Here is a 227385-nt window from a genome sequence, read left to right as displayed (position 1 = left end):
ACAAAACATCACAACACGTACATTACAAACTTAAACGCTGCTTTAGAAGGTCATGCAGAATTAGCTGACAAAAGCGTAGAAGAATTAGTTGCAAACTTAAACGAAGTACCAGAAGCAATCCGTACAGCAGTACGTAACAATGGTGGCGGACATGCTAACCATACATTCTTCTGGACAATCCTATCTCCAAACGGCGGAGGACAACCTGTAGGTGAACTTGCAACTGCAATTGAAGCAAAATTCGGTAGCTTCGATGCATTCAAAGAAGAATTCGCAAAAGCTGGCGCAACTCGCTTTGGTTCTGGTTGGGCTTGGTTAGTAGTAAACAATGGTGAGCTAGAAGTAACAAGCACTCCAAACCAAGATTCTCCTTTAACTGAAGGTAAAACGCCAGTTATCGGTTTAGATGTTTGGGAGCATGCTTACTACTTAAACTACCAAAACCGTCGTCCAGACTACATCGGTGCATTCTGGAACGTTGTAGATTGGAACGCTGCTGAAAAACGTTACCAAGAAGCAAAATAATTGTAATAAATATAGAAAAAAGCTAGGGGAGAACCCCTAGCTTTTTTTCTATGCTTTCCTTTTACATAATTGGGCTTGTCTTTGGAAGACTAGAACATGAAGTAAAGGAGAGTTGTGTATGAAGTGGAAACATATAATTGGTGACGTTGAAGTGAATCGGGATTTAGTGTTATTGCTCCTTATAGGAGGTTTATACACGCTCGCAATTTCTTTATCGAATACGTTTGTAAATATTTATTTATGGAAACAAACACAAAATTATGTGAATCTTGGCTTGTATAATTTGGCCAGCGTTATATTACAGCCTCTCACATTTCTTGTAGGGGGAAAATTAGCGAAACGTATCGATCGCTCGATTTTATTACGAATAGGAGTAGGAACGCTCGCAATTTTTTTTATTGTTGTCTTAGTAGCGGGGAAAAGTGCTTCTCAGTATATTTTATTAATGGGGGCTCTTTTAGGAGTAGGATACGGTTTTTACTGGTTGGCTTTTAACTTATTGACATTTGAAATTACAGAACCAGAAACAAGAGATTTCTTTAATGGGTTTCTTGGACTTCTTACATCCTTCTCTGGGATGATCGGACCAATAGCAGCAGGATACACAATTTCACGTATGGAGAAATGGAGTGGTTATACTGTTATATTCTTTCTTTCATTAGTTTTATTTGCAATTGCTGTCGTCTTAAGCTTCTTTTTATCTAAAAGAGAATGTGAAGGGCGTTATGAAATCGTGCAAGTATTGAAAGAACGACGGATTGATAAAAACTGGGGAAAGATTACACGAGCTCATTTTTTCCAAGGATTGAGAGAAGGAACGTTTATTTTTGTCATTTCAGTATATGTTTATTTAGCAACTAATAGTGAGTTGGCATTAGGGAAATATAGTTTAGTGAACTCTGCTGTATCCTTTGTATGTTATTACTTAGTTGCTCGTATGTTAAAGAAGGAGTGGCGAAAAAAAGCAATTTTACTTGGGGGCATTATTTTATATGCTGTCGTCTTTTTAGTTATTTTCAATGTTACATACACGAAATTACTTATTTATGCGGCATGTATTGCGATTGCATATCCTATTTTACTTGTTCCCTACGGATCAATGACATATGACGTAATTGGTAGAGCGAAAAATGCGAGAGAATGGCGTGTGGAATATGTCGTTGTTCGGGAGCTGTGGTTAAACGCCGGAAGAATCTGTTCCATTTTAAGTTTTTTATGTGCTGTACTATTCTTTCCACCTGAAAAAAGTTTACCTTACTTATTATGTATTTTAGGTGCTGGACATTTTCTTATTTATTTTGCAGTTAAAAATGTCAAATATGATGAGGGAAATGCGAGTAAAGCAAGTGTTGTAACGCAAGGGAACGCGCAAAACCAAACTGAACCAGAAGGTTAACTTCTCGTTTGTTTTATGCTAGAATAGAAAAAGATGTAAGACAGCAGTGAGGACACCTGTATGAAGGTGTCCCTTTCACATTACATAGCTGTTGGTAGAGGGGGTTTGTATGAGCAAGAAACAGAAGCAAAATAAGAAAAAGACCCACGTTCCTTTTCGGTTAAACGTGCTGTTTTTCTGCGTGTTTTTAATGTTCTCCGCGGTTATTGTAAGGCTCGGATATGTACAAATTGTTCGTGGTGAAGAATATAAGAATGAAGTGGAGAAGAAAGAAAACTCAACGATAAGTAATCCTGTACCGCGCGGGAAAATATTTGACCGTTATGGGCGACCTGTAGTAGATAATGCAGCCATTCGTACTATTACATTTACAAAAATGAAAGGATCAACTGCAGAGGATCGCTTAGAAACAGCGAAAAAGCTAGCAGATTTGATTGAAGTACCGACAGATAAATTAACAGATCGCGATAAAAAAGATTATTGGCTTGCTATGCATAAAGAGGAAGCTAAAGAAAAAATTACGAATAAAGATCGTCAAGAGTTTAAAGATAAAAAAATTGATGATAAAGAATTAGACGAGCGTCAGCGCAGTCGTGTAACAGAAGAAGAAATTAATCAATTATCCGCAAAAGATCTAGAAATACTAGCGATTAAGAGTAAGATGGATGGCGGATATGCAATGACACCTCAAGTTATTAAAAAGGATGCTACAGAAAAGGAATATTCGATTATTAGTGAAAACCTAGCAGCATTACCAGGTGTAGATACAAATGTTGATTGGGATCGAAAATATACGTACGATGATTTATTCCGAAGTGTACTTGGTGGGGTGTCGACATCTGATGAAGGCTTACCGAGAGAAAGACTAGATTACTATCTTGTTCGTGATTATAATCGAAATGACCGAGTAGGAAAAAGTTATCTTGAACAACAGTATGAAGATAGCCTGCACGGTACGAAAGCAGAAGTTAGAAATGTTACAGATAAAAGCGGTAATATTTTAGAAACGATTAATGTATCAAAAGGGCAAAGTGGTAATGACCTGAACTTAACAATTGATATGGAATTACAAAAGCGTGTGGAAGATATTCTTGCGAAGAATTTAATGAGATTTAAAGGAAGCGAACCTCTTTTAGATCGCGCATTCGTTGTAATGATGAATCCAAAAAATGGTGAAGTTTTATCTATGGCTGGGAAACAATTAGTTAATGAAGATGGTCAAACGAAAGTAAATGACTTTGCATTAGGTACCATGACAAGTTCTTATCCGATGGGGTCAACTGTAAAAGGTGCAACAGTACTTACTGGATATCAAACTGGTGCGATTCAACCTGGGGCAGTACAATTGGATGAACCAATTAAATTAAAAGGTACACCTACGAAGTCGTCTTGGAAAACGATGGGATATATTAATGACCTTACAGCTTTAAAAATGTCTTCTAACGTTTATATGTTTAAAACAGCGATGAATATCGCTGGTGTTCAATATGTGAGAGGTGGTACGTTAGATATACCTCAAAAAGCATTTGATACGATGCGTTATTATTTCGGACAGTTTGGACTTGGTGTAAAAACAGGAATTGATTTACCGAATGAATCTGCTGGTCAGATGGGTAGAAGTAGTCAACCAGGTTTCTTACTAGATTTATCAATTGGACAGTATGATACGTATACACCGCTTCAATTAGCGCAATATATTTCGACGATTGCCAATGGCGGATATCGTATGCAACCACAAGTTGTAAAAGAAATTCGTCAACCGGCAGTGAAACCAGATGAAGTTGGGAAAGTTGTTCAATCTATGGAACCGAAAGTATTAAATCGTGTTGATATGCCAGAATCGCAAATTAAACGTGTTCAAGAAGGATTTAGACAAGTGTATAATGATTCAGGTGGTACAGCTACAAAATACTTTACAGGTGCAAAATATAAAGCGGCAGGGAAGACAGGTACCGCGCAAACTGTGTATGGCGGAGATAAAGAGATTGGTAGAAAGGCAAATGGTGAACGTGTGGAAACATATAACTTAACATTAGTAGGTTATGCGCCACTTGAAGATCCAGAAGTAGCATTCTCTGTTGTCGTTCCGTGGGTACATGATGATAAGACTGGTATTAATGGATATATTGGTCGTGAAATTATGGACGCCTACTTTGATTTGAAAAACAAAGAAGTAAATGGTGAAGCTCCAAAAGATGATAAAAACAATAAAAATAAAGATCAAGATGATGAATAAAAAAATTTTAAAAAAGCACACTATCTGAAAAGATAGTGTGCTTTTTTTTATGGTTTATGCATATCGTGTAATAAATGTGGACAAGTATACAACATTGAAAAAAACGCGGCCGTATAAATGATACTTGTATATGATGGGATAGGGGATAACTGTTTTATAGGGAAATCATCAGAGGAAATGAATAACTACTACCGATTAAAATTGTATCCCGCTATTAACGGGTAAGACCCCCATCTCAAAATTCAGCGAAAGCAAAGAAGTTAGGTGGGGGTGGGGCTGTCCGTAAAAGCCCGATTGGTGAGGGCTGATTAAAGTTTCACTTTATCGTATGTTGATTTTTGTGGAACTTTACAAAACTTTTACAAACAATTAAAACCGAATTAATAGTTTAGCAGTATTCTTATATCTGTAATCCTGTTATTTCCGGTTACTTCTAGGAGGAAGAACACGTGAAATGGATGCGTACACCGATTATAATTTTCGTACTATCGATATGGTTCCTCTGTTTTGAAATGTCTACTGCATTTGCTTTAAATGATATGGAAGAAGTGAGAGTTGATGGATCCTCAACGGTTTTTCCTATTATAGAAGCAGTAGCGGAGGAATATACAAAGGTGCATCCAGACGTGAAAATTTCCATCAGTGTTTCTGGAACTGGAGGAGGATTTAATCGTTTCAGTAAAGGAGAAGTAGATATAAATAATGCTTCGAGAGTAATGAAACAAGTCGAGAAAAATGAGATGAAGAAAAACTCTATTCAGTTCACACCTTTTGAGGTCGCTAACGATGGTCTTACAATTGTTGTGAATCGGCACAATACATGGGTAGACGATATGTCAATAGACGAGTTACGTTTACTGTGGAGTGAAGATGGAAGAGAGAAGCGATGGTCACAAATTCATTCAACATGGCCACGTGAACAAGTGAAGTTTTATGCACCAGGCGTAGACTCTGGTACTTATGATTATTTTCAAAATGTCATCTTACAAAATCATCGCATTGTAAAAAAAGTCTCTTTGTCTGAAGATGATCAAGTTATTATGCAAGGGGTAATGAATGATAAACATGCCATTGCTTTTGTAGGATATGCTTATTATATGGCTAATCGAGATAAAGTGAAAGCAATAAAAGTGAATGGTGTATTTCCGACGAAAGAGACCATTCAGTCAGGTAAGTATAAGCCGTTATCTAGGCCGCTACTTACTTATGTGAATAATGCATCTATCCGAAATAAAATGAATGTAGCAAACTATGTTGAGTTTATGATTCAGCATGTTGGTAACCTCGCTGAAGAGGTCGGGTATGTAAAATTAGGAAAAGAAAAATACAATGAACAGCTGCGTATGTTAACAGAAATAAAAAGGTAATGTCAGGGTGGAAAGGGGTTTTCATCTTTGGCTCATAATGACAAAAGTCAAATTACATTTTCTGTACAACATTTGATTGAAAGAAATACAAAACAAAGAAAAAAAACGCAGCGAATCAATCGAATAATGCCTTTGTTACTAAAAATAATTGCTAGCGTTTCTATTGTTACGACACTTGGAATTGTTTTTACGCTCTCTAATGAAACAATCATGTTTTTTCAAAAAATATCATTGTACTCCTTTTTGACGGAGAAAGAATGGTTACCGTTTTTTGAAAATCCTAAATTCGGTATATTACCACTTATATGTGGAACGTTCCTTGTAACAGCAATCGCTATGTTTGTAGCAATTCCTATTGGTTTAGCGTGTGCCGTATTTTTAAGCGAATATGCTTCAAATAGTGCACGAAAAATATTAAAGCCGATGTTAGAGCTATTAGCAGGTATCCCGACAATTGTATATGGTTTTTTTGCATTAACAATTGTTACGCCGCTTTTACAAAGGATTATACCAGATTTACAGTTTTTTAATGCGATTAGCCCAGGAATCGTTATCGGATTTATGATGATGCCTACAGTTGCATCTCTATCTGAAGACGCGATGAGAGCTGTGGCGAAAGGGACGAAAGAAGCTTCATTAGCACTCGGAGCGACGCGGTTTGAAATGGTAAAACAAGTGGTGTTTCCGTCCGCTTTTACAGGGATTATGGCAGCAATTATATTAGCGGCTTCGCGTGCAATTGGTGAAACGATGATTGTTGTAATTGCGGCAGGATCCACACCAAATGTATCGCTTGATCCGACACATTCTATTCAAACGTTAACAGCCTATATTGTGCAAGTAAGTTTAGGTGATGCTCCGCATGGAACGATTACGTATTACAGCATGTATGCTGTAGGTGCAACATTATTTTTGTTTACTTTTATTATGAACATCATTTCGCAGTCAATTATGCGTCGTTTTAGGAGGATGACATAATATGCGGACGTTGAATCATAAAAAAATACAAAAAAACATGGCATCACGCTTTTTAAAAGATCGAATTTACAAATTGTTATTTTATATAGCAATTTTATTTTCAATCGTAATTTTGTTTGTGTTACTGTTTCAAATTGTTGAAAAAGGTATAAGCTATCTTTCAATAGATTTCTTTACAAATTTCGCTTCACGTAATCCGAAAGAAGCTGGTATTGCTGCAGCTTTGTCAGGGACAATATTATTTATGAGTATTGTTATACCTGTTTCTTTTATATTTGGAGTTGGAACAGCCCTTTATTTAGAGCAATATGCGAAGGAATCTCTATTTAAAAAAATAGTAGAGATTAATAATCAAACGTTAGCAGGAGTACCATCCGTTGTATTTGGATTGCTTGGTTTAACTATTTTTGTATATGCTCTTCATTTAGGAGAGAGTATAGTTGCAGCAGCACTGACGATGAGTTTACTCGTCTTACCAACAGTTGTTGTGGCGAGTCAAGAAGCAATCCGATCAGTACCAAGTGTATTATTAGAGGGTTCTTACGGATTAGGTGCTACGAAGTGGCAAACGATGTATCAAATTGTATTGCCATATGCTTTCCCGGGGATTATAACGGGCTGTACGTTAGCGATATCGAGAGCAATTGGAGAAGCAGCACCACTATTAGTTATTGGGGCACTTGCGTTTGCAAATTATATTCCATTTAGTATGTTTGATAGATTTACAGTTTTACCAATTCAAATTTTTAATTGGATGAGTAGGCCACAAGAAGAATTTCAGTATGTAGCAGCAGCTGGGATGATTGTTTTGTTAGGTTTGTTGCTATTTATCAATATATTTGTTTTATGGTTACGAAATCGAAAATAAGTTGGAAGTGGATGAAAGGGGAATTCAAATGGTAGCAACAGTAGTAAATGTACAGGTGAAAAACGAAGAGAAAATCGAGACTGCGCCAAAGAAAGTAGTATTTGATACGAAAAACTTAAATTTATGGTATGGGGAAGACCATGCTTTAAAAGATATTAATTTAAGTATTCATGAGAATGAAGTTACAGCAATTATCGGTCCAAGTGGCTGTGGTAAATCAACGTACTTAAAAACGTTAAATCGCATGGTAGAGTTAGTACCGATCGTTCGAACTACAGGTGTAATTGAATATAGAGAACGCAATATATTTGATAAATCATATCCAGTTGAAGAATTAAGAACGCACGTAGGAATGGTGTTCCAAAAGCCAAATCCATTTCCAAAATCTATTTATGAGAATGTAGCATACGGTCCAAAAATCCATGGTATTCGTGACAAAAAGACATTAGATGAAATTGTTGAGAAAAGTTTACGCGGAGCAGCGATTTGGGATGAGTTAAAAGATCGTTTGCACGATAATGCATACGGTTTATCTGGTGGACAGCAACAGCGTCTATGCATCGCACGTTGCTTAGCTATTGAGCCAGACGTTATTTTAATGGATGAGCCAACATCGGCACTAGATCCAATTTCAACATTAAAAGTAGAAGAATTAATTCAAGAGTTAAAGAAAGACTTTAGTATTGTTATCGTAACGCATAATATGCAACAAGCAGCGCGTATTTCAGACAAAACCGCTTTCTTCTTAAGTGGGGAAGTTGTGGAGTATACAGATACAAACAAATTATTTACGACGCCTTCAGATAAGCGTACAGAAGATTATATTACAGGTCGCTTTGGTTGATATCGTTGCAAAGCTAAGAGAAAATGCCCTCTTAACAGAGGGCATTTCTTATTTTTATCTCACTTTAATAGGGAAGTAATACCTTCTCTTTATCTTAAGGTTTATTACAAGCGTAAGAGGCTATGTAGGAGATTTATCCCGCTATTTGCGGGCAGTAAGACCCCACCTCAAAATTCAGCAAGAGCAAAGAAGTTAGGTGGGCGGCCTGTAAAAGCCCGATTGATGAGAGGTGATTAAAGTTTCACTTTGTATATAATGGCACATAATACTGAGGGGGAAGAAAAAATGGTAAGAGAACAGTTTCAAGGTGATTTAAAAGTGTTACAGCAAAAGGTGATTGAGCTTGGCGAATTAGCAAATGCGGCTTTATTGATTGCTATGGAAGGTCTGCATACAAGGGATGTAGAGAAAGCGTTAGAGGTCATTGATGGTGATTACCGCATGGATAATTTAGAAGAGGAAATAAACGATCTTGCGCTTATGCTCATTACGAAGCAGCAACCTGTAGCAAGTGACTTAAGAAGGATCTTTATTTCAATTAAAACAGCGACAGATTTAGAGCGTATTGCAGATCATGCTGTTAATATTGCAAAGGCTACAATTCGTCTTGGGGAAAAAGAAGTGGCTGTTAGTTTGCACAATCTGGATGAAATGTTTGCGATTGCAAATAAGATGTTGCATTTAGCGTTAGAAGCATATGAACAAGAAAATTTAACTTTCGCGAAACAAATTGCTGAAATGGATGATTCCGTTGATGAAATATATGGAAAAGCAATTCGTGAGTTTATATCTTCAGTTCCGGAACAACCAGAAGCAATTACGCAAATTACACAATTATCATTTGTGGCGAGATATATTGAGCGTGTAGCAGACCATATTACAAATATTGCCGAAAATGTATTTTATTTAGTAAAAGGAAAGCATTATTTATTGAATGAGTAGGAATGAAAGTAGGTGATGAGAAATCACCTGCTTTTTTTAGTCAAAACATGACAAAAAAAGCTCGTTGTTTCCTTTAGTTTATGATGATAAGATGTATCATAATGTAATGGGAAAATTAGTATATATATTTTTCGTTAATAAGTATTATTTATCAATCAATAGTAAGCGCTTTCTTGTCGTTTGAAACGTACGTTTTTATAGGTGGGAAATTTAATTATAGGGTCTTTTAAATGAGGATTCGTTTAACTAATCAAGTTTATGCTGCTAGTTCATGTGGGATAGAGAATATACATATGGTATATGGAGCTACTGAACATTATATAAGTGGAGGCTGAAGTATATGAAGGGGGTTATTTTAGCTGGAGGAAAAGGAAGACGCCTTAGACCATTAACATGTAATACTCCAAAGCCGATGTTACCATTATTAGAAAAACCAGTTTTAGAATACAATATTGAGTTATTACGCCAGCATGGTATTCGTGAAATTGCAATTACTGTTCAATATATGAGTACGACGATTAAGCGATATTTTGGTGATGGTAGTAAATGGGGAGTTAACTTGTATTATTTTGAAGACTCTCCTCCGCTTGGTACAGCAGGGAGTATTAAACAAGCAGAACAATTTTTAGATGAAACATTTGTTGTAATAAGCGGGGATGCATTAACTGACTTTCAATTATCAGAAGGAATTAGGTTTCATGAACAAAAGAAAAGAATGGTAACAATGTTTGTGAAAGAAGTAGAAAATCCACTCTCATTTGGATTGGTTGTAATGAATAAAGACCAGGAGGTTACACGATATATAGAAAAGCCGGGCTGGAATGAGGTAGTATCTAATGTTGTGAATACAGGCATATATATTATGGAGCCAGAAATCTTTTCTTACATACCGCCTAGACAATTTTTTGATTTCAGTCATGATGTGTTTCCGTTATTGGCAAACAAAAATGTGTTATTCGCATATTTGTCAGAAGGTTATTGGTTAGATATCGGCACATTTAATCAATATCGACAAGCACAATTTGATTTGTTAACGAAAAAGTTACAAGTACCTATTCCTTATACGGAAGTATTACCGATGGTATGGATGGGAGAAGGGGTGACGATTGGGAAAGGGACAAAAATTCATGGCCCCTCTTTCATTGGAGAAGGAGCAAAGATTGGTACAGGAGCTGTAATTGAGCCATATTCTATTATTGGAAAAAATAGTATCGTTTCAAATTATTCTCATCTTCAAAAAAGTATTGTTTTTGCAAATGCCCATATTGGAAAGTATTGTGAACTATTAGAAACGACAATAGGAGAGCGTACAATAGTTGAAGATGACGTTACACTGTTTCAAAAAAGCATTGTAGCGGATCACTGTCATATCGGGAGAAGTACGATAATTAAGCAAAAAGGAAAACTATGGCCTTATAAGGCGATTGATAGTCATTCGATAGTAGGAGCGGCTGGTATTCAAGAGAGTGAAATGAGTGCAGGGTGGTTACAAAAAAGCCGCATTGTAGGAAGAGGGAATGTTGAAATTACTCCCCAGTTTATCGTGAAGATTGCGATGGCGTATGGCTCTCTTTTTACAAAAGGAGAAAGTATATTAATTGGAAGTCAAGAAAATATAGAAACAACCTCTTATAAAAATTTATTTTTACATGCTATTCATGGTATAGGGATTCATACGATGGAATGCAAAGAAATGAACGAGTCACTTTTTCAATATAGTGTTCATCATTTGCAATGTGCAGGTGGGGTTTTCATTCAAGTGGAGAATGAGAATAAGATTGTTATAAAGTTGTATAGTCAAGCTGGCATGCCGTTAACGTATAAGCAGCAAAAAGAGATAGAACAAGTATATATGTCCGAATTGTTTTATTACGTGCATGAGAAAGAGATGGGGCGAAATAAGCTGGTTCATGTTTCTATGAATGAGTATATAGAAGTTATATTGGGGCATATTGATATCGAGAAAATACAGATGCAGAAGTTTCATCTTCTTATTAATAAGAGAAATGATACGTTGCAACATTTACTTATGCTCTTTCTACAAAGACTTGGTTGTACAGTTACATGGATTTATGCAAGCGAACAAAAAGATCATGTGAAAGCTTTGATGAAATCAAGTAAAGCGAATATGGCTCTTATGTTTTCTGAGCAAGGAAATCATTTCGAGTTATACGATAAACATAGTAATATTTACCAGGGTACAGATTTAGAAGAGGTAGATATTCCAGATTTCTTACTCGAATCTACAGGAAATATTTACCCAATGTCTTTGAAATTAGGAGAATGTTATCTTCTGTTTTATACGCAGGATGAAAGGAAGTCGTTTCAAGTAAGGTGGAAGCGAGATATTTTATATCGAATTGGAAAATTATTTGAGCTAATAGCATTGCAAGGAAAAACGTTTCTCAGCATAGTAGAGCAATCACCTCCGCTCTATTTACTTTATGATGAAGTGGTATGTTCATGGAATGAAAAAGGGAAAATTATGAGGAAATTATTGGATGATATTGAAAGGAAGGGAGAAGGTATATTTGAAGGAGTACAGTTCAAATATACTGAAAAAGAGTGGTCTTATATCGTTTCTGACACAAAACAACCAAAATTTTTAGTGTATTCACATGCTAGAAACCCAGTAATAGCAAGGGAAAACATGAAAAATCTTATAGAAAAAATTAGACAATATCAAAAGGTGTAGAATTTTTATTTTAAAAGTGGTATTATAGTATAGTCTGATTTAAGTTATTAGTACTGGAGGGAAATAAGAATGCGTGTGAATATTACTCTAGCATGTACAGAATGCGGAGATCGTAACTATATCTCAAAGAAAAATAAACGTAACAACGCTGAGCGTATAGAGCTTAAAAAGTATTGCAAGCGTGACAAGAAGTCTACGTTACACCGTGAAACAAAGTAAGCAGTAGGAATATTTTCCTACTGTTTCTTTTTTTATTCGATTCCTATGTTAAAAGTGATACACTATCATCATAGAGTAAAGTGTCACTGTAAGGAGGAGAATGTGTGAAAGAAGAGAAAGTGCGTTTGCGTAAACAAATAATAGAACACATGAATTCTTTATCAGAAGAACAATATACAACTTTATCAGAACAGATTGCATTTTCGTTGTATGCGCAAAAAGAGTGGGTTGAAGCTAAAACAATTGGAATTACTCTCTCAATGGAAAATGAAGTGAATACATATCCTATTATCGAAAAAGCTTGGGAAGAAGGAAAGAAAGTTGTAGTTCCTAAGTGTAATAAAGGAACAAGAACGATGTCCTTCCGGAAAATTAGTGATTTTGATCAATTAGAAACGGTGTATATGAACTTACGTGAACCGATTCCGGGACTTACGGAAGAAGTGAGTGCGGATGACATTGATCTTCAAATTGTGCCAGGCATAGCTTATACAGAGCGAGGAGAACGGATTGGATACGGCGGGGGCTATTATGATCGTTATCTCGTGCATTATAAAGGGAAAACGCTATCATTAGCATATGATTTTCAAATGGTAAAACACATTCCGGTAGAGCCATTTGATAAAAATATAGAAAAAATTATTACAGAAAAAGGAACAATGCTTATAAATGAGCTTGTATAGACAAATAAAAATTGACGAGACTTTTTCTTCTTGATTATAATAAAATATGTGAACGTTTTCTTATTATAATTTTTATAGTAAGTGAGCATAGAGGGTGATGAAATGGTATCTATTTATGATATTCAGCAATTGCTAAAGAAATTTGGTACGATTATTTATACGGGAGATCGAATTGCAGATTTACAATTAATGCAAGATGAATTGCGTGAATTAAATCAATCACAGCTAATCGATCCACAAGACTATCAAACAGCTTTATTTTTATTGAAGCAAGAAATTCAAAAAGAGCTAAATAAGAATTAGATAAAGGTAGGTAAGCAACATGGAAGAGAAATGGTTAGTTGGTGTTGACCTTGGTGGTACAACGATTAAATTAGCATTTATTAATGTATACGGCGAAATTTTACATAAGTGGGAAATCCCTACAAATACAGGTGAGCAAGGAAAACATATTACACTTGATGTTGCGAAAGCAATTGATAAAAAGCTAGAAGAATTAGGCGAATTGAAGAGCAAGTTAATTGGTATTGGTATGGGAGCTCCTGGCCCTGTACATGTGGCATCTGGAATGATTTATGAAGCGGTTAATTTAGGGTGGAAAAACTATCCGCTAAAAGATTTATTAGAAGTAGAAACAGGATTACCTGTTGTTATTGATAATGATGCAAACTTAGCAGCGCTTGGTGAAATGTGGAAAGGTGCTGGTGAAGGTGCAAAAGATTTAATCTGCATGACACTTGGTACGGGCGTTGGTGGTGGTGTAATCGCCAATGGTGAGATTGTACACGGCGTGAGTGGTGCTGCTGGTGAGATTGGACATATTACAGTAGTTACAGAAAATGCTTTCCCATGTAATTGCGGGAAGTCTGGTTGCTTAGAAACAGTAGCATCTGCGACAGGTATTGTACGTGTTGCTATGCAAAAAATACAAGAGACTAATAAAGAAAGCATGTTGCGTTCTATGTTAGCTGAAGAAGGACGTATTACATCAAAAGATGTCTTTGAAGCACTTGGACAAGGTGATGAATTAGCAGGCGAAGTAGTAGAAAAAGTAGCTTCTTATTTAGGGTTAGCTGTAGCGAACCTATCTAGTACGTTGAACCCAGAGAAAATTGTTATTGGTGGAGGCGTGTCTAAAGCTGGAGATGCGCTATTAGAACCAATTCAACGCTATTTCGAGCAATACGCTTTCTCACGTGCTGTAAAGAGCACGAAGTTAGCTATTGCAACACTTGGTAATGATGCAGGTGTTATCGGAGGAGCTTGGCTTGTAAAAAAGCACAAATACGAAGCGAAGATGATATAAGTTGTGAAATATGAAAAGAGGAAGGGGGGACCCTTCCTCTTTTTGTGTGAAATCTCGATGAAGAATAAAGTGTAAACGAATTAAGCTGCTGGTGGATACCCGTTATATAGAACAGTCATGATCGTAAACCATCCGAAAACGAGTACAGTTGCAATTGCAAAGCCGCTCGCGAAAAAGTTTTTTTCACGAAGTGTTCTAAGCGTAGCAAATACAGCTAACAGAGTGACAAGTGTAAAAATAATAACAAGGCCCATACAATATCCTCCTCTGTCTACCCATTTCTTATTATGAGTTTTTGGAATATTTACTCTTTTATATTGTACATGTTTTAAAAATGATTGTCGAGATAGCATCCTTTCTTTTCCTCAGAGAAAGAAATGTTGTATCATTAAAAGTAAGTTTAATAACTGGAGGAGATTTTCATATGAAATGGATACAAATGCCGTTAGGCCCATTACAAACAAATGCTTATATTTTAATGAACGATCAAAAAGAGTGCATTATCTTTGACCCTGGTCACGAAGGTGAAAAGCTCGTTACATATTTACAAGAAGAACAATTAAAACCATTGGCTGTTTTATTAACGCATGCTCACTTTGATCATATCGGTGCTGTTGATGCGGTAAGAGACGCTTTTCATATTCCTGTATACGTACATAAAGAAGAAGCAGATTGGTTAGGAGATGCAACTGTAAACGGCTCTCAAATTTTTATGATGAACCGCAGTATTACAGCAAAACCAGCGGATCATATTATTGATGCAGAAGGTACATTAACAATTGGATCATTTAATTTTGAAATTTTTGAGACGCCAGGACATTCTCCAGGAAGTATTTCTTATTATAGTAAAGAGGCAAATGCTGTATTCTCAGGAGATGTATTGTTCCAAATGAGCATTGGAAGAACAGATTTGCCTGGTGGAAGTTTTGCTGAATTAATTGGAAGTATTGAAGAGAAATTATTTGTATTACCAGATGAGACAGCGGTGTTATGTGGACATGGTCCAGAAACAAGCATTGGTTTTGAAAAAGAAAATAATCCGTTTTTACAATAAGGAGTCATTATGGGAATGGAGCTCATTTTAAGAGAATGGATGGGGAAAGAAAAGGATTATTCAATTTCATATAGTACGTATATGAACCTTGTATTGTATACAGAAGGCCATGGATATTATATGAAAGAACGTGAAAAGATTGGAAGACAAGGGGATTTTTTTACAAGTAGCAATGTATCCTCTGTTTTTGCAAAAACTTTTGCTAAACTTTTTATTCGTCTTGTTGAAAATGGTGAAGTTGCTTCGAATATTTGTGAGGTTGGTGGGGGAACTGGAAAGTTTGCCTATGATGTTTTACAAGAATGGAAGCAATTATCTCCAAAAACCTTTATTGATTTAAACTATTCAATGATTGAAGTGAGCCCTTTTCATAGGAAATTACAGCAGGAGCACCTTGGCTCATTTTCTAATGTATCGTACTATACCTCTTATAGTGAAATGGGAGATTCTTTCGAGGGAATTCTCTTTTCGAATGAGTTGTTTGATTCATTTCCTGTTGAAATAATTGAGAAAAGAAATGGTATGTTGTATGAAGTGCGTATTACATATACAGAGGAAGGAAGCCTTTCAGAAATATGTAGGCCGTTAGATAAAAGAATTGGTCGATATTTATTGAAATATAATATTCATATTGCTGAAGGGCAACGTTTTGAAGTACCACTTGTGATGGAGGAGTATATAAAAGAAATTGCGAAATGGTTTCAAAAAGGTATATGTATTACAGTTGATTACGGATACACAAAAGAAGAATGGATGCATCCAGCACACCGTGAAGGAAGTTTGCGAGGTTATTATCAGCATAAACTAATACGTAACCCACTAGCGCATCCAGGTGAAATGGATCTTACTACTCATATTCATTGGGACGAGCTAAAGGAGATGTTTAGTCTGCAAGGAATGAGTGCAGTATGGCATAAGAAACAATCTGAGTTCTTGTTAGCTGCAGGGATATTAGAACAGCTTACAAGCCATCAAGATATGAATCCTTTTTCTGAAACGCAAAAACAAAATCGAGCAGTTCGTTCTATGATTTTGAATGGAGGAGTAGGGAGTGCGTTTGATGTTGTTATACATACAAAAGATATGCAACATTTACATTTGGAGCGGTATGTAACAATATAAAAAACAAGACACAGTATATACTGTGTCTTGTTTTTTAATACGACTTATGTAGTATTATATATTTCCTCTCATGATATATATTTATATTAAAGATATGAGATGAAAAATATAGAATACGTTCTTTTTCTTCGATTATTAGTCCCTAACCTAATAATACGCGAACGAGTTGAATTATTGTTTCGTTCTCTACTTTGTAATAAATTTCTAATCCTTTTCTTTCACTAGAAACGATTTTAGCGCTTTTTAATTTTGCTAAATGCTGTGAAATTGTAGATTGTGGCATGTTTAAGCCAGTGTACATTGTAGAAACGTTGCTTGGACCGCGCTCAATTAATCCTTTTACGATACATAAACGAACAGGATGAGCCAGCACTTTTAATAATTCTGCATTACTTTCATATAGTTCTAATTCTTTTTGAAAGGTTTCTAACATGTTCTTTTCCACCTCCGTGTGAGCTATTATACCATACTATACATACCAAAAATTTAAAGAAAAGAAAATAGTTGTTGCAGAAAAAAAGTCCTAAAGTAAAGAAATTGTAAGAAAAGAGACCATGATGTAAATAAAATAGGTAAATTAGCACGTTTTTGTAAAATGACATTTTTGGGTGAAAATTTCGATACGTTTTAAAAATTGAAAGATATAGATATATTTGTAACACAATTTTATCATGATTTTCTTATTCTTTCAAATGAATATACGAAATTTTTAAAATAATATGACAAAGGAATTATAATGATATATATAGAATATAAAACAGGTTAAAAGAAAAGAAGCTGAATGTAGTTCGCTTCTTTATGGTGATAATGAAATATTTGATTACGGCTGATAAATCTTAGGATAATCAAGTCATTAGTCATTTATTCTAAAATTCATCTTTTAGCAACGTTAAAAATCTGTGATTCCATATGTTCTCGTAAAAATCAATTGTCTCTTTTGCGGACATAAAAGGATTATTCAACGTAGAGGTTGTTTTCTGTACCATAAAGTTTTCGTATCCCAGTCCGTGGGCAAACTTAATCGTAGCATCCATACAGTACTCTGTTTGGGCACCACAAAATTCAATGCGATTTACAGATAATTGATCTAAAATTTCTTTTAAGTTTGTTTTATAAAATGAATTTGCATGTGTTTTTCTTACAAAAAAATCTTGTTCTTGAACATCTAGATCGGTATGAATAGCCCAAAGTTCTTTCTCGGGTACTAAATCATCATCACAATGTTGAACAAAAAGGATTGGTTTATTTAATTTTCTGTATGAAGAAATTCTTTTATTTACTTTTATTAGTAAGTTCTGTAAATCAAATAAATGCTCTTCGCTATAACATACGCCATTTTGTAAATCGATAACGATTAAAATATCTGCACAAGTATCCATTATCTTCACCCCTTTGTATTTCTTAATATATCAATTAATCCATTATTTAGAAATAGATGATATACTTTTATTTTTTGGACTATAAGAAAAGAAAAAATTCAAATGAATATAACTAAATCGCATAAAAAGAAGATATGAAAACCTATTCTCATATCTTCTTTTTTCTCTATGCATTTACAGGTTCTTCTACATAAGAAAGGGCATTTTCAAAATCGGATATTAAATCGTTAACATTTTCAAGACCGACTGATAACCGAAGTAATGAATTAGAGATTCCTCTTTCATCACGAGCTTCTTGCGACAGTGCTGCATGTGACATTTTTGCTGGATAAGAAAGAATTGACTCTACAGCTCCTAAACTAACTGCAAAAACAGGTAATTTTACTTTTGATAAAAATTGGCGGAGTGCATCTTCTGATTGCAAAGTAAATGATAAGACAGCTCCAGCTGATGTTGCTTGAGATTGTTGAATATCAAATCCGAGATGTGTTTGTAATCCCGGATAATAGACATTTTGTACTTTAGCGTGCACTTGTAAATAATGTGCAATTTTATTGGCATTTTTAGCTGAATGCTCGAGGCGTACATGTAATGTTTTTAGACCGCGAAGTACGAGAGAACAATCTTGAGGTCCTAAAATAGCACCGAATGCATTTTGTAAAAATCCAAGCTTTTGAGCGAGTTCTGCATCTTTTACTACTGCTAATCCGGCAGTAACATCACTATGCCCAGCAATAAATTTTGTGGCACTATGAAGAACAACATCAGCTCCAAGTTCAAGTGGTTTTTGGAATAGTGGTGTCAAAAATGTATTATCAACAAAAGTAAGAGCCCCAATAGATTTTGCAAGTTTAGAAACCTCGCGAATATCTGTCACCTTTAAAAGTGGATTAGAAGGTGTTTCTACATAAAAGAGCTTTGTATTTGGTTTAATGCTTTGTTTTATTTCTTCTAAATTGGTCATATCAACAAATGTATGTGAAACACCGTAACGGGAGAGTACCTCAGTTATCACTCGGTAAGTGCCTCCGTATACATCTTCTGAAATGAGTACGTGATCACCTTGTGAAAGAAGGAGGAATGCAGTGGAAATCGCTGCAATGCCTGATGCAAAGGCGAATCCCTTTGTTCCACCTTCTAATAAAGCAATGATATCTTCAAGAGCTTCACGAGTTGGATTTCCTGACCTGCTATAGTCATATTTTCCGAACGTATCTACATCAAACTGGTGAAAAGTTGATGTGTTATAGATAGGAACGTTCACAGCTCCTGTTTGCGAGTCATGTTTATATTGGTTGTGTAGTAAGAGTGTATCTATAGAATAACTCATATTCTTACACCTTCTTTTACAAGTTTAATGGCTTGCTTTAAGTCTTGAATTAAATCGTTACTATTTTCAATGCCAACGGAGAATCGAAGAAGACGATTACATACACCGTTTGCTGTTCTAATTTCTTCAGGAATATCAGCATGTGTTTGCGTTGCTGGATAAGTCATTAAACTTTCTACACCACCAAGACTTTCGGCAAATGTAATTAAGGATAAAGATTGTAAGAATGGATTAATCCAAGCTTCATCTTTAAGGCGAAATGAAATCATGCCGCCTCTTCCTGGATAAAATACATCTGCCACCCCGTCTTCATCATTTAAATATGCAACAACTGCTTTCGCATTTTCTTCATGCTGTCTCATGCGAAGCGCTAACGTTTTCATACCGCGAATTAATAACCATGAGTCAAATGGGCTTAAAACTGCACCTGATGCATTATGATAATGAGCGATTTCCTCGCAAAGTTCCTTTCCTTTTGCAACGACAAGTCCGCTTAGTACGTCGTTATGTCCTCCTAAATATTTCGTTGCGCTGTGAAGTACAATGTCAGCACCTTCTGTTAATGGTTGCTGTATATAAGGTGTGTAGAATGTGTTGTCTACAATAAGAAGTAGTCCGTGCCTTTTCGCTACAGTTGCGACAGCAGCAATATCAGTAACTTGCATTAATGGATTAGTTGGAGTTTCTATGAAAATAGCCTTCGTTTCAGTTGTGATGGCTTGCTCAATTTGTTTAATAGACTGTGTATTTACGTATCTACATCGAACATTCCACTTTTTTTCATGTTCAGAAAATAATCGATACGTTCCACCGTATAAATCTTCAGATACAATAAGTTCGTCTCCAGAGCGGAATAGAGAAAGGACGAGGAGAACAGCCGCCATCCCTGAACTACAGGCATAACCTTGTTCGCCATATTCTAAGTCTGCGATTGCCTGTTCTAAAAGACCTCGAGTTGGATTGCCAGTTCGTGAATAGTCAAAGCCAGTAGATTTACCAATTCCTTCATGACGATAAGCGGTTGAGAAATAAACTGGTGGATTAACCGTTCCAGTTGTAGTTTCACTGCGGTTTCCGATTTGTGCTAGTTTTGTTTCGATTGTTGACATGTGAAAATTCCTCCTTTTTAAATTGAAACATTAAGTGAATATAAAATAAAAAAAGCCTTCTAAGAAGAAGGCTTTCGGTTTGAATAGAGTCTTCTTCTCATCTGTCAAATCTTTCACAATTTGCTGGAATTAGCACCTTATTAACAAAATGTTAATGGTTGCTGAGGCGTCACAGGGCCAGTCCCTCTACCTCTCTAGATAAGAATGTTCGTATGAAATTTTTATTATGTTTTTAACTTTACAACAAAAGATAATTGAATTGCAACTTTATTTTAAATAATTTTTATTTTTCCGCAAGTGTCATTGACTTTTACTTTTGTGCATGCTAAATTTATTAAAAAATTAACAAACATTGTTAAAAAGGGAACGCATTTCCTTTTAGCTACATAAATAAAATAATAAAGACAACTCTTATTGAGAGCGGTGGAGGGAAAGGCCCTGTGAAACCCGGCAACCTTCAAACGAAATGTTTGAAACGGTGCTAATACCTGCAAAACGAATGTTTTGCATAATAAGAGGAGGAACGATTATGTCCCCCTCTTCAAAGTGAAGAGGGGGTTTTTATATTGATAGAAATGAGGGAGATTCGTGAAATTACTAGATTTATTATCAAAAGGAATTGTAATAGGTGATGGTGCGGTTGGGACGTTATTGCATTCACATGGCTTGCAAAGTAGCTTTGAAGAATTGAATGTATCTGATCCAGACTTAATTATATCGATTCATAAACAATATGTAGCTGCTGGAGCAGATGTAATTCAAACGAATACGTATGGAGCAAATGAGGCGAAATTACGTATGTACGGCTTAGAAAATCAAGTTACAGAAATTAATAGAGCGGCAGTAAAACTGGCGAAAGCATCTGTTACAGATAAAAATGCAATTTTAGGAACAATTGGTGGTATGAAACATATCGGAGCCGTTACAACGACTGATATGGAAAGGGAGTTTATGCTACTTGAACAGGCAGGGGCTTTACTAGAAGAACAGGTTGATGGATTACTATTAGAAACTTTTTACGATGAATTTGAATTACTTCATGCTGTTAAAGTATTGCGTAAGCAAACGAACATTCCAATTGTTGCTCAATTAGCGTTACATGAAGCAGGTACGACTCAAAATGGAAATGATGTCAATGAAATATTAAAGCAACTTATAGATTACGGTGCAAATGTTGTTGGATTAAATTGTCAACTAGGGCCGCTTCATATGACGGAGGCTTTCAAAATGATATCGATTCCGCAAAATGGCTATTTATCAGCATACCCAAATGCAGGTCTCCCGAATTATGTGGAGGGACGTTACGTATATGAGGGAAGCCCAGCTTATTTTGAGGCGATGACGCCGAGATTTATTGAGCAAGGTATTCGGTTGTTAGGTGGTTGTTGTGGTACGACTCCAGAACATATTCAAAGTATGAAGCACGCTGTTGCGAATGTTACACCTGTAATAGAAAAAGACACCATTCAAAGGCCGAAAGTTGTTCATACGCATGAGAAACGTTCGAAGGCTCAAGTCACTCTAGCAGAGAAAGCGAAAAAACAAACGACAGTTGTAGTGGAATTAGATCCACCGAAAACGTTAGATACACAGCGGTTTTTTGAAGGAGCAAGAGCTTTAAAAAGAGCGGGAGCAGATGCTATTACTCTAGCAGATAATTCATTAGCATCGCCTCGTATTTCTAATATGGCAATGGGTGCGTTATTAACGAAGCATGATATCCCGGTATTGACACATTTAACGTGTAGAGATCATAACGTCATTGGACTACAATCTCATTTGTTAGGTTTATCGGCGTTAGGGATGGAAGAAGTGTTAGCTTTAACTGGTGATCCAGCGCGCGTTGGTGATTTTCCCGGTGCAACTTCTGTATACGATTTGTCCTCTATTGAGCTCATTAAAATGATTAAAGAAATGAACGATGGACGTTCAATTTTAGGGAAATCAATTGGACCGGCGACAAGGTTTTCTGTAGGCGGCGCATTTAATCCTCACGTGAGGCACTTAAAAGCAGCGGTTAAGCGAATGGAACGAAAAATAGATGCTGGAGCGGAATATTTTTTAACTCAGCCAATTTACGATATTGCGTTAATTGAAGAAGTGTATGAAGCGACAAAGCATTTGGAACAACCTATTTTTATTGGAATTATGCCGTTAGTAAGTAAGCGGAATGCAGATTTTCTTCATTTTGAGGTACCGGGTATTACTCTTCCAGAAGAAATAAGAGAGAGAATGGATGGACACGAAACGAAAGAGGCGGCAATTGAGGAAGGGATTCGCATTTCGCAAGAATTGATCGACGCAGCGATGAAATATTTTAATGGTATTTATCTTATTACACCATTTTTAAAATATGAAATTACAGAACATCTTGTTAAATATGTAAGAGAAAAGCAAGAAGTGAAAGAAGGTATTAATTGATGAAGTGTATAGAAGAAAAATTACAAAATAGCATTTTAATATTAGATGGTGCAATGGGAACAATGATTCAGCAAGAGGATTTAACTGCTGAAGATTTCGGAGGAGAAGAGTACGAGGGCTGTAATGAATATTTAGTAGAAACAAGACCAGACGTTATTTTAAAGATTCATAAAGCTTATATTGAAGCTGGAGCGGATATTATTGAAACAAATACATTTGGGGCAACGAATATTGTACTAAGTGATTATGAGCTGTCTCATTTAGATGAAGAACTAAATGAAAAGGCAGCACTTTTGGCGAAGCAAGCTGTTAAAGAAAGCGGTAAGGAAGTATATGTTGCGGGAGCGATGGGACCAACAACGAAAGCAATTAGTGTTACTGGTGGTGTGACTTTTGAAGAATTGATTGAGGCTTATACAAGGCAGGCACGAGGATTATTAAAAGGAGAAGTTGATGTATTACTCGTTGAGACGAGTCAAGATATGCGTAACGTGAAAGCAGCTTATATTGGAATTCAAGCTGCTTTTGAAGAACTGAAAAAAACGGTTCCTATTATGATTTCAGGAACGATTGAGCCAATGGGAACGACTCTGGCTGGGCAAACAATTGAAGCTTTTTATTTATCAGTAGAACATATGAAACCATTATCTGTTGGGTTAAATTGTGCGACTGGTCCGGAGTTTATGAGGGACCATATTCGTTCACTATCTGATTTATCGGAGTGTTACATTTCTTGTTATCCAAATGCAGGTCTTCCTGATGAAGATGGACATTACCATGAGTCTCCATCTTCTCTCGCTGAAAAGGTGAAGCGATTTGCTGAAGAAGGATGGGTTAATATTATCGGTGGTTGTTGTGGCACGACACCAGAACATATAAAAGCAATGAAATCCGCGCTAGCATCTCTTAAGCCTCGTGACCATCATGAGAGAGAAGGACATGGAATTAGTGGATTAGAAGCACTGCAATATGATGAGTCTATGAGACCGTTATTTGTAGGTGAAAGAACGAATGTTATTGGATCACGTAAATTTAAACGATTAGTAGCAGAAGGGAAATTTGAAGAGGCTGCTGAAGTGGCAAGAGCGCAAGTGAAGAAAAATGCTCATATTATTGATATTTGTATGGCAGATCCTGATCGTGATGAAATAGAAGATATGGAGAAATTTTTGACAGAAGTTACGAAAGTGTTAAAAGTACCGATTATGATTGATTCAACGGATGAAAATGTTATGGCAAGAGCACTTACTTATATTCAAGGAAAAGCTGTTATCAACTCTATTAATTTAGAAGATGGAGAAGAGCGTTTTGAAAAGGTAACACCGCTTCTTCGTAAGTATGGTGCTGCAATTGTAGTTGGTACAATCGATGAAGATGGTATGGCAGTAAGTGCTGAAAGAAAATTAGAAATTGCAAAAAGAAGTTACGAATTATTAACGACGAAATATGGGATACGCCCGTCAGATATTATTTTTGATGCACTTGTGTTTCCAGTAGGGACAGGTGATGAAGAATATATTGGTTCAGCGGCAGCGACTATAGAGGGCATTCGCCTTATTAAAGAAGCGTTACCAGAGTGTTTAACGATTTTAGGTGTAAGTAACATATCATTTGGTTTACCACCGGCTGGACGTGAAGTATTGAATTCCGTCTTTTTATATCATGCTACGAAGGCTGGATTAGATTACGCGATTGTTAATACGGAAAAATTAGAACGCTATGCGTCGATTCCAGAGGAAGAAAAACACCTTGCAGATGCATTACTGTTTGAAACGACGAAAGAGACGTTAGAAGAATTTACAAACTTTTACCGAGTCGCTAAAAAGAAAGATGTCGTTGTGCAAGAAACGTTAACGCTAGATGAACGACTAGCAAATTATATTGTAGAAGGTACGAAACAAGGATTACACGAGGATTTAAGTCTTGCACTTGAAGAAGGAAGAAAACCTCTTGATATTATTAACGGTCCGCTTATGACAGGGATGGATGAGGTAGGACGACTATTTAATAATAATGAACTTATTGTTGCTGAAGTATTGCAAAGTGCCGAAAGTATGAAAGCTGCTGTAAGTTATTTAGAGCCACATATGGAATCTAGCGATAGTGCAAAAAAAGGGAAAGTATTATTAGCAACTGTAAAAGGTGATGTGCATGATATTGGGAAAAATCTCGTTGAAATTATTTTAGCGAATAACGGATATGAGATTATTAATTTAGGAATTAATGTACGTTCGGATCGAATTGTTCAAGAAGTACAAGAAAAGAAGCCGGACATTATAGGCCTTTCAGGTTTATTAGTAAAATCAGCGCAACAAATGGTAACGACTGCTGAAGATTTAAAAGCAGCAAATATTGATGTGCCCATTGTTGTAGGTGGTGCAGCGTTAACGAGAAAGTTTACAGATAATCGAATTTCACCATCATATAAAGGGCTCGTTTGTTATGCGAGTGATGCGATGACGGGGCTCGATATTATTAATAAGCTTCAAAAAGAAGAAGAGCGTGAGAAGATGAAACAGGATAAAAAAGAACGTCATCTTCATATCGTAAAAAAAGAGGAGAAGAAAATAGAAATTCCAACAGTAATTGAGCCATTACCGAAGGCTGAGGTTATGGTGCCTGATTCAACAAAACGAATTGTATTACGTGATATTCCGGCTCTTCATCTCGCTCCATTTTTAAATAGACAAATGCTACTTGGGCATCACCTTGGATTAAAAGGAAATGTGAAGAAGCTTTTGAAAGAGGGAGATAAGAGAGCACATGAATTAAATGATTTAATAGATGAATTATTGCAGGAAGGACAATCTTGGTTAAAGCCGAAAGCAGTGTATCAATTTTTCCCAGCGCAAAGCGACGGACAAAACATTGTAATATATGATCCAGAAAATCATACGCGTGTTATAGAGCGTTTCACATTCCCTAGACAAGGAAAGGCTCCCTATCGTACTTTAGGCGATTATTTGCGCCCAATTGGAGATGAGATGGACTATGTTGCTTTCTTATCTGTTACGGTTGGGGAAGGAGTTCGGGACATTGCTGAAGAGTGGAAGGCGAAAGGTGATTACTTACGTAGTCATGCCATTCAATCGTTAGCGCTTGAATTAGCAGAAGGACTTGCTGAAAAAACACATATGCTCATTCGTGACCGCTGGGGCATTCCAGACTCACCTGAACTGACGATGGAAGAACGTTTCCGTACGAAATATAGAGGAATACGCGTGTCATTTGGTTATCCGGCGTGTCCAGAACTTGCAGATCAAGAAAAGCTATTTCGCTTAATTCATCCAGAGGAAATAGGTATTTCATTAACAGAAGGATTCATGATGGAGCCAGAAGCGTCCGTAACGGCTATGGTATTTTCTCACCCTGAGGCAAGATATTTTAGTGTATTATAGTCTAGAAGGGGGAGACGTATGAAGAAAATAGTCTTTACAGGTGGCGGTTCGGCAGGACATGTAACACCTAATTTAGCCATTATCCCATATTTACAAGAAGACAACTGGGATATCTCTTACATTGGTTCTCATCAAGGTATTGAGAAAACGATTATAGAAAAGGAAGGCATTCCCTACTATAGTATTTCGAGTGGAAAGCTACGTCGTTATTTTGATTTGAAAAATATAAAAGATCCTTTTCTTGTAATGAAGGGTGTTATGGATGCGTATGTAAGGATTCGAAAACTAAAACCAGATGTGATTTTTTCAAAAGGCGGTTTCGTATCTGTACCAGTCGTAATTGGAGGATGGCTAAATAGAGTACCAGTTTTATTACATGAATCTGATATGACGCCAGGACTAGCAAATAAAATTGCGCTTCGTTTTGCTTCGAAAATATTTGTTACATTTGAAGAAGCAGCGAAACATTTACCGAAAGAAAAAGTAATATATACGGGATCTCCTGTACGTGAAGAAGTGCTGAAGGGAAATCGAGAAACAGGTTTAGCATTTTTAGGTTTTTCACGTAAAAAGCCAGTTATTACGATTATGGGAGGTAGCTTGGGCGCGAAAAAAATTAATGATACGGCTCGAGAAGCATTACCAGAACTTCTTAAAAAGTATCAAATTGTTCACCTTTGCGGAAAAGGTAACCTTGATGAAAGTTTACAAAATAAAGAAGGATATAGACAATTTGAATATGTACATGGAGAACTGCCAGATATATTAGCGGTAACAGATTTTGTTATTTCACGCGCGGGTTCCAACGCAATTTTTGAATTTTTAACATTACAAAAGCCGATGGTTTTAATTCCATTATCGAAATTTGCAAGCCGTGGAGATCAAATATTAAATGCAGAGTCCTTTGAAAGGCAAGGGTATGCCTCCGTATTATATGAAGAAGATGTAACTGTAAAATCTCTTATAAAGTATGTCGAAGAATTGAATCAAAATAATGAGAAGTATAAAACAGCACTAAAAAAATATAATGGAAAAGAAGCAATTAAAACAATCATTCAAAATATTTCAGAGGCATGATGAAACAATCATGCCTCTTTTAGTAGGGTGAAAGATTCCAAGAATTGATATTTTTATGTTACAATAAAGTGAAACTTTAATCAGTTGGGGGCATCCTCCATCTAACTTCTTTGCTTTCACTGGAATTTGAGGAGGGGGTTTTACTGCCCTCAAATAGCGGGATAACAAATGGGTTAATAGGGAAATTCCAATTAATGAAGCGTGAAAATACGAATGGATTAGGAGTGACTGTGTTGGAGCTAAGTCTCTATGAAAATACTGCACTTATTATATGCTTTGTGTTGTACGTTGGTAGTGTTATTGTTTATATTTCAAGGAAATTTTCGCAAGAAAGAGAGCTTGAAAAATCAGAGATAACAGCTGAACTAGAAATGTTAGCTGATGAAAGTTATAAAAAACAAAAAATAAAAGAAGACCATGAAGCATCCCATCATTTAAACGCAAATAAGTTTTAAAGATGGGGATTTTTTTTGAAGTTGTTATTTATTATAGCTATAACAAATAACGCTAAAAAGGAGTTTCCCGATACATAATGAAGGAGTGTATATAAATGAATTTTTATATCGCCTCAGGTTTCCAAAATAAACATCTAGTATGTTCCGTAGCAAATGAACTGAAACATGCAGGATGGCACCATACATATGATTGGACCAAAAACGAAAGAGCAGTGAATCAAGAACAATTAAGAGAAATTGGTCAGGCAGAAAAAAATGCTGTAAAAGAAGCGGATGTGTTTTTACTTATATTAGATGGCGGAAACGGGAGCCATACAGAGTTTGGAATGGCGATTGCACTAGAGAAAACGATATATGTATATCATGCAGGAAACCCGCTCCAAACAACGTTCTATCACTTGCCAGAAATAAATATTTTTGAAGGAGATGTAGCTGAGTTTGCATCTTATGTTATGAATCATGTGAAATAATAGTAACTACCTAAAAGGTTATAAAAGTGATCTTTTGGGTACAGTGATGATAAGAAACGTATATAAAGGAGTACATAATATGAAATTAGAAAATGGATGGGAAACGAGCTTTTTAGAAGTCGTACAAAATAGTGAATTTAAGAAAGAGGCACTTCTTAGTCAATTGCTTTGTCAGGATAGTGAAGAAGTAGAAGAGCTTGTGGATGATTACGGCTACGAAGAACTTGTTGAACGTGAACATGATGATGAGTTAGCTGAAATCTTAGGAGAAGAACTTTTTAGTGAGATGGAACGCCAAGTATTCTTATCTTCAAACCCAGAAGAAAAACTTATTGCATTCGTCAATGGATTAGGTTTTCATGTGTTAGATTGGATCGTTCTTCTTGAAACAGAATTTGGCATTGATAGTGCAAACTTTACATCAGATGCTGTAAAGGTGTTAGAAAAGCGTTTCAGACAGTTTCCGTACATAGAGGACAATACAATTTTTGATATGACATTTGGAGAATCGATGGATGTATTAGAATCTGTTACAGGATTACAACTAAAGGAAAAGATGAACATATAATGAAAAAAGAACGTGATTCAATCACGTTCTTTTTTTACATAATAATAATTTTATCATCTAGTTTTGTCTGCCCGGTAAGAAGTGCGTTTAAATATTCCACTTTTCTTATACAAGCTTGTATATGTCTTTCAACCTCTTGTAACTCTGCTTGGTGATGTGTTTCAATTGGATGAATTTGTACGTTGAATTTTTCAAATTGACTACTATATGTTATTTCTGCATAGCCGCTCATAATATCGGTTTCGTTATGAAATAAAAATTGCCTCGTTTTGTCACAGAATGATACATCCTGAAAGCCATATACTTTTAATGCTTCAATTACTTTTTTAATCATTTTTGTATTCATTTTTTTAACCCTCTTTACGAAGTTCTACTTTTATATTATAACATAAAAAATTACACAGAAAGCGCTTCCAAGTGTATTTTATTATAAACTTTACGTTTCAATCACAAAAATGAAACAAAGAAAAAATAATTGTAAAGAAGGAAGGACTCTTTTATTGTTTCGTCATATATATAGAGAAATAGTGCAATGAAAGGAAATTTTCCGAGGTGGAGATCGTATTTCCAATTTGAGCGCAGTAAAAGAGGTGAGAATCTTGAACTTTGATATTGTAGGACAAAAAGCATATATAAAAGATGGACCGCATCGGAACCGAATTGGAATTGTAAAGAAAAACGAGACAAAATTAGCATCGCAGTTTGCTATTGTAATTGGAGAACAAATTATTGATGTAGAGCTAAAGGATATCGTGTTAGTTGGAGTAGACGTAGGACAATTTCATAAATGGTGCGAACAAAATGGTTATTTGTGAAAAGGACGGGCTGTGAGATAATGAAATATATTTGAGGAAAGAGAATATATTATTGTATTCTCTTTTTCTATGTTTAAGGAGGCGAAAATGAAATATAAAGAACAGGAGTTTACGTTGGAGTTAAAAGAGAACATTTAATGTATGGAGAAGGAAATAGAGCGAATGTCACTTAAATTGTATAAAGAGTATTCGCATTTATACATAGAAAAAAACATGGAATTAGATATGGGATTTGCAAGAGAAAAAGAGAATCCCTTTGAGGTGGGTTATTATTCAACAGTTGCTATAGCTATATTAGATGAAGAAAAAGAGATGATTAAATTTCACAATATTCCAATTTGGAAATGTGAAAGAATCTTTTTAGGAATGCCAATTCAATCAAACATTTTGGGTAGTAAGAAAGTAGGAGAACTCGCTGATGAATCTTGTTATGAGATTGAGGAAGAGTTAAAAGAGCAATTAAAAGAATACTTGGAGTGATAATTCTCAAGATAAGATCTATAAAGAGGGAACGGAATAAAAAAGACGCTAACAATTGTATGTTAGCGTCTTTCTTTCATTATGAAGCAATTTCACCAGTTTTTGTATCGTCTTGATTGTACGTATCTTGATCTAATTCACCAAGCCATTTACTTGAAATAAGACCTGCTGTCATAGAACCACTTACGTTAAGAGCTGTACGACCCATATCGATTAATGGCTCAACTGAGATAACTAGAGCAACAATACCGATTGGTAAGTTCATTGTAGATAGTACGATTAAAGCTGCGAATGTTGCACCGCCACCAACTCCGGCAACACCGAATGAGCTAATAGCAACAACAGCGATTAAAGTTAAAATAAATTGTGGTTGTAATGGATCAATTCCTACAGTTGGAGCGACCATCATTGCAAGCATTGCTGGATAAATACCTGCGCAACCGTTTTGTCCGATAGATACCCCAAATGAAGCTGCGAAGTTTGCAATTCCTTCGGAGATACCAAGCTTTTCTTTTTGAGCTTCAATATTTAATGGCATCGCACCAGCACTAGAGCGAGATGTGAATGCAAAAGTTAGTACAGGGAACACTTTTTTCAAATATTGAATTGGATTTAAACCAGACAATGCAATTAATAATAAGTGAATGATAAACATTACGATAAGTGCTACATAAGAGGCTAACACGAAGTTACCAAGCTTTAAAATAGCATTTATATCGCTACCAGCAACTGTTTTTGCCATAAGAGCTAATACGCCGTATGGAGTAAGGCGTAAAATTAATGTTACCATACGCATTACGATTGCATATACAGCATCAAGCATTTTCTTAAATAGCTCTGCTTGTTCTGGATATTTTCTTTTTACACCTATAAAGGCAATGCCGATAAAGGCTGCAAATATTACGACAGAAATTGTTGATGTTGGACGAGCGCCTGTTAAATCAAGAAACGGATTTGTAGGTAATAGCTCTAATAATTTATCTGGAATTGTTGTCTTTTCAATAGAAGTAAATCTTTCTTCAACTAGTTTCAGACGAGCAGATTCTGCATCACCTTGTTGCAAGCCTGTTGCAGATACATCAAATCCTGCACTTGCAGCGATACCGACAGCTGCAGCGATTCCTGTAGTAAGAATTAAAATTCCGATAATAAGACCACTAATTTTACCAAGGTTTTTCGTTAACTGTAATTTTGTAAATGCTGAAATAATAGATACTAAAATAAGTGGCATAACGATCATTTGGAGTAATTTCACATAACCGTTACCGATTAAGCCAAACCAAGTATTTGATTCCATAATTACTTTAGAAGTTGGCTCATAAATGAATTGTAATATAAGACCGAATAAAATTCCGACTCCTAAAGCGGTAAATACACGTTTATTAAAAGATACATGCTTACGTTGCATATAATATAATACGCCAACTAAGATGAGCATGACTGCAACGTTAATTCCGACAAGCAGTGTATTCATGTTGATTCCCCCTAATTCCAATCTGTTATATAGAATATAAGGTAATAAAACCTATAAGTCAACTAGGAAATTCCGGGATTAAAAAAAAGATGGCAAAATGCCATCTTTTAATGTCCAGCCCCAGGGACAAGTAAAAATGTCGTGTAGTATGTAAATCCTATGAAGAAAACAGTTAAATATGCCCCGAATACGTATATATACATACGCTCTGTCAATTTTAAATAGCTTAAGAGTACGAAGAAACCTGTTTGTCCTAAAAATAGTAGTGCAGCCTGTTGCATATCTCCTACGTAAAACATAACCGAGAAAATTCCAGTCCAAAAGCCGAGAACGCGAAACATGCGATCCATGCCATTTCCCTCCTTTTCTAGAAAAAGTAAAACCTCTTTTCATTATAGTTTATTTTTCTTACTATTGTAAATATTCGTTCATATAAAAAGAAGCCAATTATTATTGGCTTCTTTTTATATGAGAAATTAAATTGTTAGTTTATAATTACAAGATTTACATCCATCTAATAGACTATCATGTCGAGTTAATTCCATGTTAGGGAATAGGATTTCAAAAATTCCTTTCATCATATCTCCGTGCATGTTACAAATTTCAGTTGGATGATGAACAGCAACTTCTTTAAATGGACAATTGTGTACATCATAGAAAATTTTTGTTCCATCTGCACTTAATTCAAATGCAGGTGATAAGCCGGCTGTTGAGAAAGCTTCTTTTGCAATTTGAACTTTTTGCTCTACTGTTAAAGCATCTTCACTCACATTTAAACGTTGCATATGTTGTTGCATTAATTCGGCCCCGAATTGTTTTCCTGTTTCGTATAGCGCTTTTTCACCAGCAGCGCCAAGGCTAAGTAAAGAATTAAATGCTATTCTTGCTAACAATTGATAATCACGGAATGGAAATTGCAATTGAATAACATCTTCAGATAAGACATATAATCTGCTTGGTCTTCCGCCTTTTCCAGTTTTTTTTGTTTCCGATTTAAGCATATGAACATCTTCTAATTTAGATAAATGTAAACGTGCTACGTTTGGATGAATATCAAATTCATCTGCAATTTCTTGTACAGTTACGTAACTATGTTTTTGCGAAATATATTTATAAATGTAATAACGAGTTGGGTCAGCTAAAACACCTGTAATTTTTAAAGCTTGTTCCATGAGGATCTCCACCTTTATCACTTTATCCAAGATAATAACATTATAATACAGATAAACATGAGTATAGGTAATTTCAGACAATAATTCGGAAATTGTTCATAATTTCACAAACATATTTTTCCTTTTTACTCTAGTAAAAATACAAAATTCCAAATTTTTATTGTGCATGTTTTCATGCTATATACATAGTGAGGAGGGAAAAGTGATGAATGGGATTGAAATTTTTGCGAATACAATTTTAAAAGAAGCGTGTAGGGTACAAGCGTCAGATTTACATATTGTGCCCCGGCAGAAGGATGTAGCGGTGCAACTACGTGTAGGAAAAGATTTAATGACGAGACATTGTATTGAAAAGGAGTTTGGAGAAAAACTTGTCTCACATTTTAAATTTTTAGCATCTATGGACATAGGAGAGAAACGGAAGCCACAGAATGGCTCGTTGTATTTGCAAATTGATGGACAAGAAGTGTATTTACGCCTTTCAACACTTCCAACAGTATATCAAGAAAGTCTCGTTATTCGCCTTCATTTACAAGCATCTGTGCAGCCCTTATCACATCTTTCGTTATTTCCAAGTACGGCAGCAAAACTACTCTCGTTTTTACGCTATTCACAGGGGCTACTCGTGTTTACTGGACCGACTGGTTCTGGGAAGACAACGACAATGTATGCATTATTAGAGGTAATTAGAAAAAAGAAAACACGTCGCATCATTACACTTGAAGATCCGGTTGAAAAAAGAAGTGACGATGTATTACAAATTCAAATAAATGAAAAAGCGGGTCTCACATATGAAACAGGATTAAAGGCTATTTTACGTCATGATCCAGATATTATTTTAGTCGGTGAAATCCGTGATGAAGAAACAGCAAAAATAGCTATAAGAGCAAGTTTGACAGGACATTTAGTCATGACAACGCTGCATACGAATGATGCGAAAGGAGCAATCATTCGTTTCATGGATTATGGTATAACGAGGCAAGAGATTGAACAGTCTTTATTGGCTGTAGCTGCACAGCGACTTGTCGAATTGAAGTGTCCGTTTTGCAGAGGAAAGTGCTCAACTTTATGTAAATCAATGAGGCAAGTAAGGCAAGCAAGCATTTATGAGCTACTATATGGATATGAGTTAAAACAAGCGCTTAAAGAAGCAGATGGAGAATGTGTTACTTACACACATGAGACTTTAGAATCGTCAATACGAAAAGGATATGCTTTAGGTTTTTTAGAAGATGATGTTTATGTTTAAGAAAACTTGGAGTTTAAGTGATCAAGTAGTATTGTTGAAACGTTTAGGAGAATTATTAGAAAAAGGCTACTCTCTTTTACAAGCATTAGAATTTTTACAGTTTCAATTACCTGTAGAAAAGAAAGTACAATTGCAGCGCATGATTGAGGGGTTAAAAGATGGGAAAAGTCTACACGATTCTTTTCATCAGTTAAAGTTTCATCAGGACATGTTAAGTTATTTATTTTATGCCGAGCAACATGGTGATATTTCTTTTGCTTTGCAACAAGGAAGTGCACTTCTTTATAAGAAAGATAAGTATAGGAGAGACATGATGAAAATCATGCAGTATCCTATGTTTTTGATGTTTTTTCTACTAATCATGCTTTTTATTTTCAACCTCATTTTATTACCTCAGGTTGAAATGGTTTATAGTTCGTTCGGTTCTAATATACCACTACTTACAGAACAAATTTTAAGTGCAATAAAACTGCTACCTTACATTATTTTAACCGCTATTTTAACTGTTATTATTGGATGTAGTTTGTATATGTTGTATTTTAGGAAACTTCCACATATTAGACAGGTAAAAATCATGCTTCGTATGCCCCTCATCAAAACATTTCTTATTTTAAAGCATTCACATTATTTTGCTACTCAGTTGAGTGGTTTATTAAATGGTGGACTATCAGTATGCGAAGCTTTAACAATAATGATGGAGCAAAGATATCATCCGTTCTTTCAATATGAAGCGAGCCGGATTGAAAGACAATTAATTGGAGGAGAACAGTTACAATCTATCGTTGCTAAAAGTGGGTATTACGAGAAAGAACTTTCTTATGTTATTACGCATGGACAAGCAAACGGCAATTTAGCGATTGAATTAGGTGACTATAGCGATCTTATTATGGAAAAGATGGAACGGAAAATTAAACATATGTTAGTTATCATTCAGCCTATTTTATTTACATGTATTGGAGGAATCGTTGTCCTTATGTATTTAGCGATGATTATGCCGATGTTTCAAATGATGAATTCTATTTAGGGGGCATTTGTATGCAGAATGAGGAAGGATTTACTCTGTTAGAGATGCTATTAGTAATGGTTGTCATAACTATATTATTACTATTAATTATTCCGAATGTAGTTACACAGCGCTCATCGGTCCAAGGAAAAGGGTGTGCAGCTTACGTGAAATCTATAGAAGCGCAAATACAAGTATATCAATTACAACATAATAAAATTCCATCGTTAAAAGAACTGACAGATGAAAAGTATATTACAACTGATAAGTGCCCGAATGGCGAATCTATTCATATTTCAGATGATGGCGCAGTATCAATTAGGGCATTGTGAAACAACAGGGGTTTACTTTTTTAGAAATGTTACTCGTTTTATTTGCTATTTCTGTATTAAGTATAGTTACGTATTTTAGTGTTCATTCCTTATACGAGCGACAAAAAGTTGAACAATTTTTGAGACAGTTTTCAAATGATATTTTGTATATGCAGCAATTAGCGATAAATCGTCAAAAGCACTATACATTACGTTGGCATAAAGATAGAAATATGTATGCTATAAAAGAGTCAGGTACAAAGTATTATATCGTCAAGCGAGAGTATGAAGAAGATATACAAATTGATTTGCATACGTTTCCAAATCCGATGACATATAATCCAAGTGGAAATATTAATAGAGGTGGTACGATTATAATTTCATATCGAAATTATAAATATGAAATTGTATTTCAGCTTGGAAGAGGGAGATTTACGTATCGTGAAATGTCAAAAAGGATCCATAATGGCTGAAATGATTGTATCGTTAAGTGTTTTAATGATGGCTGTATCGTTACTACTACCGCAAACAGTATTAGTTATGCAAGAAAGAAAAAATATACAAATTCGTTATAAGGCATCTGGATTATTAAAAAAGGAAGCAATTATATATATGTATGGAAATGAAGAAAAGCGAATAATAGAAAAGAATATAAATGGAATTGTGTATTACACATATTGGGGAGGCAATGAAGTTTGTACCATGTGGAGAGATGTGAAAGACAGAGTGATGGAACAATGCTTTTATGTAGGAGAAAAAATAAATTAGAATTTGGTTTTTCATTAATAGAAATGATTGTATGTCTGTTTCTATTATCAATATTTTTTTTTGCTCTTTCCCCGCCTACATTTCATTGAAATGGAAAATAAACAGTCAAAAGGATTAAATGATTGGGAGTGGGATGTGTATTTAGGGCAAATGCAATTGGAGTTTCGTGAAGTATCATCTGGAGAACAGCTAGCATTTGAAAATGGAGAAAGTGTTTTACGATTCCAATCGCGTAATGGGAGTGAAGTATCGTATGAAAAAGAGAATAGTCGTCTTATAAGAAAGGTAAATAGGCGCGGGAGGGAAGTTGTTTTACAAAATATTGGAACGGTTTCTTACAAACTAACACCTCATGTACTCATTATAAATTTGAAAGATACTAGCGGAAAAATATATGAAGGTGTAGTTATGCGATATAGTAAAATGGAAATGAATGTATGAGAGGGCAAAATGGGTTTACAATGCCTGGAACGATTATCTTTCTTATTTTATTAACTTCTTTTTTTATATACGAAACAAATATGTTGTTTACAGATAAAAATTTTTATATAGAAATAGAACAAAAGTTTTTACTGGATGAACTACTTAACCGATCTATTACAGATATAAAAAAAGACTTACAGCAAAAAGAAAAAGAAGGTGCATTTTTCTTTCAGTATGAAAAGGGAGAAGTGAGTGGAAATTATATCTTTGAAAATGATTTAATTCTCGTTGCGTTGCAGTGTACACTCAAACAGGAAGCTTTCTATACGGTGAGCTTTCGGTATAGAAAAAAGGATGGAAAAATAGTCGATTGGATAGAAGGATAATATGTAAAAAATACGAAGAAAAACCAGGGATTTCTATTGTAAATTGAATTGATTTTTTAGAAGAAATGGATAAATATAATGATTAAAAGTTTAAATTTTCTCAAAAAAGAGAAAGGTAGAAAGAATGTGATATATTCATGCTATCCAATCATTATTTTTAGGGAGAATAGGGAAATGACAAACAACAATCAAATAGGTGAAAATAAGGAACAAACTATTTTTGATCATAAAGGAAATACGATTATGACAGAAGATAGAGTAATACACATTATTTCAAAATTCGAAGAACCTCTTATTGTCGTATTAGCAAATGTACTGAGTGATGAAGAGTGCGATGAATTGATTGAAATGTCTAAAAATAAAATGGAGCGTTCTAAAATTGGTTCATCACGTGATGTAAATGATATTCGAACAAGTAGCGGTGCATTTTTGGAAGACAGTGAACTTACTTTAAAGATTGAAAAACGAATTTCATCTATCATGAATGTTCCTGCGTCGCATGGTGAAGGATTGCACATTTTAAATTATGAAGTGGATCAACAATATAAAGCACACTATGATTATTTTGCGGAACATAGTAGATCAGCTGCTAACAATCGTATTAGTACGCTTGTAATGTACTTAAATGATGTAGAAGAAGGCGGGGAAACGTACTTCCCGAAATTAAATCTTTCTGTACACCCTAGAAAGGGAATGGCAGTATACTTTGAGTATTTTTATCAAGATCAATCACTAAATGAGCTTACGTTACACGGAGGGGCACCTGTAACGAAAGGCGAGAAATGGATTGCAACGCAGTGGGTGAGAAGAGGTACTTATAAGTAAAAGCGAGTGTTACGTTTTGTTCTTTATAGTATAAGAACAAAACGTTTTTTTATTAAACAAAGTAGCATCTTTCGTTATAATAACAATTAATAAATGACGATTGAGAGGACAGAAAATGAAATCTATATACATAACCGGCTACATGGGAGCGGGGAAAACAACAATTGGAAAAGCGTTAAGTAAAGAACTTCAAATGGATGTTGTAGATACTGATCAAAAAATCGAAGAGAAGCAAGAGAAGGCAATTCGAAATATTTTTGCCGAAGAAGGCGAAATGGCTTTTCGGGAATATGAAAGCGAAATGTTACGTGCGCTACCAGTCCATAATGTCATTATTACAACTGGTGGGGGAATTATTGAACGAGCGGAAAATCGCAAGTGGATGAAAGAGAACGGAACTGTCGTGTATTTATATTGTGATCCGCATGTAATTGCAGAAAGGCTTAGTGAAGATACGACACGTCCACTATTTCAAAAGAAAGATATAGATGCATTTGTAACGAAATTTGAATCACGCCGAGCTTATTATGAAGAGGCTCACATTCATATCGATACGACAAATAAGTCTGTAAAGCAAATTATGAATGAATTAAAGGAAAAGATTAATGTATAAAAAAGTGGACATACTAATCAAGTAGAGGTGATGATAATATGTCTACTAATGATTATGTTCGCTTTGTGACGCAGCAGTTTGTGTCGTATATGGATGCTCCAAAAGAAGATCGAAAACAAAAGAAAGAACAACGCCGTGCTGAAAAAGAGCCATTTATGAATAAGTGGTTTGGTGTTATGCCGCTGAGTGCTGCTTTGTTTTACCGAAATGTAAAAAGTAAAAGAAAAAAATCAAGTTGAATTTTAGTCATATGTCTAGCAAACCAAAAATCCCCTAGTGTCGTATTACACTAGGGGATTTTTATTTACTGCACGGATTCTTGTTCTTCCGTAACGGCATGTATTTTATTGTTCACCCATACAAATCCTATTCCGATACAAATAGAAATGCCCCAGCCTACAGCGGTCATAATCGCTCTCATTTCACCATAGCCATCTACACCAAAAACAGAGATGAAATAAATTTTTAAAAAGCTTTTTAATATAAATTGCAGCCCGAAAAATAACGTTAAATATTGCAGTGCTGGATATATACGACTATCACGATAAAGCTCACGACTTTTATCGCGGTCATGGCCTTGCAGCGCTGCAATATCCGCAGCGAAATATAACATGAGTGGTTTTTTTATGAAAATTGTACAGATGACGATAATACCGAGTACGATGTGATAATATGCATCATTCCACAACATTCGTTCAGCTGACCCAGATAATAAATCTACCGTTGTATTAGAAATGAGTGTAATTAAAATAAAGAACCCTGTCACGTTAAACTGTTTTTCTTTTTTAAAGGTATACAGTGTATAAATAATCCCCGGAACAGAGGAAAGTAACATCGCGTAATAAGGATCGATATAAGGTTTTGCAAATTTCCAAATGAGGAATGGGATTACGAGATAAAAGACAAGATCTAATATAGCTTTTTTATTTTGATTCATACAAAGCCTCCTTAAGTCATACATATATTTTATAATATAATTTCTGAAAATTGTATAAGGTTTAATGGGAAAAGAAAAAATATATCAATTTTCGAGGGGGTAGTAGATTGAAAAAATTGCCCCTAGCGTAGTAAGTTTTTTTAGTATATAATAAAGGAAACGCTTTCATTTTTAATTTGTTCACAAAATGGACGGAAAATCACATATTTACTATCGATATGTTGCTTTATAATGAAACTAATTAAATATACATGCATACAATATTGTGAAATAAATAACATAAATAATCTATATAAATGTAAACGTTATCAAAAGAGAGAGGTGGAGACAATGAGTAAATTTTTCTTCAATCATAATCCAGCAACAGTAGAGGATGGAAGGCTTGTTAAATATGCTGAAATTATTTATGGAGAAGGTGGCCGTTCTGTATTAGAAAATTTAATGGTGAAGGCATCTATCAGATTGCGTGATCGTTATCCGAATAAATCTGACGAGCAGATCTCGAACCTAGTAAATAAAGGCATCCATGATATGTTTCAAAAATATGTGAGCGAGTAAGAGTGGCCAATGGCTGCTCTTATTTTTTTGTATAAGGATTGTAACTCTAGCTGAAAATAAACATGTATTTTGAAAAACGCAAAAAGGAGTGGGAAAGATGAGCAATGGAATTGGACGTTCGAAAGAAAATCTTCCAACTGATGCAAATCATGTGAGCGCAAAGGATCGTGCACAGCAGAAACGTATGGCACAGAAAAAACAGCAAGAGCGTAGTGGTGATAGCGAGTAGGGTAGAAAATAGCTCAAAAGAGGCTCCTTCTAAAGCAGAAGGAGCTTTATTTTGATAGAAAATGATTCGCGGTAACATAAAAGAGTCCACCGTTAATAATTTGCACTGTAATACGTGGTTCATACTGTTCTTGCAGAGCTTGTTTTTCAATTTCATAGCTCTCAGGAAGTTCGTCACTTTCTTCATAAAAACGGTTTAAAAGGTCTAAATCATGATTCCAACGCACTCTTGCTTCTTTTGCCCACGTATGGTCATCTTCTGCAATTATATTTTTTAAAGCGTCTTCTATGCGTTGTAAACCACTTTGAGGTTTAATGATGGGCGAGAGCGTAAAACAAAAATCAGGTATTTTTGGTGTAAGTTTAATGTTTGTTAATGTTTCATGAAAGTTTGCCATCATTGTTCCAGAAATGAGATGAATACCAATCGAGTGAAGGATGTCTTTTTTTCGATCACATTGATAGGAAACTTTTATATTAATACCGAGCCAAGGGTGGAGCGGTGTATGTGTTGCCCCATTATGTCTTACATCCTCATATAAACGTATGTATGAGCCTAATTCTTTTGTCGTTTGGAAAATTTGATGTAGACGTGGTGAACCGTAGTGAATAAGCTCACCATCATTTTCTTCATTTTCTGGATTTGTAATAAGAGTAAGGCGCATCGGATTCGGTACGCCTCCTGTTTTCTCAAGATAGTGCCAATAAAAAGGGCGATTCATTAATAATTTATCCATCTCAATTGTTAACTGTACATCTAATAAATGAGGAGAACGTTCTAAAATTTCACAGTTATTCGCCTCAAAGAAATTGTATAAGTAATTATGAATTTCATGTTGCTGCATAGCCTTGCACCTCAGCTTCATTTCGTTTCGCAAAGTCGATAATAGATGTTAAGTTTTCCATCTTAATTCTAATTTCACCTTCGCTTTTTGATTGCGCGAAAATTTCTTGAATGTGTGTGTCGATGTTTTTCATATTAATTCTCGTTAAAATTTCATCGAGTTCACCGATAACACGCTCGAATAAGTTGATTTTTTCATATAACAGTTTCAGAATATGTTCTTCAACAGTATGCTTTGTAGCTAAGTTATAAATATGGACATCATTCTTTTGACCGAGACGGTGAATACGTCCGATTCTTTGCTCAAGACGCATTGGATTCCATGGCAAATCATAATTGATCATATGGCTACAAAACTGTAAGTTAATGCCTTCTCCGCCAGCTTCCGTTGCAATTAACACTTGGGCACGATTTTGGAAAAGTTCCTTCATCCAATCTTTCTTCCCGCGTTTAAATCCGCCGCGGAATGGGACAGAAGAAATACCGTGTTGTTGTAAAAACCATTGTAAGTACATCTGTGATGCTCGGTATTCCGTGAAAATGACGACTTTATCGTCAATTTCTTTTATAAGCTCTAGAGCTTTAGTTGCTTTCGAGTTGAAAGGAATATGATTAATTTTGTCCATTAGCACATCGATATGTGGATCTTTTATATAATGTTCATTTTCTTTCTGTCTTTTTTCTACATGCTTTTTCAATGAATAGTAAACAGCCTCACGGCTACTGCACGCTTCCCTTTTTAAAGTTAACGATGAGAAAGCAGATGTGAAGGCGTCTTGCCCTCGCCAATTTTCGATATCATTATATAGAGCTTGTTCTTGTTCATTAAACTCAACAAAAATTGTACGTACATGTCTCTTCGGCCAATCGATACCGGTATTATGTCGTCTATTTCGCACCATTACTTTGTTAATGAGAGCTTTTAAGTCTTCATCTGATTCGGCTGAACGATTTTTGGAAGCGTAATATTCTTCAAAGTTGGATTGATTGCCTAAATGTCCTGGCTTTAATAAAGAAACAAGGTTAAAAATTTCATCAATTTTATTTTGAACAGGAGTAGCGGTTAGTAATAAACAAAACTTCTTTTTTAATCGTTGTGCAAATTCATAGTTTTTTGTTTTATTATTTTTCAGTTTATGTGCTTCATCGATAATAATAAGGTCATATTCTAAGTTCAACACGATATCGCGATGTGGTGAACGTTTTGCAGTATCAATTGATGATACGATTACGTCAGCTTGTTCCCACGAGTAGCTTTTCTTTTGTGCTACAGCGGGAATGAAAAACTTTGTATTCAGCTCGTATGCCCATTGTGATACGAGAGAGGCTGGGACAAGTATAAGTACCTTTTTCACAAGCCCGCGGACCATATATTCTTTCAAAATAAGTCCAGCTTCGATTGTTTTTCCAAGACCTACTTCATCTGCTAGAATCGCTTTACCGTTCATTTGTTCAATCACATTTTGAGCGACTTCTAATTGATGCGGAAGCGGCGTGAAATGGGATAAATGCTTCGGTGCTTGTAGTCCATCAAAAGTAGGAACAAGTAACGATTTTTCTGTTTCATAAGCTAAGTGATATAAATCCCAGTTTGTCCAAGGACCATCTTCATCAATTCTATTTAAAAAATTGTTTTGCCACGTCCGATCTACGGAAATATCGACATTCATTACGACTCTCCCACCTTTTGTAAACTAAAGTAATTATTTTTTAATGTATGATGATTTGCCTTAAAAGAAGGCATAATTATCGTTATTAAAGGCTATATGATAGACAATAATAAAGTATTAAATCTCAAAAGCTGTATTTATTGTGTTTTAACATAAAAAATTCTAAATTATTTTTTATGCTAGAATATTGATGAAATATAGCGAATGATGTTAGGATAATGGTGTGAAATGTGTGGAATCTTTCGTATTTTATCCAAGAAAGTGATTTTTTATTTACGCTTTCATAAAAAAATATAATGAGATTCCGTATATCCTATCTTTTCAGAATGAAAATGTTTAGAAAAGGGAAGCAACTTTTATTGATTTGTCAAAGCATAAGGGGGAGAGAGCATGATTACATTACAACGTACACCGTTATTTGATGTATACGCGAAGTATGGTGGGAAAACAATCGACTTCGGTGGTTGGGAATTACCAGTTCAATTTTCAAGCATTAAAGAAGAACACGAAGCTGTACGTACAGCTGCAGGTTTGTTCGACGTGTCTCATATGGGAGAAGTTGAAGTAAAAGGTGTAGATAGTTTAGCATTTTTACAACGTGTTGTTACAAATGACGTATCTACCTTAAAGGTAGGGGGCGCACAATATACAGCTATGTGCTACGAAAATGGTGGTACAGTAGATGATTTATTAATCTACAAACGTGGTGAAGAAGACTATTTATTAGTAATCAATGCATCAAATATCGAGAAAGATTACGAATGGTTAGCAAGTCATGTAATTGGCGATGCGACAGTAGTCAATGTTTCTAGTGAAGTTGCACAGCTTGCAATTCAAGGACCAAAAGCAGAAGGCATTTTACAAAAAGTTGTGTCAGAAGATTTGAAAGAAATTAAGTTCTTTAAATTTAAAAACGATATTCTTGTAGATGGAATTCCAGCACTTGTATCTCGTACAGGTTACACAGGTGAAGATGGATTCGAAATTTACTGTAAGAGTGAAGATGCTGCAAAACTTTGGGAGAAACTTCTTGAAGTTGGAGCAGAAGAGGGCTTAAAAGCATGTGGTTTAGGTGCTCGTGATACACTTCGATTCGAAGCAACATTACCACTTTATGGACAAGAATTATCAAAAGATATTACACCGATTGAGGCTGGAATTGGCTTTGCGGTAAAAACAAATAAAGAAGCAGACTTCTTTGGAAAAGCAACGTTAAAAGAGCAAAAAGAAAACGGTGCGCCTCGTAAATTAGTCGGCATCGAAGTAATCGAACGTGGAATTCCTCGTACGCATTACCCTGTATTTATTGGTGAAGAAAAAATTGGGGAAGTAACGAGTGGTACACAATCTCCAACGTTAAAGAAAAGCATTGGTTTAGCACTAATTGATGTAAAATACGCAGCAGTTGATACAGAAGTAGAAATTGAAATTCGTAATAAACGCGTCAAAGCAGTAGTTGTTCCAACACCATTTTACAAACGTTCAAAGTAACGGGGAGAGGGGTAGATTTCATGTTGCATCGTTATCTTCCAATGACAGAAGAAGACAAAAAAGAAATGTTACAAACGATCGGCGTTCAAACGATCGATGAATTATTCTCTGATATTCCAGAGAGTGTTCGTTTTAAAGGGGATTTAAAAATTAAAGAAGCAAAATCAGAGCCAGAGCTTTTAAAAGAGCTATCTCAAATGGCTAGTAAAAATGCTAACTTAAAAGAATACGCTTCTTTCTTAGGAGCAGGCGTATACGATCATTATGCTCCAGTAATTGTAGATCATGTTATTTCTCGCTCAGAATTTTATACAGCTTACACACCATACCAACCGGAAATTTCACAAGGGGAATTACAAGCAATCTTTGAATTCCAAACAATGATTTGTGAATTAACAGGAATGGATGTAGCAAACTCTTCTATGTATGACGGGGGTACAGCTTTAGCTGAAGCGGCAATGTTAGCAGCTGGCCATACTCGCAAAAAGAAAATTCTTGTATCTAGCGCGGTTCATCCAGAATCAAGAGCAGTACTTGAAACGTATGCAAAAGGTCAAAATCTTGAAGTTGTTGAAATTAATCATAAAGATGGTGTAACAGATTTAGACGTATTACAAAGTGAAGTAGATGATACAGTTGCTTGTGTAATCGTTCAATATCCAAACTTCTTCGGACAAGTTGAAAAATTAGCTGATATTGAAAAAATCGTTCATCAACAAAAATCATTATTTATCGTTTCTTCAAATCCATTATCATTAGGCGCATTAACACCACCAGGGAAATTTGGTGCTGATATTGTAATCGGTGATGCACAACCATTCGGTATTCCAACGCAGTTTGGTGGACCGCACTGTGGTTACTTTGCAACAACGAAAGCATTTATGCGTAAAATTCCAGGACGTCTTGTTGGACAAACTGTAGATTCAGATGGTAAACGTGGATTTGTATTAACGTTACAAGCACGTGAACAGCATATTCGCCGTGATAAAGCGACGTCTAATATTTGTTCAAACCAAGCGTTAAATGCATTAGCAGCTTCTGTTGCAATGACGGCACTTGGCAAACAAGGTGTGAAAGAAATGGCACGTCAAAACATTTCTAAAGCACAGTATGCAAAACGTCAATTTGAGGCGAAAGGCTTCACAGTAACATTTGCTGGACCATTCTTCAATGAGTTTGTTGTAGATTGCAAACGTCCAGTGAAAGAAGTAAACGATGCATTATTACAAAAGAATATTATCGGTGGTTACGATCTAGGCCGTGATTATAAAGAGCATGAAAACCATATGCTTGTAGCAGTAACTGAGCTTCGTACAAAAGAGGAAATTGACACACTTGTAAACGAAATGGGGGCTATCCAATGAAGAACCAAGACCAAGCACTTATCTTTGAAGTGAGTAAAGAAGGACGCATAGGATATAGCTTACCCAAATTAGATGTAGAAGAAGTGAAACTAGAAGATGTGTTTGAGAGCGATTATATTCGAGTAGAAGATGCAGAGCTACCAGAAGTATCTGAACTTGATATTATGCGCCACTATACAGCACTTTCAAACCGTAACCACGGTGTTGATTCTGGATTCTATCCACTTGGATCTTGTACGATGAAATATAATCCGAAAATTAATGAGAGTGTAGCTCGTTTCGCAGGATTTGCAAATATTCATCCACTGCAAGATGAAAAGACAGTACAAGGTGCAATGGAATTAATGTATGACTTACAAGAGCATTTAATTGAAATTACAGGTATGGATACTGTTACTTTACAACCAGCAGCTGGTGCACACGGAGAATGGACAGGTTTAATGTTAATTCGTGCATACCATGAAGCGAATGGTGACTTTAACCGTACGAAAGTAATTGTACCTGACTCTGCTCACGGAACGAACCCGGCATCTGCAACTGTAGCTGGTTTTGAAACAATTACAGTAAAATCAAATGAAAATGGCCTTGTTGACTTAGAAGACTTAAAACGTGTTGTAAACGAAGAAACAGCAGCACTTATGTTAACAAATCCTAATACATTAGGTCTATTCGAAGAAAATATTTTAGAAATGGCAGAAATCGTCCATAATGCAGGCGGTAAGTTATACTATGATGGTGCAAACTTAAATGCGGTATTAAGCCAAGCACGCCCAGGAGATATGGGATTTGACGTTGTGCATTTAAACCTTCATAAAACATTTACAGGTCCTCACGGCGGTGGTGGCCCAGGTTCTGGTCCAGTAGGTGTGAAAGCTGATTTAATTCCGTACTTACCAAAACCGATTTTAGAAAAAACGGAAAATGGTTATCACTTCAACTACGACCGTCCAGAAGCAATTGGTCGTGTGAAGCCATTCTATGGTAACTTCGGAATTAACGTTCGTGCATACACGTATATTCGCTCTATGGGTCCAGATGGCTTGCGTGCAGTAACTGAGTATGCTGTATTAAATGCGAACTATATGATGAGAAGATTAGCGCCATTCTACGATCTTCCATTCGATAGACATTGTAAGCATGAATTTGTATTATCAGGTCGTCGTCAAAAGAAACTTGGTGTACGTACATTAGATATTGCAAAACGTCTGCTTGATTTCGGTTACCATCCACCAACAATTTACTTCCCATTAAATGTGGAAGAATGTATTATGATTGAGCCGACAGAAACAGAATCAAAAGAAACATTAGATGGTTTCATTGATAAGATGATTCAAATCGCTAAAGAAGTAGAAGAAAATCCAGAAGTTGTACAAGAAGCACCGCATACGACAGTCATTAAACGTTTAGACGAAACGATGGCTGCACGTAAACCAGTTTTACGTTATGCAAAGCCAGCTCCTGTACAAGTTTGATTAGAATAACAAAAGAAGAACTCGCTGCGGCGGGTTCTTTTTTTGTATGGAGAATTTGTGCAGAAATAGTGAAGAAAATGTTAAAAAATTATATTTTTTGTTTCCTAATGGTGTAAAGGTGTAGTTTTATAGGTAGTTTTGTTGAAAAAGTCGGTTTGATAAAAGTATTTATTTTTGTTAGAATTTTATTGAAATTAAGAAGATGTGATGAGGCAAAAATTACTCATTTTTATGTATATGTGAAAAAACGAGCAAGACGGGGGTGAAAGTGTGGGATATCGATGTTATAGAATGGTATACCATTTAGAAAATGGAGAAACAATTAAAGATGTAAAAGAATTTTGCTATCGAGACCAAGGGAAAGTGTTAGAAAGAGTAGCAAATCGTGTAATGGATAATAGAGAAGTGACGGCGATTGATAAACAAGGAACAATCATTTCAATAGCATGTGAGGACATTGTAAAGGTGGAACTTGATTACATAACAGAAAGTTAACCTTGAGTCATATCGAATTATTCGATAAAATAAACTGTTGAATGGTGAAGTGAGAAGAGAGGAGTTTATCATGGGTAGTACAAGACACTTTTATATGTTTATCTTAGCGTTTGTTCTTGTTGTGGCATTAACGATTTACTTAATCGTTGACAGCAGCTGGTACAACACGGTTCATCCGGCATTCCTTCTGTTTATGTATATAGGAATTGCAGTAGTAAGTTTCGGAATGAGAGACGAGATGTTAGATCGCTTTGAAAAGTGATACATATACGAAAGACCAACAGGAAAATGTTGGTCTTTTTTTCTTGCCAAAAATAGGATGATGTGTATATACTGTGTATATAAGGTATATACAGTATATACACACACTGGAGGAAAACATGAATATTATTATTTCGAATTCTTCCCAAGACCCTATTTATGTGCAAATAAGAAAACAATTAAGCCAGCTTATTTTAAATGGTGGTTTAAAGGGTGGAGACCAATTACCGTCTATTCGTAGCTTAGCGAAGGAATTGCAAATTAGTGTCATTACAACGAAGCGTGCGTACGAGGAGCTTGAAAAAGAAGGATATATAGAAACTGTTGCTGGGAAGGGGACTTATGTTTCACGTAAAAATAATGAACTATTAAAAGAACAGCGGCTACGTCTATTGGAAAGTAAGGCTGAAGAAATCGTAAAAGAAAGTAAAGTATTGCAGCTTTCACTTGAAGAATTGCAGCAGATGATTGCGTTTTTATATAAGGGGGAATGAGAGAGATGTTAGAGTTAAAAAACGTTTGTAAAAGTTATGAAGGTTTCGCAGTGAAAAATATAAGTTTTGCATTACCACGAGGATATATTATGGGGTTTGTCGGACCAAATGGTGCTGGGAAAAGTACAACGATCAAAATGATTATGAATTTAATTAGAAAAGATAGCGGCGATATAAAAATTTTTGGCAAAGACAATAAGAAAGCCGAAAAGGACATAAAACAAAATATTGGTTTTGTATATGATGAAAATCATTATTACGAAGATTTAACGTGTGAACAAATGAAACGTATTATTGCACCGTTATATAAAAAGTGGGACGAAAATCAATACCAATCGTATATGCAAAGATTGCAAGTTCCAAAGTATAAAAAAATTAAAGAGCTATCTAAAGGGATGAAAATGAAGTTTGCGATTGCCATCGCACTTTCACATCATGCAGAGTTTATCATTATGGATGAGCCGACAGCAGGATTAGATCCAGTTGTCCGAAGTGAATTACTTGATATGTTGCAAGAAATTGTAATGGAAGATGAAGTATCTGTATTATTCTCAACCCACATTACAACGGATTTAGAACGTATTGCAGATTATATTACGTTTATCAACGATGGAGAAATTATATTTACTGGTGAAAAAGATGAATTAATGGAGAACTACGTAATCGTAAAGGGAAGCAATGATTTATTAGATCGAGAAGGAAAAGAACTATTTGTTGGATTACGAAAAAATAAATTCGGTTTCGAAGGTTTAGCGAAGGATAAACAAGCAATTATCGATTGGTTTGGGAATGAGGTTGTAATAGAAAAGCCTACATTAGACGATATCATCGTTTACACTGCGAAAGGGAGAGGTGCCTATGCGTCAGCTAATCTATAAAGATTTGTTCTTTTTTCGGGTTATGTGGTTAGTGTATTTTATTATGCCCCTTGTTTTCTTTGTATTAGATCCAGATGGTGAATTGTTATTTCCGATGAGTTGCTTACTCATAACGATATCATCTTCTATGATACTAATAGCGATGGATGAAAAAAATAAAAGTGATGTTATTATAAATAGTTTACCTGTTGGACGAAAGGATATCATTATTGCTAAATATATTTCGGGTGTAATATTCATTGTAGGTGGCATGATTTCTACTATGCTAGTTGTTTTTCTTATAAGAGGTATCGCCGTCATTGGTGATATTGGAGTGTATCATCCAAATTTGTATATTGAAATTCCTTGGTATGTAGTAGTCAGAGGTGCTGTATATTCTTTAGTTTATATTACAGCATTATTCCCGAGTTATTATGGGACAAAATCAAAAGTAGTACGTGGAATATTTACAGGTGGAGCCGCTGGGATAGGTGTTATTATTGGAATGTTTATTGGTGACGGAGAAAGCGCTACGACATCATTCATTGATTGGATTGTGAATCCATTACATCTTGGTGTATTTATAGTTGGATCCATTACATTAGTTAGTATTTATATCGCTTCTATGTTTCTTACAATTAAAATTTACGGAGCACGTGATTTATAGAGAGGAGAATTTATATGCAGCAATTGATTTTGAAGGAGTTTTTCTTGCAAAAGAAGATGTTTCTTTTATATTTTTTAATACCTATTTTCTCTGTTTTTAGGAATCCAGTCCAACCCATGGGGATTGCAATAGGATTATTTATAACATGCAGTACGATCATATATATTTCTTTTTATTATGAAGAGAAAAGTAAAACAGAAAAAATATTAGTGAGTTTGCCTATAACGAGAACAGAGATAGTTATAGCTAAATATATTGCAAGTTCATTATTTATTATGGCTGGTTTGAGTATAACTTTTATAGTCATAATATTAGGAAATATTCTATTGAACAGAGATATAGGTATGCCTGGATATGCAGTATTTTCAGCAATAGTAGCAACTTTAATCTATTGTGTTGTAACGATACCCGCTAATTACATTGGAGGATATAAGGCTACTTCTGTTTTGAATGTTATTATGGTTTTGCCTTTAACAGGTATGATTGGCCTTATGTGCAATATTTTTGGTGATAAAACAATTATGCTAAAAGTACTTCACTCTCAAGAGGCTATACTAGCAATGGGTGTTCTTGGTACTGGAGTGTTAGTAAGTATAGTCATATCAATGTTTCTCTCAATGAAAATGTTTCAGGAGGCAGAGTTATAGAAGGAGCATTTTCATATTAGGAGGGGTAATACATGATCAAGCAACTAATTTTAAAAGATTTCATTATTCAATGGAAATTTTTAATTTGGTATATATTGTATCCAGTTTTCTTTTATATGGCCTTAACAGATACGGAAAATCTGTTCATAATTATGTCAGTAATTATTACAATTGGGGCAACAGTAAAAACATTTGAAGCAGATAGTAAAAATGAGAGTGAAGTCATAGTAAATAGTTTCCCAATATTGAGAAAACAAATTGTGTATGCGAAATATATAGTAGCAATTATTATTCTTTTTATAAGTGTAACGGTCGGTTGTTTCACGATGGGAATGAAGAGCGGGGTTAACTTATTTGAATTTATTGAAACGACAATAGTTGCTAGTATTAGCTTTATTTTAGTGTATTTAAGCTTTGTATTACCAATATCCTTTTGGCTAGGGTATAAGAAAACTATTTTTATTACGATAGTAATATTCATGGCACCGATAGTTGTTTTAGAAGTTTTGTTTCAAATCAACTTGGAACAAATTCAATTATATAATACCTTGTTATTCATTGGTTCAATATGCATGTTCATAGCATCTATCTTCGTTTCAGTAAAAATATATGAAAAAAGAGAATTTTAAAAGGTGCCTTAAAAAAGGCACCTTCTTCAATAACGACAATACGAGAGCAGTAGTTTATAAAAAGAAACGCTATTTGGTACATCTTTCGGAGTATGTAATATAAAGCTGAAAACGATGATGAGAATAAGAAATAGGAAAAATAAAAATAGGATTTGCTTATGTATAGAATTTTGCATATTATTCACTCCTTTTTTAGGTAGTATGTCCAAAAGAAAGGAGTGTATGAAAAATTTTAGGAGAGGAGAATGATGAACAAAAGAAAATGGTTATATAGAATAGGGGTACTTTTCGTTTCAATCGGTCTCATATTAGCAAATTTTTATTCAGACATACCATCACCGTTTCCTAATTTGCATAAAGGAATTGGTATAAGTATTGTCATAGTTGGTCTTCTTTGTCTTATTGCATCTAACTTTTATAGAAAATCTGAATGAATACAAAAAAGGACAGTTACTCTTTTTCAGAAGTACTGTCCTTTTTAAATAACTTATTCCATAGCTTGGCGATACTCCATATAATGACGATTGCAATGGAGGCAATAATTGACCAAGTAATAGATGCAATTTCAAGTGCCATGCTAGGAAGGAAGGTAAGAATGGATACTACTTTATGAAACAACCATTCTATTATATGAAAACTGATTTGCAATAGAATGACAATCCCGAGTGTAATCCATGCTAACAGTTGCTTCCCTTTTTCTTTCCACATGACATTCACCTCACGTTAGCTTAATAGTTTTAAGCCAACAGCGCCGCATAAAATGCAGCTTAAGAAAGCAAGACGACGCCAATCCGCTGATTCTCGGAAAATGAGAATGCCTAGAAGTGCACTTCCAGCAGTTCCGATTCCAGTCCAAATCGCGTAAGCAGTCCCCATCGGTAACGTGTTCATTGCAAGAGATAAGAAGAAGAAGCTTACGCCGAAGTTAGCGATTAAAATAACTTTTGGTGTCCAGCCTTTCTTTTCAGTGGCTACTTTCATAAAGAGTACACCAATAATTTCACAAATACCAGCTAGAATTAAAAATACCCAAGCCATTTTATGCGGCCTCCTTCGCGTCTTTTTCTTCTGTTACTCGTTTTAAACCAATTACTCCGAAGAAGATTAAACCGATTAATAAAACTTTTACGATAGAGAAAGGTTCTCCGAAGATGAAAATCTCTGTAAGAACGATTCCACCAGCTCCAATTCCTGTGAAGACTGCGTATACAGTGCCGACAGGTAAATCTTTATAAGCTCTAAATAATAAGACGAAACTAATTGTAATTAATAGAGCGACACCAGCCCATTCAAGTGGTGCCTCCGCTTTTTTTAGTCCAATCACCCAAAAGATTTCAATAATACCAGCGATGATTACATAAATCCATGCCATATGTCATTTCTCCTTCCTACCAGTCGTTAGGTAAAGGGCTTAAAAACGACGCATTGCAAAGGAGCAATCCGTCAGTTTGAAAGTCCGCGCCAAAATACTTTCCAAGAAGCGTCTAAACGTGTCTCAAAACGATTTAAACCTGCGTATAGTAGTTCAACCATAAGACCGTCGAGTAAGCATAGAAAAGCCTCTAAGGCGTCTTTTACTTCAATGTTATGCAGCTCATCTTGTTCGCTTGCTCTTTTAAATACAGGGAATAAAAGTTTTCCGACGTTTTCAATGTGTACATTTGCTTTATTAATAATTTGTTCGCGAAATGCATCAGGCGGAAAATAAGAAGTTCGTAACCAAAACATTGATTCTTCACTTTCACCAAAGCGTTTTGCATAACCTTTTAATAATTTTAAAAGCAATTCTTCAGTGGACGAATTGGAGAAGCTTTCGATATCGCCTGTGAAGCTCTGCAAATCTTTTTGAAGAGCAGATTCTAAGCATATGAAATATAGCTCTTCTTTTCCTTTAAAGTGTGCGTAAATCGATGGTTTTTTAATCCCAACTTCTTGAGCAATATTTGCCAATGAAGTTCCTTCATAGCCGTAGCGTGCGAAATGAGAAAGTGCTACAGCTTTAATGCGGTTTGCTGTCATTTTCATCCCCTACCTACCGTTCGTTAGGTTCATTATATGAGATAAAAAATATAATGTCAATAGGTGAAGAGCTGAAAAAGAGCGTTATAGGTAACGCTCTTTTTAGACAGTCTCTCGCTCAATTAAATGGAATGAAAGTTCTTTTGCACTGCCGACAATTTGCTCGCTTTGGATCTGCTTATGGAATAAAGAAAAAGCATGTGAGCCCATTGCGAGACCGGGATGTTCAATTGTGGAAATTTCTAATGCCTTTGAAATTTCATGATTATCAAATCCAAGGATAGCAAGGTCTTCAGGTACTCGAATACCATGTTTTCGAGCCTCTGTTAATAAACCAGCTGCAACTTGATCGTTCGCTGTAAAAATAGCAGTTGGACGATTTTTCATATTTAAAATACGATGGAGTATTTGTGCTCCGTCCTGCATTGTATAGCATTGGTGGAAAATCCATTCAGGATGCAACGTTTTCCCTTCGTTACGAAGGGTATCGGCGAACGCTTTTTCGCGCTCCATGGAATTTACACTTGTTTTTCTTGCTAAACAAATTCCGATTTTTTCATGGCCTTTACTTAGTAAATAGGCAGTACCGAGACGGAAACCTTCATAATGATCTACGTAGATGGATGAAATGAGGGGGTGCTTCATTTTTTCACATGAAATAATAGGGGCAAATTTTGCGAAAGGTTCGATTTGTTCCCAAGAGCTCGTTCGGGAGCAAATAATCATCCCATCAAATTGTTTCATTTTCATCATTTCAAGAACACGAATTTCTTCAAGGCTATCGTAATTTGTTTGGCATAAATTAATGTGATATCCAGCTAATAATGCTTCGTTACCGATTCCTTCAATAATGGTACTGAAGTAGGGGAGGTTAATGAAAGGAAGCATAACGCCAATTGTATATGTTTTCCCTCTTATTAAATGGACAGCATTTATATTTTTTGCGTAGTTTAATTCTTCAACAGCGTCTAGAACACGCTTACGCTTTTCTTCTTTTACGTAAGGGTGATTATTCAGAACACGAGAAACAGTTGATATCGATACACCAGCAGTTTTAGCAATTTGTTTTATATTGGCCATATGTATCACCTCTTTCCCTTATTATAAAGGGAAAATAATAAGAAAGAAAAAATCTTGACCTGAAAAGCTTTTCACAAACTATGGTATGAATAAGACTTCTTTTTATTCGCGTAACCTTTTCACTTGGGCGTAAGAATGATAGGGGTCTTTTTTGTTTGCAAAAAGTGTTGTCAAAATGTGTGAGAATAACGTGGAAAGTTTTCAAAGGTGGAGTTTGATGACAAAGCGAATATGAAGAGCATATCAACGCTTCGTTCGTTAAGAGAGCGGTATGAAAGGGCGGAAACAAATTGAAAAAAAGAATCATTTGTTTCGTGTTTTCTAGTTTTGTACTTAGTTCGTGTTCGTTTCAGCAAACGATGCAAGAAGAAAAACACTTTGTGGGAACAACAGGAGGAGCTATGGATCGTGTTACGGATCCTATTCCGCTAAAGGAACTTCCAAAATATTTTCCGGTGAAGTTTAAAGTTCCAACGTTTTTACCGTACGACATTACAAGTGATGTGAAGGGTGAAGTAAGAACGCTTGGGAAAAAGAACGCTGTCTTAACGATTAAATATAAACAGAAGGAGCCAGGTAGAAATGAGTATATTGAGTTAAATGTCGCGAACTTTCCTTATAGTTTTCCGGATCTTATGGAAGAGAAGCGATTTCAAGAACAAATGAAACTGAATAATGGAACGTCTGCTTATTTTAAAAATAAAGATGATTATGAACGTGGTGAAGAATTTGCTACGCTTATATGGAAAGAGAAAGGAATTGAATATCAGCTGCTGTATCGGAATGTAGAAGAGAACGATGAAAAGGTAATCAAGCAGAATTTATTATACATTGCGAATAAGATGAAATGAAAAAACTAGCTGATTTATTCAGCTAGTTTTTGTATGTTATTATTTCTTTTTAATTTTGCCTGTCCAAGATTTAAATCCACCTTGTAATTGGTAGAAATCTTTGTAGCCTTGTTTTTTTAAGTATTGCGCTGCACGACCTGTACGGAATCCACTTTGGCAATATAAGTAAACAGGTTGATCTTGACGAAGTTCTTTATGGCGAAGGCGAATTTGTGATAACGGAATGTTACGTGCACCTAAAATATGCCCTGCGTTATATTCGTCTGCTTCACGAATATCGATAAGCTGTGCTTTACGGTAGCCAGCGCGAAATTCTTCTTCTGTAAGAGTTTTAATTAATTTTTTCTGATAGAAGTACATCCATACAGTGTAGCCGATAAATGCTACGATTACGGCTAATAAAATAATCCAAGTTGTTGACACGATTCTATCGCTCCCTTTTTTCTTATCCTACTTTCAATATTATAATGCCCATATGTATTTATGCAACAGATTCATTTGCATATAAGAAGAAATTTCGTATTCTTTCACAAATTTTGTCGAATTTGGTAGACTAGAGAATGTGAAAAATAATTGGTTATATGAGGTGCAGGATGGGAAAAGAAAAATGGTGTTATATTAACTCTGGTCAATGTTCACCGGCATTTAATATGGCGTTAGATGAATGTTTGTTAAATTGGCAAAGTGAAAAGAAAATGCCACCAACAATTCGTTTTTATGAATGGGAAGTACCAACATTAACAGTTGGATATTTTCAACGTGTTGAGAAAGATATTAATATGGATGTAGTTAACGAAAAAAAATATGGATTCGTTCGTCGTCAAACAGGCGGCAGGGGTGTACTACATGACAAAGAGTTAACGTATAGTGTTATTGTGTCTGAAGATCATCCGAATATGCCGAAAACAGTTACAGAAGCATATCGTGTTATTTCGCAAGGCTTATTAGATGGTTTTAAGGCATTAGGGTTAGAAGCATATTATGCAGTTCCAAAAACAGAGGCAGATCGTGAAAATTTGAAAAATCCACGTTCAGGTGTATGTTTTGATGCACCATCTTGGTATGAAATTGTAGTGGAAGGAAGAAAAATTGCTGGTAGTGCACAAACACGTCAAAAAGGTGTTATTTTACAGCATGGATCGATTCCATTAGAAATTGATTTAGATGAACTATATGATCTATTTTTATTCCCAAATGAACGCGTGAAGGAACGTATGAAGAGTATGTTCTCTTCTAAAGCAGTAGCAATTAATGAATTAACAGACCGTACATTTACGATAGAACAGTTAATTAAAGCGTTTGAAGTTGGCTTTGAAAAAGGATTGGATGTAGAACTTGTTCCATATGAATTAACAGAAGAACAGTTACATGAAGTTCAAACGTTAGCGAAAGAAAAGTATGAAAGTAATGAGTGGAATTATAAAAAATAAGAGATGGCAATTGCCACCTCTTATTTTTTTATAGTAAATTAAGTACTTTTTCTACTTTGATTCCTTTATCTTGTAAAGAACGAAGGCGACTTACAACGTCCATAATTTCTTTGTCAAATGTAACGCTAATACCTTGGCTTTGTAGTTCTTCTTTTAAGCTTTCAATAGAATCATCTATGTCGATGCCAAGCTCGTAATCTTGACAAACTTCAATTGTCTTTTTCACGAGTTTAACATAATTTTCTTGTAGTTTTGAATTTGTTTCAGTCAAAGCAGGCTGCTTCGGTTTTGCAGGAGCAACCGGTGCTGTCTCTTGCTTTGTAACTGGAGTAGGGACTACTTTTTTCACAGGCGCTGGAGTAGCTAGTTCTACAGCTGCTTCTACGCTTACTGGCTTAGGTGTCGGTACCGGAGTAGGCTTAGGTGCCATAGCAGGTGTTTCCACACGCGTAACAGGCTTAGGAGCAGGTGTAATTGCTTTTGGAGCTTCTACAACTACTTCTTTTTTGGGTGCTGCTTCTACCTGTGTTTCTTCTTGCTCGGCAGCTTCTTTATTTTCTTTACTCCACATAACGCGTTCAATTTCTAGAGAAACATTGTTTTTGTTCATCGCTGTTAATGTAACTTTACCAACTTCAGCGTTTCCAGTGAAATCAACAATTTTATAAATAACACTCTTGTTCCAATCCACGTTTCCGCTCAAAAATAATTCTTCGTTACATTTCGGCGTTAAGCCCTCGATTTTAATTTCTGCGTTTACACCGTTTTCACTATATACCATAATTAGCGAAGCATTTACATCTTCGTCTGCTAACATTAGTTCACGTACCATTTTGCCGGTGCGTACTTGCGTTTTCTTCTTAACTGACATCTAATTTCTCCTCTCAAAAATTCAGTAATAATAAAAAAATCGTATAACGAAAAATAATTGCTCACGAAGATTTATGATACCGATAATAAAAGCATCACGTCAACAATTAACTTTAATTATTTTGCATTTTTCTTATTTTCTTTATGAAATTTTTCAATTTGTAAAATTAGACAGAAGAAAAAACAGCCTTTTGAAGGGCTGTTAAAAATTTGATTTTTTATATAGTAATTTATATAAAATAAAAAATAAGATAGCAATTAAAGCATTTTGCCAGAAGTTTAGATGATAAATGAGATAAGGTTGCTTTTGGAAATAAATATTTAAGAATACAGCGGAACAAAATGGAGTAGCAAATGCGAATCCAAATAGAATTCTTCTTTTCCAATTCATTTTCTGATCAAAGGAGTAACGCTTTAATAAATATAAAATAAATAGTATACCTAGTATAATTATTGAAACAGACAAAGTAGTTCCAAGGATGCTAAAAGGCGGACTTGATAATGTATTGTTTTTTTCAAATAGAAACATAAAAAATGAAATAATTGCATTTATGCCAAACTGTATAGCAAGAAGTAAGCTAATAGAAAATCCAATTAAAGAGGTTTTTTCTAACTTTGTTTGAGTTGGTAAAGCTGATATAAGTTCATCGCAATAAGATTGTAAATTATCTCCAAAGATGTCATAAGCATTTTTATTTTCTGCTTGTGCTTCGATGAGGTGATCTAATATTTCTAGTAACAGTTCCTCCATTTGTTGCTCGGGTACGTTTGATATTCGAAGATATACTAACATATCACCATAAGCAGCCTCGTTTTCGGAAGTTAGAAGCTCACGTTTTTTATTATTCAATTCAATCATGTCTTGTGCATTCATCCCTATCACTCCCCCTGTAATAAGTTATTTACCGTAGTAGAAACCATTCCCCAGCTTTTTTTAAATTCTTCAAGTTGTTCTAACCCTTTATCGGTTACGTGATAATATTTTCGCTTCGGACCGAGTGAGGAAGCTTTTAATGTTCCTTCAATCAATTTTTCTTTTTGCATACGTAATAATAACGGATATATGCTTCCTTCGCTTACGAATGTAAAGCCGTGTTTATTTAATTTTGTGCTCAGTTCATATCCGTAAACTTCTTCTTGTGAAATGATGTATAGGATGCAACCTTCTAGTACACCTTTTAACATTTGGCTGTGCATGATTTCACCACCTTTTACTCAGGTAACTTGCGTTGCAAGGTAGCTGTTATCCAAATTATAACATTCAGTAACTTTAATGAGTGTTAATTTTTTAATGTTTCCCATACTAACGAGAGGAGGGAAGCGTATGAAACCATTTATGCCAAAACTCGTTTACTTTGAACCAAAGGCACTTGAATATCCACTTGGAAAAGAGCTTTATGAGAAGTTTACGAAGATGGGATTAGAAATTCATGAAACAACATCACATAATCAAATTAGAAATTTGCCAGGAGAAAATGATTTGCAAAAGTATCGTAATGCAAAGGCTACACTTGTCGTTGGAGTAAGGAAAACGCTAAAGTTTGATACGTCAAAACCGTCAGCTGAATATGCAATTCCGCTCGCAACAGGGTGTATGGGACATTGTCATTATTGCTATTTGCAAACGACACTTGGGAGTAAGCCTTACGTTCGTGTGTATGTCAATCTTGATGAAATATTTGAGAAGGCAAAGCAATATATGGATGAAAGGGCACCTGAAATAACAAGATTTGAAGCAGCGTGTACATCAGACATTGTTGGGATTGATCATTTAACACATGCATTAAAGCGGGCGATTGAATTCATTGGAGAAAGTGAATATGGGCGCTTACGTTTCGTCACGAAATATTCGCACGTTGATCATTTATTAGATGCAAAGCATAATGGGAAAACTCGTTTCAGGTTTAGTATAAATTCACGATATGTAATTAAAAATTTTGAACCAGGGACATCGCCATTTGAGGAGCGAATTGAGGCGGCACGTAAAGTAGCAGGTGCAGGTTATCCACTTGGTTTTATAGTCGCGCCACTTTATATGCATGAAGGATGGGAAGAAGGATATCGTGAACTATTTGAGCGACTGTACAATGCGCTGAAAGATATGACGATACCAAATTTAACGTTTGAATTAATTCAGCATCGTTTTACGAAACCAGCGAAAAAGGTTATTCAAGAGCGTTATCCAAATACGAAGCTTGAAATGGATGAAGAGAAGCGAAAGTACAAATGGGGACGATATGGAATTGGGAAATATGTATATAAAAAAGATGATGCAGAAGTATTGGAGGAAACGATTCGAGGATATATTCATCACTTTTTTCCTGACGCAGAAATTCAATATTTTACATGAAAGGAACTTGTATTTGAATACAGGTTCTTTTCACTTTTGCAGATTTAGGCTCGTTTCCACCTTGTCACGTTATTCTTTCTGGTGTATCATTTTATTGATTGCTTCGTACGGAATAAGCAAAATGAAATTGGATGGAGGAAACCGATGCCTACCCCTAGTATGGAAGATTATATTGAACAAATTTATTTGTTGATTGATGAAAAGGGTTATGCCCGTGTATCTGATATTGCTGAAGCGCTTAGTGTACATCCATCCTCTGTAACAAAAATGGTACAAAAATTAGACAAAGACGAATATCTAATTTATGAAAAATATAGAGGGCTTGTATTAACATCAAAAGGTAAAAAAATTGGGGAACGTCTCGTATATCGACATGAATTGTTAGAACAGTTTATGCGCATTATCGGTGTGGATGAAAGCAAAATTTATAATGATGTAGAAGGAATTGAACATCATTTAAGTTGGGAATCAATTGACCGTATCGGTGATTTAGTACAATACTTTGAACAAGATGAGGTTCGAGTGGAAACACTTCGTGGTGTTCAAAAAGCAAATGAAGAGAAAAGTAATTAAGGGGAACGGATGGCGTTTCCTTTTTTATTTCAATTCGAAAAGGATGGGAGAATTATGAAAGCAATTATTTTTGATTTTGATGGATTAATTGTGGACACAGAAACGATATGGTTTCACTCTTTCAGAGATGCTGTTCGTGAATACGGCGGGGAACTACCTTTAGAGGAATTTGCGAAATGCATTGGAACAACAGATGAGGTACTTTATGCATATTTAAATGATCAATTAAAAGAGAAGTTTAACAAAAGTGTATTAAAAGAAAAAGTGGCAACTTTACATAAAGAGAAAATGAAAATACCAGAAGCTCGTGACGGGGTAAAAGAATATTTAGAAGAAGCGAAAGAAATGGGATTAAAAATCGCACTAGCTTCTAGTTCGTCTAGAGAATGGGTTATTCATTTTTTAGAAGAGCTACAGATTCGAGAATATTTTGAAGTAATTAAAACGAGAGAAGATGTTGAGAAGGTAAAACCAGATCCAGCTCTTTATCGAGTTGCAATAGAAGAATTAGGAATTAAGCCATCTGAAGCTGTTGTATTTGAAGATTCATTAAATGGATTGAGAGCAGCAGTTGCAGCGGGATTAACGTGCGTTGTTGTACCTAATGATGTGACACGGAATTTACCATTTAAAAATCATCATCTTCGAATTGAAAGTATGAGAGAGAAAAGTTTAAAAGAAGTGCTTCAAAGTATAAAAAAAGACCGTATTTCCTAAAAGGAAGCACGGTCTTTCTTTTTACTTTTTTTGCCTTCAATGACAGTTAAATGAGACTGTTTTCTTTTTCGTTTCAAAGTGGAAGAATTCCCTTTTTTACTTTTGTCATTAGAAGTATTTGACTTAAAGAAAGAATTGCCTAGGGGTGCTACATTTTGTTTCCCATGTTTGCGGTTCGATTGTTTTGCCGCACGCTTATATGAGCTTTGCGAATTTGCGGAACCACTGGAATTTGTAAACATCTTGTATAGCAAGTAAAAGATACCGACAACAAGTAACATGTACCCGATATTTCTTAATACACCCATGGGATTTGTAATAACAGATGAAACAAGGCCGAATATTGCCAATCCAATAATAAGCACAAATATAGCGAAAGTAAACGAACGACCGTTCATAAGGGACACCTCCTAAAAACGTATATTAAAATTAGTATATTAACGATGAGGAAAGGAGTTGAACACCATTTTTAAATAATTATTGTTTGTTCTCTAAACGTAATAATTCTTCAAACGATGCAATTGCTACTTCCACTTGGTCATCTGTTGGTTCTTTTGTTGTTAATAGTTGTAGCCATAACCCAGGATATCCAAGTACGCGTAATACGGGAATATCTCTTAATCGATTTGTAAATTGCAATACTTCAAAAGAAATACCAAGTACAACTGGAATTAATAAAATTCGGTTTATAACTCGTGCCCAAAGAGGATCTGTAGGGACTAGGAAATAAACGAACATTCCAATAATGACTGTAAATATAATAAAGCTACTGCCGCATCTATAATGGAGGCGAGTTTGCTTTTGAACGTTTTCTACAGTCAGAGGAAGGTTATTCTCATAAGCATTGATTACCTTATGCTCTGCACCGTGATACTGAAATACCCGCTTAATAAGTGGGGTTAAAGAAATAAAGTATATATAGCTCAATAATAGCATGAGCTTAATGACACTTTCGACAATGATTTGCCCAGTATGAGATGGGAAAATCGGTCTCGTTAATTCAGCTAATAGTGCAGGAACTGCTGTGAAGATGACTTTACCGAATATGAAAGATAAAACGCCAACAGCTGCAACTCCTAATACCATCGTTAATTTTGATTGTTCTTCTTTTTTATTTGCAATTTGTTCATCATCTTCTGGGTGGACGTCAAATCGTTCTGAAGCGAAGTTTAAATGCTTTGCTCCATTCGCACTTGCATCCACAATAGCGGCAATACCTCGTAAAAATGGAATTTTTTTTAGGATAGATAATACTTTATTACGAACGCGTGGTAATCGATAAAATTCAATCGATTTATCTTTACGACGAACCGCTGTAACAGTATATTCTCTACCGCCAAACATAACTCCTTCTATGACCGCTTGCCCGCCATATATTTGTTTTGACTCTTCTGCCATGTTAACACCAACCTGTATTTGTTTCTCTCTTATGTAGAAAAAGAGGCAATTGTCATACTGGGTTCTGTCGTTTTGAAATAAGACAATCACCGAGTTTCCTTTATTTTATCGGCAAATACAAGTAGATGACAAGGGAAAATGTTATGAGAGTCGGACATTTCTTATTCTTTTTATAGACAAATTTCGCAGGATTTAAACATGCTTCAAAATAGTTTCGGGCATACTATTGAGCGGAGGTGTCGATGTGAGTCAAGAACAATTAGGAACAAGGAATTTTGTACAAATCGGTTTGTTTGGTGGAATCTTTTGGGGCGGGATATGGTATTTCCTTCATATATTTTCATTCACGGAGGCGGGACCGAATTATTTCCTTTTACCATTTGCGTTTGGAAGTTGGAAAGAAGGTGTATGGGGGAATGTGTCAGGAATAGTTTGTATGGGACTTCTTTCAATTTTGATTGCCTTTTTGTATAAAGCATTTTTTGCGAAGTTTGAAGGGATTATTGCGGGAATTATTTATGGATTATTTTGGTGGGCATTACTGTTTTTGGGGATGGGTTTAATGGCTCCTGTTATTAAAAGTGCGCTCCATTTACCAAAAGAGACAATTGTAACGACAATATGTATTTTTATATTGTATGGTGTGTTTATAGCATATTCTGTTTCTTACGCAGTAAATAGCAATAAAGTAGAACAAGAAGGGCGAGAGAAGACGAACTATTCAAATAAGTAACTCCTATGTTAAAATATTGTATAGATATTTAATATTAAGGAGTTTTAAGAATATGAAAAAGTTACTCCTCGTAAACGGTCCTAACCTAAATCGCCTCGGTGTTCGTGAGGTAAATGTATATGGAAAGGGCACGCTAGCGACACTTGAAGCAGATATGAAGCAAGAAGCGGAAACAATGGGAGTGGAGTTAGAATGTTTCCAATCGAATCATGAAGGTGCCATTATCGACATTATTCATGAAGCGGAAGATATATATGAAGGGATCATTTTAAATCCGGGAGCATTTACGCATTATAGCTATGCGATTCGTGATGCCATTGCGAGCATTTCGATTCCTGTTATTGAAGTACATATTTCTAACATTCATCAGCGTGAATCGTTCCGTCACGAATCTGTGACGGCAGCTGTTTGTGCAGGACAAATTGTTGGATTTGGTTTTTATGGCTATAAGTTAGCGTTATTTGCATTAATGGAGAAATTGAGGGAGGCATAAAGTAATGGAGAAAATTGAAAGATTACGAAGTGCATTTGGTGAGGCTGGCATTGACGGTATTTTGTTAACAAATGAACATAGTCGTAGATATATGGCTAACTTCACAGGAACAGCAGGTGTAGTTCTTATTTCAAAAGATTGTGCTCAATTTATTACAGATTTCCGTTACGTCGAGCAGGCAAGTAAACAAGCGGTTGGATATGAGATTGTACAGCACGCAGGATTAATCATTGATGAAGTGGCAAAGCAAGTGAAAGAGCTTGGAATTCAAAAGCTTGGTTTTGAGCAAGATACTCTTACATATAGTTCTTATTCAGCGCATAAGGAAGCGATTGATGCTGAATTTATCCCAACTTCTGGACTTGTAGAAAAGTTACGCTTGATAAAGACTGATTCAGAGATTAAGATATTAAAGGAAGCTGCACAGATTGCAGATGCTGCCTTTGAGCATATTCTATCATTCATTCGCCCGGGAGTATCTGAAATTGAAGTGTCAAATGAACTTGAATTTTTCATGAGAAAACAAGGAGCAACATCTTCTTCGTTTGATATTATCGTTGCTTCAGGTCTTCGTTCGGCATTACCGCACGGCGTGGCATCTGAAAAAGTGATAGAAACAGGAGATTTCGTTACATTAGACTTCGGCGCTTATTACAAAGGGTATTGCTCTGATATTACTCGTACGATTGCAGTCGGTGAACCATCTGATAAATTAAAAGAAATTTATAATATCGTTTTAGAAGCGCAACTACGTGGTGTGAACGGTATTAAAGCTGGTTTAACAGGTCGCGAGGCTGATGCGCTAACGCGTGACTACATAACGGAAAAAGGATATGGTGAATACTTTGGACACTCTACTGGTCATGGAATAGGTCTTGAAATCCATGAAGCACCAGGTTTAGCGTTCCGTTCTGATACAGTACTTGAACCAGGTATGGCTGTAACAGTAGAACCAGGTATTTATATTCCAGGTATTGGCGGCGTACGTATTGAAGATGATATCATTGTGACAAGTGAAGGTAATGAAGTAATTACGAAATCACCAAAAGAACTTATTATTTTGTAATACACAGGAGGATTTTTTTACATGATTTCAGTAAACGATTTTCGTACAGGTTTAACAATTTCAGTGGACAATGCGCTTTGGCAAGTACTTGATTTCCAACACGTAAAGCCAGGTAAAGGTGCTGCATTCGTTCGTTCTAAACTACGTAACATTCGCACAGGATCTGTTCAAGAGAAAACATTCCGTGCAGGTGAGAAAGTAGAAAAAGCACACATCGAAAACCGTCGTATGCAATACTTATACGCAAGTGGTGAGGCTCACGTATTTATGGATAACGGAACTTATGAGCAAATCGAGCTTGGTGAAAACCAAATCGAGCGCGAGCTTAAATTCCTAAAAGAAAACATGGAAGTAGCAATCATGACTTACCAAGGCGAAGTACTTGGTGTTGAACTTCCAAACACAGTTGAATTACAAGTTACAGAAACAGAACCTGGTATTAAAGGTGATACTGCTTCTAACGTAACAAAACCAGCTACATTAGAAACTGGTCTTGTTGTACAAGTACCAATCTTCATTAACGAAGGCGAAATGCTTATCATCAACACTGGTGAAGGTAAATACGTTTCTCGTGCATAGTAGAAAAGCACTCGTGATAATTCACGAGTGCTTTTTTTATAGGAAATAGGGTAGATAGTAAATAGCTGTTACAATAAAACTGAAAGCTGTAAGACTAGCAGCACCTACTGTGTAAGGGCTCCATGTCATACGAAAAGGTTTTACTTCATCTGTTTTATATATAGTGTGATCAATGTTGGCATTTTGGTTTATATTTAAAGCAATGAGCCAAATTGTACCGAATATCCCTAAACTACCAAGGAAAAAGGTCTCTATAAATGACCAACCGACCAATAAGGAAAAAAGATAAATAAGAGCTAATTCTACTACAACGGTTAAACTAATTTTCAATGTCTTCATATTTTTCCCCCTCACTCTGTAATTTCAACCAGTTTAAAAAATTTTCACGTGACACGACATGCAAAGAGCAAGTTGACTTTACTTCTTTCTCTAGTGCAGCGTGTTCGTCTGGAAACTTGTTTTCCACATGCAATGAAATATAAGGTAGTTTTTCTTGTGCTTTTAACGAGCGAATATTATTCGTTTTAGCACCAGCAAATACATAGGAAAGTTGTAAGTCTAAAAAGGCGATTTTAAAGATTTCTTTTTTAGCAGCCTCGTTATAGCCTTTTCCCCAGTACGGATAACCGAGCCAACTACCAATGTAAGATTGCTTCTTCTCATCATTAATATGTTTAAGTGTGGTGAGGCCAATTATTTCATTCTCTTCATTCACAATCATTCTCGATAAGGATTTCTTTTGATGTTCTTCTTCTATTGCGAAAAGAAGAAATGCTTTTGTGTCTTCGATGTTTTCTACCGTTATCCCTAATGCATTTTTTATATGTGGATCACTTGATAGCTCGAAAATCACATTTGTATAGCGTAAATCGAGTGGTAATAAAGTAACGTGCTGCATGGTTTATACCCCTTTTAAACTAAATGTACCATAATATACCATTAAATAATATGAATATTCAGATTCTAATTCAGACTTTAGAGAAAAATTATGTTTTTACTTCTGAAATAGACAACCTCTGCATATGGTTGTACAAATATATTCTTTTTAAGAATACGAAGTTAGTAACTGTTACGGGAGAAGGTGGAAGAATGAAACAGTGGCTAGCGGCAATGGAAACATCCGTGCTTGTTATGGGAGCACTTCGATTATTTTCAGGTAGTGCGGAGATATTTGCTGCTTTGCTTATGCTTTATGTGAATGATGCGAAGAAAGCGTTGTTTATAAATGGTATGTTAGCGTTTGTTGGACCTACCGTATTAATTTTAACAATGACAATTGGGATAGCGAGTGTAGCAAGTGAAATTTCTTTTTTGAAGCTCTTTTTTCTAGCGCTTGGAATTTGCTGTATTTTTATCGCATTACTGAAATAGTAAGTCGAGTATAGTGGGGAGAAGCCGATGAAAGAGGTATTAGAAGTTTTACCAAAAACGATGAAGTACTTAATTGAAGAATGTAAGCAATACGATGCTTTAGAGGAAATTCGTGTTCGAATTGGAAGACCGCTAGAGTGTATTGCACACGGAAAGGTGTTTTTTTATGACTATATCACTACTGCAGAGGATGCTATTTACTTATTGAATAAGTTAAGTCAATTCTCAATTTATACGATGGAAGAGGAATTAAAACGTGGGTATGTGACACTTCGCGGGGGGCATAGAATCGGATTAGCGGGAAAAGTCATTACAGAAAAAAGCGCAGTGAAAATGATTCGTGATGTCTCTTCCTTTAATATTCGTATTGCTCGTCAAAAAATAGGGATTGCTGAACCGCTTTTGCCATATTTGTATGAAAAAAGATGGTTAAACACGATGGTAATTGGCCCTCCGCAAACGGGAAAAACGACACTTTTAAGAGATGTAGCTCGTTGCATGAGTCAAGGAGTAAGTGCTTCGGAAATTCCTTCTTGTAAAGTGGGGATCGTTGATGAACGGTCAGAAATTGCTGGCTGTGTGAAAGGGATCCCGCAATATGATTTTGGTACCCGAGTCGATGTGTTAGACGCGTGTCCAAAGGCAGAAGGAATGATGATGATGATTCGTTCTATGAGTCCTGATATTTTGATCGTAGATGAAATTGGCCGTAAAGAAGATAGTGAAGCAATTATGGAGGCAGTGCATGCAGGTGTTCAGTTTTTTATAAGTGCACACGGATTTTCCTATGAGGATGTTGTGAGACGTCCATCGCTAAAGGCAGTGCTAGAGCTTGGTATATTTGATAGGTTTGTGGAGTTGTCAAAAGCGAGGGGTCCAGGAACGGTTATGCAGGTGAAAGATAAATATGGAAAACCAGTGTTATCAAGTAGAAAGGCTGAGGGCGTATGGTGAAAATATTCGGTGCAGTGTTAATCGTTGCGGTCAGCACCTTTTTCGGGTTTTCATACGCTAAAAGATATAGTGAGAGGCCGAGGCAACTTAGGTTATTAAAATCAGCACTTCAATCATTAGAAGCAGAAATTATGTATGGACACACACCTTTATCTGAGGCTGCCGAGCGATTAGTTAAACAAATGCCAAAGCCATTAAATTGGATATTTCAAAGTTTCGCCAGAAGACTACAAAGCGGGGAACAAACAGTAAGAGAAGCGTGGATAGATAGTTTGAAAGAGAACTGGAAGTTAACCGCATTTCAACAAACTGAGTATGAAATACTGCAGCAATTTGGTGAAACGCTCGGGCAACATGATCGTGAATCACAACAAAAACATATTCGCTTATGTATTACACATTTGGAGAGAGAAGAAGGAGAAGCGAAAGCATTACAACTGCAATACGAAAAAATGATTAAGAGCTTAGGGGTACTAGCAGGGCTACTTATTGTAATTTTACTGCTATAGGGGGGAGAAAGGCGATGTCCATTGATGTTGGATTAATATTTCAAATCGCCGGAATCGGCATTGTTTTAGCTTTCATTCATACTGTACTAAAAGAATTAAAGCGGGAGGATATTGCAAATTGGGTTATCCTTGTCGGTTTTGTCGTCATTTTATTTCATGTTGCATTTTTAATTAATACGCTATTTGACAAGATTAAAAGTGTCTTTCTCTTCCAGTAAAGGAGGCGGTTCGAATCGAAATTATACAAATTGTCGGATTAGGCCTCGTTGCTACGTTTTTAGCTGCTGTTTTGAATCAGCATAAATCTAGTATTACATCTTTATTTATTGTGTTCGTAGGTAGCGTGATGTTTCTTATTTTAATCGATCAAATTCATTCTATTTTACAAATGATTGAGAGAGTAGCAAGTGAAGCGAAAGTTAGTAACGTCTACGTGGAAACGTTACTAAAGATTATTGGAATTGCTTATATTGCTGAGTTTGGAGCCCAAATTACAAAAGATGCTGGTCAAGGTGCCATCGCTTCGAAAATTGAACTTGCTGGGAAAATCTTAATTCTCGTTATGGCAATTCCTATTTTGACGGTTGTAATTGAAACTATTCTCGGATTTTTACCGACGGGATAAGGGGGAGTGAATGTTGAGGAGGTTTGGAGCTAAGCTGCTATTTGCTTGCTTCCTTTTCTTTTCTTTACCGGTTGTTGTACAAGCTTCTCCTGTAGAAACAAACGTCGTTGATCAACAATTGGATAAGCTCGGAATTGAAGATGTGAAGCAATTTTGGGACGGGCTTGTTACAAAATATGGAGGCTATTTGCCAGAGAGTCAAAAAGGGAGCTTTATGGAGTTTGTAAAGGGAGAAAAAGAATTCTCTCTAAAAGAGTGGATGATAGGGTTATTAAAATATTTATTTCATGAGCTTGCTGCTAATGGAAAACTGCTTGGCACACTTATTATGCTCACAATCTTTAGTGCATTGTTGCAATCACTGCAATCCGCTTTTTCAAAAAGTAGCGTAAGTAAAATTGCTGATGCTGTTGTATATATGGTACTTATTATTTTTGCTTTAAATAGTTTTTATGTCGTTATGACATATGCAAGAGAAACGATACAAACAATGGTAGATTTCATATTAGCGTTATTGCCAATTTTGCTGGCGCTTATAGCAACTGGGGGCGGGGTTGTATCTGTATCATTTTTTCATCCGGTTATCATTTTCTTAATGAATACGAGTGGGCTTCTTATGAATTATATCGTTCTACCACTTTTATTACTGGCAACGATATTAAGTATTGTAAGTACAATGAGTGATCAATATAAAGTGACGAAATTATCCAAGCTTCTGCAAAACGTTAGCGTAGGGATTATCGGTGTCTTTTTAACAATTTTTTTAGGAGTATTATCTGTACAAGGAACAGCAACAGCTGTTGCTGATGGAATAGCTGTGAAAACTGCTAAATTTGTAACAGGAAACTTCATTCCAGTAGTTGGAAGGATGTTTACAGAAGCGGCAGATACTGTTATTAGCGCATCAGGATTATTGAAAAACACAGTCGGAATTATTGGGCTCGTCATTTTATGCTTAATTGTTGCTTTTCCAGCGATTCAAATTTTCTGTATTGCATTTATTTATAAATTCGCAGCAGCAGTATTGCAACCGGTTGGCGGCGGAGCAATTATTCAATGTTTAGACATTATTGGACGAAGCATCATTTACGTATTTGCTTGCTTAGCTATCGTATCATTTATGTTCTTTTTAAGTATTACAATTATTATTGCTGCGGGGAATATTACACTTATGATGCGGTAGGAGGTGAAGAGTATGCAATTTGTTACAGAGTGGATCAGAAATATTATCGTTTTTTTGCTCTTAGCAACAATGCTTCATCTTATTCTTCCAAATTCGAATTTGCAAAAATACGTTAAATTCGTTGTAAGTCTTTTGTTAGTCGTATTAATTTTAACGCCCCTTTTTAAACTATTGCAGACAGATGTAAATGAAGTAATTGCAAATTTTAATGAAGAAAAGTACGTAGCAGAAGGATCTGTAAAAAATTCAATAGATTCGAAGAAAAAAGAAATACAAGCTCTAACACGTGCATATAGTTTAGAAGAGATGGCTACCAAAATGAAAAAAGAAGTAGGAAAAGAGTTTGAGAAAAAATATGGTATGACTGTCTCTGAAATACAAATAGTCGCGGCAGAAAATACAGAAGAAGTAAAGTCAGCGAAAGATATTCAATCTGTTGTTGTGACGTTGAAAGAAAAAGAACGTAGTAAAAATGATGCAATCGAAACAGTAAAGCCAATTGAAATTAACACGAAAGAGCCTCCAAAAAAAGTGGAAGAAACGAATGTAGAAATGAAAGATTTCTTTTCAAGCAGGTGGCAACTAGAGGGTAAACAAATCCAAGTTCAAATGGAAGGGAGGACAGGTAGAGTAAATGGACAATAAAGATAAAAATTCGAAGTTCTCATTTTTTCGAAACTTATTGAATGGGGATCAAAAAGAAAGCAACGAGAAGGGTAAAAAGGTAACACCTAAGTTTTTACTTGTCCTACTCATACTTGGAATTTTGCTTATGTTTTCTAGTAGTCTCTTTTCAAGTAAAAAAGAAGAAGTACCTGTATTTAAAGAACAAAAAACTCAAAACCAAGAAAAAGACGTACCAACTTTCGGACAAAAAAGTAATGATAGTATGTCAAATGTAGAAAAATATGAAAAAGCGTATGAACAAGAATTAAAAACTGCTTTAGAAGAAATAGCAGGAGTAAAAGACGTAACGATTAAAGTGAATTTAGATTCATCTGAAGAAAAAATTTTAGAAAAAAATACAGTGAAACGCTCACAAACAACAGGTGAAACAGATAAAACAGGCGGTAAGAGAGAAGTAGAGGACGAGTCTCTTGATGAAAAGACTGTCATTATACGTGAAGGGGATAAAGAAACTCCTGTTGTTTTACGAACAGAGAAGCCGAAAGTACGTGGTGTTCTTGTCGTAGCAAAGGGAGTGGATAATATACAAGTTAAAGCAATGGTAAAAGAAGCTGTGATAAGGCTGCTAGATGTACCGGCCCATCGCGTTTCAGTTTCACCGAAAAATTGATAGGGAGGAAATAAAGTGTTAAAAAAACAAACAGTTTGGTTATTAACGATGTTAAGTTTAGTTGTTGTACTATCTGTGTATTACGTGACAACTCCTGACAAAATGAATACAGCATCGCCGGCAACAGGTGAAAAGATTGGACAAGAAAAACAAGGTACTGATAAAGCAGTAACAAACGAAGCGCCTAAAGAAACTCCGAAAAAAGAAAATACAAGCAAGGAAACAACAAATAAAGAAACAGACAAAAAAGAAAATGCAAAAAAAGAAACAAGTAAAAAAGAGGGCAATGTATCAGTTCAATCAAGTGATGAGAATTTCACAGCTTTACGTATGCAAATGGAAGATCAACGTAGTGAACAAAAAGCAAAATTACAAGAAGTGATGAGTTCAACAAAAGCTTCAGCAACAGAAAAGAATAAAGCGAAAGAAAATTTTGATGCCATTACGACAATGGAAACGAAGCAAGAATTACTTGAGACAGTAATTAAATCTCAAGGAGGATATCCAGATGCTCTTGTAAGAGCTGATGGTACTGACATTAGAGTAACGGTTAAAGCGGCAAAACATTCACAGAAAGAAGCAAATAAAATTATTCAACTTGTAAGAAGTGAAGGCGGATCAAAAGATGTAGGTGTGAAATTTGATCCACCAGCGAAATAAGTGAAACTTTAATCCGCAGGGATTTCCCTGCGGATTATTATCTTTTACTAAGCAAAGGGTATGCAAATAGTAAAATAGAGTATGTAAGTAAACGTGTGAATAGAAAAAAGCTATCATTTTCGATAGCTTTTTTCTATTTCGTCTTTGTAGTTATTTTTACTATGTTCAACTCGGAATGGAGAAACACGTTGTGAGTAAAAGATTAATGGTTCATGGTACTGATGATTACTTTTTCCAGATTTGACGTGGATGCAAAGAACACATGCCCAAACGATTACGGCAGGTAAAAAGAGAATGAGCCATATCATATTTCCACACCTCGACACAATATATTTTCTACACTTTGAACATACTATTCTTATATGAAGGAATGATGAACGGCGTGTAAACAAAAAAATAATATTTGGTAAAAATATGTAATTGACTATAGGTGTGGTAAAGAGTGGAGAGGGAATGGCATGTTTGCTGTGTAACGTTTTGCTAAAGTAGTGAATGTTTTTTAAGAAGTGGTCTTGCCAATTTCATGTGAAACTTGGTATTATTACTAGGTATTAAATTTTTATTGGAATAATATTTTTACAGGAGTTTCGATTTATTATAAAGAAATATAAATTGGAATGTTTAAAAAATTTATCGTAAGATGGAAATAGTAAATATTTCTATTAGTTAATGAAATATATTTTCTAATAGAATACATCGTATTTTTACAGTCAATCTAGTTTTCGTGACGAGAATCTGTAAAAACGGGACAAACAAGAGTATGGGAGTGGATTTTACATGTTTAAAATTCAAGAAGTTCGTGAATTAATTAAATTAATTGATAGCTCTAATATTGATGAATTTGAATACAAAAAAGACGGTACAACAATCAAAATGAAAAAGCGTGGTAATGAAGTTGTTGCTGTGCAAGCACCTGCAGCAAAACAAGCTATGCAACCAGTAGCGCCTGTTGAAGTTGAAACGACAGTAGCAGCAGCGCAAGCAGAAGCGCCAAAACAAGAAGAGAAGAAAACTGTTCAAGATGAAAACCTACATAAGATCACCTCACCAATGGTAGGTACATTCTATTCTTCTTCTTCACCTGATACACCTCCATATGTAAGTGTTGGGGATAGAGTATCGAAAGATTCTATCGTATGTATTGTCGAGGCTATGAAGTTATTTAACGAAATTGATGCTGATGTAGAGGGCGAAATTGTTGAAATTCTTGTTAATAACGGACAGCTTGTTGAGTATGGACAACCGCTATTTCTTGTAAAAGCGTAATAAGGGAGTCTTTGTGATGATAAAAAAAGTATTAATAGCCAATCGTGGGGAAATTGCTGTACGAATTATTCGTGCTTGTAAAGAAATGGATATTGAAACAGTTGCAATTTATTCAGAAGCAGATAAAGAGTCACTTCACGTACAGATTGCAGACGAGGCGTATTGTGTAGGACCAACGATTTCGAAAGAAAGCTATTTAAATTTGACGAACATTATTAGCGTTGCGAAGTTAACAGGCTGCGATGCTATTCATCCGGGATACGGATTTTTAGCAGAGAATGCAGATTTCGCAGAGTTATGCCGTGAATGTAACTTGATTTTTATTGGTCCAAGTCCAGAAGCTATTTCAAAGATGGGCACAAAAGACGTTGCTCGTGATACAATGAAAGAAGCAGGGGTTCCGATTGTACCAGGTTCACAAGGGATTATTAAAAATACCGAAGAAGCGATCGAGCTTGCTAATCAAATTGGATATCCAGTTATTATTAAAGCGACTGCAGGTGGCGGCGGAAAAGGTATTCGTGTTGCACGCCATGAAGAAGAGCTTATAAAAGGAATTCAAATTACACAGCAAGAAGCTAGTACCGCTTTTGGGAACCCTGGTGTATACTTAGAAAAGTACGTTGAAGATTTCCGCCATGTTGAGATTCAAATAATGGCAGATACACACGGAAATGCCATTCATTTAGGAGAGCGTGATTGTACAATTCAGCGCCGTTTGCAAAAACTATTAGAAGAAAGTCCATCACCTGCACTTGATGAAGATATTCGCAAGCAGATGGGTGAAGCGGCAGTTAAAGCGGCGGTAGCGGTTGATTATACAGGTGCTGGTACGGTTGAGTTTATTTATGAATATAAAACGAAAACCTTTTATTTCATGGAGATGAATACGAGAATTCAGGTTGAGCATCCGGTTACTGAAATGGTAACGGGAATGGACTTAATTAAAGAACAAATTCTTGTTGCTTCAGGAGAAAAGTTATCGTTACAGCAAGAAGAAGTACAATTTAATGGTTGGGCAATTGAATGTCGAATTAATGCGGAAAACCCTGCCAAAAAATTTATGCCATCTCCAGGTAAAGTAGAAATGTACTTACCACCAGGAGGATTTGGTATTCGCGTCGATTCAGCTGTATATCCGGGATATTCAATCCCACCTTTCTATGATTCGATGGTTGCTAAATTAATTGTTCACGGAAAAACACGTGAAGAGGCAATTGCAAAAATGAAGCGCGCACTTAGTGAATTTGTCATTGAAGGCGTACATACAACAATCCCGTTCCATTTGCAATTGCTAGATCATCCTGATTTTGTAAAAGGTGAGTTTAATACGAAATTTTTGGAAGAGCATGAACTTGTGACGCAGTGATACATTAAAGGAGGTTTTTTTCATGGCTGAACATATGTTAGATATGGGTCAAGATACAACTCTTGGTAAAGTAGAAATTGCACCAGAAGTAATTGAAGTAATTGCAGGTATTGCAGCTGCTGAAGTAGAAGGTGTAGCGGCAATGCGCGGTAATTTTGCTACAGATGTTGTTGAGAAGTTAGGTAAGAAAAATCATGGTAAAGGTGTAAAGGTTGAATTAGCAAACGAAGATATTATCGTTGACCTTTATGTTGTAATGTATTTTGGTGTAGCAATTCCAGTTGTTGCACAAAAGATTCAAGACAATATTCGCCAAGCACTCTTTACAATGACAGGACTTGAGCCAAAAGAAGTGAATGTTCACATCGTTGGCGTAACATTCGAAACACAAAAAACAGAAATCGAACCAGTGTAAGAATGAAAAGGTGCCTAGTAACATAGGCATCTTTTTTATCGTTTCATTTCTTCACAAATTACAACCCTCTAATTATTATACTATTTCAAAAAATAAGAAATAAACAAGAAAATGTGTCGTTTTTCCAAAAAACGTACATTGTGATAAGATATGGAACTTGAAGTTAATCTTTTTATTATTTTTCAGCCTTGTAACCCGTGTGTGAAACGATAAATTGTGTTATTATCATTGTATTATAAGGTTGGAAAATCAATGAAAACTGTAAGAGTAAGTGAATTGACGGCTTATAAATTATAATAATATAACAAAGTATAAGGAAAGACTTGAAGCATAAAGGAGAGTTACAATGAAACGTAGGACGGCTAGAGAAAGAGCAATGCAAGCATTATACCAAATGGATATTACAGGTGAATTAGAACCGAAAGTAGCAGTGGAAAACACGCTAGATGAAGGCGAAGAAACAAATGAGTTTCTAGAGTCACTTGTAGTAGGTTTTGTAGAAAATAAAGAAGCAATCGATGAAGCGATTCGTCAAAACTTAAAAAAGTGGAAGCTTGAGCGTATTAGTATTGTTGATCGCAGTATTTTACGTGTAGCTGTGTATGAAATGAAATACATGGAAGAAATTCCACACAACGTAACAATTAACGAAGCAATTGAAATTGCTAAAACATTTGGGGATGAGGAATCTCGTCGTTTTATTAACGGCGTTTTATCTAATATAAAAGATACACTGTAAATTCTTTAAGGGGGAATCTTAAAATGGTAGCAGTAATCATCAAAGGAAATGAAGTTGCGGAGAAAAAACGAGCACAATTAACAGAAGAAGTTGTGAAGTTGAAAGAGCAAGGTATTGTACCAGGATTAGCAGTTATTTTAGTTGGAGAAGATCCAGCATCTCGTTCTTATGTGAAAGGAAAAGAAAAAGGCTGTGAACAAGTAGGGATTTACTCAGAGCTAATTGAACTTCCTGAAACAATTACTGAGGAACGTTTGCTTGCTGAAATCGATCGCTTAAATGGCGATGACCGTATTAATGGCATATTAGTGCAATTACCTTTACCAAAACATATTGAAGAAAAAGCTATCATTGAAAGAATTTCACCAGAAAAGGATGTAGACGGATTTCACCCAATCAGCGTGGGACGTATGATGACGGGACAAGATACATTCCTTCCATGTACACCGCATGGTATTGTAGAATTAGTAAAAGAAACAAATCTTGATATTTCTGGAAAACATGTAGTAGTAATTGGAAGAAGTAATATTGTCGGTAAACCAGTGGGGCAATTGTTTTTAAATGAAAATGCAACTGTCACATATTGTCATTCTAAGACGCAAAATATGAAAGAGTTATCGAAGTTAGCTGATATTTTAATCGTAGCTGTTGGACGACCTAAAATGATAACAGCGGATTATATTAAAGAAGGAGCGGTTGTAATTGACGTTGGTGTTAACCGTTTAGAAACAGGAAAACTTTGTGGTGATGTTGACTTTGACAACGTGTTAGATGTTGCGGGTTACATTACACCTGTGCCAAAGGGTGTTGGTCCAATGACAATCACAATGCTTCTTCATAATACTGTTGAATCTGCCAAACGTGCAGGTGTCGTTTGTAAATAATTTGAGTCGGCTATGAGGAGAGAGAAATGGAGAAGCAATATTTAACCGTTACAGCGTTAACACGCTATATAAAAACAAAAATAGAATATGATCCGCATTTGCAGTCTGTTTGGTTAAAAGGTGAAATTTCCAACTTTAAAAATCATAGCCGTGGCCACATGTATTTTACATTGAAAGATGCAAATGCAAGAATCGCAGCGGTTATGTTTGCGGGTCATAATCGTAATATTAAATTCAAACCTGAAAATGGGATGAAGGTACTCGTGAAAGGGAAAATCTCTGTTTACGAGGCGAGTGGTTCTTATCAAATTTATATTCAAGACATGCAGCCTGACGGAGTCGGAAATTTACATTTAGCGTACGAACAGTTAAAAGTTCGCTTAGAAGAAGAAGGACTTTTTTCTCAAGTTTATAAAAAAGCAATTCCTCCTTACGCTAAAACGATAGGTGTGATTACGTCGCCAACAGGAGCAGCGATTCGTGATATTATAACAACGATTAAACGTCGTTATCCAATTGGGAATGTTATTGTATTTCCGGTACTTGTACAAGGGGAGTCAGCGGCTCCCTCGATTGTACAAGCGATTCGTACAGCGAATGAAATGGGAGAGATAGATGTACTAATCGTTGGTCGTGGTGGAGGTTCTATTGAGGAATTATGGGCTTTCAATGAGGAAATGGTTGCAAGAGCAATCTTTAAGAGTGAAATTCCTATTATTTCGGCAGTAGGCCATGAAACGGATTTTACAATCGCAGATTTTGTTGCAGATTTACGCGCGCCAACACCGACTGCAGCAGCTGAGCTAGCAGCACCTAATATTATAGAGTTACAAGAAAAGGTATTACAAAGAACTCTGAGATTGCAAAGAGCAATGAAAGAGTTAGTACATAAAAAAGAAGAAAAACTACAAGTGTTGCAAAAATCGTATGCGTTCCGTTATCCAAGACAAGTATATGAGCAAAAGGAAGAGCAATTAGATAGAGCGCTAGAACAGCTTGTTTTAGCGAAAGAGCGCTATATTGATAAAAAGGTGAATCAGTTAAAGCAACTTTCATTTTATTTAGAGAAGCACCACCCATCTCAAAAAATTATTCAAACGAAGGTAGCTGTTGAAACGTTGCAAAAGCAATTACAACGTGAAATGCAAACGTTACTTCAAACGAAAGAATTTGCCTTTGTAAGAGCTGCTCAAAAACTTGAAGCGTTAAGTCCGCTTAAAGTAATGATGAGAGGGTACGGGCTTGTATATGATGAAGAGAAGCAAGTGTTAAAAAGTGTGAAAGATGTAAGCCTTGGAGATGCTGTTTCAGTTCAATTACAAGATGGAATACTAGATTGTAGCGTATCAGGCATAGAGGAGCGTGAATTGAATAATGGAAAATAAATTAAGCTTTGAAGAGGCGATTTCGCAACTTGAGCATCTTGTTTCTAAGCTAGAACAAGGTGACGTACCTTTAGAAGAAGCGATTTCTTATTTTAAAGAGGGTATGGAATTATCTAAGCTTTGTGATGAGAAGTTGAAGAATGTACAAGAACAAATGGCAGTTATTCTTGGGGAAGATGGAGAGCTTGAACCGTTTACTGCTTTAGGAGATGAAGCATAGTGACGATTGCTTTTGATACTTTTTTGAAGGGAAATAAAACTTTCGTAGAAGAGAAACTTGTAAGCTATGCAAATGAATTACAATGTCCAAATGTACTTCGTGAAGCGATGGCATATTCTTTAGAAGCGGGTGGAAAACGTCTCCGCCCGTTACTTTTGTTTGCAACATTACAAGCGTTTGGGAAAGAAAGAAATCTTGGAGTAGGTGCAGCTTGTGCTCTTGAAATGATTCATACATATTCGTTAGTTCATGACGATTTACCTTGTATGGATAATGATGATTTAAGAAGAGGAAAGCCCACAAATCACAAAGTATTTGGTGAAGCGATGGCAGTTTTAGCAGGAGATGGCTTATTGACGTATGCTTTTCAAGTTATTATGGCATATGAGCAAAAAGAAATTTCTGCCGAAAAAAAAGTAAGACTTGTACTTGAACTTGCAAAAGCAGCAGGACCAGAAGGAATGGTTGGCGGACAAGTGGCAGATATGGAAGCTGAAGGGAAACGCCTTACGATTGGTGAATTGGAGTACATCCATAAACATAAGACCGGAAAACTGCTTGAATTTGCTGTACTTGCGGGTGCGATACTTTCTGATGCGACAGAAGAGCAAGAAGAAAAGTTACTTACGTTTGCTAAATATATCGGTCTAGCTTTCCAAATTCGAGATGATATTTTAGATGTCGAAGGCACCGAAGAAGAGATTGGAAAACCGATTGGTAGCGATCTTTCTAATGAAAAGAGCACATATACGACGTTGTTTACTGTAGATAGAGCAAAGGATATTTTAGAAGAAACAATTGCAGAAGCAAAAGGTGCGATTAGCTCCTTGCAATTACAAGATGAATATTTACTATCTATTTGCGATTTGATTGCAAAACGTAATAACTAATATAACAGCGTTTTCATTTGTTGAGTCATTCATCATTTTATGATATAAATGTAGGAAAAGGTTTTTCTTTTCTTGTTATTGGCAAAAATATATGTAGATTACATTGCCGTTATCACTTCGTGTTAGCGGCTATTTTTTTCATCGCCTAAAGAAATATGGTTTATAATAGGATTAAGGCGCAATAGACTGGTTAATAGCGGGACAAGACGAAAAATAGAAAAGAGAATTTCTTGTTTTGTGTAAATGTTTTTTATAATATTTGACATGTTGACAGATTATGAAATGAAAGTGAGTGATCCATGTGGATCTAACGCAAATTCAAAACCCTAGTTTTTTGAAAGATATGTCTATCAGTGAACTAGAGGGATTGAGTGAGGATATTCGTAAGTTTTTAATTGAAGAGCTCTCTCAAACAGGTGGACATATTGCACCTAATTTAGGTGTAGTAGAACTCACAATTGCTCTGCACAAATTATTTGATAGCCCGCAAGATAAATTTTTATGGGATGTAGGACATCAATCCTATGTACATAAAATTTTAACTGGACGCGCGAAAGAGTTTGGTACATTAAGGCAATATCAAGGTCTATGTGGTTTCCCGAAACGTTGCGAGAGTGAGCATGATGTATGGGAAACTGGTCATAGCTCGACTTCGTTATCGGCTGCAATGGGAATGGCTCTGGCACGTGATTTAAAGAAAACGAAAGAATATGTTATACCAATTATTGGAGATGGTGCTTTAACAGGTGGAATGGCTTTAGAGGCATTGAACCATATTGGACATGAAAAAACAGACATGATTGTTATTTTGAATGATAATGAAATGTCAATTGCACCAAACGTTGGTGCGCTTCATAATGTACTCGGTCGTTTACGTACCGCAGGAAAATATCACTGGGTAAAAGATGAATTAGAGTATATATTAAAGAAAATCCCAGCAGTTGGCGGGAAAGTGGCTGCGACAGCAGAGAAAATAAAAGATAGTCTTAAATATTTACTAGTATCTGGTGTCTTTTTCGAAGAGTTAGGCTTTACATATTTAGGTCCAGTCGATGGGCATGATTATGAAAAGTTATTCGAAACGTTGCAATATGCAAAGAAAACAAAAGGCCCAGTACTTGTTCACGTTATTACGAAAAAAGGAAAAGGTTATAAACCGGCTGAGAGTGACGTTATTGGAACTTGGCATGGAACAGGACCTTATAAAATTGAATCAGGTGACTTCGTTAAGCCAAAAGAAGTTGCACCAGCATGGAGTGCTGTCGTTAGTGAAACAGTACTTAAGCTAGCGAGAGCGGATGAGCGTATCGTAGCAATTACACCTGCAATGCCTGTTGGATCAAAACTTGAGAAATTCCAAAAAGAATTCCCAGATCGTATGATTGATGTAGGTATTGCAGAACAGCACGCTACAACAATGGCAGCAGGTATGGCAACGCAAGGAATGAAGCCATTCTTAGCAATTTATTCGACATTTTTACAAAGAGCATATGACCAAGTTGTTCATGATATATGCCGCCAAAATTTAAATGTTTTCATCGGAATAGATCGCTCGGGATTAGTAGGAGCAGATGGTGAAACGCATCAAGGCGTATTTGATATCTCATTCTTACGTCACTTGCCGAATATGGTGCTTATGATGCCGAAAGATGAAAATGAAGGGCAACATTTAGTTTATACGGCGATGCAATATGAAGATGGACCAATCGCATTGCGTTATGCGCGTGGTAATGGACTTGGCGTTCATATGGATGAAGAATTAAAGGCGATTCCAATCGGTACGTGGGAGACGTTAAAAGAGGGTACACAAGCAGCTATTTTAACGTTTGGTACGACAATACCAATGGCAATGGAAGCAGCTGAGTGTCTTGAAAAAGCTGGGGTTTCAGTGAAAGTAGTGAATGCTCGCTTTATTAAACCAATGGATGAAGCATATTTACATGATCTTCTAGGGAAGAATATACCGATTTTAACGATTGAAGAAGCTTGTTTAATCGGTGGTTTTGGAACAGGAGTAGTTGAATTTGCATCTGAAAATGGTTACCATAGTGCATTAGTTGAACGAATGGGTATTCCAGACCGCTTCATAGAGCACGGAAGTGTAACAAAATTATTAGAAGAAATTGGTTTAACGACAGATGCTGTTGTAGACCGTATTCATACAATGATTCCATCAAAACAAAAAAGGGCGTAACAAATGAGCGTAAAAAAAGAAAGAGTAGATGTACTATTAGTAGAGCGAGGACTTATAGAAACGCGTGAGAAAGCAAAGCGCGCCATTATGGCCGGACTCGTATATGCAAATGAGATGAGACTTGATAAGCCAGGAGAGAAAATCTCGCAAGATACTGAGATTACGGTGAAGGGACAAGTTATGCCGTATGTAAGTCGTGGTGGTTATAAACTTGAAAAGGCATTAGAGACATTTCATCTTGATTTACAAGATAAAGTTATGATAGATATTGGTTCATCAACTGGTGGCTTTACAGATTGCGCGCTTCAAAATGGAGCGAAATTATCTTATGCATTAGATGTAGGATACAATCAGCTAGCGTGGAAATTACGTCAAGATGAGCGTGTTGTTGTAATGGAACGAACAAACTTCCGTTACGTGACACAAGCAGACTTAGAACGTGGTTTACCTCAATTTGCAAGTATTGATGTTTCATTTATATCATTAAAGCTTATACTGCCGGTTTTAAAAACAATGCTTATGCCTAACGGAGATGTAGCAGCGTTAATTAAACCGCAGTTTGAAGCTGGAAGAGAGCAAGTTGGGAAAAAAGGTATCGTTCGTGATAGAAAAGTACATGAAGCTGTTGTAGAAATGATTGTCGATTTTGCTTTAAAAGAGGGCTATGATGTGGAAGGTTTAACATTCTCACCAATTACGGGTGGGGATGGTAATATTGAATTTTTAATTCATCTGAAATGGCATGGTGAACGTGAGAATGGCGAAAATCATTCTCCGATTTCTATAGAGCAAGTTGTTACAGAAGCGCATGACGTTCTAAAACAAAAAGGGAAAGGGGAATAACATATGTTGTTCCTCTTTTTGTTGTAATTGTATAATGATTGTAAAAACAATTGTGTACAAGAAACGAATTATAAGTTAACATAAATAAGTGAAGTATACCAATGTTTAAACTATGGTAAGAGATAGTGTGAGGTGCAAATGTATGAATAAAGGTCAGCGCCATATTAAAATCAGGGAAATTATTGCAAACAAAGAAATTGAAACACAAGATGAATTAGTTGATATTTTACGTAATGAGGGATTTAATGTAACGCAAGCAACAGTATCGCGCGATATTAAAGAACTGCACTTAGTGAAGGTGCCATTACATGATGGGCGCTATAAATATAGCTTGCCAGCAGATCAACGATTTAACCCGTTACAAAAATTAAAACGAAATCTAGTGGATTCATTTGTAAAATTAGACACGGCAGGACATATGCTTGTGCTAAAAACATTGCCTGGTAACGCTCATTCACTTGGAGCACTTATTGATCATTTAGAGTGGGATGAGATCATCGGAACCATCTGTGGTGATGATACTTGCTTAATTATTTGCCGTACACCTGACGATACAGGTGTTGTCTCTGATCGTTTCTTAAATATGTTGTAACAAAAAATCTTGTTTGCTTTCCATCGTAAAGTGGGAAGTGAACAAGATATTTTTATTGGTCAAAAATATGATTTTTCAATTGTAATATAATATTTTGTTTGCATAAAGTTAGAAAATAGATGGATTGACCCGTAAAACAAATGTTTGGTACAATGAAGCGGGTTAGAAGAGTATATACATACAAATATATAGCATGATTATTTGAATGAAGAACTGAGAAAATCCTTTAGTAAGGGATTATTTTATAACGAGGTGAATGGGGCATTGTTATCGGAATTATCGATTAGAAACTTTGCTATTATTGAAGCATTAAATATTTCTTTTCAAAAAGGTTTAACGGTTTTAAGCGGTGAAACAGGGGCCGGAAAATCGATTATTATTGATGCGATTAGTTTACTTGTAGGTGGCCGTGGGTCAGCAGAATTTGTTCGCTATGGAACAGAAAAGGCTGAGATTGAAGGGCTGTTTTATGTTGAAGATGATAAGCATCCATGTATTGAAAAGGCAGAAGAGTTAGATATAGAAATAGAAGATGGCATGATTATTTTGAAGCGTGATATTGCTGCGAACGGGAAGAGTGTATGTCGTGTAAATGGGAAGCTTGTTACACTTAGCATATTAAAAGAAATTGGGAAAACACTTGTTGATATTCATGGACAGCACGAAACGCAAGATTTAATGAATGAAGAACGACATCTGTTTATGCTTGATCACTTTGATGGGGATCGAATCGTTAAACAATTAGACATATATCAAAACGTATACGCTGACTATGAAAAATTAAAAAAACAATTGAAATCGTTAAGTGAAAATGAACAACAAATGGCACATCGCTTAGATTTAATTCAATTTCAGCATGAAGAAATTCGCAAAGCTGATTTAAAGATGGATGAAGAAAATGAATTAACTGAGGAACGATTGCAAATTTCTAATTTTGAAAAGATTTATAAAGCATTAGGTGATGCATATCGTTCATTGAGTGCTGACGGACAAGGATTAGATAATGTAAGAAGCGCAATGGGACAAATGGAAAGTATTACACATTTAGATGAAATGTATCAAGAGAATCATGATTCAATTGCAAATAGCTATTACTTATTAGAAGAGGTTGCATATCAACTGAGAGAAAAGCTCGATATGATGGAATATGATCCAAATCGTTTAGATGAAATCGAAACACGTTTGAATGAAATTCGTATGCTAAAGAGAAAATATGGAAATACTGTAGAAGAGATTTTAGCGTATGCAGATAAAATTGAACAAGAAATATTTACAATTGAAAATAAAGACGTTCATATTGAAACGACGAAGAAACAATTGAAGGAATTAGAAAGTGTTATTCTGAAAGAAGCAACGTTGTTAAGTAATATGCGTCATGAGCTTGCAGAACACCTTACAAATGCAATTCATCAGGAATTAAAAGAATTATATATGGAAAAAACGAAATTTGAAGTGAGAATTATGAAGAGAGAAGGAAATGCAGAAGAGCCCCTTGTGGAAGGTGCACCGGTAAGACTTACGGCGGATGGTTACGATCATGTGGAATTTTATATTTCGACGAACCCAGGAGAGCCGCTAAAACCACTTTCAAAGGTTGCATCTGGCGGAGAGTTATCTCGTATCATTTTAGCTTTAAAAAGCATTTTTTCTAAGCATCAAGGGGTTGCATCTGTTATTTTTGATGAAGTGGATACGGGTGTAAGTGGCCGGGTCGCACAGGCTATTGCTGAAAAAATTTATCGAGTATCAGTAAACTCGCAAGTACTTTGTATTACGCACTTACCTCAAGTAGCTTCAATGGCAGATTCGCATTTATTTATTCGAAAACAAGTAGCGAATGATCGGACAATTACATCAGTTACTGTTTTAACTATGGAGGATAAAGTAACAGAAATAGCTCGAATGATTTCTGGTGTGGAAATCACAGATTTAACGACGGAGCATGCGAAAGAATTACTTACGCAAGCGCATCATTTTAAACAGACAGCAGAGGCTATCCAGTAATGGATAGCTTTTTTTCTCAAATGACGATTTCTTAATTCTTCCGGTTATAAATAAAGCACTGCAAGGAGAGATTAAAAAGTGAAGCCAAGAGGCTGAATGTGGGGTAGGAGCGAGGAGAGTGAACAAGTTGAAATTAGAAAAATTTCGAAAAATAATAGGTCTTTGTCTCCTTGTTTCTTTAGTTTTTATTGGATGTTTTAAACCGCTTCGAACGTTTATTTCATCACCGAAACAACTTGTTGTTTTTGAAGGACAACAATCAGAAATATCATCATTACCAGTTTTCAAAGCTTCATCCACAAATCGTCATGTATTTACAGTGAGTTCGAATGAACAAAAACAAGGACTTATGGTAAATTCTCATCAAAATGGTGAAGCTGATATGGTATTTCAGCTTGCGGGTTTTCCAGTGAAAAAAGTAAATGTGAAAGTGTTAAAAGATTTTAAAGTGATTCCAGGTGGACAATCAATTGGTGTGAAATTAAATACAAAAGGTGTACTTGTTGTAGGCCATCATTTAATTCAAACTGAAAAAGGTAAAATATCTCCTGGTGAAACAGCAGGTGTACAAATTGGAGATATGATTACTGAAATTAATGGTAAAACAATTGAAAGAATGAGTGATGTAGCACCGTTTATTCATAATAGTGGAGAAACAGGTGAACCGCTTAATCTTGTATTGTTAAGAGATGGAAAATATATTCGTACGAAGCTAACTCCACAAAAAGACAACGGTGAATCGTCTTATCGAATTGGCTTGTATATCCGTGATTCGGCAGCTGGAATTGGAACGATGACATTTGTTCATCCAGATTCTATGAAATATGGGGCACTTGGTCATGTTATTTCTGATAATGATACGAAAAAGCCGATTCAAGTCGAAGATGGACAAATTATGCGCTCGACAGTTACATCAATTGAAAGAGGTAGTCATGGGAATCCAGGGGAGAAATTAGCAAGATTCTCACCAGACCGTGAAGTGATTGGCAATATTACAATTAATAGTCCATATGGTATTTTTGGAAAATTAAATACGAATATGAAAAACGGTATAATGGATAAAGCAATGCCTATCGCATTATCTCATCAAGTAAAAGAAGGACCGGCAAAAATATTAACAGTTATTGATCAAGATAAAGTGGAAGCGTTTGATATTGAAGTTGTTAGTACAGTGCAGCAAAAATTCCCAGCTACAAAGGGTATGGTAATAAAAGTAACAGATAAACGTCTATTAGCGAAAACGGGCGGTATCGTACAAGGAATGAGTGGAAGTCCAATTGTACAAAATGGAAAAGTAATTGGTGCTGTTACACATGTATTTGTAAATGATCCAACATCAGGATATGGTGTTCATATTGAATGGATGTTACATCAAGCTGGAATTAATATTTATGATCAAGAGAAAAAAGCGAGCTAATATATATTATTAGCTCGCTTTTTCTGTTGAAAAATTCGTTGAAATTTTGTAAAAGCTCCGCAAGAGGTGTTTTTTGTTGTAAAATAAAAGGAAAGGGTTGAACGTTTCGTTGTATTTCTATGATGGAATGTGTTGCGAAAGGGAATAAATGAACGATAAACATATTTTTTTGTGATTTTATCGGAAAGTAAGAAACTTTAAAAGGGAATTTTCACACAATTGTCGAACAATTCATGTAGCCTAGAAGGATACACATGTCGGAGAATCGATTCGGTAAGGGAGGAAAAGCTGTGGAGAAAATTAAAGTATGTCTTGTGGATGATAATAAAGAACTAGTATCAATGTTAGAGAGCTATGTAGCCGCTCAAGATGATATGGAAGTAATCGGTACTGCTTATAATGGTCAAGAGTGTTTAAACTTATTAACAGATAAGCAACCTGATGTACTCGTTTTAGACATTATTATGCCACACTTAGATGGTTTAGCTGTATTGGAGAAAATGCGACATATTGAAAGGTTAAAACAGCCTAGCGTAATTATGTTGACAGCATTTGGCCAAGAAGATGTGACGAAAAAAGCAGTTGACTTAGGTGCCTCATATTTCATATTAAAACCATTTGATATGGAGAATTTAACGAGTCATATTCGTCAAGTGAGTGGTAAAGCAAACGCTATGATTAAGCGTCCACTACCATCATTCCGATCAGCAACAACAGTAGATGGAAAACCGAAAAACTTAGATGCGAGTATTACGAGTATCATTCATGAAATTGGTGTACCCGCTCATATTAAAGGATATATGTATTTACGAGAAGCAATCTCCATGGTATACAATGATATCGAATTATTAGGATCGATTACGAAAGTATTGTATCCAGATATCGCAAAGAAATATAATACCACAGCAAGCCGTGTGGAGCGAGCAATTCGTCACGCAATTGAAGTAGCTTGGAGCCGTGGGAATATTGATTCTATTTCGTCCTTATTCGGTTATACAGTATCCATGTCAAAAGCAAAACCTACGAACTCTGAGTTTATCGCAATGGTTGCGGATAAGCTGAGACTTGAACATAAAGCTAGCTGAGAGTAGAAGTAGCAATGGGTTTTCGTTTTAGTAAAACCGATGTATGCTGGAACTCTATGCTCGATATTAATTTTTAAACCAATAAACTTTTTAATGAAAGACCAATGAATGTTATGATTCGTTGGTCTTTTTATTTTGTTGAGAAAAAGAGATTATTTGATATTATGGAAAATAAAACCTATTTTTAGTAATATTACATGTAATTGAGTTTTTTATAAGGCAATAAAATAGATATAGATAGGGAGAAGGGGAATGGAAAATAAAATTTCAACTTGGCTAGGAATAGTAGTAGCTATGGGAGTTCTTGCTATTGCAATTACATTTGGAATGTTAGAACTTGCAGATAATCCAGTAGATAAAGAAGTGAGCGCTCAAATAGATAAAAAAGAAGACCAAATAATAGTAGGTAGAGAGGTAGATGGGGTCTTTGTTGATGTGTATGTTACTGAAAATTCTACTGAAAGAGAAGTCATTACAGCGATGCATCGTATGACTCATCAAAAAGTGGTGGCAGAACGAAAATCGGGCTCTATCCCAATGATTCAAAATAATGCTAAAAAATTAAAAGAAATTATAAATAAGAGTAGTTTTGCGAAGAAAAATGAGCTTTTAGCAATTGCTGATAGATGGGTGAAAAAAGATTTTAGTAAAATTGTAGAAGATCACAATTATTTCTCGGATGCTCAAGAAGATAGCGTTTGTAAAGCAACTAGAGCAATGGATGCGTTAGAAGAGCAACATTATATTTTAACTACATTCGGGGAGGAAAAGGCGAAAGAACTATACGAATCAGGGGATGCTCCGCACGTTCAATAAAAAATAATATAAAGGGTTTCTAGTTTTGTATTATCGTGTTTTAAGGATGCAATGGGGAGTTATAAATAAATAGTCTGCTTTCTTTATGACTTGTAACAAAAAAGAAAAGACGTAATTCATTATTATATGATGAAGGAACGGCTAAATGGCACCGAAGTACATCTATTAAAGAATTTTAGTAGGGAAAGTATCCATGGTATAATGGAGGGAAATAAAAAGCCCTGCAAAACAGGACTGTATTACTCTTCGTCTTTATTTTGTTTTTCTAATTCAACTAGCTTTTGAATTAAAATGTGCTGCGGCATATGCATGAGTTGTTCAAGTGGAACACCTAGTGCTTTTGATAAGCGGACTGCAGTATCTGGAGAAATTTGTAATGGTCTCATAGAAGTACCTCCTTTTTCGTATAGTATAGCATAAGATTGGGGGAGTGAGGATGACTCTTATATTTGCACATCGTGGTGCGGCTGGAACGTACCCAGAAAATACAATGATTTCATTTGAAGCGGCTGAGTCTTTTAGAGCGGATGGAATTGAACTTGATGTTCAATTAACGAAAGATGGAAAAGTTGTCGTCATTCATGATGAAACGGTGGACCGGACAACAAATGGAAAAGGTGCGGTTCGGAATTATGTATATGAGGACTTATGCAAGTTAGATGCAAGTTATAAATTTGGTGATAAAGTAGGGTTTTGTAAAATACCACTTTTAGAAGAGGTATTAGAATGGCTTGAACGAACGAGTTTGCTACTTAATATTGAACTTAAAAATAATAAAATTCCATACAGAGGTTTAGAGGAAGAAGTTATAACGCTTGTACGGAAATTTAGTTTAGAGGATCGCGTTATATTTTCTTCGTTTAATCACTACAGTATGAAACGGTGCCATATGATGGCTCCTGATATTCAAACAGCAATTTTATATCGCGAAGGTTTGCATAGTCCGTGGGCATACGCGAAAAAAATGGGGGCTACAGCAGTACATCCGAATTATCGTTACCTTCAAGATGCTATTGCTGAACTAACGATGGAAAGTGGTGTAGAGGTTCGCCCTTATACAATTAATGAAGAAACGCTTATGCGTAAATATTTTGATATGGATATATCGGCGATTATTACTGATTACCCTGAAACGGCAAGAACGTTATTGCCGATAAAAAAATGAGACCGCGTGTAACGGTCTCATTTTTTTATTTATAAATAGTGGGGCCTTCCTATCTTCTAAAGCGAGCCTGTACTTTATTTCGTTTACGGTCTCGGTGTACGACGAAGCCACCAAAAATATAAAACCCGAGCCCGAAGCAGAGAGCGCCGATTAAAAATTGTAACCACAGTATAGAGATTGGTGGAAATAGAATCCCGAATACAGTATCTCTCATTAACTTTATACCAAACACAGCTAATGAAATAGGGATGAGTGCTAATAGTAGAGCAACGTAACGCTGCATACATAACGCCCCTTTTCAGATTATTTCGTATATTTCAATGATGTTATACGGAAAGGGGGTTTGTCAAGAGGTTGCTGAACGAGTAAGATAAAGGTGTGAAAAAATTTGCAGAGTTACTTCGAGAGGAAGTGTAATATATGAAACAAAAAGTATTAATTGTTGGTGCAGGTGAAGGCGGGAGCGCACTGCTGAATCTGTTACAAAGTTCGAATATATTTCAAATTATAGGGATTATTGATATAAATCCGTTGGCAAAAGGATTACAAATTGCTAAGGAATATGGAATTGCAATTGGAGAAAGTGTAACTCCATTTCTTTCTATGCATATCGATGTAATATTTGATATGACAGGTGAAGATGATGTACATAAAGTTTTATTGGAAAAAAAGAAAAAAGACACTCTTCTTATACCGGGTGATATTGCAAAAATTGTTACAGGGTTAGCGCATGAGAAGGAAGGGTTAATTGGGCGGTTAGAGGAACAAACGCAACAAGGAGAATTAATTTTAAATTCTACGCATGACGGCATGATCGTAATTGATCGAGAGGGACAAGTTCGTCTTTTTAATAAAAGTGCAGAGCGTATTATCGGATATAAAAAAGAAGAGGCGATAGGAAAATATATTTTAGAAGTCATTCCCACTAGTAAATTACTTCGCATTATACGTACGAAACAAATAGAAGTAAATTATGAACTAACATTAGAGAATGGAAAGAAAATTATTACAACGCGTATACCGATATTAAAAGAGGGCGGAGAGGTACAAGGGGCCTTTGCAATTTTTAAAGATATAACAGAAGTTGTAGATTTAGCGGAAGAAGTTACAGACTTAAAAGAAATTCAAACACTATTAGAGGCAATTATCAACTCATCTGAAGAAGCGATTTCGGTTGTGGATGAAAAAGGAAGAGGTTTAGTCATTAACCCGGCATATACGAAATTAACGGGTCTAACAGAAGAAGATATTATTGGGAAGCCTGCTACAACTGATATTGTAGAAGGCGAAAGTATGCATATGAAAGTACTTCGAACGCGTCGTGCGGTGCGCGGAATACATATGAAGATTGGGCAAAAAAAGCGCGATGTAATTGTAAACGTAGCGCCAGTTATTGTGGATGGAATATTGAAAGGAAGCGTTGGCGTTATCCGTGACGTGTCGGAAATTCAAAAGTTAACAAATGAATTGAATAGAGCAAGGCAAATTATTCGCACATTAGAAGCAAAATATTCATTTGATGATATTGTCGGAAATTCAGATGAAACAACGGCAGCTATCGAACAGGCGAAGCTAGGAGCGAATACACCAGCAACGGTACTGTTACGCGGTGAATCTGGGACTGGTAAAGAATTGTTTGCACATGCAATCCATAATGGAAGTAATCGAAAATACAATAAATTCGTCCGTGTAAACTGTGCGGCCATTTCGGAGACGTTGTTAGAAAGTGAATTATTTGGTTATGAGGAAGGGGCGTTTTCTGGAGCGAAAAGAGGCGGGAAACGTGGGTTCTTTGAGGAAGCGAATAACGGTAGTATTTTTTTAGATGAAATAGGGGAGTTATCTGCAAATACACAAGCGAAACTCCTTCGTGTATTGCAGGAAAAAGAAATTGTAAAAGTTGGTGGAACGAAAGCGATACCCATTAATGTTCGAGTAATTGCAGCGACACATGTGAATTTAGAAAAGGCTATTCTTGAAGGGAAGTTTAGGGAGGATTTATATTATCGATTAAATAAAATTCCAATTCAAATCCCATCTCTTCGTCAACGTAAAGGAGATATACCGAAAATTGCGGACAGGTTGATTCAAAAAATTAATCAAGATTATGGTCGTAATGTAGAAGGGCTCACTGATTCAGCTATTTTATATTTACAATCATACGAATGGCCAGGAAATGTGAGAGAACTTGAAAATATTTTAGGACGAGCGATTATTTTTATGAATTATAACGAGATCTATATTGATGTACAACATTTACCGCCATTACATAATGAAGAGCAGGTGGAGTCAAAGCAATCTCATTTATTACCTGAATTAGAAGAAAAGCCACTTGAACATTTAGTAACAGAGTTTGAAGGGAATATTATTCATGAATATTTGGAGAGATTTGATGGGAATAAAACACAAACTGCAAAAGCGTTAGGAATTTCCGTTCGAAATTTATATTATAAGCTAGAAAAGTATGACCATGCAAAAAATAGCATGCAATAAATTGCGTACCGTGCAATTTATTGCATGGTATACAAAAAGTGACAGAATAAGACAGAATCTTTTGTTATTTTCCAAAGTATTGATTTTACTGCATTTTGAATGCGTTTTCATTATTGGTAAGACCACTTTTAAAAGTTGGCACGGTATTTGCTTTATAAATAGACGAGGGACGACGGAAAGGGTTGATTACAAAATATGAAGTTAGAATACTTAATTGATCAAGCAGCGGGACAGCCTAAAAAAACTGTAGCTGTAGCAGTAGCTGAAGATCATGAAGTAATTGAAGCTGTAGCGAAAGCAATTAAATTACAGCTAGCTCAATTTCGTCTATATGGAAATCAAGAAAAAATAATGGGGATGCTACAAGAACATGGTTTACAAACTTCAGAACATGTTGAAGTGATTGCAGCAATGTCTAATGCAGAGGCTGCAGAACTTTCTGTTAAAGCTGTGAGAAATGGTGAGGCAGACGTGCTTATGAAGGGTAACATCCCAACAGCGAATATTTTGAAGGCTGTGTTAAACAAAGAGTGGGGCCTACGTAAAGGTAGCGTACTTTCACATGTAGCAGCATTTGAAGTTCCAAATTACGATCGTCTTATTTTCGTTACAGATGCAGCGATGAACATCGCACCTGACGTAACACAAAAAGCTGCTATTATACAAAATACTGTAGAAGTTGCCCGGGCAATAGGAATCGACTTGCCAAAAGTGGCACCAATCGCAGCAGTAGAAGTTGTGAATCCAGCGATGCAGGCGACAATTGATGCAGCGATGTTAACACAAATGAATCGCCGCGGACAAATTAAAGATTGTATCGTTGATGGACCACTTGCTTTAGATAATGCAGTATCACAAATTGCAGCAGAGCATAAAGGCATAGTAAGTGATGTAGCAGGTAAGGCAGACATTTTACTCGTCCCAACGATTGAAGCTGGAAATGTGCTATATAAATCACTCGTATACTTTGCGGATGCAAAAGTAGGAGCAATGATTGCTGGCGCAAAAGCACCGATTGTTTTAACATCTCGTGCTGATTCAGCAGAAACAAAAGTATATTCATTAGCATTGGCAGTTGCGACTGCTTCAAAATAAACCAAAAAGGGTAAAACATTAGGGGGAAACGACAATGACATTAGAAATCTTCGAATACTTAGAAAAATATGATTATGAGCAAGTAGTATTTTGTCAAGATAAAGAATCTGGTTTAAAAGCAATTATTGCAATTCATGATACAACACTTGGACCGGCTCTTGGTGGAACAAGAATGTGGACATATGATTCTGAAGAAGCGGCGATTGAAGATGCATTGCGTCTTGCAAAAGGTATGACATACAAAAACGCAGCAGCTGGTTTAAACTTAGGTGGTGCGAAAACAGTAATTATCGGTGATCCACGTAAAGATAAGAGCGAAGCGATGTTCCGTGCATTAGGACGTTATATCCAAGGGCTAAACGGACGTTACATTACAGCTGAAGATGTTGGTACAACAGTAGATGATATGGATATTATCCACGAAGAAACTGACTTTGTAACAGGTATCTCACCATCATTCGGTTCTTCTGGTAACCCATCTCCAGTAACTGCATACGGTGTTTACCGTGGTATGAAAGCAGCTGCAAAAGAAGCTTTCGGTACTGACAATTTAGAAGGAAAAGTAATTGCTGTTCAAGGCGTTGGTAACGTAGCATATCACCTATGCAAACATTTACACGCTGAAGGAGCAAAATTAATCGTTACAGATATTAATAAAGAAGCTGTACAACGTGCTGTAGAAGAATTCGGTGCATCAGCAGTTGAACCAAATGAAATTTACGGTGTTGAATGCGATATTTACGCACCATGTGCACTAGGCGCAACAGTTAATGATGAAACTATTCCACAACTTAAAGCAAAAGTAATCGCAGGTTCTGCAAATAACCAATTAAAAGAAGATCGTCACGGTGACATCATTCATGAAATGGGCATTGTATACGCACCAGATTATGTAATTAATGCAGGTGGCGTAATTAACGTAGCAGACGAATTATATGGATACAATAGAGAACGTGCACTAAAACGTGTTGAGTCTATTTATGACACGATTGCAAAAGTAATCGAAATTTCAAAACGCGATGGCATAGCAACTTATGTAGCGGCAGATCGTCTAGCTGAAGAGCGCATTGCAAGCTTGAAAAATTCTCGTAGCACTTACTTACGCAACGGTCACGATATTATTAGCCGTCGCTAATCATTCATATATAACTTTTACAAAAGGTGTGGTTACCTCTTATGAGGTTACCACTTCCTTTTGAATTTATTAGTGGAGGTAGCAACATTGTCTGTAAATCGAATTCTTGTTATTAACCCAGGTAGTACATCCACAAAAATTGGTGTTTTTGATAATGAAAGACCCGTTCTAGAAGAAACGATTCGTCATGACGTAGAACAGATTGGAAAATATAAGAGAATTATCGACCAATATGAGTTTCGAAAAGAAACGATTTTAGAAGTTCTACATTCTCATGGTATTAACATTTCAAAATTAAACGCTGTTTGTGGGCGTGGTGGATTACTTCGTCCAATCGAAGGCGGTACGTATACAGTAAACGATGCGATGTTAGAAGATTTAAAAAATGGCTTTAGCGGTCATCACGCTTCAAACCTTGGAGGCATTTTAGCATATGAAATTGCTTCTGGATTAAACATTCCTGCATTCATTGTGGATCCTGTCGTTGTAGATGAGATGGAGCCGGTTGCTCGTATAAGTGGTATTGCTGGTATGGAACGCAAAAGTATCTTCCATGCATTAAATCAAAAAGCAGTTGCTCGTAAAGTAGCTGAACAGTTAAATCACAAATACGAGGATTTAAATTTATTAGTTACACATATGGGCGGTGGTATTACAGTTGGTGCTCATAAAAAAGGAAGAGTAATCGATGTGAATAACGGTTTAAACGGAGAAGGACCATTTAGTCCAGAGCGCGCTGGTACAGTACCAGTAGGGCAACTAGTAGAAATGTGTTTCTCTGGTGAGTATTACCGTGATGAAATGATTAAAAAACTTGTCGGACAAGGTGGACTTGTAAGTTTAATCGGTACAAATGATGCGATTAAAGTAGAGCAAATGGTTGAAAAAGGTGATCCTGAAGCAACTCTTATTTATAAAGCAATGGCGTATCAAGTTGCAAAAGAGATTGGCGGAGCTAGCGCTGTACTTCACGGGAAAATCGATGCAATCGTATTAACTGGTGGACTGGCATACAGTAAAATTCTTGTCGATGAAATTAAAGAGCGAGTGGACTGGATTGCAGATGTTATCGTACATCCAGGCGAAGATGAGTTAGAAGCGTTAGCAGAAGGAGCACTTCGTGTATTACGTGAAGAAGAAGCTCCAAAAGAATATGTTGTACGTGAAAAAGAAACGGTAGCTAGGGGTTGAGATAATGGCAAAAGAATATGATTTAGTCATCGTTGGCGGCGGTACTGGTGGATATGTTGCTGCAATTCGTGCATCACAATTAGGGTTAAAAACAGCATTAGTCGAAAAAGAAAATCTTGGTGGTACTTGTTTACACAAAGGATGTATTCCTAGTAAAGCTCTTTTACGTAGTGCGGAAGTATATGCAACTGCTAAAAAAAGCGAAGAGTTCGGAGTTATTGCAAGCAATGTAGAACTAAACTTTGCGAAAGTACAAGAGCGTAAAGAGAAGATTGTAACGCAGCTTCATAAAGGCGTTCAACATTTAATGAAACAAGGTAAAATTGATGTGTTTGAAGGTATTGGCCGTATTCTTGGCCCGTCTATTTTCTCTCCAATGCCAGGGACAATTTCAGTTGAACTTGCAAGTGGTGAAGAGAATGAAATGTTAATTCCAAAAAATGTACTTGTTGCAACAGGTTCTCGTCCAAATTCATTACCAGGTTTAGAATTAGACGGAGAGTACGTAATGTCTTCGGATCATGCCCTGAAAATGGAAACGCTTCCTAGTTCAATTATTATTGTTGGTGGCGGTGTAATCGGTATTGAGTGGGCATCTATGCTTGCTGACTTCGGTGTAGAAGTTACAGTATTAGAGTATGCGAAAACGATATTACCACTAGAAGATCAGGACGTTTCAAAAGAAATGCAACGTCTATTCAAGAAAAAAGGTATTAAAGTGGTAACTGGTGCGAAAGTATTACCAGAAACATTGGTAAAAGATAATGGAGTAACAATCCAAGCTGAACATAACGGTGAGAATAAAGAATTTAAAGCTGAAAAAATGCTTGTATCTGTAGGAAGACAAGCGAATACGCAAAATATTGGCTTAGAGAATACAGATATCGTTGTGGAAAAAGGATACATTCAAACAAATGAGTTTTATCAAACGAAAGAATCGCATATTTACGCAATTGGAGATGTAATCGGTGGTTTGCAACTTGCTCACGTTGCTTCTCATGAAGGGATTGCTGCAGTAGAACATATTGCAGGGAAAGAAGTTACACCAATTGATTACTCTATGGTATCAAAATGCGTATATAGCAGTCCAGAAGTTGCTTCTGTCGGTTTAACAGAACAAGAAGCGAAAGAAAAAGGCTATAAGTTAAAAGTAGGTAAGTTCTCATTCCGCGCAATCGGAAAAGCACTTGTATACGGAGAATCAGATGGTTTCGTAAAACTTGTAGTTGATGAAGAGACAAATGACATTCTTGGTGTTCATATGATTGGACCACATGTAACAGATATGATTTCTGAAGCTGGTCTTGCAAGAGTACTTGATGCAACACCTTGGGAAGTAGCACATACAATTCATCCGCATCCATCATTATCTGAGGCGATTGGTGAAGCAGCACTTGCTGTAGATGGAAGAGCGTTACACGCATAAAAATGTGGATTTAGGAGGTTATGAAAAATGGCAGAAGTAAAAGAAAAGCGCCATGAAGAGCTTGGCTTAAGTGATGAGCAAGTATTAGAAATGTTCCGTACGATGTTACTTGCACGTAAAATCGACGAACGTATGTGGTTATTAAACCGTGCTGGAAAAATTCCATTCGTAATTTCTTGTCAAGGACAAGAGGCTGCACAAGTTGGAGCGGCGTTCGCTCTTGATAGAGAGAAAGATTATGCATTACCATACTACCGTGATATGGGTGTTGTACTAGCATTTGGTATGACAGCTAAAGAGCTTATGTTGTCTGCTTTCGCGAAAGCTGGAGATCCAAACTCTGGTGGTCGTCAAATGCCTGGTCACTTCGGTCAAAAGAAAAATCGTATTGTCACAGGTTCATCTCCAGTAACAACGCAAGTACCACATGCAGTTGGTATTGCACTAGCTGGAAAAATGGAGAAGAAAGATTTAGTAACGTTCGTTACATTTGGAGAAGGTTCTTCAAACCAAGGTGACTTCCATGAAGGGGCAAACTTTGCTGGTGTACACAAACTACCTGTTATTTTTATGTGTGAAAATAACAAATATGCAATCTCTATTCCGGTTGAAAAACAATTAGCATGTAAAAACGTATCAGATCGTGCAATTGGTTATGGTATGCCTGGATATACAATAGACGGAAACGATCCGCTTGCAGTGTATAAAGCTGTAAAAGAAGCAGCAGATCGCGGTCGTCGTGGTGAAGGCCCAACTTTAATTGAAACAGTATCATATCGTTTAACAGCACATTCTAGTGACGATGATGATCGTGTTTATCGTGATAAAGAAGAAGTAGAAGAAGCAAAGAAAAAAGATTCAATTATAACATTCGCGGCTTATTTAAAAGAAGCTGGTGTGTTAACTGAGGAATCCGAAAAACAAATGTTAGACGAAATTATGCATATCGTAAATGAAGCAACAGAATATGCAGAAAATGCTCCGTATGCAGCACCTGAAGATGCATTGAAGCACGTATACGCAGAATAGGGGGGAACGTTTCATGGCTGTAATGTCTTATATTGATGCTATTACATTAGCAATGCGCGAAGAAATGGAACGCGATGAAAAAGTATTCGTTTTAGGAGAAGATGTTGGTAAAAAAGGTGGCGTGTTTAAAGCGACACACGGTTTGTATGATCAATTTGGTGAAGATCGTGCGCTTGATGCACCGCTTGCAGAATCTGCAATTGCTGGGGTAGCAATTGGTGCAGCAATGTATGGTATGCGTCCAATCGCTGAAATGCAGTTTGCTGATTTCATCATGCCAGCAGTAAACCAAATTGTTTCTGAGGCAGCAAAAATTCGTTATCGTTCTAATAATGATTGGACTTGTCCAGTTACAATCCGTGCACCATTTGGCGGGGGTGTTCACGGTGCATTGTATCATTCACAATCTGTAGAAGCGATGTTTGCAAACCAGCCAGGTTTAAAAATCGTTATCCCTTCTACACCATATGATGCAAAAGGCTTATTAAAAGCAGCCATTCGTGATGAAGATCCAGTATTATTCTTCGAACATAAACGTGCATATCGTTTAATTAAAGGTGAAGTGCCGGAGGATGACTACGTATTACCAATCGGAAAAGCAGATGTAAAACGTGAAGGTGATGATATTACAGTTATCACGTACGGATTATGTGTTCATTTTGCTCTTCAAGCAGCTGAAAAGTTAGCACAAGATGGCATCTCTGCACACATTCTTGATTTACGTACTGTATATCCATTAGATAAAGAAGCAATCATTGAAGCAGCTTCTAAAACAGGTAAAGTTCTTCTTGTAACAGAAGACAATAAAGAAGGAAGCATTATGAGTGAAGTGGCAGCAATTATTGCTGAAAACTGTCTATTTGATTTAGATGCGCCAATCGCACGTCTTGCAGGTCCAGACGTTCCAGCAATGCCATATGCACCAACAATGGAAAAATTCTTTATGGTAAATCCAGATAAAGTTGAAAAAGCAATGCGTGAACTTGCGGAATTTTAATCGGGGGGACTATACATGGCTGTAGAAAATATTACAATGCCTCAGCTCGGGGAGAGCGTTACAGAGGGCACAATTAGTAAATGGCTCGTTAATGTTGGCGATCACGTAAACAAGTATGATCCGCTTGCAGAAGTAATGACTGATAAAGTAAATGCTGAAGTACCATCTTCTTTCACTGGTATTGTGAAAGAGTTAATCGCTGGTGAAGGTGATACGTTAGCTGTAGGTGAAGTAGTTTGTGTGATTCAAGTAGAAGGCGCAGACGAAGTAGCAGCAACAGCTGTTGAGGAAAAAACGAAAGAAGAACCAAAGGCAGCAGCAATTACGCCTGAAAAAGCACCGAAAGTAAAACAACCAACTGATGGAAAACCACGTTTTTCACCAGCTGTGTTAAAACTTGCGGGTGAGCATAACGTTGATTTAGATCTAGTAGAGGGTACGGGAGCAAACGGCCGTATCACTCGTAAAGATATTTTAAAGCTAGTGGAATCTGGAAATATTCCGCAAGCAGGTGCGGCGAAGAAAGAGGAAGCTGTAGCGGCGGTAGTAGAAGCTCGCCCAGAAGCAGCACCAGTAGCGCAAAAAGTAGAAGCTGCGAAACCAGTTTCTGTACCTACAATGCCTGGAGATATCGAAATTCCAGTAACAGGTGTGCGTAAAGCAATCGCAGCAAACATGCTACGTAGTAAACACGAAGCACCACATGCTTGGATGATGATTGAAGTAGATGTGACAAACCTTGTGTCATACCGTAACTCAATTAAAGGTGACTTTAAGAAGCGTGAAGGCTTTAACTTAACGTTCTTTGCTTTCTTCGTAAAAGCAGTAGCACAAGCGTTAAAAGAGTATCCTCAAATTAATTCAATGTGGGCTGGCGATAAAATTGTTCAGAAGAAAGATATTAACCTTTCTATCGCTGTTGCAACAGAGGAAGAACTATTTGTACCAGTAATTAAGCAAGCGGACGAGAAAACAATTAAAGGTATCGCTCGTGAAATTACAGAACTTGCAGGAAAAGTACGCAAGAAATCGTTAAAAGCAGACGAAATGCAAGGTGGAACATTTACAATTAATAACACAGGATCATTCGGTTCTGTTCAATCTATGGGTATTATTAATTACCCACAAGCGGCTATTTTACAAGTTGAATCAATTGTAAAACGCCCAGTAATTATGGATAACGGTATGTTCGGTGCTCGTGACATGGTTAACTTATGTTTATCACTTGATCACCGCGTACTTGATGGTTTAATTTGTGGTAAGTTCTTAGGACGTGTTAAAGAAATTTTGGAAAACATGTCAGAAAATAATACATCTGTATATTAATAAAAAGCTCGCTTATGCGAGCTTTTTATTATCTTATTTCTTCATCTACATCCTACTATATGTATAAATACCTTTCCCAGTAATCTTACAATAAACGATTATGTATTAGGAATTTACGAAAATACATTGCTGATATATGGTATATGGATATAAAATAAGAAAAGAATAATTTTTTTGGCAAATCTTACTGATGAAACTGTAGTATAATATATTGTATTGTATGAAAAAGAGAGTTATTCTATATAAGTGTTTTATAGATAATGTGTAATCAGTCGTCAAAACATGAAGAATGTTGACTCCTGGTTTTTTATTTTTGCCGTAACAATGTTTCAGGAGGATGTCATGAAAAGAAGTACCGAGTTTCTAAAAAGTTTAGATGTAAAATTAATTTTAATTTTGTGTGCACTATGTGTGACGAGTATAGCTGCTATATATAGCAGTCAGCAAACGGGACAGTATGGAGCTGCAAACTTTGCTATGAAACAAGGTGTTAACTACATAATTGGGGTTGTATTGTTACTTCTTGTTGCAAGCATTGATTTAGATCAGTTACAAAAATTATCTTGGCCGCTTTATATTGCTGGGTTTGCTTCACTTATTCTTTTGAAAGTATTACCACCATCAGGTTTTACACCTGAAAAATTAGGTGCAAAAAGATGGTTTGTTTTCCCAGTATTTGGACAAATTCAGCCGTCTGAGTTTTTCAAAATTGCATTGCTACTTGTAGTAGCGAGTATAGCAGTAAAACATAATGCACAGTATATGGCAAGGACATTCCAAACAGATTTAAAGCTAGTAGGTAAAATTATGCTAGTGTCACTTCCACCTATGGCGGTTGTATATAGTCAACCTGATACAGGTATGGTGTTCTTATATGCTGCTGCTATTGCATGTATTTTATTTATGTCAGGTATTCAAAAGAAATTGATAGCATTATGTACAGTTATTCCGTTGACCATATTATCTGCTTTAATATTTATTTTCTTTAAGTATCAAGATTTTTTCTATAATAATTTAGTTACTTTACTAAAACCTCACCAACAGTCGCGTATTGTAGGTTGGTTAAATCCATTTGAAAATGCAGATCAAGGTTATCAAACGCAACAATCGATTTTAGCTGTAGGTAGTGGAGGAATGGAAGGTAAAGGGTTTGGGGGAGGAAGCGTCTATATCCCAGAGAAGCATACTGACTTTATTTTCGCTACAATTGCCGAAGAAGGTGGATTTATCGTAGCAGCCTTAGTTGTCTTCTTGTTCCTATTACTACTATATCGAACAATTATTATTGGTTATTCCGCTGATAATTTATTTGGTACATTATTATGCGCTGGATCGATCGGTATATTAACAGTTCAAATATTCCAAAACATCGGTATGATCGTTGGATTAATGCCTGTAAAAGGTATTGCATTACCTTTCTTATCGTATGGGGGAAGTTCCTTATTCTCGAATATGATTATGATGGGGCTCATACTATCGGTACGGAAAACTTATAAAAAATATATGTTTTCAGTTAAGTAAAAAAAGCTGGTTCGTTTTTAAACGAACCAGCTTTTTTTACATATATGCTCATAAACGTTGCAAACTAAAACAGGATAGCAGTTTGAGACGGGTAAGGAGTGCAAAGTGATGCATATGCATATATTTGAAGGAGCACGGCATCTTTCTAATAGTGAATGGGTTATTCGGGCTATTATAGCATACATATTTTTAATATTAGTTGCGAAAGCAATGGGGCAAAGGTCTATCGCACAACTTCGTTTTTTAGATGTTGTATTAGTGTTATTGCTTGGTGGGAATATTTCTAACGCATTGTCTGATGAAAAAGTAGGGTTACTGGGCTCGATGATTACAACGTTCATACTCGTTGTACTTCATATTATAAGCTCAGTTTTAATGCTGAAATGGGATAGATGGAGACGCTTTTTAGAGCCAGCACCTATCATTCTTATACATAATGGTTCCATTGATTTTAGCAATTTGAAAAAGGCGAGAATTACCGTGGAATATTTGTTTTCGGAACTTCGTATGCGAAATGTGAGCGATATTCAAACGATTAAATTAGCATTATGGGAAGCGAACGGTGTCGTTTCTATATTTCGGTATCCAGAATATGAAGCAGTTTCGCGGCTTGATCTTAAAGTGGCGGGAAGAAAATCTCCAGTTTCTTTTGTATTAGTAAAGGATGGGAGGATTCAGAAAGATGTTCTTGCATTATTAGGAAAAACAGAAGCGTGGGCGAGAGAATTTCTAGAGGAGAGTACAGAAGTCGAATCCATTATGTTAGCTACAGTAGATGAATCACATAAAATAAATATTTTGTTAAAAAAATGAAAAATATACGCATTTTGTCGTTTCGTACATATGATACAATAGTGTGGACAACGAAAAAGGAGGCGATACGGTGGGATATGTAGAAGAATTACGAAAAATAGTTGGTCATCGCCCTTTAATTTTAGTTGGTGCTGTTGTACTCGTTATAAATGAAAATGGATATGTTTTATTGCAGCAGCGGACAGAGCCGTACGGAAAATGGGGGCTACCTGGCGGGCTAATGGAGCTTAGTGAATCACCAGAAGAAACAGCTTATCGTGAAGTATATGAAGAGACAGGAATAAAAGTGAAGAACTTGCGACTAATCAATGTATTTTCTGGAGCGAACTACTTTACAAAATTAGCAAACGGTGATGAATTTCAATCTGTAACAACCGCCTATTATACGGATGAATACGAAGGGGATTTTGTTATGAATAAAGAAGAAGCAGTTCAGCTTAAATTCTTTTCAGTAACAGAACTACCTGACTATATTGTAGGATCGCATAAAAAAATGATTGCTGAATATATGAAGATTATGGAAAAAAAGATATAATAATAGTGAAAGAAATACAAAAACACAGTTCTGGTTGGTAGTCCAGACGCATGATTTCATGTCAGTAACCTTCCCCTCCGGGATGTCCCGTATTTCTAATCTTTTAAAGGAGGGGCTGTCAATGGATTTGACAGTATATCACGATGGCCAATTTTTTGTTGGAATTATTACATGCAAAGAACAAGGGAAATTGTATGGAGCGAGGTATATTTTTGGAGCGGAACCGTCAGATGAGGAAGTGCTTATGTTTGTGAATGGTTCACTTTTAGAGCATTTTCAGCATTTTGCAAAATGTGGTGTAGAAGTTAAAGAAAAACAGCGTCCTAAAAACATAAAGCGTATCATACGACAAGCAGCAAAAGAAACAAATGTTAAACGTTTTACTAAGGCGCAAGAGGCGATTAGTTTATCTTATGAATTGCATAAACAAGAAAAGAAAGTGCAGTCTAAGGAGAAGCGAGAAGCTGAAAAAGAAAGAAGACGTTTAATGAAAGTACAAAAAGCAAAGCAAAAACATCGTGGTCATTAAAGAAAAGGTGTTAGAGCAAGTGCTCTAACACCTTTTCTATACTTAAATACAAGTAAACTTACTTGTATTTCATAAACATTAACTGGTAAGATACAAATAGGTAGTTTTAGAGGAGGGAAAAGAGTGATTAATTTTAACTTTTTTATGAATGATGTTGTCCGCCAAGCGCGTGAAGAGATTGTCTCTGCTGGATATACAGAATTGACGACGCCAGAAGCGGTAGAAGAAGCGTTTAAAAGAAATGGAACAACACTTGTAATGGTAAACTCTGTATGTGGTTGTGCAGGTGGTATTGCTCGTCCTGCTGCTGCGCATTCCGTACATTATGATAAACGTCCTAACCACCTTGTAACGGTGTTTGCAGGTCAAGATAAAGAAGCGACAGCAAGAGCGCGTGAATATTTCGAAGGATACCCACCTTCTTCTCCATCATTTGCTTTATTAAAAGATGGAAAAATTGTAACGATGGTAGAGCGTCATGAAATTGAAGGGCATGAACCGATGCAAGTTATTGCGAAACTACAATCGTATTTCGAAGAGAATTGTGAAGAACTATAAAAAATAAGAAAAAGGCGGTACGTCCACAATCAAGTGGATGTACCGTCTTTTTTATTTATTATTTTAATTTCTGAGATATGCATAGTCTTGTTATTTTATGCATTATTTTATACATAACAAACAGCGTTTATATTGTTGTTTTATTTATTTTTATTTTATATATTGCATAAAAATGAAAGTGCTGATACAATACAAACATCGAATAAATATTCTATTAAACTTTTAAATATACATTATTAGGGGGAAGAAAGATGAAGAAGTTAGTATCAATATCGTTTGCACTTATTTTAATTGTAAGTATATTCAGCGCTTGTAGTAATGGGGAATCGAAAGAAACAAAAGGAAATAAGAAAGTACTCGTAATGGGGACTTCAGCAGATTATAAACCATATGAATACGTGGAAGCTTCAAAAAGTGATGAAATTATTGGTTTTGATGTTGATGTTGCTAAATATATCGGAAAAGAACTTGGGTATGAAGTGAAAGTGAAAGATATGGATTTTGGTGGTTTATTAGCATCTCTTAGTTCAGGAAAAGTTGATTTCGTAATGGCAGGCATGACGCCAACTGCAGAGCGTAAAAATAATGTTGATTTTACAGATATTTATTTTGTTGCGAAAAATATGGTCGTTTCTAAAAAGGATTCTAACATTAAATCTGTAGAGGATTTAAAAGGGAAAAAAGTAGGGGTACAAACAGGATCTATTCAAGAAGAGAAAGCGGCAGAATTTAAAAAACAAGTAGATTTCCAAGTTGAGGGACGTGACCGTATACCAGAAATCGTACAAGAAATTAAAGCTGGTCGTTTTGACGCTGCAATTATAGAAGACACAGTTGCTAAAAATTATTTAGAGAAAATGAAAGATTTACAAGGAATTGAAATTAAAGAAGCGCCAGAAGAAGTTGGAGCAGCAATTGCCCTTCCGAAAAACAGTGATAAAACAGCTGAATTTAATAAAGTAATTAAAAAAATGCAAGAAAATGGAGAAATGGATAAATTAGTGAAGAAATGGTTTGGCAGCGGAAAATAAGCTGCCTTTCACTTTTCTGTGAGGGGAATGAAAAGAATGAACTTAGATTTTTCGGAGATTACGCCTTCGATACCATATATACTAAAAGGTTTAGAAGTTACTTTGAAAATTGTAGCAGTATCAGCTTTAGCAGGATTTATTTTAGGAACGTTATTAGCACTTTGTAAAATTGCTAGAATACGAGCGTTAAATATAGCAGCAGATTTTTATACATCAATTTTTCGTGGTACACCACTTGTATTGCAATTAATGATTATTTATTTCGGTGTCCCGCAAATAATTGGTTATGAAATACCAGCATTCTTAGCAGCTGTACTTGCATTTAGCTTGAATTCAGGTGCATACATGTCAGAAGTAATTCGTGCTGGTATTCAAGCAGTTGATAAAGGACAAACAGAAGCAGCAATGGCTTTAGGGATACCATACGGAAAAATGATGAGAAATATTATTTTCCCTCAAGCATTAAAAAATATATTACCAGCGCTTGTGAACGAATTTGCGACACTTACGAAAGAATCGGCTGTAGTAACAGTAATAGGCGCGACTGATTTAATGCGTCGTGCTTACATTGTAGGCGGTGAGACATTTAAATATCTTGAACCATTACTTTTTGTTGGACTGATTTATTATATGTTAGTCATTATTCTTACATTAGTCGGGAAGGCAATTGAAGGGAGAATGAAGAAAAGTGATTAAAATTGAAAACCTTCATAAATCATTTGGTAAAAACGAAGTATTAAAAGGAATTACAACAACGATTGAAAAAGGAGAAGTAGTTGCAATTATAGGACCTTCTGGATCAGGAAAATCAACATTTTTACGTTGTATGAATATGTTAGAAGCACCAACGGATGGTCACATTTGGATTGGAACGGAAGAAGTAACGAATCCGAAAACGAATGTTATGCATGTTCGTGAAAATGTCGGTATGGTATTTCAGCATTTTCACTTATTTCCTCATATGACTGTATTAGAAAATATTACGTATGCTCCTATCAATGTAAAAGGGGTAACGAAGCAAGAAGCTGAAAAGAAAGCTGAGAAACTTTTAGAAAAGGTTGGATTAGTAGATAAAAAAAATACGTATCCGAATCGTTTGTCGGGAGGACAAAAGCAACGTGTAGCAATTGCAAGAGCGTTAGCGATGGAACCGGAAGTTATGTTATTTGATGAACCGACATCGGCGCTAGATCCAGAGATGGTGAAAGAAGTGTTAGAAGTTATGAAATCGTTAGTTACGACAGGAATGACGATGGCTATCGTTACACATGAAATGGGCTTTGCAAAAGAAGTGGCAGATCGTGTTCTTTTCTTGGACGGAGGAAAGCTTGTAGAAGATAGTGCGCCAGAAGAATTTTTTGCAGCGCCGAAAAGTGAACGTGCGCAACAATTTTTACAAAAAATATTGTAATATGAAAAGGTTATGTGAATAATAAGTAGAAAAGGATGACATTGTGTCATCCTTTTTTTATACTAGCTGTAAATACGTTTATACATATAGGAGCAATGATATGTTCAAAATTGGATACCGTACAGTAAAAACAGCAATAGGGACAGGCGCGGCAGTTTTTATTGCTCAGTTATTAGGATTAGAATTTTATAGTTCAGCAGGTATTTTAGTTATTTTATGTGTACAAAATACGAAGCGCAAATCGCTTCAAGTGTCGTTACATCGTTTTCTAGCGTGTGTATTATCAATGGTATTCGCGTTTTGTATTTTTGAAACGATCGGCTATACACCACTTGCAATTAGCATATTGTTACTTACATTTATTCCGACTGCAGTAATGCTTAAAATTCAAGAAGGTATTGTCACGAGTTCAGTTATTGTTATGCATCTATATTCATTGAAGCAAATTACATGGCTTATAGTTGGAAATGAAATTGCTATATTAACAATAGGAATTAGCGTGGCGTTATTAGTAAATATGTATATGCCGAGTAGTGAAAATAAGCTAAAAGAGTATCAGGATAAAATAGAGAGTAATTTTAAAACGATTTTGTTTGAAATGGTTGTGTATTTACGAAATCGAGAAAGTAGTTGGAGTGGATCAGAACTCATTGAAACCGAGAATATGTTAAATGAAGCAAGAGATTTATCGTTTAAAAAACTTGAGAATGCATTTATGCGAGAAGATGATTATTACTATCGTTATTTTAATATGCGTATGCAACAATTCGAAATTTTAGAGCGAATGATACCACTAGCAGCTTCTTTATCGTGGACGTATGAACAAGCTGACATGATTGCAGATGTTGTTGAAAACATTGGTAATGCTATTAGCCCTGAGAGTACAGGCGTTATTTCCTTAAGGCAGCTTCAGGAAATGAGGGAATTATTTAGAGACATGCCATTGCCAGCTACACGCGAAGAATTTGAGATACGTGCGAAACTTGTTCAACTTGTGTATGAAATGGAACAATATTTACTCATTAAAAGTCGCTTTAAGGGAAAGGATAATATAAAAGAACTTATATAGAAGGTAGGAATTATCTATGCCGTATCTTCTCTCTATCATATTATGTCTTTCTTTATCGCCGATTTGGCCTCTTGGGGATAATCCACGTGCCGGAGATCCTTTTATTATTGTAAATAAAGCAACGAATAAATTAGCTTACATTGACGATGGAAAGATTCAAAAGGTTTTTCCAGTAGCGACAGGGAAAACGAATGAATTAACTCCAGAAGGAACTTTTGATGTTGTAATGAAAGCAAAGGATCCGTATTACATTGCGAAGGATATTCCAGGTGGATCGCCAAAAAATCCACTTGGGTCAAGGTGGATTGGATTTAATGCAAGAGGAACTGATGGAAGTAAATATGGAATACATGGAACAAACCAACCGAGTTCAATTGGAAAGTATATTTCACAAGGTTGTATAAGAATGAAGAAAAACGATGTGGAATATTTGTTTGATCGCATTCCAATTGGAACGAAAGTATGGATTGTGAAATCGAAAAAATCATTTCAGCAATTGGCAAAAGAAAAAGGAGCCGTTGCATATGAAAAAGCCAACGAAAAGGTTGGCTTTTTCTATTATAATAAGTTGTCTTGACATGTGTACATAACCGTGCGTTAATGAGAATATAGAAAGATAAAATTAGATAAAGGGGTTGCTCATATGTACTTGAATCCAAAACTTTCGTATATGCAGTTTTTTATGGGATTTCTATTTGTTATTACATTCATATTGGCAACTTTTAATATATGTTCTTATCTTGTAGCAATTGTATGTATGGCATTACTTAATCTCACTTTTGTTATTGGGGCATTTCAGCAGAAACAATATACAAGTTTTGTAATAGCACTTGTAATGTCATTTTCCTTTAGTATTGTAGCGATTGTGTTTTATATAAAATAAACCATCTCGATGTCGAGATGGTTTATTTTGTCATGTGTAAAAAGTAAAAAAAGGACGAACACATCGCCCTTTTTACCAAAACATACTCGCGCCAGCAAGTAATGTTGTTACAAGCATAGAAATTAGCATCACATAAACCATAATTTTTTGAGCTTTTTTATGCATCGTTATACCTCCTTGCAAATCAGTGCAATTTCATTGTAACGAGAAATGAAATTATGGACAAGAGGAGAGTAAGGACAAAATTCGAGAAGGGGTTGCAAAATATAACAGGAAATTTGAGAGTGTGTAGAGAATATAGTAAAAGGGTATATTGTTAATTTTTAGTTGGGCAAGCTGAAGAATGGAGATACGATGATGAAAATATACGAAACAGATCGTTTATACTTAAGGGAAATTGATGAGTCGTATGCTGAAACAGTTCTTCAATATTACGACAGAAATCGTGAATTTTTAAAAGCTTGGGAAGAGTATAGACCGGATGATTTTTTTACGCTAGATTATCAAAAGAAAAAGTTGCAAAAGGATAGAAAAGAGTTCGAAGAAGGGAAAATCATCAGACTATGGATTTTTAAAAAGGGTGATGATACGAAAATAATTGGGTGTATTTCATTTAATTTAATCGTTCGTGGCATTTATCAATCTTGTGTACTCGGTTATAAATTAGATAAAGCAGAGTTAAACAAAGGGTATACGACAGAAGCACTTAGAAAAGCAATTCAAGTTGCTTTTGGGGAATTTCAGTTACATCGTATAGAAGCTCCGATTATGCCTCGTAATTTAGCATCTATACAAGTAGTAACGAAGATAGGTTTTCAATATGAAGGCGTGTCTAGGAAGATGTTAATGGTAAATGGCGTGTGGGAAGATCATATGCGCTGGGTATTGTTAAATGAGTAATAGAAAGCAGATGGTTATCTAGACATGTAAACCATCTGTTTTTTGTCTTGTATTTCGAAACTTTTGCGAAATTCTGTTATAATTAATAGTGTTACATACATAATGGTAGTGCAGGAGGCGCAGTCTTATGATTAATCAAGAACGTTTAGTAAATGAATTTATGGAATTAGTACAAGTAGATTCTGAAACGAAATTTGAAGCAGAAATCTGCAAAGTATTAACGAAGAAATTTACAGATTTAGGTGTAGAAGTATTTGAAGATGACACAATGGCTGTAACTGGTCATGGTGCAGGTAACTTAATTTGTACTTTACCAGCAACAAAAGATGGTGTTGATACAATTTACTTTACTTCTCATATGGATACAGTAGTTCCTGGTAATGGAATTAAGCCTTCTATTAAAGATGGATATATCGTATCAGATGGTACAACAATTTTAGGTGCGGATGATAAAGCTGGATTAGCATCAATGTTCGAAGCTATCCGTGTTTTAAAAGAGAAAAATATCCCTCACGGTAAAATTGAATTTATTATTACAGTCGGAGAAGAATCAGGTCTTGTTGGTGCAAAAGCATTAGACCGTGAGCGTATTACAGCGAAATATGGCTATGCATTAGATAGCGATGGAAAAGTTGGTGAAATCGTTGTTGCAGCTCCAACACAAGCGAAAGTGAACGCAATTATTCGCGGGAAAACAGCTCACGCTGGTGTAGCGCCGGAGAAAGGGGTATCTGCAATTACTATCGCAGCGAAAGCAATTGCGAAGATGCCACTTGGCCGCATTGACTCTGAAACGACTGCAAATATTGGACGTTTTGAAGGTGGTACACAAACGAATATCGTTTGCGATCATGTACAAATCTTTGCAGAAGCTCGTTCGTTAATCAATGAGAAAATGGAAGCACAAGTTGCGAAAATGAAAGAAGCATTTGAAACAACTGCAAAAGAAATGGGCGGTCATGCAGACGTTGAAGTAAACGTTATGTACCCAGGATTTAAATTTGCTGATGGGGATCACGTTGTAGAAGTTGCAAAACGTGCAGCTGAAAAAATTGGTCGTACACCTTCTCTTCACCAAAGTGGTGGCGGAAGTGATGCAAACGTAATTGCAGGACACGGTATCCCAACAGTTAACTTGGCAGTTGGTTATGAAGAAATTCATACAACAAACGAGAAGATTCCTGTTGAAGAGTTAGCAAAAACAGCAGAATTAGTTGTTGCAATTATTGAAGAAGTAGCGAAGTAATGGAATAGAAAAAGCGTGTAAATCAATTGTGATTTACACGCTTTTTATTTTGACTCGATTGTTTTTACAAGGCGTATAAGTCAATATAAGAAATCCCATGACAGTATATAAGTTGTTGCTACATGTACTAGACGAGGGAATAGTCCTAACGTATTCATATTGAAAATGAGAAGTAGTAAATAATTAATTACAATGATTAATATAACTACAAGGAATGTATAGTTGAGTTTATCCCGCTATTTGCCGAGCAGTAAGACCCCCACCTCAAAATTCAGCGAAAGCAAAGAAGTTAGGTGGGGATCGGGCTGATTAAAGTTTCACTTTATATCGATTATAAAAAAGAACAAGTAATTATTATAACTATTGTGCAAAATTTGATATAATAAAAGAACGAACGTTCTGATTAGGGGGTGAGTACTATGCGAGAAATGTATCCGAAAAATGGTCGTGTAATTTTACATGTAGATATGAATTGCTTTTTCGCATCTGTTGAAATTGCTCATGATCCATCATTACAAGGAAAGCCATTAGCGGTTGCTGGAAATGAAAAAGAGAGAAAAGGAATTATTATAACATGTAGTTATGAGGCGAGAGAATACGGAATACGTACGACGATGCCCCTTTGGGAAGCGAAAAGGTTATGCCCGCAATTAGTTGTAAGGCGTCCTAATTTCACATTATATCGCGAAGCTTCATTTCAAATGTTTCAAGTCCTTTCTCGTTTTACAGAAAAGATACAACCAGTCTCAATAGATGAAGGATATTTAGATATTACAGATTGCTACGCACTTGGTTCTCCTCTTGAAATAGCAAAGATGATTCAACAAGCACTATTAACAGAGTTGCAGCTTCCGTGTAGTATTGGAATCGCTCCAAATCTTTTCCTAGCAAAGACCGCTTCAGATATGAAAAAACCACTTGGTATTACCGTGCTTCGAAAACGCGATATTCCAGAACTGATTTGGCCACGTCCAGTTGGAGCAATGCATGGAATTGGTGAGAAAACAGCTGAAAAATTAAATGATATTCATATACAGACAATTGAACAGTTGGCAAAGGGAGACGAGCATATCATTCGCGCTAAAATTGGCAAGCACGGTGTTGATTTGCAAAGGCGTGCAAAAGGTATGGATGATAGGGAAGTGGATCCGAGTCAAATGGGACAGCATAAAAGTGTCGGTAACTCGATGACTTTTTCAAAGGATATGGATGAAGAGAAAGAATTACTTGATATGTTAGAACGTTTATCAAAGTCAGTGAGTAAAAGGTTACAAAAGCGAACCCTTGTCAGCTATAATATTCAAATTATGATTAAATACCATGATAGGCGAACAGTAACACGGAGTAAGCAATTGAAAAATGCGATTTGGGAAGAACGCGATATTTTTCAAGCAGCATCCCGTTTATGGAAGCAACATTGGGATGGTGATTCCGTTCGTTTACTAGGTGTTACAGCTACTGAAATAGAGTGGAAGACAGAATCGGTGAAACAATTAGATTTGTTTTCATTTGAAGAGGATGCAAAAAAAGAACCGCTACTTGCGGTCATTGATCAAATTAATGATAAGTATGGAACACCACTTTTACAACGAGGTAGTCAACTACTACGTAAGCAAGAGAAGTCGTTTCAACAAAAGTTAGAAAATAAGTTTATGTAGAAGGTGTCATGAAGTAGTAAAAATCATGACACCTTTCCTATTTAACTCGCTTCTAAATCTAAAGAAGTCTTCCATCCAGCTCCAGTAACGCCAGATTCTAATAGCATTCTACTTACTATTTTTTCAATTAAGATAGCTGTATTTGTCTTGCAATGTAATGTAGCCTGTATACAAACTTTTTGATTAGAATCTACATCTTCACTATACAACTCTTTTAAACCGAGCCCTTCTGTACTTACCATATGCATAAGTAAAAAACGAATATGTGCTTCATTTTCCTCTGAACAAGTAAGGGAAAGTAAGTAGTTCGTTTGTTCAGGTGATTCTTCTTTTGATTTTTTATTCATAAAAAGAGCAATTGGGCGAAGAAGTATATTTGCTAGTAACACGCCGGCTGCACCTAATATAGCTGCAACGAGGAAACCGGCGCCTGTAAGAGTACCGACAGCAGCTGCACACCATAAAGTAGCTGCCGTATTTAGCCCTCTAATACTAAAACCATCGCGGATAATAACGCCACCCCCTAAAAAGCCAATGCCACTAACGACTTGAGCAGCAATGCGGGAGGGGCTAGCATCATGATCAAGCATGACGGATAATAAAACAAATATACAGGCACCAAGTGATACGAGAGCATTTGTCCGTAACCCAGCCATTCGATGTCTCCATTGTCTTTCCATTCCAATGCAAGCTCCTACAATAATTGCTATAACTAATCTGAATATAATGTCGTACCATACCATCATGGTCACCTCCATATATAAATATGTGTTATGTCTTTTAGAATGAGCGGGGAATACCCACTCATTCTTATTTTTACAACCAGCTATGAAACTTTTTAATATAAAGCTTTTTCAGGAATTGTGTTAAAAAAGCGTAGCCTAATAGTATTCCTACTAACCAAGGGAAGTAGCTAAGTGGCAATGCTTGTAAACCAACGGCTGCACCAAGTGGTGAGAATGGAATATAAATCCCGATTGCCATAATAAGAGCGGTTAATAAAACGACGGGTGTTGATGCAACGCTTTGAATAAATGGAATCTTCTGTGTTCGTATCATGTGAACAATTAAAGTTTGTGTTAACAATCCAACCACAAACCAACCGGACTGGAATAATGATTGCTCGCTCGGTGTATTTGCGCCAAATACATTCCACATGACTACGTATGTGATAATATCAAATATGGAACTAATTGGGCCGATACAAATAATGAAGTTTCGTAAGTTTGCAGTATCCCATTTTCGGGGTTTTTCTAGAAACTCTTTATCCATTTTGTCCCATGGAATAGAAAGTTGTGAAATATCATAAAGTAAGTTTTGAATTAAAAGATGAATGGCAAGCATCGGTAAAAAAGGAATGAAAGCACTTGCTACTAACACGCTAAACACATTACCGAAGTTAGAGCTAGCTGTCATCTTAATATATTTTAAAATATTTCCGAATGTAGTACGTCCTTCTACAATCCCGGCTTCTAATATAGTTAAACTTTTTTCGAGTAGAATAATATCAGAAGCTTCTTTCGCAATATCAGTAGCAGTATCAACAGATATTCCGACATCAGCTTCACGTAATGCTACAGCATCGTTAATGCCGTCTCCCATGTAACCTACAGTGTGTCCGTTTCCTTGTAATGCGTGTATAATGCGAGATTTTTGCATTGGATTAAGCTTCGCAAATACAGTCGTTTCTTCAGCAAGTTTTGCTAATGCTTTATCTGGTAAAGAATCAATCTCGTAACCGAGGATTGGTTCGCCGATATCTAATCCAACTTCTTTACAAACTTTTCGTGTAACAATTTCGTTATCGCCAGTTAAAATTTTCACTTGTACACCATGCTTTTGTAATGCTTGAATTGCAGCTGCTGCAGATGGTTTCGGGGGATCTAAAAAGCCGATATATCCAGCGAGAATCATATCAGTTTCGTCTTTTACTGCGTACTCTTTATCATTTATGTTTCTATCTTTTTTATAAGCCACAGCAATAACCCGCATACCTTCACTATTCAATGTCTCGCTTAGTTTTTTGACATTTGAGCGTATTTCCTCAGTGAGTGTAACGATTTTTTTATCCACTTCAGTGTAGTTGCAAATTGATAAAATTTCTTCTACGGCACCTTTACAAACCATTGTATGTTCATCTGAAATATCTTTTACGATGACTGACATACGCCGGCGGGCGAAATCGAATGGAATTTCATCTAGCTTTTGAAAAGCTGATGGGTCAAATGTATTGTTTTCCTCTGTATGCTTAATAACAGCTTTATCTATTAAGTTTTTCAATCCAGTTTGATAGAAACTATTTAAATAGGCAAATTGCAAGACACGATTGCATTTATTTCCATTAGAATCTAAGTGACGAACAAGGACAACTTTATCTTCTGTTAAAGTTCCGGTTTTATCTGTACAAAGAATGTTCATAGCACCTAAGTTTTGAATAGAATTTAGCTGTTTTACAATTACTTTTTGTTTAGACATGTTAACGGCACCTTTAGCTAAATTAGCAGTTACAATCATTGGTAACATTTCAGGTGTAAGGCCAACAGCAACGGCAATAGCGAAGAAGAAAGCTTCTTGCCAATCTCCCTTTGTGAATCCGTTAATGAGAAGGACGATAGGCGCCATAATAAGCATGAATGTAATTAAGAGCCAGCTTACTTTGTTTACACCTTTATCAAAGCTTGTTTCTACACGCTTTCCGATTACCTTATTTGCTAAAGAGCCGAAATACGTATCGGTACTTGTTGAGATGACAACAGCTTTTGCGCTACCACTTACAATATTTGTTCCCATGAAGCAAAGGTTTTCCATATCGAGTGGATTGTAATTTTTTTTCATGTTTTTCGGTAAGATATGCTTATTTTCTGTATGGTAGCAGTGTTCGTATTTTTCTACAGGAAGTGCTTCCCCTGTCAAAGAAGATTGATTAACAAATAAATCTTTAGCGGATACAACACGCACATCAGCTGGAACGATATCACCAGCTGAAAGGGAAATAATATCGCCAGGTACAAGTTCCTCAATTGGAATTTCTGTTGTGTAATTTCGATTTAAATTCGTTACATTTTTTGTTTCATGTACAAATCCATTTATTCTAAATACGCTCGCAGTTGTTCGAACCATAGCCTTTAACTTATCGGCAGCTTTTTGAGAACGAAATTCTTGGGAAAACCGAATCGTTGCACTAAGTAGTACCATTGCAGATACGACAATTGTTCCTTGTATGTCATCTGTGAAAAAGGAGAGTGCTCCAAGAGCTAATAAAACGAAAATAAATGGATTTTTAAATGCCAGCAGAAATTGAATGTACCACGGCGCCATTTTATTATGAGCTATTTCGTTCGGACCGTATAAAGAAAGTCTACGAGCCACTTCTTGTTTAGATAATCCATCTTGTGTTGTTTCTAGAAGTTTTAACGCAGAGATTACATCTTGTGTTGCAATCTCCACTAATAATTCGTTATTTGTTTTCATGCTATCTTGCTCATAAGCATGCTTTGTTTCTTGTCTTTGTAAATTAAACATCGGTAGTTCCTCCTCTGTCATGAAGGAGGAAACAATCTGTTACCTAACTATTTGAAATGGTGAGGAACAGTTTCTTTCCTACCTACATGATGAAATATGAATGTAAAACGTATGGGTATCTGGGCCGAATCATCAATTGCCAACTGTTCCTCACCTCCGTACAATTTAGTAGTTTCTGAATATGCTATGTTTGTTTCATAGTAAGGTGCATATAGACGTAAAAAGACCTTTACTCAAAACGAGTAAAGGTCTGAATTCGCAGTTAAAAGAGTCTACAACAAAGACTGCTAGTAGACATAAATAAAAACAGTTTTTGTGTATGACAAAATACATGCACCTCTCCCTCGTTGAGTTTTAGCACTGTATAGCATAGGTACTGAAACCAGCTACGTTAAAAAAGGCCTTCATTCCGACCTTTCCTGTTGACCCATTGGCGTCTCTCGACATTTTTGGGCAGCAGCGTTTCTCTATACAGGAGCCTCACCTAACAGAGACCATATTCAATTACATGTTGAATGTTAGCACTGTAAAATCGTAGTGTCAATATCTTTTTTATCTGTGTTTTTAAAATATTAAATGGATTTATAATAGATATATGGGATGAAATGCATGATATTAATTATAAATAATGTGGAAAATAAATATTTTTATAAAAGGGGAATTTGTAATGGTACCACAAAATTTTATTATAAATATTGAGAATCAAAAGTGGTTGTTTAATGAGCACGAAGATTTATGTTCTCACGGGGAAATTTATTTAAATGTGGATGGAACGATTATTACACAAACAGGTATGGATGAGGAATGGGGAATAAGTGAATCAGCTTTAGCTCTGTTACGAACTTTAGATAAAGAATATATTTGTGATATTGAAAATGAAGAGGGGCTTATTTTGCACGGATGTGGCACTATGCTCATGTTAGGATGCCCAATTTCAATTCATTGGACTATAAACCATATAGGTGAAAATGTGGTTTTAAAGGATTTTGTCAAAGTTATTTCTACTGATCAAAAGGCTATATACTATGAAGGGCTTCATATAGAAGTAAATGAAAATGAATATAGAAAACAAATTGTTTCTTTTGCGCTACAAGCAAAAGAATTATTCAATAAATCAAGTGAAAAGATAATTTTAGATGAGTTTAATCAAAGTATGTATACAGACTTTTGGACGGAATATAATCATTTGCTAAATAAGTATAAATAAAAAAGCACTGTAACCAGTGCTTTTTTATTATAGATTACGAGATTGTAGGGTTTTCAAAAATAACAATCTCTGAACTGTTTGTAGTTGAAACGCGTTGGGCGTAATATGTTAAAGCTGAAGAAATATATGCTGGTAACGTATCATTTGTATGTGATGTTGTATATTCATGGATTAATTCCTTTAAAGTTGTCCATTCTAATTGTGCTGGGTGATCAGACACGAAAGAACTTACCCAGCGATCAAATGAAGATGAAAAATCAGTTTGTAAACGAAATACTTCTTTCATAATAAAACGCTCCCTTAAAATGTAGTATAATCATTTTAACACAAAACACGAACGATTACTAAATTTTTTAAGTATAACGTTCGTGTTATATAGTTGTCTAGATGATTGGTTATGTAAATTCAATTTGCCATTTGAAATAACATTCCGTAAGATGAGAGATAGAGTATATTTAGAGCTGGAGGAAAGAAAGTGGAATTTGTATTTTTAGGAACTGGTGCAGGTGTTCCTTCAAAAGGAAGGAACGTTTCAGCAATTGCTTTACAATTGTTAGAAGAACGAGGACAAACTTGGTTATTTGATTGTGGCGAGGCCACGCAACATCAAATATTACATACATCTGTACGTCCGCGCCGCATTGAAAAAATATTTATTACGCATTTACATGGCGATCATATTTTTGGATTGCCTGGTTTATTAGGTAGCCGTTCATTTCAAGGAGGAACTACGCCTTTAACGGTGTATGGACCGAAAGGAATTAAACAATTTATTGAAGTGGCATTATCGGTAAGTACGACACATGTGAAATATCCACTTGGAGTTGTGGAGATAACAGAAGAAGGTACCGTATTTGAAGATAATGAATTTTATGTAGAAACGAAAAGATTGTCACACGGTATAGAATGTTTTGGATATCGTATTGTAGAGAAAGATATACAAGGTGCTCTTTTAGTTGATAAGTTGCTTGAGATGGGTGTGAAACCAGGTCCAATCTTTAAACGTTTAAAGGATGGAGAAGTAGTTGAATTAGAGGATGGCACGATATTAAATGGAAATGAGTTTATCGGCCCACCTCAAAAAGGAAGAATTATTACTATCTTAGGTGATACGCGATATTGCGAAGCGAGTAGGGAGCTTGCGCAAGATGCAGATGTACTTGTCCATGAAGCGACTTTCGCAGCAGAAGATGAGCAACAAGCGCATGATTATTTTCATTCCACATCTAAGCAAGCTGCGAGCATTGCACTTCAGGCAAATGCGAAGCGATTAATCTTAACTCACATTAGTTCTCGCTATCAAGGAGATACATATAAGGAATTATTGAAAGAGGCAAGAGAGTTGTTTTCTAATACAGAAATAGCGACAGATTTGAAATCATTCCCAGTAGAAAAATAATAATTTTGTAAAAAATGGTAACGATGGGTTACCATTTTTTTATGTCTAAAAAAATTTAAAAATAAAACTGTTATTATTTTATACTTATACTTGGATGATACAGAAAATTAGAATGGTTTGAATATATACGATAAAAATACGAAATAATGATTTTTTAGAAAAACTGTTATATAAGTCAGATGACATACAAGTGATACAAATAGCAGGAATGGACTTTTATTCAGAACTTTTAAAATTCAACAAAAGTAAGCGTTTTATAAAAAACAAGCTATAATGAGGGCAGATTATAATTTATGATAAGTCACATGCTTTTTAGTTATTATCGTAACAAGTGAAGTTGACTAAACCATGAGAGAGTAACATGAGAATTATAATAAGGAAAGATATCGCTTGTTTATGCTATCCTTGCAATGGCTTCTGTGTTAAACTTTGGATTGCTACCAGACTTTATTGTGGATTATCTTATATCATTTTTTAATGAAAATAATGCTAAGATTCTTATGTATTATTATAACTGGTATTATTTCAGGTTATATTGGATTACTTTTATTTAAAAATTATCCAATTCATACAGCAGAACAAATTCGTGGTACAACTGGAAAAGCGACAGATGTAGCAGGTTAATAGAATAGTAGAATAAATTTTTGCATAGAGGTTTAGGGGGAGTTATGATGAAGTATCGCTCAGTATTTGATATTATCGGTCCAGTTATGATTGGACCATCAAGTTCACATACAGCAGGCGCGGCAAGAATGGGGCAAGTTGCTCGCCAGCTGTTTCGTCATGAACCAGAAAGAGTAAGCATTTCGTTATATGGATCATTTGCAAAGACGTATCGAGGGCATGGTACGGATGTAGCACTAATCGGTGGAATATTAGGGTTTGAAACAGATGACTTACGTATTCCAGAGGCGCTAGAAATAGCAAAAGAGCGCGGAATTGAAGTGGAATTCATTGAAGAAGATGCCAATGCACCTCACCCAAATACAGCGAAAATTCGTTTGTATAAAGGTGAAGAAGAAATTGAAGTTGTTGCTTGCTCAATTGGTGGCGGTAAAATTGAAGTTGTAGAATTAAACGGATTCGATCTTCAATTATCAGGCACAAGTCCAGCACTACTTATTGTAAATAACGATCGCTTTGGTGCTATTGCAGCAGTAGCTTCAATCCTTGCTACAAACGAGATTAACATTAGTACAATGAGTGTTTCTCGTAAAGAAAAAGGAAGAAGAGCGCTTATGGTTATTGAAACAGATGAATTATTAGCAGATGAAGTGATTGAAGAAATAAAAGCGCAACAAAATATTTGTCAAGTAACTATTATGGATTAATTGCAGGGGGGACACACCATGTTTCGGAACGCAGCGGAACTAGTGGCGCAAGCTAAAGAACAAAATGTAAAAATCGCAGAAATTATGATTCAATGTGAAATGGAAACAAGAAGTATTTCACGTGAAGAAGTAATTGCTGGTATGGAAAAGAACTTAGTCGTTATGGAACAAGCAGTAGAACGTGGTATTCGCGGCGTGAAATCACCAACTGGTTTAACTGGTGGAGATGCTGTAAAAGTTCAAGCGTATATGAAGAGTGGAAAAGGCTTATCTGGAGATACGATTTTGGATGCAGTAAGCAAAGCTGTTGCAACAAATGAAGTAAACGCAGCGATGGGAATTATTTGTGCAACACCAACAGCAGGGTCTGCTGGAACAGTGCCAGGTGTACTATTTGCGCTAAGAGAAAAATTGCAGCCTACACGTGAAGAAATGATTGAATTCTTATTTACAGCAGGAGCTTTCGGTATGGTTGTTGCGAATAACGCTTGTATTTCTGGTGCGGCAGGAGGATGCCAAGCTGAAGTTGGTTCAGCAAGTGGAATGGCGGCTGCAGCTGCAGTTGAGATGGCTGGTGGAACACAAGATCAAGCAGCTACAGCGATGGCAATTTCATTAAAGAACATGCTTGGTTTAGTGTGTGATCCTGTTGCAGGACTTGTAGAAGTACCTTGTGTAAAACGTAATGCAGCAGGAGCTGCAAATGCGATGATTTCAGCAGATTTAGCATTAGCTGGTGTAACGAGTACAATTCCATGTGATGAAGTAATTGAGGCAATGTTTAGAATCGGACAAACGATGCCAGTAGCACTTCGTGAAACAGCGGAAGGTGGACTTGCAGCAACGCCGACTGGTCGTCGCCTGCAAGAAGAGATTTTTGGGAAGAACAATAACTAAGTGTAATTATAGAAAAAGGAGCTCAAATAAACTTGAGCTCCTTTTTCTATTTTTCTTTTGTTAGTTGTTCTAATGTTTTTCCAAGATTATGTGATCGTTCCGTTGCCTGTGTAATACAAGAAATAAGTGCTTGTTGAAATTTATGTTCTTGTAATACTTCAATACCTGCTTCGGTAGTTCCGCCAGGAGAAGTAATTTCCTTTCGCAAAATAGAAGGGTGTTTGTCACTTGCTTTTAGCATTTCAGCAGCACCAATCATCGTTTGAAGAATAAGTGATTTTGCAACATCTTCTTTTAAACCGATTTTTTTTGCAGCTTCTTCCATAGCTTCCACTACGTAATAAATATAAGCAGGTCCACTTCCGGATAATGCAGTGACAGCATGCATATCTTCTTCCTCTACAACAGAGACGAGACCAATCGTTTCAAATAAAGATGTTGCAGTGCGAATATGTTCCGCTGTTGCATGTTTCGAAGGGGAGATAGCGGTAGCTGATTTTAAAATGGCTGCGGATGTATTTGGCATTGCACGAATAATTGGAACGTCTTTTTGAAGTAGTTTTCTAATTGAGTGAGTAGAAACACCTGCTAGTAATGAAATAATAAGCACGTTATTATTTATGTATTCTTTAAAAGGGATAAGCGCCTCTGCAACATCCTTTGGTTTCATTGCTAGAAAAAGAATATTTGCATCAGTAAGTAATTCTTTTTTATTATGAGTACCTTTGACACCGTATTTTTTATGTAGCTCTTGTAATCTTGTCTCGTTAGAACGATTACTTACAGTAATTTGTTCACCTTTAACAACGTTTGCATGTAACAAGCCACCAATAATAGCTTCAGCAATAGAGCCTGCACCGAGAAAGGAAATGTTTTGAATAGACATGATGTTCCTCCTTTAATTTTGCTTAGAAATTCTTATAAATGTACATACATTCGTTTTTTTATAGGAAACACCTCTTTTTATCTGAAAATAATGACAAATATATATAGAAGTTGTAAACTGAAGAAGTATTCATTTTTGAACCGGAAAGAGACAGGGGGGCTAAGCATGACGGCGATTCACCGAATGGAGATTCCTGTACCATTTGCAGTGGAAACTGTGAATGTGTTTTTAGTTGAGGGGGAGACATTAACATTAATTGATACAGGGACGAATACAGAAGAGGCAAGAAATGCGTTAGAAAGTCAATTAGGTGCATTAGGACATACGATAGAAGATATTGAAACAGTAGTCATTACGCATCATCATGCAGATCATTGTGGACTTTTAAATATATTTTCTGAGAAGACGAATATTATTGGACATCCTTGGAATGAGCCTTGGATCACACAAAATCCAGAGTTTTTAAAGCGGTATCATGAATTTTTTAGAGAGACGGCCTTACAGTTTGGTGTGCCAGCAGCATTTTTGAAAGACGAGTCGTTATTGACGACGAGGACACTTAAATATTCTTGTAATAGATCGTTAACGCATACTGTGAGAGAAGGAGATCGTATTAATTCTTTGCCTGGATTTACAGTGCTTGAAACACCAGGTCATGCTTCTACTCATATTTCTTTATATAGAGAATCTGATGGAATATTAATTGGTGGAGATGCTCTCATTAGTCATATTTCTTCGAATCCAATACTAGAACCACCATATGAAGGGCAAACAGAACGGGCACGCCCATTACTACAATATAATCAAACATTACAGCGTTTAAGCGAAATGAATATTTCACGCATTTTATCAGGGCATGGGGAAGATGTTCTAAATGTGAAACAACTTATTGAAACGAGATTACAAAAGCAAGAAACACGTGCTTTTAAAGTACTTGAGTTATTAAAGGAAAAACCAATGACAGCATTTGAAGTATGTGTAAAACTATTTCCGGTATTATATAAAGAACAATTACCACTTACTATTTCAGAAACGGTTGGACAATTGGACTATTTAGCATATAATCAACAAGTGATGATTGATGAGTCATCGCAACAATTGATTTATTATGCAAAGTAGGTGACAGCAATGACAGGACGTTTACAAAATAAAGTAATCGTCATTACAGGTGCTTCTAGTGGGATTGGTGAGCAAGTTGCAATGCAAGTTGCAGCACAGGGAGCGACTCCAGTATTAATGGCTCGAACAGAAGAGAAACTACAAGCGTTAGTAGACAAAATTAAAGAAACTTATAATACGCCTTGCTATTATTATGTATTAGATGTAAGTGAAGAGATGGAAGTACAGTCTGTTTTTTCAAAGGTATTACAAGAAGTGGGACGTATTGATATATTAGTAAACAATGCGGGATTTGGTATTTTTAAAACGTTTGAAGATGCGTCAATGGGTGAAGTAAAAGATATGTTCCAAGTAAATGTATTTGGATTAGTAGCATGTACGAAAGCGGTACTACCTTATATGGTAAACAAGAATGAAGGACATATTATTAATATTGCTTCACTTGCTGGAAAAATTGCAACTCCGAAATCGAGTGCTTATGCAGCAACGAAACATGCCGTATTAGGATTTACGAATAGTTTACGCATGGAATTAGCGAATACAGATATTTATGTTACAGCAATTAATCCAGGTCCGATAGATACAAACTTTTTTGAAATAGCGGATCAATCTGGTACATATGTAAAGAATATGGGACGTTACATGTTAAAACCAACATACGTAGCAGAACAAATCGTAAAGTCGATGCACACGAAAAAACGTGAAGTAAACTTACCGAAGTGGATGGGAATTGGTCCAAAACTTTATGCTTTATTCCCAGGTTTATTTGAACGTGTAGCAGGTAAATCATTGAGTAAAAAATAGGAGATTTCCACATGGAAATCTCCTATTTTTTATTGTTTTCCAGTCACATAATCATAAACAATATCCTCAATTTCCTCGTATAAATCAATTTCAATATTTGAATGAGTCACCGTTTGAATATGTTTCACTAGCATTTCCTGATCTTCTTTTGATATTGGACTGCATTGATATTGTTGAAAACTTTTTATAATCATTTTCTCAATTAATTTTTCGTTCATATTTTTCCCCGCCTGTATGTACGTATGTATTGTTTTATTGTACTTGAAGTGAAATAAAAAAACTACTATGCACTATTTTTGTATAAAAATTCGGTTGAGTATATTATTTTTCTAATAAAATTAAGTTTTTTTAGATTTAAAAATTTATAAATATTTAATTGACTCTATAAATATACAATATTATAATCATACTTAATTTAAAGAATCGATATGAGGAGGAACTTATGAAAGTCGCAATTATTGGAGCCACTGGATATGGGGGCATTGAGTTAATTCGTTTATTAGAACAACATCCATATTTTTCGATAGCATCTCTCCATTCTTTTTCACAAGTTGGTGAGTGTATAACAAATGTATATCCGCATCTTCGAAATGTCCTTTTTCATACGTTACAAGAAATTGATGTGGAGACGATAGGAAAAGAAGCAGAAATCGTATTTCTAGCAACCCCAGCAGGAGTATCGGCGGAGTTAACTCCCAAGTTATTAGCAGAAGGTTTAAAAGTAATTGACCTATCTGGAGACTTTCGTATGATAGATCCTTCGTCATATGAACTGTGGTATAAAAGGCCAGCAGCGAAAGAAGAAATTCTTAGAAAAGCAGTGTATGGGTTAAGTGAATGGAAAAGGACTGGGATTCAAAAGGCAAATTTAATTGCAAACCCAGGATGTTTTGCTACAGCCACATTGCTAGCGATAGCGCCGTTAGTACGTAGCGGCATGATTGAAGAAGATTCAATTATTATTGATGCGAAATCAGGGGTATCAGGAGCAGGTAAAACACCAACAACAATGACTCACTTTCCTGAGCTATATGATAACTTGCACATTTATAAAGTGAATGAGCATCAGCACGTTCCAGAGATTGAGCAAATGCTTACAGAATGGAATAGTGAATCACAGCCGATTACATTTAGCACACATTTAATACCGATATCACGAGGAATTATGATTACACTTTATGCAAAAGTAAAACAAAAGATGGAAATAAAGCAACTTCAAAAATTGTATGAAGAAACGTATGAACAATCGCCTTTCATCCGAATTTGTACGCAAGGGAAATTTCCAAGTCCAAAAGAAGTGAGAGGCTCAAATTATTGTGATATTGGCATAGCTTACGATGAAAGAGCTGAAAGAGTTACGGTCGTTTCTGTTATAGACAATATGATGAAAGGCGCGGCTGGGCAAGCGATTCAAAATGCAAACATAATAGCGGGACTAGAAGAGACAACAGGTTTACAACATATGCCGCTTTATCTATAAGGGGGACATGATGATTAAAGTAGCGTCTATTACAAAATTAGAAAATGGTTCAATTGTAACGCCGAAAGGCTTTTCGGCAATTGGTACTGCAAATGGTTTAAAAAAGGAGAAAAAGGATTTAGGTGCCATCGTTTGTGATGTACCAGCATCATGTGCCGCTGTGTATACAACGAATCAAATACAAGCAGCTCCTTTGCAAGTAACGAAGGATAGTATAACGGCAGAAGGGAAGTTACAAGCAATTATCGTTAATAGTGGAAATGCAAATGCTTGTACTGGAATGAAAGGATTACAAGACGCATACGAGATGCGCGCATTAGGGGCGGAACATTTTGGGATGAAAGAAAATTACGTTGCAGTAGCTTCAACAGGTGTAATTGGTGTTCCACTGCCGATGGATATAATCCGAAAGGGAGTTGCAACTCTTATACCGACGAAGGAAGAAAGTGAAGCATATTGTTTTTCTGAAGCAATTTTAACGACGGATCTTATAACGAAAGAAACTTGCTATGAAATGATTATTGATGGGAAGAAAGTGGCGATTGCGGGTGTTGCAAAAGGTTCAGGGATGATTCATCCGAATATGGCAACGATGCTTAGTTTTATTACGACAGATGCTCATATAGAGCATGACGTATTGCAAACAGCGTTATCCCAAATTACGAATCATACATTTAATCAAATTACGGTAGATGGAGATACTTCTACGAATGATATGGTCATCGTTATGGCAAGTGGATTATCAGAAACAAGACCGATAAATATGGAACATACAGATTGGGAAACTTTCGTATGTGCTTTACAGCAAGTATGTGAAGATTTAGCGAAAAAAATTGCACAAGATGGTGAAGGAGCTACGAAGTTAATAGAAGTAAATGTGCTAGGAGCTCAAACGAATGAAGAGGCAAAAAAAATTGCAAAGCAAATAGTCGGTTCGAGTCTTGTGAAAACAGCAATACATGGTGAAGACCCAAACTGGGGGCGAATTATTAGCAGTATTGGACAAAGTGAAGTAGCTATTCATCCGAACACAATTGATATTACTCTTCAATCTATATCGGTATTAAAAAATAGTGAGCCTCAAATATTTTCTGAAGAAGAAATGAAAGAGAGATTACAAGAAGATGAAATAGTCATTAATGTGTACTTACACTTAGGTGAAGAGACAGGATCAGCTTGGGGCTGTGACTTAAGCTATGAATATGTGAAAATAAATGCTTGTTATCGTACATAAGGAGAGAGAAGATGAGCGATTATATTGTAGTGAAATGCGGCGGTAGTATGTTGAATCAATTAAATGCTGTGTTTTTTGATTGTATAAAGAAATTGCAACAGAAGTATAGAGTAGTGATTGTTCATGGTGGTGGGCCAGAAATTGATGCCAAATTAAAAGATTGTAACATCAACGTAGAAAAAAGAGATGGATTACGCGTAACACCAAAAGAAGTTATGGATGTTGTTCAAATGGTGCTATGCGGAAGTACGAATAAAAAACTCGTAATGAATTTACAAAAGCATAATTTACTTGCTGTAGGTTATTCAGGGTGTGACGGCAATTTACTTCAAGTTCAACCTGTCAGCGAGGAGATAGGATATGTGGGCGAAGTAAGTTATGTAGAAACAGCCTTATTAAAAGGATTAATAAATATGGGGTATATTCCTGTTATTGCTCCAATCGGGGTAAATGGTAATGAAATTTATAACATAAATGCGGACAATGCTGCAGCTGGGATTGCGGCCGCGTTAGGGGCAAAAGAGCTTGTTTTTATTACGGATGTAGATGGAATATTACATGAAGGGAATTTGGTAAAGGAAACGGATGAATCTGAAATTGCAACTTTTATAGAAACAGGTGTTATTACAGGTGGGATGATTCCGAAAGTACAGGCGGCACTAGCATCATTAAAAATGGGAGTGCAAAAGATAAGTATTGTGAATGGTACAAAAGATTTTACTGAGGTTACGGGAGAGTGTATTGGAACGACGGTAACGAAAGGCGTGAGTATTGCATGACGAGTCATCTTTTTCAAACGTATGGCAGAAGAACTATTGAGTTTGTAAAGGGAACTGGAACGAAAGTTATTGATAATAAAGGTAAGGAGTATTTAGATTTTACATCAGGAATTGGCGTATGTAATTTAGGACATTGTCACCCTACTGTGCTCAAAGGTGTACAAGAGCAACTTGATGATATATGGCATATATCTAACCTGTTTACAAACAGCTTACAAGAAGAAGTTGCGTCATTATTAACAGAAAATAGAGCATTAGATTATGTGTTTTTCTGTAATAGTGGGGCAGAGGCAAATGAAGCGGCTTTAAAGTTAGCACGTAAGCATACTGGAAAATCTCTCGTCGTAACATGCCAGCAGTCTTTTCACGGTAGAACATTTGGAACGATGAGTGCAACGGGCCAAGATAAGGTAAAAGAAGGATTTGGTCCATTACTTCCATCTTTTTTACATATCCCTTTTAACGATATTAAAGCATTAGAGGAAGTAATGAATGAAGAAGTTGCGGCGGTAATGGTAGAAGTTGTTCAAGGAGAGGGAGGAGTGATACCTGCTGATCTATCTTTTTTGAAAGAGATTGAAACATTATGTAATAAGTTCGGTTCCTTATTTATTATAGACGAAGTACAAACGGGGATAGGAAGAACTGGGACACTATTCGCTTATGAACAAGTGCGAATAGAGCCTGATATCGTTACCGTTGCAAAGGCACTTGGGAATGGGGTTCCTGTCGGAGCGATGATTGGTCGGAAAGAGCTCGGAACGTCGTTTACTGCAGGATCACACGGTTCAACTTTTGGCGGGAATTACATCGCGATGGCTGCAGCGAAAGAAGTATTGCAAGTAAGTAAAAGACCATCGTTTTTAAAAGAAGTACAAGAAAAAGGTGAGTACGTATTAGAGAAGTTGCAAGAGGAATTACAGCATGTCGAATGTATTCAAAATATACGTGGTAAGGGGCTTATGATTGGGATTGAGTGTAAGCATGAAGTTGCAAGTTTTATAGAACAACTAGAAAACGAAGGACTTCTCGTATTACAAGCAGGCCCTAATGTTATAAGACTATTACCGCCACTCATTGTCACGAATGAAGAGTTAGAACAGGCAGTATATATAATAAAAAAAGTAGTTTGTACAAAAAACGTATCAATCATATAAGGGGGAAGTTTCATGTCAACTGTACAAGTACCGAAATTAAATACGAAAGATCTTTTAACACTAGAAGAATTAACGAAAGAAGAAATTATTTCTTTAATTGAGTTCGCTATATATTTAAAAAAGAATAAGCAAGAGCCTTTATTACAAGGCAAAATATTAGGGCTTATTTTTGATAAGCATTCAACTCGTACTCGTGTATCTTTTGAAGCGGGAATGGTACAACTCGGGGGACATGGTATGTTTTTAAGTGGGAAAGAGATGCAAATGGGAAGAGGAGAAACCGTTTCAGATACTGCGAAAGTATTATCGCAGTATATTGACGGGATCATGATACGTACATTCTCACACGCGGATGTAGAAGAGCTTGCAAAAGAATCGAGTATTCCTGTTATTAATGGATTAACGGATGACCATCATCCTTGTCAAGCATTGGCAGACCTCATGACAATATATGAAGAAACAAATACATTTAAAGGAATAAAATTAGCTTACGTAGGTGACGGAAATAATGTATGTCATTCATTGTTGCTAGCGAGTGCAAAAGTCGGAATGCATATGACTGTTGCAACGCCTGTAGGATATGAACCGAATGAAGAGATTGTAAAAAAAGCGTTAGCGATTGCCAAGGAAACAGGAGCTGAAATTGAAGTTTTGCATGATCCTGAATTAGCGGTGAATGAAGCAGATTTCATTTATACTGACGTTTGGATGAGCATGGGGCAAGAGGGCGAAGAAGAGAAATATTCTTTATTTCAACCTTACCAAATCAATAACGAACTTGTTAAGCATGCGAAGCAAACATATCGTTTCTTACACTGTTTACCTGCCCATCGTGAAGAAGAAGTAACAGGAGAAATTATAGATGGACCACAGTCTATCGTCTTTGAGCAAGCTGGTAATCGATTGCATGCGCAAAAAGCATTATTAGTAAGTTTATTTAAAAATGTAGAAGAGCCTTCCTAAAAGGGAGGTTTTTTTATATTAAAATGTCGGATGTATATTTGGTTAACCATTTCGATATCATTTATAATAAAAGAGAAAACTAAATTTGTTTTTCAGAGTGTGTAAGGACATACTACATATAAAAATATAGTTAAAGAGATGATGAGGGTGAAAACAACTAAGAAAACATATTCGTTTTTTCAGCGGATGTGGAGAATATTAAAGTTTCAATATTATAAGTTGCTTCGATCGCCAGAAGGCGCAAAGAAAGTATCGTTAGGGTTTGCTATAGGATTCGGCTTAGAAATGTTAGTCATTTATACGGCATCGCTCGTATATGTAATATTTTATCCAATCGTCAGGTTAGCAAAGGGATCTTTTCCTGCGGCAGTTATTGGCAATATTATTGGGAAAATATCGTTTCTCCCAGTATTTTTATTTCCGCTTGCGTATGCGCTAGGAAAAATGATTTATCCATTTCATGTACAGAAAATTCATCATGAACCATTTACGATATCGGACTTGTTTTCAAGTCACATTTTTACGATATTAAAGAGCTTATTACAAAGTGAAGTGTATGTATTAATTGGAATGACGATTTTAGGAGTTGTGTTTGGTCTCATTTCATATTTCGTTGTGCATTATTTATACGAAAAGAACCGTAAGTTACGTTTGAAGAAAAGGAAGAAACGAGTGAGAGAACCACTTGTACAATTATAAACAATGTCACATTCATTTTCTCCTTTGAATATGTTTAAGAAAAAGGAGGAGAGGATAATGTATTATTATTACGTACCTCAAGTATATCCATATATAAATTATTATCCGGTTTATGATACGAGTAGACAATACGAATTATATCGGCAACAACAATTACAGCAATTATCACAAATACCACAATTACCACAACAACAGCCTACACAGGAAAAAAAACCATATTTAACAACATGGCCATATTCCAATGTGTACTATGGTAATTATTACGAATCATAAAGCTGCTTCTATTTAGAAGCAGCTTTATACGTTTGTTTTCAAAATTAAATTTTGAATGGTTTGAAGAGAATGAATGAGCTTTTCGCGCTCTTCCTCAGATAATGTTTGGAAATTTTCTTTTAGTTTGTCTAAAATGAATTGCTGATACTGATTTACTAATAATTTCCCTTCAGCTGTTAGAGAAATTAAAATGACCCGTCGATCTTTTTCGCTATAATGACGCTCTATTAGTTCTTCTTGAATAAGTTTGTTTAATAGAGGTGTCATGTTAGGCCGTGAAATCGCTAGCCGCTTGCCGATTTCGGAAACTGCTAATGTGCCGTTTTCATGCAAAAGCAGTAATACTTGTGTATGTGATGGCGGCATATGTCTTTGAGAAGAAAATTCTCCAGGAAGCATAAATTTGCGATAAAAAAGAGGCACTAGCGAAAGAAGATGATCAACAATACGTTCCCACTCGCGTGATTCCATATAAAGGCCCCCTTCCACTCTCATTGTAACAAAAAAGACATGTTATAAAAATAGAATTGTTTCATGGGAATTTTAATATTTGTAGGCCAACACTTTTTTTGTAAATGAATCGGCAATAATCGTATAGCCTTTATCATTTGGGTGTACTTGGTCAAAGAGCAATTCTTTTTTATCATTCGGTATTAATTTACGAATTGGCAAAACGATAGATGGTTGATTCACTTTTGCAATGGAATAAACGGATTCATTCCAGCCGTCTAAAAACATATCTGCATAACTTGCGATGGAGTCATCGAGTTGTAACGGGTTATAGAGTTCAGAAAGAATGAGTAAAGCATCCGGATTTTGATCTCGGACTGTCTTTACAATATTTTTTACATCCGCTTCAAAATGACCTTTTTCTTTATTTAACATTTTAATACCGTCTATAACATCGACATCACGATTTAAGCGAAATAAATTATTTCCCCCAATATTAATTGTAATGATATTTGCTGCTCTAATTTTTTCCTTTACATCTTCTGATTGAACTTTTTTAGCGAGACGATCTGTTGTAAGACCGTTTACCCCAAGGTTTTCTACTGTAATTGGTTTATGAATTTGTGCTTCTATTTGCTTAGAAGCTAATTCAGCAAATCCACCTTGTGTCGATCCATATCCTTTAGCGAGTGAATCACCTAATACAAGATGATAAAAAGATTCGTTTGTTTGCTTATCAATCCAATTTGGGGCAGATGTTTTTTCTGTTTTTTCTTCAGATTCATTTTGTTTTGTCTCGTCGTTCTTTTCAAAATAAGAATAAGAAATGATCAGAAGGAGGAGACAAACAATTGTTAAGATGACTTTTTTCATAAATTCATCCTCCTTGTAATTGGTAATTGTATCATATTCAGCAGTATTAGCAATGTAAGGGCATATTATATGTTTATGAAAAGTTTATAATAACTTTACAGAAAATTTGTTGAAGTTTGTCAAAAAATATTGACGATAGGAAAGAACTTTATATATGATAATGTCAGATAAGGTGAAACTTTAATTAGTGGGAGCTTTATTTCCTATTAATTGTTAGTCTTCATCAATCGAGCGTTTAAGGGGACTACTCGTTAGCGCAGGGTGAAATGAAAATTGTGTCTCTAATAGAAGAAAAAAGGTATGTGGTTAGAGACAGATAGGGATTCATTTCATTATTTCTGGTAATTGTATAAGGGGGATTTTTTGTGAAAAAGTCAAAAAAAATGCTAGCTGGAGCAACTCTTGCGATTGGTGTTATAGCACCGCAAGTAATGCCAACAACAGCTCATGCAGATGAGAACGCTGGGGAGAGTACAGTTAACTTACGAATTCTAGAAACATCAGATATTCACGTTAACTTAATGAATTACGATTATTATCAAACGAAAACAGATAATAAAGTAGGTCTCGTACAAACGGCAACACTCGTTAATAAAGCACGTGAAGAAGTGAAGAACTCTGTCCTATTTGATGATGGGGATGCATTACAAGGGACACCGCTTGGGGATTACGTAGCGAATAAAATAAAAGATAAAGATCCGAAGAATCCTGTTGATCCTAACTATGTCCATCCATTATATCGTGTAATGAATTTAATGAAGTATGACGTCATCTCTCTTGGGAATCATGAATTTAACTATGGTTTAGATTATTTAAAGGAAGTGACTAGTAAAACAAAAATTCCGGTTATTAACTCGAATGTCTACATAGATGACCATGATGGTAATGATGAGAATGACGAGCATTACTTTGATAGACCATATCATATTTTAGAGAAAGAAGTAGTGGATGAAGCAGGCAAAAAACAAATAGTGAAAATTGGTGTAATGGGATTTGTTCCACCACAAATTATGAATTGGGATAAAGCGAATTTAGAAGGACAAGTTAAAGCGAAAGATATAGTTGAAACAGCGAAGAAAATGGTACCAAAAATGAAAGCAGAAGGTGCAGATGTTATCGTTGCACTAGCTCATTCCGGTGTTGATAAAAGTGGGTACAACGTTGGTATGGAAAACGCGTCGTATTATTTAACAGAGGTTCCTGACGTAGATGCAGTATTAATGGGACATTCACATACTGAAGTGCAGGATATATTTAATGGTGTTCCAGTTGTAATGCCTGGCGTTTTTGGCAGTAACTTAGGTATTATTGATATGCAATTGAAAAAGGTAAACGGAAAATGGGAAGTACAAAAAAAGAATCAATCTAAGCCAGTACTTCGTAAGATTGCTGATAGTAAAGGTAATCCGTTAGTAGAATCTGATCAAAAATTAGTTAATGAAATTAAAGATGAACATGAAAAGACAATCGAATATGTAAATACACCTGTAGGTGAAACGAAAGCACCAATTAATAGTTATTTTTCATTAGTACAAGATGATCCTTCCGTACAAATTGTGACAAATGCGCAAAAATGGTATGTAGAACAAGAACTTAAAAAACCAGAGTACGAAAAGATTAAAGATATTCCGGTTTTATCTGCAGGTGCACCATTTAAAGCAGGTGGCCGAAACGGTGCTGCATATTATACTGATATTCCAGCTGGAACGTTAGCAATTAAAAACGTTGCAGATTTATACGTATATCCAAATACGTTATATGCTGTAAAAGTAAATGGGGCACAAGTGAAAGAATGGCTTGAAATGTCTGCAGGTCAGTTTAATCAAATTGATCCTAAACCAAAAGAAAAAATTGAACAGCAATTGGTGAATACAGGATATCCTACATATAACTTTGATATTATAGATGGTTTAAAATATGAAATTGATGTAACACAACCGCCGAAATACGATAAAGATGGAAAAGTTGTAAATGCAAATACGAATCGTATTGTAAATATGACATATGAAGGTAAACTAGTAGCTGATGATCAAGAGTTCATCGTTGCTACAAATAATTATCGTGGAAGTAGCCAGACGTTCCCGGGTGTAAGTAAAGGGGAAGTTGTATATCAATCGCAAGATGAAACACGTCAAATTATTGTAAAGTATATGCAAGAAACGCCAGTTATTAACCCGACAGCAGATCAAAATTGGACGTTTAAACCGATTGTTGCAGATAAATTAATTACAACATTTGATTCTTCACCAAAAGCAAAAGAGTATATAAAGAAAGATGGAAAGATTTCATATGTTGGACCATCTGAAAATGAATTTGCTAAATATGCAATTGATATAACGAAGAAGAATGATGATAAAGAAACTGGTGGAGAAAATCCAACGACACCGCCAACAGGTGGTGGAGAAAATCCGACGACACCGCCAACAGGTAATGGAGAAAACCCAACACCACCAACAGAAGAAGGTAATAATGGTAATGAACCAAAGCAAGATGGAAACAATACTGGATCTGGACAAACTACAACAGATGATCAAAATACAAAAGAAACAACAACAACTGTAAGTGAAAATAAAGAAGCTGAAAAAGATGAACGTGATTTACCGAAAACAGGTGCAAGTATTGCTTCTACAATTGGAGCTGGTCTTGCGTTTGTTGGAGCGGGATTACTTATGTTATTTAGAAGAAAGAAAGCGAATAGATAGTCGAGAAATATAAAAAGGATTACCGATTTGGTAATCCTTTTTGTTATATTATGAAACTGGTACTGCTTTTTCTTTTTTCCATGAAAGACCGAATCCAGTAAAGCCGACGATAATGGTTACGACTGGACACGCTAAACAGAAGATTGCGTATGGCAAGTAATCGAATGTTGGAACGCTAAGAACGTTTGTTAAGAATACGCCACTGACACCCCATGGTACGAGTGGATTAATTACTGTACCAGCATCTTCTAATACTCGTGATAAATTACGACGTTCTAAACCGACTTCATCGTATTTATTAGCGAATGCTTGTCCTGTTAAAACGATAGATAAGTATTGCTCACCAAGTAAGAAGTTTACACCAATTGCAGTTGAAGCAGTAGAAATAATTAAGCGTGTACTAGTTTTTACGAAGCTAGAGATAATATTCATCAGCTGCGCTATAATACCCATTCCTTGTAATAATCCTCCCATACAAAGAGCTAGGAAAATAAGAGCAATTGACATCATCATACTTTGCAGGCCACCGCGAGATAATAAGCTGTCAATGTCTTTGATACCAGTTTTAGAAACGTAACCGTCTTGCATAATTTTTATTAAATCAGCTAAAGAAGTGCTAGGTTTAAAAATAAAGAGAATAATAATCCCTACCACAATTCCTGCAAGTAATGTTGGAACTGCGGGTACCTTTTTAAATGCGAATAGGAACAGTAATAAAATAGGAATCAGTGTAACGATAGAAATCGTTGCATTTTTTTCTAGTGTGTTAATAAATGCTGAGAAATCAACGTTTCCACCAGATCCGCTTCCTAAAATGAAAAATGCGATAAATGCAATAATGAAAGCTGGCACTGTTGTCCAAAGCATGTTACGAATATGTTCAAATAAATCTACACCTGTTACAGCAGGCGCTAAGTTTGTTGTATCAGATAAAGGAGACATTTTATCTCCGAAGAATGCACCAGAAATAATTGCACCAGCAATAAGAGCTGGATCGTATCCAAGGGCAGTACCCATTCCCATAAAGGCAAGTCCTACAGTTGCAGCAGTTGTAAATGCACTACCGATACTCGTTCCAACAATTGCACAAACAACAAAAACAGTTGGAACAAAAATTTTTGGAGATACAAGTTGGAAGCCGTATACCATTAAAGTTGGAATAGTTCCAGCTGCGATCCAAACGCTAATTAATACGCCTACAAGTAAGAAAATAAATATAGATGGAATACCAGCTGAAATACTACTGATCATACCTTTCTCCATAGTAGACCAAGAGATTTTCTTCAGGAATCCAAATGCTAATAAAAGAACGATACCAAATAAAATTGGGATGTGTGGTGAAACTTCTAATTGAATAACACTAAAACCAATACAGAAAAAGATAAAAATTGTTAAAAGAACAGACTCAATTTTTGAAACCATTGTTTTCCCCTCCTAAGTAATGTAAAATAGCTCTTTTTTATATAAAATTCGCCAATATTGTATATTTCCTTCTAAAATTTAGAATTTTGTGACAAATTACCGGTAATTGTCCATATCTCAATATGATGCGGAAATAATTGGATAAAAAAACGTCCCTGCATATAATTATGCAGGGACGAAGAAATCGCGGTACCACCCTAGCTTGTGAAATGAATGTATCACAAAATAAAGGGTCGTATGATATGCGTTAATAAAATAAAAACGCCCCTGCAATATATGCAGGGACGAAAAATTCGCGGTACCACCCTAAATTGTGAAACAGTTTCGTTCCACCACTCTTTAGACATAACGGTCTATAACCGTCTTTCACTACTCCTTACGTTTCGTAAAAGAAGCTCCAGGGGGTAATTCATAATTCGCTCTGTACTGGTTCGCACCGACCACCAGCTCTCTGAAATCAGAAATCGAAATACTACTAAATCCTATCAACGCCGATTCATATGATGTTAGTTAAATTTTTATCATATATTCATCATACATGTCAATAAAAATATGTGATATTTTTTTAGGGAAATAAAGGAGGTAGGTTTTAACACTAAAAAATGTGCGTTATAATGAATTTGAAAGGGGAGGAAAGAGTGAAGAAAAAAATAATTCTTTTTACCACCTTACTAGTCATTGGCGGAAGTGCTGGCATTTACACAGCTTTTGCAGCTGAATTAGAGCAAGCGAAGCAAAAGCAAGTACAGCAGTCAGAAGTGAAGAAATCGAAAGAAGCGGAAGAGAAGAAGTCGATGGAGAAAGCAGCTACGAAACTAGGGGTTTCTAGTGATGGAAAAACAAAAGAAGAAATTACGAAAGAAGTAAATAAGGCTAAATTTGAGCAGCGTCATGATTTATTAATTGAGCATGCGAAGCAACTTGGAATTGATACAGAAGGAAAAAAGGATGAAGAGATTATTTTAGAAATCGGAAAGATACAACATAGAAAGTAGAGCAACTTATCGTATGATAAGTTGTTCTTTTTTAAGAACTACTTGATTTAAAAATAATTGACAGTCATTTAGATTTAATGTTAACTATATTTATAAACTAGTTAACAATAGGGGTGACAATTGTGACTTTTAGCAAGAGTACGACTGACAAACCATCTTATACATATGAAGAGTTATCGGAAAAAAATAAAGCCTATGTATGGCACCCATTTACACAAATGAAGGATTATTTAGAAGAAGATCCTGTCATTATTGAACGTGGAGAGGGAAGAAAGCTATATGATGTAAATGGAAAGGAATATTGGGACGGTGTTTCGTCTATTTGGTTAAATGTTCATGGGCATCAAGTTCCAGAACTAGATGAGGCAATTCGTGAGCAATTAAATAAAATTGCTCATTCTACTATGTTAGGGCTTGCTAACGTTCCATCTATTTTATTAGCCGAAAAAATAATTGAAGTTGTGCCAGAAGGTTTGAAAAAAGTATTCTATTCGGACTCCGGTTCTAGCGCTGTTGAAATTGCAATTAAGATGGCATTTCAATATTGGCAGCATAAAGGAAAATCGAAGAAACAAAGATTTGTTACATTAAAAGAAGCGTATCACGGTGATACAATTGGAGCTGTTTCAGTAGGAGCAATAGACTTGTTTCACCAAGTGTATAGTTCACTTTTATTTGAGGCAATTAAAATGCCTTATCCATATACATATCGTTCTCCTTATGGAAATGATAAGGCCGAAATTGTAAAAAAACATTTAGAAGAAATGGAAGAGCTGCTGAAAGATAAACATGAAGAAATTGCGGCGATTATTGTGGAACCTTTAATGCAAGGTGCTGGCGGTATGATTACAATGCCAAAAGGATACTTAAGAGGGCTACGTAATTTATGTACAAAATATAACGTTTTATTTATTACAGATGAGGTAGCGACTGGGTTTGGGCGTACTGGGAAAATGTTTGCATGTGAACATGAAAATGTAACGCCGGATATTTTGACAGCCGGAAAAGGTTTAACGGGCGGATATTTACCAGTTGCAATCACCGTAACGACAGATGAAATTTATAATGCCTTTTTAGGAGGATATGAAGAACAAAAAACGTTTTTCCACGGTCATAGTTATACAGGTAATCCGTTAGGGTGTGCGGTAGCAATTGCGAATCTAGAACTATACGAGAAAACAAATTTAATAGAAGAAGTGGCACGTAAAACAGAATATGTGGCGACGCAATTAGAAGAGCTCTTTGCATTTAAACATGTAGGGGATATTCGTCAGTGCGGATTAATGGTTGGTATTGAGCTTGTGAAGAATAAGGAAACGAAAGAAGCGTTTGACTGGACAGAAAGAGTCGGTGTTCAAGTATGTAAACGCTCAAGAGAGCTGGGTATGATTTTACGACCGCTAGGTAACACGATTGTATTTATGCCACCACTTGCTTCTACTTTTGAAGAGATTGATGATATGTTACGCATTTTATATAAGGCAATCTCAGATGTTACGGAGGGAGAATAATGAGTGGTTTTTTCATAACAGCAACTGATACTGAAGTTGGAAAAACAGTAGTTGCAGGTGCTATAGCAGGTGTATTTAGAGAATTAGGATATAACGTAGGGGTATATAAACCGTTACAAAGTGGGCATGTTGCATCAAACCCTGAGGGAGATGCGGCAAGGTTAAAAGTACTATCAGGTGTACCGACACAAGAAAATGAAATTTGCCCTTATTCTATTGAAGAACCACTTGCTCCGAGACTTGCCATGAAAAGAGCTGGAAGGACAGTCACGTTAAAAGACATTATTCACCACTATAATGAACGAGCGAAAGAGTTTAATAGCCTACTTGTAGAAGGTGCAGGTGGACTAGCTGTTCCATATACAGAAGACGCTTTAGTAATTGATTTTGCAAAAGAATTACAGCTTCCCCTTATTGTAGTAGCACGCCCTACATTAGGAACAGTAAATCATACAGTTTTAACCATTGCTTATGCAAAGGCATATGGCTTAACAGTAGCAGGTGTCATTTTATCTGGCTGCAAAGAATGCGAAATGGAAAGGGTACAAGAAAATAAAGTAATGATTGAAGAGCTGAGCGGGGTACCGGTTTTAGGCTTATTACCATTCTTTGAAGGTGAGTTTACAAAAGAAGTAGTCTTGGAATCTGGAAAAGAATATATTATGATTTCAAAATTAGAGGAGTTTATCCAAAATGAATCAAACGTGGCGGGCGCACCTTCAATCTAAATTACAACAATTACATGAGCAAGGGCAGTATCGCAATTTGCATGTAACAGAACAAGCAGCAGAGACATGGCTTATTCGAGATGAGAAAAGGATGCTAAATTTAGCGTCAAATAATTATTTAGGGTTAGCTGGAGATGTGAGGTTAAAAGAAGCTGCTATTACGTGTACAAAAAAATATGGAACTGGTTCGACCGCCTCTCGTCTCGTTGTAGGAAATCATCCATTATATGAAGAGGTTGAGAGAAGCATATGTGACTGGAAAGGTACTGAAAGAGCTTTAATTGTAAATAGTGGGTATACGGCAAATATAGGTGCCATATCTTCTTTAGCTTCTCGGCACGATATTGTTTTTAGTGATAAGTTAAATCACGCAAGTATTGTTGATGGAATCATATTAAGCCGGGCAGAGCATAAAAGGTATCGTCATAATGATTTGGATCATTTAGAGAAGCTGTTGAAAACAGCGTCACCTGAAAAGCGGAAATTAATCGTAACTGATACCGTTTTTAGTATGGATGGTGATACTGCTTATTTGAGAGATTTAGTACAGCTGAAAGAGAAATACGGGGCAATCATTATAGTCGATGAAGCACATGCGAGTGGAATATATGGAATCGGCGGAGCTGGGTTATCTCATATAGAAAAAAATCTTGCTCAAAAAATTGATATACATATGGGGACGTTTAGCAAGGCTTTAGGGTGTTATGGTGCGTATTTGACAGGTGATGAAATTTATATAGAGTATTTACAAAATATGATGAGAAGCTTTATTTTTACTACAGCTTTACCACCAAGTACGTTAGGAGCGGTGCAAAAAGCAATTGAAATTGTAAAAGAAGATAACGAAAGAAGAGAGAACCTTATAGCAAATGGAGAATACTTCAGAACTAAATTAAGGGATGCTGGTTTTGATATTGGGAATAGCTCAACTCATATTGTACCGATTGTAGTCGGTTCAAATGAACATGCTTTACGGTTTAGTAAAAGGTTGCAAGAGGCAGGGATTGCGGCCATTGCAATTCGTCCGCCAACTGTGCCGGTTCATAGTTCTCGAATTCGCTTTGCAGTTACATCGCAACATACAATAGCTGATTTAAAATGGGCTATTGACCGAATTATTCACATTGCGAAAGAAGAGGAGATTTTCGTATGAACGAGCTAAAGATTATTTTTATCCCCGGATGGGGAATGGAAGAGAATATTTGGGATTTAGTACTTCCGTATTTTAAAGGATATCCTGTTCAATGCATAGATTGGCGTAATGTGAACGAACGAAGTGAATTTGTGGAACGAATTATAGATGTAGCGCATAACGACAACGTAATTTTAGTTGGTTGGTCACTAGGAGCGTTAGCAGCAGTTGAAGCTTATAAAAAGATTAAGGCAAAAGGCATCGTATTAATTGGTGGTACTGCTAAATTTACAAATACGAGCGATTACAGTAACGGATGGAATGCTTTGCATGTAGAACGGCTGAAAAGGAATTTGGCGAGAAGGAAAGAAGATACGCTCAAGCGGTTTTATGAAAATATGTTTACGAAAGATGAGTTAAAAGAGAATAAAAACTTTGAAGACATTGTAGACCGTTTTAAAGGTGATTCTATTCAGTCTTTACAACTAGGTTTGGATTATTTAATAGAAACAGATATGAGAGAAGAACTAAAAGAAATTAAAGTACCTATACTACTTATTCACGGAGAACAGGATGTAATATGCCCATTGTCTGCGGCACGTAGTATGACGGAGAATAGCAGCAGCGAGCTGAAAGTAGTAAGTGACGCAGGGCATGCGTTATGTGTAACGAATTTTGAATATTGCGCAAATGAGATGATTCAATTTGTAGAGGGGATACGACATGATCAACAAAACGTTACTACAAAAACGGTTTAATGGGGCAGCTGTATCTTACGATCGATATGCAAATGTACAAAAAAAGATGGCACATTCATTACTTTCAATCTTAAAGGAACGATATAGTGAAACGGCATCAATACGTATTTTAGAACTGGGGTGCGGGACGGGGTATGTAACAGAGCAATTATCAAAGTTATTTCCGAAAGCACATATTACAGCAGTTGATTTTGCTGAAAGTATGATTGCAATTGCGCAAACTAGACAAAATGTAAAAAATGTAACGTTTCACTGTGAAGATATTGAGCGATTACGATTAGAAGAATCATATGATGTCATTATTTCAAATGCTACATTTCAATGGTTAAATAATTTACAACAAGTGTTAAGAAATTTATTTCAACATTTGTCTATGGATGGGATATTACTCTTTTCAACGTTTGGACATGAAACATTTCAAGAATTGCATGCTTCGTTCCAACGTGCGAAAGAAGAAAGAAATATAAAAAATGAAACATCGATTGGTCAACGTTTTTATTCGAAAGATCAGTTGCTTCATATATGCAAGATAGAAACAGGGGATGTGCATGTTTCTGAAACATGTTACATAGAGAGTTTTACAGAAGTTAAGGAGTTTCTACATTCTATTCGAAAAGTAGGAGCGACTAATAGCAATGAAGGATCATATTGTCAAAGTCCCTCACTCTTTCGTGCGATGCTGCGCATATACGAAAGAGACTTCACGGGAAATGAAGGGATAATGGCAACGTATCATGCTTTATTTATGCATATAACAAAAGAGGGGAAGAGATGAAATGAAACAAGTACAAACAAAAAGGGATTGGAAAAAACTTGCATACGACGTAGTGGAAGAGAAGATGATTACGAAAGAAGATGCAATAGCGATATTAGAAGCTGATGATACAGAAGTTCTAGAAATTATGAATGCAGCTTACATCATTCGTCATCATCACTTTGGTAAGAAAGTAAAATTGAATATGATTATTAATACGAAATCTGGATTATGTCCTGAAGATTGTGGATATTGCTCACAGTCTATTATTTCAGAAGCACCGATTGATAAATATGCATGGTTAACGCAGGAGAAGATTGTAGAAGGGGCACATGAAGCAATACGCCGTAAAGCAGGTACATATTGTATTGTAGCGTCTGGTCGTCGTCCGACGGATAAAGAGGTAAATCACGTAATTGGAGCAGTTAAGGAAATTCGTGAAACGACAGACTTGAAGATTTGTTGTTGTTTAGGTTTCTTAAATGAAGATCAAGCAGGACGTTTAGCGGAAGCGGGCGTGCATCGTTATAACCACAATTTAAATACACATGAAAATAATTACGATAGTATTTGTTCAACTCATACGTATGATGATCGTGTTGATACAGTTCAAAAAGCGAAAAAAGCGGGCATTTCTCCATGCTCTGGAGCGATTTTTGGCATGGGAGAAACAATTGAAGAGCGTGCTGAAATTGCATTTGAATTACAACGTATAGTTGCAGATTCTATCCCTTGTAATTTCCTTGTTGCTGTAAAGGGAACACCTCTTGAAGGGCAAAAAGAGTTAACGCCAGTAGAATGTTTAAAAGTACTGGCAATGATGCGTTTTGTAAACCCGACAAAAGAAATTCGTATTTCAGGAGGACGTGAAATCAATTTACGTTCTGTACAGCCAATCGGTTTATTTGCAGCAAATTCTATTTTTGTCGGGGACTACTTAACGACAGCTGGACAAGAGCCGACTGCAGACTGGGGTATGATTGCAGATTTAGGATTTGAGATTGAAGAGTGTGCATTATAAGATAGATGAAAAAGCAAACTTGTAAAAGGGTTTGCTTTTTTTGTAAATAAAATGTAATAAATAGTTGTGAACGCCTGTTACTATTGGTTTTTGAACGAAAAAAAGAATTTTTGTGGACGAATTTTCCAAGCCCTAGTTGTACATAGTAAATATGTAATTTATATTGGGTTGGAGGATTTTACATGTACAAATACATATTAGCGATTATGACTTGTTTAATTTTAATAAAAGCAATAAGTTCTGATCCAGTTAAGGCTGCTGAAAATCCTGAACAAAAAGAGATGCAACAAAGAATCGAACAACACTTTCGAACGAAAGCTGAACATTTTGGATTGAAAACGGAAGGAAAAGATTTAAAGGAAGTTAGAAAAGAAATTACTATTATAGAAGAAGCGAAAAAAAGAGAGAATGTATGGAGAACAGCACAAGCTCTTCATATAAAAACAGAAGGAAAAACGATGAATGAATTAATAAAAGATGTACAAAAAAAGGTGAAAAAATAAAAAGAGGCCGAAGCCTCTTTTTTTATGCCCATTGTTTTGATAAGTGAGCCATTTCAATTGCAGCAACAGCTGATTCATATCCTTTATTACCAGCTTTCGTACCTGCGCGTTCAATCGCTTGTTCAATTGTTTCTGTCGTTAATACGCCGAAAATAACTGGGATGTCCATTTGTAGTGATAAAGACGCAACACCTTTTGCTACTTCATTACAAACGTAATCGTAGTGAGTTGTAGCACCTCGGATTACAGTACCTAATGTAATAACAGCATCATACTTTCCGCTACTAGCCATCTTTTTAGCGATTAAAGGAATTTCAAATGCACCAGGAACCCAAGCAACATCAATATCATTTTCTTCTACACCGTGACGCTTTAATCCGTCTAAAGCGCCGCCAAGTAACTTACTTGTAATAAATTCGTTAAAACGTCCAACAACAACTCCAACTTTTAATCCTGTACCAACTAAATGACCTTCGAATACCATAATAAATCTCTCCTTTAATTATAAGTTTAGTAAGTGTCCTAATTTGTTTACTTTCGTTTGTAAATACGATTTATTCTCTTCTTTTGCTGGCATTTGCAACGGTACACGCTCAACTACTTCTAAATCGTAACCTTGTAAGCCAGCAATTTTTCTTGGGTTATTCGTTAATAATCGTAAACTTTGTAAACCTAAATCTTTTAATATTTGTGCACCGATACCGTAATCACGAAGATCAGCAGGGAAGCCAAGTTTTTCATTTGCTTCTACAGTATCGAATCCTTCTTCTTGTAATTTATAAGCACGAAGCTTATTAAGAAGCCCAATGCCTCTGCCTTCTTGTCTCATATAAAGAAGAACACCTTTTCCTTCACGCTCAATTTGAGCAAGTGCTGCATGGAGTTGTGGTCCGCAATCGCAGCGATGTGAACCGAATACATCTCCTGTTAAGCATTCAGAATGAACACGCACAAGTACCGGTTCACCTATTGAAATATCACCTTTTACAAGTGCGATATGTTCTTTCGTATCTAATGAGTTAGAATAGCCAATTGCGTGGAAAGTACCGAAATCTGTAGGTAATGTAATTTCCACCTCTCTCGTCACAAGTGTTTCATGATGGCGGCGGTAAGCAATTAAATCTTCTATTGTAATCATTTTTATATCAAATTGTTTTGCGCATTCTATTAAATCAGGTACACGTGCCATCGTGCCGTCCTCATTTATAATCTCGCAAATAACTCCAGCTGGTTCGGCACCGCATAGCTTCGCTAAATCAACAGCAGCTTCTGTATGACCTGCACGACGCAGGACACCGCCTTCTTTCGCAATTAATGGAAAGATATGTCCAGGTCGATTGAAATCAGCGCCTTTTGATGCGGGGTTTAACAATTCTTGTATCGTAGTTGCACGTTCGTGAGCGCTAATCCCTGTTGTTGTAGAAACATGGTCAATGCTCACTGTAAACGCAGTATGATGTGAATCTGTATTATGAGATACCATTGGTTCTAATTGTAGACGTTCTGCGTACCCTGCTGTAATCGGTACACAAACGAGACCACGGCCATGTGTAATCATAAAATTAATTGTTTCTGGTGTAATGTACTCTGCTAAAGCAATAAAATCGCCTTCATTTTCTCGGTTTTCATCATCACATACGATAACGACTTTACCTTGTTTTAAATCTTCTAGAGCTTCTTCAATACGATGAAACATTGTGCTTCCCCCTTATAGAAATCCGTTTTCTTGTAAAAAGCTTTCAGTCATTGAACCTACTCGTTTTGTAGGTTTAGTAATAAAGCGTTCGATATATTTACCAATCATGTCACACTCAATGTTTACGATATCTCCGGCATTTTTTTCTCCAATGACAGATTCGCTTACTGTGTGCGGGATGAGTGAAATCGTTATGGAAGATTCGTCTATATCAAATATCGTTAAACTCGTTCCATCAACAGCAATGGATCCTTTATGCAAACAATAGCGCAGCAGTTCATCAGAAATTGCTATTTTGTAATAGACGGCATTGTAATGTTGTTTTTTATTTAAAATCGTTCCGATGCCATCAATATGTCCTGAAACGAAATGTCCACCGAATCGTCCGTTTGCAGCCATTGCTCGCTCTAAATTTACTTTAGAGTGCGGTTTAAGCATGCGAAGTGATGTCGACTGCATCGTTTCAGGCATTGCGTCAACTGTAAATGAAGTAGTTGTAAAGCTTGTTACAGTTAAGCAAATACCGTTAACCGCGATACTATCACCTAAGTGAATATCTGATAAAATTTTCTTTGCATGAATCGTTAATTTCATCGCTTCTCCACTTTGTTGCATGTTTGCTATCGTTCCTAATTCTTCTACAATTCCTGTAAACATTTCGTCACCTCGTTTCGGGCATTCGCAACGATTTTTATATCATCACCAATTTGTTTCATCTCTTGAATTTTCAAGGAAAGCGCATCTTGTAATTTTGAAAAACCATTTCCTCCAAATAAAGTAGGAGCATTTTTCCCACCAATTAATTTCGGGCTTATATAGGTTACAATTTCATTAAAATTGTTCGTTTTTAAGAAACTTGCATGAATCGATTGGCCACCTTCAACGAATAGAGAAAGAATTTGTTTTTCTCCAAGAAAGGAAAGAAGGTCCTCGATTTCTATATGCTTCGTTTCCATTTGGAATATAGCTATATTTTTAGATTCATAAGAAGATATCTTCTCTTTCTTTACATCCTTACCGACAATAATCCATGTCGGTGCTAAACCATCTGTTATAACATGAGAAGATGGTGGCGTTCGTAAATGGGTATCTAAAACAACGCGAATAGGATGTTTCCCACCATTTGGAATTCTTGTTGTTAAATGAGGATTATCAGCTATAACTGTATTCACTCCAACAAGAATTGCATCATGTGTATGGCGATATTGGTGAACATCAGCACGTGCTTCTTCACCTGTAATCCACTTACTTTCACCAGTTACAGTTGCTGTTTTTCCATCTAAGCTCATCGCTGTTTTGATTGTTACAAAAGGGCGCTTCGTTTTCATGTAGTGAAAAAAGTAGCGATTTAATAAAACTGCTTCTGCTTCAAGAACACCGGTAGTTACTTCAATTCTAGCTTCCTCTAATCTTCTTTTTCCGTTACCAGAAACGAGCGGATTACAATCGAGAGTAGCAATTACAACACGCTTAACTCCTTTTTCGATAAGCAATTCACAACAAGGTGGTGTTTTTCCAAAGTGACTACACGGTTCCAGTGTTACATAAACGGTAGCGTCTTTGGCGTTCTGACCAGCCATTTGAAGGGCATGAACTTCTGCGTGTTCTTCACCAGCTCGTAAATGAGCCCCCATACCAACGATGTTTCCATCTTTTACAACAACAGCACCAACCATAGGATTTGGACTTGTTTGTCCTGATGTCCCTTCTGCTAACTGCAGGGCAATCCTCATATATTCTTGATCTGTCATTTTCTTCACCTCTCCTAAAAAAATCAAAAAACCCCAAGGATTTAATATCCTTGGGGTTTGGGAGACGTGATTTCTAGAAATATAGTTTGAATACGAAAGCATAGGAAAGAAACCTAACGATAATTGATATTTCTGCATAAGGAAAAAACCTAGCAAAATATCGAATTTTTAAACGCTAGTTGTCTCTTTTTATTTCAGTATAAAAAATAAGTATAGAAAATTAAACATATATAAAGAATCAAAATGAATCTTTAAAAATATGCATACTGAAATAAAAGTGTATTCACTATATAAAAAACTAGAAACATATCCTTCTCCCATCCAGACTATACTGTCGGCCCTAGAGTTTCACTAGATCCACCGTTTTCGAGTTGAAAACGGGTCACGGACTTAGAAGTTTTCACTTCATCACCGCCGGTTGGGAATTTCACCCGACCCCGAAGGATGCTGTTTGCTCAAATTATAGCACAAAAAAAATAAAAGGCTAGTAAAAAATATTCGAATGTGAAGAATTGTGTGAAAATATATGCAGGCTGGAATGGAAATAAAAGTATTAGAAATGTTGTAAGGAGAAGGGATATAACGGAGTTGCTAAAAAGAAAAAACATGCACAAAAAAATGTGCATGTCACATGTAAAATTATTCTGCCTCTGGTGCTCTAACAACAGACTCGAATTTACCTTTATGCGAAGCGTCGCAATAAGGCATATTTTTTGATAAACCACAACGGCATAAAGAAAATGCCGGTTTTGCTGGGAATACATTCCCTTGTGAGTCGACTAATTCCACGTCCCCTGTAACGCGAAAAGAGCCATTATCATTTACTTTAATTTGTACTTTTGCCAACGTTATCCCTCCTTCCCAAACGCTTAATTTCATCATATAATCAAGGGAAGTGCTTGGCAATATAAAGTGAAACTTTAATTAGTGGGGAGGAATCCCCCACTAATTATTAGTTGAACCAATCGGGCTTTTAGGGGCAGTTAATCTCCCGCCTAACTTCTTTGTTTCAGCCGAATTTTGAGGTGGGAGTTTTACTGCCCGCAAATAGCGGGGAAAAAAGAGCACTTTGTTTGAGAAAGAAGAGAGTGTTATAATAGTTTTCATAACTGACTAGAGTAAGGTGACGAGAGATGGATAAACAATTACATACATTACGAAACATTGCAAATGAGCGCACGTGGGCATCATTTTTGAATGATAATCATCCATATAGTTTGTTACATTGGTCCATTGCAGGTGTAGGGCAAGAGGCAAAGGATGTTTGGTTACTTCAAGATGAAGTAACATTTCAAACGACAGAATTTCCAACGTTAGATGATGCAATGCAATGGATTTCTGAAAATATGGAACAAGTTACAGACGTTTTAGCGCAATAAAAAAACAGGCTTATGCAAGCCTGTTTTTTGTTTCTTTCACATATGTGTTTAAAAATTGATCGATGGCTGCTTCGTACTCTTCTTTATTTTCGTTATAAGAGCAAGCGTGTGCACCGTGTTCTGCAATATAAAGTTGCTTATTATTTTCTTTCGCTTCATATAACGCTTTTGTCATATCAGCTAAAATATAGTCGTCATCTTTACTATGAATAAAGAGAACGGGATTGTTAATGTTTTTTATACAGTCGATTGGTGAAACTTCACGAATTGTATAACCGTCACGAACTTTTAAAAATGCGTTTGCTAAAGGTAATAAAGGCCATTTTGGTAAATGGAATTCAACCTTTAAACGGTGCTGTAATTGTCCGTGAAAATCAGAGAAAGGACAATCTGCAATATAGAAATCAGCGCCATCTTCTACAAGTCCTGCGTATTGAAGAATTGTTGCGGCTCCCATAGATTCACCATGAATACCAAGTGTAATATTGGTGCCAAAACGGCTTTTTAGCCAGTCAACTACGGATTTCAAATCATGTTTTTCATAGTATCCATAGCTTGTTGTTTTTCCGCCAGTTTTACCATGACGACGATGATCGTAAATGAGGACATTATATCCCCTTTTTAAGAATAAGTTTGCATATTTTACAGAGTTTATTTTATTTACAGTTACACCGTGGCAAAAAACCATAAACTTATTGGAATGACCAGCAGGAATGTAATATCCGTGAAGGTCGTATCCGAATTGTGAAGGGATATGAATTTCTTCTTTATGAAGAGCATCAAAATCCTCTATACGAAAATGTTTTTTCGTTTCTCTTTCGAGTACTTCTTCCTCTGTTTTTTTCTTTAAGTACATCACTTTATTTGTAAAGAAAATCCCAAGGGCAGTTATTGCACCTAGTATAGTAAACAATGCTGCAAAAAAACGTTTCATACTTTACCTCATCCTCCAAATACCGTTACATGTGATACACTTATATTGTATCACAATGATATAAAAGGGGAGAAATAGGAAATGCTGCATATACAAAAAATTACGCCAGCGATGAAAGAAACAATCCGAATGTTCATGTGTAAGAACTGGGGAAGTTCATTGATGGTTTCACGTGGTAAGGGACATCAGTTAGAAGAGTTGCCAGGATTTGTTGCGCTCTCAGATGACAGAATAATCGGAATTATAACGTATGAAGTGACCGGAAATATGTGTGAAATTGTATCGCTAGATAGCTTTGAAGAAAGAAAAGGAATAGGGACGAAACTTGTGGATTGTGTATTACAAGTTGCAGAAGAAGAGCGGTGCAGACAGGTTTGGCTTATTACAACAAATGATAATATGAATGCGTTACGATTTTACCAAAAACGTAATTTTGTAATGACTAATTTATATGTGAATGCGGTAGAGGAGGCACGAAAAATAAAGAAAGAAATTCCACGTATTGGATATGATAATATCCCAATTTTACATGAAATTCAGTTGGAGTATCTTTTAGTCAAATGATGTAACAATTTTCAGAAATATGAGTTATTAATCTTGACGGATAGTGTAATTTAGGTTACCGTAAAATTGTAATCTATTACCATATTAAGGGGTGACGATGTGGCAACTATACGTGATGTTGCAAAATTGGCAGGTGTTTCAGTCGCAACCGTTTCACGAGTTATTAATGAAAAAGGATACGTTCATGAGGACACAGTAAAACAAGTAAAGGAAGCAATTGAAGAATTACGTTATAGGCCAAACAGTGCAGCGAAGCCACTATTTAAAGAAAATTCAACGATAATTGCATTACTTGTAGATAATTTATGTAACCAATCAAACATCACTTTGCTACATTGTATTGAGGAAATAGCATATAAAGAAGGCTATCAAATCATTATTTGTAATATAGAGAATAAAGATAGATACATACATATGTTGAAGCAAAATAACATTGCAGGTGTTATTTTGACGAGAGCAGTTTTTAAAAGTATAGGAGAAATTCCATTTCCGTTTGTCGTGATCGATGAGCAACAATCACATGGAAATTATTATGAAAGTGGACAGAGAGCTGTTTCTTTATTAAAAGAGAAAGGGTGTCACTTTATTGCATATTTCGGTGAGGGAGAAGAAAGTGAAGAAATGGAAGATCATATAGCAGGGTTTTTAGACGCTGTTTGGGATGAAGGAATCTCTTATCGAGAAGAATGTGTACAAGGGTATACAAATAAACAATTTATTACATTATTGCAAAACAATCCGTATATAGATGGAATTGTAACCTCAAGTGATCAGATTGCTATTGAGTTAATTCGGTCAGCGAGATTTCTAAATATACATATACCAGATAAATTAAAAATTGTTGGACCTAATGGGAGCATAGAGTGTGAATGGATAGGTTCATCACTACCGGCAATTGAAAGCTATGTCAAAGATAACGGAAAAGTAGCTTTTCAACAATTAAAAGGAAAAATAAAAAAGTAAAAGGTGCGTTTTATACGCACCTTTTTATAATGTAATTGCGGCAATAAAGCCAAATATAAGTAACGGTATATTGTAATGTAGAAAAGTGGGTACACATGTATCCCATATATGATGGTGCTGACCATCAGCATTTAAACCGGATGTTGGTCCAAGGGTACTATCCGATGCTGGAGAGCCTGCGTCACCTAGTGCTCCGGCTGTACCGATAATTGCAATTGTGGCCATTGGACTAAATCCAAGCTGCATGCAAAGAGGTACAAAAATTGTTGTTAAGATAGGGATGGTTGAAAAGGATGAACCAATTCCCATCGTAACGAGAAGTCCAATCACAAGCATAAGAAATGCAGCGAGTGGTTTATTATTTCCGATTATATGTGCACTCGTTTGCACCAGAGATTCAACATGTCCTGTTTTTCGAAGAACAGCGCCAAATCCAGCGGCAGCGATCATAACAAAACCGATAAAGGACATCATGCGCATTCCGCTTGTTAATATCGCATCTGCTTCTTTAAGAGGTAGACTACCACTTACTGATAAGACGATAATCCCTGCTAAAGCACCGAAAATCATTGATTCTGTTGCTAATTGAACAGTTAATGTAGCTATGATAGATAATAATCCGAAAGTAATGCTACGTTTTGTGTAGGGAACGATTTCATTTGCGGTAGTATGAACTTGTTCTGTTTCATACGTACGAGGTTTCCGGTACGTAATGAATACCGCTACACATAATCCAATAATCATACCGATTGCTGGAATAGTCATTGCTTTTGGAATAAGTGCGACATCAAATGTAAGACCGCTTTGCGCAGCATTTGTTTGCAATACGTCATGATAAATTTTTCCGAACCCCGCTGGAATCCACATATAAGGAGTAATCAATCCGAATGTAATAATACATGTAACAAGTCTGCGATCCACTTTCAGCTCATTTAGTACTTTTAATAGTGCTGGAATTAAGATGGGGATGAAAGCGATATGAACAGGAATCACATTTTGAGAGAAGCAAGCTATCGTTAAAATAATGAATAAAATTAGTATTTTAGAATAAACTTGTTTTTTCGTGTCTTGTTCATTACCAATCCATTTTAGTGCAGTTTGAATCATGGCATCTGGAAGTCCTGTTTTGGAAAGGGAAATAGCGAAACCGCCAAGCATTGCATAACTTAAAGCAATTGGGGCGCTGTTTCCAAGACCAGTTGTAAAAGTGTTAATCGTTTCTGAAATACCGAGTCCGCCGATAATTCCGCCTGTTAAAGCTCCAACAATGATGGCGACAATGACCTGGACACGTAACAAACTAAGCAATAGCATAACTGCTACTGCGACGAGTACAGCATTCATAATAAATGTAATCTCCCTAAATTTTTATTGTGCTAAGGCAAGTAAATATGAAGCACTTTGCTATATTTATACATAGTTGCGACATATTATTATAAATTGTTTTCTATGAAATGTAAAAGAGCCTTTTGTTACTAATGCTGAAAAGCTAGCTCTTGTTTAATTGATTGTAAAGATTGAGCGAATAATTCTGGTTCTTCTAAATCAGGAGAATGTGCTGAATTTGGGAACCAAACCATCTTTTTTATGGGTGCTTCTATCACATCGCAATATTCTTGAACGAGTGCATAAGGAGTTTGATAATCATAGCGACCAGAACAAAAATAAACCGGAATAGATAAACTTGAAATAGAAGAAAAGAAATCGATTGTCAGCATTTCTTCCCATAAAACACCAGATTTTAAATTTCCTGCGAGAAACTTGAACCAATCTAATAGTGTATATTCAGGAGAAAAGAAGCCTTTTCGTATGAAAGAAAAGGAAGATCCGTTTTGGATTGCTCCTCCGAATGTGCCAAGCCATTTTCTTTGAATAATAAGGCGTCTCGTATCTAAAAATGGTGGTTTGCCTAATTTTAAAAGGGAAGCTAATGCTTTTTTATGATCATGTTTTTTTGCAGAATGAATTAAATGTTGATATAGCAATTCTTCATTTTGTTTCATATGTACAATTTGCCCAATACCGATGTAAGCCTCGATATACTTTGGATATTGGTGTGCTATGTTAAGCCCAATAATACTTCCCCAAGAATGACCAGCGAGGAATAGTTTTTGTTTGTTGAACCTTTTAAGTACATATTCAATCACTTCTTTTGCATCGGAAACGAATTGTTCGATTGTGAAGTTTGCTCCGAAATCTTTCATTGAAAAGGATTTACCAGCCCCGCGCTGATCCCAATTAATAACAATAAATTGCTTCTCTAATTCTTTTTGAAAATGGCGAATAAATCCGATTTGTGCCATGCCAGGACCGCCGTGACAGCATAATAAAATAGGCTGTTCTATGTTTTGTCCACGTATAAGGAGGGACTGTTTTCGATTATTAATCATAACGCTTTCCATCGTAGCGATACTATTAGGAAGGACTTGTTTATTTTCAGTATAGAACTGTGGGGTATAGCTACGAAAAAGCATATTGAAAACCTCCTTTTCTAAAATCGTATGAATCGCACAGGCTATTCGTTTTGCATATACTGTTAGAAAATCATTGTAACATACCACCCTAGTGTCATTTCAATATGGGAGGAGGGGGAACTTGTGACGATTGGAGAAATTATAGATTCTTTAAATAGGCGTGAATCCATCGCTATTATAGCAAAACGTCTTGAAATAAGCCCGTATACATTATCGAAGAAATTAAGATTAATTGGATATGAATATGATGGAGAACAGAAGAAGCGTATTTTTGTAGGAGAGGGAGAGGAACCACGTCACTTACAACTCCAAGAAGCGACCGCCCTTCAATATGAGAAAACAGATTATCAATTATTAATTTACGAGCAATTACAAAGCATTTATGAATTATTAAGAAAAAGAGAAGAAGTAATTGCACCAATTACGAGTAAAAGTACAGAGAAAAAGAGACGAACTTTTTCTATTAATACAGAAATATTAGCAAGATTAGACCTTATATCAGAATCAAAAGGAGTTCAAAAATCTAAACTTGTTGAAGAGGCATTGCAACAATTTTTACAGCAATATGACTTTAACAAAACATCACATTTTGATAACTAAAGAAAAGGATACTATGTTCATTGGAAGAACGAGTATCCTTTTTATGATGTATATTACGTATAAAATAGAGGATCAGTACAAATCCTTTATGGCGTGAAAAATGAAATTTATTATTAGAGAAACACTTAATTTACTTTTTGAATTCTTCCATCAATAACTGGCTGAATTGGTTCTTTTAATTTTTTTACGTAATCGACTAACGCTTCAAAGTCGTTTGGACCAGTTTCTGCATTTTTACCATTTTTAAATGATACGAATCCGTCACCGCCAGAAGCTAAGAAGGCATTTGCAACTACGCTATACGTTTTAGATGGAGATAATTCTTCTCCGTTTGTTAAACGTATATTTGTAACTTTTTCACCGGTTGTTTTATTTGCATCCCACGTATATTGAATACCTGAAATTTGAAGCATTCTTGTTGTTCCTTTTTGCCATTGCTGATTTAAAATATCGCGAATGTCTTGACCTGTTAAATCTACTTTAATCAATTGATTTCCAAAAGGTTGAATGCCGTATAACTCACCCCACGTAATATCACCAGCATCTAAGTCATTACGAATGCCACCAGGATTCATGAGGGCGATTTGAGTTTGCATCGTTTGACGCTGAGCATCGGCAACTAAATTTCCAAGAGTGGACTCACCAGCATCATTTTGTTTACGGTCGATAGGTGCTGTAGATTTTCCGACCACTTCATTTACAAGTGGTGCAATTTTTTCTTTATATTGATCTAGTTTTTTCTTTACTTGTTTATCAGGTTCTACACCTTCATGATACGTTGTAACAACTTCAGCTTTTTTCTTTACAATATCCTTTGTTTTACGATCAATTGTTACATCCACGTCTGAGAAAGCCGTTCCGTATGAATTTGCTTGGACAATGAGTTTATTATTTACTGTACCATTTACATACGTATGACTATGTCCACCGAAAATAACATCAACTTCTGGGTCTGTTTCATTTGCAATTCGAGTAAGATCGCCATTTGTTACCCCAGACTCATCGGTTGTTCCACCGACATGAGCAAGAACGACGATCGATTTAACGCCGAGGCGTTTTAATTGTTGTGTTGATTTATTAATTGCTTCTACTTCATCAGTAATTTGTACATTTTTAAGCATCGTAGGCATAACAACATTTGGTGTATCAGTTGTAACAACACCAATGAATCCAACAGGAACACCATCTACCATTTTTACAGTAAATGGTGGTAAAAATAAGCGGCCAGTTGATTTGTTATAGAAGTTAGCAGCTACATAGGGGAAGTTAGCCCCTTTGAAATTCCCTGTCTTTTCATGATATCCACCGTAAATGAGGCGTTTCATTTCATCGATGCCTTCATCAAATTCATGGTTTCCGATTGTACCAACATCAAATTTTAAATCATTTAAAAATTCAATCGTCGGTTCATCTTGTAATAATGCTGAAACTGGTGGACTAGCTCCGACGATATCACCAGCATGTACGAGAAGTGTATTAGGGTTTTGTTTTTTACGTTCTTTTAAATAAGTAGCTAAGTAATCAGCGCCACCAGTTTCTTTATTATTGATTTTTTTAACAGTATCTAGTTGTCCATGGAGATCATTAATACCAAGCATTTGTACGTCTATGTAGCGGTTTTGTTCAGCTGGATTCTGAGATGGGGGAGCGGCAAATACGCTTGAAAAAGTAATAGTGCTTAAAACAGCAACGGCAGGAATAATTTTTTTCCACATAATATAATTCTCCTCTTTTTATAATCTGACATCATACGACATAATTTTAATAGATTCATAGGATTATAGCTACATAAAAATTTAGTCTTTTCGAAAAATTAACATATTTACAAAAGTGAATAATAGAGTAAAGACCCTTTTTTATTGTCGATTTCATCGTGTATCTACTATAATGGAGAAAAAAGTAAAAGGTGAGTAGCATGAAGAAAAAGAAACAAAGACAAATGCAAAGACAATCGCAAGTGAATCAACCAAAGAAAGAAACACTTACATTAGGCGATCAATTAAATGATTCACTCATGCAACAATTAAAGAGTAAGAAGAAAGAGTTGCAAGTGAGAGAAGAGGAAAAAGAGGCAGCTGAACTGGAAAGAAAGCGCCAAGAACAAAAAGAACGTGAAAAGAATAAATCATTTGAAGAACTGCTAAGTGAAAGTAACCTTACTTGGAAAGACTTTAAATAATAAAAAAATGATCAGTGAAATACCACTGATCATTTTTTGACGAGCTTGTAAGAAAAGGGGAGTTAGAATGAGAAAAATTGTCGTTGTTCCGCATGAAAACCATTGGATTGAAAAATTTCAAATGGAGGCTGAAAGATTAAAATCAGCGATGCCAGAAACGGTGAAAATGCATCATATTGGAAGTACGTCAGTGCCCGGACTGGCAGCTAAACCTATTATTGATATGATCATGGAAGTAGAAAATATCGAAAGAGTAGATGGGTGGAATGAACGATTTATAGAGCTTGGTTACATCGTAAAAGGGGAAAATGGTATTTCAAGACGCCGATATTTTATTCATGGAACTGAGGAAAAACGTTCGTATCATTTACACGTGTTTGAAAAAGGAAATCCAGAGATAGTAAGGCATTTAGCTTTTCGTGATTATATGATGGCTCATTGTGAAGAAGCAGAGGCATATGCAACCTTAAAGAAAGAATTAGCCGAAAAGTATACATATGATGGCACGTTATATACGGAAGGGAAAAATGAGTTTGTGCGCAATGTGGATAAAAAAGCGAAAGAATGGAGAGAAAATAACGTGAATGAATGAGTTCACGTTATTTTTTAGCTATATAAAAGTGTTATGTAAACTGTACGTATGTTTTGACTTTTTGGATGAATATTGTTGAAATAAAGTTGTGGCTTATAAATAATGTAACAATGAAAGGGAGACGACTGTGCATATTCCAACAACTACACTTCATAATGGCGTGAAAATGCCGATGATTGGTCTAGGCGTATATAAAGCGAAAGAAGGAGACGAAGTAAAACAAGCAGTAAAAACAGCGTTAGAGGTTGGATACCGTTCGATTGATACAGCGACTGTATATGAAAATGAAAGCGGTGTCGGAGAGGCGATACGTGAATCAGGAATTCCAAGAGAAGATCTATTTATTACAACAAAAGTATGGAACGACGATCAAGGATATGAGGAGACACTCGAGGCGTTTGAAAAGAGTTTAAAAAAATTACAAATGGACTATGTAGATTTATATTTAATACATTGGCCGGTAAGAGAGAAGTATGTTGATACGTACCGAGCTTTAGAGAAATTGTATGAAGAAGGTAAAGTGCGTGCGATTGGTGTTTCTAATTTTCATAAACATCATTTAGAACTATTATTACCAAATTGCAAAGTGAAGCCGATGGTAAACCAAGTGGAACTTCATCCGATGTTGACGCAATTTGAGTTGTGCAATTATTGTCAAGATGAGCAAATTCAAATGGAAGCATGGAGTCCGTTAATGAGGGGCGGAGAAGTATTCCAGCATCCAATCATTCAGGCTATTGCTAACAAATATGAAAAAACACCTGCACAAGTTATATTAAGGTGGGATATTCAAAGCGGGATTGTTACAATTCCTAAATCTGTTACACCATCTCGCATTAAAGAAAACTTTACTATTTTTGATTTTGCACTAACTGAAGAAGAAATACGTCAAATTAACACGTTGAATCGTGATTTACATGTAGGGACGAATCCTGATAAATATGATACGTTATAAAAAAGACTGTCTCCTAATAAAGGAGGCAGTCTTCTGTTTATCGGTAATTCGATATTTTTAACGATGCAAAGCATATGTGTCATATTTAACAATTTTTTGAAGTTGTACATATTCTTCTTTCGTTAAAGGTAACTGTTGGCTAGCTCGTATATTTTCCTGCAATTGTTGAAGCGAGCTTGCACCAGGTATAACAGCTGCAACAGTCTTATTATGTAAGCAATATTGAATAGCTGTTCCTGTTAAAGAGCTTTCTCCAATCGTTTCTTTTATACTCGCTAGAGTTGTATGTAATTCATCGTAAGAATAAGAGAGATAATCCTTTTCCTTTACTCTTTCTATTTTTCTTGCATTGTTGTCAGTTAAAATTCCTTTTGCAAGTGGTCCGCGAGCAATGACGCTAATTTGGTGTTCATTCAGAAGCGGGAACCATTCTTCTGGACGACGATTTAAAAGGCTATATTCCATTAGTACACTAACGATGTTTGAGCGTTTTGCATACTCACGAACGACATTTGGACGTATAGAAGAAATACCGTAATGGCGGATAATACCTTCTTTTTTCAATTCTTCAAAAGCTTCAATTGTTTCATCTATTGAATCTTCAATCGTTCCGCCATGAAGTTGGTAAAGATCAATATAATCAGTTTGAAGTCTACGTAAACTTTCTTTTACTTCAGTCTTTATGTAAGCTTTAGAAGGATCCCAAGACCAGCCATTTTTTTCTTCTGTCCAACGATTTCCAACCTTCGTTGTAAGAACAATTTTGTCTCGTTTCCCCTTCAAGGCTTTTCCAACAAATTCTTCATTTAATCCGTAATCATATAAATCTGCTGTATCAAAAAAATTAATTCCTAAATCGATCGCTTCATCGATAATACGCATAGCTTCTGTTTCAGATGTACCGAGAGACATACAGCCAAGGCCCATTTCTGTAACAAACAAATCTGAGTTTCCTAATTGACGTTTTTTCATAGGTCAACCTCCTTACCTTTATTGTACGAGAGGGAAAAGAGGTTGACAAACGTTTCCTTTTCGCTTCGCATTAACTGCCCGTAAAAGCATGATTAATGTTTCACTTTATTTGCTGTAATCCACTCTTGTACAGTTGTATACTCTTTGCTATATTGCTTTAGCTTATGGCGAATTTGCCATGCTTTTCCGACTAACGTGATGCGATTTGGTAAAATATAAACTTTCATTTCTATCACGCTCCTTTCAATGTGGTAAAATGTATGAAGAAAGAATAGGAAATAGAACAGGGAGATGAAGTAGTATGAGTAATCTTACAGAGAGAACAGTAAAAACTGAGCCGATTTTTGATGGTAGAGTTATAAAAGTTCGTGTTGATGATGTAGTATTACCAAATGGAGAAATGAGTAAACGTGAAATTGTAAATCACCCTGGTGCAGTTGCGATTATTGCTATTACGGATGAGGGGAAAATTGTGCTTGTTGAGCAGTATCGTAAAGCGCTTGAAAAGGCGATTATAGAAATTCCAGCTGGCAAGTTAGAACCCGGTGAAAAACCAGAGGTGACAGCAGTTCGTGAATTAGAAGAGGAAACAGGATATGTATGTGAAAATATGGAGCTCATTACTTCTTTCTATACATCTCCAGGATTCGCAGATGAAATTTTATATGTATATAAAGCGACAGGTTTGACAAAAAAAGAAAATAAAGCTGAGTTAGATGAAGATGAGTTTGTGGAATTAATGGAAGTATCATTAGAAGAAGCGATTACTCTTATGAAAAATCTTCGTATTCATGATGCGAAGACGATGTTTGCAGTACAATATTTACAACTACAAAAATAAACACTCGCCAAAGGCGAGTGTTTTTTAATTGATTTTTGCATATACACGTGCATCACGTAAGCTACCATCTGGTGCTAGGAAATCATTTTCCATTGTACCTTCTAGAATGAATTCTAAACGTTCTGCTAAGCTACATGCATTTATATTTGTTGCATCAGTACGGATTTCAATTCTTCTAGCGCCTAGTTTATCAAAGGCAAATTGGATAGCGCCTTTAACAGCTTCGGTCATATAGCCTTGTTTTGTATAAGCACTATGCAACCAGAAGTGAAGTGAAAACTTTGGAATATCCCAGTTTTCAGGCTTGAGCGTAATCGCTCCGATAAATGTACCAGATACTTTATCGTATAAGTGAAAATCAAGTGTTTCACGAAGTAAAAACTGTCCATGAGCGTTACGAACAATTTCTTCAGCACTCTCTTCTGTTTCAGCGTTAATTGGTATCCACGGTACTAAGTCTTCTAGAGAAGCTTGGATTGCTTCGTATACTTCTGCACCATCACCTGGAAATGGTTTACGAACTTGCAAGCGTTCAGTTTGAAATAATGTTGGAAAATCTAATAATAATGGTTTCAAGAGAAATCCCTCCTATTCTCTACTTTTTAGTTTAGCAAAGTAGAGCGGAATTTCAATGTTAATTCGTCATACTTTTTTCTTTCTTTCATACATTTTTAATAAGAGTGTGAACGGAGGGAAGAAAAATGTGGCGAAAAAATTGGCAAGACCGTGTAATGTCTCACATACAGGAAAACTCTTCATTATATATATTTAACGCTGTTTTATTATTGATGGGAGTAATATTCGGAGCCATTCTTGTGAATAGTTTACAAATCAATCAAAAACAAGATTTATCATTTTATTTACAACGTTTTTTTGGACAAGTCTCTAAAGGAGAATTTGCCATTGCGGGCGAAATGTTTCGAGAAAGTTACTTTTCGCAATTAAAATACATCGGATTTATTTGGATTTTAGGGATTTCAATTATTGGATTACCACTTATTTTTATTTTATTATTTGTAAAAGGAGTTGTCGTTGGATTTACAGTTGGTTTTTTAGTAAGTCAGCATGGATGGAATGGACTATTATTAGCATGTGTATCTGTTTTGCCACAAAATTTAATTATCATTCCAGTCTTTCTCGTTATGACAACTATTGCTGCAAGTTTTTCTTTACGGATGATTAGGCATCAATTTATTAGAAAAATAACCGAGCCACTATTACCATTATTAATCCGTTATACATGCTTCTTTCTCGTAATTGGAGTGGTGTTAGCACTTGCTTCTAGTGTGGAGGCTTACGCATCACCAGTTTTAATGAAAGAAGTCGTTGAGGCTATTAATAAAAAATAAATACTTTTTGAGAATAATTATCAATTTGTTTTTATTGTTTTTTCTTTTGACAGAAGCCCTTCTTCTGATATAATGGTGTAAGAGTGGCGAGGAGGGAGTAGTACCGAATGGAAGAAAGAATTGAACGAATTAAGAAGCAATTACATGCAGCGAGCTACAAATTAACACCGCAACGTGAAGCAACAGTTCGTGTGCTGCTAGAAAATGAAGAAGATCATTTAAGCGCAGAAGATGTTTACCTCCTTGTAAAAGAAAAGTCGCCAGAGATCGGATTAGCAACCGTCTATCGAACTTTAGAACTATTATCTGAGTTAAAAGTTGTCGATAAGATTAACTTCGGAGACGGTGTTTCACGCTATGACTTACGCCAAGAAGGTGCGCAGCGTTTCCACCATCATTTGATTTGTACACAATGTGGTGCTGTACAAGAAATACAAGAAGATTTACTTGGTGAAGTGGAAAGGAAAGTAGAACGAGACTGGAGCTTTAAGGTGAAAGATCATCGTTTAACATTCCATGGGATTTGTAAAAATTGTCAAGAAAATGAAACGGATGAAAAATAACCTTTTCCTATTTATCTAGGAAGAGGTTTTTTATTTGAATAAGGTATAAATTGGTGAAAGCTTGGCATATGTTGTAATAACTTATATTTTGGAGGAATTTACAATGCGCCGAGCTTTAAAATTAACTTTTGATGGAATAAAAGTATTTTTATTATTTACAAGTTGTACGATTTTGTTTTATTTCGCTATACTATGGATAAATGAAGAATATGAAAGCTATCATCGTTATGAAAAACCTAAAGAAGAGACTGTAGAAAAAGTATCAGGGAATGAAGAACCGGCAAAGGATGCTTTCGTAAATAGAATGATGTTTTTCTATGAAAATGGGGAGTAGTGTAGAGTGGAAGATCAATTAAAAGATTTTATTCATTATATGGTTGTCGAAAAAGGATTAGCAAAGAATACAGTAGTATCTTATGAACGGGATTTAAAAAGCTACGTAAAGTATTTGCAAAATGTGGAACAGACGAAAACTTTTCATGAAGTGACCCGTTTACATATTGTTAACTTTTTGCAGTATTTAAAAGAGAACGGAAAATCTTCGAAAACATTGGCGCGTCATATCGCATCAATTCGTTCGTTCCACCAATTTTTACTTCGTGAACGAGCGGTAGAACACGACCCATCCGTACATATTGAAACGCCACAAGGGGAACGGAAATTACCAAAAGTATTATCAGTTGATGAAGTAGAGGCGTTACTTCAAACACCAAAAATGACAAGTGCTTTTGGGATTCGTGATAAGGCGATGCTAGAGTTACTGTATGCGACAGGACTTCGTGTTTCAGAATTGATTGCACTCAATTTAGAAGATGTACATTTAACGATGGGATTTGTTCGTTGCATAGGGAAAGGGAATAAAGAAAGAATTATTCCACTAGGAAGTTTAGCAACGGAAGCGATTCAAAAGTATATTGAAAAAGGAAGAAGAGAATTAATGGGGAAAAAAGTAGTAGATGCACTCTTTTTAAACCATCATGGTAATCGATTATCAAGACAAGGATTTTGGAAAATATTAAAACGATTAGCGAAAGAAGCAAATATTGAAAAAGAGCTTACACCTCATACGTTGCGTCACTCGTTTGCTACGCACTTATTAGAAAATGGAGCAGATTTACGTGCTGTACAAGAAATGCTTGGACATGCAGATATTTCAACGACGCAAATCTATACGCACGTTTCAAAAACTAGATTAAAAGATGTATATAAACAGTTTCATCCGAGAGCATAGTTACTATGCTCTTTTTTTCATAGATTAAGAGGGGAAGACCGTTTCACAGAAACTTCACAAACATTTCGTACATTGTTTTCAGCAGAAGACTGGAATATTACAATGCATTTCCTCTATACTAAATAAGGTATAAAGGAGGAAATGATGATGAAAAAACTTATTATGACATTATTTATCGCGATGTTAGCATTGGCTGGCTGTAATACAAACAAAGAAGAACCGAAAAAAGAAAAGAAACTTGAAAGTATAAACGTAGCGCTTCAAACGAATCCGAAAGAAATTAAACCTGGTGAAAAAACAGAAGTACAAGCACTTGTTACACAAGGAAAAGAAAGAGTAACGGATGCTGATGACGTAAAGTTTGAAATTTGGAAAGATGGCGACGAGAAACATGAAATGTTAGATGGTAAGCATAAGGGTAAAGGTGTTTATGCTGTAGAGAAAACATTTGAAACTGATGGAGTATATCATATTATTCCTCATACAAATGCACGCGATATGCACGTTATGCCAGCACACAAAGTTGTTGTAGGGAATGCGAAAGTAGAAGATGCGAAAAACGAAAATAGCGATCACAGTGCAGGACATGGAGATCATAAAAGTGACACAATGATCCATCTTATGGCTGGAGACATAAAGGCAAATGCTGAATCTACAATGAAAGTTCATTTAAAGCAAAAAGAAGAAGCATTAACTGGTGCTGAAGTACAACTAGAGATTTGGAAAGATGGTGTTGAAAAACACGAATTTATTCCAGCGAAAGAAGGGAATAAAGGCGAGTATGAAACGAAACATACTTTCAAAGAGAACGGTGCTTACAAAGTGAAAGTGCATGTAAGAAAAGGCGAATTGCATGAACATAAAGAAGAAACGGTAGAAGTAAAATAAAAAGTAGCTCTTTAGAGCTACTTTTTATTTTTATTATGAAGAAATAAATCATAAAATAATTAGCACTTCTTTGCATAATGGATTACAATAGAAGTGTGAAAAAAATGAGAAATTCTACGAAAATGTATTAAAAAGAAAGCGTAAACATGTTATGATATCAGTATCAGATGTCTGACATCTGACTTAGAAAAAACTAGAAATGTTTTTGAATCGTTTCAAGTAAACGAAATAGGTTAGAGAATGATTTAAAGAAGTACTGTTTGACAATGAGAATTCTTATGGATAACAGTTTCACTTTATAGCGTTTTGAACATACTACAAGAAGTAGAACTGAACTTATAGGAGGTCGCAGTTATGAATAAATATAAACGTATATTCCTAGTCGTAATGGACTCTGTGGGAATCGGTGAAGCACCAGATGCTGAGCAATTTGGTGATCTAGGATCTGACACAATTGGTCACATTGCTGAACATATGAATGGGTTACAAATGCCTAACATGGTGAAATTAGGTCTTGGTAACATTCGAGAAATGAAAGGTATCTCTAAAGTAGAGAAACCACTTGGATATTACACAAAAATGCAAGAGAAATCTACTGGTAAAGATACAATGACAGGTCACTGGGAAATCATGGGCCTTTACATTGATACACCATTCCAAGTGTTCCCGGAAGGATTCCCGAAAGAATTACTTGATGAATTAGAAGAAAAAACAGGCCGTAAAATTATCGGTAATAAGCCAGCTTCTGGAACTGAGATTCTTGATGAACTTGGTCAAGAGCAAATGGAAACAGGCTCTTTAATCGTTTATACTTCTGCTGATAGCGTATTGCAAATTGCAGCACACGAAGAAGTAGTGCCACTTGATGAATTATATAAAATCTGTAAAATTGCACGTGAATTAACATTAGATGAGAAATACATGGTAGGTCGTGTTATTGCTCGTCCATTCGTTGGTGAACCTGGAAACTTTACACGTACACCAAACCGTCATGACTATGCATTAAAACCATTCGGTCGTACAGTAATGAATGAATTAAAAGATAGTGACTACGATGTAATTGCTATCGGTAAAATCTCTGACATTTATGATGGCGAAGGGGTAACGGAATCACTTCGTACGAAGTCTAACATGGATGGAATGGATAAGCTTGTAGATACATTAAATATGGACTTTACAGGTCTTAGCTTCTTAAACTTAGTTGACTTTGATGCATTATTCGGCCACCGCCGTGATCCACAAGGATACGGAGAAGCTCTGCAAGAATATGATGCACGTCTTCCAGAAGTATTCGCAAAACTAAAAGAAGATGATCTATTATTAATTACAGCAGACCACGGTAATGATCCAATTCACCCTGGTACTGACCATACACGTGAATATGTACCATTATTAGCATATAGCCCAAGCATGAAAGAAGGCGGACAAGAGTTACCACTTCGTCAAACATTTGCTGATATTGGTGCAACAGTAGCAGAAAACTTCGGTGTGAAAATGCCAGAATACGGAACAAGCTTCTTAAACGAGCTAAAGAAATAGGGGGATAAACAAATGAATCGTGAACTTATTACAAAATCAGCTTCATACTTAAAAGAGAAATTTCAAGAGACACCACAAGTAGGACTAATCCTTGGATCAGGACTAGGTGTATTAGCAGATGAAATTGAGAACGCAGTAACAGTACCTTACAGTGAAATCCCTGAATTCCCAGTATCAACTGTAGAAGGCCATGCAGGTCAACTAGTATTTGGTACACTTCAAGGTGTAACAGTAGTAGCAATGCAAGGACGTTTCCACTTCTATGAAGGATACGACATGCAAAAAGTAACATTCCCAGTTCGTGTTATGAAAGAACTAGGTGTAGAAACGGTTGTTGTAACAAACGCAGCTGGTGGTGTAAATACATCATTTGAGCCAGGCGATCTTATGTTAATTTCAGACCACATTAATTTCATGGGTACGAATCCATTAATCGGACCAAATGATTCTGAAATGGGCGTACGTTTCCCTGATATGTCTACATCATATACAGTAGAACTTCGCGAAATGGCGAAACAAGTTGCAGCAGACTTAAATATTAAAGTACAAGAAGGTGTATACGTAGGAATGACAGGTCCTGTATATGAAACACCTGCTGAAATTCGTATGCTTCGTACACTTGGCGGAGATGCAGTTGGTATGTCAACAGTACCTGAAGTAATTGTAGCGCGTCATGCTGGTATGAAAGTATTAGGTATTTCTTGTATTTCAAATATGGCAGCTGGTATTTTAGATCAGCCACTTCACCACGATGAAGTAATTGAAACGACAGAACGTGTTAAAGCTAACTTCTTAGCATTAGTAAAAGCAATCGTAAAACAAATGAAGGGGTGACTTCACAATGAGAATGGTGGACCTAATTGCAAAAAAACGTGACGGACATGCATTAACGACAGAAGAAATTAACTTTATTGTTGAAGGATATACAAATGGTGATATTCCTGATTATCAAGTAAGTTCACTTGCAATGGCAATTTTCTTCCAAGATATGAAAGATCAAGAGCGTGCTGATTTAACGATGGCAATGGTAAATAGCGGTGATACAATCGACTTATCAGCTATTGAAGGTGTAAAAGTAGATAAGCATTCAACAGGTGGTGTTGGTGATACAACGACACTTGTATTAGGTCCATTAGTAGCTGCTTTAGGTGTACCAGTAGCGAAAATGTCTGGACGCGGTTTAGGACATACTGGTGGTACAATTGATAAATTAGAAGCAGTTCCAGGATTCCATGTGGAAATTGAAAACGATGAATTCATGCGTCTTGTAAATGAAAACAAAATCGCTGTTATCGGCCAAAGTGGTAACTTAACACCTGCTGATAAAAAGTTATATGCACTTCGTGATGTAACAGCAACAGTAAACTCAATTCCGCTTATTGCAAGTTCGATTATGAGTAAAAAAATTGCTGCTGGTGCAGATGCAATTGTTCTTGATGTAAAAACTGGAGCAGGTGCATTTATGAAAACGGATGAAGATGCAAAACGTTTAGCAGAAGCAATGGTACGCATCGGTAATAACGTTGGTCGTAATACGATGGCAGTTATTTCTGATATGAGTCAACCACTCGGTGAAGCTATCGGTAACGCATTAGAAGTACAAGAAGCAATTGATACATTACAAGGTAAAGGGCCGAAAGATTTAGAAGAGCTATGTTTAACACTTGGAAGTCAAATGGTGTACCTTGCTGGACAAGCTTCATCTTTAGAAGATGCACGTGAAAAGCTAATTGAAGTAATGAACAACGGAAAAGCGCTAGAATCATTTAAAACGTTCTTATCAGCGCAAGGCGGTGACGCATCTGTTGTTGATGACCCTTCTAAATTGCCACAAGCACAATTTAAAATTGAAGTGGAAGCGAAAGAAGACGGATATGTATCAGAAATCGTTGCAGACGAAATCGGAACAGCAGCAATGCTTTTAGGAGCAGGACGTGCAACGAAAGAGTCTGAAATTGATTTAGCAGTTGGTCTAATGCTGCGCAAAAAAGTAGGCGATAGCGTGAAGCAAGGTGAATCCCTTGTTACAATTTACGCAAACCGCGAAAATGTTGAAGATGTAAAAGCGAAAATTTATGAGAACATGAAGATCTCTAAAGAACACGTAGATGCACCAACTTTAGTACACGGTATCGTAACGAAGTAATAAAAAAAAGCTGAGGAGATTTCTCCTTGGCTTTTTTTACTATTTTTTGTTTATAATAATAATGGGTGAAATTATGATTAGAATTTGTGCAGTAACAAAAACAGATGAAGTATTATATGATGTTTCTCTAGAAGAAACAAAGAAAGACCATATTGTATGGTATTGGCTAGATTTATATAAGCCAACGAAAGAAGAGTATACATATATTCTGCAAGACCATTTTAAGTTCCATCCCCTTGCAATTGAAGACTGTCTAGAATATGTACAGAGGCCAAAAGTTGATTTTTATGATGGATATAACTTTTTAGTTCTTCACGCGTTTGGAGAAGATGGGCTAGAACCACATGAAATTGATTTGTTTGTTAGTGATCGCTATATTGTTTCTTTCCATTTTTCTCATAATAATGCAATTGAAAGAGTATGGAAAACACTTGGTGAGAAGAGGCGGATTAAGAAAGGGCCTTTACATGTAGCACATACGATCACTGATCAAATTGTAGATGATTATTTCGCACCTGTATATTACATTGAAGATCATTTAAATGCGATTGATGATAATTTAACAGGTGAGACAGCAGGAGCCGTGCTAGAAGAAGTATTTGATATTAGGGCAGATTTATCTAAGTTAAGACGTACAATTATTCCAATGCGTGATTTATTGTATCGTATTTTGAATTCCACTCGTTTTTACGGTATAAGTGATCATGAGATTTATTTTAAAGATATACATGATCATTTACTTAAACTTACGGAAATGATTGAGGCAAGTCGAGAGTTAACGGCGGATATTCGGGATAGTTATTTTTCATTAAACTCACATCATATGAATAACATTATGAAAACATTAACTGTATTCTCGACTATTTTTATGCCATTAACATTTATTGCGGGAGTATATGGAATGAACTTTACGCATATGCCAGAGCTTGGTGGACAATATAGTTATTTTATTTGTCTTCTTCTAATGGCATTAATTGGCGGCGGAATGATGGCCTGGTTTTATAAAAAAGGATGGTTTAAGTAAAAAACACCGAGGATTTCCCCGGTGTTTTTTCTTAACCAATAGCATGTAATACAAACATAGCTAAGAATAAGCATGTAATGATATACATAGATGGTGCGACTTCTTTACGCTTTCCAAGAGCAACTTTTAAGATAGGGTAAGCAATAAATCCGAACGCAATGCCATCAGCGATACTATATGTGAGCGGGATCATGACGATAATTAAGAACGCTGGAAATCCTTCTGAAAAATCGTTCAGAGGAATTTGCTGAATGCTTGTAATCATCAGGCCGCCAATAATAATTAAGATTGGTGCAATGGCACTATCAGGAATTAGTTTGACAAACGGAAGTGCAAACAATGATGCAAAGAATAACAACCCCGTAACGATAGACGTCAGACCTGTCTTTCCGCCTGCAGTAATACCTGCGGCACTCTCTACTGTTGATACGGTAGGGCTTGTGCCAAATAGACCACATGTCATTGCTGAAATTGCATTGGCTTGGTAAGCACGTGGGAATTTACGGTCATCTTCTAATAAACCGTGCAGAAGTCCCATGTTCTCAAAAATAAGCACCATGCTTAAGGAGAATGTTGCAATCCAAAACGGTAAGGAAGAAAGTTTGCCAAATGACATAGCTCCAAACACATCGCCGTAATTAGCGAATGAGAATGAACTATTTCCGATTTGACTTGTATCAACAAGGCCAAATAGCCATGCAATACCAGTTCCTATTGCAATCGTCCATAAAAAGTTTCCACGTACGTTACGAATAAATAGTACAAGTGCAACGATAAGAGTAAGCACGGTCGCAAGAACGACAGGATTACTTAATTTACCCATTGCAACAGCAGTATTTGGGTTCGAAACGACTAAACCACCTTTTTGCAATCCGATAAACGCTAAAAATAATCCGATGCCGACAGTAATCGCTTCCTTTAATGACTTTGGAATTGATACTGATAGCACGCGAGCGATTGGTGTAAAAGCGGCAATTGCAAAAATAATACCAGAGATAAAGACAGCAGCCAATGCTTCTTGCCAAGTTAGTCCAAGCGTATGCACAGCTGTGTACGTGAAGAATGCATTTACACCCATACCAGGGACAAGAATAGCAGGTGCATTTGCCCAAAATGCCATGAGTAGACATCCGACAAATGAACTGAAAACAGTTGCTAAAATTCCAGCTTCAAGAGGAATGCCAGCATCGGATAAAATTGACGCATTTACAATCATAATATATACGATCGTGAAAAATGACGTAACTCCAGCTAAAACTTCTTGTTTTGGTGATGTTTCGTGTAAACCTAATTTAAATGTTCTTTCAAGTATTCCTTTCATGTTAAACCTTCTTTTTCATATCCCTCTCCCACCCGTGATATCTCTTTCGTAAGAGCTCACCGTCCTTTATTATATCAGAACATCATGTTTTTACAACAAGGAAAATGATAACGTTTACTTATAAATGAAATTATTTATAAATACGTAAAAACTGCCCGTATTGTTGAAATGATTTCTAATTCACCCGATTGAATGGGTGGAGCTGCTTGCGCATGTAAAGTAGCATAAGACGTAATCTCCCTTGGTAATTGGGCAGATTCTTCAACGAATGAGAGGGGAACAGGATTAATATTTAAATTATATGTACTCGCAATAGCACGAGCTTTTTCTACTGCCTGGTGCAGAGCTTGAATGAGAGCTTGCTCATAATATTTATTTGGATGAGATACTCGGAAACGTAAACCTTTTGCTACATTTGCGCCATTTGAAACGGCTATATCATATACTTCCCCAGCTTTTTGTACATTTAAAACGGTAATTTCATACAAATGCTCTACACGGTATCCTTGCAGCAATGCTTTATCATTTACATATTCGTATTGAGGAGTAATTGTATAAGAAATCGTCTCTATATCTTTATCGGCAATACCAAGCTGTTTAAGTGCATCCAGCAATTGTTTGGATTGCACTGCATTTTCTTCTTGAGCCTGTTTTACATTTTTATCATCTGTTCGAATGCCGAGTGTTAATATAACAACATTCGGTTTTGCTTTTACAACACCTTCTCCTTGTACAGTAATAGTAGCTTCTTTACCAGTATTAGCAGTGCGTACGTTGTGTAAATAAGGGTTCATTCCACCCTGCATTTTCCATCACCATCCTTTTTATATGTATATGTGTGAACAAAAAAGAAATTTATATGAAAAAAGTTACATAAATGAGAATGTTGAGGAAAGAAAGCATATACAACATAGGTATTTATAGATTATAATATGTGTAAATATGATAAAAAAGGGACGAGGCTATTGAACGAAAAAAGAGAAACACTGATTTTAGATTTATCTGCATCATTTCGAAAAATGATACGTTTATTACAAAATGATATTAATACACGTTTTGCAGAACATATGCCATATAATGAATTTTCTGTATTACGTGCGTTATTTTTAAACAGTCCACAGATGGCTTCGCAAATTGCGAGTGAAGTAAACGTAACCTCCAGTCATATTACAGCTGTTACAGATCGTCTCGTACGAAAAGGATTAGTAGAAAGAAAACGTTCTAATTCAGATCGTCGAATCGTGTACTTAGAAATTACAGAGCACGGAAGAGAAGTAACTGAAAAACTTGAAGCTGTGCGTAAAGAATATTATAAAGAGAGATTTAAAGGTTGGAGCGACCAAGAAATAGAAATGGTCTTAGAACTATTTGGCCGCGTATTATAATAAATGAGGATAGGAAGCGAAAGCACTCCTATCCTTTTTCTTTTGAATAAAAATATTTTGAAACTCCGATACTTTAATTAAAAGATCGGAGGAAAGATTATGAAATATATTGCTGCACTTACCATTTTATTTGGTAGTTTTTTCTGTTTTCAAACATTCACGTACGCAGATACGCCTATCCAAGTGGTGCGAAAAGAAGTGAAGTACATCGAAAACGATAATACAGTCTTATATTCGAAATTATGGGTTCGTTCTATGCAAAACGCAGTATTATTCCACCATAGCGATAATATTCGTAATCGGGACACATTACGTAATGTAACAAGTTCATCGCTTGTTAAAGCGAAGCAACTATCTTTTCAGAAAGCAGCACTTTATATACCGAGACTATCGCAATACGTATCAAAAATAGGGAAAGAAAACATTCAAGTGTACTACATTGCGATTCACTATAATGTGAAAAAAGAAAATGCATATCAATTAGATGGCATGAACTATTTTCTACAAGTATTCGTAAAAGAGCGTGGGGAATGGAAAATTGCCGAAAGTGTAGTTGCACCGACAGAGCAAATTGTGCAAAATGGTGATGGATTTGGGATGAAAGAAGAGATGGTGTATGGGGATAGGAGAGAGAATGTAAAATAACCTCCTCTTTAAGAGGAGGTTATTTTATTTGAAATTCCAAGATACTTTCCATTTTAATATTTTAGGTAGGAAGAAATAAGTAATTAAACTAGTCACCAAAAATCCGATGTAAAAGCTTGACAATGACTGCGCACGACTTAGTATTAAACCTCCAACGATTCCACCAAAGAAAATCGCACAACCTAATACTACTTTTTGTAGCTTTGGATATAATAAATAGTTACCATTTCGCTCATTGACTGAACGGGCATATAAATATATACCGAGTGGTAATAAAATAATGATATGTGCAATAGGTCCAATCAATGTTTTTGCTGGTGGAATCTTTGTAAAGTTTGGTTCGTTATGGCGTACTCCATTTTGATCAGTATAAGCGCTTTGTGGATCATAATTAAAGTAAATACGAAAATCTTCTGCTGGACTAGAAATACGTATGTTTTCCATCACATCATGTATAAGGCCGTTGTCCTCATGAAATTCAGTGTTTGAGTGAACAGCAATGACTCCTGAAATAAGTGATGGAAGTAAAGCTGGGAAGATTAATATAACTGTAGTGAGAAACCCTTGCGATATAATATTCCCTGTAATTGTACCTACACATAAGGCAATTGTATAAATAGCGATTAATACAATTAACATGTATATAAAATAACTATGAAAGGGAGAGAATACTTGATATTTATTATGAAAAGTTAACTTTTTCATAATAGCAAATAGTCCCCAGTTTAAAACGACAACAGCGGTGATATTACAGATTCCAAACAACCATTTTGTTATATAAAGGTGTGAACGTTTAAAAGGCATAGACCATAACAAGTCGCTAGCGTTATTTTGTCTTTCCCATCCAATTAACGTACAAGCTAGAACGATAAGTACACTACCTAACAGCATGATAGAATCTAGGAGTGTTAAATCAAAGTGATAATGATATACATAGTTCCATTTTTTATTGTCATTTAGAAAGTGTTGCTCTTGAATAGAAGTCATATAGTATTGATATGACAAAGTATAGAAGCTGACGAGCCAAAATAACCATACAACATATTTACTTTGTTGATACGTTCTTAGCCACAGTGCTTTTTGAAACATAGGATCTCTCCTTTAAAAAACTTTATAATTTGTTAGGCGTGATAATATAACATAAGTAATGATTCCAGTTAGAAACAAACCGATATAGTAGCTAGGTAAGAAATGAAAATGGTTTATTTTATAGCCGCCTAGTAATGCAAAGTAAATGGTTGTCCCCCATATCCATATTCGTAAATGCTTTTGGAAAATAAATATCTTCTGACCGTTTTCATTTGGCGATCGTGTGTATAAATATGTTCCAAGTAGTAAGTAAACTATCGTATAGAAAATAGGGACTAACATTGATTTGGCTGAATAATATATATGAGATGCTGGATCTCTTAAAATAGTTGGATTGTTCTCGATCTTACGGGATTCCGGATCATAGTAATAATTGATAGAAAAGTGATTAATTGGTGCAACTATATTTGTTTTTTGATTGATTTCATAAAGTTGTTGATATAAGTTTTCATTTTTAATATTTGCAGCATCTAAATGGTTTATTGTAAAAGTGTATAGTAATGTAATAAATGTAACCCTTGCTAGTAACCACGGAACACAAAAAACAACCTGCGAAACAACGCTTCCAGTAAAAGTACCGATGCATAGTGCAGCTGTATAGACTGCAACATAAGAAAAAATCGCATAAAGAAAGTATCGATGAAAAGGACTAAATGATTGATAATCAAAATGAAAGGTTGTTCTATAAATAACATACATAAGGATCCAATTTATAAGTAACGAGCTCACAATACAAAGTGCACCGAAAGTCCATTTAGATAAGAAAACATCTTTTCTTTTAAACGGCATTGTCATAAGTAGTGTATTCGATTGGTTGCTACGTTCCCATCCTATCAATAAGCAGGCTAAAGCAATGATAAGAACAGTTAACCAAAAACTATTACCTTCTCCTGAAGAAAAGGCATAAAAATAATAATACTGTTTTCCCTTTTCTTGTAATTCGTAATACACATCAAGTTGTTGCTGAGCACTTCTATAGTAGCCAAAAGGTAACAAGTAAAGCGAACTAAAGAAGAATAGTAACACAGCATATTTCCCGCGCTTCCAATTCCACATCCACAACGCCTTATGAAACATACCCATCCTCCTCCAGTGTCGTAACGAAGACATCTTCAAGTGACATTGTTAATTCTTCAATGAGTATAGGTTGCTCTTTATAAAACTTCTCAAGCGTTACAGCTACATTTCCTTCAATTAAAATCGTATATACTTTTCCCGTTTGATTTAATATTTTAATATTGCTTAAGTTTTCTAGTTTTTGAGGTAGTGAACGTTCATAAGCTACTTGGATTTTAGCAAATTGTGATTTTGCATCGTCTAGCGATGTAATAGAAGATACGGTATGTCCTTTTAATATGATGATTGTATCTGCAATTTGTTCAACTTCATCTAAATGATGGGTAGATATGAAAATGGTAATCTCTTTTTCTGCAACTTCTCCAACGAGAAACTGTAAAATCTGTCTTTTAACGATAGGATCAAGTCCGTTTGTTGGTTCATCTAAAATAATATATTCTGCCTGTGCAGCAACAGCTAAAATGATGGCAAGCAGTGCCTTCATTCCTTTTGAATAACTACGAATTCGTTTGTTTGGTAAGTTGAAACGTTCTAGTAGTTCGTAGAAATATGGTTCATCAAATGCTGTATAAACTGCTTTATAAAACTTCACGATTTCTTTTACTGTATAACCGTTCAGTATGTTAGTAGAATCCGGGACATATACGATTTTTTGTTTCGTTTCAGGATTCTTATGAATGTCGATATCCTCATATGTAACAGTTCCCTCATCTGGGTCTAAAATGCCGACTATCGTTCGTAATAAAGTTGTTTTCCCCGCACCATTTCTTCCAAGTAATCCGACGATACTACCTCTTTGTAATGTGAAAGAAACATCGTCTAAAATTGTTTGATTATCAATTGTTTTCTTCAAGCTTGTCACTTTCAACATCCGTATTCCCTCCAATCTCTTTATAGTATGAATCTATCCAATCATGAATTTTATCTTTCGTAATACCAAGATAAGAGGCTTCTAATAGTAATTGATGAAATTGCTTTTCAACCATAGCGATTTTCCTTTCGTCTAATGTTGGGGTAATCGATTGGGATACAAATGTTCCTTTTCCTCGTAACGTTTCAATAATTCCTTGTCGCTCTAACTCTTGATACGCTTTACTCACTGTATTTGGATTTATAACGAGTAAAGAAGCGAGTTCGCGTACAGAAGGAAGTTTATCACTTGGAGCCAACATGTTTTTCAATACGAGTTCTTTTATATTTTGAACAATTTGTTCCCATATCGGAGTGTTGCTTCTTGGGTCAAGTTGAATATGCAAGAGCAATGTCTCCTTCCTCATATGTATTAAGTGTATTACTGTGTGTAATACACTTAATACAATATAGGGGACGAATGTATTTGTCAACTGAAAATAATAGAAAAATTTGGTATTAAAAAAAGAGAAATTGGAAAAAATAGGTCTGATATAGAATGGAGGGTTAGTCATGAAGCGAGTTTTTGGAATACTTGTTTGTTTCATGTTATTGCTTTCTGGAACTTCAGTGAGTTTTGCGCAATCTGAGAAAACGAAGCAGGAGAAAACAGAAGAAACAACGCCGAAGTTAGCGGAACAAGCGTCGTCAGCAATCGTAATTGAGCAAGATACAGGTAAAGTTTTATTTGATAAAAACCCAAATGAAAAATTACCACCTGCTAGTATGACAAAGATTATGACAATGCTTTTAATTATGGAACAAGTTGAAAAAGGAAAACTAAAACTGACCGATAAAGTTAGAGCAAGCGAACATGCAGCTTCAATGGGTGGATCGCAAATCTTTTTAGAACCTGGGGAAGAGATGACTGTAAATGAGATGTTAAAGGGTATTGCAATTGCATCTGGAAATGACGCATCTGTTGCAGTAGCCGAGCATATCGCAGGTTCAGAAGAAGGATTTGTAAATATGATGAACAAAAAGGCGAAAGATTTAGGGCTGAAAAATACACATTTTCAAAACCCAACAGGTCTTCCGGCCAAAGACCATTATTCGACAGCAAATGATATGGCTATAATGGCGAGAGAATTGATGAAGTATCCACTTATTCGTAAATACACAGGTAAGTACGAAGATTATTTACGTGAAGATACGGATAAAAAGTTTTGGCTCGTTAATACGAATAAGCTAGTACGTTTTTATCCTGGCGTAGATGGAGTAAAAACAGGTTTTACGACAGAAGCGAAATATTGTTTAACAGCATCGGCTGAAAAAAATGGTATGCGTATCATTTCAGTTGTCATGGGAGCACCAACATCAAAAGAACGGAACAACCAAGTGACAAAGCTTCTTGACTATGCATTTGGACAATATATGACAAAGAAATTGTATACGCGCGGCGAAAAAATTAAGACAGTTCAAGTAGGCAAAGGGAAAAAAGAAAAAGTAGATTTAGTTGCGTCAGATAATGTTTCTCTTCTTATGAAGAAGGGCGAGAATATGGACAAGATAAAACAAGAAGTAATTGCTGAAAAGAAAGTGAAAGCACCGATTAAAAAAGGTGACGCGCTTGGCACACTTGTTATAAAAAAAGATAAAGATGTTTTATTAAAACAAACAATTATAGCAAAAGAAGATGTTGCTGCAGCGAGCTGGTGGGAGTTATTTAAAAGAAGTTTTGGGATGTTTTCAACATCAAAATAGCGGCAAATATTTTGCCGCTTTTCTATTCGTATGTAAGTGAATAATGCTGAAAGGTTTCACTTTATGACGAAATAGTTCTTCTTTTGTCAGCAGGAAGGATTCTTATTTTATATCACGAAAATCTTTATGTATGTGAATAAGTAAAGTTTGAGCATAAGGAGGAAATCGTGTGAGTCTTTCCATGCAATTAGAAGTAAAACGTGACGTCCTATGTGTGAGACTAGAGGGTGAATTAGATCATCATACGGCTGAAGAGTTGCGAACGAAAGTAACAGATATGATTGAGACACATGGTGTTCATCATATTGTTTTGAGCCTAGAGAACTTATCGTTTATGGATAGTTCTGGTCTAGGTGTTATATTAGGCCGATATAAACACGTAAAGGGATTAGGTGGAGAAATGGTTGTTTGTGCAATTTCACCGCCTGTTAAGCGTTTATTTGAAATGTCGGGCTTATTCAAAATCGTTCGCTTAGAAGAAAGTGAAGCGCACGCGCTCGCGACGTTGGGGGTGGCATAGATGAGAAATGAAATGAACCTTCAATTTTCAGCATTAAGTCAAAATGAATCATTCGCACGCGTTACAGTGGCGGCTTTCATTGCACAACTAGATCCAACGATGGAAGAATTAACGGAGATTAAAACAGTTGTGTCAGAAGCGGTTACAAATGCAATTATTCATGGATACGAAGGAAATGCAGAAGGTATTGTTTATATTTCTGTAATTTTGGAAGAAGCAATGGTGAAACTCACGATTCGAGATGAAGGGATTGGAATCTTTAACTTAGATGAAGCGAGACAACCCCTTTTTACAACTAAACCTGAATTAGAGCGTTCCGGAATGGGATTTACTATCATGGAAAATTTTATGGATGAAGTAGAAGTTATTTCAAACGAATCTTTCGGGACAACAATCCATTTGACAAAATACTTATCAAATAGTAACGCTCTATGCAATTAAGGAGAATAGCCTATGGACATAGAGGTCAAAAATGAGAAGAAGAAACCTCAGTTAAAGGACCACGAGCTAAAAGCGTTAATTCAAAAAAGTCAAGATGGAGATCAACAAGCGAGAGATACAATCGTTCAAAGTAATATGCGCCTCGTTTGGTCGGTTGTACAGCGGTTTCTTAATCGAGGATACGAACCAGACGACCTATTTCAAATTGGATGTATTGGGCTCTTGAAATCGGTAGATAAATTTGATTTATCTTTCGACGTGAAATTTTCAACATATGCAGTTCCAATGATTATTGGTGAAATACAACGTTTCTTACGCGATGATGGATCAGTGAAAGTTAGTAGGTCTTTAAAAGAAACCGGAAACAAAATTCGAAAGATGAGAGATGAGCTTTCGAAAGAATTCGGAAGGGCTCCAACGATTAATGAAGTGGCAGAGGCACTAGAACTAACGCCAGAGGAAGTTGTTCTAGCACAAGAAGCGAGCCGGGCCCCTTCATCTATACATGAAACTGTATATGAAAACGATGGAGATCCAATCACTATTTTAGATCAAATTGCAGATCAATCTGAAACGAAATGGTTCGATAAAATTGCTTTAAAAGAAGCGATTAGAGAACTAGATGAACGAGAGCGCTTAATTGTATACTTGCGTTACTATAAAGATCAAACACAGTCAGAAGTAGCAGAGCGCATAGGCATTTCGCAAGTACAAGTTTCAAGACTTGAAAAGAAAATATTAAAACAGATGAAAGATCGAATAGACGAATAATTGTCTATTCGATTTTTTTATGCCGTTAATAGGAGAGAGATGTTAATTTTCGCAAAAATTAACAGAATTTATTGATAATTTAGTCAATTTGAAATATAATCCAAGTATGAACTTGTCATAAAGGGGGAAGGAAACATGGAAACGAGGCAACAATGGGGAACGAGAGCTGGATTTATTTTCGCAGCGGTCGGATCTGCCGTTGGATTAGGAAACATATGGCGTTTTCCTTATACAGCGTATGAAAATGGAGGAGGAGCATTCTTTTTACCGTACTTATTTGCATTATTAACGACTGGTATTTCATTGTTAGCGTTTGAGTTTGCCCTTGGTCATCGTCATCGTGGTTCGGCACCACTTACATTTTTCCGTATTAGCCCGCGTGCAGAATTTATTGGATGGTGGCAAATGTGCGTAACATTTATCGTTTCAACATATTATGCAGTGATTATTGCTTGGTCTATATCGTATACATACTTTGCAATCACTGGAGCATGGGGAAAAGACACGCAATCATTTTTATTTAAAGAGTACTTACATGTTGCAGATAAGCCAGGACAATTTGGAGGACTTGTACCAGAAGTATTAATTCCGTTAGCTCTCGTTTGGATTATTGTGCTTGGCGTTGCATTTAAAGGAGTTAAAAAAGGAATCGAAGTTGTTAATCGTATATTTATCCCTTTATTAGTTGTTATGTTCCTTATTATTGTTGTTCGTGCAGTGACGATGGAAGGTGCTATGCAAGGACTAGATGCATTCTTTAAACCAGATTGGAGTCGTATTTTTGATGGGAAAGTATGGCTTGCTGCTTACGGTCAAATATTCTTTAGTTTATCTTTAGCATTTGGAATTATGATTACGTATTCTAGTTATTTACCGAAAAACTCGGATACAACAAATAATGCCTTTATTACTGGATTTGCAAACTCAGGATTTGAATTATTAGCAGGTATTGGGGTCTTTGCAGCTCTTGGATTTATGGCAAATAATATGGGAGTACCAGTTGATAAAGTAGCAAGTGCTGGCGTTGGGCTTGCGTTCGTAGTATTTCCCCAAATTATTAATGAATTGCCGATGTCACCGTTGTTTGGTGTTTTATTTTTCTTATCGTTAACGGTTGCTGGAATTACATCACTTATTTCACTCGCGGAAGTATGCTTTGCCGCTGTATCTGAAAAATTCAGTTTAAGTCGGGAAAAGACTATTGGAATTATGGGAACTCTTCTCGTGTTAGTTTCTCTTGTTTTTGCAACACGTGGTGGACTTATGTTCTTAGATGTTGTCGACTATTTCGCTAATAATTTCGGATTAATTACAATTGCACTTGCGGAAGTAGTTACGATAGGGCTCATTTTACGCCGTTTACCAGTTTATCAAAATCATGCAAACTTTGTATCTGATATTAAATTAGGAACGTTTTGGAGAGTGAGTTTACTCGTTATTACTCCGCTTATGTTAGGGTATATGCTAATTGATGGTACAATCCAAAATATTAAAAAGAACTACGGAGATTATCCGACTGATTTTGTTGTAACGTATGGTTGGTCGATAGCAGCAGCATTCCTCATAGTTGCAATAATCATTGGCCTGAAAAAATGGGATGCACAAATTCATTCGGATTCTGCCAAGCTTGAAAAAGAATGGAAAGATCGAGGTGTTTCATAATGAGTGGATCAGCGATTATGATGATGGTTATTGGAATAGTAGTCATTTGGGGAGGGCTTGCATTAAGTATTGCAAACTTATTTAAGAAAAAGGCATAAGTAAAAAAACATCTGTACCAAAATGGTGCAGATGTTTTTTTATGAAAAAATTGTATTAGAAAAAAATTCAATAACCATACTACAACTACGAGGAAGAGTGAAGGGGTGAATGAAAGTTGGAACAAACGATTTATATTAAAATGCGCAATCGTTTAAAAGTTTCTCCTTCGTATGAAGTGAAGCTAGGTGATGTTGCTCAGCTTGCTGGAGATGCTTTCGTAGTTGAAGCGTTACAAAATGAGATTGTTTACAAAATAACAGCACACGATAAGACGCATGTTGTAATTGATGTTATGAAGATAATTGAGATCATTAGGCGAAAAGCGGCTCATATACAAATTAATTTACTCGGTTCTGGACAAACTCTTGTTGAAATTATTTATGAAAAAAAGAAAGTGCACCCAGTTTTCTTTGGACTTGTATGGTTATTACTTTTTATTGGAGCAGCTCTTGCAATCATTTATTTCCATGAGGATGTAAGTATGCAACAAGTACATCAACGGTTATATTACATGATTACTGGAGAATTTAATGCACAACCACTTTTATTTCAAATTCCTTATTCTTTAGGTCTTGGTTTAGGGATGGTTCTATTCTTTAATCATGTATTTCAAAAACGAATTAATGAAGAGCCGAGTCCGTTAGAAGTTGAGATGTTTCAATACCAACAGTCACTTGATCAGTATGTAATCGTTAATGAAAACAAGGATAATATGAAACAACTTGCCGATGATTGAGTCTGGGTTTGTTATTTTAATTGGTTTAGCTGGAGGGATAGCGGTAGGTAGCGGATATGTCGCATTTTTAGCTGTACTTGGTATAATCCCCCGTTTAGCTCAATTAACGAGAAGTGGAAAGCATATTCAATATTTTGAGTGGGCAGTCATTGCAGGTACTTTAACAGGGGCTTGGTGCAGTTTGAAAAACATTACACTTCAAACGTCGCAATATTGGCTCGTTATATTAGGGCTATTTTGTGGTACGTTCATTGGAATGCTCGCTGCGGCATTAACAGAGGTGTTAAATGTTCTACCTATTTTAGCGAAACGAGTAGGGGTAGAGGGGAAGATTATTGTTTTACTCGTTGCTCTTGTGCTTGGGAAAGTAATAGGATCGTTGTTTCACTGGATTTATTTCGTAAAGTAGGAGGCAGTATATAAATGACAAGTCAGAAATTGAAGGATGATTACATAAATAAAGTGAAGGAGTATCATCCAAAGCCAAACTATTTACTAAATTGTATCAAAGCATTTCTTGTAGGTGGACTCATTTGTACAGTTGGAGAAGTATTGATGAAATTTTATATACATTATTTTCACTTCAGTGAACAAGAGGCAGGAAACCCAACTGTTGCAACGCTTGTTTTATTATCCGCGATTTTAACAGGATGTGGTGTATATGATAAAATCGGTCAATTTGCTGGAGCAGGATCAGCGGTACCGGTAACAGGATTTGCAAATTCTATGGCGAGCGCTGCCTTAGAACATAAGAGTGAAGGGATTGTTCTAGGGATTGCGACAAATATGTTTAAACTGGCAGGAAGTGTGATTGTATTTGGGGTTGTTGGTGCATATATCATTGGGTTAATAAGGTATACCTTTAAAATTTTTATGTCTTAAAGGAGGGGCTAGTATGAGGTTGACCGGAAAACAAACGTGGGTATTTCAAAACGATATATATGTGAATGCAACGGGTACTGCTGTCGGTCCGAAAGAAGCTGAGGGCCCTCTTGGAAAAGATTTTGATATTTCATATGATGACTTGCATTGTGGAGAGGAAAATTGGGAGCTCGCCGAACGAAGATTAATGTCAGACTCAATTCAACAAGCAGTGCAAAAAGGGAATATAAAAACATCGCAAATTGATTTCTTTTTAGCGGGAGATTTATTAAATCAAACAGTGACAGCAAATTATGTTGCGCGTAAGTGGGGCATTCCTTTTTTAGGAATGTTTAGCGCCTGTGCGACGTCTATGGAGACTTTAGCAGTTGGATCAGCTTTTATAGACGGTGGATTTGCAAATCGTGTCTTAGCTACAGTAAGTAGTCATAATGCAACGGCTGAAAGACAATTTCGCTATCCAACAGAGTACGGTGGGCAAAAACCAGGGACAGCAAATTCAACTGTGACTGGTGCAGGATCTATATTAATTAGTAATGAAAAAAGTGCAATTAAAATTACGGCGGCTACAATCGGAAAAGTGCAAGATTTAGGAATCACAAATCCTTTGGATATGGGGGCAGCGATGGCCCCAGCAGCAGCTCATACAATTCAACAGCATTTTGAAGATTTAAGAAGAAGTGCCGATGACTATGATTTGATTGTTACGGGTGATTTATCAGCTGTTGGGACACCGATTGCAAAACAACTTTTACTTGAGGAAGGTTACGATCTTGGACATATATACAATGATTGCGGATTAATGATTTATGAATCAAGTCAAGAAGAAGTGTTTGCAGGTGGTAGTGGTTGCGCTTGTTCAGCAGTTGTCACATATGGCCATTTATTACACGAGATGCAAAAAGGGAATTTACAACGAATTTTTGTCGTTGCCACTGGCGCATTATTAAGCCCGATAATGATGCAACAGAAAGAAACGATTCCAACAATTGCACATGGTGTCGTATTTGAGAGAGTTAAAGGAGAGTGAATTGTGGATTTTATATATGCATTTCTTGTAGGTGGAGCTATTTGTGTAATTGGGCAACTATTGTTAGATTTCGCAAAGTTAACACCAGCTCATTTAATGGCAACTTTTGTAGTCATCGGAGCAATTTTAGATGGATTTGGATTGTACGATAAACTAATAAAGTTTGCAGGTGCTGGAGCAACAGTCCCTATTACAAGTTTTGGACATTCACTATTGCACGGAGCAATGCATGCAGCAGAAAAACATGGATATTTAGGAATTGGTATTGGCATGTTTAGTTTAACGTCTGCGGGCATTTCCGCAGCGATATTGTTTTCGTTTTTTATAGCACTTATATGTAAACCGAAAGGATAAATCAAATGAGACGAAGGGTTGTTTTGGTCACAGATGGAGATGAATATGCAAAGCGGACAATTGAGCTTTTAACAAAGGAATTTGGAGGAAGGTGTATTTCAGCATCACAAAGTAATCCAACCAAATTGACAGGGAAAAAAGTTGTTGAGCTTATTATGCAAACGCCATATGACCCTGTATTTGTCATGTTTGATGACAGTGGATTTATTGGAGAAGGATCTGGTGAAAAGGCTTTAAAATATGTAGCTACCCATAAACAAATTGATGTGCTCGGTATTTTAGCGGTAGCGTCTAATACGCATCATTGGGAATGGGCACGTGTAGATGTAAGTGTAGATCGGAACGGAAATTTAACCGAATACGGTGTTGATAAATTTGGACTTCCAGATGGTGAAATTGGCAGAATTAGCGGAGATACAATTTATTGTTTAGATGACTTGAATGTTCCTGTCATCGTTGGAGTCGGTGACATTGGTAAGATGTGCGGGAATGATGAATGTGAGAGGGGATCACCTATTACTAGAAAAGCGATTCAATTAATTTTGGAAAGGAGTGGTTTTTATGACGAAGACTAAAAAAGTGGATATCCCTATATCAACTTTCATAAGTGATAATGAAAATTATTTAAAGCAGACAGTTGGACTAGGCGTTACATACGATGTTGGCATTCGTAAATTTCAAATTTTGAATAAAGAAATCGGTGTGTTATTTGTAAACGGACTTTGTGATACAAATTATATTATCCCTATTTTAGAAGAAGCGGTGGATACAAATGAGATGAGGGATGTAGAAGAAGATACAGTGAAGCTTTTAGAGAATCGCTTAATCCATCAACAAGTAAGCAAAGTGAAAACGATGGATGAGGTAATGCTCCAAGTATTATCAGGGCTCATTGTGATATTTGTGGAAGGTGAAACGGAAGCGTTCGCGATCGATGTTCGTAGTTATCCAGGGCGAACACCGACAGAACCAGATACCGAAAAGGTAGTACGCGGTGCGAGGGATGGATTTGTTGAAAATATCGTTGTAAATACAGCGTTAATTCGTAGGAGAATTCGAGATCCACGACTTCGAAATGAAATGGTTCGAGTAGGAGATAGATCACAAACGGATATTTGTATTACATACGTTCAAGATGTTGCAAATCCAGATTTAGTAAAGATTATAAAACAAGAATTAAATAACATCGATGTAGATGGAATTACGATGGCGGATAAAACAGTAGAAGAATTTGTTGTAAAGCAAAGCTATAACCCATTCCCGCTTATTCGATACACAGAAAGGCCAGATGTAGCAGCAAATCATCTACTAGAAGGACATGTGTTAGTACTTGTTGACACATCGCCAAGTGCTATGATTACACCGACAACATATTTTCACCATTTACAGCATGCAGAAGAGTTTAGACAAAATCCAGCTGTCGGTACATTTTTACGCTGGGTGCGCTTTTTAGGTGTTATATTCTCGTTATTTTTATTACCATTTTGGTTAGTGTTTGTATTTGATCCAACTCTTTTACCAGCAAATCTTGCTTTTATTGGACCGACTAAGATGACGCATTTACCAATCCTATTACAGGTGTTAATGGCAGAGGTCGGACTTGAGTTTTTAAGGATGGCTGCTATTCATACTCCAACCCCATTATCGTCTGCAGCAGGGTTGATTTCCGCCATATTAATTGGTCAAATTGCAATTGATGTAGGTTTGTTTGTGCCAGAAGTAATTTTGTATGTAGCGGTTTCGATGATTGGTGCATATGCAACACCGAGTTATGAATTAGGATTAGGGAATAAGGTTGGGAAATTGTTTGTTATTATTTTAACAGGTCTCTTCCATGAGATGGGATTTGTAATTGGTATGACGATATTAATTTTATTTTTAACGTCTATAAAAAGTTTACAAACACCTTATTTATGGCCGTTTTTACCATTTGATTGGGGCGCGTTAACAAAAATTTTACTCCGTCCAACGATGTCTAGTTTAAAAGTACGACCAAGTATTGTAAGACCTCAAAATGTAAAAAGACAAAAATAAACGGGATTATACACCCGTTTATTTTTTTAGCAAAAATTTATTATTTTTTAACAAAAATCAAACATTTTTTGTGTACACTTAGAGTAGATATTGTGTATGGAAGGGGAAGAGGACATGATTAAATTATTTGTAAGTGATTTAGATGACACGCTCGTTTACGATGTGAACCATATGCAAAAAGAAGATGAACGTGCGCTGTGTTGGTTAGCTGAGAAAGGGACAAATATTTGTTTTGCCTCTGGACGCTTTACACACAGAATTGATGAAGTTGTAAAAAGGTTTTCATTCCCATATTACACAACTGGCTTAAATGGAGCGACAATGTTACTTCCAGATGGGAATTTATTTCATGAATCGAGTTTTGAAAATACGGTTGCCCAGGAAATATATCGATATATACATAAAAAAGGACTAGCGGATATTGTTTGTGCAAATGAGCAACGATATACAAAAAGGAAAAATGAACATCACCATAATTTTGAAACGTATATGGGCGTGCATATCGCCGAAATTGAAGCGTTAGAAGAAGAGTTTGGTAAGACTGTACACCCTGCAAAATTGTTTGTTTTTGGAGAAGAAGAGAAAATTGTGACGTTAGATCAAGAGCTACGAGATACGTTTCAAGGCGAAGCGGAAGTTTTTATATCAGGTAAACGCTATGTTGATATTATGCCAAGAGGCGTGAGTAAGGGGAGTGCTCTAAAGCGACTAATGGACCATTTGCAAATTGAAGCAAATGAAGTTGCTTGTATTGGAGATTCTTTCAATGATATTTCTATGTTTGAAGTAACCCCGCATTCATTTACTCTTCATCATGCCCATCCATATGTAAAGGAGAAAGCAAATCATATAGTGCGTTCGGTTGAAGAGGCTGTTATGAAATTACCGTTACTTGTATAAAAAAGAAGCCCGTCACTGGCGGGCTTCTTTTTTACTTGAATAAAGATTTAACAAAATCAATGATACTTGAGAAGAAATCTTTCACTTTATCTAGAAAACTTTGTCCTTCTTCAGATCCTAAAAAGGCAGAAACGTGTTCTTTTGCTTTGTTTAATTGACTACCAACTTGATTCCAATCGATATTAAGATTCTTCATTTTATCAAATAACGCTACTAGGTTATCTAACTGTTCATCTGTTAATGTAATGCCGAGTTGATCAGCAATTTTTTTAATTAATGAACGTAAATCTTCTGTTGTTTTTGGCTGTTCTTTTGCAATTTCTTCTTTAATTTTTGCAACAAGTTGAACTGCTTTTTCTTCACCAATTTTATCACCAAGCTGGGCTGTTTGTACCATTTCTTCATTCGCTACTTTTTTAACTTCTTCCGGAATTGGTTTATTGGACGCAGTTTCATATGCTTTCATTAATCCAGTTAAAGCTGCAGTTCCTGAAACTTTAAAAGGTGCAGTAATTTGAATTTCTGCATCTTTTACACCTGCTGTAATCAAAGCGTTAGTGTACATTGCATCTGTTACCCAGTTAATGTTCTTTGATCGTACAATAAGACCAGATCCTGGTTTTGTGTATGTAATCATAGAAGAAGAAATTGCTCTCGTACCAATTTGTGCTTTTGGAACAATGCCTTCTAGAAATTTATGTTCTTCCGCATTAGATACAGTAATAATTGTAGCATCTTTCGGTGCTTTCATTTCTTTTAACAAATCTTGTTTTTGTTGTTCGGATAAGTTCTCTCCTAGTGTAACAATTGATTCTCCCTCGATGATGTCTGCAAATGAAGCTGTTGGCATTATAAATACCGTTACAGCTAATAGCAGAGCTAATAATTTCGTTTTCACGAAAAATCGCTCCCTTTCTCTTTCTAAAATTTTCGGGCAACAAAGTTATTATAGTATATATTTCTTATTTGTCACCTAGCTTTTTCCACATTTCAAAAAAGAAGTATCTAGATTGTCGGATTCTTTTTGTTTCTAGTCATGAATGTGGTAATATAGTGCTGAGATAGTTGAAAGGAGACATATACATATGAAAACTTTAGGATATATATTAATGGAAAACGGTGAAAAAATCGAATTGGAATTTTTCCCAGAAGAAGCGCCAAAAACAGTAGAAAACTTTAAAAAATTAGCAGAGCAAGGATTTTATGACGGTGTTACATTCCACCGTGTTATTCCTGGCTTCGTAAGCCAAGGTGGAGACCCAACAGGTACAGGTGCTGGTGGTCCAGGTTACTCTATTCCATGTGAAACTGATGGAAACCCTCATAAACACCTTGTAGGCTCACTTTCTATGGCTCACGCTGGCCGTAACACAGGCGGTAGCCAATTCTTTGTTGTTCATGAGCCACAGCCACATTTAGATGGCGTTCATACTGTATTTGGTAAAGCAACAAGCGGTATTGAAACAGTATTAAAAATGCGTCAAGGCGATGTAATGAAAGAAGTTAAAGTTTGGGAAGAATAAGGTAAGGAAAAAGAGAGCTTTTGCTCTCTTTTTTATTTTTAATGAGATTGAGTACTTCTTCTATAGCTCATCATACAAGTAGTATTGTTGCTAAAATATATTGCTTGTGAGAACAAACCTTTAACAAATTACATAGAATACATTACATTATATGTTTCAACAAATATTTTTTGTTATATTAATTTTGCTAGAATTGTGCTGCTTTCGGGTAACTATGAATGAAGTGATGTTGAATGATATGTTTCTTTTCATTCTATATAAAATTTTCTTTTTTTCACTCTATTTATTAAAGGAATAGTGCTGAAACATAGATTTGACTTTCTTCTTTTCGCTTTGTATGATTATCAAGTTGTTTTAGACTCTTCTCACTCTGTAGAAAATATTGTAAAATGAATGTGATATGAAAAGAGTGATTGAGGGGATTACTAGTTTGTAACTTTTGTGAGAAGGGATAAGGGTTATGTTAATTCGTTTTAAAAAAAGTTATGAAAAAATTGCAATGGGGCTTCTTTCGTTTATGCCAACTGAAAAAGATGTGAAAACATTACAATTGACAATGAAAGAATATGAAGCAAAAGATGATTGGCAATTGTATTTGTGGAAAGAAAATGAAGATTTTGTTGGAATAATGGGGATTGTAAAAAAAGAGAATCAAGTATTAGAAATTCAGCATTTAAGTGTAAATCCGTCTCACCGTCATGTGGGGATTGGAACGAAGATGGTTCAAGAGTTAAAGAGTAAATTTCTTGAGTTTACAATTTGCGGAAATGAGCAAACAGCAAGTTTTTGCGAAAAATGTAAAGGGCTAGAACAAAATATACATTCGTGAAAGCAGGGATAAGTAGTTTATTATCTCTGCTTTCTTTTTTGTAATTGTTCGTTTCGTTCAGTAATGACCTCTGTGCGATCACGCAAAGTGTGCTTGTGTATAATATATTCACTTGGAATAGCATTCAAGTCTTTCCAAGAGAGGTTTTGTTTTTTGCATAACTCTATGCACTGCTTCTCTAACAATGGATCTGATAAGGGTAAAAATAAAGGTACAAAACGTTCTTTTTTATGGATAGATTGCAATCTTTCATTGAGCAAGGAAAGAAGTTGTACTTGATTAATTCCTAAACGTTGTAAAGACACACCGCTTTTTTCTAAAATTGTGATTGCGCTTTTCATCATTTTTGTGGAACCATTCCAGTTAGCACGTCTTTGGTGGTATAAAGAAACGGCAATTTGAATGAGACCAACTAAGTAATGATCACGATTTCCTCTTGGTTTTGTCTTCCAGTACTCTTCTAGTATTTCGTGGCATTCAAAATAGTCGTAATCTCCTTGGAAATGAATTAAAAATTGTATGTATTCGGTAGGATACATGTTTTCTCGCCCCTATCTAACGGTTATACATATAAGTGTATCATAGAAATATGAACAATAAACGACTAGGAGATTTCCCCCTAGCCGTTATTGTTCATATTAGCAGAAGCAAGCTGCTCCTACAATAATTAGCAAAATAAACAGTACAACAAGTAATGCGAACCCACCGCTAAAACCACAATCAACGTGACCCATAGTTTTTTGACCTCCTACATTGTTCTTACTACACTGTTATCATATGAAGTGGTGGGCATGATGACATAGGCATCGGTCTATTTTTAATTAAATTTCTTAAAAAGGTTGGATAGAACATGAGTATGCTCTATACTTATGTTGTTATAGAAAAAATGTGGTGGGATGCTTTGTGCAATATAATTTTAAAGTAGAGGCTTTTGAAGGGCCTTTAGATCTATTGTTACATTTAATACATCGTTATGAAATTGATATATATAATATTCCTGTAGCAGATATTACAGAGCAATATTTATCTTATGTGCATACGATGAAAGAACTGCAATTAGATGTTGCAAGTGAGTATTTAGTAATGGCCGCAACGTTATTACAAATTAAAAGTAAAATGTTGTTGCCGAAACATGAAGAAGATGTACTTGATAACGGTGATGATTTTATAGATGATCCTCGTCAAGAATTGATGGAGAGGTTAATTGAATATAAGAAATATAAGCAAGTTGCTACTGAGTTAAAAGAAAGAGAACAAGAAAGAGCACAGCTATATACACGTCCACCAATTGACTTTACATCGTTGCAACAAGAAGAAGAGACAAGCTTGCCTCTTGATGTTACGTTATATGATATGCTAGCGGCATTTCAAAAATTAATGCGCCGTAAAAAGGCAAAAAAACCTGTAACAACACGTATTACTCGTCAAGAAATACCAATTGAACAGCGAATGACTGATATTTTAAAGCAATTAAAAATAAAGGGTGGTCGCCAAAGTTTTCATGATTTGTTTGTTGATGATGAACGTGAAATAATGGTTGTGACATTTTTAGCAGTTCTGGAACTTATGAAAAATCAACAAATCATAATTGAGCAAGAACATAATTTTGATGAAATTTTCGTATCAAGCTCTAATAAATCTGCATAGAGCAAGTATATGAAATTGGGATAGAAACACTTTATCTCATGCTATGTTTTAATGTATCGTTTGGAGCAAGAGAAAAAATATTGAACCGAACGCATTGATTGTGATTCGGTTTTTTGATGTGTATTTTTATGGGAAAATAGAAGGAAGGAGCTCGTGAAATGGATAGGAAAGAACAAAAGTCAATTATTGAAGGCCTTTTATTTGTTTCTGGTGATGAAGGGATTTATCCAGAACAAATAGCGAAAGTTCTTGAAATTGAAATGAATGAAGTAATTAATATTTTAGAAGAAATGCAACAAGAATGTGAAGGTGCAAACCGTGGTTTGCAAATTGTACAGTATGCAAAAGTATATCGTTTTGCTACAAAGAAAGAACATGCTTCATATTATCAAAAATTAATAGATACACCAACAGCTGCTTCGCTCTCACAAGCTGCCCTTGAAACGTTAGCGATTGTTGCATATCGTCAACCAATCACAAGGACTGAAATGGAAGAGATTAGAGGAGTTAAAACCGATAAGGCGTTACAAACGTTGGTTTCACATTTACTTATAAAAGAAATGGGAAGAGCAGAAGGACCAGGGCGTCCTATTTTATACGGAACAACAAAAGAATTTTTGGACACATTTGGATTGAAAACATTAGATGATTTACCGCCGCTTTCTGAAGAGAATGAACAAATGAATGAAGCGGATTTATTCTTCGGTTCCTTACAAGAGATATCGAAATAAAAGCTTAGCATTTTGCTAAGCTTTTTTTGTATATCAATTATTTACAGTGCCATACTAAATGAAAAAAGGAGACGAGTTATGAAAGGTATGCGGATTATTTTATTATTAGTTTCTGTTTTATTATGTTTTTCTTTAAATAGCGCATCAGCTAAAAGGTATATGATGTCTATTCATACTACGTCTCCTTTACATATGCATCGGCAACATCTTAGTAAAATGAAAGTGAGCTTTTTAAAAGTGGGGCAAGGTGATGCAACACTTATCATAATGCCAAACGGACAAACAATGTTAATTGATGGAGGACCTTATGAAGCTGGAGAGGTTATTATTCAGAAATTAATTGAGAAAGGGATTAATCATTTAGATGTAATTGTCAGTACCCATCCCGATATGGATCATATAGGGGGGCTAATTCCAATTGTAGAGCAAATGCCGGTATCGCTTATATTAGATAGCGGAAAAACATATAGTTCTCTTACTTATCATACATATCGGAATAATATTAAAAAAAGAGGGATACCTTTCGTTTCGGTAAAGGAAGGGCAATATATACCGCTGGATCCACATGTTTCTATACAAGTATTAAACAATGGGAAATCAAAAGATGAAAATAATGAATCCTCAATTGTTTTAAAGGTGCGATATGGAAAAGCGGATTTTTTATTAATGGGTGACGCGGATGTACGGACAGAACATGAAATATTAAAACAATTTGATGTACATGCAGATGTTTTAAAAGTGGGGCATCACGGCTCGTATACTTCAACCAGTGAAACGTTTATAAAAAAAGTGGAACCGCAGTTTGCTATTCTGTCTTACGGGAGTAGTAATCCGTATGGACATCCTCACCAAAGTGTAGTAAAACGCTTAAAAAGGCACGGTATAATGGTATATAGAACGAATAAACGTACAGTAGAAATAGAAACAGATGGTGAACATGTTATGTTAGAGTCTAGCGGGTTAATGCCATTGTTGAAGTGATTTCTATATTAGGGGTGGATACTGTCCCTTTTTGGAAAAATGAATAATATATATTATAATTATAAAGGACGTAAGAAATTTCCTTTTTTGTTGAATAAAAAGGAAATTTCATTAGAATGTATAGACAACTACTCGTGCATATATTAAGATGGAACTAGGCGAATAAGGTAATAATAACAAGTAGGTATTTCATGGGAAAGGATCGATGAAAATGAAAACGCAAATTGTCATCAATGCCAAAATTTACACAGGTCAAGAAATAGTGGAAAACGGATTTATCCGTTACGCAGAAACCATTAAAGAAATTGGTTTGATGGCTCAATATGTACCACAAGAAAATGAAACTGTTTTTGATGCTACAGGGAAGATTGTAATTCCAGGTATGATCGATGTTCATATTCATGGTGGATACGATATTGATGCGATGGATGCAAATAGCGATGGGTTAGTAACTCTAGGTAAAGAAATGTTAAAAGAAGGGGTTACAACTTACTTTCCAACAACAATGACACAAGCTCCAGAGGCAATTGAAGCAGCGCTAACCGCTGCGAAAGAAGCAAAAGAAAAAGGAGCACATTTCGAATATATTCACTTAGAAGGACCTTATGTTTCAAAGAAACGTGCAGGTGCACAACCACTTGAACATATCGTTCCTGCAAATATTGAGCAATTTAAACAATGGCAAGAAGCAAGTGGGAATTTAATTAAATTAGTAACATATGCGCCAGAAGAAGAGGGAGCATTAGAGTTTGAACAATATCTTGCTGAAACTGGTGTAGTTGGCACAATGGGGCATACAGATGCAATTGATGCGCAACTAAAAAATAGAAAGATTACACATGCGACACATTTATACAATCAAATGCGTGGATTACATCACCGTGAACCAGGAGTTGTTGGTCATGTGTTATTAAATCCAGATGTAATGGTTGAAGTGATTACAGATGGTATTCATATTCACCCTGATATGGTGAAATTAGCATATAAGTTAAAAGGACCGAAAAAAGTAAGTGTTATTACTGACGCAATGCGCGCAAAAGGTCTTGAAGATGGATTATATGAGCTTGGCGGACAGCCGGTACATGTAAAAGATGGTAGTGCTCGATTAGAAGATGGAACGTTAGCTGGTAGTATTCTAAAAATGGATCAAGCTTTCCGAAATGTAATTGAATTTACAGGTTGTTCAATCGAAGATGCAGTACTGATGACATCAGTTAACCAAGCAGAAGAGTTTGGATTAAATAATAAAGGTGCATTAGCGGTAGGAAAAGATGCAGACTTTGTTGTGATGAATGAAGATTTACAAGTATATGATACGGTTCGTTTAGGAATTCATATGAAGGAAGGGAAGTAATTAAATGAATATTCTTGTTGTAAAAACTCCAGAAGAACTAGCAGAAGCAGGTTATAAATTAATTGAAGAAGTTGTAAAAACAAAAGAAAATCCAACATTAGGAATGGCTACAGGAAGCTCTCCATTAGGTATTTATGCAGAAATGCGAAAAAATAAACTTGATACAAGCCGTGTAACCACTGTAAACTTAGATGAGTACGTAAATTTACCACATGAAGATAAAAACAGCTATCACTATTTCATGCAAGAACAGTTGTTTGATCATCTTCCATTTAAACAAACTTATGTACCAAACGGGATGGCAAGTGATTTAGAGGAAGAGTGCAAACGTTACGAGGGCATTCTAGCTGCTAACCCAGTTGACCTACAGATTCTTGGAATCGGTGAAAACGGTCACATCGGATTTAACGAGCCAGGAACACCGTTTAATTCTCCAACGAACATTGTTGAATTAACAGAATCTACACGCCAAGCAAACCTTCGCTTCTTCGAAAAAGAAGAAGATGTGCCAACTCATGCGATTACAATGGGAATTGGAAGCATTATGAAAGCGAAACAAGTTCTACTTGTAGCTATGGGTGCTAAAAAGGCAGAAGCTGTTAAAGAATTATTGCAAGGTGAATATAGTGAAGAGTGTCCGGCTACAGTTTTACAACGTCATCCGAATGTAACCGTAATCGCAGACCAAGAAGCTCTATCTTTATGCAGTGAGGCGATTGCTGATGAACATCGACAAGTATTCACCATTTCCGATCTATTATCAGATTCAAGAGTGGGTGAAACAGCTAATTGAGGACGGCGAATGGAAGCCGGGAGATAAAATCCCATCTGAGAATGAACTTTGTGATAAGTTCGAAGTGAGTCGTATGACAATCAGACAGGCGATTAATAATTTAGTGGAACAAGGCTATTTATATCGGAAGCGTGGAATTGGAACATTTGTCCAACTTCCGAAAGTGGAACAAAAATTGCAAGGGATGACGGGATTCACAGAAGACATGATTTCTCGTGGGATGAACCCAAGTAGTCAATTACTTAGTTTCCGCCTAGTTCCAGCTACTGCTAAAATAGCAGACCGGTTGAGAATACAGGAGGGGGAATCGGTTTATGAAGTGAGGCGTATTCGCTTAGCTGATGATGAACCGATTGCTTTTGAGACGACATATTTGTCGCCAGCTCTTGTAAAAGATATTAACGAAGAGATATTGCAACAATCTTTATATGAACATTTAGAGAAAAAACTGGGCTTTAAACTTGTTAGCGCTACTCAGTCAATTGAAGCTTCTGTTGCAACGGAAAATGAAGCTGAACATCTGCATATTCCTAAAAAGGCGCCTGTACTTGTAATGCGTCAATGGTCATATTCAGAAGGTGAGATACCGCTAGAGTACGTGAAATGTATTTATCGTGGAGATCGTTATAAATTTATTACGAATATTGCACGTAACAAATAGTATATTTCAGTTTGTGAAGTACAGTGGAAATGAAAATGGATAACATGTAAAGAAATAAAAATACGACTCATCCTTATAAGGAATGAGTCGTATTTTTATTATGAGCAATTACGTGGTTAACAGCATCTTTGACGTGATTTACTACATAGTGAGCGTGTTTTTTTACTGCATCATCTGCTTGCGACATAGCAAAACTGTGAGGAGTTAAAGAAAACATAGGAATATCATTGTAAGAATCCCCTATACAAGCAATTTCCTCAGGTTTTATTTGAAACTCATTTAATAAAACAGAAATGGCAGAGCCTTTACTAACATTCGGTGGCATTACATCTAAACATTGTTCTGCTGAGATGAAAGTACTAACTTTCCCATGGAATTTTTCATCAATTTTTTTCTGAAGGAGTTGCAAGCTCTCCTTTGTTCCACCGACAGAAATTTTATTTGGGAAAATTGTATCATCAATCTTCTGTAGTAAGTTTGGTTCTTCAACAGAAGTCATAGTTACTTGTTGTTCAAGTTCTTGAATAAAAGGTGTTTTCTCTTCAATGTAATAATTATGCTCATCACTTACATAACGGAAATAAGGATTTTCATTCGTCATAGCTAACAAATCGGGAAGTATGCTGGAATCAAAAGTTGCAGATAATAGTTGTTTATTTTCATGTGTATATACAAAAACACCATTTACACTAATACGATGAAAATTTGTATTTACAGCTTTCATTAAGTCTGCAATTTCATTATCAAGTCTTCCGGAAGCGAAGCAAAGAATAACATTTTGCTCGGCGAGGCTGCGTAGTGCCGCAACATCTTGTTCATCAATAAGACCTCCGTGTTGCATCATTGTACCATCGATATCACTTACAAACATTTTAATCATGCTGTTATCTCCTTTCTATGTACAGTTGCTCTTACATTATACGCATCATATATAAACATGTCTAAAAAATGAATTTTTATTAAATGGCAGATGTTTTACATTGACGACAAAGAAGAATATTCTGTAACATAAAAGTAGGCTATTTAAGTACGAGGGTGGTGTTATATGAATAATTATCTAGAAATTAAAAAAGTTTTAAATAATAATGTCATCATTGCTAGCCATCCTGAACACGAGGAAGTAGTAGTGATTGGTAAAGGAATTGGATTTGGGAAAAAAGCGAAAGATGTATTGGAGCAAGAACAAATCGAAAAAATGTTTATCTTAAAAAATGAACGTGATCGTGAACAATATAAATTATTAGTGCCGCATGTTAGTGAAAAATTAATTGAATTGATGAACGATATTATGCTGTACATTCAAGAAAAAGCGAAATCTCCACTAAATGAACATATTCATATTGCGTTAACAGATCATATTTCATTTGCAATTAAAAGGTTAAAACAAGGACTTACAATTGATAATCCTTTTTTAGTTGAAACAAAAATGCTCTATCCAGAGGAATATGAAATTGCGGAAGGTGTTGTAGAACTTTTAAATTCTCGTTTGCAAATTACATTGCCAGAAGGAGAAAGTGGTTTTATTGCACTTCACATTTACAGTTCGCTTACAAATTCTGATTTATCTTCAGTTAATCAAAACTCCCGTCTCATTGCACAACTTGTATCTTTAATTGAGACAAACTTAGAAATTACATTAGATCAAGAGAGCATTCATTATTTACGCCTTATTCGTCATCTTCAATATGCTATTGAGAGGGTGAAAAAAGGAGAAAAAGTAGAAGAATCGCAAAGTTTTGCTGATTTATTAAAGGCGGAGTATCCAGTTTGCTATAACGTAGCTTGGAAGCTAGTTAAGGTCATGCAAAAAGAGTTGCAACTACCTGTATATGAAGCTGAAAGTATTTATTTAACGATGCACTTGCAACGCTTAGTAAAGGCAGAGCATGTGTAATAAGTCATATATTTTTGTCTAAAATGAAAACGTTAAAAAAAATGATTGAATCGCTTACAATAGTTATGTATAATAACTATTGCAAAGTTATACAAATTTCGACAAACACATTAAAGTGAGTAACGAAAACGTTTGCCTTAATTATAGTGAACTTATACGTAAACCTATTTTTGACACGTGTTACTGATTCGATCAGGCATGAGTGGAGAAAAGTAAGGAATGTAAGCTAGAGAAAGGGATATACTACCCTTTGTATAGCTATCGTTCTATCTTTTTTTCCTCATGTCTTTTTGGCGTTTGTCGGAAGGTATCAATATAGATAAGAGAGGAAGGGTTTCCATGTTTAAGAAGATCTTTGGTGTTCTTCAAAAAGTCGGAAAAGCGTTAATGCTTCCAGTAGCGATTTTACCGGCGGCAGGTATTTTACTTGGATTTGGTAATGCATTTCAAAATCCACAGTTAACAAATGTTATTCCTGCTTTAAAAGCAGATTGGTTCGTAATGGTTGCAAAAATTATGGAACAATCTGGTGATATTATTTTCGCTAACCTTGCATTATTATTCGCAGTTGGGGTAGCAATTGGTTTAGCTGGTGGAGACGGAGTAGCTGGTTTAGCAGCATTCGTCGGCTACTTAATTATGAACAAAACGATGAGTGTGTTCTTAGAAGTAGATAAGCTAGTGAAAGTAACAAGTTCTGGAGCAGACCCAGTAAAAATTGGATTTGCAGATCCAGCGTATGCAAACGTATTAGGTATTCCAACGCTACAAACAGGGGTATTTGGTGGTATTATCGTCGGTATAGTAGCGGCATATTGCTATAATAAATACTTCAACATTGAATTACCATCATACTTAGGTTTCTTTGCAGGTAAGCGTTTCGTACCGATCGCAACTGCAACATTCTCTTTAATAGTAGGTATTATCATGTGCTTCGTTTGGCCATACATTCAAGGTGGCTTAAACACGTTCTCACATCAAATGATTGATGCAAATAGAACAATCGCAGCATTTATATTCGGTTTAATTGAACGTTCATTAATTCCATTTGGACTACATCACATTTTCTATTCACCGTTCTGGTTCGAATTCGGTCAGTATACAAATGCAGCTGGCGAATTAATCCGTGGTGACCAAAAAATCTTTATGGCACAGTTAAAAGACGGTGTAGAATTAACAGCAGGTACATTTACAACTGGTAAGTATCCGTTCATGATGTTCGGTCTTCCAGCAGCAGCTTTAGCAATGTACCATGAAGCACGTCCAGAAAATAAAAAATTAGCAGCAGGTATTTTAGGTTCTGCAGCATTAACATCTTTCTTAACAGGTATTACAGAGCCACTTGAATTTTCATTCTTATTCGTAGCGCCAGTATTATTCGGAATTCACGCTGTATTTGCTGGTCTATCATTTATGACAATGCAAATTTTAGGTGTTAAAATTGGTATGACATTCTCTGGTGGTTTAATTGACTTCCTATTATTCGGTGTACTACCAGGCCGTACAGCATGGTGGTGGGTAATTATTGTTGGTCTTGTACTAGCAGTTATTTACTACTTCGGATTCCGCTTTGCAATCCGTAAATGGAATCTAAAAACACCTGGTCGTGAAGAGGCAAATGCGAATGACGGTGCAGGAAAAACAGAAGCAGGCGAACTTCCTCGTGAAGTATTAGTAGCACTTGGTGGTAAAGAAAACATTGCTTCTTTAGATGCTTGTATTACTCGTTTACGTGTTCAAGTTAACGAACAAAAGAATGTAAACAAAGACCGCTTAAAAGAACTTGGAGCAGCTGGTGTACTTGAAGTTGGAAATAACATTCAAGCTATTTTCGGACCGAAATCTGACACATTAAAATCACAAATTCATGATATAATGTCAGGTCGTACACCCCATGTTGAAAAAGAAGAACCTGTAAAAGTGGAAGAAACTCCTCAAAAAGTTGATGAAAATGAAACAATTGTATCACCAATTGAAGGGAAAATCTTACCAATTACAGAAGTGCCTGACCAAGTATTCTCAGGAAAAATGATGGGAGACGGATTTGCAATTGAGCCAACTGAAGGAACAGTAGTTTCTCCAGTTAACGGTGAAATTGTCAATGTATTCCCTACAAAACATGCGATTGGTATTCAATCTGAAGGCGGAAAAGAAATTTTAATCCACTTTGGTATTGATACTGTAAAATTAAATGGTGAAGGATTCGAGGCACTTGTAGCACAAGGTGATAAAGTGAAGCAAGGCCAACCATTATTAAAAGTAGATCTTGCATTTGTAAAAGAAAATGCGCCATCTATCATTACACCAATTGTATTTACAAACTTACAACAAGGGCAACAAGTCGAATTGAAAAAAGATGGAAATGTTAAGAAGGGCGAAACCGCTATTATTGACATTCAGTAGGAATTTGACGCAAAATGTTTATAATTATAATAGGCGATGTGGTTGACCGAACATCGCCTATTATATACAATAGATGATGTAGTACTCACGTCTATACAACTAAAAAAAACTGTAATTTAAAGGAGATAAATAATCATGGAAAAAATCTTTAAAGTAACTAGCGACTCAGGAATTCATGCTCGTCCAGCAACTCTACTTGTAAACACTGCAAGCAAATTCGGTTCTGACATTAACTTAGAGTATAACGGAAAGAACGTTAACTTAAAATCAATCATGGGCGTTATGTCTTTAGGCATTCAACAAAACGCAGAAATTAAAATCACTGCAAATGGTGATGATGCAGCTCAAGCACTAGCAGCTATCGAAGAAACTATGAAAAACGAAGGATTAGGAGAATAATGACTCTTAACATTCAAGGGATCGCTGCATCAAGTGGGATTGCTATTGCAAAGGCTTTCAGACTTGAAAATCCTGAATTTAACATCGAAAAGAAATCAATTACAAACGAAGCTGCAGAAATTGCACGCTTAGACGCTGCGCTTGAGAAAGCAAAAACTGAATTAGAAGCTATTAAGGACCACGCATTTGCTGAGCTAGGTGCTGACAAAGCTGCGATCTTTGAAGCACATTTATTAGTGTTAAATGATCCAGAACTAGTAAACCCAGTAAAAGATAAAGTAAATAGCGAAAAAGTAAATGCTGAATTTGCAATGGATGAAGTTGCATCAATGTTTATTTCTATGTTTGAAAACATGGATAACGAATATATGAAAGAACGTGCTGCGGACATTCGTGACGTAACAAAACGCGTTCTTGCACATTTACTAGGAATTAACTTCTCAAATCCTGGTACAATTTCTGAAGAGGTAATCATTATTGCTGAAGATTTAACACCATCTGATACAGCTCAGTTAAACCGTAAGTATGCAAAAGGTTTCACTACTGATATCGGTGGACGTACATCTCACTCTGCAATTATGGCTCGTTCTATGGAAATTCCAGCTGTTGTTGGTACGAAAGTTGTTATGGAGAAAATCCAAAACGGCGATATCGTTATCATTGACGGTTTAGATGGAGAAGTAATTGTAAACCCATCAGAAGAAACTCTTCGTTCGTTTGAAGAAAAGAAAGCGAAATTTGAAGAGCAAAAAACTGAATGGGCAAAATTAAAAGACCAAGCTACTGTAACAAGTGATGGACATCACGTTGAGCTTGTTGCAAATATCGGAACACCAAATGATGTACAAGGTATTATCGATAATGGCGGAGAAGGCGTTGGCTTATACCGTACAGAATTCTTATACATGGGTCGTGACAATCTTCCAACAGAAGAAGAGCAGTTCGAAGCGTATAAAGCAGTTCTTGAAGGTGTAAAAGAAGGTCAACCAGTCGTTGTTCGTACACTTGACATCGGTGGAGATAAAGAGCTTCCATACTTACATTTACCAAAAGAAATGAACCCATTCTTAGGATACCGTGCAATTCGCTTATGTCTTGATGAGCAAGATGTGTTCCGTACACAACTTCGTGCATTACTTCGTGCTAGCGTATACGGTAACTTAAAAATTATGTTCCCAATGATTGCAACTCTTGATGAGTTCCGTCAAGCAAAAGCAATTTTATTAGAAGAGAAAGCGAAACTTGTAGAAGCGGGTACAACTGTTTCTGATTCTATTGAAGTTGGTATGATGGTTGAAATCCCAGCTTCAGCTGTATTAGCAGATCAATTCGCGAAAGAAGTTGACTTCTTCTCTATCGGAACAAATGATTTAATCCAATACACAATGGCTGCAGACCGTATGAACGAACAAGTATCATACTTATACCAACCATATAACCCATCTATTTTACGTCTTGTAAAAATGGTTATCGATGCTGCTCATAAAGAAGGCAAATGGGCTGGTATGTGCGGTGAGATGGCAGGAGATTCACTTGCTATCCCATTACTATTAGGATTAGGTTTAGATGAGTTCAGTATGAGTGCAACATCTATTCTTCCTGCAAGAACACAACTAAGCAAGTTGTCAAAAGCAGAAATGGAAACATTGGCAGAAAAAGCATTAACAATGTCAACTGCTGAAGAAGTTGTTGAACTAGTTAAAAGCATATAAACAATAAAAAAACCTGAGCCGATTTGAAATCGGTCTCAGGTTTTTTCTATGAGAAAAGTAAATCTTATTTTCTTACTATAGAGGATAAGGAACAGAATTAGATAGCGATTGCAACGATATCAGTTGGGCATACACGTAAAATACCAGTAAAAGTATTTCGGTTTTGATTGTTCTTATCGTCTTTATTGTTATCTTTGTTGTCTTTGTTATTACGAGCTAAAGCAGAGAAAAGAGCAACACCGTTAGCGAAACCTTCAAAAATTACATTGTTGAAAGTGCCATTACCTCTAATGCTTAAAAGAGAAAGCTCTGTTCCAACTGAAATGCTAGCAAGTACGTTACATACAGCTGGTTGTTGTGGTCTAACTACTTCTCTCTCTTTCTCTTTCTCATGATGTCTGCACTCTCTTTCATGATGATGACAGTCTCTAAAGTTATCACAGCATCCAAATGATCCAAACATAATCCTCATCACCCCCTTCACACTTATAATCTATGTAAGTTCGGTAGTTAGTGACTGGACAGAGAGTGGAATTTTTTCTAGGGGATTTTCTCATTTTAAATGACTAGCTGGGTGTTTAGTATGGAATGATGTTTAAAATAGGGGAAATATAACAAAAAAATGTAAAAACCACCGAAATAAATGAAATGGGTAGCCTTTACACTTTTTTACTTTTATATAAAACGATGATATATACAGGAAGAGCTAGGAGTAGTGGTACAATGGATCGTGCAGTATGTTTTTCTGATTCTAATTGGAACGCTTCTTCTTTTGGGAATTGTAAAATGGAGATGTTTGCGGCATCACCAATAAAATATAGAAGCAGTACAGTTACTATGTAACATAAAAGTGCGATAAAGCTTCCGTATGAACTCAATGAAAATCCCTCTCTTGTTATCTATTTGTTATCATTGTATCATAATTGTAACAAAAACACACGGGTATATTTCAATACCTAAACAAAATTCGACACAAAACGTCAAGTTTATTTATGACAAGGGAATAGAATATACTTTTCCATAAGTATAAATGTCGAATGATTTGTAGTAATATTACAAAAGTATGACAAGGAATAAAAAAACGAAGGCAATGTAGTTACCTTCGTTTTTTATTATTTTGCCCACTCACTCACTTGCTCTACGCTCATACGAGGTGCAGGGTGTCCTTTTAAAGTTGATTCACCAATTGTAATAAGCATAATTGGAACGTAACGAGATGAAACGTTAAATTCGTCTGTCAGTGCTTGTGGATTGAAGCCACCAATAGCACAAGTATCCCAACCAGTTGCTTTAGCTGCAAGCATAAGTTGCATTGCTGCTAAAGATGCATTTGAAAAGGCAGCATCTCTTGGGAATTGTTCACGAGCATATGCAGATTCAATATTTTTAGCTAAGCGTTCTTTTGCTTCTTCTTTCATAAATCCTTGTTCTACAATTGGACCATATACTGGCTCAACATTTTTATAAGCTTCTAAATCACCTAAAATAGCGACTACTGCAGAAGCATCAAGAATTTGTTGTTGGTTATAAGCTATTGGGTGTAATCGTTTTTGTACATCTTCACCTTGAAAAACAAGGAATTTCCAGTGTTGCAAGTTCCAAGCGGAAGGTGCTTGTGCTGCGGCTTTTAAAATCTCATGTAATTCTGTAGATGAGATTTCTTTATTTGGGTTGAATGCACGTGTAGATGTGCGTTCATATAGAACGTTAAAAAAGTTGTCGTTTGTCATTGTATATCCTCCAAATTGTATATCGAATTATTTTCAAAAAAATAATATACACTACTTACATTTTGTAAGTTATCGAATTTAAGAATATAATATCTTTATTTTAATTGTCAAGTTTTAAAAATAAGCTAGGGCATTCATACAAACGATACAATTCCTACAATCATACACTAAAAAAGGAATTTATAGAGTGAAAAGCGAAGATAACATTCTCAATTAGCTTGTTAATATGTATCTCTCACAAATTAAAGTTTATTGGAGAACAGTCTTTTAAAAAAGTTTGTGAGGAATTCAGTAGAACAAGATATATGAAGTGAGTGAAGACTAGTGATGAACATACTACATTTTTTATTAGAGAATACGGTTTTCCAAAATGTGTTACAAGATCTGCAGTTAAATGTCCTTTATATAGAAAATGGATGTAAGCATCAACAAACGGTAGGAAATATCCATCCAAAATGTATGTTTATAGCAAATAGTTTTGAAGAGGGCGAACTATTATTTCAAAGAACGAAACCACACATTATCATTACGTATGTAACAGATTATTCTCAAATAAAATATATAAAGAATATGTATACTCCGCACAGTACATTCATTGTAATTTGGGATCAACAAATAACAAAAGAATTCACAGATGTACTTGCATTAGGAATACGTAATATTGTAATAGCTCCTGTAACTCCGCAAGCAGTGTTAGAGGAAGTGAATAAGAGTTTGTATCAACTTTCTTTAGTAAGGCAAGTCGGTTTGCAGCAGGAATTGCTTCAAACGATGTTTGATTTTCAAAATGATCTATTATTTATAGTAGAAGATGATGAGATTGTTGATTGTAATACAAATTTTTTAGCTTTTTTTGGATATGAAAATCTGTTTGCCTATCGTGAGCAACATTTAGTATTTGCTGAACATTTTATTAGAGAAAGTGGATACTATTCGACGACGCATGATATAACATGGTTAGACGATACTTTATCAAGTGGTAGAAGAATTAAGATGCTAAATTATGAAGGGATAGTATCCACTTTTTTATTACGTGCGACACCATTGCCAGAAGATTTATCAAGATTTATTGTAAAGTGCACGGAAATTACAGAATTAGATGAAATCTATCAAGAGCAAGAAAGACTTGCTATGGTAGATTCATTGACAGAGATTTATAATCGTTTAAAGTTTCAACAAATACTAGAGGTAGAGTGGGAAAAGGTAATACGTAGTGATGAGAAAATAGCTATCATTTTATTTGATATAGATAATTTTAAAACGGTTAATGACACATATGGTCATGATTTTGGTGATTTGGCATTAATACAACTTGCAGAGCTTATGAAATCTAAAGTGGAGCAACAACATGTATTTGCAAGATGGGGAGGAGAAGAATTCATTATATTAGTGACAAATACAGTAGAAAAGGAAGCATTTCAGGTTGCGGAGTCATTACGATTCTTCATTGAAACAAAGCAATTCACTGGAATTTCGAAGCTAACAGCTAGCTTTGGAGTTGCGTTATATGAACAAGGAACTACAAGAGAAGAATTAATGCAACGAGCGGACATTGCATTATATGAAGCGAAAAAAAATGGGAAGAATCAAGTATGTGTGTATAGAAAAGAAAAAATGTAATTTTTCGCAACAAATTGTTGCGATTTTTTTTTATTGTTTGATAATAGAATAGGGGGACAATTTTTAGCGAAGGAATTATGGAGGATCAATATGATAAAAAAAGTAATGGTGATGGCTTCACTGTCTGCTATAGTTGGCGGCGGAGTATACTATTTTCTTGTTAGCCCCAATATAAAGGAAAACACTGTATTAACAACTAAAGTGAATCCTACTATTGAATCAGAAGTACAAGGGAATATAGAAGAAAAAGAAGAGCAACAAATTGATTATGCTAGCATATCTCAAAAATTAGATCAATATTTAGTCGGAAAGCAATTTAATGGAACAGTTTTGGTAACGGATAAAGAGCGTGTTATATTGAATAAAGGATATGGGTATGCTGATGTTCAAAATAAAATAGAAAATACGCCTCAAACAAAATATCGTATTGGTTCTATTACGAAAACAGTTGTTGCCACATCTATTTTACAGTTGCAAGAACAAGGTAAATTGAATATTCAAGATAATGTAAATAAATATATTCCTTCATTTCCGGAGAATAAAAATATTACGCTATATCATTTATTAACCCATACCTCTGGTTTACCTGAACATGCGAAAGGAAATGTGAATGCTGCTTCCCGTTTACAGTTAATTAATTGGATTGGACGTCAAAATTTAGAATTTCCTGCAGGAACAGGTTGGAGATATACAGATTATAATTATATGGTTCTTGCTTATATAATAGAACATATCTCGAAAAAACCTTTAGGAGATTACATAAAAGAAAACATATTTGTAAAAGCAGATATGCATGAATCCGGTATGGGAAATATGGTACCTGGAGATAAAAATTTTACAAAGGGTTATGTGAAAAAAAATCAAGAGCTTGTACCAGCGCAGAAGTTAGGCATGGATTGGCTATATGGTTGTGGTGAGATGTATACGACAGTTGGTGATATGAAGAAGTTAGACGAAGCAATTATAAATGGAAAACTTCTTTCTGAACAAAGTATACAAGCAATGTTTTCGCCTTCAGCAGAACGGAAATATGCATTTAGTTTTTATATATATCCAGATTATTTTCATAATCATGGTGTATTATCTGGTTGGAACACTTTCAATAATTTTAATAAAGAAAAAGGAATTTTTGTTATGTTATTTTCAAATGTGAAAAATAGTATGGATGATGACTTTAATAAAGAGTTCCGAAAGATGGTAAATGATTTATTAGAACAAAGGGGATGAGAAAATGGAACATAAAACTTTATCAATAGGTTTCATTGGTATTGGCGTAATGGGAAAAAGTATGGTTTATCACTTAATGCAAGATGGTCATAAAGTATATGTATATAATAGAACGAAAGCAAAAACAGATTCTTTAGTGCAAGATGGTGCACAATGGTGTGATACGCCAAAAGAGTTAGTGAAGCAAGTTGATATTGTAATGACAATGGTTGGATATCCACATGATGTAGAAGAAGTGTATTTTGGTATAGAAGGAATTATAGAACATGCAAAAGAAGGTACGATAGCAATTGACTTTACGACATCTACACCTACTTTAGCAAAACGTATTAATGAAGTTGCAAAAAGCAAAAATATATATACGTTAGATGCACCTGTCTCAGGAGGAGATGTTGGTGCGAAAGAAGCAAAACTCGCAATTATGGTAGGTGGAGAGAAAGAAATATATGATAGATGCTTACCTTTACTTGAAAAGTTAGGAACAAACATTCAATTACAAGGACCAGCTGGGAGTGGACAACATACAAAAATGTGCAATCAAATTGCGATTGCTTCCAATATGATTGGAGTATGTGAGGCTGTTGCTTACGCGAAGAAGGCTGGATTGAATCCAGATAAAGTGTTAGAGAGTATTTCAACAGGGGCAGCAGGTAGTTGGTCATTAAGTAATTTAGCTCCTCGAATGTTAAAAGGAGACTTTGAGCCAGGATTTTATGTAAAGCATTTTATGAAAGATATGAAAATTGCTTTAGAGGAAGCAGAAAAATTACAATTACCAGTCCCAGGCTTAAGTTTGGCGAAAGAATTGTATGAAGAGTTAATTAAGGATGGCGAAGAAAATAGTGGAACACAAGTATTATATAAAAAATATATAAGGGGGTAAACGAGGTGGACCTTCAAAAGTTTGATGAGATGATTGATACTGTACAGCGAGCTACTTGTATGCAAATTAATGAAAAACAAAAAGAAGCTTTTAAACAAAAATATGATTTTGAACCAGACTTTGAATATGGAAGAGATGAGAAGGGGCATTATGTAATTCGAACCTCTAAAAAGATGTTAGAAGAAATGGAGTTTTATTTGGCATTGAAATATGATCGTGATGGAGTGGATCTTTATATGCAAGCTGAGATTGACGGTATATTTCATGTATCTGTTAGCTATGGTGAAGATGCCCTACATCTACAAGAATTGTTTCAATTTCTAGAAGAAAATAAATAAAAGCCCTCATTTGAGGACTTTTATTTATTTAGTCATTATAAGTTAGAAGCGCGGCGACATCGTTCAACCGGGAATGGGATAATTTGTGCGATGTGATTAGGACCAAATTGTTTTGTACGAGCATGGCGTATTATATAAAAAGCACACAGAATTGAAACAGGAATAGCACCGAATAAACCAAATAATAAAGCGCTTACACAAGATGCGACAAATCCTAACACGCCAATTTCTAACTCTTCCATAATAGCTCCTAAAATAACAGGAAATGCTCCACATGTAACTCCAAGTATAAGTGCGATAAGTAAGCTCATGATTATCCCCCTCTGTTTGCAATATTATTTTCCTTCTTAGTTAATTGTAGTATATCACATACAAAACAGAATTTTCAGAAAAATTTCAATAAATGTTCAAAAAATACACTTGAAAAATCAAGGCGTTAAATTTGTGATGAAATGGTACTTTTGAGTAAATAAAAAATCAGGCTTATTTCAAAAGTGAAATAAGCCTGTTCCATAGGAGGATGTATATATGTAGAGTGAATAAAAGTTTGGAAAAGGGGATCCAAGTCCTTTTATTCAACTAACTACCTTAATAGATTGGAACCCAGCCTTCAGTTGTCACAAAAATACGAATAGCTACAACTTGACGATCATCTTGCAAGGTAAAATAATGTCTTGCATTTTCAGGAACAGATATTAGATCGCCTGGCTCAAGTTCAACATCAAAGAATTTCCCATCTTTGCCTTCAATAGCGAAAATGCCATGACCACTGACGATAAAGCGGACTTCGTCGTCTGTATGATGATGTTCTTTTTGGAAATTAATTAATAATTCGTCAAGGTTAGGTGTGCTATTAGAAAGTGAAATTACATCATATGCTTTATAACCTCGACGTGCTGAAACATCAGCGATTTCTTTTGAAAAAACAGCTAATATTTCAGCTTTGTTTTCATCTGTTAAAGAATAATTTTCATTTAAATGAGTAGGAAGTTTAGAAATATTCCATTTCTCATATAAAACGCCTTCCTCTTGTAGAAATTTAGATACTTCCACTTCATTTTCAATACGAGTATTTACTTCATGAATACGAATTTGCGCCATTAGAAACGCCTCCTTGAATTGATAATAGTTTTATATGAAATTGGAATAAAAACTCATAAGCTTCTAATCTCTTCTTTGCATCAAAGCTATCTCGGCCCCATACGGTAATACCGTGGTTACGGATTAATACCGCTCCCGAATCACCTTGTATATGCTTTCGGAAGTTTTCTCCAAGCGTTGGGATATGGGCATGGTTTTCGATAATAGGAATGTGAATTGTTGCACCTTCTTCCCAAATATCGAGAGCTTTAATAATTTCTTGATTTTGAAGGGTAACTGCATCACTATATAAATTTGTGATGACATTATTATCAGTTGTATGAACATGAAGTACGCACCCGGCATTCGTATTGTTATAAATATGTGTATGCAATATTGTTTCTGCTGAAGGGCGTAATTCAGTCTCTAAAACGGGAACTCCTACATGATCTACTAATAGAAAATCATCTGGAGTGGTTTTTGTTTTATCTTTACCGCTTGCTGTAATGAGAAAAGTAAGTGGCTCATGACTAACTTTTATAGAAATATTACCACTTGTTGCTGGGAACCAATTTCGAGTTGTTAATTCTTTTTTTATCTCGCTTAAGTCATACCATTGACGAAAAAGTTGTTTCATGATTTCACCTCCAACAAATGTTTTAATTCATTTTGAATATCATGGAATGTTTCAAACGGTGTATAAGCAATATAATTCTCTTCACACTTTGTAATAAGGAAGTCACGAGCAAATACTTTATCTGCTTGTTTCGCAGCTTGTAAATCAGTAATTGAATCTCCAATCACAATATGGAAGTCATTCGTATCACTCAATTTACGGATGAGTGATGATTTACATAATCCGCAATGATTTTGACAATGATGATCACAAGGATGAGGCCAATTCACCGTAATGTATTCATTTGAAAAATCTGTTTCATTACAGTAAATTTGCTCTTTTGGAATGAGTCCTTGTAAGAGTGGATAGACGAAGAAATCCATTCCACCTGATATAACGTAAAAAGAAATGTTATTTTCATTTACAAATTGTATAAATTCATGAAAACCATTACGAATTTCAGCAGTTTCTATTAAAAATTGAATAATTTCATCGTGCAGATGAGTAGGTATTAATCGAAATAATTGAGAAACACCTTCTTGAATAGATAGCTCTTGTGATAAAATTCTATTCTTTACTTCTTCAGCTTCTGGTGGTGCGAATTTTTCCATAATGGACATAATGTTATCATTATTTGTAATCGTGCCATCGAAATCACAAAACACTTGAATACTCATAATTTCACCTCATGAGAGGGATTTCCCCATATTTGTAGTGCACTATGTAAATTAATTTCATCTACTTCATGGAGTGGTTTATTTTGCAAAGTAGCATCAATTGCAGTACGGAAAGCTTTACCACCGCCTTGCGCTCCATTTGGATGTCCATGTATCCCGCCGCCAGCATTAATAACAACATCTTTACCGAAATCTCGTACAATAAAGGGAACGAAACCAGGGTGAATACCAGCAGATGGAACAGAAAAGCTCTTCTTGAAAAATGCATCGTCTTCAGTTAAATATTTTGAGATAGCAAGAGCTTCCTCTTTTTCTAGCGCAACACTTCCGTATGGAGATGGGAATAATGAAAAGTCAGCCCCAGCATAGCGTAGTAGCTTTCCGAGTAATAATGGAGATGAAATTCCATATAACTTAGATGCTGAATAAGCACCACTTACAGCAGGGTGTGCCATAATAGGAACTGGGATTTCATCATCTTCTGCAAGTGATTGTAGTACATCTAGTCCGTAAGCAAATACGTTAAATAATAGAATATCAGCTCCAGCTTGCACTGCACGTTTCGCATTTTCTTTTAAATCAAAAGTTCGTCCTGTTAAATTTACGGCATATAACGTTTTATGTCCGTATGTTTCATATACGGATTGTAAAACTTCTTTTCCAGATACAATGCGTTTCGTAAGTGGTGTTAATGCATTTTCAAATAATATTTCATCATCTTTTACTATATCTACACCACCACTTGCTTGATCACGTAATTGCGTTTTTAAATACCCAATATTTCGTCCAATCATTCCTTTAAAAATACTCATTAAAAGGGGACGATCATGCACTTGTAAAAGGTTTCGAATACCATCTATCCCGAATTTTGGACCAGGAAAATGTTTTTTTAACTCGTCTGAAAAAGTTAAGTCAATTAATTTTACTTCGCCATCAAGGGATAGCTTTCCAAATGTAGTCGTTAAAATTGCTGGTAAATCTGGACTGAAGTTTAATAACGGATATTCGATTTTAATAATTCCGCGTTTTACTTTTTTACGTAAATACGAATTCGTATGTTCATGTTCAGCTAATTCCTCAATATGAATGACGTTGCCTTTATGTTGCTTTAATTGTTCTTGCAATAATTGTGGCAAATGAGTCCAAGAGCCAATTGTTAAACCGAGTGCAATTTGCTCAGCTTTTTTTTCTAAGTTATGTGAATCATCATGGATTAAATACGTCGCTATAATTCCGTTCATTGTTATAACCTCCTAGTTAAATAAAAAAACCTCTCAGCTAAGGAGAGGTTTTTTTACAACCAGCTCCTTATCTGTCAGCGTAATGCTGCGAGAATTAGCACCGTGTCTACAATTGTAGATCGGTTGCCGGGTTTCGTCGGGCTCGTCCCTCCACCTGCTCTTGATAAGAAGTATTTAGAAATGTTTAAATTTTTAAGATAACTGAATTTTGTCAGATATTTTTCATGTTGTCAATTACTTTTTGAAAAAATTTAATTTATCAATTCGATTAATGGCTTCTCGTAATCTATCTTCTGTATGTAAGAGACCAACACGGACATACCCTTCGCCATGTTCACCAAATCCAACACCAGGAGCAACTGCAACATGTGCTTTTTCTAGTAAAATATCAGCAAATTGCTCAGAGGTATATCCTTTTGGAACAGGAAGCCATGCAAAGAATGACCCTGTTGGAATGTCTACATTCCAACCAATTGATTGACAAGCCGAAATAAGAGCGTTTCGTCGAGATTCGTAACTATTTACAAGGTCTATTACGCAAGACTGTGAACTTAATAGTGCTTCGCGAGCAGCATCTTGAACTGCGCCAAAAATACTAACATACATATGATCTTGCAATAAGTTAATGGTTTCAATGACACTTTCATTCCCTACTGCAAAAGCAATACGCCATCCAGCCATATTGAAAGTTTTCGATAACGTGTAAATTTCAATTCCTATATCTTTCGCACCGTCTGCTTGCAAGAAACTAACAGGTTTTTGACCATCAAATCCGATAGCGCCGTAAGCGAAATCGTGAACAACTAATATATTATGTTTATTAGCAAAATGAATGGTTGTATCAAAAAAATCTTTTGATGCAGTAGCACCTGTAGGGTTATTTGGATAGTTTAAAAACATTAACTTTGCACGCTCAGCGATAGAGTCGTCAATTTTTTTATAATCCGGTAAAAAATGATTTTCTGCAATAAGCGGCATGGTTTCAAAGTGTGCCTTTGCTAAGGCAACCCCAGATAAATAATCTGGATAGCCTGGATCCGGAACGAGAATTGTATCACCAGGATTTGTAAAACAAATTGGTAATTCTACTAGTCCAGCCTTCCCACCAAACAAAATAGCAACTTCAGTTTTTGGGTTTAATTCGACGCCGTATTCACGTTTATAGAATGTAGTCACGGCTTCCTTTAAGCTTTCATGTCCGCGAAATGGCGGATATTTATGATGAATGGTCTTTCCGGCAGCATCTTGTAAAGCTTTTACGATATGCTGCGGTGTTGGTTGATCTGGATTACCTTGACCTAGATTAATAACATCGTGACCAGCTGCAACGACTTTGTTAACTTTTGCAACAAGTGAAGCGAAAAATTGTGTTGGCAATGATGTTACTATCTCAGAAGGTTGAAATGATTTCATACTTTCCACCTCTTTTGAAAGTTGTTACAATTCTAGTGACAAATGATATAATCTTTCCAGTATTTTGTAAAGAAAAAAATAAGAATGGGGCTGAAAAAATGAAAGTCGCATGTATTCAAATGGATATTGTTTTTGGAGATGTAGAAAAAAATATTGAGAATGCTAAAAATAAAATAAGCGAAGCTATGAAGGAAAGGCCAGATGTTATCGTCTTACCAGAACTATGGACAACAGGATATGATTTAACGAGACTTTCTGAAATTGCAGATAGGGATGGAGTGGAAACGAAAGAAAAGTTAATAGAATGGGCGAAGCAATATGATGTACATATTGTTGGTGGTTCTATAGCAAAGCAAACAGAGCAAGGTGTTACAAATACGATGTATGTTGTAAATAATGAAGGACAGCTAGTCAACGAATATAGTAAAGTACATTTATTTCAGCTTATGGATGAACATAAATATTTAATAGCCGGTAATGGTACGGGCGAATTTAAGCTAGATGATGTTGAATGCGCTGGAACAATTTGTTATGATATTCGTTTTCCAGAGTGGATGCGTGTCCATACTGCTAAAGGGGCAAAAGTATTATTTGTTGTAGCTGAATGGCCATTAGTTCGTTTAGCACATTGGCGTTTGCTATTGCAAGCAAGAGCAGTTGAAAATCAGTGTTATGTTGTTGCATGTAATAGAGCAGGAAAGGATCCAAATAATGTATTTGCGGGTCATTCTTTAATTGTGGACCCTTGGGGTGAAGTTGTAGTAGAGGCGAATGAAGAGGAATCAATTTTATTTGGAGAGCTTGAATTCGAGAAAATTAAAGAAGTACGTAAAGGAATTCCAGTTTTTGCGGATCGCCGTCCAGAATTATACAAATAAAATGTTGACAAGTGATTTTTATTCTTGGTATAGTCTTCAACATAAAGTTAAAAATTCAAAAAATTATACAACTCTTATCAAGAGCAGGTGGAGGGATTTGGCCCGATGAAGCCCAGCAACCGACCGTAATACCATTGTGAAATGGGGCGTTTATTACGCCAAAAGGCACGGTGCTAATTCCAGCAGAAAGTAAAACTTTCTGGCAGATAAGAGGGGAGAAGATAAACTTCAAACCTCTTTCTTAGTGGAAAGAGGTTTTTCTATGTTAGAAAAACCTCTGAATTTAAAAAGGGGGAGAAGACGATGGGATATTATTCATTAACAGAAATAACAGCTGTACAATATGCGAAAGATCATGGCTATTTTGAAGCGAAGGCAAATGTCGTTTGTCATGAAATTGGAGACGGAAACTTAAATTACGTGTTCAAATTAGATGATGGAGAGAAATCAATTATAATAAAACAAGCACTGCCTTATGCGAAAGTAGTTGGTGAAAGCTGGCCATTGTCTATAAAAAGAGCAACGATTGAAAGCAAGGCATTACAAATTTTTGCGCAGTATGTACCGGATTATGTTCCAGTAGTGTACAGTCATGATGAAGAGTTAGCGATAACGGTAATAGAAGACTTATCAAGACTAACAATTACAAGAAAAGGATTAATAGACGGAGAAGAATATCCGCTTTTATCCCAGCATATCGGCCGTTTTCTAGCACATGTTTTATTTTACACTTCAGATTTTGGTTTGCAGTCAGAAGAGAAGAGGGTACTAGAAGGTACCTTTGTAAATCCGGACCTTTGTAAAATTACAGAGGATTTAGTGTTTACAGATCCGTTTGGACATTATGATACAAATGATTATGAGCCAGATTTACAGCTCGTGGTTGATGAACTTTGGAGTGATAAAACTTTAAAACTAAAAGTAGCACAATATAAATATAAGTTCTTAACAAGAAAAGAAACTCTTATTCATGGTGATTTACATACTGGTAGTATTTTTTCGTCACCTTCTGAAACGAAAGTGATTGATCCAGAATTTGCGACATATGGCCCATTTGGATTTGACATAGGTCAATTTATTGCAAATCTATTACTAAATGCTTTATCTAGAGAAGAAGAAAAAAGAAGTGTGCTATTTTTCCATATAGAAAAGACGTGGAGTTATTTTGTAGAAACTTTTACAAAGTTATGGATTGGAGAAGGTGTAGAAGCATATACGAAAGAAAAACAATGGTTACCAATTATTTTGCAAAATATCTTTACTGATGCAGTTGGATTTGCCGGATGTGAACTGATTCGTAGAACAATTGGTTTAGCTCATGTAGCAGATTTAGATGAAATAGAAAATAAAGAAACAAGAATTCAAGCTAAGAAACAAGCGCTATCCTTAGGTAAAGAACTAATAAAATATGAATCTAAAAGTGCTGATATTCAACTGTTTCGAACATTATTTCAACAGACAGTTTCAGGGGGCGTAAAAGCGTGAGTACAATTGTTACTGTTCCGAGATCTGTAAGCTGGAAAGGTGATGCAATTGCGGTATTAAATCAAACGAAATTGCCGCATAGCACAGAATACAAAACATTGACGACTATTGAAGAGGTTTGGAAAAGCATCGTAATGTTAGAAGTACGAGGAGCGCCTGCAATTGGAATTGTAGCTGCATTTGGCTTGGCGCTTGCATCAAAAAAATATAACACTGTACATATTGAAGAATTTCAAAAGAAGTTTAATAGAGATTGTAATTATTTAGGAACGTCACGCCCGACAGCAGTAAATTTATTTTGGACAATTGATCGTATGAGAGAATCTATTCGAGAGATTACTACAATAAAAGAAGCACAAAAAACATTAGAAGAAGAAGCGCTTCGCATTCAGCAGGAAGATGAAGAGGTGTGCCGAAATATTGGGGAATATGCGTTAACATGTTTTAAAGATGGCGATAATATTTTAACAATCTGTAACGCTGGAAGTATCGCAACTGCCAGATATGGAACTGCATTAGCTCCCTTTTATATTGGAAAAGAGAAAGGTGTGCGTTTACATGCATATGCGTGTGAAACGAGACCAGTTTTACAAGGTGGTCGCTTAACGACCTGGGAATTGAAGCAAGCAAATATTGATGTGACCCTTATTACAGATAATACTGCAGCTCATGCTATTCAAACGAAAGAAATAAATGCAATTATTGTAGGGGCGGATCGAATTGTCGCAAATGGAGATACGGCAAATAAAATAGGGACAATGAATTTAGCTATTTTAGCAAAGCACTTTGATATCCCATTTTATGTTGCTGCGCCACTGTCAACATTTGATGTTACGAAAGAAACTGGAGCCGAAATAATTATTGAAGAAAGAGATGAAACAGAAGTTACGAAAATCTTTGGAAAACAAGTAGCACCAATTGGAACGAGTGTTTATAACCCTGCATTTGACGTAACACCGAACGAATTAATTACAGGAATTATTACTGAGAAAGGTATTATAAGCGGGGATTATAAAAGAGAAATTGCATCATTATTTGAAAAACAGGCTAATACATAATAGCTTGTTTTTTTATGCCTAAATGCATTGTTTTCTCTTACTTATATAATGAAAGGAGGAGAAGAGGATGGAAGAGTGGATCAAGATGATAGGTAATGTAGGGTTTCCAATTGTTGTAACATTATATTTACTCCACCGTATTGAAAGTAAATTAGAGGGGGTAATTGTTGCAATTGAGAAGCTCCCGCGGCAATTACTAAAGTACGAAGATCCTCGTAATAAAAAATAAAGTTTGCTCTTCTTGAGCAAACTTTATTTTTTATTGAGCAGTATAGCCACCATCGATAACGACAGCTTGACCAGTTATACCTTTAGCTTTTTCACTCGCTAAAAACATAGCATAATCAGCGATTTCTTGTACTTGTAATAAGCGCTTTTGTGGGACGAGTGGATAAATAACATCTTCTAAAACATTTTCAAGTGGTACATTTCGTGTAGTAGCTAAGTCTTGTAGTTGATTACGTACAAGAGGGGTATCGACATAACCAGGGCAAAGGGCATTAACAGTAATACCATGCGTAGCACCTTCTAAAGCGGCAACTTTTGTTAATCCAATTACGCCATGTTTTGCACTATTGTAGGCAGCTTTTCCAGCAAACCCGACAAGGCCGTTAATAGAAGCGACATTAATAATACGACCATATTTTTGTTGTTTCATAATCGGAAAGGCATGCTTAATTGCGATAAACGGAGCAATTTGCATAATTTGAATTAGTAGCTCAAACTTTTCCGTTGGAAAGTCTTCAATGGGTGAAACGTGTTGCATTCCTGCGTTGTTAATTAATATATCTAATGAACCGAAATGACTAACTGTTTGAGAAATTGATGCTGTAATTTCCTCTTCAGATGTAACGTCACATTTTAAACCGATAGCTTGAAAACCTTCATTTTGTAATTGTTCAGCTGCTTCTTTCGCACGTTCTTCAAGACGATCAGTAATCACAACTTTTGCACCTTCTTTTGCAAAAGCACTTCCCATTTCATATCCAATACCACTCGCAGCACCTGTTAAAAAGACAACTCGATTTGTAACCATGATGAAAAACATCCCTTCATAATAAAGTTTTCATAGTGCTCTATTTAGAGAGGTTATAATGAAAATCCTGCAAACATTTGGAAAAAATATCGTTAGCTATCTTGTTTTGCAAAATAGTCTTTGCTATACTATTTTGTAAAGCAAGATACTTACGCTTATCTATCTTGTAAAACAAGATAGCAGGAGGATTTGAATTATGTCGACAAGTCAAATGCTGAAAGGGATCTTAGAAGGATGCTTACTTGCTATTATTTCTGAAGGCGAAATATACGGTTATGAAATGAGTGAGAAGCTAGCAAAGTATGGTTTTACAATGGCGAGTGAGGGAAGTATTTATCCGTTATTAATACGAATGCAAAAAGAAGGATTAATAACAAGCGTAATGAAGGAATCTCCATCTGGTCCAAAGAGAAAATATTACACATTAACAGAAAAAGGCGAGGAAGCACTTGATGAATTTATGGATCGCTGGGAAGCCATGCAAAGTAGTGTAGAACGTCTACTTGAAGGGAAGGGAAGGAGAAAATAATGTTATCAAGTGAAGCACGAAAGTTTTTGTTAGATATGAGATTATTTTTGACGGCAAAGAGTGTGAAAGAAAGTGATATTGAAAACTTTTTAGAAGACGCAGAACTTCATTTAATAGAAGGTGAGAGTGAGGGGAAGAGTGTAGAAGATATTTTCGGAAGCTCACCGAAAGAATATGCAAATGAACTTGTAAAAGTGATGGAAAGAGATAGACAGGAAACGTGGAAGCAAATTGGTTTTACAGTAATGAATATCGTATCTTTTTGGATTATTGCTTCTATCTTAATAGTGAGTAATGGAATGTTACAGATTTCACTTATTCAGTGTATCGGTTACAGTTTTTCATTGATTTTAGTTGTTATGGGTCCTAATTTTCTACTTCGCAAAATGAGCTTCGTCACAAGCTTTACAAAAATATGGTTTTCCATGTGGTCTTTAGTTATGATTGCTCCATTGTTTTTATTAGGAGCTGTTACGATATTAGATGTGATATATCCTACAAAAATGCTCACATTCACCGAAGTCCAAAGTTATATAGTAGCTGGTGGGATTTTTATCATCACAGTAGCGATAAATATATATTTTGAAGGATGGTTTAAAAACTTATATTTAATCATTCCGCTTTCTATTATGTTAATGTTTAAAACATTTACATCTGAAGATCTCATGCCAATGTTATTTCAAATTATATGTTTATATGGAAGTTTATTTATTTTAATTTTCCTTGAAATTATGATGAAGACGAATAGAAGAAAAATGGTTAAATAAGGGAGTGGTTATAATGAATGTTTCTAAAGAAGGAGAAAAGTTTTTAATCGATACGAAAGTATATTTAATAACAAAAGGGATTAAAGAAGAAGAGATGGACGCCTTTCTAGAAGATGCAGAGCTTCATTTAATAGAAGGTGAAAAAAAGGGGAAGACGGTAAGGGACATATTTGGTGACTCACCAAAAGAGTATGCGGAAGAATTAGCGAAAGAGATGGAGAAGGATAAAAGCGGGAGTATAAAGACTATTTTAGGAATGATAATTGGAATAGGAGGATATTGGTTACTTACAAATATTTTATTTGGAAATCCGAATCAACAATTTACGTTAACGAATGTACAGTTAATCGGTTATCCTATCGTTTTAATCATTACGATTATTGGAACGATTGTTGCGTTTAGAATGTCTTCTTTTAAAAGTAAATTAGTAGAGTTTGGAATTATTTATGTAGCAGTGATGATACCTATTTTATTATTAGTGTTATTAATATTTATGAATAAATGGTATGGGACGCCAATTTTACAATTGTCGACAATACAGACATATATATTAGCAGTAACTATATTTTTATTACTTCTTATTGGTGAAGTATATGTTCTTGGTTGGATGGGTGTTGTGGTACTAATTGTTCCTCTTGCGATTATGTTCTTATTTAAAGACTTAGAAGAAAGAAATGTATTTTGGGGAATTGCAAAGACCTTACTTATGTATGGAAGTATATATGGATTAATGAGATGGTCTTTAAAAATTGAAGAAAGAAAAATTGGGAACTAGAAATTCAATAAAAAGCGGCTGCTCTGGATATACAAAAAATTATTTCCAAAGAAATATTATATAGGGATTTTTAGAGGGATTACATTTACATTTAGTTGACTATTTTTATTTCTAGCAGCCGGGATTTGGTTTATTGATTGGAATAAGGTGTTTTAAACAGTAACATGAGGGTTACTGTTTTTTTCTTTGTAGTAAAGAGCTTTGTAAAGAGAGCGCTTTTTGTTCTGTTGTTAATAAGGAATGAATATGAACGTTTTCTGGACGAGGGACTATCGGATACATAAGATTTGTTGGAGAAGGGTGGTGCTCCGAACCGGTTGGAGAATGAGGATCTGCATGAGTAAGTTTTCCATGAATACGTCTTGTAAATAAAATATGACCGATTTCGTGAGCGAGCGTATATATATTTTTCATAGGAGCAGCCGAATTTGTTAAAACGATATAGCCAGTAAGTTGCTGTTGTTTTGCTAAAGAATAAGCGCAGGCAATTACTGCAGTTTCTTTGAAATAATCACTGCCAATATAACAAATATAAAGGTCGCATTCAGGAGCTTCATTTACACATGTTTGGAAAAAGGATGCCAACTTTTCTTGACTTTGAATGGAATTTTTATAACTGATTTCACGGTCAAAAAAACGGAAAAGTTCATTTAATACAATTACTTCTTGAATTTGAAATGTAATGGGGTGCCAAATTGATTCTGCAACAGCTAAATCTTTTGCGATGCGGTCATCAGAAATATCGGCGCCGGGAGTAATGCAAATACATATATTGACGTATGGATCCATAAGGAACACCTCAAATGAAAAAAAGTTCTTCCTATAATATATGTGGGAAAAAGATGTCATGTATGGATAAACGCCTTCTTTATTGAATATATAGATGACAAGTCGAAAAAATTTCATAGTTCTATAACATGGTATGGTCGTCTTTTTGATATAGTAAAGGAAAGGGGGAGAATATATGTATACATTAAAAATCGTTTCAGACAGAGAAGCACTTTATCAATTTGCGAGTTATGTAAGAGTTGTACAAGGGGTTGAAGATGTATATGTAGAGGTGGGAGAACCTTTATATGAACATCCTTTAATGAAGTTTTATGTACATATTAAGCTGAAAGAAACATATGAGCAGCATAAAGCGTTACAGGAAATAGCAAGATTAGTAGAATTGGGTCGTTTTACATATGTCCATTATCGTAATGATGAAATTGAGGAAGCTTTTGAAGCTGTAAAATATGAAAGTTTTAAGAAATAAAGATGAAAAAACGGAGGCGAAAGCTTCCTTTTTTTCTTTAAAATTACATGAACAAAAAGAGAGAAATTTTGTTATGATAAGGGAGGTTAGGGAAAGGGGAATTTACATATGGGGTATATTGAAGAGTTACGAAAAGTCGTTGGTACAAGACCGCTTATTCTCGTAGGATCAGCAATCATTATATTAAATGATAAACAAGAAGTATTGCTTCAATATCGTTCAGATACATATGATTGGGGTGTACCTGGCGGGGCGATGGAACTGGGTGAAACGACAGAAGAAACGGCACGTAGAGAGTTATTTGAGGAAACGGGGTTAACTGCAAAAATAATGCAATTTCTTGGTGTTCTATCAGGAAAAGAAGTATATTTCCGTTATCCGAATGGCGATGAAATTTTCAATGTCATTCATCTGTATCAGGCACATCATGTGAGCGGGGAATTAAAGCTCGATCATGAAGGGTTGAAACTTCAATATTTTCCAGTAGATAAGTTGCCAAAATTGAATGAAACGACAGAGAAAATTTTGCAAAAGTTTTTATATGCACTGACAGAATAGAAGGTTAATTCCTTCTATTTTTATTATATGAAATATTTTGATTTTTTAGTATGTTTATAGTATGATAGTTGTAGATATACATCTTATGGAATTTCACCTAAAAACTGACTAGGGTACATAAGAGAGGGGCAAGTACAAAATGCATAATGTTGTTATTACAGCTGCAGTTCGTTCACCAATTGGAACTTTTGGAGGAGCGCTAAAAAATGTAACGCCAGTAGAATTAGCTGTTCCTGTACTTCAGGAAGCTGTAAAACGAGGCGGGGTAGAACCACATGAAGTTGATGAAGTAATTTTAGGTCATTGTATTCAAAGAACTGATGAAGCAAATACGGCGAGAACAGCTGCATTAGCGGCAGGATTTCCTGACACAGTTACGGGATATACAATCCAACGCCAATGTTCTTCAGGTATGCAAGCAATTATGTCAGCTGCAATGCAAATCCAATTAGGTGTAAGTGATGTTGTTGTTGCAGGTGGAGTAGAAGCGATGAGTTCGAGCCCTTATGCATTGAAACAGCACCGCTGGGGACAACGTCTACAGCACGGAGAAATTCGTGATACGGTGTGGGAAGTGTTAGAAGATCCGATTCACCATATTATGATGGGTGAAACAGCGGAAAATTTAGTTGAACAATATGAAATTACAAGAGAGGAACAAGATGAAGTTGCGCTTCGTAGTCACACACTAGCACTACAAGCAATCGAGTCTGGATACTTTGACGATCAAATTGTTCCTATTACAATAAAAGAGCGTAGAAAAGAAATTGTATTTTCGAAGGATGAACATCCACGTGCAGATATTACAGCTGAGAAATTGGCTGGATTGAAGCCGGCATTCCGTAAAGATGGATCAGTAACTGCAGGGAATGCATCTGGTCTTAATGACGGGAGTGCAGTTCTAGTATTAATGAGCGAAGAAAAAGCGAAAGAAAAAGGTTTACAACCGTTAGCTAGAATTGTTGGATATTCAGTAGCTGGGGTAGATCCGAAAATTATGGGTATTGGACCAGCACCAGCAATTCGTAAAGGTTTAGAAAAAGTGGATTGGTCATTAGAAGATGCAGATTTACTTGAAATTAATGAAGCTTTCGCTGCTCAATATTTAGCTGTAGAGAAAGAGTTAGGCTTAGACCGTGAAAAAGTGAACGTAAACGGTAGTGGCGTAGGACTTGGGCATCCAATTGGTTGTACAGGGGCTCGTATTACAGTAAGTTTAATTCACGAATTAAAAAGACGTGGGTTAGAAAAAGGAATTGCCTCTTTATGCGTCGGTGGCGGTATCGGGGTTGCCTTATTTATAGAAGCACTATAAAAAAGAAGCAGCTATTGCTGCTTCTTTTTTTACGACTCAAATAGATGATGGAATAATCGATCGCGACTTTCAAAGAAAAGTTTCGTCGTTTGGTAATGCTCAGTTTCTTCTAATGTGGATTCGTGAATTCCCTCTTGTGTTAAAGAGTATATAGTAGATTCAGGGTAAGCCATTAAAATAGGAGAATGCGTCGCAATAACAAATTGTGAACCTTGTTCCGCTAGCTCATGCATTCGAATGAGCATGGAAAGTTGTCTCATCGGTGATAGAGCGGCCTCAGGCTCATCTAAAATGTATAAACCTTGTCCTGAAAAACGGTTCATAAATAATGAGAAGAATGATTCACCGTGTGATTGTTTGTGTAGTGAGATACCACCATAAGAGTTGATAACCGGATTCCCACGTGCTTCTCTATCAGCATCTATTTCATCAATATAAGAAGCAACGTTATAAAATGATTCAGCGCGAAGAAAGAAACCGTCGTTTGGTGTATTGAAACTTTTTGAAATTCGAAGGTATTCATGTAAAGATGAATGGGAATCGTTTGTGCTAAAGCGGAAGTTCTTCGTTCCACCTTCTGCATTAAAACCTAACGCAATTGCAATTGCTTCGAGTAATGTTGATTTACCTGTTCCGTTTTCTCCAATAATGAATGTTACATTTGGATGGAAAGCTAGTGATTGTAATGTTCGGATAGCGGGTAAGCAGTAAGGATATGCGGAAAAACTAGGGATATTTTCTTTTTTTAACGTGACATTTTGTAAAAAGGGTACGTCAATCAATATATAAACCTCAATTCATAACGGATTTTGATTCTAAAAAGACAGCAAATACAAGTGTTAATGACACCTGAATTCCTTCCTTATTTTCTGAATATTTTATGTGGATTATATCATTTAAACTATCATATTCCAATGTGAAAATAAATATTGCATGAAAATCCATTCTCTCGTTATGATAGATGGTATTCTATTGAAAATGTGAGAAGGAGTTAAAGTATGCCGTTTACATTTGCACATCCAGCAGCAGTTCTTCCTTTTGCGAAAAAGCATTCTGAACATATTTCAGTAAAGGCTCTTATATTAGGTAGTATGGCGCCTGACTTTGAATATTTTTTATACTTTAGAGCCTATGGTGTTATTGGCCATACATGGCTTGGGTTCTTATATTTAAATTTACCGCTTGTATTTCTACTCGCATACATATATCATTACATTTTAAAAAAGCCGTTTATAACGCATTTACCTAAACCGTTTGCTGGTTATTATTCATATGCAATAGATGAGAGGTGGGGGCTACATACCTGGAAAGAATTCTTTGTATTTTGCTATTCTGCATTATTCGGTATGCTCACGCATGTCGTTTGGGATGCATTTACTCATAATACAGGCTATTTCGTTATGAAAATACCATTGTTACAAATTGAATTACGCAGTATTCCATTGTATAAATATATGCAACATGGGAGTACATGTGTTGGCTTATTATTACTATTATACGTACTATGGAAGTATAAAGATGAAACAGGGAAAGATATAATTGTAGCTTCAGAAAAAAGAAAGTATTGGGTTTCGATAATCATTGTGACAGCTTTTATATTTATCGTGCATGCGTTCCTAGATCCCTATTTTCATATTTTCCAAATTGGAGGTATAATAGTATCTGGACTGACAAGTTCATTTTGTGGACTTGTCATTGTTTCTATAGTTTACAAAGCAAGGGACTAATTTTATATTCATGAATGATAGCGTTAGGAGAAATGAAATGATGAAAGCATGGAAAAGTATTTTTGTTTTATGTAGTTTTCTTCTTATGTTAAGTGGTTGCTTCCATCAAGAAGAAAAGAAAGCTGAACCGAAGAAGAAAGAATCTATTCCTGAAACGAAAGAATATGGTGGGCGTGAGCTGAAAAAAGTAGGACAAAAAGTGAAAGAAACAGGATGGGGTACTTTCAAGTTAGAGCAGATGCATTCTGTGAATCAAACATTTGAAGTAGCGCCAATGAAAATTCACGTACAAGATGTGAAAGTAATCTCTTTATCACAAATGAGTGAAAAGGCAAAAAATACATTGAAAGTATACACGGCACTAACTCCTGAAGAAGTAAAACGTAGATTAGGGGATAAAGTAAGCCAAGAAGATGCAGAATTATATGCATCGCTAAGTGGAACAGAGATTAGTAATACAATTCGTTACGTTGAGATTACATATAAAGTGGAGAATAGCGGAAATAAAAATATGCAATTTTTCTCTATGAATGATGTTATGATTAATGGTAAGCAACATTTTAAAGTAGCCACTCAAAACTTTTTATATGACGAAGATACGTTAGTTGGTACAAAAAATGTATCAAGAGAAGACTATAAGCCTGGTGAAATAAGAGATGGTATTATTGGTTTAATACTTGACGATGGAAAAGACAAGGTAAAGGATATTCAGTTTACAACTGATGATTTACTTGCAGGAGATTCAGAAACACAAGATGTTGTAAAAGAGCCACAAACGTTTAACATCTCACTAAAATAATGTAAGAAAAAACAGCCAGCATTCAAATATTATGCTGACTGTTTTTTTATTTCTTTTATGTATGAATCTATATTTTGAAAAGGCACCTTAATTTTAAACGCATCTTTTTGTTCATTAAATTGCTTTTCATTGTAGGGACCGAAACGTTTATTGTGCTTTACGTCAATAATCCAATAATGTTCACTTTTTTTATTTGCAATTGCTGCGTCAGGGTTATTTGGATCTGATTTTTCCTCAGTTTGTTTTGCAATAATGTATTTATCATCCCAAGCAATGTCTGTAATTTTTGCAGGGATGTATTGTGTGGCATATACAGCATCTTGCGAGGGGAAAAGTTCAAATGCATTTCCAGAAGTACGTATGAGTTCGTATTCATCGTTAACCGTATAAGTTAAGTGACTTGTGTTTCCTGCACAACCAGTTAATAGGAAGGCGACGAATAGGATTATCCATTTTTTCAATATGGGAACCTCCTTTATAATGCTATTGTAACAAATTGTACAAGAAAAGTAAGAGAAACGCTAGTTTACAATGTTTTTTAGAAGTGGTACGATGAGACGGGTAAAGAAGGATATGAAGGAGTCGACATAAAATGAAGTTAAAGATGCATCGTCCAGCGCTTGTAATGAATCGCATAGGTGCTTCCCTAATTGACATGTTTTTAATCTCGGTTATGTATGGTGCAGTAGTAGCTATTATGACCGGAAACTATAGTGCTATGTTTAAGCGCTTTAATATAAGCTTAGGTGATTTTAGATATGATTTCGCAGTAGTTTTCATATTAATGGCGATATATTTTATTGTGTTACCCTTTATTTGGAACGGTGTTACACTTGGCAAAAAGGTAACAAGAATAAAATTAATTTCATTGAAGAGTGAAAAGCTAACGTTGCAAACATTAATTATAAGATTTTTTGTAGTGTTATTACCCAACGTATTGCTATTAGGAATTCCATTAATATGTAACGTATATATGATGTTGTTCCGCAAAGACAATTGCGGTTTTCAGGACTTAATTACAAAGACGAAAATAATAAGTCTTGTATAATAAAATAAAAAAAGACCCTTTTTATATATAAAAGGGTCTTTTTTTATTTTATAAGTATATTGTGAATATTTACAGTAAGGAAAAGCTTAAATGTGTCATTTCTATTTATAATAGATTGAAAATTAAGATAATGGTATAATAATTAAAAATAATATCTTTATCTCACCATTTGGGGCTGATTAAAGTTTTACTTTATATAATAAGGGGGAAGTTGAGATGACAGGAGGTAGCATAATTTTTTGGGGCATTCTCATTTTTATCGGTCTAGTTCTTGATCAGCGTAAGAGTAAGAAAAAAGAAGGATAAAAAGTAAACGTTTACAAATCGAATAGCAATTTTTCTTGCTTGCAGAATAATCTCATAAAGGAGTATACTGAATGACGGTAAGACTTATAGAAGGGGTAATGAAAATGAAGCTTGCAGGAAAAGTTGCTATCGTAACTGGCGGTGGCATCGGTATTGGACGTAATACAGCTCTTTTGTTGGCTAAACAAGGCGCAAAAGTAATTGTGACGGACATTGATCAAGAAAGTGGACAAGCAACAGTGGAGGAAATTACGAATCTAGGCGGAGAAGCCCTTTTTGTATTCTATGATATGGAAAAGCAAGGAGATTGGCAACGCGTTATTAGCATTACTTTGAATGCATTCAATCGCATTGACATGCTTTTTCAAAATGCTGGTTTATATAAAATAGATTCTATTTTTTCTCGCCAACAAGAGAACGATTCCAATGTACTTTGTATTAATGACGTTTGGATAGAGATAAAACAATTAACGTCATCTTTTATGAAACAGCAAGAAGAAGTGGTGCTTAGTGATTTACCGATTTTCGGTATTATTGGCACGAAAGGACAATCATTTCATACAGTAGAAGCCCTAGTATAATAATGAAAACCGCCCTCAATATATGTGGACGGTTTTTTTGTATGTTATATAGAAGGAAATTTTTTTAGCGAATACGTTGTTCTGTTTGGCTGTCAAAGAAATGCGCTTTATTTAAATCAAATGCCAATTTAATTTGGTCTCCAGGTGAGAATATATGTCTTGCATCAACACGTGCTGCAAAATCTTGATTTCCAAGTTTCATATATAAAATAGATTCAGCACCTAACAATTCAGCAACTTCAATTTTTGTTGTGAAAGTAGTAGATTGTGAAGCTTCTAAAAATAGTAGTTCATCATGAATGTCCTCCGGGCGAATACCTAAAACAATTTCCTTATTTACATAGCCTTGTTCACGTAGCATCTTCATTTTTCCTTCAGATACTTTGATTTTTATAGTATTGTCTATAACGAAATCGGTTTCAGTCAATTTACCACGGAAGAAGTTCATCGCTGGTGACCCGATAAATCCACCCACGAAAATGTTTTCTGGTGTTTCATATACTTCTTTTGGTGTTCCAATTTGTTGAATCTTTCCATCCTTCATAACGACAAGACGCGAAGCCATAGTCATTGCTTCTGTTTGGTCATGTGTTACATAAATTGTTGTTGTTCCAAGGCGATGATGTAGCTTAGAAATTTCTGAGCGCATTGCAACACGGAGTTTAGCATCTAAGTTTGATAATGGTTCATCCATTAAGAAAACTTTTGCATCTCGAACGATTGCTCTACCTAACGCAACACGTTGGCGCTGTCCACCTGATAATGCTTTCGGTTTTCTATCTAAATATTGTTCAAGTCCTAAAATTTTTGCTGCATCTTTCACACGACGATCGATTTCATCTTTTGGTATTTTTCGAAGTTTTAATCCAAATGCCATATTATCATATACACTCATATGTGGATAAAGAGCGTAGTTTTGGAAGACCATTGCGATATCTCGATCTTTTGGAGGAACATCATTCATTAGTTTACCATCAATTGAAAACTCGCCTTTTGAAATATCTTCAAGTCCAGCTACCATTCGTAATGTTGTAGATTTTCCGCATCCAGAAGGACCGACAAATACGATAAATTCTTTATCTTGAATGTGTAAATTAAAATCAGTTACAGCTGTTACGTTATTATCATATATCTTATAAATGTTTTCTAATTTAAGTTCTGCCATGGTATTTCCCCCTAGAAATAATTATGCAAACGTTTTCTTTGAGTTCATTATAAACGAATAGATTCAAAAAATAAATAAAAAAATAAAACGTTTTCATATATTGGAGAGTTATTAGTGATTTTCGCATGTTTTCTTAGAAAAAGAACAATAAAAATTGTAAGCGCTATTTTAAATTGAGATAGAATCTGTTATCATTCATTAATGAAAACGTTTGCGCCTTAAAAAAAGAAAAATGAATTATGAATGAAATGGGGTAGCATAATGGAAAAACAATGGTGGAAAGAAAGCGTAGTATATCAAATTTATCCTCGTAGCTTTATGGATAGTAACGGTGATGGTATAGGAGATCTTCAAGGGATTATTTCAAAGCTAGATTACTTAAAAGAATTAGGAATTGATGTGATTTGGTTATCACCAGTCTATGAATCTCCAAATGATGATAATGGTTATGATATAAGCGATTATTGTAAAATTATGAACGAATTCGGAACAATGGAAGATTGGGATGAGCTATTACATGAAATGCATGAACGCAATATGAAACTGATGATGGATTTAGTTGTTAATCATACATCTGATGAACATAATTGGTTTATTGAATCACGCAAATCAAAAGATAATAAATATAGAGATTACTATATATGGCGTCCTGGAAAAGAAGGGAAAGAACCGAACAACTGGGGAGCTGCTTTTAGTGGATCTGCATGGCAGTATGATGAAATGACGGATGAATATTATTTACATCTGTTTTCTAAAAAACAGCCAGATTTAAACTGGGATAATGAAAAGGTAAGACAAGATGTTTATGAGATGATGAAGTTTTGGTTAGAAAAAGGAATTGATGGATTCCGCATGGATGTTATTAATTTTATTTCTAAAGAGGAGGGATTACCAGCTGTTGAAACAGAAGAAGAGAGGTATGTTTCAGGTCATAAGCATTTTATGAACGGTCCAAACATTCATAAATATTTACATGAAATGAATGAGGAGGTATTATCGCATTATGATATTATGACGGTTGGTGAAATGCCTGGTGTAACGACAGAAGAAGCGAAATTGTATACTGGAGAAGAACGAAAAGAGTTGCAAATGGTATTCCAATTTGAACATATGGATTTAGATTCAGGAGAAGGTGGAAAGTGGGATGTAAAACCATGCTCACTTCTTACTTTAAAAGAGAATTTAACAAAGTGGCAAAAAGCATTAGAGCATACCGGATGGAATAGCCTTTATTGGAATAATCATGATCAGCCTCGCGTTGTATCTCGTTTCGGTAATGATGGAATGTATCGCATTGAATCAGCAAAAATGTTAGCGACAGTTCTTCATATGATGAAAGGAACGCCATATATTTATCAAGGTGAAGAAATCGGAATGACGAACGTTCGATTCCAATCAATTGATGAATATCGAGATATTGAAACGTTAAATATGTATAAAGAAAAAGTGATAGACCATGGTGAAGATATAGAAAAAGTAATGGAATCTATTTATATAAAGGGTCGTGATAATGCTAGAACTCCGATGCAGTGGAATGATCAGAATCACGCTGGATTTACAAAAGGTGAACCTTGGATTACTGTAAATCCTAACTATAAAGAGATTAATGTGAAACAAGCAATCCAAGATGAAGGTTCAATTTTTTATTACTATAAGAAATTAATTGAACTACGCAAAAATAATGAAATAGTTGTATATGGATCATATGATTTAATATTAGAGAATAATCCTTCTATTTTTGCTTATGTAAGAACATATGGAGACGAAAAACTACTTGTTATTGCAAACTTTACTGCGAATGAAAGTGTATTTGAAATGCCTGAAGATATTAGTTATAGTGAATCAGAATTATTCATACACAATTACGATGTAGAAATCGGATCGATAGATAACATTACATTACGTCCGTATGAAGCGATAGTATTCAAATTGAAATAAGAAAAAGCCTTATGCCACCATGAAGTGACCCCCGAAAGTTAGACAGGTTGTTTCATTAGGCAGCCTCTAGGGTATGAGCCCGGTATTGTACTGGGCTCATACCCTTTAATTTTGCCTTAATTCTTTTATGATTATAGTATTCTATATAC

264 protein-coding genes, 2 pseudogenes, 6 riboswitches and 1 other annotated feature (1 of these 273 only partly in view) are annotated in these 227385 nt (G+C 35.8%); of the genes and pseudogenes, 191 read left to right on the top strand and 75 right to left on the bottom strand.

The window, feature by feature from the left end:
• The 13 genes from sodA to glcK form a co-directional block, all read left to right on the top strand.
• Positions 1 to 525 carry the 3' portion of a superoxide dismutase [Mn] gene (gene sodA / locus ACTJJY_RS04985; RefSeq protein ID WP_001052031.1) on the top strand. It extends 87 nt beyond the left edge of the window, so the window shows 525 of its 612 coding nt (coding positions 88-612); the start codon falls outside the window, past its left edge; its stop codon occupies positions 523 to 525.
• 118 nt (positions 526 to 643) lie between these two features.
• A complete protein-coding gene (locus ACTJJY_RS04980) occupies positions 644 to 1921 on the top strand; it encodes an MFS transporter (protein ID WP_440605116.1) in 1278 nt (425 codons plus the stop codon).
• A 109-nt stretch (positions 1922 to 2030) separates the two neighbouring features.
• A complete protein-coding gene (locus tag ACTJJY_RS04975) occupies positions 2031 to 4157 on the top strand; it encodes a peptidoglycan D,D-transpeptidase FtsI family protein (protein WP_440605115.1) in 2127 nt (708 codons plus the stop codon).
• 458 nt (positions 4158 to 4615) lie between these two features.
• Positions 4616 to 5524, top strand: coding sequence for a PstS family phosphate ABC transporter substrate-binding protein (locus ACTJJY_RS04970; protein WP_440605204.1), 909 nt, complete (start codon positions 4616 to 4618; stop codon positions 5522 to 5524).
• 27 nt (positions 5525 to 5551) lie between these two features.
• Positions 5552 to 6502: a phosphate ABC transporter permease subunit PstC gene (pstC, locus tag ACTJJY_RS04965; RefSeq protein WP_000940904.1), complete on the top strand. Its 951-nt coding sequence runs from the start codon at positions 5552 to 5554 to the stop codon at positions 6500 to 6502.
• Between the two features lies 1 nt (position 6503).
• A complete protein-coding gene (gene pstA / locus ACTJJY_RS04960) occupies positions 6504 to 7370 on the top strand; it encodes a phosphate ABC transporter permease PstA (RefSeq protein ID WP_440605114.1) in 867 nt (288 codons plus the stop codon).
• Between the two features lie 28 nt (positions 7371 to 7398).
• Complete coding sequence (gene pstB, locus ACTJJY_RS04955) at positions 7399 to 8214, top strand: phosphate ABC transporter ATP-binding protein (RefSeq protein ID WP_000226681.1); 816 nt, start codon at positions 7399 to 7401, stop codon at positions 8212 to 8214.
• Positions 8215 to 8499: 285 nt separating this feature from the next.
• A complete protein-coding gene (gene phoU, locus ACTJJY_RS04950) occupies positions 8500 to 9156 on the top strand; it encodes a phosphate signaling complex protein PhoU (protein ID WP_106824068.1) in 657 nt (218 codons plus the stop codon).
• Positions 9157 to 9496: 340 nt separating this feature from the next.
• On the top strand, positions 9497 to 11851 hold the full coding sequence (locus tag ACTJJY_RS04945) for a sugar phosphate nucleotidyltransferase (RefSeq protein WP_440605113.1): 2355 nt from the start codon (positions 9497 to 9499) through the stop codon (positions 11849 to 11851).
• Between the two features lie 69 nt (positions 11852 to 11920).
• On the top strand, positions 11921 to 12070 hold the full coding sequence (rpmG, locus tag ACTJJY_RS04940) for a 50S ribosomal protein L33 (protein WP_001265616.1): 150 nt from the start codon (positions 11921 to 11923) through the stop codon (positions 12068 to 12070).
• Positions 12071 to 12174: 104 nt separating this feature from the next.
• Positions 12175 to 12753, top strand: coding sequence for a 5-formyltetrahydrofolate cyclo-ligase (locus tag ACTJJY_RS04935; RefSeq protein WP_440605112.1), 579 nt, complete (start codon positions 12175 to 12177; stop codon positions 12751 to 12753).
• Between the two features lie 102 nt (positions 12754 to 12855).
• Positions 12856 to 13056 (top strand): YqgQ family protein, encoded by a 201-nt coding sequence (locus tag ACTJJY_RS04930; protein WP_000253699.1) that lies wholly within the window; start codon positions 12856 to 12858, stop codon positions 13054 to 13056.
• 19 nt (positions 13057 to 13075) lie between these two features.
• Entirely contained in the window at positions 13076 to 14059 is a 984-nt protein-coding gene (gene glcK / locus ACTJJY_RS04925; RefSeq protein WP_000391701.1) for a glucokinase, read from the top strand.
• A gap of 80 nt (positions 14060 to 14139) precedes the next feature.
• Here the strand turns inward: glcK and ACTJJY_RS04920 are convergent, their stop codons facing one another.
• Positions 14140 to 14313: a DUF2759 domain-containing protein gene (locus ACTJJY_RS04920; protein ID WP_000524852.1), complete on the bottom strand. Its 174-nt coding sequence runs from the start codon at positions 14311 to 14313 to the stop codon at positions 14140 to 14142.
• A 170-nt stretch (positions 14314 to 14483) separates the two neighbouring features.
• Between ACTJJY_RS04920 and ACTJJY_RS04915 the strand changes: the two genes are divergently transcribed.
• The gene (locus ACTJJY_RS04915) at positions 14484 to 15113 is read left to right on the top strand and encodes an MBL fold metallo-hydrolase (RefSeq protein WP_000871225.1); all 630 of its coding nucleotides are present in this window, start codon (positions 14484 to 14486) and stop codon (positions 15111 to 15113) included.
• A gap of 9 nt (positions 15114 to 15122) precedes the next feature.
• Complete coding sequence (locus tag ACTJJY_RS04910; protein ID WP_440605111.1) at positions 15123 to 16235, top strand: class I SAM-dependent methyltransferase; 1113 nt, start codon at positions 15123 to 15125, stop codon at positions 16233 to 16235.
• Between the two features lie 142 nt (positions 16236 to 16377).
• On the opposite strand, the gene ACTJJY_RS04905 is transcribed toward ACTJJY_RS04910, so the two are convergent.
• The 4 genes from ACTJJY_RS04905 to metI all read right to left on the bottom strand — a co-directional run bounded on the left by ACTJJY_RS04905 (position 16378) and on the right by metI (position 20053).
• Positions 16378 to 16668 (bottom strand): ArsR/SmtB family transcription factor, encoded by a 291-nt coding sequence (locus tag ACTJJY_RS04905; protein WP_000894377.1) that lies wholly within the window; start codon positions 16666 to 16668, stop codon positions 16378 to 16380.
• Between the two features lie 433 nt (positions 16669 to 17101).
• Positions 17102 to 17614, bottom strand: a complete 513-nt coding sequence (locus ACTJJY_RS04900; protein ID WP_440605110.1) for a cysteine hydrolase family protein — start codon at positions 17612 to 17614, stop codon at positions 17102 to 17104.
• 166 nt (positions 17615 to 17780) lie between these two features.
• Positions 17781 to 18944, bottom strand: coding sequence for a cystathionine beta-lyase (gene metC, locus ACTJJY_RS04895; RefSeq protein WP_440605109.1), 1164 nt, complete (start codon positions 18942 to 18944; stop codon positions 17781 to 17783).
• Complete coding sequence (metI, locus tag ACTJJY_RS04890; protein WP_440605108.1) at positions 18941 to 20053, bottom strand: cystathionine gamma-synthase/O-acetylhomoserine thiolyase; 1113 nt, start codon at positions 20051 to 20053, stop codon at positions 18941 to 18943. The genes metC and metI overlap by 4 nt, the downstream gene beginning before the upstream one ends.
• A gap of 94 nt (positions 20054 to 20147) precedes the next feature.
• Positions 20148 to 20258: riboswitch (SAM riboswitch) on the bottom strand.
• 203 nt (positions 20259 to 20461) lie between these two features.
• A riboswitch (SAM riboswitch) is annotated at positions 20462 to 20571 on the top strand.
• Between the two features lie 70 nt (positions 20572 to 20641).
• Between metI and ACTJJY_RS04885 the strand changes: the two genes are divergently transcribed.
• The 6 genes from ACTJJY_RS04885 (at position 20642) to ACTJJY_RS04860 (ending at position 28442) form a co-directional block, all read left to right on the top strand.
• Positions 20642 to 22474, top strand: a complete 1833-nt coding sequence (locus ACTJJY_RS04885; RefSeq protein ID WP_440605107.1) for a bifunctional homocysteine S-methyltransferase/methylenetetrahydrofolate reductase — start codon at positions 20642 to 20644, stop codon at positions 22472 to 22474.
• On the top strand, positions 22474 to 25872 hold the full coding sequence (metH, locus tag ACTJJY_RS04880; protein ID WP_440605106.1) for a methionine synthase: 3399 nt from the start codon (positions 22474 to 22476) through the stop codon (positions 25870 to 25872). The genes ACTJJY_RS04885 and metH overlap by 1 nt, the downstream gene beginning before the upstream one ends.
• Positions 25873 to 25890: 18 nt before the next feature.
• Complete coding sequence (murG, locus tag ACTJJY_RS04875) at positions 25891 to 26949, top strand: undecaprenyldiphospho-muramoylpentapeptide beta-N-acetylglucosaminyltransferase (RefSeq protein ID WP_000724780.1); 1059 nt, start codon at positions 25891 to 25893, stop codon at positions 26947 to 26949.
• 194 nt (positions 26950 to 27143) lie between these two features.
• Complete coding sequence (locus tag ACTJJY_RS04870; RefSeq protein WP_000817964.1) at positions 27144 to 27404, top strand: DUF3966 domain-containing protein; 261 nt, start codon at positions 27144 to 27146, stop codon at positions 27402 to 27404.
• Positions 27405 to 27499: 95 nt separating this feature from the next.
• A complete protein-coding gene (locus tag ACTJJY_RS04865) occupies positions 27500 to 27874 on the top strand; it encodes a nucleoside 2-deoxyribosyltransferase (RefSeq protein WP_001012331.1) in 375 nt (124 codons plus the stop codon).
• Positions 27875 to 27953: 79 nt separating this feature from the next.
• Entirely contained in the window at positions 27954 to 28442 is a 489-nt protein-coding gene (locus tag ACTJJY_RS04860; RefSeq protein WP_000764263.1) for a hypothetical protein, read from the top strand.
• Between the two features lie 34 nt (positions 28443 to 28476).
• Here the strand turns inward: ACTJJY_RS04860 and ACTJJY_RS04855 are convergent, their stop codons facing one another.
• On the bottom strand, positions 28477 to 28788 hold the full coding sequence (locus ACTJJY_RS04855) for a hypothetical protein (protein ID WP_001093240.1): 312 nt from the start codon (positions 28786 to 28788) through the stop codon (positions 28477 to 28479).
• A gap of 253 nt (positions 28789 to 29041) precedes the next feature.
• Here ACTJJY_RS04855 and ACTJJY_RS04850 point away from each other — a divergent pair, with 253 nt between their 5' ends.
• A complete protein-coding gene (locus ACTJJY_RS04850) occupies positions 29042 to 29257 on the top strand; it encodes a DUF3912 family protein (RefSeq protein ID WP_001008326.1) in 216 nt (71 codons plus the stop codon).
• 141 nt (positions 29258 to 29398) lie between these two features.
• Entirely contained in the window at positions 29399 to 29737 is a 339-nt protein-coding gene (locus ACTJJY_RS04845; RefSeq protein WP_440605105.1) for a hypothetical protein, read from the top strand.
• Positions 29738 to 29816: 79 nt separating this feature from the next.
• On the opposite strand, the gene ACTJJY_RS04840 is transcribed toward ACTJJY_RS04845, so the two are convergent.
• The 3 genes from ACTJJY_RS04840 to ACTJJY_RS04830 all read right to left on the bottom strand — a co-directional run bounded on the left by ACTJJY_RS04840 (position 29817) and on the right by ACTJJY_RS04830 (position 32383).
• Positions 29817 to 31211 (bottom strand): L-cystine transporter, encoded by a 1395-nt coding sequence (locus ACTJJY_RS04840; RefSeq protein WP_440605104.1) that lies wholly within the window; start codon positions 31209 to 31211, stop codon positions 29817 to 29819.
• A 107-nt stretch (positions 31212 to 31318) separates the two neighbouring features.
• Entirely contained in the window at positions 31319 to 31561 is a 243-nt protein-coding gene (locus ACTJJY_RS04835; RefSeq protein ID WP_000375619.1) for a DUF2626 domain-containing protein, read from the bottom strand.
• 126 nt (positions 31562 to 31687) lie between these two features.
• Positions 31688 to 32383, bottom strand: a complete 696-nt coding sequence (locus ACTJJY_RS04830; protein ID WP_000434107.1) for a helix-turn-helix transcriptional regulator — start codon at positions 32381 to 32383, stop codon at positions 31688 to 31690.
• A 205-nt stretch (positions 32384 to 32588) separates the two neighbouring features.
• Between ACTJJY_RS04830 and comGA the strand changes: the two genes are divergently transcribed.
• The 10 genes and pseudogenes from comGA (at position 32589) to ACTJJY_RS04780 (ending at position 38200) form a co-directional block, all read left to right on the top strand.
• Positions 32589 to 33632 (top strand): competence type IV pilus ATPase ComGA, encoded by a 1044-nt coding sequence (gene comGA / locus ACTJJY_RS04825; protein WP_440605103.1) that lies wholly within the window; start codon positions 32589 to 32591, stop codon positions 33630 to 33632.
• Positions 33625 to 34656 (top strand): competence type IV pilus assembly protein ComGB, encoded by a 1032-nt coding sequence (gene comGB, locus ACTJJY_RS04820; RefSeq protein WP_440605102.1) that lies wholly within the window; start codon positions 33625 to 33627, stop codon positions 34654 to 34656. Before comGA ends, comGB begins: the two co-directional genes overlap by 8 nt.
• Positions 34657 to 34667: 11 nt before the next feature.
• Positions 34668 to 34967 (top strand): competence type IV pilus major pilin ComGC, encoded by a 300-nt coding sequence (gene comGC / locus ACTJJY_RS04815; RefSeq protein ID WP_001178687.1) that lies wholly within the window; start codon positions 34668 to 34670, stop codon positions 34965 to 34967.
• Positions 34964 to 35419, top strand: coding sequence for a competence type IV pilus minor pilin ComGD (comGD, locus tag ACTJJY_RS04810; RefSeq protein ID WP_000813141.1), 456 nt, complete (start codon positions 34964 to 34966; stop codon positions 35417 to 35419). The genes comGC and comGD overlap by 4 nt, the downstream gene beginning before the upstream one ends.
• Positions 35412 to 35714 carry a hypothetical protein gene (locus tag ACTJJY_RS04805; RefSeq protein ID WP_000829467.1) on the top strand — a complete coding sequence of 101 codons (303 nt, stop codon included), beginning with the start codon at positions 35412 to 35414 and terminating at the stop codon, positions 35712 to 35714. The genes comGD and ACTJJY_RS04805 overlap by 8 nt, the downstream gene beginning before the upstream one ends.
• A pseudogene (gene comGF / locus ACTJJY_RS04800) lies at positions 35684 to 36155 on the top strand (competence type IV pilus minor pilin ComGF). The gene ACTJJY_RS04805 and the pseudogene comGF overlap by 31 nt, the downstream one beginning before the upstream one ends.
• Positions 36152 to 36523 carry a competence type IV pilus minor pilin ComGG gene (gene comGG / locus ACTJJY_RS04795; RefSeq protein WP_440605101.1) on the top strand — a complete coding sequence of 124 codons (372 nt, stop codon included), beginning with the start codon at positions 36152 to 36154 and terminating at the stop codon, positions 36521 to 36523. Before comGF ends, comGG begins: the two are co-directional and overlap by 4 nt.
• A 174-nt stretch (positions 36524 to 36697) precedes the next feature.
• Positions 36698 to 37348 (top strand): 2OG-Fe(II) oxygenase, encoded by a 651-nt coding sequence (locus ACTJJY_RS04790; protein WP_440605100.1) that lies wholly within the window; start codon positions 36698 to 36700, stop codon positions 37346 to 37348.
• 115 nt (positions 37349 to 37463) lie between these two features.
• On the top strand, positions 37464 to 37961 hold the full coding sequence (locus tag ACTJJY_RS04785; RefSeq protein WP_089607627.1) for a shikimate kinase: 498 nt from the start codon (positions 37464 to 37466) through the stop codon (positions 37959 to 37961).
• 38 nt (positions 37962 to 37999) lie between these two features.
• Positions 38000 to 38200: a YqzE family protein gene (locus ACTJJY_RS04780; RefSeq protein ID WP_000106083.1), complete on the top strand. Its 201-nt coding sequence runs from the start codon at positions 38000 to 38002 to the stop codon at positions 38198 to 38200.
• Positions 38201 to 38265: 65 nt separating this feature from the next.
• On the opposite strand, the gene ACTJJY_RS04775 is transcribed toward ACTJJY_RS04780, so the two are convergent.
• Together ACTJJY_RS04775 and ACTJJY_RS04770 are read right to left on the bottom strand one after the other, a co-directional pair.
• Entirely contained in the window at positions 38266 to 38898 is a 633-nt protein-coding gene (locus ACTJJY_RS04775) for a VC0807 family protein (RefSeq protein WP_001073111.1), read from the bottom strand.
• A gap of 140 nt (positions 38899 to 39038) precedes the next feature.
• Complete coding sequence (locus tag ACTJJY_RS04770) at positions 39039 to 39155, bottom strand: hypothetical protein (protein ID WP_001987222.1); 117 nt, start codon at positions 39153 to 39155, stop codon at positions 39039 to 39041.
• A 73-nt stretch (positions 39156 to 39228) separates the two neighbouring features.
• On the opposite strand from ACTJJY_RS04770, the gene ACTJJY_RS04765 reads away from it, so the two are divergent.
• Together ACTJJY_RS04765 and ACTJJY_RS04760 are read left to right on the top strand one after the other, a co-directional pair.
• Positions 39229 to 39456: a hypothetical protein gene (locus ACTJJY_RS04765; RefSeq protein ID WP_000032702.1), complete on the top strand. Its 228-nt coding sequence runs from the start codon at positions 39229 to 39231 to the stop codon at positions 39454 to 39456.
• Between the two features lie 97 nt (positions 39457 to 39553).
• On the top strand, positions 39554 to 39685 hold the full coding sequence (locus tag ACTJJY_RS04760) for a hypothetical protein (RefSeq protein ID WP_000064665.1): 132 nt from the start codon (positions 39554 to 39556) through the stop codon (positions 39683 to 39685).
• A gap of 46 nt (positions 39686 to 39731) precedes the next feature.
• Here the strand turns inward: ACTJJY_RS04760 and ACTJJY_RS04755 are convergent, their stop codons facing one another.
• Together ACTJJY_RS04755 and ACTJJY_RS04750 are read right to left on the bottom strand one after the other, a co-directional pair.
• Positions 39732 to 40529, bottom strand: a complete 798-nt coding sequence (locus tag ACTJJY_RS04755) for a YqhG family protein (RefSeq protein ID WP_001183964.1) — start codon at positions 40527 to 40529, stop codon at positions 39732 to 39734.
• Complete coding sequence (locus tag ACTJJY_RS04750) at positions 40516 to 42198, bottom strand: DEAD/DEAH box helicase (protein WP_440605099.1); 1683 nt, start codon at positions 42196 to 42198, stop codon at positions 40516 to 40518. The genes ACTJJY_RS04755 and ACTJJY_RS04750 overlap by 14 nt, the downstream gene beginning before the upstream one ends.
• A gap of 390 nt (positions 42199 to 42588) precedes the next feature.
• Here ACTJJY_RS04750 and gcvT point away from each other — a divergent pair, with 390 nt between their 5' ends.
• From gcvT to ACTJJY_RS04695, 11 genes are all read left to right on the top strand, one after another.
• The gene (gcvT, locus tag ACTJJY_RS04745) at positions 42589 to 43689 is read left to right on the top strand and encodes a glycine cleavage system aminomethyltransferase GcvT (RefSeq protein ID WP_000631769.1); all 1101 of its coding nucleotides are present in this window, start codon (positions 42589 to 42591) and stop codon (positions 43687 to 43689) included.
• Positions 43690 to 43709: 20 nt separating this feature from the next.
• A complete protein-coding gene (gcvPA, locus tag ACTJJY_RS04740) occupies positions 43710 to 45053 on the top strand; it encodes an aminomethyl-transferring glycine dehydrogenase subunit 1 (RefSeq protein WP_000903240.1) in 1344 nt (447 codons plus the stop codon).
• Positions 45050 to 46525, top strand: a complete 1476-nt coding sequence (gene gcvPB, locus ACTJJY_RS04735) for an aminomethyl-transferring glycine dehydrogenase subunit 2 (protein ID WP_000795702.1) — start codon at positions 45050 to 45052, stop codon at positions 46523 to 46525. Before gcvPA ends, gcvPB begins: the two co-directional genes overlap by 4 nt.
• Before the next feature lie 291 nt (positions 46526 to 46816).
• Positions 46817 to 47020, top strand: coding sequence for a DUF3929 family protein (locus tag ACTJJY_RS04730; RefSeq protein ID WP_000262496.1), 204 nt, complete (start codon positions 46817 to 46819; stop codon positions 47018 to 47020).
• A 70-nt stretch (positions 47021 to 47090) separates the two neighbouring features.
• Positions 47091 to 47282: a hypothetical protein gene (locus ACTJJY_RS04725; RefSeq protein WP_000535933.1), complete on the top strand. Its 192-nt coding sequence runs from the start codon at positions 47091 to 47093 to the stop codon at positions 47280 to 47282.
• Between the two features lie 118 nt (positions 47283 to 47400).
• A complete protein-coding gene (locus tag ACTJJY_RS04720; protein ID WP_001021350.1) occupies positions 47401 to 47775 on the top strand; it encodes a GntR family transcriptional regulator in 375 nt (124 codons plus the stop codon).
• Between the two features lie 5 nt (positions 47776 to 47780).
• The gene (locus tag ACTJJY_RS04715; RefSeq protein WP_440605098.1) at positions 47781 to 48653 is read left to right on the top strand and encodes an ABC transporter ATP-binding protein; all 873 of its coding nucleotides are present in this window, start codon (positions 47781 to 47783) and stop codon (positions 48651 to 48653) included.
• Positions 48634 to 49299 carry an ABC-2 transporter permease gene (locus tag ACTJJY_RS04710; RefSeq protein WP_440605097.1) on the top strand — a complete coding sequence of 222 codons (666 nt, stop codon included), beginning with the start codon at positions 48634 to 48636 and terminating at the stop codon, positions 49297 to 49299. The genes ACTJJY_RS04715 and ACTJJY_RS04710 overlap by 20 nt, the downstream gene beginning before the upstream one ends.
• Positions 49300 to 49313: 14 nt before the next feature.
• Positions 49314 to 49946 (top strand): ABC-2 transporter permease, encoded by a 633-nt coding sequence (locus ACTJJY_RS04705; RefSeq protein ID WP_440605096.1) that lies wholly within the window; start codon positions 49314 to 49316, stop codon positions 49944 to 49946.
• Positions 49947 to 49981: 35 nt separating this feature from the next.
• On the top strand, positions 49982 to 50575 hold the full coding sequence (locus ACTJJY_RS04700) for an ABC-2 transporter permease (protein WP_440605203.1): 594 nt from the start codon (positions 49982 to 49984) through the stop codon (positions 50573 to 50575).
• 248 nt (positions 50576 to 50823) lie between these two features.
• Positions 50824 to 51009, top strand: coding sequence for a hypothetical protein (locus tag ACTJJY_RS04695; RefSeq protein WP_042969072.1), 186 nt, complete (start codon positions 50824 to 50826; stop codon positions 51007 to 51009).
• Positions 51010 to 51025: 16 nt separating this feature from the next.
• Here the strand turns inward: ACTJJY_RS04695 and ACTJJY_RS04690 are convergent, their stop codons facing one another.
• The 5 genes from ACTJJY_RS04690 to ACTJJY_RS04670 all read right to left on the bottom strand — a co-directional run bounded on the left by ACTJJY_RS04690 (position 51026) and on the right by ACTJJY_RS04670 (position 53674).
• Positions 51026 to 51283, bottom strand: coding sequence for a DUF3975 family protein (locus ACTJJY_RS04690; protein WP_440605095.1), 258 nt, complete (start codon positions 51281 to 51283; stop codon positions 51026 to 51028).
• A 15-nt stretch (positions 51284 to 51298) separates the two neighbouring features.
• Complete coding sequence (locus ACTJJY_RS04685) at positions 51299 to 51613, bottom strand: multidrug efflux SMR transporter (RefSeq protein ID WP_327897871.1); 315 nt, start codon at positions 51611 to 51613, stop codon at positions 51299 to 51301.
• A 1-nt stretch (position 51614) separates the two neighbouring features.
• Positions 51615 to 51947 carry a DMT family transporter gene (locus ACTJJY_RS04680; RefSeq protein ID WP_071713565.1) on the bottom strand — a complete coding sequence of 111 codons (333 nt, stop codon included), beginning with the start codon at positions 51945 to 51947 and terminating at the stop codon, positions 51615 to 51617.
• A gap of 71 nt (positions 51948 to 52018) precedes the next feature.
• Complete coding sequence (locus tag ACTJJY_RS04675; protein WP_002005730.1) at positions 52019 to 52600, bottom strand: TetR/AcrR family transcriptional regulator; 582 nt, start codon at positions 52598 to 52600, stop codon at positions 52019 to 52021.
• A gap of 96 nt (positions 52601 to 52696) precedes the next feature.
• Positions 52697 to 53674 (bottom strand): LacI family DNA-binding transcriptional regulator, encoded by a 978-nt coding sequence (locus ACTJJY_RS04670; RefSeq protein ID WP_001273986.1) that lies wholly within the window; start codon positions 53672 to 53674, stop codon positions 52697 to 52699.
• A gap of 314 nt (positions 53675 to 53988) precedes the next feature.
• On the opposite strand from ACTJJY_RS04670, the gene ACTJJY_RS04665 reads away from it, so the two are divergent.
• Complete coding sequence (locus ACTJJY_RS04665) at positions 53989 to 54525, top strand: DNA polymerase III subunit delta (protein ID WP_440605202.1); 537 nt, start codon at positions 53989 to 53991, stop codon at positions 54523 to 54525.
• A gap of 39 nt (positions 54526 to 54564) precedes the next feature.
• On the opposite strand, the gene ACTJJY_RS04660 is transcribed toward ACTJJY_RS04665, so the two are convergent.
• The gene (locus tag ACTJJY_RS04660; protein ID WP_000108653.1) at positions 54565 to 54948 is read right to left on the bottom strand and encodes a rhodanese-like domain-containing protein; all 384 of its coding nucleotides are present in this window, start codon (positions 54946 to 54948) and stop codon (positions 54565 to 54567) included.
• Between the two features lie 170 nt (positions 54949 to 55118).
• Here ACTJJY_RS04660 and ACTJJY_RS04655 point away from each other — a divergent pair, with 170 nt between their 5' ends.
• Positions 55119 to 55955, top strand: a complete 837-nt coding sequence (locus ACTJJY_RS04655; RefSeq protein WP_000514081.1) for a lipoate--protein ligase family protein — start codon at positions 55119 to 55121, stop codon at positions 55953 to 55955.
• 28 nt (positions 55956 to 55983) lie between these two features.
• On the opposite strand, the gene ACTJJY_RS04650 is transcribed toward ACTJJY_RS04655, so the two are convergent.
• The 3 genes from ACTJJY_RS04650 to ACTJJY_RS04640 form a co-directional block, all read right to left on the bottom strand.
• On the bottom strand, positions 55984 to 56826 hold the full coding sequence (locus tag ACTJJY_RS04650) for a hypothetical protein (RefSeq protein WP_440605094.1): 843 nt from the start codon (positions 56824 to 56826) through the stop codon (positions 55984 to 55986).
• A gap of 201 nt (positions 56827 to 57027) precedes the next feature.
• Complete coding sequence (locus tag ACTJJY_RS04645) at positions 57028 to 57699, bottom strand: DUF1129 family protein (RefSeq protein ID WP_440605093.1); 672 nt, start codon at positions 57697 to 57699, stop codon at positions 57028 to 57030.
• 5 nt (positions 57700 to 57704) lie between these two features.
• On the bottom strand, positions 57705 to 58022 hold the full coding sequence (locus tag ACTJJY_RS04640) for a PadR family transcriptional regulator (RefSeq protein WP_000556081.1): 318 nt from the start codon (positions 58020 to 58022) through the stop codon (positions 57705 to 57707).
• Positions 58023 to 58149: 127 nt separating this feature from the next.
• On the opposite strand from ACTJJY_RS04640, the gene splB reads away from it, so the two are divergent.
• The 3 genes from splB to ACTJJY_RS04625 all read left to right on the top strand — a co-directional run bounded on the left by splB (position 58150) and on the right by ACTJJY_RS04625 (position 60465).
• Positions 58150 to 59175 (top strand): spore photoproduct lyase, encoded by a 1026-nt coding sequence (gene splB, locus ACTJJY_RS04635; RefSeq protein ID WP_053563666.1) that lies wholly within the window; start codon positions 58150 to 58152, stop codon positions 59173 to 59175.
• 144 nt (positions 59176 to 59319) lie between these two features.
• Positions 59320 to 59748 (top strand): transcriptional regulator MntR, encoded by a 429-nt coding sequence (mntR, locus tag ACTJJY_RS04630; RefSeq protein WP_001143080.1) that lies wholly within the window; start codon positions 59320 to 59322, stop codon positions 59746 to 59748.
• A gap of 54 nt (positions 59749 to 59802) precedes the next feature.
• A complete protein-coding gene (locus ACTJJY_RS04625) occupies positions 59803 to 60465 on the top strand; it encodes an HAD family hydrolase (RefSeq protein WP_053565474.1) in 663 nt (220 codons plus the stop codon).
• On the opposite strand, the gene ACTJJY_RS04620 is transcribed toward ACTJJY_RS04625, so the two are convergent.
• A complete protein-coding gene (locus ACTJJY_RS04620) occupies positions 60462 to 60863 on the bottom strand; it encodes an SA1362 family protein (protein ID WP_001014463.1) in 402 nt (133 codons plus the stop codon). The two genes, ACTJJY_RS04625 and ACTJJY_RS04620, sit on opposite strands and share 4 nt — an antisense overlap.
• Before the next feature lie 79 nt (positions 60864 to 60942).
• Positions 60943 to 61863, bottom strand: coding sequence for a DUF1385 domain-containing protein (locus ACTJJY_RS04615; RefSeq protein WP_000807120.1), 921 nt, complete (start codon positions 61861 to 61863; stop codon positions 60943 to 60945).
• A 244-nt stretch (positions 61864 to 62107) separates the two neighbouring features.
• Here ACTJJY_RS04615 and ACTJJY_RS04610 point away from each other — a divergent pair, with 244 nt between their 5' ends.
• Genes ACTJJY_RS04610 through efp form a run of 4 tightly spaced genes read left to right on the top strand, consistent with a single transcriptional unit; the run spans position 62108 to position 64734 of the window.
• Positions 62108 to 62596: a YqhR family membrane protein gene (locus ACTJJY_RS04610; RefSeq protein WP_000076886.1), complete on the top strand. Its 489-nt coding sequence runs from the start codon at positions 62108 to 62110 to the stop codon at positions 62594 to 62596.
• A gap of 52 nt (positions 62597 to 62648) precedes the next feature.
• The gene (gene aroQ, locus ACTJJY_RS04605; protein ID WP_000735140.1) at positions 62649 to 63089 is read left to right on the top strand and encodes a type II 3-dehydroquinate dehydratase; all 441 of its coding nucleotides are present in this window, start codon (positions 62649 to 62651) and stop codon (positions 63087 to 63089) included.
• 4 nt (positions 63090 to 63093) lie between these two features.
• A complete protein-coding gene (gene pepQ, locus ACTJJY_RS04600; RefSeq protein WP_440605092.1) occupies positions 63094 to 64155 on the top strand; it encodes a Xaa-Pro dipeptidase in 1062 nt (353 codons plus the stop codon).
• A 21-nt stretch (positions 64156 to 64176) separates the two neighbouring features.
• The gene (efp, locus tag ACTJJY_RS04595) at positions 64177 to 64734 is read left to right on the top strand and encodes an elongation factor P (RefSeq protein WP_016512321.1); all 558 of its coding nucleotides are present in this window, start codon (positions 64177 to 64179) and stop codon (positions 64732 to 64734) included.
• A gap of 36 nt (positions 64735 to 64770) precedes the next feature.
• Here efp and ACTJJY_RS04590 read toward each other — a convergent pair whose 3' ends face one another.
• On the bottom strand, positions 64771 to 65073 hold the full coding sequence (locus ACTJJY_RS04590) for a hypothetical protein (RefSeq protein WP_440605091.1): 303 nt from the start codon (positions 65071 to 65073) through the stop codon (positions 64771 to 64773).
• Positions 65054 to 65632 carry a GNAT family N-acetyltransferase gene (locus tag ACTJJY_RS04585; protein ID WP_440605090.1) on the bottom strand — a complete coding sequence of 193 codons (579 nt, stop codon included), beginning with the start codon at positions 65630 to 65632 and terminating at the stop codon, positions 65054 to 65056. Before ACTJJY_RS04585 ends, ACTJJY_RS04590 begins: the two co-directional genes overlap by 20 nt.
• A gap of 191 nt (positions 65633 to 65823) precedes the next feature.
• Between ACTJJY_RS04585 and ACTJJY_RS04580 the strand changes: the two genes are divergently transcribed.
• From ACTJJY_RS04580 to ACTJJY_RS04540, 9 genes are read left to right on the top strand one after another with little or no spacing between them, the layout of a single operon-like run.
• The gene (locus ACTJJY_RS04580) at positions 65824 to 66105 is read left to right on the top strand and encodes a YqhV family protein (protein ID WP_000816050.1); all 282 of its coding nucleotides are present in this window, start codon (positions 65824 to 65826) and stop codon (positions 66103 to 66105) included.
• A gap of 27 nt (positions 66106 to 66132) precedes the next feature.
• Positions 66133 to 67059, top strand: a complete 927-nt coding sequence (gene spoIIIAA / locus ACTJJY_RS04575) for a stage III sporulation protein AA (RefSeq protein ID WP_440605089.1) — start codon at positions 66133 to 66135, stop codon at positions 67057 to 67059.
• Positions 67053 to 67568, top strand: coding sequence for a stage III sporulation protein SpoIIIAB (gene spoIIIAB / locus ACTJJY_RS04570; protein ID WP_000238703.1), 516 nt, complete (start codon positions 67053 to 67055; stop codon positions 67566 to 67568). The genes spoIIIAA and spoIIIAB overlap by 7 nt, the downstream gene beginning before the upstream one ends.
• Before the next feature lie 14 nt (positions 67569 to 67582).
• On the top strand, positions 67583 to 67786 hold the full coding sequence (gene spoIIIAC / locus ACTJJY_RS04565) for a stage III sporulation protein AC (protein WP_000020914.1): 204 nt from the start codon (positions 67583 to 67585) through the stop codon (positions 67784 to 67786).
• A gap of 23 nt (positions 67787 to 67809) precedes the next feature.
• Complete coding sequence (gene spoIIIAD, locus ACTJJY_RS04560) at positions 67810 to 68193, top strand: stage III sporulation protein AD (protein ID WP_077393170.1); 384 nt, start codon at positions 67810 to 67812, stop codon at positions 68191 to 68193.
• A 10-nt stretch (positions 68194 to 68203) separates the two neighbouring features.
• Entirely contained in the window at positions 68204 to 69376 is a 1173-nt protein-coding gene (gene spoIIIAE / locus ACTJJY_RS04555; protein ID WP_000946113.1) for a stage III sporulation protein AE, read from the top strand.
• 12 nt (positions 69377 to 69388) lie between these two features.
• Complete coding sequence (gene spoIIIAF, locus ACTJJY_RS04550; RefSeq protein ID WP_001161037.1) at positions 69389 to 70021, top strand: stage III sporulation protein AF; 633 nt, start codon at positions 69389 to 69391, stop codon at positions 70019 to 70021.
• Entirely contained in the window at positions 70011 to 70673 is a 663-nt protein-coding gene (gene spoIIIAG / locus ACTJJY_RS04545; RefSeq protein ID WP_000368890.1) for a stage III sporulation protein AG, read from the top strand. Before spoIIIAF ends, spoIIIAG begins: the two co-directional genes overlap by 11 nt.
• Before the next feature lie 15 nt (positions 70674 to 70688).
• Positions 70689 to 71333: a SpoIIIAH-like family protein gene (locus tag ACTJJY_RS04540; protein WP_000914710.1), complete on the top strand. Its 645-nt coding sequence runs from the start codon at positions 70689 to 70691 to the stop codon at positions 71331 to 71333.
• 113 nt (positions 71334 to 71446) lie between these two features.
• Here ACTJJY_RS04540 and ACTJJY_RS04535 read toward each other — a convergent pair whose 3' ends face one another.
• Entirely contained in the window at positions 71447 to 71641 is a 195-nt protein-coding gene (locus ACTJJY_RS04535) for a hypothetical protein (RefSeq protein ID WP_002000935.1), read from the bottom strand.
• A 469-nt stretch (positions 71642 to 72110) separates the two neighbouring features.
• Here ACTJJY_RS04535 and accB point away from each other — a divergent pair, with 469 nt between their 5' ends.
• From accB to ACTJJY_RS04460, 15 genes are all read left to right on the top strand, one after another.
• On the top strand, positions 72111 to 72599 hold the full coding sequence (gene accB / locus ACTJJY_RS04530; protein WP_000472863.1) for an acetyl-CoA carboxylase biotin carboxyl carrier protein: 489 nt from the start codon (positions 72111 to 72113) through the stop codon (positions 72597 to 72599).
• Between the two features lie 16 nt (positions 72600 to 72615).
• A complete protein-coding gene (gene accC, locus ACTJJY_RS04525) occupies positions 72616 to 73968 on the top strand; it encodes an acetyl-CoA carboxylase biotin carboxylase subunit (RefSeq protein WP_000592870.1) in 1353 nt (450 codons plus the stop codon).
• Between the two features lie 22 nt (positions 73969 to 73990).
• On the top strand, positions 73991 to 74383 hold the full coding sequence (locus ACTJJY_RS04520; RefSeq protein ID WP_000807630.1) for an Asp23/Gls24 family envelope stress response protein: 393 nt from the start codon (positions 73991 to 73993) through the stop codon (positions 74381 to 74383).
• 346 nt (positions 74384 to 74729) lie between these two features.
• Complete coding sequence (gene nusB, locus ACTJJY_RS04515) at positions 74730 to 75122, top strand: N utilization substance protein NusB (RefSeq protein ID WP_000830247.1); 393 nt, start codon at positions 74730 to 74732, stop codon at positions 75120 to 75122.
• Positions 75123 to 75145: 23 nt separating this feature from the next.
• On the top strand, positions 75146 to 76006 hold the full coding sequence (gene folD, locus ACTJJY_RS04510; RefSeq protein WP_000226732.1) for a bifunctional methylenetetrahydrofolate dehydrogenase/methenyltetrahydrofolate cyclohydrolase FolD: 861 nt from the start codon (positions 75146 to 75148) through the stop codon (positions 76004 to 76006).
• A gap of 26 nt (positions 76007 to 76032) precedes the next feature.
• Positions 76033 to 77391 carry an exodeoxyribonuclease VII large subunit gene (xseA, locus tag ACTJJY_RS04505; protein ID WP_440605088.1) on the top strand — a complete coding sequence of 453 codons (1359 nt, stop codon included), beginning with the start codon at positions 76033 to 76035 and terminating at the stop codon, positions 77389 to 77391.
• The gene (gene xseB / locus ACTJJY_RS04500; RefSeq protein WP_000428423.1) at positions 77381 to 77611 is read left to right on the top strand and encodes an exodeoxyribonuclease VII small subunit; all 231 of its coding nucleotides are present in this window, start codon (positions 77381 to 77383) and stop codon (positions 77609 to 77611) included. The genes xseA and xseB overlap by 11 nt, the downstream gene beginning before the upstream one ends.
• Positions 77611 to 78501, top strand: a complete 891-nt coding sequence (gene ispA / locus ACTJJY_RS04495) for a (2E,6E)-farnesyl diphosphate synthase (RefSeq protein WP_440605087.1) — start codon at positions 77611 to 77613, stop codon at positions 78499 to 78501. The genes xseB and ispA overlap by 1 nt, the downstream gene beginning before the upstream one ends.
• A 301-nt stretch (positions 78502 to 78802) precedes the next feature.
• Positions 78803 to 80695: a 1-deoxy-D-xylulose-5-phosphate synthase gene (dxs, locus tag ACTJJY_RS04490; RefSeq protein WP_061884562.1), complete on the top strand. Its 1893-nt coding sequence runs from the start codon at positions 78803 to 78805 to the stop codon at positions 80693 to 80695.
• A 3-nt stretch (positions 80696 to 80698) separates the two neighbouring features.
• Positions 80699 to 81538 carry a TlyA family RNA methyltransferase gene (locus ACTJJY_RS04485; protein ID WP_440605086.1) on the top strand — a complete coding sequence of 280 codons (840 nt, stop codon included), beginning with the start codon at positions 80699 to 80701 and terminating at the stop codon, positions 81536 to 81538.
• A 142-nt stretch (positions 81539 to 81680) separates the two neighbouring features.
• Positions 81681 to 82130 (top strand): arginine repressor ArgR, encoded by a 450-nt coding sequence (gene argR / locus ACTJJY_RS04480; RefSeq protein WP_001032580.1) that lies wholly within the window; start codon positions 81681 to 81683, stop codon positions 82128 to 82130.
• Positions 82131 to 82394: 264 nt separating this feature from the next.
• The gene (recN, locus tag ACTJJY_RS04475) at positions 82395 to 84134 is read left to right on the top strand and encodes a DNA repair protein RecN (protein ID WP_000947734.1); all 1740 of its coding nucleotides are present in this window, start codon (positions 82395 to 82397) and stop codon (positions 84132 to 84134) included.
• 118 nt (positions 84135 to 84252) lie between these two features.
• Positions 84253 to 85551, top strand: coding sequence for a SpoIVB peptidase (gene spoIVB, locus ACTJJY_RS04470; RefSeq protein ID WP_002000940.1), 1299 nt, complete (start codon positions 84253 to 84255; stop codon positions 85549 to 85551).
• Between the two features lie 290 nt (positions 85552 to 85841).
• Positions 85842 to 86636: a sporulation transcription factor Spo0A gene (gene spo0A, locus ACTJJY_RS04465; RefSeq protein WP_011110369.1), complete on the top strand. Its 795-nt coding sequence runs from the start codon at positions 85842 to 85844 to the stop codon at positions 86634 to 86636.
• Positions 86637 to 86888: 252 nt separating this feature from the next.
• Complete coding sequence (locus ACTJJY_RS04460) at positions 86889 to 87452, top strand: PRK06770 family protein (RefSeq protein ID WP_440605085.1); 564 nt, start codon at positions 86889 to 86891, stop codon at positions 87450 to 87452.
• A 239-nt stretch (positions 87453 to 87691) separates the two neighbouring features.
• Here ACTJJY_RS04460 and ACTJJY_RS04455 read toward each other — a convergent pair whose 3' ends face one another.
• Positions 87692 to 87838, bottom strand: a complete 147-nt coding sequence (locus ACTJJY_RS04455) for a YycC family protein (protein ID WP_001247671.1) — start codon at positions 87836 to 87838, stop codon at positions 87692 to 87694.
• Between the two features lie 50 nt (positions 87839 to 87888).
• Here ACTJJY_RS04455 and ACTJJY_RS04450 point away from each other — a divergent pair, with 50 nt between their 5' ends.
• Positions 87889 to 88617: a glycerophosphodiester phosphodiesterase gene (locus ACTJJY_RS04450; protein WP_440605084.1), complete on the top strand. Its 729-nt coding sequence runs from the start codon at positions 87889 to 87891 to the stop codon at positions 88615 to 88617.
• Positions 88618 to 88666: 49 nt separating this feature from the next.
• Here ACTJJY_RS04450 and ACTJJY_RS04445 read toward each other — a convergent pair whose 3' ends face one another.
• Positions 88667 to 88900 carry a DUF2627 domain-containing protein gene (locus ACTJJY_RS04445; protein WP_001190212.1) on the bottom strand — a complete coding sequence of 78 codons (234 nt, stop codon included), beginning with the start codon at positions 88898 to 88900 and terminating at the stop codon, positions 88667 to 88669.
• Positions 88901 to 89037: 137 nt separating this feature from the next.
• On the opposite strand from ACTJJY_RS04445, the gene ACTJJY_RS04440 reads away from it, so the two are divergent.
• From ACTJJY_RS04440 to ACTJJY_RS04350, 19 genes are all read left to right on the top strand, one after another.
• A complete protein-coding gene (locus tag ACTJJY_RS04440; RefSeq protein WP_000810971.1) occupies positions 89038 to 91110 on the top strand; it encodes a sigma-54 interaction domain-containing protein in 2073 nt (690 codons plus the stop codon).
• A gap of 195 nt (positions 91111 to 91305) precedes the next feature.
• Positions 91306 to 92205, top strand: a complete 900-nt coding sequence (yqiS, locus tag ACTJJY_RS04435) for a phosphate butyryltransferase (protein ID WP_000764675.1) — start codon at positions 91306 to 91308, stop codon at positions 92203 to 92205.
• 34 nt (positions 92206 to 92239) lie between these two features.
• Positions 92240 to 93340 (top strand): leucine dehydrogenase, encoded by a 1101-nt coding sequence (locus ACTJJY_RS04430; protein ID WP_000171355.1) that lies wholly within the window; start codon positions 92240 to 92242, stop codon positions 93338 to 93340.
• Positions 93341 to 93427: 87 nt separating this feature from the next.
• Positions 93428 to 94531 (top strand): butyrate kinase, encoded by a 1104-nt coding sequence (gene buk / locus ACTJJY_RS04425; RefSeq protein WP_000115781.1) that lies wholly within the window; start codon positions 93428 to 93430, stop codon positions 94529 to 94531.
• 4 nt (positions 94532 to 94535) lie between these two features.
• Positions 94536 to 95957, top strand: a complete 1422-nt coding sequence (gene lpdA / locus ACTJJY_RS04420; RefSeq protein ID WP_001051295.1) for a dihydrolipoyl dehydrogenase — start codon at positions 94536 to 94538, stop codon at positions 95955 to 95957.
• Positions 95958 to 95984: 27 nt separating this feature from the next.
• Positions 95985 to 96986, top strand: a complete 1002-nt coding sequence (gene bfmBAA, locus ACTJJY_RS04415) for a 3-methyl-2-oxobutanoate dehydrogenase subunit alpha (protein WP_000852551.1) — start codon at positions 95985 to 95987, stop codon at positions 96984 to 96986.
• Between the two features lie 13 nt (positions 96987 to 96999).
• The gene (bfmBAB, locus tag ACTJJY_RS04410) at positions 97000 to 97983 is read left to right on the top strand and encodes a 3-methyl-2-oxobutanoate dehydrogenase subunit beta (protein ID WP_000290071.1); all 984 of its coding nucleotides are present in this window, start codon (positions 97000 to 97002) and stop codon (positions 97981 to 97983) included.
• 15 nt (positions 97984 to 97998) lie between these two features.
• Complete coding sequence (locus ACTJJY_RS04405; protein ID WP_440605083.1) at positions 97999 to 99309, top strand: dihydrolipoamide acetyltransferase family protein; 1311 nt, start codon at positions 97999 to 98001, stop codon at positions 99307 to 99309.
• A 342-nt stretch (positions 99310 to 99651) separates the two neighbouring features.
• Positions 99652 to 100830 (top strand): FtsW/RodA/SpoVE family cell cycle protein, encoded by a 1179-nt coding sequence (locus tag ACTJJY_RS04400; protein WP_000831181.1) that lies wholly within the window; start codon positions 99652 to 99654, stop codon positions 100828 to 100830.
• 108 nt (positions 100831 to 100938) lie between these two features.
• Positions 100939 to 101643, top strand: coding sequence for a DUF421 domain-containing protein (locus tag ACTJJY_RS04395; protein ID WP_000550963.1), 705 nt, complete (start codon positions 100939 to 100941; stop codon positions 101641 to 101643).
• 70 nt (positions 101644 to 101713) lie between these two features.
• On the top strand, positions 101714 to 102178 hold the full coding sequence (locus ACTJJY_RS04390; protein WP_000542551.1) for an NUDIX hydrolase: 465 nt from the start codon (positions 101714 to 101716) through the stop codon (positions 102176 to 102178).
• A gap of 121 nt (positions 102179 to 102299) precedes the next feature.
• Positions 102300 to 102707: a YjdF family protein gene (locus ACTJJY_RS04385; protein ID WP_440605082.1), complete on the top strand. Its 408-nt coding sequence runs from the start codon at positions 102300 to 102302 to the stop codon at positions 102705 to 102707.
• 144 nt (positions 102708 to 102851) lie between these two features.
• A complete protein-coding gene (locus ACTJJY_RS04380) occupies positions 102852 to 103265 on the top strand; it encodes a BrxA/BrxB family bacilliredoxin (RefSeq protein WP_001979317.1) in 414 nt (137 codons plus the stop codon).
• A 251-nt stretch (positions 103266 to 103516) separates the two neighbouring features.
• Positions 103517 to 104296: a transporter substrate-binding domain-containing protein gene (locus tag ACTJJY_RS04375; protein WP_000737678.1), complete on the top strand. Its 780-nt coding sequence runs from the start codon at positions 103517 to 103519 to the stop codon at positions 104294 to 104296.
• Positions 104297 to 104332: 36 nt separating this feature from the next.
• Positions 104333 to 104992, top strand: a complete 660-nt coding sequence (locus ACTJJY_RS04370) for an amino acid ABC transporter permease (RefSeq protein WP_440605081.1) — start codon at positions 104333 to 104335, stop codon at positions 104990 to 104992.
• Positions 104985 to 105707, top strand: coding sequence for an amino acid ABC transporter ATP-binding protein (locus ACTJJY_RS04365; protein WP_000590203.1), 723 nt, complete (start codon positions 104985 to 104987; stop codon positions 105705 to 105707). The genes ACTJJY_RS04370 and ACTJJY_RS04365 overlap by 8 nt, the downstream gene beginning before the upstream one ends.
• 100 nt (positions 105708 to 105807) lie before the next feature.
• Positions 105808 to 106776, top strand: a complete 969-nt coding sequence (locus ACTJJY_RS04360) for an aromatic acid exporter family protein (protein ID WP_106824136.1) — start codon at positions 105808 to 105810, stop codon at positions 106774 to 106776.
• Positions 106777 to 106792: 16 nt separating this feature from the next.
• Positions 106793 to 107353, top strand: coding sequence for a L,D-transpeptidase (locus ACTJJY_RS04355; protein WP_001146566.1), 561 nt, complete (start codon positions 106793 to 106795; stop codon positions 107351 to 107353).
• Between the two features lie 66 nt (positions 107354 to 107419).
• Positions 107420 to 107659 (top strand): DUF3894 domain-containing protein, encoded by a 240-nt coding sequence (locus ACTJJY_RS04350; protein WP_000281167.1) that lies wholly within the window; start codon positions 107420 to 107422, stop codon positions 107657 to 107659.
• 72 nt (positions 107660 to 107731) lie between these two features.
• Here the strand turns inward: ACTJJY_RS04350 and prli42 are convergent, their stop codons facing one another.
• Complete coding sequence (gene prli42 / locus ACTJJY_RS04345; protein WP_000549037.1) at positions 107732 to 107824, bottom strand: stressosome-associated protein Prli42; 93 nt, start codon at positions 107822 to 107824, stop codon at positions 107732 to 107734.
• 189 nt (positions 107825 to 108013) lie between these two features.
• On the opposite strand from prli42, the gene ACTJJY_RS04340 reads away from it, so the two are divergent.
• The 3 genes from ACTJJY_RS04340 (at position 108014) to ACTJJY_RS04330 (ending at position 111463) form a co-directional block, all read left to right on the top strand.
• Positions 108014 to 108559 carry a GNAT family N-acetyltransferase gene (locus ACTJJY_RS04340; RefSeq protein ID WP_440605201.1) on the top strand — a complete coding sequence of 182 codons (546 nt, stop codon included), beginning with the start codon at positions 108014 to 108016 and terminating at the stop codon, positions 108557 to 108559.
• A 127-nt stretch (positions 108560 to 108686) separates the two neighbouring features.
• On the top strand, positions 108687 to 109805 hold the full coding sequence (locus tag ACTJJY_RS04335; RefSeq protein ID WP_000609803.1) for a tripeptidase T: 1119 nt from the start codon (positions 108687 to 108689) through the stop codon (positions 109803 to 109805).
• A gap of 419 nt (positions 109806 to 110224) precedes the next feature.
• Positions 110225 to 111463, top strand: a complete 1239-nt coding sequence (locus tag ACTJJY_RS04330; protein ID WP_001208854.1) for a DNA polymerase IV — start codon at positions 110225 to 110227, stop codon at positions 111461 to 111463.
• Between the two features lie 41 nt (positions 111464 to 111504).
• Here the strand turns inward: ACTJJY_RS04330 and ACTJJY_RS04325 are convergent, their stop codons facing one another.
• The gene (locus ACTJJY_RS04325; RefSeq protein ID WP_440605080.1) at positions 111505 to 112206 is read right to left on the bottom strand and encodes an MgtC/SapB family protein; all 702 of its coding nucleotides are present in this window, start codon (positions 112204 to 112206) and stop codon (positions 111505 to 111507) included.
• A 73-nt stretch (positions 112207 to 112279) separates the two neighbouring features.
• On the bottom strand, positions 112280 to 114985 hold the full coding sequence (gene mgtA, locus ACTJJY_RS04320; RefSeq protein WP_440605079.1) for a magnesium-translocating P-type ATPase: 2706 nt from the start codon (positions 114983 to 114985) through the stop codon (positions 112280 to 112282).
• 331 nt (positions 114986 to 115316) lie between these two features.
• A riboswitch (M-box (ykoK) riboswitch) is annotated at positions 115317 to 115484 on the bottom strand.
• Between the two features lie 168 nt (positions 115485 to 115652).
• On the opposite strand from mgtA, the gene ACTJJY_RS04315 reads away from it, so the two are divergent.
• Complete coding sequence (locus ACTJJY_RS04315) at positions 115653 to 116192, top strand: hypothetical protein (RefSeq protein ID WP_440605078.1); 540 nt, start codon at positions 115653 to 115655, stop codon at positions 116190 to 116192.
• Between the two features lie 34 nt (positions 116193 to 116226).
• On the opposite strand, the gene ACTJJY_RS04310 is transcribed toward ACTJJY_RS04315, so the two are convergent.
• On the bottom strand, positions 116227 to 116478 hold the full coding sequence (locus ACTJJY_RS04310; RefSeq protein ID WP_000665709.1) for a DUF3932 family protein: 252 nt from the start codon (positions 116476 to 116478) through the stop codon (positions 116227 to 116229).
• A 189-nt stretch (positions 116479 to 116667) separates the two neighbouring features.
• On the opposite strand from ACTJJY_RS04310, the gene rnz reads away from it, so the two are divergent.
• From rnz to sdaAA, 4 genes are all read left to right on the top strand, one after another.
• A complete protein-coding gene (rnz, locus tag ACTJJY_RS04305; protein WP_440605077.1) occupies positions 116668 to 117591 on the top strand; it encodes a ribonuclease Z in 924 nt (307 codons plus the stop codon).
• A 477-nt stretch (positions 117592 to 118068) separates the two neighbouring features.
• Positions 118069 to 118215, top strand: coding sequence for a hypothetical protein (locus tag ACTJJY_RS04300; RefSeq protein ID WP_000699983.1), 147 nt, complete (start codon positions 118069 to 118071; stop codon positions 118213 to 118215).
• A 47-nt stretch (positions 118216 to 118262) separates the two neighbouring features.
• Entirely contained in the window at positions 118263 to 118922 is a 660-nt protein-coding gene (gene sdaAB, locus ACTJJY_RS04295; RefSeq protein ID WP_000877449.1) for an L-serine ammonia-lyase, iron-sulfur-dependent subunit beta, read from the top strand.
• An 18-nt stretch (positions 118923 to 118940) separates the two neighbouring features.
• On the top strand, positions 118941 to 119819 hold the full coding sequence (sdaAA, locus tag ACTJJY_RS04290; protein ID WP_000489461.1) for an L-serine ammonia-lyase, iron-sulfur-dependent, subunit alpha: 879 nt from the start codon (positions 118941 to 118943) through the stop codon (positions 119817 to 119819).
• Between the two features lie 46 nt (positions 119820 to 119865).
• On the opposite strand, the gene proI is transcribed toward sdaAA, so the two are convergent.
• Positions 119866 to 120705, bottom strand: coding sequence for a pyrroline-5-carboxylate reductase ProI (gene proI, locus ACTJJY_RS04285; protein ID WP_053563686.1), 840 nt, complete (start codon positions 120703 to 120705; stop codon positions 119866 to 119868).
• A 165-nt stretch (positions 120706 to 120870) separates the two neighbouring features.
• Between proI and ACTJJY_RS04280 the strand changes: the two genes are divergently transcribed.
• Complete coding sequence (locus ACTJJY_RS04280) at positions 120871 to 121824, top strand: MBL fold metallo-hydrolase (RefSeq protein WP_440605076.1); 954 nt, start codon at positions 120871 to 120873, stop codon at positions 121822 to 121824.
• A 9-nt stretch (positions 121825 to 121833) separates the two neighbouring features.
• Positions 121834 to 122628 carry an SDR family NAD(P)-dependent oxidoreductase gene (locus ACTJJY_RS04275; protein ID WP_000147794.1) on the top strand — a complete coding sequence of 265 codons (795 nt, stop codon included), beginning with the start codon at positions 121834 to 121836 and terminating at the stop codon, positions 122626 to 122628.
• Positions 122629 to 122657: 29 nt separating this feature from the next.
• On the opposite strand, the gene ACTJJY_RS04270 is transcribed toward ACTJJY_RS04275, so the two are convergent.
• Entirely contained in the window at positions 122658 to 122846 is a 189-nt protein-coding gene (locus tag ACTJJY_RS04270; RefSeq protein ID WP_001003222.1) for a YqzH family protein, read from the bottom strand.
• A gap of 224 nt (positions 122847 to 123070) precedes the next feature.
• Here ACTJJY_RS04270 and argC point away from each other — a divergent pair, with 224 nt between their 5' ends.
• The 7 genes from argC to ACTJJY_RS04235 all read left to right on the top strand — a co-directional run bounded on the left by argC (position 123071) and on the right by ACTJJY_RS04235 (position 129213).
• Complete coding sequence (gene argC, locus ACTJJY_RS04265) at positions 123071 to 124108, top strand: N-acetyl-gamma-glutamyl-phosphate reductase (protein ID WP_078400493.1); 1038 nt, start codon at positions 123071 to 123073, stop codon at positions 124106 to 124108.
• A 10-nt stretch (positions 124109 to 124118) separates the two neighbouring features.
• Positions 124119 to 125342, top strand: a complete 1224-nt coding sequence (argJ, locus tag ACTJJY_RS04260; protein WP_000598385.1) for a bifunctional glutamate N-acetyltransferase/amino-acid acetyltransferase ArgJ — start codon at positions 124119 to 124121, stop codon at positions 125340 to 125342.
• Between the two features lie 11 nt (positions 125343 to 125353).
• On the top strand, positions 125354 to 126121 hold the full coding sequence (gene argB, locus ACTJJY_RS04255) for an acetylglutamate kinase (protein WP_440605075.1): 768 nt from the start codon (positions 125354 to 125356) through the stop codon (positions 126119 to 126121).
• Complete coding sequence (locus ACTJJY_RS04250; protein WP_440605074.1) at positions 126118 to 127278, top strand: acetylornithine transaminase; 1161 nt, start codon at positions 126118 to 126120, stop codon at positions 127276 to 127278. Before argB ends, ACTJJY_RS04250 begins: the two co-directional genes overlap by 4 nt.
• A gap of 12 nt (positions 127279 to 127290) precedes the next feature.
• A complete protein-coding gene (gene argF / locus ACTJJY_RS04245) occupies positions 127291 to 128241 on the top strand; it encodes an ornithine carbamoyltransferase (protein WP_000108861.1) in 951 nt (316 codons plus the stop codon).
• Between the two features lie 138 nt (positions 128242 to 128379).
• Positions 128380 to 128940: a DUF2062 domain-containing protein gene (locus ACTJJY_RS04240; protein ID WP_002005691.1), complete on the top strand. Its 561-nt coding sequence runs from the start codon at positions 128380 to 128382 to the stop codon at positions 128938 to 128940.
• Between the two features lie 57 nt (positions 128941 to 128997).
• Entirely contained in the window at positions 128998 to 129213 is a 216-nt protein-coding gene (locus ACTJJY_RS04235; RefSeq protein ID WP_440605073.1) for a hypothetical protein, read from the top strand.
• Positions 129214 to 129237: 24 nt separating this feature from the next.
• On the opposite strand, the gene ACTJJY_RS04230 is transcribed toward ACTJJY_RS04235, so the two are convergent.
• Together ACTJJY_RS04230 and ACTJJY_RS04225 are read right to left on the bottom strand one after the other, a co-directional pair.
• Positions 129238 to 129684, bottom strand: a complete 447-nt coding sequence (locus tag ACTJJY_RS04230; protein ID WP_000445819.1) for a MarR family winged helix-turn-helix transcriptional regulator — start codon at positions 129682 to 129684, stop codon at positions 129238 to 129240.
• Positions 129685 to 129756: 72 nt separating this feature from the next.
• Entirely contained in the window at positions 129757 to 130536 is a 780-nt protein-coding gene (locus tag ACTJJY_RS04225) for a GDSL-type esterase/lipase family protein (RefSeq protein ID WP_440605072.1), read from the bottom strand.
• Between the two features lie 365 nt (positions 130537 to 130901).
• Here ACTJJY_RS04225 and cpdB point away from each other — a divergent pair, with 365 nt between their 5' ends.
• Complete coding sequence (gene cpdB, locus ACTJJY_RS04220) at positions 130902 to 133238, top strand: bifunctional 2',3'-cyclic-nucleotide 2'-phosphodiesterase/3'-nucleotidase (protein WP_440605071.1); 2337 nt, start codon at positions 130902 to 130904, stop codon at positions 133236 to 133238.
• A gap of 48 nt (positions 133239 to 133286) precedes the next feature.
• Here cpdB and nhaC read toward each other — a convergent pair whose 3' ends face one another.
• Positions 133287 to 134660, bottom strand: coding sequence for a Na+/H+ antiporter NhaC (nhaC, locus tag ACTJJY_RS04215; RefSeq protein WP_000253730.1), 1374 nt, complete (start codon positions 134658 to 134660; stop codon positions 133287 to 133289).
• 277 nt (positions 134661 to 134937) lie between these two features.
• Positions 134938 to 135158: a binding site (T-box leader), on the bottom strand.
• 140 nt (positions 135159 to 135298) lie between these two features.
• Here nhaC and ACTJJY_RS04210 point away from each other — a divergent pair.
• The 8 genes from ACTJJY_RS04210 to ACTJJY_RS04175 all read left to right on the top strand — a co-directional run bounded on the left by ACTJJY_RS04210 (position 135299) and on the right by ACTJJY_RS04175 (position 142062).
• On the top strand, positions 135299 to 135655 hold the full coding sequence (locus ACTJJY_RS04210; RefSeq protein ID WP_440605070.1) for a hypothetical protein: 357 nt from the start codon (positions 135299 to 135301) through the stop codon (positions 135653 to 135655).
• A 122-nt stretch (positions 135656 to 135777) separates the two neighbouring features.
• The gene (gene bioA, locus ACTJJY_RS04205) at positions 135778 to 137166 is read left to right on the top strand and encodes an adenosylmethionine--8-amino-7-oxononanoate transaminase (protein ID WP_440605069.1); all 1389 of its coding nucleotides are present in this window, start codon (positions 135778 to 135780) and stop codon (positions 137164 to 137166) included.
• Positions 137166 to 137894, top strand: coding sequence for a dethiobiotin synthase (bioD, locus tag ACTJJY_RS04200; RefSeq protein WP_440605068.1), 729 nt, complete (start codon positions 137166 to 137168; stop codon positions 137892 to 137894). Before bioA ends, bioD begins: the two co-directional genes overlap by 1 nt.
• Positions 137860 to 139047: an 8-amino-7-oxononanoate synthase gene (gene bioF / locus ACTJJY_RS04195; protein WP_440605067.1), complete on the top strand. Its 1188-nt coding sequence runs from the start codon at positions 137860 to 137862 to the stop codon at positions 139045 to 139047. Before bioD ends, bioF begins: the two co-directional genes overlap by 35 nt.
• A complete protein-coding gene (locus tag ACTJJY_RS04190) occupies positions 139044 to 139784 on the top strand; it encodes an alpha/beta fold hydrolase (protein ID WP_063548594.1) in 741 nt (246 codons plus the stop codon). The genes bioF and ACTJJY_RS04190 overlap by 4 nt, the downstream gene beginning before the upstream one ends.
• Positions 139750 to 140559, top strand: coding sequence for a malonyl-ACP O-methyltransferase BioC (bioC, locus tag ACTJJY_RS04185; protein WP_440605066.1), 810 nt, complete (start codon positions 139750 to 139752; stop codon positions 140557 to 140559). Before ACTJJY_RS04190 ends, bioC begins: the two co-directional genes overlap by 35 nt.
• A 1-nt stretch (position 140560) precedes the next feature.
• Positions 140561 to 141559 (top strand): biotin synthase, encoded by a 999-nt coding sequence (gene bioB / locus ACTJJY_RS04180; protein WP_440605065.1) that lies wholly within the window; start codon positions 140561 to 140563, stop codon positions 141557 to 141559.
• A 182-nt stretch (positions 141560 to 141741) separates the two neighbouring features.
• Entirely contained in the window at positions 141742 to 142062 is a 321-nt protein-coding gene (locus ACTJJY_RS04175; protein ID WP_000280032.1) for a hypothetical protein, read from the top strand.
• 22 nt (positions 142063 to 142084) lie between these two features.
• Here the strand turns inward: ACTJJY_RS04175 and ribH are convergent, their stop codons facing one another.
• The 5 genes from ribH to ACTJJY_RS04150 all read right to left on the bottom strand — a co-directional run bounded on the left by ribH (position 142085) and on the right by ACTJJY_RS04150 (position 146355).
• Complete coding sequence (ribH, locus tag ACTJJY_RS04170) at positions 142085 to 142546, bottom strand: 6,7-dimethyl-8-ribityllumazine synthase (protein ID WP_000230895.1); 462 nt, start codon at positions 142544 to 142546, stop codon at positions 142085 to 142087.
• Positions 142547 to 142564: 18 nt separating this feature from the next.
• On the bottom strand, positions 142565 to 143758 hold the full coding sequence (gene ribBA, locus ACTJJY_RS04165; RefSeq protein WP_000468981.1) for a bifunctional 3,4-dihydroxy-2-butanone 4-phosphate synthase/GTP cyclohydrolase II: 1194 nt from the start codon (positions 143756 to 143758) through the stop codon (positions 142565 to 142567).
• A gap of 12 nt (positions 143759 to 143770) precedes the next feature.
• Entirely contained in the window at positions 143771 to 144415 is a 645-nt protein-coding gene (gene ribE, locus ACTJJY_RS04160) for a riboflavin synthase subunit alpha (RefSeq protein WP_440605064.1), read from the bottom strand.
• Complete coding sequence (gene ribD / locus ACTJJY_RS04155; protein ID WP_440605063.1) at positions 144397 to 145509, bottom strand: bifunctional diaminohydroxyphosphoribosylaminopyrimidine deaminase/5-amino-6-(5-phosphoribosylamino)uracil reductase RibD; 1113 nt, start codon at positions 145507 to 145509, stop codon at positions 144397 to 144399. The genes ribE and ribD overlap by 19 nt, the downstream gene beginning before the upstream one ends.
• 305 nt (positions 145510 to 145814) lie before the next feature.
• Positions 145815 to 145958, bottom strand: a riboswitch (FMN riboswitch).
• A 190-nt stretch (positions 145959 to 146148) separates the two neighbouring features.
• The gene (locus ACTJJY_RS04150; protein WP_001151582.1) at positions 146149 to 146355 is read right to left on the bottom strand and encodes a CDGSH iron-sulfur domain-containing protein; all 207 of its coding nucleotides are present in this window, start codon (positions 146353 to 146355) and stop codon (positions 146149 to 146151) included.
• Between the two features lie 287 nt (positions 146356 to 146642).
• On the opposite strand from ACTJJY_RS04150, the gene ACTJJY_RS04145 reads away from it, so the two are divergent.
• Complete coding sequence (locus ACTJJY_RS04145) at positions 146643 to 146888, top strand: DUF2552 family protein (protein WP_000360793.1); 246 nt, start codon at positions 146643 to 146645, stop codon at positions 146886 to 146888.
• A 10-nt stretch (positions 146889 to 146898) separates the two neighbouring features.
• Here ACTJJY_RS04145 and ACTJJY_RS04140 read toward each other — a convergent pair whose 3' ends face one another.
• Positions 146899 to 147822, bottom strand: a complete 924-nt coding sequence (locus tag ACTJJY_RS04140) for an alpha/beta hydrolase (RefSeq protein ID WP_029443257.1) — start codon at positions 147820 to 147822, stop codon at positions 146899 to 146901.
• An 81-nt stretch (positions 147823 to 147903) separates the two neighbouring features.
• Between ACTJJY_RS04140 and ACTJJY_RS04135 the strand changes: the two genes are divergently transcribed.
• Both ACTJJY_RS04135 and ACTJJY_RS04130 read left to right on the top strand, forming a co-directional pair.
• A complete protein-coding gene (locus ACTJJY_RS04135; RefSeq protein ID WP_440605062.1) occupies positions 147904 to 148386 on the top strand; it encodes a GNAT family N-acetyltransferase in 483 nt (160 codons plus the stop codon).
• Between the two features lie 99 nt (positions 148387 to 148485).
• Complete coding sequence (locus ACTJJY_RS04130; RefSeq protein WP_440605061.1) at positions 148486 to 149349, top strand: LacI family DNA-binding transcriptional regulator; 864 nt, start codon at positions 148486 to 148488, stop codon at positions 149347 to 149349.
• Between the two features lie 24 nt (positions 149350 to 149373).
• Here the strand turns inward: ACTJJY_RS04130 and ACTJJY_RS04125 are convergent, their stop codons facing one another.
• Both ACTJJY_RS04125 and ACTJJY_RS04120 read right to left on the bottom strand, forming a co-directional pair.
• On the bottom strand, positions 149374 to 150693 hold the full coding sequence (locus tag ACTJJY_RS04125; protein WP_440605060.1) for a Na+/H+ antiporter family protein: 1320 nt from the start codon (positions 150691 to 150693) through the stop codon (positions 149374 to 149376).
• Between the two features lie 131 nt (positions 150694 to 150824).
• Positions 150825 to 151823, bottom strand: a complete 999-nt coding sequence (locus ACTJJY_RS04120; RefSeq protein ID WP_440605059.1) for an alpha/beta fold hydrolase — start codon at positions 151821 to 151823, stop codon at positions 150825 to 150827.
• Between the two features lie 123 nt (positions 151824 to 151946).
• On the opposite strand from ACTJJY_RS04120, the gene ACTJJY_RS04115 reads away from it, so the two are divergent.
• Positions 151947 to 152423 (top strand): ribbon-helix-helix domain-containing protein, encoded by a 477-nt coding sequence (locus tag ACTJJY_RS04115; protein ID WP_213745976.1) that lies wholly within the window; start codon positions 151947 to 151949, stop codon positions 152421 to 152423.
• A 125-nt stretch (positions 152424 to 152548) separates the two neighbouring features.
• Here the strand turns inward: ACTJJY_RS04115 and ACTJJY_RS04110 are convergent, their stop codons facing one another.
• Positions 152549 to 154138 (bottom strand): bifunctional metallophosphatase/5'-nucleotidase, encoded by a 1590-nt coding sequence (locus ACTJJY_RS04110; protein WP_440605058.1) that lies wholly within the window; start codon positions 154136 to 154138, stop codon positions 152549 to 152551.
• A gap of 200 nt (positions 154139 to 154338) precedes the next feature.
• On the opposite strand from ACTJJY_RS04110, the gene ACTJJY_RS04105 reads away from it, so the two are divergent.
• From ACTJJY_RS04105 to ACTJJY_RS04095, 3 genes are all read left to right on the top strand, one after another.
• Complete coding sequence (locus ACTJJY_RS04105; protein ID WP_000727561.1) at positions 154339 to 154602, top strand: YqkE family protein; 264 nt, start codon at positions 154339 to 154341, stop codon at positions 154600 to 154602.
• A 67-nt stretch (positions 154603 to 154669) separates the two neighbouring features.
• Positions 154670 to 155194 (top strand): GrpB family protein, encoded by a 525-nt coding sequence (locus tag ACTJJY_RS04100; protein WP_001227176.1) that lies wholly within the window; start codon positions 154670 to 154672, stop codon positions 155192 to 155194.
• Positions 155195 to 155321: 127 nt separating this feature from the next.
• On the top strand, positions 155322 to 156149 hold the full coding sequence (locus ACTJJY_RS04095) for an aldo/keto reductase (RefSeq protein ID WP_440605057.1): 828 nt from the start codon (positions 155322 to 155324) through the stop codon (positions 156147 to 156149).
• A gap of 57 nt (positions 156150 to 156206) precedes the next feature.
• Here the strand turns inward: ACTJJY_RS04095 and ACTJJY_RS04090 are convergent, their stop codons facing one another.
• Positions 156207 to 157121 (bottom strand): aldo/keto reductase, encoded by a 915-nt coding sequence (locus ACTJJY_RS04090; RefSeq protein WP_440605056.1) that lies wholly within the window; start codon positions 157119 to 157121, stop codon positions 156207 to 156209.
• Positions 157122 to 157213: 92 nt separating this feature from the next.
• Positions 157214 to 157348, bottom strand: coding sequence for a Z-ring formation inhibitor MciZ (gene mciZ / locus ACTJJY_RS04085; protein WP_000870292.1), 135 nt, complete (start codon positions 157346 to 157348; stop codon positions 157214 to 157216).
• 74 nt (positions 157349 to 157422) lie between these two features.
• On the opposite strand from mciZ, the gene ACTJJY_RS04080 reads away from it, so the two are divergent.
• Positions 157423 to 157962: an NUDIX domain-containing protein gene (locus ACTJJY_RS04080; RefSeq protein WP_000067931.1), complete on the top strand. Its 540-nt coding sequence runs from the start codon at positions 157423 to 157425 to the stop codon at positions 157960 to 157962.
• A gap of 24 nt (positions 157963 to 157986) precedes the next feature.
• Here ACTJJY_RS04080 and ACTJJY_RS04075 read toward each other — a convergent pair whose 3' ends face one another.
• Positions 157987 to 158538 carry a GNAT family N-acetyltransferase gene (locus ACTJJY_RS04075; protein WP_098614121.1) on the bottom strand — a complete coding sequence of 184 codons (552 nt, stop codon included), beginning with the start codon at positions 158536 to 158538 and terminating at the stop codon, positions 157987 to 157989.
• 155 nt (positions 158539 to 158693) lie between these two features.
• Here ACTJJY_RS04075 and spoIIM point away from each other — a divergent pair, with 155 nt between their 5' ends.
• The 9 genes from spoIIM to corA all read left to right on the top strand — a co-directional run bounded on the left by spoIIM (position 158694) and on the right by corA (position 166702).
• On the top strand, positions 158694 to 159311 hold the full coding sequence (gene spoIIM / locus ACTJJY_RS04070) for a stage II sporulation protein M (protein WP_440605055.1): 618 nt from the start codon (positions 158694 to 158696) through the stop codon (positions 159309 to 159311).
• Positions 159312 to 159418: 107 nt separating this feature from the next.
• The gene (gene fur / locus ACTJJY_RS04065; protein ID WP_000392657.1) at positions 159419 to 159874 is read left to right on the top strand and encodes a ferric iron uptake transcriptional regulator; all 456 of its coding nucleotides are present in this window, start codon (positions 159419 to 159421) and stop codon (positions 159872 to 159874) included.
• A gap of 103 nt (positions 159875 to 159977) precedes the next feature.
• Positions 159978 to 160208, top strand: coding sequence for a YqzK family protein (locus ACTJJY_RS04060; protein WP_001250432.1), 231 nt, complete (start codon positions 159978 to 159980; stop codon positions 160206 to 160208).
• Between the two features lie 6 nt (positions 160209 to 160214).
• Complete coding sequence (gene xerD, locus ACTJJY_RS04055; RefSeq protein ID WP_000390088.1) at positions 160215 to 161105, top strand: site-specific tyrosine recombinase XerD; 891 nt, start codon at positions 160215 to 160217, stop codon at positions 161103 to 161105.
• 144 nt (positions 161106 to 161249) lie between these two features.
• Positions 161250 to 161993, top strand: coding sequence for a FixH family protein (locus ACTJJY_RS04050; RefSeq protein WP_440605054.1), 744 nt, complete (start codon positions 161250 to 161252; stop codon positions 161991 to 161993).
• A gap of 354 nt (positions 161994 to 162347) precedes the next feature.
• On the top strand, positions 162348 to 163532 hold the full coding sequence (gene deoB / locus ACTJJY_RS04045; protein WP_001046079.1) for a phosphopentomutase: 1185 nt from the start codon (positions 162348 to 162350) through the stop codon (positions 163530 to 163532).
• Between the two features lie 12 nt (positions 163533 to 163544).
• Entirely contained in the window at positions 163545 to 164366 is an 822-nt protein-coding gene (locus ACTJJY_RS04040; RefSeq protein ID WP_001078446.1) for a purine-nucleoside phosphorylase, read from the top strand.
• Positions 164367 to 164373: 7 nt separating this feature from the next.
• Positions 164374 to 165678 (top strand): pyrimidine-nucleoside phosphorylase, encoded by a 1305-nt coding sequence (locus ACTJJY_RS04035; protein ID WP_440605053.1) that lies wholly within the window; start codon positions 164374 to 164376, stop codon positions 165676 to 165678.
• 61 nt (positions 165679 to 165739) lie between these two features.
• A complete protein-coding gene (gene corA / locus ACTJJY_RS04030; protein WP_002026281.1) occupies positions 165740 to 166702 on the top strand; it encodes a magnesium/cobalt transporter CorA in 963 nt (320 codons plus the stop codon).
• Positions 166703 to 166733: 31 nt separating this feature from the next.
• Here the strand turns inward: corA and ACTJJY_RS04025 are convergent, their stop codons facing one another.
• Together ACTJJY_RS04025 and ACTJJY_RS04020 are read right to left on the bottom strand one after the other, a co-directional pair.
• A complete protein-coding gene (locus ACTJJY_RS04025) occupies positions 166734 to 168023 on the bottom strand; it encodes an NCS2 family permease (protein ID WP_000676248.1) in 1290 nt (429 codons plus the stop codon).
• 134 nt (positions 168024 to 168157) lie between these two features.
• The gene (locus ACTJJY_RS04020; protein WP_440605052.1) at positions 168158 to 168829 is read right to left on the bottom strand and encodes an SIMPL domain-containing protein; all 672 of its coding nucleotides are present in this window, start codon (positions 168827 to 168829) and stop codon (positions 168158 to 168160) included.
• A gap of 159 nt (positions 168830 to 168988) precedes the next feature.
• On the opposite strand from ACTJJY_RS04020, the gene ACTJJY_RS04015 reads away from it, so the two are divergent.
• Entirely contained in the window at positions 168989 to 169408 is a 420-nt protein-coding gene (locus ACTJJY_RS04015) for a MarR family winged helix-turn-helix transcriptional regulator (RefSeq protein WP_001003307.1), read from the top strand.
• 99 nt (positions 169409 to 169507) lie between these two features.
• Positions 169508 to 170053, top strand: coding sequence for a hypothetical protein (locus ACTJJY_RS04010; protein WP_000873787.1), 546 nt, complete (start codon positions 169508 to 169510; stop codon positions 170051 to 170053).
• A 24-nt stretch (positions 170054 to 170077) separates the two neighbouring features.
• Here the strand turns inward: ACTJJY_RS04010 and ACTJJY_RS04005 are convergent, their stop codons facing one another.
• The 4 genes from ACTJJY_RS04005 to ACTJJY_RS03990 are packed head-to-tail and all read right to left on the bottom strand — an operon-like array spanning position 170078 to position 173475.
• Entirely contained in the window at positions 170078 to 171142 is a 1065-nt protein-coding gene (locus tag ACTJJY_RS04005) for an ABC transporter permease subunit (protein ID WP_440605051.1), read from the bottom strand.
• Between the two features lie 12 nt (positions 171143 to 171154).
• Positions 171155 to 172219 carry an ABC transporter permease subunit gene (locus tag ACTJJY_RS04000; protein ID WP_440605050.1) on the bottom strand — a complete coding sequence of 355 codons (1065 nt, stop codon included), beginning with the start codon at positions 172217 to 172219 and terminating at the stop codon, positions 171155 to 171157.
• Complete coding sequence (locus ACTJJY_RS03995) at positions 172209 to 173090, bottom strand: ABC transporter ATP-binding protein (RefSeq protein ID WP_440605049.1); 882 nt, start codon at positions 173088 to 173090, stop codon at positions 172209 to 172211. The genes ACTJJY_RS04000 and ACTJJY_RS03995 overlap by 11 nt, the downstream gene beginning before the upstream one ends.
• Positions 173056 to 173475: a GntR family transcriptional regulator gene (locus ACTJJY_RS03990; protein WP_000548027.1), complete on the bottom strand. Its 420-nt coding sequence runs from the start codon at positions 173473 to 173475 to the stop codon at positions 173056 to 173058. Before ACTJJY_RS03990 ends, ACTJJY_RS03995 begins: the two co-directional genes overlap by 35 nt.
• A 166-nt stretch (positions 173476 to 173641) precedes the next feature.
• Between ACTJJY_RS03990 and dacF the strand changes: the two genes are divergently transcribed.
• From dacF to ACTJJY_RS03920, 14 genes are all read left to right on the top strand, one after another.
• Positions 173642 to 174832 (top strand): serine-type D-Ala-D-Ala carboxypeptidase DacF, encoded by a 1191-nt coding sequence (dacF, locus tag ACTJJY_RS03985; protein WP_440605048.1) that lies wholly within the window; start codon positions 173642 to 173644, stop codon positions 174830 to 174832.
• Between the two features lie 169 nt (positions 174833 to 175001).
• Positions 175002 to 175352 carry an anti-sigma F factor antagonist gene (gene spoIIAA, locus ACTJJY_RS03980; protein WP_000059135.1) on the top strand — a complete coding sequence of 117 codons (351 nt, stop codon included), beginning with the start codon at positions 175002 to 175004 and terminating at the stop codon, positions 175350 to 175352.
• Positions 175353 to 175793, top strand: coding sequence for an anti-sigma F factor (gene spoIIAB, locus ACTJJY_RS03975; RefSeq protein ID WP_001243398.1), 441 nt, complete (start codon positions 175353 to 175355; stop codon positions 175791 to 175793). It abuts the gene before it with no gap.
• 12 nt (positions 175794 to 175805) lie between these two features.
• Entirely contained in the window at positions 175806 to 176564 is a 759-nt protein-coding gene (sigF, locus tag ACTJJY_RS03970) for an RNA polymerase sporulation sigma factor SigF (RefSeq protein ID WP_000350729.1), read from the top strand.
• Between the two features lie 135 nt (positions 176565 to 176699).
• Positions 176700 to 178226 (top strand): sodium-dependent transporter, encoded by a 1527-nt coding sequence (locus ACTJJY_RS03965; RefSeq protein ID WP_440605047.1) that lies wholly within the window; start codon positions 176700 to 176702, stop codon positions 178224 to 178226.
• Positions 178226 to 178324: a methionine/alanine import family NSS transporter small subunit gene (locus ACTJJY_RS03960; protein ID WP_000016826.1), complete on the top strand. Its 99-nt coding sequence runs from the start codon at positions 178226 to 178228 to the stop codon at positions 178322 to 178324. Before ACTJJY_RS03965 ends, ACTJJY_RS03960 begins: the two co-directional genes overlap by 1 nt.
• 116 nt (positions 178325 to 178440) lie before the next feature.
• Positions 178441 to 179061: a stage V sporulation protein AA gene (locus tag ACTJJY_RS03955; RefSeq protein ID WP_098841881.1), complete on the top strand. Its 621-nt coding sequence runs from the start codon at positions 178441 to 178443 to the stop codon at positions 179059 to 179061.
• Positions 179054 to 179470: a stage V sporulation protein SpoVAB gene (gene spoVAB / locus ACTJJY_RS03950; RefSeq protein WP_000572941.1), complete on the top strand. Its 417-nt coding sequence runs from the start codon at positions 179054 to 179056 to the stop codon at positions 179468 to 179470. The genes ACTJJY_RS03955 and spoVAB overlap by 8 nt, the downstream gene beginning before the upstream one ends.
• Before the next feature lie 14 nt (positions 179471 to 179484).
• Positions 179485 to 179943, top strand: a complete 459-nt coding sequence (gene spoVAC / locus ACTJJY_RS03945) for a stage V sporulation protein AC (RefSeq protein WP_000203808.1) — start codon at positions 179485 to 179487, stop codon at positions 179941 to 179943.
• Between the two features lie 13 nt (positions 179944 to 179956).
• Complete coding sequence (spoVAD, locus tag ACTJJY_RS03940; protein ID WP_001241138.1) at positions 179957 to 180973, top strand: stage V sporulation protein AD; 1017 nt, start codon at positions 179957 to 179959, stop codon at positions 180971 to 180973.
• A 3-nt stretch (positions 180974 to 180976) separates the two neighbouring features.
• A complete protein-coding gene (gene spoVAE, locus ACTJJY_RS03935) occupies positions 180977 to 181327 on the top strand; it encodes a stage V sporulation protein AE (protein WP_000345907.1) in 351 nt (116 codons plus the stop codon).
• Positions 181328 to 181332: 5 nt separating this feature from the next.
• A complete protein-coding gene (locus ACTJJY_RS03930) occupies positions 181333 to 181902 on the top strand; it encodes a stage V sporulation protein AE (RefSeq protein ID WP_440605046.1) in 570 nt (189 codons plus the stop codon).
• Positions 181889 to 183361, top strand: a complete 1473-nt coding sequence (gene spoVAF / locus ACTJJY_RS03925; protein ID WP_440605045.1) for a spore germination protein SpoVAF — start codon at positions 181889 to 181891, stop codon at positions 183359 to 183361. Before ACTJJY_RS03930 ends, spoVAF begins: the two co-directional genes overlap by 14 nt.
• A gap of 96 nt (positions 183362 to 183457) precedes the next feature.
• Positions 183458 to 184261, top strand: a complete 804-nt coding sequence (locus tag ACTJJY_RS03920; RefSeq protein ID WP_063548562.1) for a Cof-type HAD-IIB family hydrolase — start codon at positions 183458 to 183460, stop codon at positions 184259 to 184261.
• 31 nt (positions 184262 to 184292) lie between these two features.
• On the opposite strand, the gene ACTJJY_RS03915 is transcribed toward ACTJJY_RS03920, so the two are convergent.
• A complete protein-coding gene (locus ACTJJY_RS03915; RefSeq protein WP_000850506.1) occupies positions 184293 to 185159 on the bottom strand; it encodes a DUF1002 domain-containing protein in 867 nt (288 codons plus the stop codon).
• A gap of 187 nt (positions 185160 to 185346) precedes the next feature.
• Here ACTJJY_RS03915 and ACTJJY_RS03910 point away from each other — a divergent pair, with 187 nt between their 5' ends.
• Together ACTJJY_RS03910 and ribT are read left to right on the top strand one after the other, a co-directional pair.
• On the top strand, positions 185347 to 185784 hold the full coding sequence (locus ACTJJY_RS03910) for a peptidylprolyl isomerase (protein WP_000853788.1): 438 nt from the start codon (positions 185347 to 185349) through the stop codon (positions 185782 to 185784).
• Positions 185785 to 186244: 460 nt separating this feature from the next.
• On the top strand, positions 186245 to 186613 hold the full coding sequence (gene ribT, locus ACTJJY_RS03905) for a GNAT family N-acetyltransferase RibT (RefSeq protein ID WP_000908401.1): 369 nt from the start codon (positions 186245 to 186247) through the stop codon (positions 186611 to 186613).
• Between the two features lie 20 nt (positions 186614 to 186633).
• On the opposite strand, the gene ACTJJY_RS03900 is transcribed toward ribT, so the two are convergent.
• Both ACTJJY_RS03900 and ACTJJY_RS03895 read right to left on the bottom strand, forming a co-directional pair.
• On the bottom strand, positions 186634 to 187152 hold the full coding sequence (locus ACTJJY_RS03900; RefSeq protein WP_000283610.1) for a DUF309 domain-containing protein: 519 nt from the start codon (positions 187150 to 187152) through the stop codon (positions 186634 to 186636).
• Positions 187153 to 187251: 99 nt separating this feature from the next.
• Positions 187252 to 187347, bottom strand: a complete 96-nt coding sequence (locus tag ACTJJY_RS03895) for a YjcZ family sporulation protein (RefSeq protein ID WP_000510194.1) — start codon at positions 187345 to 187347, stop codon at positions 187252 to 187254.
• Positions 187348 to 187516: 169 nt separating this feature from the next.
• On the opposite strand from ACTJJY_RS03895, the gene scpA reads away from it, so the two are divergent.
• The 6 genes from scpA to ACTJJY_RS03865 all read left to right on the top strand — a co-directional run bounded on the left by scpA (position 187517) and on the right by ACTJJY_RS03865 (position 192780).
• Positions 187517 to 188260, top strand: coding sequence for a segregation/condensation protein A (gene scpA / locus ACTJJY_RS03890; RefSeq protein ID WP_001199751.1), 744 nt, complete (start codon positions 187517 to 187519; stop codon positions 188258 to 188260).
• A gap of 158 nt (positions 188261 to 188418) precedes the next feature.
• Positions 188419 to 188991, top strand: a complete 573-nt coding sequence (scpB, locus tag ACTJJY_RS03885) for a segregation/condensation protein ScpB (protein ID WP_000375171.1) — start codon at positions 188419 to 188421, stop codon at positions 188989 to 188991.
• A 78-nt stretch (positions 188992 to 189069) separates the two neighbouring features.
• Positions 189070 to 189972, top strand: a complete 903-nt coding sequence (locus ACTJJY_RS03880; protein WP_440605044.1) for a ComEC/Rec2 family competence protein — start codon at positions 189070 to 189072, stop codon at positions 189970 to 189972.
• 211 nt (positions 189973 to 190183) lie between these two features.
• Positions 190184 to 191326, top strand: coding sequence for an N-acetylglucosamine-6-phosphate deacetylase (gene nagA, locus ACTJJY_RS03875; RefSeq protein WP_063549368.1), 1143 nt, complete (start codon positions 190184 to 190186; stop codon positions 191324 to 191326).
• 4 nt (positions 191327 to 191330) lie between these two features.
• The gene (nagB, locus tag ACTJJY_RS03870) at positions 191331 to 192119 is read left to right on the top strand and encodes a glucosamine-6-phosphate deaminase (protein WP_016077280.1); all 789 of its coding nucleotides are present in this window, start codon (positions 191331 to 191333) and stop codon (positions 192117 to 192119) included.
• The gene (locus ACTJJY_RS03865; RefSeq protein ID WP_014894892.1) at positions 192049 to 192780 is read left to right on the top strand and encodes a GntR family transcriptional regulator; all 732 of its coding nucleotides are present in this window, start codon (positions 192049 to 192051) and stop codon (positions 192778 to 192780) included. The genes nagB and ACTJJY_RS03865 overlap by 71 nt, the downstream gene beginning before the upstream one ends.
• Before the next feature lie 73 nt (positions 192781 to 192853).
• On the opposite strand, the gene ACTJJY_RS03860 is transcribed toward ACTJJY_RS03865, so the two are convergent.
• Complete coding sequence (locus ACTJJY_RS03860) at positions 192854 to 193660, bottom strand: Cof-type HAD-IIB family hydrolase (protein ID WP_000594250.1); 807 nt, start codon at positions 193658 to 193660, stop codon at positions 192854 to 192856.
• A gap of 165 nt (positions 193661 to 193825) precedes the next feature.
• On the opposite strand from ACTJJY_RS03860, the gene glcT reads away from it, so the two are divergent.
• From glcT to ptsP, 4 genes are all read left to right on the top strand, one after another.
• Positions 193826 to 194674 (top strand): glucose PTS transporter transcription antiterminator GlcT, encoded by an 849-nt coding sequence (gene glcT / locus ACTJJY_RS03855; protein ID WP_440605043.1) that lies wholly within the window; start codon positions 193826 to 193828, stop codon positions 194672 to 194674.
• A gap of 339 nt (positions 194675 to 195013) precedes the next feature.
• Positions 195014 to 197077 (top strand): PTS glucose transporter subunit IIABC, encoded by a 2064-nt coding sequence (ptsG, locus tag ACTJJY_RS03850; protein WP_061659903.1) that lies wholly within the window; start codon positions 195014 to 195016, stop codon positions 197075 to 197077.
• A 135-nt stretch (positions 197078 to 197212) separates the two neighbouring features.
• A complete protein-coding gene (gene ptsH / locus ACTJJY_RS03845) occupies positions 197213 to 197476 on the top strand; it encodes a phosphocarrier protein HPr (RefSeq protein WP_000411080.1) in 264 nt (87 codons plus the stop codon).
• On the top strand, positions 197476 to 199188 hold the full coding sequence (gene ptsP, locus ACTJJY_RS03840) for a phosphoenolpyruvate--protein phosphotransferase (RefSeq protein ID WP_000174217.1): 1713 nt from the start codon (positions 197476 to 197478) through the stop codon (positions 199186 to 199188). Before ptsH ends, ptsP begins: the two co-directional genes overlap by 1 nt.
• Positions 199189 to 199285: 97 nt before the next feature.
• On the opposite strand, the gene ACTJJY_RS03835 is transcribed toward ptsP, so the two are convergent.
• From ACTJJY_RS03835 to ACTJJY_RS03825, 3 genes are all read right to left on the bottom strand, one after another.
• A complete protein-coding gene (locus tag ACTJJY_RS03835) occupies positions 199286 to 199651 on the bottom strand; it encodes a DUF3915 domain-containing protein (RefSeq protein ID WP_023522951.1) in 366 nt (121 codons plus the stop codon).
• Between the two features lie 196 nt (positions 199652 to 199847).
• Positions 199848 to 200066, bottom strand: coding sequence for a hypothetical protein (locus tag ACTJJY_RS03830; protein WP_000100485.1), 219 nt, complete (start codon positions 200064 to 200066; stop codon positions 199848 to 199850).
• Between the two features lie 234 nt (positions 200067 to 200300).
• Positions 200301 to 200918, bottom strand: a complete 618-nt coding sequence (locus tag ACTJJY_RS03825) for a nitroreductase family protein (protein ID WP_000180387.1) — start codon at positions 200916 to 200918, stop codon at positions 200301 to 200303.
• 327 nt (positions 200919 to 201245) lie between these two features.
• On the opposite strand from ACTJJY_RS03825, the gene ACTJJY_RS03820 reads away from it, so the two are divergent.
• The 4 genes from ACTJJY_RS03820 to ACTJJY_RS03805 all read left to right on the top strand — a co-directional run bounded on the left by ACTJJY_RS03820 (position 201246) and on the right by ACTJJY_RS03805 (position 204986).
• Complete coding sequence (locus ACTJJY_RS03820) at positions 201246 to 202538, top strand: GGDEF domain-containing protein (protein ID WP_440605042.1); 1293 nt, start codon at positions 201246 to 201248, stop codon at positions 202536 to 202538.
• A 90-nt stretch (positions 202539 to 202628) separates the two neighbouring features.
• Positions 202629 to 203765: a serine hydrolase gene (locus ACTJJY_RS03815; protein WP_000592902.1), complete on the top strand. Its 1137-nt coding sequence runs from the start codon at positions 202629 to 202631 to the stop codon at positions 203763 to 203765.
• A gap of 4 nt (positions 203766 to 203769) precedes the next feature.
• Positions 203770 to 204648: an NAD(P)-dependent oxidoreductase gene (locus tag ACTJJY_RS03810; RefSeq protein ID WP_000400437.1), complete on the top strand. Its 879-nt coding sequence runs from the start codon at positions 203770 to 203772 to the stop codon at positions 204646 to 204648.
• 5 nt (positions 204649 to 204653) lie between these two features.
• Positions 204654 to 204986, top strand: a complete 333-nt coding sequence (locus ACTJJY_RS03805; protein WP_000365617.1) for a DUF3909 family protein — start codon at positions 204654 to 204656, stop codon at positions 204984 to 204986.
• A gap of 35 nt (positions 204987 to 205021) precedes the next feature.
• Here ACTJJY_RS03805 and ACTJJY_RS03800 read toward each other — a convergent pair whose 3' ends face one another.
• From ACTJJY_RS03800 to ACTJJY_RS03775, 6 genes are all read right to left on the bottom strand, one after another.
• Positions 205022 to 205297 carry a hypothetical protein gene (locus ACTJJY_RS03800; protein ID WP_000054659.1) on the bottom strand — a complete coding sequence of 92 codons (276 nt, stop codon included), beginning with the start codon at positions 205295 to 205297 and terminating at the stop codon, positions 205022 to 205024.
• A 277-nt stretch (positions 205298 to 205574) separates the two neighbouring features.
• Complete coding sequence (locus tag ACTJJY_RS03795) at positions 205575 to 206087, bottom strand: 1,2-dihydroxy-3-keto-5-methylthiopentene dioxygenase (protein WP_029443178.1); 513 nt, start codon at positions 206085 to 206087, stop codon at positions 205575 to 205577.
• Entirely contained in the window at positions 206065 to 206703 is a 639-nt protein-coding gene (locus ACTJJY_RS03790) for a methylthioribulose 1-phosphate dehydratase (protein WP_000811341.1), read from the bottom strand. The genes ACTJJY_RS03795 and ACTJJY_RS03790 overlap by 23 nt, the downstream gene beginning before the upstream one ends.
• Positions 206700 to 207359: a 2-hydroxy-3-keto-5-methylthiopentenyl-1-phosphate phosphatase gene (mtnX, locus tag ACTJJY_RS03785; RefSeq protein ID WP_000027487.1), complete on the bottom strand. Its 660-nt coding sequence runs from the start codon at positions 207357 to 207359 to the stop codon at positions 206700 to 206702. Before mtnX ends, ACTJJY_RS03790 begins: the two co-directional genes overlap by 4 nt.
• A complete protein-coding gene (gene mtnW / locus ACTJJY_RS03780; RefSeq protein ID WP_440605041.1) occupies positions 207356 to 208600 on the bottom strand; it encodes a 2,3-diketo-5-methylthiopentyl-1-phosphate enolase in 1245 nt (414 codons plus the stop codon). Before mtnW ends, mtnX begins: the two co-directional genes overlap by 4 nt.
• A gap of 64 nt (positions 208601 to 208664) precedes the next feature.
• Positions 208665 to 208770, bottom strand: a riboswitch (SAM riboswitch).
• 64 nt (positions 208771 to 208834) lie between these two features.
• Positions 208835 to 210013: a pyridoxal phosphate-dependent aminotransferase gene (locus ACTJJY_RS03775; protein WP_440605040.1), complete on the bottom strand. Its 1179-nt coding sequence runs from the start codon at positions 210011 to 210013 to the stop codon at positions 208835 to 208837.
• A 14-nt stretch (positions 210014 to 210027) separates the two neighbouring features.
• Here ACTJJY_RS03775 and ACTJJY_RS03770 point away from each other — a divergent pair, with 14 nt between their 5' ends.
• The 4 genes from ACTJJY_RS03770 to ACTJJY_RS03755 all read left to right on the top strand — a co-directional run bounded on the left by ACTJJY_RS03770 (position 210028) and on the right by ACTJJY_RS03755 (position 213663).
• Positions 210028 to 210891 (top strand): carbon-nitrogen family hydrolase, encoded by an 864-nt coding sequence (locus ACTJJY_RS03770; RefSeq protein ID WP_016512349.1) that lies wholly within the window; start codon positions 210028 to 210030, stop codon positions 210889 to 210891.
• 71 nt (positions 210892 to 210962) lie between these two features.
• Positions 210963 to 211104: riboswitch (SAM riboswitch) on the top strand.
• A gap of 90 nt (positions 211105 to 211194) precedes the next feature.
• Positions 211195 to 212376: an S-methyl-5-thioribose kinase gene (mtnK, locus tag ACTJJY_RS03765; RefSeq protein WP_000542674.1), complete on the top strand. Its 1182-nt coding sequence runs from the start codon at positions 211195 to 211197 to the stop codon at positions 212374 to 212376.
• Complete coding sequence (gene mtnA, locus ACTJJY_RS03760) at positions 212373 to 213434, top strand: S-methyl-5-thioribose-1-phosphate isomerase (RefSeq protein ID WP_440605039.1); 1062 nt, start codon at positions 212373 to 212375, stop codon at positions 213432 to 213434. Before mtnK ends, mtnA begins: the two co-directional genes overlap by 4 nt.
• A gap of 67 nt (positions 213435 to 213501) precedes the next feature.
• Positions 213502 to 213663: a YvrJ family protein gene (locus ACTJJY_RS03755; protein WP_000393338.1), complete on the top strand. Its 162-nt coding sequence runs from the start codon at positions 213502 to 213504 to the stop codon at positions 213661 to 213663.
• A 30-nt stretch (positions 213664 to 213693) separates the two neighbouring features.
• Here the strand turns inward: ACTJJY_RS03755 and ACTJJY_RS03750 are convergent, their stop codons facing one another.
• Entirely contained in the window at positions 213694 to 214470 is a 777-nt protein-coding gene (locus ACTJJY_RS03750) for a 3-hydroxybutyrate dehydrogenase (RefSeq protein ID WP_016080416.1), read from the bottom strand.
• Positions 214471 to 214666: 196 nt separating this feature from the next.
• Here ACTJJY_RS03750 and ACTJJY_RS03745 point away from each other — a divergent pair, with 196 nt between their 5' ends.
• From ACTJJY_RS03745 to ACTJJY_RS03730, 4 genes and pseudogenes are all read left to right on the top strand, one after another.
• A complete protein-coding gene (locus ACTJJY_RS03745; RefSeq protein WP_000107977.1) occupies positions 214667 to 214999 on the top strand; it encodes a PadR family transcriptional regulator in 333 nt (110 codons plus the stop codon).
• Complete coding sequence (locus ACTJJY_RS03740) at positions 214999 to 215766, top strand: DUF1129 domain-containing protein (RefSeq protein WP_440605038.1); 768 nt, start codon at positions 214999 to 215001, stop codon at positions 215764 to 215766. Before ACTJJY_RS03745 ends, ACTJJY_RS03740 begins: the two co-directional genes overlap by 1 nt.
• 13 nt (positions 215767 to 215779) lie before the next feature.
• Entirely contained in the window at positions 215780 to 216541 is a 762-nt protein-coding gene (locus ACTJJY_RS03735) for a DUF1129 domain-containing protein (RefSeq protein ID WP_440605037.1), read from the top strand.
• A 12-nt stretch (positions 216542 to 216553) separates the two neighbouring features.
• Positions 216554 to 216640 (top strand): annotated as a pseudogene (locus ACTJJY_RS03730) (DNA-binding protein); the annotation flags it as partial.
• Between the two features lie 72 nt (positions 216641 to 216712).
• On the opposite strand, the gene ACTJJY_RS03725 reads toward ACTJJY_RS03730, so the two are convergent.
• Positions 216713 to 217330 carry an ImmA/IrrE family metallo-endopeptidase gene (locus ACTJJY_RS03725; protein ID WP_000371606.1) on the bottom strand — a complete coding sequence of 206 codons (618 nt, stop codon included), beginning with the start codon at positions 217328 to 217330 and terminating at the stop codon, positions 216713 to 216715.
• Positions 217331 to 217505: 175 nt separating this feature from the next.
• Between ACTJJY_RS03725 and ACTJJY_RS03720 the strand changes: the two genes are divergently transcribed.
• From ACTJJY_RS03720 to ACTJJY_RS03710, 3 genes are all read left to right on the top strand, one after another.
• On the top strand, positions 217506 to 217799 hold the full coding sequence (locus ACTJJY_RS03720) for a DUF3928 family protein (protein ID WP_000288330.1): 294 nt from the start codon (positions 217506 to 217508) through the stop codon (positions 217797 to 217799).
• A 108-nt stretch (positions 217800 to 217907) separates the two neighbouring features.
• Positions 217908 to 218357, top strand: coding sequence for an NUDIX hydrolase (locus tag ACTJJY_RS03715; RefSeq protein ID WP_002005651.1), 450 nt, complete (start codon positions 217908 to 217910; stop codon positions 218355 to 218357).
• A 139-nt stretch (positions 218358 to 218496) separates the two neighbouring features.
• On the top strand, positions 218497 to 219672 hold the full coding sequence (locus ACTJJY_RS03710) for an acetyl-CoA C-acetyltransferase (protein WP_000552080.1): 1176 nt from the start codon (positions 218497 to 218499) through the stop codon (positions 219670 to 219672).
• Positions 219673 to 219701: 29 nt separating this feature from the next.
• Here the strand turns inward: ACTJJY_RS03710 and ACTJJY_RS03705 are convergent, their stop codons facing one another.
• A complete protein-coding gene (locus tag ACTJJY_RS03705) occupies positions 219702 to 220454 on the bottom strand; it encodes an AAA family ATPase (protein WP_440605036.1) in 753 nt (250 codons plus the stop codon).
• Positions 220455 to 220670: 216 nt separating this feature from the next.
• On the opposite strand from ACTJJY_RS03705, the gene ACTJJY_RS03700 reads away from it, so the two are divergent.
• The gene (locus ACTJJY_RS03700; RefSeq protein WP_440605035.1) at positions 220671 to 221399 is read left to right on the top strand and encodes a DUF4184 family protein; all 729 of its coding nucleotides are present in this window, start codon (positions 220671 to 220673) and stop codon (positions 221397 to 221399) included.
• Positions 221400 to 221436: 37 nt separating this feature from the next.
• On the top strand, positions 221437 to 222198 hold the full coding sequence (locus ACTJJY_RS03695; protein WP_000973899.1) for a hypothetical protein: 762 nt from the start codon (positions 221437 to 221439) through the stop codon (positions 222196 to 222198).
• Between the two features lie 29 nt (positions 222199 to 222227).
• Here the strand turns inward: ACTJJY_RS03695 and ACTJJY_RS03690 are convergent, their stop codons facing one another.
• On the bottom strand, positions 222228 to 222659 hold the full coding sequence (locus ACTJJY_RS03690; RefSeq protein ID WP_440605034.1) for a DUF3997 domain-containing protein: 432 nt from the start codon (positions 222657 to 222659) through the stop codon (positions 222228 to 222230).
• 131 nt (positions 222660 to 222790) lie between these two features.
• On the opposite strand from ACTJJY_RS03690, the gene ACTJJY_RS03685 reads away from it, so the two are divergent.
• The 3 genes from ACTJJY_RS03685 to ACTJJY_RS03675 all read left to right on the top strand — a co-directional run bounded on the left by ACTJJY_RS03685 (position 222791) and on the right by ACTJJY_RS03675 (position 224133).
• A complete protein-coding gene (locus ACTJJY_RS03685) occupies positions 222791 to 223246 on the top strand; it encodes an RDD family protein (RefSeq protein WP_000769080.1) in 456 nt (151 codons plus the stop codon).
• Between the two features lie 216 nt (positions 223247 to 223462).
• A complete protein-coding gene (locus ACTJJY_RS03680) occupies positions 223463 to 223552 on the top strand; it encodes a hypothetical protein (RefSeq protein ID WP_000145638.1) in 90 nt (29 codons plus the stop codon).
• A gap of 71 nt (positions 223553 to 223623) precedes the next feature.
• Positions 223624 to 224133, top strand: a complete 510-nt coding sequence (locus tag ACTJJY_RS03675; protein ID WP_089171708.1) for an SDR family NAD(P)-dependent oxidoreductase — start codon at positions 223624 to 223626, stop codon at positions 224131 to 224133.
• A gap of 64 nt (positions 224134 to 224197) precedes the next feature.
• Here ACTJJY_RS03675 and ACTJJY_RS03670 read toward each other — a convergent pair whose 3' ends face one another.
• The gene (locus ACTJJY_RS03670) at positions 224198 to 225298 is read right to left on the bottom strand and encodes an ABC transporter ATP-binding protein (protein ID WP_000818934.1); all 1101 of its coding nucleotides are present in this window, start codon (positions 225296 to 225298) and stop codon (positions 224198 to 224200) included.
• A gap of 261 nt (positions 225299 to 225559) precedes the next feature.
• Here ACTJJY_RS03670 and malL point away from each other — a divergent pair, with 261 nt between their 5' ends.
• Positions 225560 to 227236, top strand: a complete 1677-nt coding sequence (malL, locus tag ACTJJY_RS03665) for an oligo-1,6-glucosidase (protein ID WP_440605033.1) — start codon at positions 225560 to 225562, stop codon at positions 227234 to 227236.
• Between the two features lie 55 nt (positions 227237 to 227291).
• Here the strand turns inward: malL and ACTJJY_RS03660 are convergent.
• On the bottom strand, positions 227292 to 227385 hold a 94-nt coding region (locus tag ACTJJY_RS03660), incomplete at its 5' end, for an IS3 family transposase (protein ID WP_154214490.1).

This window comes from Bacillus sp. 22475 (assembly GCF_052044835.1).
GTDB lineage: Bacteria > Bacillota > Bacilli > Bacillales > Bacillaceae_G > Bacillus_A > Bacillus_A cereus.
This window is presented reverse-complemented; position numbering and strand designations above follow the sequence as displayed.

Bases quoted from the DNA above. Each gene is read 5' to 3' on its own strand.
- ACTJJY_RS04980 (WP_440605116.1), top strand. From the start codon at position 644: ATGAAGTGGAAACATATAATTGGTGACGTTGAAGTGAATCGGGATTTA.
- ACTJJY_RS04975 (WP_440605115.1), top strand. From the start codon at position 2,031: ATGAGCAAGAAACAGAAGCAAAATAAGAAAAAGACCCACGTTCCTTTT.
- ACTJJY_RS04970 (WP_440605204.1), top strand. From the start codon at position 4,616: ATGCGTACACCGATTATAATTTTCGTACTATCGATATGGTTCCTCTGT.
- pstA (WP_440605114.1), top strand. From the start codon at position 6,504: ATGCGGACGTTGAATCATAAAAAAATACAAAAAAACATGGCATCACGC.
- pstB (WP_000226681.1), top strand. From the start codon at position 7,399: ATGGTAGCAACAGTAGTAAATGTACAGGTGAAAAACGAAGAGAAAATC.
- phoU (WP_106824068.1), top strand. From the start codon at position 8,500: ATGGTAAGAGAACAGTTTCAAGGTGATTTAAAAGTGTTACAGCAAAAG.
- ACTJJY_RS04945 (WP_440605113.1), top strand. From the start codon at position 9,497: ATGAAGGGGGTTATTTTAGCTGGAGGAAAAGGAAGACGCCTTAGACCA.
- rpmG (WP_001265616.1), top strand. From the start codon at position 11,921: ATGCGTGTGAATATTACTCTAGCATGTACAGAATGCGGAGATCGTAAC.
- ACTJJY_RS04930 (WP_000253699.1), top strand. From the start codon at position 12,856: ATGGTATCTATTTATGATATTCAGCAATTGCTAAAGAAATTTGGTACG.
- glcK (WP_000391701.1), top strand. From the start codon at position 13,076: ATGGAAGAGAAATGGTTAGTTGGTGTTGACCTTGGTGGTACAACGATT.
- ACTJJY_RS04920 (WP_000524852.1), bottom strand. From the start codon at position 14,313: ATGGGCCTTGTTATTATTTTTACACTTGTCACTCTGTTAGCTGTATTT.
- ACTJJY_RS04915 (WP_000871225.1), top strand. From the start codon at position 14,484: ATGAAATGGATACAAATGCCGTTAGGCCCATTACAAACAAATGCTTAT.
- ACTJJY_RS04910 (WP_440605111.1), top strand. From the start codon at position 15,123: ATGGGAATGGAGCTCATTTTAAGAGAATGGATGGGGAAAGAAAAGGAT.
- ACTJJY_RS04905 (WP_000894377.1), bottom strand. From the start codon at position 16,668: ATGTTAGAAACCTTTCAAAAAGAATTAGAACTATATGAAAGTAATGCA.
- ACTJJY_RS04900 (WP_440605110.1), bottom strand. From the start codon at position 17,614: ATGGATACTTGTGCAGATATTTTAATCGTTATCGATTTACAAAATGGC.
- metC (WP_440605109.1), bottom strand. From the start codon at position 18,944: ATGAGTTATTCTATAGATACACTCTTACTACACAACCAATATAAACAT.
- metI (WP_440605108.1), bottom strand. From the start codon at position 20,053: ATGTCAACAATCGAAACAAAACTAGCACAAATCGGAAACCGCAGTGAA.
- metH (WP_440605106.1), top strand. From the start codon at position 22,474: ATGAAGTGTATAGAAGAAAAATTACAAAATAGCATTTTAATATTAGAT.
- murG (WP_000724780.1), top strand. From the start codon at position 25,891: ATGAAGAAAATAGTCTTTACAGGTGGCGGTTCGGCAGGACATGTAACA.
- ACTJJY_RS04870 (WP_000817964.1), top strand. From the start codon at position 27,144: ATGAAGCGTGAAAATACGAATGGATTAGGAGTGACTGTGTTGGAGCTA.
- ACTJJY_RS04865 (WP_001012331.1), top strand. From the start codon at position 27,500: ATGAATTTTTATATCGCCTCAGGTTTCCAAAATAAACATCTAGTATGT.
- ACTJJY_RS04860 (WP_000764263.1), top strand. From the start codon at position 27,954: ATGAAATTAGAAAATGGATGGGAAACGAGCTTTTTAGAAGTCGTACAA.
- ACTJJY_RS04855 (WP_001093240.1), bottom strand. From the start codon at position 28,788: ATGAATACAAAAATGATTAAAAAAGTAATTGAAGCATTAAAAGTATAT.
- ACTJJY_RS04845 (WP_440605105.1), top strand. From the start codon at position 29,399: ATGGAGAAGGAAATAGAGCGAATGTCACTTAAATTGTATAAAGAGTAT.
- ACTJJY_RS04840 (WP_440605104.1), bottom strand. From the start codon at position 31,211: ATGAATACACTGCTTGTCGGAATTAACGTTGCAGTCATGCTCATCTTA.
- ACTJJY_RS04835 (WP_000375619.1), bottom strand. From the start codon at position 31,561: ATGGATCGCATGTTTCGCGTTCTCGGCTTTTGGACTGGAATTTTCTCG.
- ACTJJY_RS04830 (WP_000434107.1), bottom strand. From the start codon at position 32,383: ATGGAACAAGCTTTAAAAATTACAGGTGTTTTAGCTGACCCAACTCGT.
- comGA (WP_440605103.1), top strand. From the start codon at position 32,589: ATGAATGGGATTGAAATTTTTGCGAATACAATTTTAAAAGAAGCGTGT.
- comGB (WP_440605102.1), top strand. From the start codon at position 33,625: ATGTTTAAGAAAACTTGGAGTTTAAGTGATCAAGTAGTATTGTTGAAA.
- comGC (WP_001178687.1), top strand. From the start codon at position 34,668: ATGCAGAATGAGGAAGGATTTACTCTGTTAGAGATGCTATTAGTAATG.
- ACTJJY_RS04805 (WP_000829467.1), top strand. From the start codon at position 35,412: ATGGCTGAAATGATTGTATCGTTAAGTGTTTTAATGATGGCTGTATCG.
- comGG (WP_440605101.1), top strand. From the start codon at position 36,152: ATGAGAGGGCAAAATGGGTTTACAATGCCTGGAACGATTATCTTTCTT.
- ACTJJY_RS04790 (WP_440605100.1), top strand. From the start codon at position 36,698: ATGACAAACAACAATCAAATAGGTGAAAATAAGGAACAAACTATTTTT.
- ACTJJY_RS04785 (WP_089607627.1), top strand. From the start codon at position 37,464: ATGAAATCTATATACATAACCGGCTACATGGGAGCGGGGAAAACAACA.
- ACTJJY_RS04780 (WP_000106083.1), top strand. From the start codon at position 38,000: ATGTCTACTAATGATTATGTTCGCTTTGTGACGCAGCAGTTTGTGTCG.
- ACTJJY_RS04775 (WP_001073111.1), bottom strand. From the start codon at position 38,898: ATGAATCAAAATAAAAAAGCTATATTAGATCTTGTCTTTTATCTCGTA.
- ACTJJY_RS04770 (WP_001987222.1), bottom strand. From the start codon at position 39,155: ATGCATGTATATTTAATTAGTTTCATTATAAAGCAACATATCGATAGT.
- ACTJJY_RS04765 (WP_000032702.1), top strand. From the start codon at position 39,229: ATGAGTAAATTTTTCTTCAATCATAATCCAGCAACAGTAGAGGATGGA.
- ACTJJY_RS04760 (WP_000064665.1), top strand. From the start codon at position 39,554: ATGAGCAATGGAATTGGACGTTCGAAAGAAAATCTTCCAACTGATGCA.
- ACTJJY_RS04755 (WP_001183964.1), bottom strand. From the start codon at position 40,529: ATGCAGCAACATGAAATTCATAATTACTTATACAATTTCTTTGAGGCG.
- ACTJJY_RS04750 (WP_440605099.1), bottom strand. From the start codon at position 42,198: ATGAATGTCGATATTTCCGTAGATCGGACGTGGCAAAACAATTTTTTA.
- gcvT (WP_000631769.1), top strand. From the start codon at position 42,589: ATGATTACATTACAACGTACACCGTTATTTGATGTATACGCGAAGTAT.
- gcvPA (WP_000903240.1), top strand. From the start codon at position 43,710: ATGTTGCATCGTTATCTTCCAATGACAGAAGAAGACAAAAAAGAAATG.
- gcvPB (WP_000795702.1), top strand. From the start codon at position 45,050: ATGAAGAACCAAGACCAAGCACTTATCTTTGAAGTGAGTAAAGAAGGA.
- ACTJJY_RS04730 (WP_000262496.1), top strand. From the start codon at position 46,817: ATGGTATACCATTTAGAAAATGGAGAAACAATTAAAGATGTAAAAGAA.
- ACTJJY_RS04725 (WP_000535933.1), top strand. From the start codon at position 47,091: ATGGGTAGTACAAGACACTTTTATATGTTTATCTTAGCGTTTGTTCTT.
- ACTJJY_RS04720 (WP_001021350.1), top strand. From the start codon at position 47,401: ATGAATATTATTATTTCGAATTCTTCCCAAGACCCTATTTATGTGCAA.
- ACTJJY_RS04715 (WP_440605098.1), top strand. From the start codon at position 47,781: ATGTTAGAGTTAAAAAACGTTTGTAAAAGTTATGAAGGTTTCGCAGTG.
- ACTJJY_RS04710 (WP_440605097.1), top strand. From the start codon at position 48,634: ATGCGTCAGCTAATCTATAAAGATTTGTTCTTTTTTCGGGTTATGTGG.
- ACTJJY_RS04705 (WP_440605096.1), top strand. From the start codon at position 49,314: ATGCAGCAATTGATTTTGAAGGAGTTTTTCTTGCAAAAGAAGATGTTT.
- ACTJJY_RS04695 (WP_042969072.1), top strand. From the start codon at position 50,824: ATGAACAAAAGAAAATGGTTATATAGAATAGGGGTACTTTTCGTTTCA.
- ACTJJY_RS04690 (WP_440605095.1), bottom strand. From the start codon at position 51,283: ATGTGGAAAGAAAAAGGGAAGCAACTGTTAGCATGGATTACACTCGGG.
- ACTJJY_RS04685 (WP_327897871.1), bottom strand. From the start codon at position 51,613: ATGGCTTGGGTATTTTTAATTCTAGCTGGTATTTGTGAAATTATTGGT.
- ACTJJY_RS04680 (WP_071713565.1), bottom strand. From the start codon at position 51,947: ATGGCATGGATTTATGTAATCATCGCTGGTATTATTGAAATCTTTTGG.
- ACTJJY_RS04675 (WP_002005730.1), bottom strand. From the start codon at position 52,600: ATGAAAATGACAGCAAACCGCATTAAAGCTGTAGCACTTTCTCATTTC.
- ACTJJY_RS04670 (WP_001273986.1), bottom strand. From the start codon at position 53,674: ATGGCCAATATAAAACAAATTGCTAAAACTGCTGGTGTATCGATATCA.
- ACTJJY_RS04655 (WP_000514081.1), top strand. From the start codon at position 55,119: ATGGGAAAAGAAAAATGGTGTTATATTAACTCTGGTCAATGTTCACCG.
- ACTJJY_RS04650 (WP_440605094.1), bottom strand. From the start codon at position 56,826: ATGTCAGTTAAGAAGAAAACGCAAGTACGCACCGGCAAAATGGTACGT.
- ACTJJY_RS04645 (WP_440605093.1), bottom strand. From the start codon at position 57,699: ATGAATGCACAAGACATGATTGAATTGAATAATAAAAAACGTGAGCTT.
- ACTJJY_RS04640 (WP_000556081.1), bottom strand. From the start codon at position 58,022: ATGCACAGCCAAATGTTAAAAGGTGTACTAGAAGGTTGCATCCTATAC.
- splB (WP_053563666.1), top strand. From the start codon at position 58,150: ATGAAACCATTTATGCCAAAACTCGTTTACTTTGAACCAAAGGCACTT.
- mntR (WP_001143080.1), top strand. From the start codon at position 59,320: ATGCCTACCCCTAGTATGGAAGATTATATTGAACAAATTTATTTGTTG.
- ACTJJY_RS04625 (WP_053565474.1), top strand. From the start codon at position 59,803: ATGAAAGCAATTATTTTTGATTTTGATGGATTAATTGTGGACACAGAA.
- ACTJJY_RS04620 (WP_001014463.1), bottom strand. From the start codon at position 60,863: ATGAACGGTCGTTCGTTTACTTTCGCTATATTTGTGCTTATTATTGGA.
- ACTJJY_RS04615 (WP_000807120.1), bottom strand. From the start codon at position 61,863: ATGGCAGAAGAGTCAAAACAAATATATGGCGGGCAAGCGGTCATAGAA.
- aroQ (WP_000735140.1), top strand. From the start codon at position 62,649: ATGAAAAAGTTACTCCTCGTAAACGGTCCTAACCTAAATCGCCTCGGT.
- pepQ (WP_440605092.1), top strand. From the start codon at position 63,094: ATGGAGAAAATTGAAAGATTACGAAGTGCATTTGGTGAGGCTGGCATT.
- efp (WP_016512321.1), top strand. From the start codon at position 64,177: ATGATTTCAGTAAACGATTTTCGTACAGGTTTAACAATTTCAGTGGAC.
- ACTJJY_RS04590 (WP_440605091.1), bottom strand. From the start codon at position 65,073: ATGAAGACATTGAAAATTAGTTTAACCGTTGTAGTAGAATTAGCTCTT.
- ACTJJY_RS04585 (WP_440605090.1), bottom strand. From the start codon at position 65,632: ATGCAGCACGTTACTTTATTACCACTCGATTTACGCTATACAAATGTG.
- ACTJJY_RS04580 (WP_000816050.1), top strand. From the start codon at position 65,824: ATGAAACAGTGGCTAGCGGCAATGGAAACATCCGTGCTTGTTATGGGA.
- spoIIIAA (WP_440605089.1), top strand. From the start codon at position 66,133: ATGAAAGAGGTATTAGAAGTTTTACCAAAAACGATGAAGTACTTAATT.
- spoIIIAB (WP_000238703.1), top strand. From the start codon at position 67,053: ATGGTGAAAATATTCGGTGCAGTGTTAATCGTTGCGGTCAGCACCTTT.
- spoIIIAC (WP_000020914.1), top strand. From the start codon at position 67,583: ATGTCCATTGATGTTGGATTAATATTTCAAATCGCCGGAATCGGCATT.
- spoIIIAE (WP_000946113.1), top strand. From the start codon at position 68,204: ATGTTGAGGAGGTTTGGAGCTAAGCTGCTATTTGCTTGCTTCCTTTTC.
- spoIIIAF (WP_001161037.1), top strand. From the start codon at position 69,389: ATGCAATTTGTTACAGAGTGGATCAGAAATATTATCGTTTTTTTGCTC.
- spoIIIAG (WP_000368890.1), top strand. From the start codon at position 70,011: ATGGACAATAAAGATAAAAATTCGAAGTTCTCATTTTTTCGAAACTTA.
- ACTJJY_RS04535 (WP_002000935.1), bottom strand. From the start codon at position 71,641: ATGATATGGCTCATTCTCTTTTTACCTGCCGTAATCGTTTGGGCATGT.
- accB (WP_000472863.1), top strand. From the start codon at position 72,111: ATGTTTAAAATTCAAGAAGTTCGTGAATTAATTAAATTAATTGATAGC.
- accC (WP_000592870.1), top strand. From the start codon at position 72,616: ATGATAAAAAAAGTATTAATAGCCAATCGTGGGGAAATTGCTGTACGA.
- ACTJJY_RS04520 (WP_000807630.1), top strand. From the start codon at position 73,991: ATGGCTGAACATATGTTAGATATGGGTCAAGATACAACTCTTGGTAAA.
- nusB (WP_000830247.1), top strand. From the start codon at position 74,730: ATGAAACGTAGGACGGCTAGAGAAAGAGCAATGCAAGCATTATACCAA.
- folD (WP_000226732.1), top strand. From the start codon at position 75,146: ATGGTAGCAGTAATCATCAAAGGAAATGAAGTTGCGGAGAAAAAACGA.
- xseA (WP_440605088.1), top strand. From the start codon at position 76,033: ATGGAGAAGCAATATTTAACCGTTACAGCGTTAACACGCTATATAAAA.
- xseB (WP_000428423.1), top strand. From the start codon at position 77,381: ATGGAAAATAAATTAAGCTTTGAAGAGGCGATTTCGCAACTTGAGCAT.
- ACTJJY_RS04485 (WP_440605086.1), top strand. From the start codon at position 80,699: ATGAGCGTAAAAAAAGAAAGAGTAGATGTACTATTAGTAGAGCGAGGA.
- argR (WP_001032580.1), top strand. From the start codon at position 81,681: ATGAATAAAGGTCAGCGCCATATTAAAATCAGGGAAATTATTGCAAAC.
- ACTJJY_RS04460 (WP_440605085.1), top strand. From the start codon at position 86,889: ATGGAAAATAAAATTTCAACTTGGCTAGGAATAGTAGTAGCTATGGGA.
- ACTJJY_RS04455 (WP_001247671.1), bottom strand. From the start codon at position 87,838: ATGAGACCATTACAAATTTCTCCAGATACTGCAGTCCGCTTATCAAAA.
- ACTJJY_RS04450 (WP_440605084.1), top strand. From the start codon at position 87,889: ATGACTCTTATATTTGCACATCGTGGTGCGGCTGGAACGTACCCAGAA.
- ACTJJY_RS04445 (WP_001190212.1), bottom strand. From the start codon at position 88,900: ATGCAGCGTTACGTTGCTCTACTATTAGCACTCATCCCTATTTCATTA.
- ACTJJY_RS04440 (WP_000810971.1), top strand. From the start codon at position 89,038: ATGAAACAAAAAGTATTAATTGTTGGTGCAGGTGAAGGCGGGAGCGCA.
- yqiS (WP_000764675.1), top strand. From the start codon at position 91,306: ATGAAGTTAGAATACTTAATTGATCAAGCAGCGGGACAGCCTAAAAAA.
- ACTJJY_RS04430 (WP_000171355.1), top strand. From the start codon at position 92,240: ATGACATTAGAAATCTTCGAATACTTAGAAAAATATGATTATGAGCAA.
- lpdA (WP_001051295.1), top strand. From the start codon at position 94,536: ATGGCAAAAGAATATGATTTAGTCATCGTTGGCGGCGGTACTGGTGGA.
- bfmBAA (WP_000852551.1), top strand. From the start codon at position 95,985: ATGGCAGAAGTAAAAGAAAAGCGCCATGAAGAGCTTGGCTTAAGTGAT.
- bfmBAB (WP_000290071.1), top strand. From the start codon at position 97,000: ATGGCTGTAATGTCTTATATTGATGCTATTACATTAGCAATGCGCGAA.
- ACTJJY_RS04405 (WP_440605083.1), top strand. From the start codon at position 97,999: ATGGCTGTAGAAAATATTACAATGCCTCAGCTCGGGGAGAGCGTTACA.
- ACTJJY_RS04400 (WP_000831181.1), top strand. From the start codon at position 99,652: ATGAAAAGAAGTACCGAGTTTCTAAAAAGTTTAGATGTAAAATTAATT.
- ACTJJY_RS04395 (WP_000550963.1), top strand. From the start codon at position 100,939: ATGCATATGCATATATTTGAAGGAGCACGGCATCTTTCTAATAGTGAA.
- ACTJJY_RS04385 (WP_440605082.1), top strand. From the start codon at position 102,300: ATGGATTTGACAGTATATCACGATGGCCAATTTTTTGTTGGAATTATT.
- ACTJJY_RS04380 (WP_001979317.1), top strand. From the start codon at position 102,852: ATGAATGATGTTGTCCGCCAAGCGCGTGAAGAGATTGTCTCTGCTGGA.
- ACTJJY_RS04375 (WP_000737678.1), top strand. From the start codon at position 103,517: ATGAAGAAGTTAGTATCAATATCGTTTGCACTTATTTTAATTGTAAGT.
- ACTJJY_RS04370 (WP_440605081.1), top strand. From the start codon at position 104,333: ATGAACTTAGATTTTTCGGAGATTACGCCTTCGATACCATATATACTA.
- ACTJJY_RS04360 (WP_106824136.1), top strand. From the start codon at position 105,808: ATGTTCAAAATTGGATACCGTACAGTAAAAACAGCAATAGGGACAGGC.
- ACTJJY_RS04355 (WP_001146566.1), top strand. From the start codon at position 106,793: ATGCCGTATCTTCTCTCTATCATATTATGTCTTTCTTTATCGCCGATT.
- ACTJJY_RS04350 (WP_000281167.1), top strand. From the start codon at position 107,420: ATGTACTTGAATCCAAAACTTTCGTATATGCAGTTTTTTATGGGATTT.
- prli42 (WP_000549037.1), bottom strand. From the start codon at position 107,824: ATGCATAAAAAAGCTCAAAAAATTATGGTTTATGTGATGCTAATTTCT.
- ACTJJY_RS04340 (WP_440605201.1), top strand. From the start codon at position 108,014: ATGATGAAAATATACGAAACAGATCGTTTATACTTAAGGGAAATTGAT.
- ACTJJY_RS04335 (WP_000609803.1), top strand. From the start codon at position 108,687: ATGATTAATCAAGAACGTTTAGTAAATGAATTTATGGAATTAGTACAA.
- ACTJJY_RS04330 (WP_001208854.1), top strand. From the start codon at position 110,225: ATGCGAGAAATGTATCCGAAAAATGGTCGTGTAATTTTACATGTAGAT.
- ACTJJY_RS04325 (WP_440605080.1), bottom strand. From the start codon at position 112,206: ATGGTATGGTACGACATTATATTCAGATTAGTTATAGCAATTATTGTA.
- mgtA (WP_440605079.1), bottom strand. From the start codon at position 114,985: ATGTTTAATTTACAAAGACAAGAAACAAAGCATGCTTATGAGCAAGAT.
- ACTJJY_RS04315 (WP_440605078.1), top strand. From the start codon at position 115,653: ATGGTACCACAAAATTTTATTATAAATATTGAGAATCAAAAGTGGTTG.
- ACTJJY_RS04310 (WP_000665709.1), bottom strand. From the start codon at position 116,478: ATGAAAGAAGTATTTCGTTTACAAACTGATTTTTCATCTTCATTTGAT.
- ACTJJY_RS04300 (WP_000699983.1), top strand. From the start codon at position 118,069: ATGAAAATAATGCTAAGATTCTTATGTATTATTATAACTGGTATTATT.
- sdaAB (WP_000877449.1), top strand. From the start codon at position 118,263: ATGAAGTATCGCTCAGTATTTGATATTATCGGTCCAGTTATGATTGGA.
- sdaAA (WP_000489461.1), top strand. From the start codon at position 118,941: ATGTTTCGGAACGCAGCGGAACTAGTGGCGCAAGCTAAAGAACAAAAT.
- proI (WP_053563686.1), bottom strand. From the start codon at position 120,705: ATGTCTATTCAAAACATTTCCTTTCTCGGTGCAGGCTCTATTGCTGAA.
- ACTJJY_RS04280 (WP_440605076.1), top strand. From the start codon at position 120,871: ATGACGGCGATTCACCGAATGGAGATTCCTGTACCATTTGCAGTGGAA.
- ACTJJY_RS04275 (WP_000147794.1), top strand. From the start codon at position 121,834: ATGACAGGACGTTTACAAAATAAAGTAATCGTCATTACAGGTGCTTCT.
- ACTJJY_RS04270 (WP_001003222.1), bottom strand. From the start codon at position 122,846: ATGAACGAAAAATTAATTGAGAAAATGATTATAAAAAGTTTTCAACAA.
- argC (WP_078400493.1), top strand. From the start codon at position 123,071: ATGAAAGTCGCAATTATTGGAGCCACTGGATATGGGGGCATTGAGTTA.
- argJ (WP_000598385.1), top strand. From the start codon at position 124,119: ATGATTAAAGTAGCGTCTATTACAAAATTAGAAAATGGTTCAATTGTA.
- argB (WP_440605075.1), top strand. From the start codon at position 125,354: ATGAGCGATTATATTGTAGTGAAATGCGGCGGTAGTATGTTGAATCAA.
- ACTJJY_RS04250 (WP_440605074.1), top strand. From the start codon at position 126,118: ATGACGAGTCATCTTTTTCAAACGTATGGCAGAAGAACTATTGAGTTT.
- argF (WP_000108861.1), top strand. From the start codon at position 127,291: ATGTCAACTGTACAAGTACCGAAATTAAATACGAAAGATCTTTTAACA.
- ACTJJY_RS04240 (WP_002005691.1), top strand. From the start codon at position 128,380: ATGATGAGGGTGAAAACAACTAAGAAAACATATTCGTTTTTTCAGCGG.
- ACTJJY_RS04235 (WP_440605073.1), top strand. From the start codon at position 128,998: ATGTATTATTATTACGTACCTCAAGTATATCCATATATAAATTATTAT.
- ACTJJY_RS04230 (WP_000445819.1), bottom strand. From the start codon at position 129,684: ATGGAATCACGCGAGTGGGAACGTATTGTTGATCATCTTCTTTCGCTA.
- ACTJJY_RS04225 (WP_440605072.1), bottom strand. From the start codon at position 130,536: ATGAAAAAAGTCATCTTAACAATTGTTTGTCTCCTCCTTCTGATCATT.
- nhaC (WP_000253730.1), bottom strand. From the start codon at position 134,660: ATGGTTTCAAAAATTGAGTCTGTTCTTTTAACAATTTTTATCTTTTTC.
- bioD (WP_440605068.1), top strand. From the start codon at position 137,166: ATGAGTGGTTTTTTCATAACAGCAACTGATACTGAAGTTGGAAAAACA.
- bioF (WP_440605067.1), top strand. From the start codon at position 137,860: ATGAATCAAACGTGGCGGGCGCACCTTCAATCTAAATTACAACAATTA.
- ACTJJY_RS04190 (WP_063548594.1), top strand. From the start codon at position 139,044: ATGAACGAGCTAAAGATTATTTTTATCCCCGGATGGGGAATGGAAGAG.
- bioC (WP_440605066.1), top strand. From the start codon at position 139,750: ATGATCAACAAAACGTTACTACAAAAACGGTTTAATGGGGCAGCTGTA.
- bioB (WP_440605065.1), top strand. From the start codon at position 140,561: ATGAAACAAGTACAAACAAAAAGGGATTGGAAAAAACTTGCATACGAC.
- ACTJJY_RS04175 (WP_000280032.1), top strand. From the start codon at position 141,742: ATGTACAAATACATATTAGCGATTATGACTTGTTTAATTTTAATAAAA.
- ribH (WP_000230895.1), bottom strand. From the start codon at position 142,546: ATGGTATTCGAAGGTCATTTAGTTGGTACAGGATTAAAAGTTGGAGTT.
- ribBA (WP_000468981.1), bottom strand. From the start codon at position 143,758: ATGTTTCATCGTATTGAAGAAGCTCTAGAAGATTTAAAACAAGGTAAA.
- ribE (WP_440605064.1), bottom strand. From the start codon at position 144,415: ATGTTTACAGGAATTGTAGAAGAATTAGGAACGATAGCAAACATGCAA.
- ribD (WP_440605063.1), bottom strand. From the start codon at position 145,509: ATGACAGATCAAGAATATATGAGGATTGCCCTGCAGTTAGCAGAAGGG.
- ACTJJY_RS04145 (WP_000360793.1), top strand. From the start codon at position 146,643: ATGGATAAACAATTACATACATTACGAAACATTGCAAATGAGCGCACG.
- ACTJJY_RS04140 (WP_029443257.1), bottom strand. From the start codon at position 147,822: ATGAAACGTTTTTTTGCAGCATTGTTTACTATACTAGGTGCAATAACT.
- ACTJJY_RS04135 (WP_440605062.1), top strand. From the start codon at position 147,904: ATGCTGCATATACAAAAAATTACGCCAGCGATGAAAGAAACAATCCGA.
- ACTJJY_RS04125 (WP_440605060.1), bottom strand. From the start codon at position 150,693: ATGAATGCTGTACTCGTCGCAGTAGCAGTTATGCTATTGCTTAGTTTG.
- ACTJJY_RS04120 (WP_440605059.1), bottom strand. From the start codon at position 151,823: ATGCTTTTTCGTAGCTATACCCCACAGTTCTATACTGAAAATAAACAA.
- ACTJJY_RS04110 (WP_440605058.1), bottom strand. From the start codon at position 154,138: ATGTGGAAAAAAATTATTCCTGCCGTTGCTGTTTTAAGCACTATTACT.
- ACTJJY_RS04105 (WP_000727561.1), top strand. From the start codon at position 154,339: ATGAAGAAAAAGAAACAAAGACAAATGCAAAGACAATCGCAAGTGAAT.
- ACTJJY_RS04100 (WP_001227176.1), top strand. From the start codon at position 154,670: ATGAGAAAAATTGTCGTTGTTCCGCATGAAAACCATTGGATTGAAAAA.
- ACTJJY_RS04090 (WP_440605056.1), bottom strand. From the start codon at position 157,121: ATGAAAAAACGTCAATTAGGAAACTCAGATTTGTTTGTTACAGAAATG.
- mciZ (WP_000870292.1), bottom strand. From the start codon at position 157,348: ATGAAAGTTTATATTTTACCAAATCGCATCACGTTAGTCGGAAAAGCA.
- ACTJJY_RS04080 (WP_000067931.1), top strand. From the start codon at position 157,423: ATGAGTAATCTTACAGAGAGAACAGTAAAAACTGAGCCGATTTTTGAT.
- spoIIM (WP_440605055.1), top strand. From the start codon at position 158,694: ATGTCTCACATACAGGAAAACTCTTCATTATATATATTTAACGCTGTT.
- fur (WP_000392657.1), top strand. From the start codon at position 159,419: ATGGAAGAAAGAATTGAACGAATTAAGAAGCAATTACATGCAGCGAGC.
- ACTJJY_RS04060 (WP_001250432.1), top strand. From the start codon at position 159,978: ATGCGCCGAGCTTTAAAATTAACTTTTGATGGAATAAAAGTATTTTTA.
- ACTJJY_RS04050 (WP_440605054.1), top strand. From the start codon at position 161,250: ATGATGAAAAAACTTATTATGACATTATTTATCGCGATGTTAGCATTG.
- deoB (WP_001046079.1), top strand. From the start codon at position 162,348: ATGAATAAATATAAACGTATATTCCTAGTCGTAATGGACTCTGTGGGA.
- ACTJJY_RS04040 (WP_001078446.1), top strand. From the start codon at position 163,545: ATGAATCGTGAACTTATTACAAAATCAGCTTCATACTTAAAAGAGAAA.
- ACTJJY_RS04035 (WP_440605053.1), top strand. From the start codon at position 164,374: ATGAGAATGGTGGACCTAATTGCAAAAAAACGTGACGGACATGCATTA.
- corA (WP_002026281.1), top strand. From the start codon at position 165,740: ATGGGTGAAATTATGATTAGAATTTGTGCAGTAACAAAAACAGATGAA.
- ACTJJY_RS04025 (WP_000676248.1), bottom strand. From the start codon at position 168,023: ATGAAAGGAATACTTGAAAGAACATTTAAATTAGGTTTACACGAAACA.
- ACTJJY_RS04020 (WP_440605052.1), bottom strand. From the start codon at position 168,829: ATGCAGGGTGGAATGAACCCTTATTTACACAACGTACGCACTGCTAAT.
- ACTJJY_RS04010 (WP_000873787.1), top strand. From the start codon at position 169,508: ATGAAATATATTGCTGCACTTACCATTTTATTTGGTAGTTTTTTCTGT.
- ACTJJY_RS04005 (WP_440605051.1), bottom strand. From the start codon at position 171,142: ATGTTTCAAAAAGCACTGTGGCTAAGAACGTATCAACAAAGTAAATAT.
- ACTJJY_RS04000 (WP_440605050.1), bottom strand. From the start codon at position 172,219: ATGTTTCATAAGGCGTTGTGGATGTGGAATTGGAAGCGCGGGAAATAT.
- ACTJJY_RS03995 (WP_440605049.1), bottom strand. From the start codon at position 173,090: ATGTTGAAAGTGACAAGCTTGAAGAAAACAATTGATAATCAAACAATT.
- dacF (WP_440605048.1), top strand. From the start codon at position 173,642: ATGAAGCGAGTTTTTGGAATACTTGTTTGTTTCATGTTATTGCTTTCT.
- spoIIAB (WP_001243398.1), top strand. From the start codon at position 175,353: ATGAGAAATGAAATGAACCTTCAATTTTCAGCATTAAGTCAAAATGAA.
- sigF (WP_000350729.1), top strand. From the start codon at position 175,806: ATGGACATAGAGGTCAAAAATGAGAAGAAGAAACCTCAGTTAAAGGAC.
- ACTJJY_RS03965 (WP_440605047.1), top strand. From the start codon at position 176,700: ATGGAAACGAGGCAACAATGGGGAACGAGAGCTGGATTTATTTTCGCA.
- ACTJJY_RS03960 (WP_000016826.1), top strand. From the start codon at position 178,226: ATGAGTGGATCAGCGATTATGATGATGGTTATTGGAATAGTAGTCATT.
- spoVAB (WP_000572941.1), top strand. From the start codon at position 179,054: ATGATTGAGTCTGGGTTTGTTATTTTAATTGGTTTAGCTGGAGGGATA.
- spoVAC (WP_000203808.1), top strand. From the start codon at position 179,485: ATGACAAGTCAGAAATTGAAGGATGATTACATAAATAAAGTGAAGGAG.
- spoVAD (WP_001241138.1), top strand. From the start codon at position 179,957: ATGAGGTTGACCGGAAAACAAACGTGGGTATTTCAAAACGATATATAT.
- ACTJJY_RS03930 (WP_440605046.1), top strand. From the start codon at position 181,333: ATGAGACGAAGGGTTGTTTTGGTCACAGATGGAGATGAATATGCAAAG.
- spoVAF (WP_440605045.1), top strand. From the start codon at position 181,889: ATGACGAAGACTAAAAAAGTGGATATCCCTATATCAACTTTCATAAGT.
- ACTJJY_RS03920 (WP_063548562.1), top strand. From the start codon at position 183,458: ATGGAAGGGGAAGAGGACATGATTAAATTATTTGTAAGTGATTTAGAT.
- ACTJJY_RS03910 (WP_000853788.1), top strand. From the start codon at position 185,347: ATGAAAACTTTAGGATATATATTAATGGAAAACGGTGAAAAAATCGAA.
- ribT (WP_000908401.1), top strand. From the start codon at position 186,245: ATGTTAATTCGTTTTAAAAAAAGTTATGAAAAAATTGCAATGGGGCTT.
- ACTJJY_RS03900 (WP_000283610.1), bottom strand. From the start codon at position 187,152: ATGTATCCTACCGAATACATACAATTTTTAATTCATTTCCAAGGAGAT.
- ACTJJY_RS03895 (WP_000510194.1), bottom strand. From the start codon at position 187,347: ATGGGTCACGTTGATTGTGGTTTTAGCGGTGGGTTCGCATTACTTGTT.
- scpB (WP_000375171.1), top strand. From the start codon at position 188,419: ATGGATAGGAAAGAACAAAAGTCAATTATTGAAGGCCTTTTATTTGTT.
- ACTJJY_RS03880 (WP_440605044.1), top strand. From the start codon at position 189,070: ATGAAAGGTATGCGGATTATTTTATTATTAGTTTCTGTTTTATTATGT.
- nagA (WP_063549368.1), top strand. From the start codon at position 190,184: ATGAAAACGCAAATTGTCATCAATGCCAAAATTTACACAGGTCAAGAA.
- nagB (WP_016077280.1), top strand. From the start codon at position 191,331: ATGAATATTCTTGTTGTAAAAACTCCAGAAGAACTAGCAGAAGCAGGT.
- ACTJJY_RS03865 (WP_014894892.1), top strand. From the start codon at position 192,049: ATGAACATCGACAAGTATTCACCATTTCCGATCTATTATCAGATTCAA.
- ACTJJY_RS03860 (WP_000594250.1), bottom strand. From the start codon at position 193,660: ATGATTAAAATGTTTGTAAGTGATATCGATGGTACAATGATGCAACAC.
- glcT (WP_440605043.1), top strand. From the start codon at position 193,826: ATGAATAATTATCTAGAAATTAAAAAAGTTTTAAATAATAATGTCATC.
- ptsG (WP_061659903.1), top strand. From the start codon at position 195,014: ATGTTTAAGAAGATCTTTGGTGTTCTTCAAAAAGTCGGAAAAGCGTTA.
- ptsH (WP_000411080.1), top strand. From the start codon at position 197,213: ATGGAAAAAATCTTTAAAGTAACTAGCGACTCAGGAATTCATGCTCGT.
- ptsP (WP_000174217.1), top strand. From the start codon at position 197,476: ATGACTCTTAACATTCAAGGGATCGCTGCATCAAGTGGGATTGCTATT.
- ACTJJY_RS03835 (WP_023522951.1), bottom strand. From the start codon at position 199,651: ATGTTTGGATCATTTGGATGCTGTGATAACTTTAGAGACTGTCATCAT.
- ACTJJY_RS03825 (WP_000180387.1), bottom strand. From the start codon at position 200,918: ATGACAAACGACAACTTTTTTAACGTTCTATATGAACGCACATCTACA.
- ACTJJY_RS03820 (WP_440605042.1), top strand. From the start codon at position 201,246: ATGAACATACTACATTTTTTATTAGAGAATACGGTTTTCCAAAATGTG.
- ACTJJY_RS03815 (WP_000592902.1), top strand. From the start codon at position 202,629: ATGATAAAAAAAGTAATGGTGATGGCTTCACTGTCTGCTATAGTTGGC.
- ACTJJY_RS03810 (WP_000400437.1), top strand. From the start codon at position 203,770: ATGGAACATAAAACTTTATCAATAGGTTTCATTGGTATTGGCGTAATG.
- ACTJJY_RS03800 (WP_000054659.1), bottom strand. From the start codon at position 205,297: ATGAGCTTACTTATCGCACTTATACTTGGAGTTACATGTGGAGCATTT.
- ACTJJY_RS03795 (WP_029443178.1), bottom strand. From the start codon at position 206,087: ATGGCGCAAATTCGTATTCATGAAGTAAATACTCGTATTGAAAATGAA.
- ACTJJY_RS03790 (WP_000811341.1), bottom strand. From the start codon at position 206,703: ATGAAACAACTTTTTCGTCAATGGTATGACTTAAGCGAGATAAAAAAA.
- mtnX (WP_000027487.1), bottom strand. From the start codon at position 207,359: ATGAGTATTCAAGTGTTTTGTGATTTCGATGGCACGATTACAAATAAT.
- mtnW (WP_440605041.1), bottom strand. From the start codon at position 208,600: ATGAACGGAATTATAGCGACGTATTTAATCCATGATGATTCACATAAC.
- ACTJJY_RS03775 (WP_440605040.1), bottom strand. From the start codon at position 210,013: ATGAAATCATTTCAACCTTCTGAGATAGTAACATCATTGCCAACACAA.
- mtnK (WP_000542674.1), top strand. From the start codon at position 211,195: ATGGGATATTATTCATTAACAGAAATAACAGCTGTACAATATGCGAAA.
- ACTJJY_RS03755 (WP_000393338.1), top strand. From the start codon at position 213,502: ATGGAAGAGTGGATCAAGATGATAGGTAATGTAGGGTTTCCAATTGTT.
- ACTJJY_RS03750 (WP_016080416.1), bottom strand. From the start codon at position 214,470: ATGGTTACAAATCGAGTTGTCTTTTTAACAGGTGCTGCGAGTGGTATT.
- ACTJJY_RS03745 (WP_000107977.1), top strand. From the start codon at position 214,667: ATGTCGACAAGTCAAATGCTGAAAGGGATCTTAGAAGGATGCTTACTT.
- ACTJJY_RS03740 (WP_440605038.1), top strand. From the start codon at position 214,999: ATGTTATCAAGTGAAGCACGAAAGTTTTTGTTAGATATGAGATTATTT.
- ACTJJY_RS03735 (WP_440605037.1), top strand. From the start codon at position 215,780: ATGAATGTTTCTAAAGAAGGAGAAAAGTTTTTAATCGATACGAAAGTA.
- ACTJJY_RS03725 (WP_000371606.1), bottom strand. From the start codon at position 217,330: ATGGATCCATACGTCAATATATGTATTTGCATTACTCCCGGCGCCGAT.
- ACTJJY_RS03720 (WP_000288330.1), top strand. From the start codon at position 217,506: ATGTATACATTAAAAATCGTTTCAGACAGAGAAGCACTTTATCAATTT.
- ACTJJY_RS03715 (WP_002005651.1), top strand. From the start codon at position 217,908: ATGGGGTATATTGAAGAGTTACGAAAAGTCGTTGGTACAAGACCGCTT.
- ACTJJY_RS03710 (WP_000552080.1), top strand. From the start codon at position 218,497: ATGCATAATGTTGTTATTACAGCTGCAGTTCGTTCACCAATTGGAACT.
- ACTJJY_RS03700 (WP_440605035.1), top strand. From the start codon at position 220,671: ATGCCGTTTACATTTGCACATCCAGCAGCAGTTCTTCCTTTTGCGAAA.
- ACTJJY_RS03695 (WP_000973899.1), top strand. From the start codon at position 221,437: ATGATGAAAGCATGGAAAAGTATTTTTGTTTTATGTAGTTTTCTTCTT.
- ACTJJY_RS03685 (WP_000769080.1), top strand. From the start codon at position 222,791: ATGAAGTTAAAGATGCATCGTCCAGCGCTTGTAATGAATCGCATAGGT.
- ACTJJY_RS03680 (WP_000145638.1), top strand. From the start codon at position 223,463: ATGACAGGAGGTAGCATAATTTTTTGGGGCATTCTCATTTTTATCGGT.
- ACTJJY_RS03675 (WP_089171708.1), top strand. From the start codon at position 223,624: ATGACGGTAAGACTTATAGAAGGGGTAATGAAAATGAAGCTTGCAGGA.
- ACTJJY_RS03670 (WP_000818934.1), bottom strand. From the start codon at position 225,298: ATGGCAGAACTTAAATTAGAAAACATTTATAAGATATATGATAATAAC.
- malL (WP_440605033.1), top strand. From the start codon at position 225,560: ATGGAAAAACAATGGTGGAAAGAAAGCGTAGTATATCAAATTTATCCT.